Source organism: Aristaeella lactis (assembly GCF_018118585.1).
GTDB classification, from domain to species: domain Bacteria; phylum Bacillota; class Clostridia; order Christensenellales; family Aristaeellaceae; genus Aristaeella; species Aristaeella lactis.
This window is the reverse complement of record NZ_CP069421.1, coordinates 3,106,918-3,337,603: the sequence shown is the minus strand read 5'-3', so window position 1 is coordinate 3,337,603 and position 230,686 is coordinate 3,106,918. Positions and strand designations below refer to the sequence as shown.

Sequence of the window (230,686 nt, the reverse complement as noted above, 5' to 3'; positions counted from 1 at the left end):
AGCTGAAAAAAATGGGGCTGAAGCTTCCCGATGATATGGCGATCATCGGCTGTGACAATCAGTTCTTCTGTGCCTATACGGATCCTTCCCTGACCTCGGTGGATCTTCACCCGGAGGAAATGGCCCGGAGCGCTGTACGGGAACTGCTGCTCGCCCGTGAATCCACTTCCAGTTCCTTTGCCATGGTTCGGGAAGCCACGCTCGTTGTCCGTGAAAGCTGCGGCGCGCAGCTGGGGTTCCGCAAACTGTAATTCCGGAGGAAAAAAGAAATGATTACGATTCTCGTTCAGGCTGCTGACGGCACAATCCTCGCTTCCTCTGAGCATCCGGAGGAAGCCTTCCTCTCCGTGGACCGTGTTTATCAGCCCGGCGATATCATCCGCATCGCCGGCGGCAGGCATCTGAGGGTACAGATGGATCAGGCGCTTCCTTCCGGGGAAGTCTGGCTTCCTGATGGAAAGATGACCTGGCCCGTTCCCTCCGGAGAGCACCGTCTGGCATACGCCCCGGGGCTCTTCGAAGCACCCCGGCATATCATTACCGCATCCTCAGTCCCGGATGATACGCTCCGGCTGGTTCGGAATGTTGCCTGCAATCCTGCCGATCTGCGGGGCGATACTGATTTCTACCCTCATTGCACCGCCAATGTGGAAACCCGGAATGAAGCCTGTTTCTGCGCCCGTAACGTCATTGACGGACTCCGTCTGAATACGTTCCATGGAGAATGGCCGTTCCAGAGCTGGGGGATCGGCGCCCGGGAGGACGCCTGGTGCCTGCTGGATCTCGGCCGCCCGGTCATCGCGGAAAAAATGGCGCTGACCCTTCGGGCGGATTTTCCGCATGACGCTTACTGGACCGCAGGCCATGTGGTTCTGTCAGACGGAAGCGATCTGTCCTTTACCCTGCAGAAAACCGGCGACCGCCAGTGGGTTGACCTGGGAAAGCGAACCGTCCGCTGGCTTCGTCTGGAACGGCTGATCAAGAGCGACGATCCTTCCGCCTTCCCTGCCCTGACACAGCTTGAGCTTTACGGTTCAGAGGCGCACGAACCATAAGCCCTTCGTTCCGCCTGTAAGCTCATTGCCGCCACCGGGTTCGGGCAATCGCAAATTTGCCAAAAACAGGAAATCCGGCTGCAAAAACAGCCGGTTTTTATTGCCCGGAAGCCGCCTGGTGTGGTAATATGTTATATCATAAACAGACAATTCAATCCGTCTGTATATCTTGTTTTGAAGCAACCGGAGGTATGTTATGGTTCTTGACTGGGTAACTTTTGGAGAGCCGCTCACTTTCTGGCAAATGGTTCTCAGAATCGTGGCCGCGGTCATCTTCGGAGCCATTATCGGCGTTGAGCGGGAAATGAAAAACAGGCCGGCAGGCATGCGGACCCATGTGCTGGTCTGCCTGGGCGCTGCCCTCATCGGTCTGGTGGAACAGCAGACCATCGCCCATGTGGTGGCGCTTGGCTCATCTCATATCAGTGTCAGCGTAGGCCGTCTGACAGCGCAGATTGTATCGGGCGTCGGTTTCCTGGGCGCCGGAACGATCATCATCGCCGACCGCCGGATCTCCGGCCTGACCACCGCGGCATCCCTGTGGTGCGCTGCCTGCCTGGGTCTGGCTGTTGGCTCCGGATTCACCACCATGGCGCTGGTGGCCTGCCTGTTGGTCATGGGCGTGCTGAAGATGATGCAGCAGATCGTGCACGTGAATACCTACAAGCGGCTTGAAATCCAGTTTATCCACCGGAACGAGACGCTGAAATACATCCGGGATACGTTTGAACGGATGGAAGTCAAGATTCTTGACCAGGATTTCCATGCGGACAACACACAGGACGGACAGAACATCTATACGAACGTCTACACGCTGTCCATGCCCGGCAAGACTGAATACCAGGATCTGATTACCATTCTTTCCGAGCATCCGAACATCAGGACTGTCAGGACCCGGAACGTGTAAGCAAAAACCGGAAGCATATGCTCTTCATTTCAGAATATGAATTCGTCCTGCATTGACCTGAAATTTCATCCCCGGGCATACCTGCCCGGGGACGTTTTTTACCCTTCGATCAGTACGTCACAGATCCATTCCGGATTCGGTTCTGCCATGATTCCTTCCTTCACAGCCAGCTTTGCCGCCACCTCATAGAAGGAAAAGATGAGGCTCCGGCACACCCGTTTCATATCGTCCTGCAGGTGCTCAGGAAACAGTTTCCGGTATCCCTTCACAAACTGCCTCACGCATTCGGCATACCGCCCGGCCACAGGATCGAAGCATTCCTTCGCCGCCGCGTCCAGCGCCGCCTTCTGCTGCCGGCTGAAAACCGGAACCGCAAGGCTGAAGCTTCCATCCTCATTGCGCTTTACAAACTCCTTCCGGACCGCCTGCGTCATCCATTCCTTCTCGCAGGAAGCCTGCGGATCCAGCAGCGACCAGCAGGCCCTGATCTCATCCTGTTTCATCATTTCCCTGAAGCCAAGGCTCTTCATCCAGTACACCCGGTGCTCATAGGGAACGCCGTCCCGTAAGGGACAGCACACCTGCCGGGTCATGTGAATCCTGTCGTCCGTGGTTTCCCGGCTCCCCAGGTATCTCCAGCAGAAGCCGTCGTAGTTCATCGGAATCGGCGGATATTCCATCTGTCCGTATTCCCTTTCGATATAATCGAAAGCCATTGCGCCGCACAGATACTGCAGTTCCCCGTCCGTCCTGCCGGCCCGGTCAAAGGGAATTTCCCGGATTCGTTCAAAGAAGGCTTGCATCGCCCGCATCATCTCATCCCGGACAGGTTCCAGCGCTGCCTCTCCGTTTTCCCGGCAGTATTCCGCGTGGATGTCCGTCCAGATCACGAAGTCCGTCCGGTACCTTCCCTTCCGCGTTTCCGTCAGCGCACCCCGCTTCAGCAGATCCTTCACCCGGTCTTCCACATAGTAGGCCGGAACCCCGCATGTTTTTGCCAGCTCCTCCGTGTCCTTCGCCGCTTCATAGCACTGCCACAGGATATTCTGCGCAAGCGCATCCTCAATAAATTCCGTAGGGAACGGTATCCGGTCGCCGTATTCTCCCGATCCATAAATATCTATGCGCATTTCAACCGGTTTCAGTGCGCTTTCTTCCATGTCCTGACACTCCTTTCCAAGCCGTTTCCTTGCTTCCGAAAGCCGCCATGTCACGGTTCCTTCCGGAAGCTTCAGCTTATCCGCGATTTCTTTTGTTGAAAGGCCGTCATAGTAATGGAGCATGATAATATCCCGGTAGGAGCAGGAAAGCATGGCGATCTTTTCCCGCAGCTTTCCGTACAGTTCTTCATTCTCATCCGGTATTTCAGCTTCCGTAAGCAGGTTTTCCGGCACATCGTAAAGGAAAAGGGCGCGCTCCTTCCCCTTACGCCGCCGGAATGCTTTCGCGCAGTTCGAGGCAACGCCCCACAGCCAGGGTTCAAACCGGCTTTCGTCCCGAAGGCGGGCCAGTCCGGCAACTGCCTGGTAAATGATCTCCTGCGCCAGTTCCTCTGCTTCTTCTTCGAAGAACGTTCTGCCGCGGGCCCATGCGCAGATCCGTTCCAGGTAGTTTTCCAGCATCTCCGCCTGCATCCCGTTCTCCTCCTTTCGAGCCTTTCACCTGTAAAGTGTCTGTTTTTTCCTTTTCATTGGGTCAGCCGTCAAGTTTTTATGCTATTATACATCAAAACCCCGGCTGCCATGAACTATGCCCGCTGTATTTTCCCGCCGCCGTCCGGCCTGTTTTTCCTTTTCTTCTTCAGTCGCGCGTGATAGAATGATAAAGCAGCAAACAAACAGATAAATACCGCACGGAGGATTTTCATGCAGAAACTGTATACACCCGCCGGAGAAGCCCTGCGCGGTGTTCCCTGGAATGCCTACCCGCGGCCGCAGATGGTCCGGAAGGATTGGCTGTGTCTGAACGGGGAATGGGATTTTGCTTATGCCGGAGCCAAAGCAGTGATCCGGGTTCCCTTCTGTCCGGAAAGCCTGCTTTCCGGCCTGGATCTGAAGATGGAATATGGCCGGGAAATGGTTTATTCCCGGCGCTTCATCCTGCCGGAAGAATGGCAGGGTAAGCGGATCCTTCTCCACTTCGGCGCGGTCAGCCGGAAAGCGCTTGTCCGTGTCAATGGAACGGAAGCAGTTTCCAGTGAAGAAAGCTATTTCCCCTTCTGCGCAGATATTACGGATCTGGTTCATCCCGGAGAAAACGAAATCTCCGTTACAGCTGTCAATGACCTATCCCGCCGTCATCCCTGGGGCAAACAGAAGGAAAAGCGCGGCGGCATGTGGTACACTCCTGTTTCCGGAATCTGGCAGACTGTCTGGCTGGAGCCGGTCCCCCGGGAGTATATCCGGTCCCTGGCAGTTCATACCGGCCCGGATTACGCTGACATCACCGTGGAAGGCGCCGGCGACGGAACCATTGTGCTGGACGGTGCTGAATACCGCCTGGCCGGGGGATATGCCCGGATCGAAATAAAGGATCCGGTCTTATGGTCTCCGGAAAACCCGCACCTGTACCGGTTCTCGTTGAACGCCGGAGAGGATCATGTGGAATCCTACTTTGCCCTGCGGACCCTCTCCATTGAACAGGCAGACGGAAAACCCCGTCTGTGTCTCAACGGAAAGCCGTACTTTTTCCACGGCCTGCTGGACCAGGGATACTGGAGCGACGGCCTGTACACACCTGCGTCACCGGACTGCTATGAGGCGGATATCCTGGCCATGAAAGCCCTCGGCTTCAATATGCTGCGGAAGCATATCAAGATTGAGCCGGAACAGTTCTACTATGACTGTGACAGGCTCGGCATGGTCGTGTTCCAGGATATGGTGAACTGCGGGGAATACCGCTTTCTCCGGGACACGATCCTGCCGGGAGCCGGATTCCAGTCCAGGAAGGATTCCCGGTTAAACAGGGATCCGGCTGCCCGGAAAAACTTCCTGGATGCGATGAAGGCCACCGTAAAGCTGCTTCGGAACCATCCCTGCATCTGCCTGTGGACCATCTTCAACGAGGGCTGGGGCCAGTTCTGCGCGGATGACGCGTATCGCAGGCTGAAAGCGCTGGATGATACCCGTTTCATCGACAGTACCTCCGGCTGGTTTGCCCGGGAAGAGAGTGACGTGGAAAGCCTGCATATCTATTTCCGGAAACTGAAGACCGGCAGGCGGGACCGCCCTCAGTTCCTGTCGGAATTCGGCGGCTGGTCCCTGAAGTTCCCGGAGCACAGCTATAACCTGGATAAGACCTACGGATACAAGAAATACACGGACCGGGAAACCTTTGTCCGCGACCTGAAGGCCCTGTACCTGGAGCAGGTGCTTCCCCTGATCCCGCAGGGGCTGTGCGCCGCCGTTTATACGCAGGTTTCAGATGTTGAGGATGAGACCAACGGTCTCCTGACCTTCGACCGGAAGGCAGCCAAAGTCACCCCGGAAGAGTTCCGCGGCGTATCCGAAAAGCTGTTCCGGGCGCTTCAGCCTGAAATACCTGACCGATGATCCGGAGAATGCGAGGAAACAGTATGAGAAAGAACCGTAAATTCTGGGCAGCCCTGATCATTTTCTCCCTGACCGGCCAGATCGCCTGGGTTGTGGAGAACATGTACTTTAACGTGTTCATCTACAAAATGTTCCGGGCATCGGCCTCGGATATCGCCCTGATGGTCACCGCCAGCGCCGTTGCCGCCACCCTGACCACCATCCTGATGGGTGCCCTGTCCGACAGAATCGGGAAGCGGAAGATCTTTATGTGCGCCGGGTATATTGCCTGGGGCATCTCCATTATCTCCTTCGCCCTCATCCGGGCGGATGTGATCTCTTCCCTGTTCGGGGCGGTCACCGGCGCCGCCTCCGTCGGCATCACCCTGGTGATCATCATGGACTGCGTCATGACCTTCTTCGGCTCCACCGCCAATGACGCGGCATACAACGCCTGGCTGACCGATTCCACGGACACCGGCAACCGCGGTGCTGCCGAGGGAATCAATTCCATGATGCCCCTGATCTCGATCCTGGTCGTATTCGGCGGATTCATGGGCTTTGACCTGGACCGTGCCTCCAGCTGGACAACCATCTACTGCATCATCGGCGGGCTGGTGCTGCTGATCGGCATCCTGGGATTCTTCCTCGTGGAAGAGCCTGCTGTTCCCAGTCCCGACAGCCTCGGCTATTTCCCCACCATCCTGTACGGGTTCCGTCCGGATGTGATCCGGAAAAACGTGAGCCTCTACCTGTCCATGGCCGCCTTCATCGTGTTCAATACCGCCATCCAGGTTTACATGCCCTACCTGATCATCTACTATGAGCAGACCCTGGGCATGGCGGATTATGTGCTGATCATGGCGCCTGCCATTATCCTGGCAGCAGTAGTCACCTTCTTCTACGGCCGCCTGGTGGATCGTTTCGGATTCCGGAAGACCGTCCTGCCGGCCATGTTCCTGCTGATGCTGGGCTTTATCCTGCTTTACCTGGTACCCTCCAGGATCCCGGCGGAAGGCCTGTCCATGAAGATCCCCGTGTTTATCGGTTCCCTCCTGATGATGTCCGGCTACCTGAGCGGCATGGCTGCCTTCGGCACACAGCTGCGCAACTATACCCCGGAACATATGGCCGGCCGTTTTCAGGGGCTTCGGATCCTCTCCCAGGTCCTGATCCCCGGGATCATCGGCCCGCAGATCGGCGCCTGGGTGCTTCGGGATGCCCCGACTGTTGCCAACAGCGACGGCACCGTATCCTTCCTGCCCAGCGCGGATATCTTCCTGGCCGCCCTGATCGTCCTGGCGGTCGTCGTCATCGCCCTGATCATCCGCCTGCTGCGGACAAAAGGGCAGAACGCATAATTTTACAGCCCCCCTTCTTCACCGGAATTCCCGCCGCGGAATTCCGATTTTTCTTTTTTCGGAACTTTTCCGGATTCCCTGCGTCTTACAGAGTGAAGGCCCCAAGGGGCAAAAAAAAGGAGAAACACTCCCGCCGATCCATAAGGAGGAATCACTCATGAAACGCGTCCTGATCCTTACCGCCGTCCTGCTGGTCCTGCTTTCCGTCCTGTGCGTCAACGCCTGCGCCTGCGAGGAGGATAACTTTCCTGTCCCGGTCTGGCAGTTCTGCCATGGCCTGGGCAAAGGCCTTGATACAGCTGTGATCACCGCATACACCACCGACTGTGAGATCGGCCTTGTCCCGGCGGAGATTACCCCTGAAGAAGCCGAGTGGATCCGCGGCCTGGCCATGAACGGCATCATCACCGGAAAAGCCAGTGACCTGTGCCTGACCGGCGGCACCTGGGTCTATTCCTTTGACGCGCCGGACGGAAGCCATCTCCTGTCCATTGAGATGTACCGCGGCATGATCGTCACCAGCTGCGGAATGTACAATTATCAGTAAGCAATCCCGAATCATTGACAACAGAGGGAAAAGCCATCATTATTAAGGTCAGGAGTTCTGAATATGCCTTACGGAGGCGATCACAATGGCTGAAGGCCGCAATCCCCTGACCGGGATGGATTATCCTGATCCGGATGTCATCCGCGTCGGAGACACCTATTACATGATCAGCACCACCATGCACTTCTTTCCCGGCGCCGGGATCCTCCGGTCCCACGACCTGATCCACTGGGAGATCTGCTCCTATATCTACGACACCCTGGAGCACACGCCCGGTGAGATTCTGGAAGGTGAAGAGACCGTTTACGGCCACGGTATGTGGGCCGCCTCCCTGCGTTATCACGCCGGCCGTTTCTACGCGGCCTTTATCGCGCATGAATGGCCGAGGACCTTTCTCTTTACCGCGGAAAACATTGAGGGTCCCTGGACCAGGCAGTATATTGACGGCGTCTACCACGACTGTTCCCTGCTGTTCGATGATGACGGCCGCGTCTATATCGTCTACGGCAACCGGGATATCCGCCTCACGGAGCTGAAGGAAGACCTGAGCGGACCGAAGGAAGGCGGACTGGACCGGATCATTGTCCGGGATGCCCCGGGTGATTTCCTGGGATATGAAGGATCCCACCTGTATAAGATCAACGGAAAATATGTCCTCTTCCTGATCCACTCCCGCCAGCGGGAATGGTACCGGACCCAGGCCTGCTTCGTCGCGGATGACCTGGAGGGCGTCTGGGCCGGCGGTGAAGTCTATTACGGGGACCTGGACAACCTGCACAGCGGTCCTGCCCAGGGCGGTATCGTGGACACCCCGGACGGCAGGTGGTTTTCCGTCGTCTTCCAGGACCGCGGTGCCGTCGGGCGGATTCCGGTCCTGATTCCCGTTACCTGGAACCGGTTCGGTTATCCGGTCTTCGGAGAGGCGGAGCAGGATATTTCCAACACCTGCACCCGTCCCGGCTGGGCCGCGCAGCCCCTGTACGCCGATGATGATTTCACCTCCCCGGTGCTGAAAAACGTCTGGCAGTTCAACCATGAGCCGAGGGAAGGCTGCTGGGAAACCGGAAACGGCGCCTATGTGATCCGCACGGACAAAATCAGCCGGACCGTGGAGTTTGCCCGGAACACGCTTACGCAGCGTACCGTGCTCCCCGGCTGTACGGCGGAGGTAACTGTAAACGCAGAAAGCCTTCAGGCCGGTGACGTGGCCGGTCTCTGCCTGCTCATCGGCAGCTACGGACTGATCGGCATTGAGCGGAATGAAGAAGGCTATGCACTGGTGATGAAAGCCCGTAAACCCCGTGAACGGGAGGAACAGGAATACGCCCGGATTCCCTGGAACCAGGCGGAAGTCCGCCTGCGGGCTGCCGTCCGTTTTCCCGGACTTGAAGGCAGGGTTTGTTTTGAATACCTGGATGCCTCCGGGTGGAAACCCCTGGGGCCAGAACACACGATGACTTTCGCCCTGGATCACTTCACAGGCTGCCGCCTCGGCCTCTTCCTTTACTCAACCCGGATATCCGGCGGGCGGGCAGCCTTCAGCCGGTTCACCTACCGGCCTGCTGATCAATGACACGCTCACCCGCGGGAGCATATCCTGCTTTTGAAATCCGCACTGTCAGGAGGAATCTGCACATGAAACGATATGTCATGCATATGCTTTTGCTGCTTCTTTGTTTACTCCTGTCCATGGTGCTCATTCCGGGTGCCATGGCAGAGGATGATCCTGCTGATGCCATGATCTCCGCTGTTATTCAGGGCGTTTATCCGGATTACACGGTGTATGACTGTGCGCCGGTCGGAAAAGAAGGTTCAGAGTATATCGTACTTGCCGGAGCCTCTGCGGAAAAGCCCGCCGTCCTGATCGTCAATGCCGATTCGGTTTCTCCTGAGGTGGAATTCTGCAACACCATTATCCTGGATGAGACACCCTCCAGCATCATAGCGCGTCCGGTTTCCATACCGAGTGTATCCAGCGGCACTTTACAGCCCCGTGAGCCGGTGCAGCAGGCGTCCCGGGAAAACAACCGGATCCAGCTGAAGGATCACCTGGCGGACGGTAATCCTTCCTTATGGCTTACGAACACCGAAAGTCCTGCTTTTATGTATCTTGTATTTCACAGGAATGACAGCGGCAGGTGGTTCGTGGCGGAGGCGCAGTTCGGTGACTACTGGAATGATTTTTACTGGTTCCGGTATGAGGAAAGGGATCAGCATCTCCATATGGGCGTTCTGGGCAATGAACTGTCACAGGTGCCGGTCGACAGGATCGACCTGGACGCGGAAACATTCGATCCGCAGAAAGCGATCCAGGCCTGCCGGACCCGGCTTGATCCCTGGATCAATATTCCGGACAAGGGAAATCTGGAAGAATTCGGGCTCAGCCTGGATGAAGCAGTGGAAGGATTACGCGGCACACGTCATTTCGTGAGTATGGCTTTGCCGTATTCACTGGACCGGAACCATCCCGCCTTCCGCATGGCCGATGTCACAGGGGACGGCTGTACGGATCTGTGCACCTGCATGATGACTGGCAGCGGAATGGTGCGCGTCATACTGATCGTTTATGATCCCCTTCAGCGTGAGAAATATGTCCTGGACGGCTACAATTATTCTTACGCGATCAGTGATGTGACCGACGGACGCCTGGTTGTCACCGAAAAGGGGCCTTACGGCTACGGTGATCCGCTGACAGAAACCACCGGAACCGTAAAACTGGAAGACGGAAAACTGGTATTCTGCGCCGATTCTGAAGCCGCTGTATGATCATATCAATGTTCCGCAAGGGCCGGCTGATCCTTCCCGGATCAGCCGGTTCTTTTTTGTCAGAAAATGACAAAAAATCAATTTGTTCGCCTTTCAATCAGAAGCCCCTCATAGTAAAATATGGATGGACATCATTCGCGAATATGCCGCCCGCTAATCCATCCAGACCAATTTCGCTCACGTAGGCGGTCCTGACGGCCTGCATTTCCAGGCTGACGCTGTCGCGTACTGCGGCTGACCGTTCCGCGGGAGGAGGATCACATGCTGACTGTCACACTGAACCAGGCCAGGCAGTTCATCCTGCTGAAGCAGGGCCTGCTGGGAGATTACCGCTTCATCCGGAAGGACGGAGCCTATCAGTTCATCCGCCAGGCCGGCTGTATTCAGTTTGACCCGGTGGATGTCTGCGGCAAGAATGCCGAGCTGACCCTTCAGTCCCGGGTAAAAGGCTTCCGGAAGAAAATGCTGGAAGACCTGCTTTACCGGGATCGTCTCCTGGTGGATTATTCCGATAAGGAGCTCTCCATCTGGCCCAGTGAGGATTGGCCTTTCTTTTCCGGTTACCGGGAAAGGAGCCTTGTCCACGGCCGGCAGTTCCCCGGTATTCCCGAGCTTGAAGAACAGGCAATAGACTATATCCGGAAGCACGGTCCTGTCTGCAGCGACTCGCTGCCCATAGAAGGGACCATCTTCTGGCATTCCTCCATGCACTGGAGCGGACACTGGCACAGCGAATCCCCTGCCGCCCGCTCCGTGCTGGAGCAGCTTTATACAGACGGAACCCTGCTCATCCATCACAAAACCGGTTCCCGGAAATACTATGACCTGGCGGAAAAGCACCTGCCCGCTGACCTGCTGAACGCGCCGAATCCCTGTAAAGATGAGGATGCCTTCACCGTCTGGCGTGTCCGGCGCAGGATCGGTGCCATCGGTCTCCTCTGGAACCGCCCTTCCACCGCGTGGCTGGGCATCAGCATGACCACGGAACAGCGGAATGCCGCCTTTGACTCCCTGGAAAAGAGCGGAAGCATCACTGCCGTCCAGGTGGAAGGGATCCGTTTCCCCCTGTATCTGCAGAGTGAAGACCTTCCCCTGATGGAAACGGTAATCGCCGGTCAGGAGGACACCCGTCCCCGGCTGGAATTCCTGGCACCCCTGGATCCCATGATGTGGGACCGGAAGCTGATCGAGGCCCTCTGGGGCTATCAGTATTCCTGGGAAATCTACACCCCCGCCGACAAGCGGAAATACGGCTATTACGTGCTTCCGATGCTGTACGGCGACCGCTTTATCGGAAGGGTGGAACCGAAAGCGGACCGGAAAAACCAGGTTCTCACCGTCAATAACGTCTGGTTTGAGCCCGGTGTCCGCCGGACAAAGAAGCTCTCCAACCTGGTGGACAGGGCAGCGCAGCGCCTGGCCAAAGCCAACGGCTGCACCTGGACACCGGCGGAATAATTCACCGCGTCAAAAAAGGAAACAAACCGTTCCCTGTCGAAAGATTGAAACGGCGTTTCAGGATTCAGTTGAATCTAAATCATATGTTTTGGGAGGATACCTTACTTTCAGAAAAAAACACACATGGATTCCCTGCGCCCTGCGGATTGGCCGGGTGAATCCTTTTGTTATACAATCCGAAACCAAACCGACCTGAAAAATGAAAGGAACCCCCAAATGACACATAACGAAAATGAATTCCAGGGCTTTTTTGCTGAATTCTTCGACATACTGCATGAAGGCTGCGAAGACGCGGAACAATATGTATCCCTGCTGGGCCCCTGCGGAAAAAAGATCCTGGAGCTGGGGAGCGGCACCGGAAGGATCGTAATCCCCCTTGCCAAAGCCGGTTTCCAGGTAACCGGTATCGAATTTGAATCGGATATGATCTCCCTGATGGAGAAAAAGGATTATCCCCGGGACCGCCTCCATGTCGTCCAGACCGACGCGCGGCATTTCTCCCTGGATGAACGGTTTGACGTGATCCTGCTTTCCTGCAATTTCCTGAACCATTTTGCGGACGCGGCGGATGTGGCCTCCATCCTGTCCTGCTGCAGGGATCATCTTGCGCCAGGCGGCTGCGTCATCATTGACTCCTCCGTTCCGGATACGGATTACATGGTCAGGTCAAACGGCGAAGAGGAAGTCCTCACCTTCGCCACGGAAAACGGCAGCGAGATCAGGGATTATTTCAAACCCTGCTACGACTTTCTGAACCAGGTGGAAAACGATACGATCCGCCTGGAAGAGTGGAAAGACGGCGTCCTCATCCGGGAAGCCTGCACCGAGGAACGGCTGACCTGGTATTATCCCCGGGAGATCCGTTCCCTGGTTAGGGAAGCCGGCCTGCGGGTGGACTGGGAAAGCTCCGCCCTGTGTACGAAAGAGGACAGGCCGCCAATCTCCGTTGATTCCGAAAACATGATCTTTTGCTGTAAACACGCCTGAACCCGGACCACCTATCCGGCAGTATCCATAAAGGAGAATGAACACCATGACCGATTTCACCCGGATCACCGCCTGCGGAGAATGCTGCGACGGCTGCCCGAAAAAGGCGGACGGCAGGTGCCCCGGCTGTATAGAAGCGGACGGACGAGTTCCGGAATGGGCCGGATCCGGCCAGTGCCGGATACACGCCTGTGCCAGGGCCCACCATGTGCAGTTCTGCGGTCTGTGTGAAGCGTTCCCCTGTGAGAACCTGCCTTCGCTGATATCCTGGAACGCCAATATTATTTCCCATCTGTCAGCGTTGCGGGACGAATACCTCAAAGAACAGGAGAAAACCGCTGTGGACATCATCGTCAAAAAGATGGAAACCGATGAAGAGATCAAAGGGAAGGCCTTTGTTCACTGGCAGTCATGGCATGAAGCCTATCCCGGCCTGGTCAGCCAGGACTACCTGGACCGGTTCACCCTGGAAAAGAGCGAAAAGATGGCCTTCTCCTGGACGGATAATCTCCTGGTCGCCATCGACAAGGGCCGTGTCATCGGCTTTGTCGGTTACGGCTGCCGGAGGGAACTGCCTGAAGAAGGGGAAATCTTCGCCATCTATATCCTGTCAGAATACTACGGCAAAGGCGTAGGCCTCCGGCTGATGGAAGCCGGCCTGGAAAAACTGAAAGACTACCCGAAGGTAAACCTGTGGGTCCTGAAGGGTAACAACAGGGCGATCCGCTTCTACGAAAAATGCGGTTTCTGTCCGGACGGAAATGAAATGTACAACGACAATGTCAAAGCCTCGGAAATCCGTATGACCCTGGTGCGGTCATAACCGGTTTACGCGGCATACAAGGAGTTTATTTATGGAAATGAATTTTGACCTTCTGATCTCCGGGTGCAACACCCGGTGCAAACACTGCTATGTCAACGGCGGACCTGGTAAATACATTCCCCTGGAGGATGCCCTGCGGTGTATCAGCCGGCTCGACGAGCTGGCTTCCGCGCTGCCCGCCTCCCCCGTTCCCAGTTTTACAATGGATAATGAGCCCTTCAATCATCCGGATATCGTGGAGATCATTCGTGCCGCGACGTCCACAAAGCATATCCAGCTTTATCATCACGGAATGACAACAGGCATCGCCCTGATGCGCCGGAAGGATAAGGAGTCCGTCGTCAAAGCTTACATGGACTGCGGCTGCATGGATTTCGGCATCACGCTGCACGGTAGTCCGGAGCATCACGATGAGATTGTCCGCAGGGAAGGTGCTTTCCAGGCATCTGTGGCCTCCGCCGAATACGCGAAATCCCTTGGTGCAAAAGTCAGCATTTCCCTCATGTTCAACCGTTTCTTCCCGGAGGACGCCGCGGCAATCGATCAGGTGATCAGGCAGGTCGGACCGGATTTTATCTATTTCGCCGTTCCCTGCTATACCCCGCATCGCAACATGCGCGAATTTGAACCCTACCGTGCTTCCCTGCAGGATCTTTATGCCATCTCCGACCGGTTGGAGTCATGGGAGCAGGACAAAACTGAGTTGCTGAATAATGCGGAACGCCATACGCCTGCGGCAGTCGCCAAGCGCTTTGAGCAGGGGCTCACGGTGAAGGAGCTGTTTGTGCGGGAACAGAACGATCTCTACCTGACAGTTCATCAGGACTGCCGTCTTTACATGGGCAACAGCGGCGTGGAAACTGCCTGCCTGGGAGACCTGCGTTACCTCGATATCGGGTATGCCGCGCAAGTGATCTCAAATGCTTCCGCAAACCGGGATTACGGCGCGTTCTATGCAGTGGACCGGCTTCCCACGCAGGAAGAGATCACCGCCGCCATGAAGCGTCTTCCCCCGGATATCGCGTTCAGCGATACCGCCAGTGTGATCTACCGTACCCTGGCGGAAATGGACGTCCCCACACGGATCCTGTCACTGTAATTCCCTGTTCAGTCAGCAAGAAAGGAAATCCATGAATATTCAGGCTTTCTGGCAGGATATCATCTCCCAGAACAGGGAAAAGCTCCCTGCCTACTTCCACGAAAACGCAGTCATCCGCTGGCACTGTTCCAATGAGCAGTTTACCGTTAAGGAATACGTCCGGGTGAACTGTGACTATCCGAGCGACTGGCTCGGCGAGATCGAACGCGTTGAAGAAAACGGGGATACTGTCATCCTGGCCGGCCGCGTTTTTCCCGTGGACCGCAGCTCGTCCTTCCATGTGGTCAGCTTTATCAGGCTGACCGGCGGAAAGATCCGGGAAATGGATGAATACTGGGCGGATGACGGTGAGGCGCCGGAATGGCGGCGGCAAATGAAGATCGGAAGACCGATCCGGGAAAAGAATTCGGGAGAACAGGCACCATGAAGATTGCTGTCATATCGGATATCCACGGGAACCTTCCCGCCCTGGAAGCGGTGCTCCGGGACGCGGAAAAACGCGGAATAGCGGAATTTATCTTTGCCGGAGACTACTGCCTCAGCGGTCCGTATCCGGACGCCTGCATTTCGGCCGTCCGGCAGGTCAGGAATAAGCATATCATCCGGGGCAACGAGGAACGGTATCTGGAAAACCTGATCGGAAAAGACCAGCGAAACTGGACCGACGGCCAGATGCAGATATCCTACTGGTGTTTCAGGAATATCGCGCCGGAAAACCTGCGTTATCTGACCGGGCTTCCGCATACCCTGGATTTCAGCATCGGCGGTGCCCGTATTCATCTTGCCCATTCCCTGGAAAACTGGATCTCTGACTGTGAGTTCAGGCTTTTCGGTCCGGATGTCATTGCAAAGCAGTTTGCGGATACACAGCTTCTTCCTGATACGCTCTCCGGTCATATCCGCAGCCTCCTGGAACGGGATCCGGCTTTTCAGGACGCCCTTTCCGGGCTGGAGGAAGGGATCTATCTCTTCGGACATACCCACGTTCAGTGGAGTTATAAAGTGTCCGGCAGAAACGTTTATCTGGTGAATCCCGGTTCCTGCGGCCTCCCTCTGGACGGAATCATTGATTCAGTTCCCTACGCTGTTCTGACGATCCGGGAAAGCGGAGAGATGGAAATTGAAAATGTCAGGATTCCCTTTGACAAACAGCAGTACGCGGATCAGCTGAAAACCACAACGCAGTTCACGGAAGCGAATGTCTGGAGCAGGGTGATCCTCAGGGAACTGATGACCGCCCGGGAACATCTGACCTTCTTCCTGGAATACGCGGAACAGTTCGCCCGGAAGATCAACGATTCCCGCAGGCCCTATTCCGTCGAAACCTGGGAAAGCGCGTATAAGGCATGGGAACAGGATCTCCTTCAGAAAGCCTGACCGAATGACAGAAAACAGCACCCCGTCAAAAGCGGGGTGCTGTTATTTTGTCTCCGGGTTCCTGTCAGTTCAGTTCGTCCAGCAGGATATAATACCGCAGTTTTTCCTCATCTTTCTCTACGCCGGCTGCCCGGAACAGGTCATCCGGATTAATCCCCGGATAGACTTTCCCGTAGTGTCCGTCGCAGTTGTGTTTCAGGCTCCGCCAGCCCAGAGCCAGGTCCTGCCATCGGTCCCCGACACCCGCGTTGCCAACGTCAATGAAGCCTGTAAACCGTTTCCCGTCTGTGAACAGGTTCGGCAGGCAGAAGTCGCCGTGCGTCACCATCCGGTCCTGCGGCGGCAGGTTGGCTTTCAGCCATTCCAGCAGGGCCATCGGGTTTTCAAATCCGCCCGGTCCAAAGGTCTCCGGTTCACTGTCGGAAGCGTCAAACCGTCCGGCCAGGATCGTTGCTTCAGCATTGGCAAGATTTGCTTTCACAGTCCGCTCAAACGGACAGTTTTCCACAGGAATGTCCCATAACGCGTGCAGTGCTTCCGCCATGCAGTCCAGCAGCAGCGTCGGTTTTTCCATCACGGAAGGATCGCACAGTACTTTTCCTTTCATCCGGGTCATCAGCAGCCAGTCCATTCCGTCCTGTACCGCATGGGCTGCCACCTGCGGGACAGGCACTTTTCCGGCAAGCCACCGGAGGATCTTTGTATCTTCTGTATCCCAGCCGTTTTCCGGGCGGATCTTCAGCACATAATCCTCAAAAAGCACCACCTGTGCCCTGGATTTCCCCAATTCGTCCATCATTCCGGTCCGGTTCCCGAGGATTGCGGCAATGGAATCCGGGATATGTTCAAAGTTTCCTGACAAATGCGGCAATCCGGTTCGCCTCCTCAGTTTTTTTCGTTCTTTCCGGGATGCGCTTCAGGCAGCTTCTTGGCGAAAAACAGAACCAGATCGTCATCCACGGTGCAGACCGTCTCATACTGCACGCATTGCCTGTCCTGATACCACATGCCGGAGCCGTCCGGAATATATCCGCGCTTCACATACATCCTCTGGGCGCTGCCGTAGGAATCACACAGGCCGACCCCCAGGCAGACCGTATCAGAATACTGTGACGCGATCTGTTCCGCCGCGTCCATCAGCCGGCCGCCGATTCCCTTCCGCTGGTACTTTTTCAGCACATTGAAATCCACAATGATCGGCCAGCCTTTTCCCGCAAACGGACCTTCCTCCGCTTCCAGGAACAGGTATACATATCCGGCCTGCTTTCCCTGGTATACCGCTGTCAGGGCCGCGCATTTCCCCTCGGCCCGTTCCTTCATCCTCATCTGGTAATAGGCAAGGCTGGGATGCCATCCCTGGGCCGTAAATTCATCCACAAAAGCCTGTCCGTCCGCTTCTTCCATGTCGCGGATCACCAGCTCGTCATCCTGATAATAGATCACGATTAATCTCCTTTATTTTGTTCTTTTTCGGCCCGGATCTGCTCCAGCATGTAAGCCGCGTAGCGCTTTGCCGTTTCCGGGTCATACTGTTCATTTATGCCTTCCGCGTATTCCTTCAGAGCGGACCGGAGCAGCGGATGGTAGGCCTCCGGCAGGCTGCCGAGCCCCCATTCTCCGCCTTCCTTCTTGGACAGGATCTTCTTCTCCTTCAGCCAGGCCAGTACCCGCGGCAGGTTCAGGATCAGGTACATCGGATTCTCCGTGATCTCTTCCTCCGCCCCGCCGATGTCATCCCACATGGCGTCCAGGTAGTCCTCTTCCGGCACTTCTCCGAACACTTCCGCGATCGGCAGGCCGTACAGGCATACACCCCTGCCCCGGATCACGGAAAAGTGAGCCGCCAGGTCACTGTCGGTCCCGTTCATCTTCCAGATATAATCTTCCGGATCCCGCCGGTACCATGCCGTATGCATCCTCGAATAATGCAGGATAAACGGCGTCGGGTACACGAACGGATCGCATACATTCCGGATCACAATGCTCATTTCAATGCCTTTGGCAGGCCCCGCCGCGTCCAGCCTGATGACGCTGTCCATAAAAGCCCGCTTATCCGCGTCCGTCATGTTTTCCTTCACGACCACCATGAAGTCCAGGTCACTCTTTTTCGGCTGGTAGCATCCCATCACAGCGGAGCCATGCAGATAGACACCCATCAGGTTCTCCTTCAGGATTTCCCGGGAGCACTTCACAAACAGGCCGGTCAGGGCGTTCATGCCGGCATCCGTGTTCCCTGTGCTTTTTTCGTTGATCTGTTCCGCTGTATTCATGGTTATTTCCTCGTTGTTTTCAGGGTTCTCAGGTAGTCTTTCTGTTCCGGTGTGATCCGGTAGCTCTCAATGGCTTTCTGGATTGCCTTGTTATGGGTCCAGTCATCCAGCCGGTGCTGCTCAATATACGGCAGTACCGTGTCATACTGCTTCGCCAGCGCCGTGGCAAAATACCAGGCCGTCATCATATTCACATAGTATTCCTCTGACCGCACCCCTGCCGCCATCTCTGGATATGCAGGATCAAAATCCCCGTCCAGGTAATGCTCCATCAGCATCCCGATACCGAACCGGATCGTATAGGTTTCCTTCGATCCGATCCATTCCCGGATGCTGTTCAGCAGTTCCTCTCGGTGTTTCCTGAACACCTTCGGCGACATCTGGTCACAGGTGGCCCAGTTGTCCACATACGGCAGGAACCGGTTCAGCGCTTCCAGGCATGCATCATAATCCTTCATTCCGGAAAGAATGAAAGCATGCAGCTGGTTTTCCTCAAAATACTGATGCGGCAGGTCCTTCAGAAACACGCCAATGTCTTCCGCCTGCGCGTACTGTTTAGCCATCTGCCGCAGTTCCGGCGTCCGCACACCGATGATGCTTTCCGGTTTCACCGTCGGAATGATCCGGATCTGCATTTCCCGGTATTTCACATCCTGAAGCTTTTTCAGTTCCGTCCTGATCTCATCAATAATCATAATGATGCCTTTCCGTTCACAGCCGGATCTCCATTTTCATTGTTACCGCACAGAGTCTTTTCATTATACCGGGAAAGGACCTGTTTGAAAAGAAACAGATTGGCCCCGGATTTGTCCTGGCCGGCCCGTTGTGATATGATACCCTCTAACAACCCTTACAGGAGGAAATCTTATGAACAGCCTGACCAACGTAAACGTCCTGGCCAGCCAGTACGGCACTTCAGATAAACTGAACACCCGCATTTCCATCCATGATAAGTATTCCACCAACAAACAGGGTTTCGGTAACTGGATCTCGGAACACTACCGGATTCCGGAAGGTGCTTCCGTCCTGGAGCTGGGCTGCGGAACCGGCGACATGTGGAAAGGAAAGCATGCTCTCATTTCCCGCTGTTCCCGCCTGGTTCTTTCCGACTTTTCGGAAGGCATGGTGAACAAGACAAAGGAAACCCTTGCCGCCGAAAGCGGCATTGAATACCTGACTGTTGATATCCAGTCCATCCCCTTCCCTGACCATACCTTCGATGTTGTCATTGCCAACATGATGCTTTATCATGTGCCGGATCTGGCCAAAGGTCTCAGCGAGGTCCGCCGCGTCCTGAAGGAAAGCGGTACCTTTTACTGCGCCACCTACGGGGAAAACGGCATGATGGAGTACATCGGCAGCCTTTTTACCGATTATGGTATCAGAACATCGATCAATACCAATTTCACCCTGCAGAACGGAAAGGAAGCCCTCATCTCCTTCTTCACGGACGTGGAAAAGGATCTCTATGACGATTCCCTTGCAGTTACCGAAGTGGAAGACCTGGTGGACTATATCTTTTCCCTCTCCGGCATGACAGACCTGCGGAGCCTTCCGCGGGACACGGTCCGTTCCGTCCTGGCATCCCACATGAAGGACGGCGTCCTGACCGTTCCCAAGGAATACGGCATGTTTGTCTGCCGTTCTCCCAAAGCATAAACCGGATGGAGGCATCTCATGATTTATCTGAAGAAAGTCTGCCCTGAGGATCTTGAAAAAGAATGGCTCTTTGTCCGGGATATGCCGGAGGATGAAAACGGCGTGACCAATGAATGGCATGGCGTTTCCCGGGAGGTTTTTGAAGCCAAAACCCTGCCGCAGATGCTCTTCTTTGCTGAGGGCAAAGGGCTTCCGGAAGGTTATGTGCCAGAAACCTTTTTCTTCCTCTGGGATGATGACACCATTGTCGGCCAGTTCCGGCTCCGGCATCACCTGTGTGAGTCCCTGCGGACCGGTGCGGGGCATATCGGCCAGTTCATCGCCGCGCCTTTCCGGGGCAAAGGCTACGGAACCGAAGGCCTGCGCCTGACGCTGGAAGAAGCGCGCCGCATTGTACCCGAAGAGGAGATATACCTGCGGGTTCTCCGGGATAACGCCGCTTCCCTGCGGATCATGATCAAAAACGGCGGCCGCGTGGTCGGTCAGGATGAAGAACATTATTTTGTCCGGATCGCCAATCCCGGCAAGGGAAGGTATCCCTCCGTTCAGGAAGCGGAACAGCTCCTGGCTGAAGCGGAGCAGTGCAATCCCGGCCCCTGGGGTAACCACTGCCGGACCGCCGCCCACTGTGCGGAACGAATTGCCCTCTATGCAGGGCTCTGCCCGGAAAAGGCTTATGTGCTCGGTCTGCTGCATGATATCGGCCGGAAATTCGGCGTCAGCCACCTGAAGCATGTATCCGACGGATACACCTATATGCTGGGTCTTGATTACCCGGATGCTGCCCGCATCTGCCTGACCCATTCCTTCAACGAAATGAAGATTGAGGGTTATATCGGCCGGTTTGACACATCCGAGGAAGAAACAAACATGATCCGTACCCGGCTGCGTGAAATCATCCCGGATGACTATGATCTCCTGATCCAGCTTTGCGATGCCATTTCCGGCGCGGAAGGCGTCCTGGATATTATGGACCGGATGTCGGATGTCAAACGCCGTTACGGAATGTATGACCAGGGAAAATGGGACAGGAACCTGGAGCTGAAATCCATCTTTGAGCAAAAGATGGGCCGCGACCTGTATGAAGCGGTTGAAAAAGACAGCTTCCGTCCTGCCTGACCGGACACAAAGCAGGGAGGAACTCTCATGATCGTGCCTGTTGACCAGTCAAACATCTGCCAGGCAGCGGAAGTTCATTCCGTCTCCTGGCAGGAATCCCACCGTTCTTTCTGCTCCGCGGACTTTATTGCCCTGCATACACCGGAGCATCAGCAGGAATACCTGTCGGAAAAGATCAGCCGGGGCAGCAGGGTTTTTATGCTGGTTGACGGCGAACCTGCCGCGGTTGTTTCCGTCACAGGCAGCCTGATCGAAGACCTGTACGTCCTTCCCTGCCGGCAGAACAAAGGATACGGAACCCTTCTCCTGGAATACGCCGTCCGTCAGTGTACCGGTACACCCACCCTCTGGATTCTTGAGAATAACAAAGGTGCGGAAAGGCTGTACCGCAGGATAGGATTCAGGAAAACCGGCATGGTCCATGCCGTCACAGACGGCCTGGATGAAATAGAATTCACGCTCACAGAAACCTGAAAGGAAACTGATATGAAAACAATCGGACTGATTGGCGGAATGAGCTGGGAAAGCACCATCCCCTACTACAGGATCATCAATGAAAAGATCAAGGAAAGCCTTGGCGGCCTTCACTCCGCCCGGATCATCCTTTACAGCGTGGAGTTTGCTGAGATCGAAGCCTGCCAGGCAAACGGTGAGTGGGACAGGAGTGCTGAAATCCTCGGGGACGCGGCTGTAAAGCTGGAGTCTGCCGGAGCGGATTTCATCGTCATCTGCACCAACACCATGCACAAAGTTGCCCCGCAGATCCAGGCAAGGATCTCCGTCCCCATTGTCCATATCGCGGACGCCACAGCCGACCGGCTGGAAGCCGCCGGCATCCGGAAGGTTGCCCTGCTTGGGACCAGGTACACCATGACCCAGGATTTCTACAGATCCCGCCTCATCGACCGCGGTTTCGAAGTCCTCATCCCGGACGCGGCGGGCGTGGAAACCGTCAACAGCGTTATCTACAAAGAGCTGTGCCTGGGCATCATCAAAGAAGAATCCCGTGTCCGTTTCAGTCAGATCATAACCGGGCTGAAGGAGCAGGGAGCCGAAGCCGTCATTCTCGGCTGCACGGAGATCGGCCTCCTGGTTCAGCAGGAAAACTCCGTCCTGCCGGTTTTCGACACAACCGAGATTCACGCCGTCCGTGCCGCCGAGCTTGCCCTGCAGGATTAATGTTCACCGTTCACAGGAGTACCCCGCCCGCGGGGTACTCTTTTCGTTTCACCGGCCCTTCCGCTGCTCTTTCATTTTGCGGCGGTTCATGGCCATGTTCATCATCATTTCGTTTTTGGTGATTTTGTTCCATCTGTTCTCCCGCTCCAGCCGGAGATACATTTTCCATCTTTCAGACGTCAGGGAACCGTCCTCCAGTGCCCTGCGGACCGCGCAGCCCGGCTCGTTGCCGTGGGTGCAGTCGGAAAAGGCGCACTGGCTGATCAGGTCGGCGATATCGGAAAATGTTCCGCTGATCCCCTCTTCCGCGGCGATCATACCCAGTTCCCGCAGCCCGGGCGTATCGATAAAGAATACGCCGTTGATCTCAATCATTTCCCGGTGGGTGGTTGTGTGCCGTCCCTTGGAGTCGTCCTCCCGGATCCCGCCGGTACGCATGATCTCCCGCCCTGCCAGTGTATTGATCAGGGTGGATTTGCCCGCGCCGGAAGACCCCAGCAGTGCAATGGTGGTTCCGGGTGTGAAATATTCCTGCAGACGTTCCAGCCCGAATCCGGTATAGGCACTGACTGCCGCCGCCCGCAGCTGGCTGCTCAGTTCAGCCGTCTTCTTTTCCATCTCTTCCACATCCGGGCACTGGTCTGCCTTGGTCAGCACAGCCACCGGCACGGCGCCTCCGGCCGCGGCCATGGAGGCATACCGTGCGATCCGGTTCAGGCTGAAATCGTGATTCAGGGAGGTAATGATAAATACATAATCAATGTTCGCCACCAGCGGCTGAACCTGCAGGTTCTTGGCAAATCCGTCCGCGTGGCCGCCCCGGTCCGGACGGTAAAAAGCCGTCCGCCGGGGCAGAATGGACCGGATCAGGCTGTCACCGTAAGGGTTGACTGTAATCTCCACATAGTCGCCCACCACCGGGTATTCCTCCCGGTAACGCAGGCTTCCTGTCAGTACGCAGTACAGTTCTTCCGTTCCGTTTTTCACCATGTACCGGTCCCTGTGGACCTGTGTTACGCGATAGCATTCTTCCAAGCGGTTTCCTCCTTATGGGTCATATGCCGGAATATCCGGCAGAAAATGTTCCGGCGCTTCTTCTTCATGGGCTTTCCTTCGTTCCCGATGTAGAATGTTTCGCCGCCGAACGTCACATAACAGGGTTCATTGTTCCGGCGGATCGCATTGTCCGCCATACCGGGCTGCCAGCCGGCATACATGCCGCCGGCCGGCGTGTCATATATCTGTATAGTCTTATCCATAACTGATCCTTCCTTTTGCGGCGCGGATCCCTTCGGGTATTCACATACCTCTCTTCTCCGCACGTGTCGTTTGTTATCTTCGTTTCCTTGCCAGTGTACCGGTTCATCCTTCCGGATACCCGGTTGTTTCTGCTCATTCTGAACAGGTTTGATTGATTATTGATATGCAAAACCATTGTTTTTTCTCCTTTCTTCGTTTTACTTGTTTACCTGTTTACGGTACCGGTAGGTTGTCCTGCCAAAGGTACCTTCATAGGCCATTTCTTCCCAGCCGTCAGCGATCAGTGCCTCATTCCGGCCTGTTTCCCTTTGCTGGTCTCCCGGCACGTCCAGCAGCCATCCGCCGGGTTTGGTGATCCGGGTCAGCTCGTTCACTTCCTCCCGGAAGCGGTCGCCCACCACGTGTCCGCTCATCACGACGTCAAAGCTGTTGTCCGGGAACGGCAGGCTGTCACACATGCCGTCGCACACCCTCATGTTGGTAATGCCCTTCCGTGCGATCTCATCCCGCATATACTCCCGCAGGGAATCCACAGGTTCGCTGGCTGCAACAAAGGCGGCTTTCTCCGCTGCCGCGAAGGCCAGCCGGCCTGTTCCGCTGCCAACGTCCAGCACTGTCTTTCCTTCCAGGGGGCACATCTCAAACAATCGTTCCTTGTGCCACCCGTAAATGAAGTCGCATTTTTCAGGCATAAGGTTCGGCGTGGTATAAATAACGAAATCCTCATAATCGCCGATCACCTGTACCTCCGCTGTCCGGATCTCCTCCGGCGTCAGCTCCGCCGGTATCTGTGCGGTAAGTGTTTTCACCGTCTCCGCCATTTCAGGACACTTGCTCATGAAAAGTCCTGCCACCTTCGGATTCGCCTTCAGTGCCATGGCCAGCGCCTTCTTTCCGGCTTCATCCGGATTGCCCAGTATGTACCGGATCTGGAAACGTTCCATCCGCAGCATGCAGTCAAATGAATAGTCTTCGGGGTTCATCCATCCAAGTATGCCCATCTTTTCCTCCTGTACAGGTTCCTTTACGGCCTGTTCATTCTCATTTTGCTTGTTTTCCGGGATATTTCCGTACGCTGAAACAGTCATCCCGATCACCTCCTGTATTCAGTTTTTGCGCAGCAAAAAAGCCGCTTATCCGTCATGGATAAGCGGCCGGTCATATCGAACGGATGCCGGAAGTTATTCCGGACGGCCCTTCGTATGATCGGACACAAAGCCACTGCGGATATACTTTACAGTGTTAACGATCGCTGAAAGCACATTCTCAAACCTCATGCGAAGAGCCCCCTTTCTTGCTTAATTGCGTTTACTATACCTTGCATCCGGCGCGGTGTCAAGCGGTTTTTTATTCAAACTGCGCCCGGTACAGGCGGTAATAGAACCCACGCCCCTGCATCAGTTCCTCATGCGTCCCCTGTTCCACAACATCTCCCTGGTTCACCACCAGGATATTATCCGCGTTCCGGATCGTGGAAAGCCGGTGGGCGATCACAAAGCATGTCCGCCCTTTCATCAGTTCCCGCATAGCCCGCTGGATCTCCCGCTCCGTGGAAGTGTCCACGTTGGAGGTCGCCTCATCCAGGATCAGCATACTGGAGGTGTACAGCATTGCCCGGGCGATGGTCAGCAGCTGCTTCTGCCCCTTGGAGATATTGCCGCCGTCCTCGCTGATGACGGTCTGGTAGCCTTCCGGCAGCCGCATGATAAACGGATGGATATGGGCTGCTTTCGCTGCTGCCACCACTTCATCCATTGTGGCGTTCTCCTTGCCGTAGGCGATGTTGTCAAAGATGGTTCCCCGGAACACCCAGGTGTCCTGCAACACCATGGCGTAGGCGGACCGCAGGCTTCTCCGGGTCAGTTCCCTTACATCCTGTCCGTCCACCGTCACGCTTCCGCTGTCCACGTCGTAAAAGCGCATCAGCAGGTTGATGATCGTGGTTTTGCCCGCGCCGGTGGGCCCGACAATGGCGGTCAGTTTTCCGGCATCCGCCCGCATGGAAAGGTCATGAATGATCGTCCGGTCCGGATCATAACCGAAGAAAACATGGTTCAGTGCCACATTGCCTTCCGCGTCAGACAGCGTCCGTGCCCCTTCCGCGTCCCGCAGTTCCTCCGCCTGGTCCAGCAGGCCAAATACCCGTTCCGCCGCCGCCAGGGCGGAAAACAGCTCATTGATGATATTCGCGACCTCGTTGATCGGTCCGGAGAATTTCCGGGAATACAGCACAAAGGAGGAAATATTCCCCAGACCGATAGTCCCGTTCATATACAGCACCGATCCCAGCAGGCTGATCAGGCTCAGGCCGATGTTGTTGATAAAGCCGATCGTCGGTCCGATGGTTGCCGCCAGGGAGTCCGCGTCATAATAGGCCTCTGCGGCCTGATGGTTGATATCCTCGTATTTTTCGTCAATCTGGTCCTCATAGGCATAAGCCTGGATGGTCTTCTGCCCGGACAGCTGTTCCTCCACAAACCCGTTCATCGCACCGTAGGACCTGGACCGTTTCACAAACCGGGGCTGCGTTCTTTTTCGCATATGGGCTGTAAACAGAATGGAAGCGGGTACCGTCACCAGCGTTACAAGGCTCAGCACAGGAGAAATCCGGACCATCATGATCAGCGCGCCGATCACCGTCACAATACTGGTCAGGATTGCCACCACGTCCGTAGCCATACAGGTGCTGATCACATCCACGTCATAGGAGACCCGGCTGATAATATCCCCTGCCTGGTTCCGGTCAAAGAAACCCACCGGCAGCCGCATCAGCTTGTCAAACACATCCTGCCGCATCTTCCTGCCCACGCGCTTGGACACATTGACCATGATCATGTGGATCAGGATCGTGATCAGGGAAGAACACGCATACACGGCCAGCATCCGCACGGCAAAGTAGGTTACCCGTTCGAAGTTCACCTTACCCTGTCCCGCCGCCGCTTCATTGATCGCGGAACCGGCCAGCGTCGGTCCCCACAGGCTCAGCACATTGCTGATCAGGCACAGTACAGCCACCAGCAGGATCAGCGCCTTGAACGCGCCCAGGTAGGACAGCAGGCGCATGAAAGCACCCTTTGAGTCTTTGGGTTTGGTCATAATGGAATCACGTTTGGCCATTATTCCACCTCCCCCATCTGGGTTTGCTGGATCTCCCGGTAAACCGGGCAGCTGCGCATCAGTTCCTCATGCGTACCCTTGCCGATCATTTCCCCTTCATCCAGAACAATGATCTCATCCAGGTTCATAATGGAGGAGATCCGCTGGGCGATCACAATCAGCGTCGTATCAGCATACTTGCTGCTGATCGCCTTGCGCAGTTCCGCGTCTGTCCGGTAGTCCAGCGCCGAAGAGGAGTCATCCAGGACCAGGATATCCGGTTTCGCTGCCAGGGCCCGGGCGATCAGCAGCCGCTGCTTCTGCCCTCCGGAGAAGTTGCCGCCGTGGATGGCTGCCATATGGTCCGCCCCGTCCGTATACTGGTTTACGAAGTCCGCCGCCATGGCGTCTTCCAGGGCTTCCTGAAGCCGTTCCTCATCGACCTTCCGGCCGAACACCACGTTTTCCCGGATACTGGAGGCAAAGATCGTATCATTCTGAAATACTGTACCGAACCGGCGGCGCAGCTCGTCCCGGTCCATCGTCCGCACATCCTGTCCGTCAATGAACACATGTCCCTCGTCCGGATCGTAAAAGCGCATCAGCAGATTGATGATCGTGGTTTTTCCGCTTCCCGTGGCGCCGATAATACCCAGGGAGCCGCCTTTCCGGATCGTGAAGTCCACATCCTTCAGGCACTGCTGCCTGGAAGAACCCGCAAAGGCCGCTGTGTTCTGCGCAGCGTTTTTCCCGTCTCCGGCGTAGCTGAAAGTTACGTGATTAAAAACAATGTAACCATTTCGGTCTGTCCGGGCACCCTCTTCCGCCGGCAGAACGGCCAGGTCTTCCTGCTGTTCCGTTGCCTCCGCGATACGGGCAGCGGACGCGTTTGCCTTTGAAAGCATAAGGAATACACGGTTCAGGCCCATTACGCCCATCAGGATCATATTGAAATAGGTCAGAAAGGCCAGGATCACGCCGGGTTCTGTCACACCCGTGTTCACCCGTCTTGCGCCGATAAAAACGATCAGTGTCAGTCCGATATTCAGGAACAATGTAACCACAGGGCCCGGCAGCGCCATGATGATGCTTGCCTTGATATCCCGGCGGGAGGTGGTATCATTCGCCCCGCTGAAACGCCGCATCTCATATGGCTCCTTGGACAGGGCCTTCACCACCCGGATTCCGGTGATGTTTTCCCGCATAATGCGTACAATATCGTCCATGCCCCGCTGCACCATGTCATACAGCGGGATTCCCTTGAAGGAGATGAACACCACCAGGCCGATCATGATCGGTGCCATGATGCACAGGATCAGCGCCAGCCCCGTATCCATGGTCAGCGTGATCGCGATACCGCCGATCAGCATGATCGGCGCCCGGATTCCCAGGGTCTGCGCAGCCCGGATGAAGTTCTGCACATTGTAGGTATCAGATGTCATCCGGGAGATCAGGGACGGCAGGCCGATTTCATCCGTCTGCCCTCCGGAAAGATTCAGTGCTGAATGAAACAGGTCCCGCCGGATGGTAAAAATGCTCTCCTTGGCGATCCACACCGCCTTCCGGTTCGCTGTTACATTCAGGAACCGCACCACACAGGCCAGCAGGATCATAGCCCCGCCCCATAGCAAAACAGGCGCCGTTTCCTTTTGCGGCACCACATGATCCAGCAGATGCTCCATCACATAAGGAATCAGAAGCTCTGTCAGCGTGCCGGCCAGCTTCAGTCCCATACCGAACAGGATCATCCAGCGATACTTTTTCAGATACTTCCAAAGAAACTTCATCTGTTCCCCCGGTTTTCCTTCACGCGGAGTTTTCTGCTCCTGCTTTACTGTTCTTTCCCGACCATCATAAAGACAATCCGCCGTGCCGTCAATCCGTTTTCAGCGCAGGTTCAGCATCTTTTTTTCCGGGAACGGCTTGACGGCGGCCTTTCCCCGGTGTATACTCACCCCAATATTTCCGGAAAGGAGCTCTTCTCATGGCGAAGTACGCGGTTTACACTATGACTACCGTGATGACCGAAGCTTATACTGCTTACGGTTATTATTTCGCGTACAATCGTCCGAAGAGCAGGGAAAAGTAGATTCCGGAATGCGGCCGCATCAACTGATCACTTATCCCTCGCCGGATAAGTGATTTTTTGTTATCCGGAATCTGCTGCCATCAAAAACAGAAAAGGAGTGAAACCCATGGACCTGCACGATTATAAGGACGTTGCTGAAAACTATGACCGGTATCTCGAGGTGATGTACGCGCATAATGATCACCATGAGCATTTCCGGGAGTTTTACCTGGACCTGGCACGCCGGTATGGATCCGGCGGTGTGGTGGATGTGGCCTGCGGCACAGGCGCTGTGCTCCTGTACCTGGCGGAACGCGGCATTGAGGTTGACGGCACGGATCTTTCCGAAGAGATGTGTAAAGTTGCCAAAGCCAAAGCGGAAAAACTCGGTCTCCCGCTGAATATCATTCCGGCCGATATGACGAAGTTTTCCTCCGGCAGGAAGTATTCCCTCGCGATCATTGCCCGCAGCGGTTTCATGCACCTGCCGAACCAGGAGCTGCAGATCGCCGCGCTCAGGAACCTGCGGGACCAGCTGTTTCCCGGCGGCATCCTGACACTCAACACATTCGATCCCTGGCCGCCCATGCAGGCAGCCCAGATGCAGACATCCCCGGAGGATTATTCTTTCCGCCTGGAGTATGTCAACGCTGACGGAAACCGGGAAAAGATCTATAATGCGATCAGCTATAACCCTTATACACAGCAAATGTACGGAAACTGGAAGTTCGAGGAATATAATGACAAAGGCGAAGTAATCGGTGAAAGGGTTCGTCCCCTGCTGATGCGGCAGACAAACCGCTGGGAAATGTTCCTGCTCGCGAAGCTGTGCGGTTTCGAAGTCCTGGATATTTACCGCGGTTACAACGGCGATAAGGAAAACCTGAAGGATCCCTCCTCCGCCGCGAAATTCAACAGCAACCTCATCTGGATCTTAAAACGAAAGGACGATTGATCATGAATAAAACCGGTACGCAGACGATCGAAACCCACCGGCTCATCCTCCGTCAGTTTCGCCTCAAAGACGCTGAAGATATGTTTGCCGCCTGGGCCTCCGACCCGGATGTGACCCGCTTCCTGACCTGGCCGGCTCATACCAGCGAGGATATCACCCGCATGGTGCTGACGGACTGGATCTCCCGGTACGGGGATGGCAGTTTCTTCAACTGGGCCATCGAATGGAAAGAAACCGGAAAGGTGATCGGCAACATCTCCGTTGTACGGATTGAGGAAGCCATTGAAGAGGCTGAACTCGGTTACTGCCTGGGCAGGGCTTACTGGGGCCGTGGCATCATGCCGGAAGCCCTTCGGGCTGTCATGGATTTCCTCTTTGATACGGTAGGCGTCAGCCGGATCATGGCAGGACATGATGTGAACAACCCCAAATCCGGTCGCGTCATGGAAAAGGCCGGTATGCGGAAAGAAGGCGTCCGGCGCGGCGCGGGTATCAACAACCAGGGAATATGCGACGTCTGCTGCTGGTCTTTGCTGCGGAGCGACCGGAATCCGGCTGTCCGGAAACCGCCCGTCCCGGTCATCGTCCGTTTCGCGAAGGAAAACGAACTGAACGCTGTGAATGTACTGCGCCGCCAGGTCAACGACCTGCACGTTGCCGGCAGGCCGGATACCTTTAAGCCCGGTTTCTGTGATGAGCTGAAAAACTTCATCCGCACCATCTGGGAAGATCCCCAGCGGAAGATCGTCGTAGCGGAACTGAACGGCGAAATCGTCGGCTTTGCCGTGCTGAACCACATCTTCCGTCCGGAAAACCCGTTCATGTACGTTCGGGATTTCCTGGATATCGATGAGTTCGCCGTGGATGAGAGCCATCACCGTCAGGGTATAGCCAGCGAAATGATCCGCTTCATCCGGGATTATGCCGCAGAAAAGAACTACAGCCGCGTGGAACTGAACATGTGGGAGTTCAACCGAAACGCCCTGGCTTTCTATGAAGCCGCCGGTTTCACCACTTACCGCCGCTACATGGAAATCTACATCTGATTAGATACAATCAAAGAAATGCACCCTCCGGGGTGCATTTCTTCCGCCATTATTCATTATTCATTTTTAAGTTTTCATTTTTCAGTAAAAATCGTCATCCTTTCGGATGACGATTTTATTAATTTACTCCCCTGAATCCTTTTCCGATAATTTCCGTGCTGGAAGTAATGATCATGAAAGCCGCCGGATCCTGCTTGTGGATATAATTCCGCAGTTGCACCGCTTCATGCCGGGATACCACCGCCAGCAGCACAGTTTTCCCTTCATGGGTATAGGATCCTTCCCCGTGCAGCCGGGTCGCGCCGCGATGAAGATCCGCGGTAATAAACTGTTCGATGGGCTCAGGATTGGAGGTGATGATCTGGAAGCACTTCTTGGTCTTCAGGTTGTCCATCACCTGGTCCATGAACAGCGATTTGATGATCAGTCCGAGGATGGAGAAAAGCCCCGTTTCCATACCGAAAGCAAAACAGGCGGATACCGTGATGATAATATCGCTGCACAGCAGTGCGACACCGATGTTCAGTGCCGTATGCTTTTTCAGGATCATCGCGATGATATCCGTTCCGCCGGAGGAGGCGTCCAGGTTAAACAGGATGGCAGAGCCGACCGCCGGAAGCCCGACCGCGAAAAACAATTCCACCAGCGGCTGTGAAGTCATCGGACCGCTCATGGGATAGATAACTTCCAGCAGCTGCAGCGTGCCGGACATCAGCAGGGAGGCATAAACAGTCCGGATCCCGAAGGATTTTCCAAAGACCGCAAAGCCCAGGATCAGCAGCCCGATATTGATGATCGTGACCAGCGTGCCGGGTGTAATGGACGGAATATAATGGCCGAGAACAATGGCGATACCTGTCACGCCGCCGGTGGAAAAATGATTGGGAAATTTAAAGAAATAGATTCCCAGCGTCATGATCAGGATGCCGATTGTGATATACAGCCATTCCTTCAGGGTGACCTTCTGCTCTTTGGACATGCGACTCCTCTTTCCTCCAAAACACAACCGTTTCCAATGATAAATCATTATACCATTATTCACCGTAAATCAGAAGGATCAGAAAGCAACTTTCCGTCATAAATCAAAGAAAACGGCTTCCGCTCCGGAAGCCGTTTTTTCCACCATTCTGCATTCTGAATTCTGAATTCTGCATTATACCGCCGGTCTTCTTCCCCCACCCTGTTTCATGCCGGCCTGCACATATTCCCCAAATCAAAGAAAACGGCTTCCGCTCCGGAAGCCGTTTTTTCCGCCATTCTGCATTCTGAATTCTGCATTATACCGCCGGTCTTCTTCCCCACCCTGTTTCATGCCGGCCTGCACATTCTCTCCGATCCACTCATAAAATCAAAGAAAACGGCTTCCGCCCTGGAAGCCGTTTTTTCCACCATTCTGCATTCTGCATTCTGAATTCTGCATTAAAGTTGCAGGTCCTCTTCCTCAAACCGTTTCGTGCTCATCTGCACGCTCTTTGCCGTACCGCCCAGGAACAGGGCCAGTCCTGCCAGGGTAAACAGCGCCTTGTCACTCATATTCTGCGGATCCGGCGTGTCCAGCGTCTGGAAGAACGGTACCGTGTAAGTGGCAATGATCTCCAGCACGATCCAGACGAACACCGCGATCGCACTAAACATGAATGCCTTTCCGGGTTTATTGATATCCTTGTAGTAAACCGGGAAGAAGATCATGTTGAAGATCGCGAAGATGATCATTCCTTCACCGATCAGTGCCAGTCCCGCGTCCAGTCCGGCCGGGTTCGGTATGCTGCCGATGGCATTCTTCAGCAGGGTAAACACACCCATCAGCAGCAGGTCAATGACCTCCAGTGCCGTGCAGAAAACGATCCTCGCTTTCACAGCATCCCCGCGGGATACCGGCAGCATCAGCGTATAGGAGGCATCATGGTTTTCCCGTGCCGTCAGGCAGATAAAGTAGATCGCCAGCGCCATATAGAAGCAGCTCACTGCGTATGGATAACCGGGCACCAGGATCAGGGCGGAACACAGCAGCATGATATATCCCGTGGGATGCATGCACAGTTTCCATTCCTTCATCAGCATCTTCATGCTTCCTCCGCCTCCTTTTCCAGATGAATCATGATCTCCTCCAGCGTTGCCTCCCGGGTTTCAGACACGCCGGCTTCTTCTTTCCGCACCAGCACGGTGTATCCGTCCCGTATGCGGCAGCAGCCATGCGCGGCCTTTTTCAGTTCCTCCGGTATATTTCCGCTGCATTCCGCGATCCGCCAGGCAGCCTGGAAGTTTTCCAGCGTATCATCCGCCTTCAGCCTCCCCTGCTGCAGGAACAGGATCCGGTCCGCGCATTTTTCCAGATCGGAAGTAATATGGGTTGAAAAGAAAACCGTCTTCCCCTCATCCTTCAGCTTCAGGAAGACTTCCACCAGTTCCTCCCGGCTCACCGGATCCAGGCCGCTGGTCGGCTCGTCCAGAATCAGCAGCTCTGCGCCGTGACTCAGGGCCAGTGCCAGCGCATACTTGATCTTCATGCCGTTGGAAAGTTCCGCCGGTGTCTTTTCTTCATCCAGGCCAAAGGCTTCCAGCCATTTCCTGTAGGCTGTGTCATCCCATTCCGGATAGAATGTCTTTGTCACAGCCGTAATTGCCTTCAGCTTTTTCCGGGTATAGTAGGTCATCCCGGCGGACACAAACCCGATCTTTTCCTTTATTTCGCGGTCATGCTCCGGGTATTCCAGCCCGAAGAAAGAGATCTTCCCGGCGTCCGGCCGTACAAACGACAGCATACTGTTGATCGTCGTGGTTTTACCCGCGCCGTTCCGGCCAATGAAGCCGGTAATGGTCCCCGGCACCAGGCTGAAAGATACATCTTCCAGTTTAAAGGCCGGATAATGCTTGCACAGTCCCCGGACTTCCAGGGGACTTTTCATTTCATAATCCATTCTGCATTCCCTCCGCGATTTCCAGAAAATACTGGGCATTCACCAGTGCGATCCCGCTGTTTTCATCCCCAAGCACCATCAGCTGGTCTCCGGGATTGATATGAAACACGCGCCTGGCCCGGACCGGGATCACAATCTGTCCCTTGTCGCCCACGGTCACCAAACCGAACATATGCTTGCCTCTCATGCCCGGATGCCCATCCAGCTCATACTCCGGTGCGTTGGTCAGGTCATCCAGGGAAACCTCCATCACAGAAGCCAGCTTTGCGGCCATTTCCAGGTCCGGAACGCTTTCCCCTGTTTCCCACTTCGCGATGGTCTGCCGGGCGACTCCTACCTGCTCTGCCAGAGCTTCCTGGGTCATGTTCTTCTGTTTCCGCAGTTTCTGAAGATTCTTCCCGATCATACATTTCCCACCTTTCGCACAAAATGATACGCCCGAACATATTACCGGTCAACCATCCGGCGTTTACATTCCCGCTCGCGAATGTTAATTATCGGTGACAAACGCACAGCAAATATTATCTATTGTCATCCCGGTTCAGGTAGCATATAGTTAAACTATCCTGTATCAGTTCAATAAGGAGGCCGTTGTCTATGAAACTGTTCCTGGTTTTTCTCCTGCTCCTGAGCCTGGTTGGTTCCTCCGCTGCTGTGGCTGAATCTGCTTCCATGCTGCCGGACCTGCCGGACAAACTGCCTGTTGAATACAAAAGAACCATGAAAGAAGGCGGCGGCACCGTCGAAAAGATCACCTACCCCTCCAAAGACTACACCGGTGACGGTGCGGAAGTGACCAAGAAAGCGCTGGTATACCTGCCTGCCGGTTATTCCGCGGATCAGCAGTATGACCTTCTCGTTCTCTGCCACGGTATCGGCGGAAGCGAAAACGAGTGGGGCTTCCTGAATCCCAACTGCGTTGGAAAGAACACGGTGGACCACCTGATTGCCAATGGAGAGATCAGGCCCCTGATCATCGTTATGCCCAACGGCCGTTCCACCGCCAATTTCGGTGATACCAGCTTCGCGAACATGCAGTCCTTCTACACCTTCGGTCAGGAAATCCGCAACGACCTCCTGCCCTGGATGGATGCCCATTATGCTACCTACGGCGCCGGCCTGGATGACCTGAGCGCTTCCCGGGAACACCGGTACATGGCCGGCCTGTCTATGGGCGGCATGCAGACCATCAACATCGGCCTGTGCGAATGCCTGGATCTTTTCTCCGCCTTCGGTGCCTTCTCCGCCGCGCCTACCAGCTACCCGGCTGCCAAGGTTGCATCGGAGATCAAAAAGTTTGACAACTGTCCCATCCGCTTCTTCTATAATGTCTGCGGCATTCAGGACACCACTGCCTATGCCTCCGCTTCCGGAGCTGCCAAAGACCTGCTGAAGTATACCGACCAGCTGACAGAAGACAACTGGTACTGGCAGGAATGCACCGGCACCCACAGCTTTGAGATCTGGAACCTGGGTCTGTTCAACTTCCTCCGCATCCTGGGAAAATGACGTCCTGAAGCCCCTGCAGAGAAGCCATCAGAAAAACATCCCGGCGCTTGAAAACGCCGGGTGTTTGTGATAACGTATCTTTTGATCTTTTTTCCGAAGGAAGGATGTTCATCATGAAGCCTTATGTGGAAATGACTGTAGAGGAACTGAACCAGGAACTGGACGACCTGAAAAAGGAATATAAAAAGGTTCAGGCCATGGACATGCAGCTGAATATGGGCCGGGGCATCCCCTGCATTGATCAGCTGGATCTTTCCATGGGCATGATGGACGTGCTGGATTCTTCATCCGATCTCACCTGTGAAGACGGTACAGACTGCCGCAACTACGGCCAGCTGACCGGCATCCAGGAAGCCCGCGAGCTGCTGGGTGACATGATGGAGAACAACCCCAAGGACATCATCATCTACGGGAACTCCTCCCTGAACGTTATGTTCGATACGATTTCCCGTGTCTGGACCCATGGTGTCATGGGCAGCACCCCCTGGTGCAAGCTGCCGGAGGTTAAGTTTCTCTGTCCCGTGCCCGGTTATGACCGCCACTTTGCGATCACGCAGTATTTCGGCATCAAAATGATCCCCGTCCCCATGACCCCCACCGGTCCGGATATGGATATCGTGGAAAAGCTGGTCAGCGAGGACGATACCATCAAGGGCATCTGGTGCGTACCGAAATACTCCAATCCTTCCGGTATTTCCTATTCAGACGAAACAGTCCGCCGTTTCGCCCGGCTGAAGCCTGCCGCGCCCGACTTCCGGATCTTCTGGGACAATGCCTACGGCATGCATCATCTTTATGACGATCATCAGGATTACCTGATCGAGATCCTGGCGGAGTGCAAGCGCGCCGGCAATCCGGATCTGGTTTACAAGTTTGCCTCCACCTCCAAGATCACCTTCCCCGGCAGCGGTATTGCTGCTGTGGCCACCAGCCCGAACAACATGGTCGATTTTGTGAACACGCTGAAGTTCCAGACCATCGGCCATGACAAGGTAAACCAGCTGCGTCATGTTCGTTTCTTCGGTGATATTCACGGCATGGTGGAACACATGCGCAAGCACGCCGCCATCATCCGGCCCAAGTTTGAAATGGTTGAGGAAACCCTGGCAAAGAACCTGAACGGCCTTGACATTGGAACCTGGACCTCACCCCGCGGCGGATACTTTATCCTCTTTGACTCCCTGCCCGGCTGTGCAAAAGAGATCGTTGCCCTCATGAAAAAAGCGGGCGTCATCATGACCCCCGCCGGTGCCACCTGGCCCTACGGAAAGGACCCCAACGACTCCAATATTCGTATTGCCCCTACCTATCCGACCCTCACTGAGCTGAAAACCGCCATGGAAACCTTCACCCTCTGTGTCCGCATCGCAAGCGCGAAGAAGATCCTGGCAGAAAAAGCAGCAAAATAAACTCATAATAACAGTAAAGAGTCATCCGGCATGGATGACTCTTTTTGAGTTACTGTCACATTCGCCTTTAGGCGAATATTTCACATTTGGCACCAGCCAAATATTTCACATCGGCTGTAAGGCCGATATTTCACGTTGGCGAAGCCAACATTTCATTCGCTGGCATGGATGAATCCTTTTGCCAGCGTTCTCGGCGCTTCACTTACAACAACCGCCACCAGCACCATGATCAGCGCATACGCGTAGATCTCCGCGTATTCATTAAAGTAGGCGCTGCTGTACACCGCTTTCCCCAGGGAATCTCTGGCCTGTACCAGGTATTCGGTGGTCACCGCCAGCTTGATGCCCATTCCCACGGCATTGATATAGGCCTGCTGCAGGTATCCGGCCATCAGCGGCAGATACACCTGAAACAGCACCCTGCCGTTGAATCCGCTGTTCATCCGGTAGACGTCAATCATTTCCGGCTCGATCCGCCGCAGTCCCTCCGCCGTAGCTTCACTGATCAGCGGGATCAGCATCAGTGCCGGTGCGACAAGGGGTACCTGCTCGTATTTTGTCAGCACCATGATGATCACCGTCATCACGATCATCGGAATGGACCGCAGCAGGATCATCAGCGGCTTCAGCAGGGAGCGGACAAACGGGCTCCGGCCCTGGGCCAGACCCAGTGCCGTTCCGATCACAGCAGCCGCGGCCAGGGACTCGACCAGGTGTACCAGCGTCGTTCCGATCTGCCGCCAGGTACGTTCCTCTCCGAGCATGCGGACAAACGTCCGCAGGATTCCCCCCACGTCCGGGAAGACCAGCCGGTCGCCTTTCAGCCACCCGGCTGCCTGGATCAGCACACCGGCCAGCAGGATCCCCAGGCAGAATGCCAGGGTATTGAGGCCTTTTTTATTCCGCTCCATAGTAGAAGTCGTCCGCGGGCACTTCCCCGCCGAACTGGCTCAGGTCGATCTGTGCGGTTTTCTCCACCTGTTCTTTGGCGTCCTTCGCGCTCACAAACCGGATTGCGCAGCCGGGGATCGCGGCAGCTGCCACCTTGGCGTTCGGCAGGATTTCCAGAGCTGCAGCCGCTTCAGCCACGGCCGCCACATCCGTTGTGCACTTACCGCAGGATTCCTCCGCCTGTTTCAGGAATTCCGCCACCGCGTCAGGATTGCTTTCAGCAGTTTCAGCCTTCACAAACAGCGCAGCCTGGGTATATCCCTCCATACCGCTTGCCTGCTTCAGCAGCTCATTCACGCTGACAGCGCTGATCTTGTCATTCTTCATCTTCGCCGCGGTCAGGGCAGGTTCTGCCGTCACCACCATGGCTTCCGCGTCGCTCAGCAGCAGGCTTTGGGTATCGGACGCGCCGGCCAGGTATGTCACTTCCGCCGGTTCAATGCCGTTTTCCTTCAGGGCATACAGAACCACGGAGGCGTTAATCGTGTTTTCACCGAACAGCGTCAGGTTCGCGCCGTTCAGATCTTCCGCCTTCAGGTCTTCCTTCTGTGCTGCGATGAACAGGTTGCCCCAGCTCACCACAGCTGCCAGTTTATAGCTGGATTTTCCGGCCTTGTACAGTTTCGCGCCGGCATTCAGCGGAGCGATGATGAAATCCGCTTCTTTTCCGGCAAAAGCCGCGGCGATCGTATCCGCTGCGATCGTGGTGTACTGTCCGGGGTTCTCCGCTGCCATCACCGCCAGGGCCAGGGCCGGGGCACCGCCCGGAGTGGTCACCGTCAGGCCGGAAATATCCGCGCCTTCAGCTGCTGCAAACACACACAGGCCCAGCGCCAATACCAGCGCCATCATCATTGTAAGAATCTTTTTCATATCTGAATCACCCTTTCTTAATCAGTGCTAACCTCTTCCGCGTTATTGTACAGAAAACCCGCGGCCCTTTCAATGGAGGAACCGCAGGAAATCAGTTTCAGTCATGTTTTTTTGCCGGATTTACGTGCACCATGATGTGCTTGACTTCCGGGAAAGTTTTTTCGATCACGTCATGTACATCCTCCGCGATCTCATGGGCTGCCGCCAGCGTCAGGTTGGGATCCGCCGCGATCTCCAGATCCACATACACCCGGTTGCCGAACATCCTGGTCCGAAGCAGCTCCACGCCCAGGACTCCGGGCTGTTCCAGTGCCGTGTTCCGGAAGGCTTCTTCCGCCTCCTCGTTGCAGGAGTGATCCACCATCTGGTCAATGGCTTCCTTGAAGATCCGGACAGCCACCCGCAGGATGAACACAGCTATGATCAGGCTGGCAATGGGTTCCATCACCGGCATACCCATCCGTGCCCCCGCGATACCGATCAGGGCGCCGATGGAGCTCAGCGCGTCGCTCCGCTGATGCCAGGCTTCCGCGTGCAGTGCCGTGGAACGGTATTTCTTCGCGTATCCCCTTGTATACCAGAACAGGCTTTCCTTGGTCACAATGGAAACCACGGCCGCAGCCAGCGCAAGTACGCCGGGAATGTCGTTCTGTGCACCTCCGCTGATGATATCCTTCACAGCCGTTATGCCGATCATACCGCCCACAACAGCCAGGATACCGCTCAGCAGCAGGGCTGCCACGCACTCGTACCTTTCATGGCCGTAAGGATGCTGTTCATCCGGTTCCTTGGATGAGATCTTCACGCCGATCAGCACGATCAGCCCGCTGAAAATATCAGACGCAGAATGTACCGCGTCACTGATCATCGCTCCTGAATGTGCAACCAGACCGGCGGCTAGCTTCAGCAGGGTCAGGATCACATTTGTGATCATGCTCACCAGTGAAACCCGCGTAGCCGCGGTCTGAAATTCCTCCGGTTTCATCTGTTGTCACCTTCCGGCTGCTATTATCTCTCTTTTTCCCCTATAATTCAATACTTCGGACCACGATCACAGGTTCAAAAAATCAGCACCGAAAGGGTGCTGATTCCTCCACCATTATTCATTTTTCAGTTTTAGTTTTAAGTTTTCATTATTTCATACTACGACCCTGTTTCGTCCGGCATTTTTCGCTTTGTACAGCTTATCATCCGCCGCGTCCAGGAGCTCATCCAGGGAAGAGGCAAAATCGTATTCTTCCACACCGATGGAAAGCGTAATGGAAAACTCATTTCCTTCATACAGAAGATTCATTTTCCTCACTTCGGAACACAGGTCGTTCATGACGATGCCTGCCTGGTCCAGATTCATTTCAGGCATAAAAAAGCAGAATTCCTCTCCGCCCCACCGGCATACGCTGTAGCGTTCCAGCGCGTGTTCCTTGAACAGCGTTGTCAGCCTGGTCAGCGTATAGTCTCCGCACTTATGGCCATAGGTATCATTTACTTGTTTGAAAAAGTCCAGGTCAGCGATCGCCACGCAGAATATCTTGTTCTTACTCCTGCAGTACTGTTCGATCTGCTCGATCATCGCCCGCCGGTTCGGCAGTCCGGTCAGCGAGTCGGTACCTGCCTCCTTATACAGAACCTGGTTTCTCAGGCGCAGCTGGCGTTCAGTTTCCTGGACGCTTGAGCTGAACACAATACAGGCGCAAGCCAGCATCAGGAAGAAAGTAATCGTATTCAGGGTCTGGTAGATCGTATTGGCTCGTGTGCTCATCCTGTACAGGGGTGAAAACATCTGAGACAGGTAGAACAGGAATACACGGATTGCCAGGATCGACAGGAACCACAACAACTTACTGACCGGCTTGTCATATACATTGAAAAAGGCAAACATCAGGATCAGGGTCATCATGTGCTGCACACCGCTGTTCCAGCCGAAATACCGCACGTTCCAGCAAACCCAGCCGATACATACCACTGCGTATTTGATCTGGTTTATCTTCACTCCGCCGCGTTTCAGCATCCACAGGCAGCATCCGGACAGAAGCGCAAAAAGCAGCGGGCTCCATTCCCACTTCCCGCTGTTGATCAGAGGAAAGAGAAAAAAGCAGATAACAAAATAGATAACCAGCAAAACCTCACTGGACATCAGAGCCCGCTGGTAATACGCGGGTATCTCTCTGCCCGCTTTAGGCACCTTCTGATGCAGGAAATTCAGAAAAAACTCCATATATATCCGCCTTATTTTTCTTCCTTTTTGACGATTATGCACCATTTTTTCATTTTGTGCAACTGTATAATGCAAATTTGTATGCAAATGCAATTATCTTTTCTTTTTGTGCTACAACTTCCATCGTCCTGCGGATAGAAAGGACGGAGCCGTCTGGCTCCGTCCTTCATGATATTTCATTCATTCGTTTCACTTTATACCTTTAATGGCCGCAGCGATAAAGCCATAAAACAGCGGATGCGGTTTATTCGGCCTGCTCTTGAATTCCGGATGGAACTGCACACCCACGAAGAACGCTTCTCCCGGGATCTCCACGGTCTCCACCAGCCGTTCATCCGGAGACAGTCCGGACAGGACAAGTCCCGCTTTCTCCAGCGTCTCGCGGTATTCATTGGCAAACTCGTAGCGGTGGCGGTGACGCTCGCCGATCCGTGTTTCCCCATAGCATTTCGCGATCACGGTATCCTCTTTCAGGATGCAGGGATACCGGCCCAGCCGCAGGGTACCGCCCTTGTCGATCTCATCGTTCTGACCCGGCATGAAGTCGATCACCCGGTACGGCGCTTTCTCGTCAAATTCCCTGGAATTGGCACCTTTCAGTCCAGCCACGTTCCGGGCAAACTCGATCACCGCGATCTGCATGCCCAGACAGATGCCGAAATACGGCACATGATGTTCCCTCGCCCATTTAGCCGCCAGGATCATGCCTTCGATACCGCGGCCGCCAAAGCCTCCGGGCACAATGATCGCCTGCAGGGGGCTCAGGATCTCCTCAACGGTCTTCTCATTCAGGCGTTCGGAGTCGATCCATTCGATCTCCACCATCACGTCCTGCGCGTATCCCGCATGCCGCAGGGCTTCCGCCACAGAAAGATAAGCGTCATGCAGCTGCACATATTTGCCGACCAGGCCGATCTTCACTTTCCGGGTCTGGTGCCGGATCCGTTCCACCAGATCCTCCCAGTCCTTCAGGTCCGGTGCCGGGGATTTCAGGCCCAGTTCCCGGCAGACCACCGCGGCCAGACCGGCCTTTTCCAGCATCAGCGGAGCCGCATACAGTGTAGGCAGCGTAGTATTCTCGATCACGCAGTCATCCTTCACGTTGCAGAAATGCGCAATCTTGGAGAAGATCGTTTCATCGGTGATCTTTTCATCTGTCCGCAGCACGATGATGTTCGGGTTGATGCCCATGCCCTGCATTTCCTTCACGCTGTGCTGCGTAGGTTTGGATTTGTGTTCCCCGCTTGCCTTCAGGTAGGGAACCAGCGTCACATGGATATACAGCGCGTTCTCCCGGCCTACTTCCAGTCCCACCTCGCGGATCGCCTCAACGAAGGGCTGGCTCTCAATATCACCGATCGTACCGCCGATCTCGGTAATCACCACATCCGCGTCAGACTTCTCACCGACCCGGTAAATGAACCGCTTGATCTCATCTGTGATATGCGGAATGATCTGCACCGTGGAGCCCAGATATCCGCCTTCCCGTTCCTTCCGGAGAACATTCGCGAAGACCTTGCCGGTGGTCAGGTTGGAATACTTGTTCAGATCCTCATCGATGAACCGTTCATAGTGTCCCAGATCCAGATCCGTTTCCGCGCCATCCTCCGTCACGTATACTTCGCCGTGCTGATAAGGGCTCATGGTACCGGGATCCGCATTGATATAGGGATCCAGTTTCTGCGCCGCCACCTTAATGCCGCGGGCCTTCAGAAGCCTTCCCAGGGACGCAGCCGTAATACCCTTTCCAAGTCCTGAAACCACACCGCCGGTAACAAAAATGTACTTCGTCATACTCCTGTCCTCTTCAGTATTTATTGTTGAGGAGTTGTCCAAATCTATGATTTGGGTAACAACTCCCATGCTACAGCCGTCAAAGGCGTGAAGCGGCTTTGGTAACGGCGATCGCAGCATTCTGAATTCTGCATTCTGCATTGTCGAATGACATGTTCCATGTCATTCGACCGTCACACTCTTTGCCAGGTTCCTCGGCTTATCCACATCCAGGCCCCTGTTCACGCTGGTGTAGTAACCCAGCAGCTGCAGGGGAACAATGGCCAGCGAAGCGATAAAGTGCTCATCCGTTTTCGGCACATACACCGTGAAGTTCACGGAATCCTCCACGGAGAAATTACCGTTTGTGGTCACACCCATCAGGTAAGCGCCCCGGCTCTTGCACTCAAGCATATTGCTCAGGGTCTTTTCAAACAGGCTGCCCTGTGTCAGCACGCCGATCACCAGGGTGTTCTGCTCGATCAGGCTGATGGTTCCGTGCTTCAGTTCGCCTGCCGCGTAAGCCTCGGAATGAATGTAGCTGATCTCCTTCATCTTCAGGCTGCCTTCCAGGCTGATCGCGTAGTCAAGCCCCCGGCCGATGAAGAAGATATCATGCGTGTTCGCGATCTTGGAGGAGAACCACTGCAGCCGCTGCTTTTCTTCCAGCACCCGGCCGATCTGGTCCGGGATCGCGTTCAGTGCCTCCAGGAAACCGGTTTCCTGTTCTTCCGTGATCTGCTTCCTGACCGCTGCCATCTTCACGGCCAGCACGTCCATGGCGATCAGCTGGGCGCTGTAAGCCTTTGTGGTTGCCACAGCGATCTCCGGTCCCGCCAGCGTATACAGCGTATGATCCGCTTCCCGCGCGATCGTGGATCCGATCACATTGACCACTGCCAGCGTCATGGCGCCGCGTTCTTTCGCCACCCTCAGGGCAGCCAGGCTGTCCGCTGTCTCACCGCTTTGGGAAATAATGATCACCAGCGTATCCGGAGCCACCGGAATGCTGCGGTACCGGTATTCGCTCGCCAGTTCCACCCGGACCGGAATCCTCACCAGGTCTTCGATCACATACTGGGATGCCATACCTACATGCCAGGCGGAACCGCAGGCCACAATATCGATGCGGTTTACCTGCCTCAGCATCTCATCGGTCAGTCCGGTTTCCTCGAGAGTGATCTTTCCGTCCTTGACCAGGCTGTTCAGCGTATCCCGGACTGCCTTGGGCTGCTCGTGGATCTCCTTGAGCATGAAATGCTCATATCCGTCTTTTTCCGCTGCCGCGGCGTCCCAGGTGATCTCGGTCAGCGGCAGCTGAACCTCATCCCCGTTCAGGTCGTAGAACTTCACCTCGCCGGCGCTGATCCGGCCGACCTGCAGGTTATCGATGTAGTAAACATTACGCGTATATTTCAGGATAGCCGGAACATCCGATGCAAGATAGGAAGCGCCGTCCGCCGTCCCGATCACCAGCGGGGAATCCTTCCGGGCCACAAAGATCTCATCCGGATAATCCTTGAACATCAGGGCCAGGGCATAGCTGCCCCGGATCCGGACCATGGCCCGGGTAATGGCATCCACAGGACCGATCTTATATTTTTTATAGTAGTAATCCACCAGCTTCACCGCCACCTCCGTGTCGGTTTCGCTGTAAAAGGCATAATCGTGGCGCAGCAGCTTTTCCTTCAGTTCCGTAAAGTTTTCGATGATGCCGTTGTGCACACCCACCACGTCGCTCTCCACCGGGCCGCAGCCGGAGCCGGAGCAGTTGCCGCTCACATGCGGATGCGCGTTCACCATGCTGGGATCGCCGTGGGTAGCCCAGCGTGTATGGCCGATACCGCAGCAGCCGGGCAGAGCGCGTCCCTGGTCTGTTTTATCCGCCAGGTGATATAGTTTACCGGTCGCTTTCACCACTTCTGCCGGCGCCTTGCCGTCCCGTACCGCCAGACCGGCTGAATCATATCCGCGGTATTCCAGCCTCGCCAGACCGTCCAGCAGGATCGGCGCCGCCTGCACATGCCCTGTGTATCCAACTATTCCGCACATGTCACGATTCGCTCCTTTTTTTCACAATCACAAACACAGGAGTGACAACTCTTCACTCTTCACTGGTATCTCTGCATGCTTCACTGGTCTTTCTGCACTCTTTATGACTGTCCCTGAACTCTCAGAAAAACCAAAAAAAGAGTGCAGGGCATAACGTCTGCCTGACGCCTTTGCCCTGCTGCCCGTATGCTACCACTTCAGTGACCCTTCTGTCAAGCCGAATCCTTTGCGGGTAAGTAACCGTCACATTCGACGGAAGTCGAATACTTCACATCTGCGAAGCAGATATTTCACATTGTGCTAAGCACAATATTTCACGTTGACGAAGTCAACATTTCACTGCTTCAAAAAGTATTGTTTGCTTTTTGAAGCAATATGCCTTTCCCCGCTCCCGGTTTTCCGCCCTTCATGATCATCGCTTTCATTTTCCGCTGCAGTGAGGTGTCCTCCGGCAGTCTGCTGATATCCAGTTCTTTTCGTTGTCCTTCGGCCACGTAAAACACCCATTCCAGCGCTGCGTCATCTTCCGGATAAATTTCCTCCAGTTCAAAAGCTTCCTGGAACCGCAGGATCCTCGATCCCTCCGGCAGCAGGTCCTTCAGCGCCGGCGACAGCAGCCAGCTTTCACAGGTCTTCGGCGCGCCGGCCCACTCCGGGAACCGTTCCCGGATAAACGCGTCCGCATTTTCCAGCGAAGCGTTCATCCTTTCCGCCTCCAGCTTTGCGTCCGATGGTATATGCAGGCCGATCTCCTTCCGGCCTTCCTTATCTTCAGTCAGCTCATATTCCAGTTCACCGATCCGGAACAGCTTTGCTCCGATCTGCCGTGTGGTCCATCCGTACCGGTCAAATCCATCCCGTCCGTAGGACCGCCTGTGTTCCGAAATGAACCTTGAAAAACACTTCATTGTATCCATCCAGATCTCTTCCGGAATATCTTTCCATGCGCCGTATTGCCGGCTGTCAGCCGCGATCATCAGCTGGCGGATCAGGATACCGGCGCCGTTGTCATCCTCCGGTTCTTCCTGCCCGTGGATTTCCGCCCATACGCTGTCTCCGCCCTTCTGCACAAAGTCCCTGTCAATCCCAAGGCTTTCCGCCAGCCTTTCCGCGGCATCCAGCGAAACGATCTCCCGTTCCTTCCGCTCATACGCTTCCGCCTTTCCGGAAAAGATGGTCTGAATCTCTGCCTGCCGGTCTGCTTTCGCGGCATCCGGATCCATATCCCAAAGCTCCTCCGGTGCGCCTTTCAATCCTGTTATCGCTTCCCGTTCCTCCTCCAGTGCTTTCACCTTTTCCCGGAAGGTTTCCCATGGCAGTTCCTCTCCTGACATCTTCACGCTCACCGCCGTCAGCCGCGGGAACAGCTGCCATGCCGCCCGTTCCAGGCTGGCTATCCGTTCAGTCCAGAGCGGGCATTCCACTCCCAGGATCCTGTTCTCCAGTCCCACGGCATATTCCGGTATCCGGGGTGTTTCATGGATGCGCCTGACGTCGATCCTGCCATAGCAGTAATCCAGGTAGAAACTGTCTGTATCCGAGCGGATCACCGTTCCGCCGCTTTGCATAAAGGCAAGAGTCTCCTGCCGGCCGCCCATCCACTGCTGCACGATGAAGTGTGCCGGCAGCGGCCCGCCGGCCAGCACGTCGTTCCATACGATGGTCTTCCGTCCTTTTCCGGCCAGGTATTCACCGACCTCCATCAGAAGATCCCGCTGCAGGTCATCCTCGGACTGCAGTCCCTTTTCCCGGATTCGCCGCTGGCAGTCCGGGCACCGCCTCCAGCGGAACTTCAGCGCCTCATCCCCGCCGATATGCACCGCCGGAAAAGGAAACAGTTCCGTTACTTCATCCAGGATATCCTCCAGGAAGCCCAGCGTCTCTTCTTTTCCCGCACAGACCAGCGCCGGAAAAATACCGCCGGAGATCTCCACTTTTTCTTCCCACTTTCCCGTCTTCCCGCGCCTGCAGCCAAACTGCGGATAAGCCGCCAGCATGGCAGCCGCGTGGCCCGGGATCTCAATCTCCGGGATGATCTCAATGCCAAGGCTTTTGGCATATGCCACCAGGTCCCGGATCTCCTCCTGTGTATAGTATCCGCTGTTCCGTTCTGCTTCGGGTGTACCACCGAAAAAAGAGTCTCCCCGCACGGCGCCCTTTTCCGTCAGCAGCGGATATTTCCTGATCTCGATCCGCCAGCCCTGGTCATCCGTCAGATGCCAGTGCATCCTGTTCAGCTTCAGCACCGCCGCTGCCTGCAGCAGTTTCTTAATTTCATCCAGGGGCATAAAATGCCGGCATACATCCAGCATAAATCCCCTGTGTTCATGATCATTTTTGTTCATTCCGGTCATTTTTCTCCCTTCGGATTCTAACATTGTTTGAGTATACCCCAATGTGCTCTATGATACAAAGAAGGAACCGTCAGAACCCTTGACATTCTTCCCCTGTGCAGTATAATTCTCCCGTAAAAAATCACGCAGGAGGGCGCAGGCATGATCAAGGGTGAACAGCTTTATGAAGGAAAGGCCAAGAAGGTTTTCAGCACGGATGATCCCGAACTGCTGATCGTCGATTACAAGGACGACGCTACCGCTTTCAACGGCCTGAAAAAAGGTACCATTCAGGGCAAGGGTGTTATCAATAACCACATGAGCAACCTGCTGATGCAGCGGCTCGAGAAGAAAGGCATTCCCACCCATTTCGTAAAGGAACTCAGTGAGCGGGAAACCCTCGTTAAGAAAGTTTCCATCGTCCCGCTGGAAGTCATCATCCGTAACATCTCTGCCGGCTCTTTCTCCAAGCGTTACGGTGTAGAGGAAGGCATCGTTTTCGACGCTCCGACCATCGAGTTCTCCTATAAGAACGATGACCTGGGCGATCCCCTGATCAACGAGTATCACGCGCTGGCCCTGAAACTCGCCACAAAGGAAGAGATCGAGACCATCAAAAAGTATGCCTTCGCGGTCAATGAAGAGCTGAAAGCCATCTGGAAGCACGTTGGTGTGACCCTCGTGGACTTCAAGCTGGAGTTCGGCCGCCTGTCCGACGGCACCATCGTCCTGGCCGATGAGATCAGCCCCGACACCTGCCGTCTGTGGGACAGCGAGACCAACGAAAAGCTGGACAAGGACCGCTTCCGCCGCGATATGGGCGGTGTGGAAGAAGCCTATCAGGAAATTATGCGGAGGCTTACAGAGGCCTGAGCCGCTGGCTGACTGATAACGCTTCACCGGTATCTCACCACTGATAAAACTAACACCCTTTGCTGATTCAGCAAAGGGTGTTTTCTTGTGATTTCTTGTCTCCGCATGTCATTTGGAAAGCAGGAAAGCAGCATCTCACTGTGCCTGAAGCTTTATGCTTTAGGCACTAACTCGCTCAGTTTCTTCCGGTACAGGAAATCATGCACCAGCTGATCCAGCTCCTGCCACAAAGGCAGCGTCACGCAGCTGGCATACCGCGGACATTCTTCCGCGTCCTTCTGCAGGCAGGCCACCGGCGCCAGGGTTCCCTCCATCCGTTCCACGATTTCCCCGATGGAATACTCTTCCGGTTTCCGCAGCAACACATAACCGCCGCCCTTGCCGCTGGAGCCCTTCACCAGTTTCCCTTCCACCAGTTCCTTCACAATGATCTCCAGGTATTTCTTGGAGATTCCCTGCCTCTCCGCGATATCCTTCAGCGGAACCGGCTGTCCCTTTTCATTTTCCGCCAGATCAATCATTACCCGCAGGGCGTAACGTCCTTTCGTGGAGATCATACACTCACCTTCCAAAACAATTATTACCTATTTTACCGTAGGGTTAGTAGGCAGTCAAGTACTTCTGTTTTTTTTGCCTATTGACATAGTGGGTAAAAGGAAATATAATTCTCCTGCTGTTAAAGCAATAGCAAGCAAAGGAGCAGCCCAAATGAGTATTTACGCGGACCATGCCGCGACCACAGCCATGAGTGAGGCGGCCATCAACGCCATGACCCGCTGTATGAAGGAAGAATACGGCAACCCCTCCAGCCTGTACCGGATCGGCCAGCTGGCTAAGGAAACCCTGGAGAAGGCCCGTGAGGAAGTCGCCTCCGTGATCAATGCGGAACCTCGCGAGATCTATTTCACCTCCGGCGGTTCCGAGGCTGACAACCAGGCCATCCGTTCCGCCGCCCTGGCCGGAAAGAAAAAAGGAAAGACCCACATCATTTCCTCCGCCTTTGAGCATCATGCCGTGCTGCACACGTTGAACACGCTGAAGCTGGAAGGTTTTGACGTGACCCTCCTTCCCGTTCATGAGAACGGCATCGTCCGCCCGGAAGAAGTCGAAGCAGCTATCCGTCCGGATACCTGCCTGGTTACGATCATGTATGCCAACAATGAAATCGGCACAATCCAGCCCATCCGGGAGATCGGTACAGTCTGCCATGCTCATCAGGTGCTCTTCCATACGGACGCGGTCCAGGCCGTCGGTCCGCTCGCCATTGATGTAAAGGCGGAAAACATTGATTATCTTTCCGCCTCCTCCCATAAATTCCATGGTCCCAAGGGCGTTGGCTTCCTGTATGCCCGCAAGGGCGTGCCGCTCACGTCGCTGATCGATGGCGGTGCCCAGGAGCGTGGCCGCCGTGCAGGCACGGAAAACCTGCCCGGCATTGTCGGTATGACAACCGCCCTGAAGGAAACCGTTGCGGAACGGGAAGCTGAGGCCGCCCGTCTCACCGTCCTCCGGGACCGTCTGATCACCGGGCTGAATGAGATCCCCCATTCCGCCCTGAACGGAGACGCTGAAAAACGCCTGCCCGGCAATGTCAACTTCTGCTTTGAGGGCATTGAAGGTGAATCCCTTCTCCTTCTGCTGGATGAAAAGGGCATCAGTGCCTCCTCCGGAAGTGCCTGCACCTCCGGTTCCCTGGATCCCAGCCACGTGCTGCTGGCCATCGGCCGGATCCACGATGTGGCCCACGGTTCCCTGCGGCTGACGCTCGGCCGGGAGAACACCCCGGAGGATGTGGAATACATCATCTCCGCAGTCAAAGATGTTGTCGCCTACCTGCGCGGATTCTCACCGGTATGGCGGGATCTGCAAAACGGCAAAAGACCTTATATTCTGTAATTCGGGAGGATAAAGCATATGGCACTGTACAGTGAAAAAGTAATGGATCATTTCCTTCATCCCCGTAATGTCGGCGTCATCGAGGACGCTGATGCCGTTGGCGAAGTCGGCAACGCCAAGTGCGGAGACATCATGAAGATGTACCTGAAGATCAAAGACGATGTTGTGGAAGACGTCAAGTTCGAAACCTTTGGCTGCGGCAGCGCCATCGCTTCCAGCTCCATGGCCACGGAAATGATCAAGGGCAAACCCCTCTCTGAAGTCGGTAAGCTGACCAACCAGGCGGTCACCAAAGCCCTGGACGGTCTTCCCGCCCATAAGATCCACTGTTCCGTTCTGGCGGAGGAAGCGATCAAGTCCGCCCTGGAGGATTACGAAGCCCGGAAAGCTTCGAAAGCCAACGCTTGACTTTTCACTTTCACCTCAAAACGGCCTGCATAACGCAGGCCGTTTTCTTCTCTTTTTCAGTGATTCACCGCATACATTGCCGCTCGCCGGCTCTGAACATACAGTTCATATGTTACCTGATCATATTCCTCGTCTCTTCCCCGATCATGCGCATAATAAGGAGGTGAATCATTCCAGGAACCCATTCCGCCGAATACGTCCGCTTTCTCAACAGCTAATACTAACCGGGCAGTTTCCGGATTGAATAAGTGCCGGTCTCTTTCCATCCATTTCGGATAATCAGCTGGTTTTATTCCGCACAGGATTTCATATGCTTCACGGAAATCGCGGGCATAATGGTCAAACCCAATCTCATCGGCAAATGTTTCAATTTTCTTCAGTGCTTCTTTAAAATCATCTGTCGGATCATCTTCCTGTTCAAGGTACTCTATGCGCATGTTTTCCCAAAGGATTTCCTTATAGCATATATCCCACGCATGCGCTTCCTGGTTATATGACCAGGACGGTTTCCAGTAGGTAACTGCTCCTTTCCCATAGGCTGTCACAAGGCCCTCCGCCTCTCCATTGGCAAAGCCTGCCATTCGGGGATCATTATTAGCGACGGAAATATGCATCTTTACAGTTTTTATGTTTTTCTGCTGTAAGATCCTATACCAGTCCTGTACATTGGCTGCCGTTTTATTTTTTTTTGCAAAAAGAAACCCTTCTTCCAGAAATTCAAAGAATATGCTTCGATTACTATCCGGCATTATTAAAGATGATTCTGTGCCTTCTCTGATTCTTTTCTTCACATAGGACACTATTTTCATCATCTGATACATTGAACCATTCATATTGGTCACCGCCTCTTTGGTTTTCCTGATACTTTTCTGTATTACTTTACCATAAAAAAACGACAAGCCGTCAAATTACAGAATATTTTACATTTTGTTTACAACGCACAGGACGCGGTTCATGACAGGCCCGCTCCATGAGAAACACTGAAACAAAAAAACTGTCACACGGAGGGGAGCATTCATATGCATAAACGCATGAATAACCGATCGACGTTTAAAACGGCAGCACATTCCTGCGCCGCCGTTTTTTGATCCGTCAAATTCTTCTCACTGATGCAGTCTGCATGTTCTTTTCATGGCCACCGCGCTGGCGATATCCCCCAGCACATTGCAGCAGGTGGCGCCCGCATCCACCAGGATATTCACACTCACATACATGCCCATAATCCCGACCGGCAGTCCGGCAATCGCCGCCAGCGCCGCAAAGGACGCGATGGCGCTGTTCGGCACTCCCGGCGCGCCGATGCTCAGCAGCGTATTGCTCAGCAGCACCACTGCCAGCAGTCCGTACGGCAGATCCGTTCCGGTTGCGTTGGCGAAGAATACAATCATGAAGGACATCACGATGGACACAGCGTCCATATTGATTGTCGCCCCCAGCGGCAAAGCCAGGGAGGATATTTCGTTCGGCACTTCCATCTCGTCTGTGCAGCGTTTGCTGATCGGCAGCGTCGCGGAGGAGGATGCCGTGCCGAAAGCGTTCAGTGCTGCCGGAAGAGATGTCACAAAGAAGCGCTTCAGGCTGAATTTCCCGATTCCCTTAACCAGGACAAGACCGTATACAATCACAATATTCAGCAGCATCACCAGATACAGTGTGCCCAGCACCGCAGCCAGCGAAAGAATGGTCTGCAGCCCGTTCACATGCACCGTGCCGGCCAGGGAGCAGAACACGCCGACAGGCGTGGTATACATCACGGCGGAAATGATTTTCACGGAGATATGATCCACCGCTTCGCACAGTTTCACAAAGGGCTCCGCTTTGGGACCGAGCACCAGGCAGGTGATGCCGATGATGATCGCGAATGCCAGCACCTGCAGCATATTCCCGTTGGCAAAGGATGCGAACGGATTGGCCGGAATCAGATTTTTCAGCGTATCGAGCACACTGGTGAATTCTGCGGCCTGAACCTCCGCCTCCGCCATTTCCACCGCGACGCCTGCACCGATATTCAGCGCCTTGGGCAGGAACAGGCCCAGCAGGCTGGCAAACAGGGTGGTACCGATAAAGTACAGGAGGGCTTGTCCGCCCACCCTGCCGGTAGCTGAAACGCTGCCGATTCCCTTGATGCCCACGATCAGGGAGCAGAAAACCAGCGGATAGATCATCATGGTCAGTCCGTGAAGATAAACCGTACTGATAAAGCTCGTGACCGGCTCCGCCCAGGCAGGCATCACCAGTCCGAAAAGCGCGCCGAGGATGAGCCCGGCCAGGATCGCAAGGCTGAGCCTGATCGCCTTTTTATTCGTCTGATATGTTTTGGCCATTGTTTCTGTCTCCAGTCTGCGTATATTCACAGATATGACGAAGGGATGCGGGAGTAGCCGCACCCCTTTGCCATATCTCTTTTTTGCTTATTTGACTGCTTCGAACGCGGCGTCCAGCGCTGCGATCAGATCCTTCACATTCTCCGTGCCGATGGACAGACGGATCGTGTTGGGCTTGATGCCCTGGTCCAGCAGTTCCTCTTCGGTCAGCTGGCTATGGGTGGTGGTGAAGGGATGGATAACCAGGCTCTTCACGTCAGCCACGTTGGCCAGCAGGGAGAAGATCGCCAGGTTGTCAATGAACTTCTTGGCGGTTTCACTGTCGCCCTTCACTTCAAAGGTGAAAATGCTGCCGCCGCCGTTTGGGAAGTACTTCTTGTACAGTGCGTGGCTGGGTTCGCTTTCCAGGGACGGATGATGAACCGCTTCCACCTGCGGATGCTTGCTGAGGTAATCCACGATCTTCAGGGTATTCTCCACATGGCGTTCCACGCGCAGGGACAGGGTTTCCAGGCCCTGCAGGAACAGGAATGCATGGAAGGGAGACAGAGTGGAACCGGTATCCCGCAGCAGAATCGCGCGGATGTAAGTCACAAAGGCCGCGGGGCCGACAACATCATAGAAGCTGACACCGTGATAGCTGGGATTCGCGTCGCTGATCCACGGATACTTGCCGCTTTCCTTCCAGTTGAATTTTCCGCCTTCAACGATCACGCCGCCAATGGCCGTGCCATGGCCGCCGATGAACTTTGTCGCGCTGTGCACCACAATATCGGCACCCCAGTCAAGAGGCCTTACCAGGTAAGGTGTCGCGAAGGTGGAGTCCACCACCAGCGGAATGCCATGAGCATGGGCAATCTTCGCCAGCTTTTCAATGTCAGCGATATTGCTGTTGGGGTTGCCCAGGGTTTCCACATACAGGGCCTTGGTGTTCGGCTGGATGGCCGCTTCAAAAGCGCCATCTTCATCCGGGTCCACAAATGTGGTGGTAATGCCTGCAGTCAGCGGCAAGGTATGCTCCAGCAGGTTAAAGGTGCCGCCGTAGATCGTCTTGGAAGCCACAATATGCTCCCCGGCCTTGGCCAGTGCCTGGATCGTATAGGTGATAGCCGCAGCGCCGGAAGCAACTGCCAGAGCAGCGGAACCGTTCTCCAGGGCAGCAATGCGTTCTTCAAACACACTCTGGGTCGGATTGGTCAGCCGGCCGTAGATGTTGCCGGCGTCCCGCAGTCCGAAACGGTCGGCGGCGTGCTGGGCGTTATGGAAAACATAGGCGGCGGTGGCGTAGATCGGAACCGCGCGGGAATCGGTAGCGGGATCGGCCTGCTCCTGGCCGATGTGCAGCTGTTTGGTTTCAAAGGACCAGTTGGCGGAATTCTTAATATCAGACATTGTATTTATTCTCCTTTATTACTTTTTTGAATGTTTCCCGGAATCCGGATTCTTCATTATGAATTATGAATAAACATTCACATTCGGTTTCTGCTTAACTGTGCCGCCTTCAGCGTATGCCTGCACTTCATGGTCCTTTCCTCCTTGCCGGATCAGTAGCTTTAATTCTGAATTCTTCATTCTGAATTCTGAATTAAAGCTGCGCGTTTTTGCGTTGGCATTAATCTACTATATCAATGGGTTTTTGTCTAATACCGGGGATTAATAAAGAGCTATAGATTCGTTCTATAGCTTCTTGCCATGGTTGACCGCTGAAAAAGGCACCGGACCTTCCGTCCCGGTACCTTTCATTTCTGTCCCCCGCAGGGCTTATTTCTTTTCCAGCGGGATCCAGATATAGACCTTCATCTCCCCGGAATCCCCTTCCGGCGGCAGATAAACCTCGATATCATAATCCCCTGCCAGTTTATATCCCTTCAGCGACGGCAGCCACTCCGACCAGATTCTGGTATTCGTGTCCTGCAGTGTACTGATCGTGCATGGGAACTGGGCCCAAAAGCTTCCGGGGATCACCCGGGTCTCACAGCTCTCCGGGATGTCCTCCCAGGGAAAATAGAGATCTGCGATCCAGTAGTCAAAGTCCTTGCCCGTCATGTCTGTGCAGATGCCGAATGTCCCCATGACCGGGCGGTTCTCTCCCTGCGCCAGCCACTCGTCCCAGAATTTCGGGATTTCCTGGTAACTCGTATCTGAATTGAACGGTCTCTTTACACCGACGATCGTGAACGGTGCCTTTTCAACAATGCGGTAATCCATCATGCTTCCACCCTCCAGTGATACTTTAATATGCAGCGGGGCTAAAGACCGGAGAGGTGCGCCTTTCTCCCGTGCCTTTGATGGCTGGATGCCATGAAAGCGCTGGAAGGCTTTCGCGAAACTGTCCGGGGAATCATATCCGTATTTCAGTGCCGTATCGATGACCTTTGCATCAGTGCCCGAAAGCTCCTGTGCCGCCAGTGTCATCCGGCGTGCCCGGATATATTCCCCCACCGTCATCCCGCAGAGCGCGCTGAACATCCGTTGATAGTAGAACGGAGAAAGCGCGGCAAACCGGGCAATGTCCTCGATTTCCAGGGAACTGGCCAGGTTTCCTTCTATATAATCGATAGACTGTTGAAATCCTTCCACCCAGCTTTCCACTGCGTTCACCTCCCCTTGCTGCATTCACAGTATACTGCCGGGTGCATTTTCCGTCCCGACATCCTGTGCACTCATTATTCGGATGCTTCCGTTGTACAGATTTCCCGCACCCAGCGCGCGATGTCCTCCGCGTTGCTGCCTTTCTTTATTCTTCCGCCTTTTTCCCACTTCACGTCTTCTCCTGCTGCCTTCTGCAGGTTCACGGCACTGCTGCCGATCCCGGAGGAATTGGATGTGCAGAACGGAATGATCGTTTTCCCGGACAGGTCCACACTTTCCAGGAATGTATACATGATCTTCGGTGCCTGCCCGCTCCAGATCGGGTAACCCAGCCAGATCGTATCATATCGGGACAGGTCTTCCGGAAGCGCAGCTATGGCCGGCCGGATACTGTTGTCCTTCAGTTCCGTCATGCTGCGGGATTTGCTGTCGAAATAATTCAGGTCATCCGCGGTATAGGGTTCCTCCGCAGCAATCTCGAACATATCGGCTTTCAATTCTGCCGCAATGGCATAAGCCGCGGCTTTCGTCGTATCATCCGGCGAGAACCAGACCACCAGGATCCCGTTCTCCTCCGCCTCCGCTTCCGACAGTTTGTCAATTTCCAGCGTTGCCGAGGTAACAGCATCCTCCGCGAAAGCGCATCCGCAGGCCAGCATCAGGCTCATCAACAGGATCAGGACCTTCTTCATATACAAATATCTCCTTGCTTTATATACTCCGTCACTTACTGTATATTATACATGAATTGCTTCCGGGGGAAACTCCTGTCTTTTCTGCCTGTAAAAAGCAGGTATTATGCCAGCATGAGATCTTTTTTGTGTTTTCCTGTTTTTACCTATTGACATAGTAGGCTGATAGTGATAATATGCCCTCAAGCTTTCACACAGAAGCGTATGAAACAGAAAGGAGGCGCAGGCATGTTTACCGAAAAGGAAATCATTCTGAGGACCACCTGTCGAATGCTGATCTCCCGGGCATGTATTATGGCTGGGGCGTCAGCGTGTATGTGTCTGCGCTCTGAATGATCCGCCGCAGGATCGGATAAAGTCATATCTGCCCGGGAGCTTCAAAACGGCTGCCGGGCTTTTCTTTGAAGGCGGCCGCATCAGCAGGAAAGGAAGAAGCAGCGCAGTGGATTGGGCGTACATTGAAAAGGTTCTGCCGCTTTACGGGAAAGCCGCCTGGCTCACCCTGCGGACAGGTACCGCGGGCATCCTGCTCGCCACCCTTGTGGGTCTGCTGTGTGCCGCGGCACTCCACTGGCGGATTCCGGTGCTTCGCAGGATCACAGCCGCCTATGTGGAACTGAGCCGGAACACACCCCTGCTTGTGCAGTTATTCTTCATCTACTACGGTCTGCCGAAGATCGGGATCAAAACCAACCCGGAAGCCTGTGGTATTGCCGGTCTCGCCTTTCTCGGCGGCGGATACATGACCGAAGCCTTCCGCAGCGGCATAGAAGCTGTGGAGAAGATTCAGGAAGAGAGCGCCCTGAGCCTCGGACTCACCCGGAAGCAGGCCTTTCTCCATGTGATCCTTCCCCAGGCAGCAGCCATCAGCGTCCCCGCCTTCATGGCCAATGTGATCTTCCTGATGAAGGAAACCAGCGTATTCTCCGCTGTAAGTCTGATGGACCTTATGTTCACGGCCAAGGACCAGATCGGGCTTTATTACCGGACAACGGAAAGCCTGTTTCTGCTGGTCGGAGCCTACCTGCTGATCCTCCTGCCGCTCTCGCTGCTGGGGATCTTCCTGGAAAGGAGGCTGCGGCATGCCGGATTTGGGACTTGAGGTCCTTTTCAAGGGAAAAAACTTCGTCCGGCTGCTGGGCGGTCTCTGGGTGGCTCTCCGCATCAGCCTGATCGCCGCTGCTATCAGCATGGTCGCAGGCATCCTGCTGGGAATCGCCGCAAGCCGGAAACATTCCGTTTCTTCCGTTATCCTGCGCGTCTGGCTGGGCATTATCCATATCATGCCCCAGATGGTCCTGCTGTTCCTCATGTATTTCGGAACAACCCGGGCCTTCAACTGGAATCTTTCCGGAGAAGCGGCTGCCATCATCGTCTTTGCCCTCTGGGGAACGGCGGAAATGGGTGACCTGGTCCGCGGCGCGGTCAGCAGCATACCAGTCATTCAACGGGAAAGTGCGGAAGCGCTGGGGCTGAAACCGGCCCAGGTTTACCGCTGGATCATCCTGCCCCAGGCCGTACGGCGGCTGATTCCATTATCCATTAACCTGATTACCCGGATGATCAAGACCACCAGCCTGGTGACCCTCATCGGTGTGGTGGAGATCCTGAAGGTTGCCCAGCAGATCATTGAGGCCAACCGGAAGGCAAGCCCGAACGCGGCGTTCGGTGTCTACCTGACCATCTTCGTAATGTATTACCTGGCCTGCCGGCCTCTGAGCCTGGCAGCAAAGAAACTTGAAAAGCACTGGAGGTAAGCGCGTGGCGGAAACAGTCCTGAGCATCTCGCATCTGACGAAGCGGTTTGATGATCAGACGATCCTGGAGGATCTCTCTCTGGCGGTCCGTGAAGGTGAAGTTGTCGTCATCGTCGGCTCCAGCGGATGCGGCAAAAGCACACTCCTGCGATGTATTAACGCCCTGGAGGATATCCAGGGCGGAGAAATCCGGCTCCGGGGTGAGCTGATTCGTCAGGGAAGCAAAAACCTGCCGGAGATGCGCCGCAAAGTCGGAATGGTATTCCAGAATTACGAACTGTTCCCTCACCTGACCGTGCTGGAGAACATCCTCCTCGCGCCGGTGAAGGCGCAGAAACGTTCCCGGACGGAAGTCCGGGAGGAAGCGCTGGCACTGCTGGACCGGGTCGGCCTGAAAGAAAAGGCTGACAGTTATCCCCGGCAGCTTTCCGGCGGACAGAAGCAGCGTGTCGCCATTGTGCGGGCCCTGTGCACGCATCCCGAAATCCTGCTTTTTGACGAAGTCACAGCCGCCCTGGATCCGGAAATGGTCCGGGAGGTGCTGGATGTCATCGTTTCCCTGGCGGACCAGGGAAAGACGATGCTCATCGTCACCCATGAAATGTCTTTTGCCCGGGCCGTAGCTGACCGGATCATCCTGCTGGAAGACCGGAACATTCTTGAGGAAAGCGACCCGGAAACCTTCTTCACATCTCCCAAAACGGAGCAGGCGAAGAAGTTCCTGCAGTCTTTTGAATTCAACAGAAAAAATAAAGCAGAGGCTTAAAGCCCGAAAGGAGAATCCCCATGAAAACCATTCGTAATATCATCGCCCTCGTGATCGCCCTCGTACTGGCTCTTTCCCTTGTCATTACCGCTTCCGCGGATGTGGTTTACCGCACCCTGGATGAGATTAAGGCTTCCGGAATCATCAACATCGGCGTTTTCTCCGATAAGAATCCCTTTGGCTATGTGGATGAGAACGGTGAATACCAGGGCTATGACGTTTACTTTGCCCGCCGCATCGGTGAGGATCTCGGTGTGACCGTCAACTACGTTTCCACCGAAGCTGCCAACCGCGTTGAATACCTGGAGACCGGTAAAGTGGACATCGTCCTGGCCAACTTCACCGTCACCCCTGAGCGCGCTGAGAAAGTGGACTTTGCCCTGCCCTACATGAACGTGGCCCTGGGCGTTGTCTCCCCGGACAGCCGTATCATCAAAGACCTGTCCGAGATCACTGCCGATGACCAGGTGATCGTCATCTCCGGCACCACCGCCGAAGATTACCTGATCAAGAATAATCCTGAGATCACCCTGCAGAAGTATGACACCTACGCCAATGCCAAGAACGCCCTGGAAAACGGAAATGCCGTTGCCTGGGCCAATGACAACACCGAGGTGATCGCCTTTGCCCTGCAGAATGAAGGCTACACCGTCGGCATTCCTTCCCTGGGCAGCCAGGACACCATTGCTCCCGCCGTCAGCAAGGGCAATGAAAGCCTGCTAAACTGGATCAATGATGAGATTAAGGCCCTGGCCGCCGAAAACTTCTTCCACAAGGATTATGAAGAGACCCTGGTTGACACCTACGGCCTGGATTATGAAGACAGCCTTGTGCTGGAAGGCGGCGGACTGGCCGAATAATCAAATCTATTGCAATCTGAGGACAGAAGCGGAAATGAAGCAGATACTCGCCTTTGGGGACTCAAACACCTGGGGCCTGATTCCCGGGGCCATAGACAGATATCCGGAATACACCCGCTGGACGGGTATTCTGCGGAGGATCGTTACGCCGAAAGGATACCGGATCCTCGAGGACGGGGTGGTCGGAAGGACCACCGTCTTCGAGGACCCGGCGCGTCCCTTTCGGAAAGGCATTGATTCCATCGCCCATTACCGGAGCACGGAAGACCTGCACACCGTGATCCTGATGCTTGGTACAAACGATTGTAAAAAGGCACTGCGCAATACACCGGAGCAGATCGGCGGCGGTATTGAGCAGTGTATTTCCCGTTTTGAAGAGTTTATTCCTCCCGAAAAAATACTGGTTCTCTCCCCGATTCTGCTGGGAGAGAACGTTTGGCGTCCGGACAAGGATCCGGCCTTCGACCGGCAGTCCGTTGAAACCAGTGCCGCACTGAAGGAAATCTACCGGGCCGTTGCGGCAAAAAAAGGCTGCCTTTTCCTGGCCGCTTCCGATTATACTGCCCCCTCCCCTGTTGACGAGGAGCATCTCAGCGTTGAAGGTCATGTCCACCTGGCTTCCGCCATCCTGAAAAAGCTGACCGAAGCCGGCTTGCTATAAGCATACAAACAGCCCCGTTCGCATAAGGAACGGGGCTGTTTTTCGCCGGTTGTCAGAGTCGTCCCAGCACTTCATCCAGTTTTTCCAGGAAAGCCTCTTCTCCGAACGTGTTGAGTTTCATGAACATCGCCTGGGATCCGCCCGAGGTGATCGCGCTCAGGTAAATGAGATCATCCCCGCCCTGGAACAGTGTCACGCTCATGGAAACACGGTTGCTGCCAAGCATGCTGTAGCGTTCAAACACACGCACTGAACAGCGGCTGCCTCCTCCGGCAAAATCACTGCTGTCTTCCAGGGATGCGGTAGCGCTTCCCCGGAGAATACCATCCTCGATCACAGACAGTATCTCTTTAAAATCCCCTCTCAGGACTTTTTCCATCTTTGCCATGTCTCATTCACTCCTTATCCGTCTGAATAACCTGTCACTTTTTCTCCGGCAGGTAATACCTGCCATCCGCGGTCCTGCATATGAATCCCTTCCGGGCCAGCATATCTGTGAAAAATATAAATGCATTCGGGTTGAGCACTCCGGCGTCATCCAGTGTCCTGGCTGATTCCGGAGAAACCGCACCTGAAACGGCCAGTTTATACAGGATATGTCTCTTTCGGATCAGAAAAACAGGCGGCATCTCCTTCACCCTCCCTGCGTCAGATTCAGTGAGCATTTCCTCACTGTGCTTACAGGGTATCACCACCTGCTCCCGAAATACAGATTCACTTGCGAGCGTTATATCCGTTTATTCCCGTCCGGTATGAAAAATACAGCCTGTCTGTCCGGATCGCTGTGCTGCCTTTTTTTATCCGTTTCTGCAAGGTTGTTTCAGTCTTCCCTTGACAATCCGTATCCGTTATATCCGGCCATTCCCGGATGATAAAACCGCACCGAAAGAACACAGGGAACGTATCCGTATTTTTTCCGTACATACTCTTCCGCCATTTTCCGGATCCCTTCCGTCAGTTCATCCTGGCATTCTTCGATCTTCAGTCTGATATAGTCATCCGTTTCGTAAACAATACTGACGCCCGGCAGGGAGGACGCGAATACGTCCCTCGGGCCCATGTGAAGCTTTTTGACCAGGTAATCCCTGATCTGTTCCTTCTGGTTTCTGGCAAATTCCGTATAGTACCGTCTGTCCACATTGGTTGTCCCGATCTGCATGGCATTATCATAATAGTTTTCCGGAGAAAGGCCGGTCTCCCGTATGACCTTCAGCCAGACCATGATCACCTTATTCCGGATCTCATCATTCAGAATTTCCGTTCTCCTGCTGTCAGGCGTATCCAGGATCTTGTTGTATTCATCCTCCGCCATCAGGAGATACAGGCACGGAATCCTGATATGGCTTTCGTCCCTGCTTATACTTATAATACTTTCATTCCTGGACACGATCCTGATTCCTATAATTTCAATTCCCAGTTCACTCTTCAGCATCTGCACCATTCTTTTTTCCGCCTGCTGAATCATGGATGCCCTTCTGATCTTCAGAAACTCAAACATAATGCTTCTCCCCTGTCCGATAATGGCCCGGTATTTTATCATCTTTTATACTGACAGACGTGTTTCCGGAATCTTTTGCTGCCTGTATGTTTTTCTCTGTTCTCCTGTGAATACAACCATCCTTGTTGTGTAATATAATAATTGCATTTGCAATTTTCGTCAAGATTGTGCGTACTTTTTGCGTTTTTCAGAAGTATACGGGCATCGAAACAGGACCGTTTCTTCTGATGATCGCTTGTATCTGCTGTAATACAGGCATGCATCATCCGAAACCGGTCATTTCCGTTTTTCAGGGGAAATGGAAAAGCTTCCGGAAGCTTTTCCCCGGAAGCCGGCTGTTTATTTTCCTTTGTTTTTCGGTTTGATGCTCCGGGTACTTCCTCGCACAATGATGGTCGTTCCCAGCAGCAGGTTTTCCGGATGTGTCTGTCTCTTTTCGATGATGTCCAGCAGCATCTGTGCTGCGGCCCGTCCCATCTCCATACGGTTCAGGGAGGTGGTTGTCAGGTCGAACCACGGAAGGGAGGAATAGTCCATGTCATTGGCACCGCAGATCGAAATATCCTTCGGAACCATCAGGCCTTTTTCCCGCAGGTAGACCATGGCGCCGATGGCCAGCTGGTCTGTCCCTGCGAAAACCGCCGTTGTGTCGGGATACTTTTCGTGAATGATCTTCATGGCCTGGTAGCCGTTTTCTTTCGCTTCATCCAGTTTATTCGCCCGCAGGTTCACCCGGACATCCCGGATATCAATGCCGCGGATCCGGCAGAAATCGTAATAGGCCTCCCGGCGGATCTCGCCGATGGCGGTCGGCAGGACAATATGTGCGATCTTCGTGTGGCCAAGGTCGCTCAGGTAGCTCATCATCTCCATCGCGCCTTTATAATGGTCGTTATCCACATAGGGCACACCGCTGCTCTGCGGCGGCCTTCTCCGGAGCGCCACCACGGGCATGGGCAGCTTCTGGATGGTGTCCAGCAGTTCTTCTGTCCACTCATCCGGAGTGATGATCAGGCCGTCAAACCGCATCTGCCGGGCCTGCTGCAGGAAATTCAGCAGCTTTTCAGCGCTGCGTTCCATATTTCCGTAAAAGATTTCGTATCCGTTTTCCTGGAGCAGTTTTTCCGCTCCGGAGGCATTCTCGGAAAAAAACGGATCTTTGATATCCGGAATGGTCAGACCGATGATCTTTGTTTTCTTTTTGGACAGCATCCGGGCGGTATTGCTCGGAACAAAATCCAGCTTTTTAATGGCTGCATAGACCTTTTCAGCCGTCTCCTCGCTGATGTCTGTATACCCGTTCAGCACCCTGGATACAGTTGATACAGAAACACCGCAGTACTGGGCCACATCCCTTATTGTTACACTCACTTCTTACGCCTCTTTTTACTAAAACGGTTTTGCTCCAATTTCATATAAACACAGAACCCCTTGTTTGTCAAATGGATTCTGTTGGATTTTTTCTCCCGTTTTGTTCTAATTATGTCTGTCTTTTCAATCGCCCGCACTATTACTTGATTTTAGTATAGTTGTCTGCATTTGCCTGTAACACCGTGTTTCCGCGGTTACTAAACCGATAAAGTGAGCCCAAAAAGCAGGAACAGCGGCCTTTATGAACCGCTGTTCCTGCTTTCGGTTTATGTGAATCAGCTGCTTACTTCTGCAGCAGGCTGAAATGATTGAGTCCATCCTTGCTCAGGCCGACCTTGCAGGTCATCCCGCCTTCCTGGGTGTTGTAGCGTGCGCCCATCACGGCCAGCATCAGCGTGGGGAAACCGGGATCAACGATCAGGCTGTCCCTGGGCACGCTGAACAGGAAGAAGCTCTCTTTTCCCTTTTCCGGTGCCGGAATCTCCCCGATCCAATCGGAAACATGCGTCCAGCCGTCCCTGGCGAAAATCTTCTCCGCGCCTTCAGGAATATCTTTCTCAAGGTCGTCCTCATCGCTGAGCAGCATCTTCCGCTGTTCTTCATCCAGCGTGCCGTTCTTCAGCTTCTCCACCATTTCCTGCATGGTGTCCATATACTGGGCCATGTCGGCTCCGGCGTTCTTACACTGTTCCATCCACTCGGCCAGCAGCTCATGCACCCGGGCGCTGATTTCCGTATCCTTCTCCTGGTCCAGGCCGAACTCCTGCCAGAGTTCCGGGCTGCTCATACGTCCTTCCACGAAATCGATAATTGTGTTGACCATCCTCTGCATATTCATTGCTTCATCGAGATATGATTTCCGGATATTTTCCATCTGTTCGAGTTTCTGCTTCTGCTCCTCGATCTTCCGGTCAAATGCTGCCATCAGGTGATCCTCGTCTTCATTGAGAAGCGTCTTGATCTCCCCTATGGAAAAATCAGCCATCTGAAGGTTTTTGATTTTCACAAACAACATAGCCTGTTCCTCCTCGTAGTACCGGTATCCGGTCCACTGGTCCACCTTCGCGGGGGCAAGCAGGCCGATCCGGTCATAGTAACGCAGCGTCTGGGTATTGCATCCGCAAAGCTTGGCGAAACCCTGGATCGTAATCATATCTCTTCCTCCTCACCCGCAGGCTATCATTGTAGTTAAGTGCAAGGTCAAGCACTTTTTTTCAGTATTTTTCACATTTATTTTTTTCAGGTCTCCGGACAAATCACTGATCGTTCGCACCGGTCAGGTATGCCACGATCGGATCTGTATACCGGACATCCGCCACATCATAGGACTTTGCGATCATAGCCGCCTTCTGCTTTTCTGCCTCTGTGGCATCCTTCTTTTTCTTCATGGCGGAAACGTACATCTTCATCATCAGTCTGAAGGGCAGCTTCATCTTATCATAATTCAGTCCGCCCTGGCAGTAGAACAGCCGGATATATTTTCTCTGCTCTTCTGTCAGCATTTTCCCGAATACTTCATCGATCTCCGGATTGTCATTGGGACTGGCGCCTGTGGCAAAGGCAGCCAGGCGCTTGTCCTTCCAGTTCGCCGCCTTTTCAAGGAACCAGTTCAGTTTGACGATTTTTCCGCCCATGCACCATCCGCCGTATACGATCGCGTCATACGCCGCAAAGAAACCGTCCTCCCGCTTCCCGGCTTCCTTCAGTTCCATCAGGTCGCCATTTGTTCTCCCGGCGATCCACTGTGCGTACCTTTGGGTAAATCCTGTCTGTGATGTATAAATCACCAGTGTTTTCATAGGTTGCTCACGTTCCTTTCCATTTTCATGATCGTGCGGATCGTCACCGTCAGGTCATCCTCTTCGACATCCGCAAAAATGCGGCTGATGATCCTGCGGCTCTGTTCATCATTCTTATCGCAGAATTCCCTGCACTGATCTGTGATCAGGATCCGCTGTTTTCGCTTATCCTTCTCATCCGGTTCCAGGGTGACAAAGCCTTTCTTTTCCAGTTTCAGCAGGATCTGCTTCACATTCTGGTGGGAGCTTCCCATCACTTCTGAAAGGTCATTCAGCGTCGGAGGCTCCTTGCAGAGATTGACGCAGATGATGGCGAAAAACTGTTTCCAGGTGATCCCCTCAAAAAAAGCATCCGCACTGGCCTGATACCGGTTGTCAAATGCGCTCAGCAGGCCCAGCAGGAATGCCTGCGGCGGCATACTGCCGAATTCAACCTGTTCCATGTTCATAGCTTCATCGTAATTCATGCTTCCACCCCGATCCGCGCAATAATATGTAATATGTTACACATCGCTTCGTTAATGTAACATATTACCTTTTCTTTGTCAACAGTTACGTTTCCCTGTTAAAATGTTGTTTGTGAACAGCTTATTCCAGCACCCGGTAATACGGGCAGATATTGGCGTAGCTTCCGTCTTTCATCCGGAAGCCTCCGGGAATGGTTCCCAGCTGTGTAAAGCCAAGCCGTTCATACAGGTGCCTGGCATGGATGTTGCTTTCCACCACCGCGTTGAACTGCAATACCCGGAATCCAAGTTCCTTCGCTTTCCGCAGACAGTCCAGCACCAGCTTTTCCCCGATATGCTGTCCCCTGGCTTTGGAAGAAACCGCATAGCTGGCGTTGCAGATATGCCCGCACCGGCCAACGTTGTTGGGATGCAGAATATACAGGCCGAGGATCTTCCCGTCCGTTTCCGCCACACCGGTATAGCTCTGGGAGGCAAAGAAAGCCTTCCCGCTTTCCCGGTCCAGGCAGTCCTTCTGCGGAAAAGCAATCCCATTCTCCACAATCTCATTCCAGATCGGGATCATCCCTTCCAGATCCGCTCCGGTGTATTCCCGGATCTGTATCTTCTCCATGGTTAATCCTCCCGGATAATATACGCGCTGACGATTTCACCGACATACGCGGTATGAAGATCCTCCGCATCCTTTCCGTTTCCGTAAAACCGCTTCCGGATCGCTTCCGGAATGCGGTCCGGATCCTGGTCCTGCTGATACAGCACCCTGCATTCCAGTGTCAGGGGATATTCCCTGATACCAGGCGTATGGATCTCATCCGCATCCACCAGGGTCAGGTTCGCAGCCTTTTCCTTATCAATATCCCGTCCGGACTGAGTACCGCAGATGCTGAACACTTCCCTGTCCAGCCTGCCGGACACGGGCGCGGAGATCGTAAATTCTCCTGTCTTATCCAGCTGCGGCTTGGTATACCGGCTCTGGCGCACATACACCGTATAGGTCGGCAGATTCCAGAGGGTTCCCAGGTGTCCCCACCCGATGACCATGGTATTGAACTTGTCCCCGTTGGTATTGAGCAGGATTCCCTGCGGAAGCGCTTTGTTCAGCTGTTCCGCGTAATCAAAAGCATTGATTTTCTCTTTCATGGCAGTTTCCTCCCCGATGGTTATAAAACGCTGTGCCCGTAATGCTGAAAAGCTGATGGCATTATACCATCTTTCCGCTGAAAAAGGGAAGAACACCGGCTTTTGGCTTGCTACAGGCAGGGGATCCATATTATCATATCAGTATGAAATGGTTCGGGTGAAAGGAAACAGAAATGATCAGGACGGTTTTATGGGATGTGGACGGAACGCTGCTGGATTTTTCCATCGCTGAAAGCACCGCCATCCGTTCCCTGTTTTGTGAGTTTGACCTGGGCGAGTGCACAGATGAGATGGTTCGCCGGTACTCGAAGATCAATGAAGGTTTCTGGCAGCGTCTGGAGCGGAACGAGATCACCAAGGAGCAGGTGCTGATCGGACGGTTTGAGGCTTTCTTTGCCGAACAGGGAATCGATCCCGGTCTGGCCCGTCCCTTCAACACGAAATACCAGCTGCGCCTCGGGGATACGGCCGTTTGCCGGGATGACAGTCTGGCCCTGGTCCGCTCCCTTCGGGGAAAAGTGCGGCAGTATGTCGTATCCAACGGCACCGTTGCCGCACAGACCAAAAAGCTCAGGCTTTCAGGCCTTGGCGCGCAGATGGACGGAATCTTCCTCTCTGATGAGCTGGGCGTTGAGAAGCCCAACAAGGCTTTTTTTGATAAAGTCCTGGAAGCTGTTTCCCCGGAAAGCCTGTCTGATGTCATGATCGTCGGTGATTCCCTCACCAGCGACATACAGGGCGGGATCAATGCCGGGATCCGCACCTGCTGGTATAATCCTGACCGGAAACCGCTTCCTGCTGAATATACGGTGGATCTGGTCATCTCTGATCTGCACGAACTGATCCCCCTGCTTTTGCCGGATAATAAGGAGTAGGCCATGACCAAACAGGAACTGATCGACTACATTTTTGACACCTACAGCGTGGAACCGGACTATCCGTTCCCCCGGGATGATGTATCCTGTGTGTTCCGCCATATTGATAACCGGAAATGGTTTGGCATCGCCATGGTGATCCCTTACAGAACCCTCGGTATCAGCCGGAAGGGAAACGTTGACATCCTGAACATCAAGTGCGATCCCATCATCGCCGGTTCCCTCCGGGGAAAACCCGGTTTCTGTCCGGCCTACCACATGAATAAGGATAAATGGATCACCGTCCTTTTGGACGGATCAGCCGGTCAGGAGGAGCTCATATCCCTGCTGGATATGAGCTACAGCATGACCGCTTCAAAAGTCAGGAAAACAAGCAAGGAGAAAACGAATGAGGATTGAGCACACTGCCCTTTATGTCAGCGATCTGGAAGCAGCCAGGGATTTCTTTGTCACTCACCTGGAAGGCAGGGCCAACGGGGGATATCACAATCCAAAGACAGGATTCCGTTCCTATTTCATCTCCTTCGCCGGCGGCGCCCGGCTGGAGTTGATGACAAAGCCGGAACTGGCTGATATGGATAAGCCGCTGAATCGCACGGGATACGCGCATATAGCCTTTTCTGCCGGCAGCCGGGAAAAGGTGGATGAACTGACCGAAAAGCTGCGGGCCGCCGGATATGAGGTGATCAGCGGTCCCCGTATCACGGGCGACGGATATTATGAAAGCTGCATCATTGCTCTTGAAGGCAACCAGATTGAAATAACGGAGTAAAGCACATGACAGTATACATTGACGCGGATGCCTGTCCGGTCATCCGGATCGCTGAAGGCATTGCCAAAAAGCACAGCCTCCCGGTCGTCCTTCTCTGCGACACCAGTCACCTGCTGACCTCTGACTACAGCACTGTCAAAGTCATCGGTGCAGGAGCGGATGCCGTGGATCTCGCCCTGATCAACCTCTGCTGCCGCGGGGACATCGTCATCACACAGGATTACGGTGTGGCCGCGCTGGCTTTGGGCAAAGGCGCAAAAGCGATCCACCAGAGCGGTATGTGGTATACGGATGAAAACATAGACAGGCTGCTTATGGAACGGCACCTGGCCCGAAAAGCCAGGCAGAGCGGAAAGCATCACCTGAAAGGGCCGGCAAAACGCACTGATGAAGATGACCGGCGTTTTGCGGAAAGCTTTGAACAATTGATCGCACTGACGGAGGAAAACAGATGAGAATTGAAACTGAACGGCTGATTATTGCTGAGTTTACGGCGGATATGGCTCAGGCCGTCCATGAAAACTCCCTGGATGAGGACAACCGGCGTTTTGTGCCGGATGAGGTGTTTGAAACAGTTGAGGACGCCCGGGAAGCCGTTGAATTCCTGATGTCCCGGTACAGCGGCACCGAAGGCCCGTTCACCTATCCTGTCCTGATCAAAGACAGCGGAGAAAACATCGGCTATGTCCAGCTGGTTCCGTTTGAGGATGGTCTGTGGGAGATCGGTTACCACATCGCGAAAAAGTATACCGGAAAAGGATACGCTTCTGAAGCCGTCCGGGCTTTCCTGCCGGTTATGGCAGACGCAGCAGGAATCAGCGAAATATACGGTGTCTGTCTCAGCGATAACACAGCGTCAAAACATGTCCTGAAAAAATGCGGATTTGAGACGGTTTCTGAAGAGATCGGAGACTACCAGGGTGAGAAGCGTCCTGTCTTCAGGGCGGTCTGGAAAAAGCCATAACCTTTGAAAATACAAGGAGGATAAGGGAATGCTGAAAGTCTATTGCTACAGTCGCTGCACCACCTGCCAGAAAGCCCTGAAATGGCTGAAAGACCAGGGAATTGAGCACACGATCATTGACATCAAAGCCGATCATCCGGATGAAAAAACGCTCCGGGAATACTATACCGCGAGCGGTCTTCCGCTGAAGCGTTTCTTCAACACCAGCGGCATCCCCTACCGGGAAATGGAACTGTCAAAGAAGCTGCCGTCCATGAGCGAGGATGAGCAGCTGGCCCTCCTGGCGACCGACGGAATGCTGGTCAAACGGCCGTTGCTGGTTGGTGATTCCTTCGTTCTCACCGGTTTTAGGGAAGAAGAATGGAAGGACAAACTGGAGGTTGTCAAATGAAAGCCTTTGATGGAAAAACCGCAGTCATCACAGGCGGTGCCCATGGTATCGGCAAAGCCATCGCGTATGCGTTCGCCCGGGAAGGCGCCGCTGTTCATATCATTGACAGGCAGCCGGGAGACTGGTTTGTCGGCGATGTGTCAGACAGGGAAACCCTGGAGCGTTTCGCTGCGTCTGTTATTGAGAAAAGCGGCAGCATCGATTATCTTGTCAACAACGCCCTTCCTCTGATGAAGGGAATTGATGAATGCTCCTGGGAAGAGTTCTCCTATGCTTTGGCTGTAGGCGTCACTGCGCCATTCTATCTGACCAAACTGCTGATGAATCACTTTGCTCCGGGAGCGTCCGTCATCAACATCTCTTCTTCCCGCGACCGGATGAGCCAGCCGCAGACAGAAAGCTATACGGCAGCCAAGGGAGGTATTGCGGCACTGACTCATGCCATGGCTGTCAGCCTTGCCGGAAAGGCAAGGGTAAACAGTATTTCTCCCGGCTGGATTGACACCACCGGCAGTACGATTGCCGGTGCGGATGCCCTGCAGCAGCCCGTAGGACGTGTCGGCAAGCCTGAAGATATCGCGGAAATGGTGTTGTTCCTCTGTTCTGACAAAGCAGGCTTTATCACCGGGGAAAACATCTGCGTTGACGGCGGCATGACCCGGCAGATGATCTACCATGGAGAGCACCATTGGACAATGACCCCATAAAACACAGAATGGACAGCAGGAGGAAGGTCTGAATATGATCACCGTGAATCTGTATTACAAAGGCGTAAACGGCAGCGCCAGGGCGTTCGCTGAAGAGATGGAAAAGTCCGGCATTGCCGCGGACATCCGGAAGGAGCCGGGCAACCTGCGTTATCAGTATTTTCAGCCCCTGGACGATCCGGAAACCGTCCTGCTCATCGACAGCTGGACAGACCAGGCAGCCATCGATGCGCATCACGTCTCCCCGATGATGACCCGTCTGGCCGCGCTGCGGGAAAAGTATGACCTGCATATGACAGTGGAGCGCTTTGTCAGTGAAGACCTCGGGGCAGATGAGAAATACATCCGGAAATAGCACACAGAGCCGCCTGGAGCCGCTTCTCCAGGCGGCTTTTCTGTTCATCATATGTTCATATTCGATTTAAGGTTCATTAAAGGTTTCTGGTGATAATAAATCCTGCCGGAAGCAGTTTCCGGCAGACCGGATAATCAGATTGATTACCTTTATCACAAGGAGGTTTTTCCATGAAGAAAATGCTGTGTTTTATTCTGGCTGCTGCCATGATGTTCAGTATAACCGCCCTGGCGGAAGACAGTCCGGGAGGTACGCCTCCCGATGGTTTCAGCGGAACGCCCCCGGAAGGTACGCCTCCGGATGGTTTCGGCGGAGGAACTCCCCCTGACGGCACACCTCCGGACGGCTTTGGCGGCGGTACGCCCCCGGACGGGGCTCCCGGCGGATTCGGCGGTGGAACACCGCCCGGAGGCGGCACGTCCTCTTTTGAGTATGCCGCATCCACCGAAGTAACGGAAGCAGCGGAGCTGAATAGCCAGTCCTTTGTCTCCGAAACAGCGGACGAAAGTGCTCTCCTTATCAACACCGCGGATACGGTTACCATTACTGAACCGGCAATTACCAAAACCGGTGATTCCAGCGGCGGTGACAACTGCAATTTCTACGGACTGAACGCGGCACTCCTGGTTATGGGCGGCTCCACAACAACCATCACCGGCGGAACTATTGAGACCTCCGCTTCCGGCGCCAACGGCGTTTTCTCTTACGGCGGAAATGGCGGACGAAACGGTGCTGCCGGGGACGGCACAACTGTTGTTATTTCAGATACGACCATTGTCACTGACGGCGACGGCTCAGGCGGGATCATGACCACAGGCGGCGGAATAACCTATGCCGACAACCTGGCTGTCACTACCTCCGGCCGCTCCTCCGCGGCCATCCGCACAGACCGCGGCGGCGGTACAGTAGTCGTGGACGGCGGCACTTATACAACCAGCGGGCTGGGATCACCTGCGATCTATTCAACCGCGGATATCACAGTGAATAATGCTTCCCTGGTATCCAATCTGTCGGAAGGTGTCTGTATCGAAGGGATGAACTCCATTACCCTGGAGAACAGCAACCTGACTGCTTCCAACACGCAGTGCAACGGCAACGCCACCTTCCATGATACGATCATGATCTATCAGTCCATGTCCGGCGACGCGGACAGCGGCACCTCGTCCTTCACAATGACAGGCGGCAGCCTCACAAGTCTCAGCGGCCACATGTTCCACGTGACCAACACCCACGCGGTCATTACGCTGAACGGTGTGGAGCTTTCCAACCAGGGCAGCGATATCCTGCTTTCCGTCTGCGATGACGGATGGCATGGAGCTTCCAATGTTGCGGAGCTGGTTACTCATAATCAGCAACTGGAGGGAACCATCCTGGCAGGTGATAATTCCGTGCTGAAGCTGACGCTATCCGATGGCTCCGCTTTTGAAGGAACAGTCAGCGGCAGGATCGAAAATGCGAAAAATGAACTGATCTCCACCGAAGTCGGTTCCGTCAGTGTCACACTGGACAGCACCAGCACCTGGACCCTGACAGCGGATACCTGGATTGACGCTTTTGAGGGAGATGCTTCCCGCGTTACCGGAAATGGCTATACACTGTACGTGAACGGCACTGCGCTTGAAGGCATCAGTTGATCCGGAGATTCATTCCCATAACAGCTTTGGCCCGTGTTAACCCGATACCCCGGAAATGAATATGAGTTTCTCCGGCAAAGTCTTCCTTTTGTGCATAAAAATGCTCCCTTCATGTGACAGTTTTTGTTTCACTGTCTTTCATGAAGGGAGCATATCCGTTATGCCGCTGTTTCTTTATCCGCACGCATCAGAATGTCCTGGTATTCCGGTTTTCGGGATAGTATTCTTCAGTTTCGTTTTCCGTTTCTTCCTCTTCTGTTTCCTCTTCTTCCGCGTCATCTCCCGCGGGAAGGATCAGCGCGCAGAGGAAGTAGGCCATAATACCTGTGCCCCAGCCCAGGACCATCATGGCGAAAATAAAGCGGATGATCGTGGGATCCACCTTCAGGTATTCCGCGATACCGGCGCAGACGCCGCAGATCTTTTTATCCTTTATGCTCTTGTGGAGGCGGCCTGTCAACTTTTTACCGCTCCTTCCGCTGTTCATTGACTGATAAATAAAATATCCGATTCCAAGGCCTGCGATCAGTGACATTAACCAGCTCATAATCCGGGTTCCTCCTTGCCAAAACATATACCGTTTATCAGCGGTATTTTTATAGGATAACAGAAACCCGCTGAAATGAAAAGGGCCGTTCCGTAGAATTATGAGGGGCTTTTTTCTTCTGCCGGTATGTTTTTTTCATTCTCCCGCATGAATCCGAGCACCTGTTCCCTGCTTTGCAGAGCCGTTCCCGCGCCTGCCGCTGTGGTGCAGATCGCGCCGCACGCGTTGGCAAAGTCCAGGGCTTCTTTTTCACCAGCGCCCCGGAGGATTTCCGAAACAAGCCCTGCCGCAAAGTTATCTCCCGCGCCGGTGGCGTCCACCGCCCGGACAGGACAGGCAGGAAGCCGGATCACGGTATTCCTGTTCTTCAGCAGGCAGCCCCTGCCTCCCAGCTTGATGATCACGCCCTTCACACCGTGATCCAGAAAAACGTCAGCCATTTCTTCCGGTTCTTCCCTGCCGGTAAAGTACCGGGCTTCGTCCTCGTTAGGCGTAATATAGTCGATCAGCGGCAGAGACTCCCGGATATCCTCCAGCGTTAGGATGCGAAAGTTCGGCAGCTTGGTATCGGCAATCACCAACTGACCTGCCTGCTTTGTGGCGCTCACCACGGCATGGATAACAGCCGGATCATCAAATGGTGCCCGGAACAGGGAGCCCAGCATCACCGCCCGGGCATCCGTAAACAGCGCATGATCCTTTTCCGGATGGAAATTGAGCCGGTGTGCCTGGTTGGTAATAGACTTCCTGGTTCCGTCTTCCCGCACAAACATGGTGGTCACCGGTGTGGCTCCCGTCCGGATCACAGCTGATGTATCCACCCCGTTCTTTTCCAGTTCGTTCAGCACTATTTCTCCCGCGGCGTCACTTCCCAGCGCACAGAGGATCCCCGTCTTCAGTCCCAGTTTCGACGCCGCGACTGCCTCATTCACCGCTTCACCGCCGGGGTTCAGGGTACAGGATTCTGCAAGATATCCGGAAGCCGATACCGGTTTCGGATCAAATCCCCGGATAATGGAATCCACCAGTGCCATGCCGATACAGACCAGATCATATTTCATAGGCTTTCCTGTCCTTTTTCTTTCTCTCCGGTTTATTATCCCCGATCCTTCAGCCAATTGCAAGTGTGACAGGCGGCGCAGGATATGGTACAATGTCACACAAGGAGTATGATCATGACCGAAGAACCCGATGATGAGGTAAGCGCATGAACAAGCAATACGGAAACTACGCCAAAATATTCAAAGCCCTGTCCGATCCCAAACGGGTCAGGATTGTCGATCTGCTTTCCTGCGGGGAAATGTGCGGCTGCGTACTGCTGAAATGTTTTGAAGTCACCCAGCCCACTTTGGCCCACGATATGAAGGTGCTGACCGAGGCCGGAGTTGTCACCAGCCGTCGGGAAGGAAAAAGAACCCTGTACTCCCTGAACATGAAAACGCTGGAGGACATCCGTAAGCATATCGATGAGATCCAGCGGAACAACGCTGATAAAAGTCATCGCTGACATCCCGGCACACCGGTTTTCCGGTGTGCTTTTCTTTGCTCTGTATTCATAGAAACATTTCTATTTATCTATTGATTTTATCATCGTTGTCATGTAGAATGAGGTCAGGATCAGACATCTGATCCGAAGAAAGACAAAACGGAGGATTCTGGTATGAAAAAGGTATTTTCCCTCCTTCTCGCGCTCAGTCTGGTACTGACCTGCGTCTTCGCGCTTGCGGAAGAAACCGAAACCTGCACCTACACCATTTTCAATGAGACCGGTGAGAAAGTCACTGAGCTGTATGTGACCGACAACCTGACCGGTGAAAAGAGTGAAAACTATGCCGGTGAGGAAGGCCTGAAAAAGGGCGGAATCGTTGAGATCAGCGGCACCAACAAGGAAGGCTATGTCATCACCCTGAGCTTCAAAACCGAAAGCGGCTACGAAGCAGCCTTTGAAACCCTGCATTTCGAAACCGTTCCGATCAGCCTGCTGCCCGCCAAAACGGAAGAAGCTGACGCCACCACTGGCGCCACCCCCATCTCCTTCTTCGCTCCCGTGTGCACCTACACCGTGTACAACACCACCGGTGAAAAGGTTACCGGCCTGTATGTCACCGACAACCTGACCGGTGAAAAGAGCGAAAACCTGGCCGGTGAAGGGCTGGAAGACGGCGCATCCGTTGAGATCAGCGGCACCAACAAGCCCGGCTATGTCATTACCCTGAGCTTCACAACGGAAAGCGGATATGAAGCAGCCTTTGAAACCCTGCACTTTGAGACCGTGCCGATCAGCCTCCTGCCCGCCAAAACGGACACCGACGCCACCACCGGTGCGACTCCCATCTCCTTCTCCGCTCCCGAAGCATAATTGCTTCTTCACCGGAACAACAGAACGCGGCCCCTTGAAGGGGACCGCGTTCTTTTCATTCCGGGGATTTTCTGTTGTTTACAGGGCGGCCGCAACCGCGCTCCGGACTTCCTTCATGTCAACGGTAGGCTCAAACCGCGCAATGACTTTACCTTCGCGGTTCACCAGAAACTTGGTGAAATTCCACTTGATATAGGCCTTGTCACCGAACTTTTTATTGTTCAGGTCTGCGAACTTGTTCAGAGCCGCCATCTTCAGGCCTTTGCCGAAACCTTCGAAAGGCTTCTCCGCAGCCAGATAAGCAAACAGCGGATCTGCGTTATCGCCGTTCACGTCGACCTTGGCAAACTGAGGGAAATCCGTACCATACTTCAGCGTGCAGAACTGATGGATCTCATCCTCACTGCCCGGGGCCTGGTTCGCAAACTGGTTGCAGGGGAAGTCAAGAATCTCCAGTCCCTGATCTTTCAGTTCTTTATACATCGCTTCCAGGGGCTCATAGTGGGGGGTAAATCCGCAGCCGGTAGCTGTATTGACAATCAGAAGAACCTTGCCCTGATATTCTGACAGGCTGACTTCATTACCCTGTCTGTCCTTCACTGTGAAATCATAAATCGTCATCGTTCGTATCTCCCTTCTGTTTGATACGATTATATTTTATCAAATATATCTATTCTGTCAATACCCCTGTATAAAAATCTTCATCAGGTCATCTGATTCTCCCCATAATCTCCGCCACATCCCCGCGAAGCACAAGCGTGGCCTGTGTTTCCGCCGGGATATAATCCCGGTTGATGACCACCAGGTTTCTCCCCCGGAAGTGGCCGATAAAAGATGCCGCCGGTTCCACCGCCAGGGATGTACCTGCAACGATTAATGTATCAGCGTTGGTGATCTCCCGGATCGCTCCGATGCAGACATATTTCGGCAGTGCCTCTCCATACAGTACCACATTGGGTTTGATCACGCCCCCGCAGTCCCTGCAGCGGGGAATGCCCTCCGAATCCAGGATGGCTTCCATCGGATAGGAGGCGCCGCAGTCCATGCATTCATTCTCATGCACGTTTCCATGAAGTTCGTAAACCCGGATATTGCCTGCAGCCCTGTGCAGGCCGTCCACATTCTGTGTCACAATGCCCCGCAGCTTATCCTTCTGTTCCAGCTCAAACAGTTTCCGGTGAGCCGCGTTGGGTTCTGCGTCCGGATACAGCAGGTGCTTCCGGTAATAATCAAAGAATTTCTCCGTTTGCAGATAAAAGAAGGATTTGCTCAGGATCATTTCCGGGGAAAGGCCATTCTCTTCTTCCGCATAAAGGCCCTCCGCAGAACGGAAATCCGGAATCCCGCTGGCCGTGGATACGCCTGCCCCGCCGAAAAAAACAATCCGCCGGGACCGGTCAATGATCTCCTGAAAAAAATCCATCTCCGCGGAATTCATATCTTTCCCCTTTTTCTTGTTTTGAATTATTATACCATCCATCCGTCTGAAAGAAAAACAGGCGTATACCTGTGATCATTGTAAATCCTGGATTTTGAACTGATACGACTGGCATTTTGAAATATTTTTCATTCTTTTTGTAAACTATACTTGACATCGTGTAAAACTCATGTTACTATATGACCGTCGAAAGGAGATGCATGGCGCCGCATCCCTTCCGCAGAAGCAACACCCGGACAACAGTAAATGAAAAAACAGGAGGAAACTGATATGAATATCGTCACACTGTTCCTTGCCCTCGCAATCCTGGTTGGCATCATCCTGCTTTGTCTCTCAGACCGCAAAAAAGTAAAGCAGTTTGACGAACGTCAGCTGATTGTCAGAAGCCGTGCGGTAAACCTCGCCTACGTTACCCTGCTGATCTGCCTCTTCATCGTGCTGATCCTCAGCACCATGACCCTTCCCTGGCTGGATGTTCCGGTCTGCGTGATCCTGAGCATGTTTGTCTCCCTGACTGTTTTCTCGGTTTACGCCATCCTGAACAACGCCTACTTTACCGGAGTCAAAAAGGAATCCCCCTTCGGCGGTGTGTTTCTCTCCGTCTCCCTGCTCAACCTTTTCAACGGCTTCCGTCATCTTTCCAATGAAGGCAAAGAAGGGCCCCTGGACATTATTCTTCCCTTCGTCCTCGGAGCGCTGGGTGTCATCATCTGTGTCACCCTGCTGATCCGGAAGCGCATGGATAAAAAGGAGCAGGAAGAAGAGATCAAAGAAGACGATGACATTGAGTAAGACCTGCCGCATGGACTGAAAAGGAGCTGAATGAATATGAAAAACCTGAAGCTCAAGGCCGCCCGCGCAGCTAAGGATCTGTCCCAGGACCAGCTTGCGCAGCTGTGCAATGTATCCCGCCAGACGATCAACGCCATTGAAAAGGGCGACTATAACCCGACCATCAACCTGTGTATTGCCATCTGTCGCGCACTGGATAAAACCCTGGACGAACTGTTCTGGGAAGGTTGATTCCCTGCCTTTTCCGGCAGCGGTCATACAGAACCATCAAACTCCAAAAAGCAGCATCCAGTCATGTGATCGGATGCTGTTTTACTCTTATCAGGGCAGCTGTGAAGGCCGCATATCGTTTTCTCAGGATCACTCAGTAAAAGTCCGGTTGAAATATGCGCCTACAAAGATTGCCGGTGAATTCCAGTAGATGGCGATCTCGTTGGTATCCGCGGAGAAGGTTTCCTCCACAAAATATTTGGCCGGCGGTGTATTTTCTCCCAGCTTCTCCTTTGTCTGCGGGAAGCACATCTTGTTATTGGGGCCGCCGGAGATCAGTCCCGGCACCGGATCCTCAATCCCGTCAGCGTCTGACGGCCTGTGATGGGGATGCATAACCCGGTTTTCACCGAAACCTGTTACGAAGCAGATATCCAGGGCATTCATGCCCAGGGCGTAGTTCCACTGCTTCAGCGCCGCGTCCCGCATCTCCTGCCGTCCGGTCAGCAGCGCGTTCATGATCATTGCCATCGCGTTGCTCATGATCGGCAGTATACTTCCCCACGCATAATTGTCCCAGGCCAGTGCCGTACCGTATCCGGAAGCCTGTGACAGCTTCAGGGCTTCCTCGCTCTGTCCGAGGAAATCCTCCTTCAGTTTTGTGTACAGTATCTCTCCCGCTTTTTCACCCAGCTCAAACAGGCAGCACAGGGCCCCCAGACCGCCTACGTCCGCCCATCCGAAATGCGTCAGCTGCTGTCCTTCACCGTACAGTTCTTCCGCTGCCTTCCGGTATTCTTCCTCTCCGGTGGCAGCCAGCATCTCACAGGCCGCCCAGAAGCGGTCATCCTTGTCCGTTTTTTCACAATACCAGCCGGTATATACTCCTTCCGGATTCAGGAAGGGTTTGTATTCCGTATTGTTCCGAAGCCATTTCCAGGCCTCTTGGGCGGATTGCAGAGTCCTTTCGGCGAATTCCCTGTCAAAAGCCCTGTACACCCGGGAAGCCAGTGCCAGACAGGCGCAGGCCGCCGCCGTGGGAGCGGGGTTCACAGGCATCAGGTATTCCGGCTCTTTATCATCCTGGGGCATAATGAACGGTGCGAACCGCATCTTGGTCAGTTTATGGTGGAAAGCGCCGTCAGAGCGCTGCATCTGCAGTATCCATTCCAGCTCATACCGGGCTTCGTTCAGGATGTCCGGCACACCGTTGCCGCTTTCCGGAATATTCAGGTTATCCGGGCACCCTTCCGGAAACAGCTTCCAGGCATACAGAAGATGCGCCACGGTCACGGCTCCGGGGCCCACATATTTGCCATAGTCACCCGCGTCATGCCAGCCTCCGGTAATCCGGCGCTGTATGCTGCGGTCCTCCCAGTCTGTTGCCGGCGCCGTATGGCAGGCCGGATGAGTGTAAGCCCCCGCATGTTCCGGTTTCAGTTCACACCCGCACCGCTGGTAATACAGGCCCTTGATCAGTGCGCCGGTAACAGCGTTCCACGGTCTCGCGCTTACGGTCAGCGTACGGTTTCCCTCAGGACTTTCAAGTATATAGGTGCCCGCTTTCAGCCGGCCCAGGTTTGCTACCGTCACCCGGTCATCCGATGCCTCATCCAGCTTCAGCGGCTCGGCCTCGAACGGCAGGTTTTTTCCTGTTTCATCCTTCAGTTCCACGAGGCCTTTCGTCAGGATGGCGGCATACACAGGCAGTCCCTCCGCGTAGCCCTCCTGGTTGACACGGATCACAGGACCTTCATAAAAATCAAACATCAGCTATCCTGTTCCTTTCTGGAATAATCTGCCGGTTTTTGCGTACTTTGATCTGGTATTTCTATTTTAAACCATGAAGCAGGGGCTAAGTCAAGCCTGCAGGCCGAAAAGCATCATTCTTGTTTTTTGATTGTATCACAGCTTGACAAACAGCCGTATCCGGAATAAAATCCGTGCATCCCAATGAGGCGCGAGGGTGTGCTGAACACCCCCGCGCCTCTTTTTGTATTCATTTGGGAAAAACATTGAAACGGAAGTGAATGGTATGACATTCTCGGCAGCCAACACAATCTGGGTGCTCCTGGGAGCAGCACTGGTCTTCTTTATGCAGGCCGGCTTCGCAATGTGTGAAGCAGGCTTTACCCGCGCCAAAAACACAGGTAATATCCTGATGAAGAATCTGATGGACTTCTGCATCGGCACCCCCCTGTACTGGCTGTTCGGTTACGGCATTATGTTCGGTGCCGGCACCGCGCTGTTCGGCTGGATCGATCCTTTCATCATGAAGGATTACAGCCATATTCTCCCGGCGGGCGTTCCGCTCTGGGCTTACGCGATCTTCCAGACAGTCTTCTGCGCCACCTCCGCCACCATCGTTTCCGGTGCCATGGCTGAGCGGACTAAATTCTCCGCTTACTGCATCTACTCCGCAGCGATCTCGCTCTTCATCTATCCGGTTTCCGGTCACTGGATCTGGGGCGGCGGCTGGCTGGCTGAAATGGGCTTCCATGATTTTGCCGGTTCCACCGCGGTTCACATGGTCGGCGGTGTATGTGCCCTGATCGGTGCAAAGATCCTCGGGCCCCGCGTTGGCAAATACGGCAAGGACGGGAAGCCCCGGGCCATCCTCGGACATAACCTGTCCATCGCTGCCCTGGGTGTGTTCATCCTCTGGTTCTGCTGGTTCGGTTTCAACGGTGCTTCCACCGTGGGTATGGACAGTGATGAACTGATCGGAAGCGCGTCCCTGGTGTTCTTCAATACCAACCTGGCCGCGGCTGTCGCGACCCTGACCACCATGATCTTTACCTGGCTCCGCTATGGTAAGCCCGATGTCTCCATGACCTTCAACGCGGCTCTGGCCGGCCTGGTCGGCATCACAGCAGGCTGCGATGCGGTGAATCCCTTCGGTGCAGCGCTCATCGGCCTTGCCTGCGGCTTCGTGATCGTCTTCGCTGTGGAATTCTTCGATAAGGTTGTGAAAATCGATGACCCGGTCGGTGCGATCTCCGTCCACGGCGTCTGCGGTTCCCTCGGTACCATCCTGACCGGCTTATTCGCCACTGGCGTTTCCACTCCCAAGGGTGTCTTCTACGGCGGCGGATTCAGCTTCTTCGGTGTACAGGTGCTCGGCGTCCTGGCTACCATCGCCTGGACCGCGTCCGTCATCACTGTTGTTTTCCTGATCATCAAAAAGGCCATCGGCCTGCGGGCGGATGCAGCGGACGAAGTCATGGGCCTCGACCGCAGCGAACATGGCCTGCTCACCGCTTATTCCGGATTTGCCATTCTGCCTGAAGAAGGCTATGATGCCGGCGCTGTGATCCCCGCTCCCGCTGTCGCTGCGGCTCCCGTTACCGAAGCCGTTCCTGTGGCCGCAAAGAAAGCGGAAAAGGCCGAAGGCGCGCCGACTTATACCCGCGTACAGATCATCTGCCGTCCGGCCAGCCTGGAAAGCCTGAAGAAGGCCATGAACGGTATTGGCATCACCGGTATGACCGTCACCAACGTCATGGGCTACGGCGCGCAGAAGGGCAAGCCCGAGTACTACCGTGGTACTCCGGTGGAAGTCACTCTGCTCCCCAAGGTCCAGGTGGATATCGTTGTCAGCAAGGTCCCTGTCAGCGAAGTTATCGAAACCGCCCGTGGTGTCCTGTATACCGGCCACATCGGCGATGGCAAGATCTTCGTGCAGGATGTTGAGAATGTGGTTCGTGTCCGGACCGGTGAAGAGGGCTATGATGCTCTCCAGTCCGAAGATGAATAATCCTCCCCCTTATTCCGAAGGTCCCGGGAACGTCTGTTCCCGGGACCTTACTATTTCCTCAGTTTTGTCATATACTTGATGCTTCCCGTATTACATGCTAATATGAATGTGACATGCAAAACAGCATATTATATTCCCCTGGAGGTATGCACATGCTGACAAAATCTGAACTGCCGGACTGTCCGGTGGCCACCACCCTGCAGCTCATCGGAAACAAATGGAAAATGCTGATCCTTCGCAATCTGATGACTCGTCCGTGGAGATTCAACGAGATGCTCCGTTCCATTCCCGGAATCAGTCAGAAAGTACTGACAGACAACCTTCGTGCTTTGGAAAACGATGAGATCATCACCAGGACGGTTTTCCCCGAGGTGCCGCCCAGGGTGGAATACGCGCTGAGCGATCTGGGAGAATCCATGCGTCCGATTATCAAAGCCATGGAAGTCTGGGGAACCGGATACCAGCGACTGGTGCGTGAAAGCAAATGAATCAGAACGAAAGACGCCGCTGGCTGATCCACCGTCTGCTGGAAGAAATGCCGCAGTATCAGTATCCGGTATTTCCGTATACCGCTGATCGACAGTGGCGGCTGCTTCGCAGCCTGATGAATGTCCGTCCGCCGATGCCGGTCTCCGGTGAGTTCCTGCAGGTTCAGGACGCCTTCCTGAAAGAAATGACAGAAAGAAAGGGCATTGTGGATGCCGTCAGCCTGCCGCCATGTACCATGGATCACCGGCTTGTCCTCTGGCAGGGCGATATCACGACCCTGCAGTGTGACGCTGTCGTCAACGCTGCGAACAGCCGGATGCTGGGATGCTTTTCTCCATGCCACGGATGCATTGACAACATCATCCACACCATGAGCGGCGTGCAGCTGCGCCTGGCCTGTAACGGGATCATGCAGAAACAGGGGCATGAGGAGCCCACCGGACAGGCGAAGATCACTCCCGGTTTCAACCTGCCTGCGAAGTATGTGCTGCATACGGTCGGCCCGATCATTGACGATGAAGTCACCCCGGAAGCCGAATCGCTGCTGGCATCCTGCTACCTTTCCTGCCTTGAACTGGCAGAACAACACAATCTGCATTCCGTCGCTTTCTGCTGCATCTCCACCGGTGTTTTCCGTTTTCCGCCCGATCTTGCGGCAGAGATCGCCATCCGGACTGTAAAGGAGTTCCTGCAGAAAGAAACCGGTATTCAGCGCGTAATTTTCAATGTCTTCAAAGACAGTGATCTGGAGATCTATCAGAGACTGCTGAAGTGAGAAAAGCCCGGTTACCAAAAGGTGCCTATGTAATAAAAAAGTGCGTACTTGTTTTGCCTTCTCCTCTGTTTTATGCTTCACCTGCCGGCGGAAAAGCCGGAAAGAAGCTCAAAGGAGTGAAAGCAGATGAAAAAGCAGAAGAACTGGGCGTATGGCGTGAGTATCAATGGTGTCGGTACCATTTTTTATGGCAGGGTGTATTTTGCCGGGGAGCGTATTGTGAATCCCCTGACCGCCGCACCGTATACGAAGGACGAAATCGCCGCCATTCAAAAAGGCGCTGACGGAAATGCGGAAGGTTATACTTTCGACCTGCCGGACGATGCTGTCCTGGGTATGAACGGCTTCTGGTATGATGCTGTCAATGCGGCCGCGGTCACAAGCCACGCCGATCCGCTGGTGCAGGGAAAGGACGGAGTGTTTGCAACCGCTGACGGCAGGAAAGTCGCCCTGCCGATTGCAAAGTAAAAACAGCTTTCCGGATACCCCGGCGGAATTATTCCACCGGGGTGTTTATCGGTAATGGAGAATATCATGGACGAAAAAGTATTGTTGTTGAAAGAAAAGATCGATCAGGCGGATGCTGTGATCATCGGTGCGGGGGCCGGGTTGTCCACGGCTGCCGGATTTGTGTATTCCGGTGAGCGTTTCGACAGGTATTTCAGTGATTTCAGCCGGAAGTACGGCTTCCGGGATATGTATACAGGCGGCTTTTTTCCATATAATACGCAGGAAGAATTCTGGGCTTACTGGAGCCGGTATATCTGGATCAATCGGTACATGGATGCGCCGAAATCCACCTACAGCGATCTGTTTCAGGCGGTGAAGGGCAAGGATTATTTCGTCCTGACCACCAACGTGGACCATTGCTTCCAGAAAGCCGGCTTTGAAAAAAAGCGGCTGTTCTATACCCAGGGGGATTACGGTCTGTTCCAGTGCACAAAACCCTGCTGCCGGAAGACATGGGAAAATGAAAGCATGATCCGGAGCATGATCCTGGCCCAGGGATATTCCATCGGTGCGCATAACGAACTGATCATTCCGGAAGGTACTGAAGCAAAAATGAGCATTCCGGCTGAACTGCTGCCGAAATGTCCCAACTGCGGACGTCCCCTGACCATGAATCTTCGTTCAGACAGCAGGTTCGTAGAGGACGAAGGCTGGCAGGCCGCCGCTGTGGAATATGAGATCTGGCTGACAAAACATCGGAGCCGGAAGGTTGTTTTCCTGGAGATCGGCGTAGGCTATAACACCCCGGGGATTATTAAATACAACTTCTGGCAGCAGGTGTATCAGAACAAAAACGCGATTTATGCCTGCCTGAACATGGAAGAGGAACGGGTTCCGGATGAGATCCGTGATCAATCCATTCTCATCAGCGGGGATTCCGCGGAAATCATCAAAGGGTTGGTATCATGATCATCAACACAGGAATGCGCACAGATATCCCGGCCTTCTATTCTGACTGGTTGGTGAACCGGCTGAAGGCCGGGTTTGTGCTGGTCCGCAATCCATACAATCCCCGTTCGGTCACCCGATACAAACTTTCACCGGATGTCGTGGATCTGATCGGCTTCTGCACGAAGAATCCGGCACCGATGCTTCCGCATATGGACCTGCTCCGTCCCTATGGGCAATACTGGTTTGTGACAATTACGCCATACGGGAAAGAGATCGAACCGCACGTTCCGGACAAACGGAATGTACTGGAGAGTTTCAAACGCCTGTCTGATACAGTTGGCGTGGACAGCATGGGATGGCGGTATGATCCGGTCTTCATCAGCGATAAGTATCCGGTTGAACGTCACTTCAAAGCATTTGAGTATATGGCCAAAGCGCTGTCCGGATATACGCGGACAGCAGTGATCAGCTTTATCGACCTGTATGAGAAAACAAGGCGTAATTTTCCGGAGGCCAGGCAGGTCACCGCGGAGCAGCGGCTCCTGCTGGGAAAGACGTTTATTGAGATCGGGAAAGCATACGGTATGACGATCCGTCCCTGCGGAGAGGGAAACGACCTTGCAGCTTTCGGTGCGGACTGCAGCGGATGCATGACAATCGCCGCCTATGAGCAGGCGCTCCATCAGCGGCTGAAGGTCCCCAAAACAGCGCCGGCCCGGAAGGAATGTGCCTGTTATCTGGGCGGAGATATAGGAGCATACAACACCTGCGGCCATCTGTGCCGGTACTGTTATGCGAATTATGACGCTGATACCGTCAGGAGAAACATGACCCTGCACGACCCGGAATCCCCGTTGCTGATCGGGCATTTACAGCCGGAAGATCAGGTGCATGAAGCCATGCAGGAAAGCTGGATCGATTCCCAGATATGCATGGATTTACCGTTTTCATTCTCTTGACAACCCTGTTTGCAGGATTATAATAGGTGCCGAACAAAGGAACAGCGATCCAACAAACCACCGTCCCTGTGCTCGATGAGACTTCACCATCGGATGGGCGGCCGATCGCTGATCAGACAGAACGGCGTCACGGCTCATCATGGATACATGGTGAGCCTTTTCATATGAAAGGATGCGATCAATGCCTATGCAAACACTTCTGCTGATTGCGATTGCCCTTTTCTCCGGATTGCTGATGACCCGTCTGTTTGATAAATTCCATCTCCCTGACGTTACCGCCTACCTGGTGACCGGCGTGCTGATCGGCCCCTGTGTCCTGGGACGGCTGGGAATTCCGTGCGTGGGTTTCAATACCTTTGAGCAGGTGGATTCCCTTTCGATGATCTCGGATGTTGCCCTGGGCTTCATTGCCTTCGCCATCGGCCATGAGTTTCGCCTTTCAGCCCTGAAGCAGACGGGCAAACAGGCTACGGTGATCGGCATCATCCAGGCCTGCTTTGCCACCCTGTGCGTGGACGCGGCGCTGATTGCCCTGCACTTTATCATGCCGGACCTCCTGCCTATGCCCGTAGCTGTAACCCTGGGCGCAATCGCTGCGGCCACCGCCCCGGCCGCCACCCTGATGGTAGTCCGCCAGTACAAAGCCAAAGGACCGGTGACGGATGTGCTGCTGCCGGTGGTTGCCCTGGATGACGCGGTAGGCCTGGTCATCTTTGCCATTTCCTTCGGCATCGCGCAGTCCCTGAAAAACGGAGATACCGATATCGCTGCCCTGATCCTGGAACCGCTCATGGAGGTACTCCTGTCTCTCGCCTTCGGCGGACTGGTAGGCCTGGTGCTGACCTGGCTGGAGCGCTTTTTCCATTCCCACCGGAACCGGAACGCCCTCATTGTCGGCAGCGTCATCCTGACGGTTGCCGTCAGCCAGCTGAAGATCCCGGTGGGTTCCTTCACCTTCGGTTTTTCCTCCCTGCTGGTCTGTATGATGCTGGGCACGGTGTTCTGCAATTTCTGCCCTCTCAGCGAGGACCTGATGCTGCAGGCGGACCGCTGGTCCGGCCCGGCTGTTACCCTGTTCTTTGTGCTCAGCGGCGCGGCACTGAAGTTTCAGGTCTTCGGTGATCCCGCCGTACTCCTGGTCGGCGTGGTATATATCATTGCCCGGTCGCTTGGTAAATACCTGGGTGCCGGCCTGTCCTCCTCCATGGTTCACAGTCCCGAACCTGTCCGGAAATACCTGGGCATCACGCTGCTGCCCCAGGCCGGCGTGGCCCTGGGTATGTGCGCCACAGCCTACCGGGTGCTGGGCGGAACCGACGGCACGCTGGTCCGGAATATTGTTCTTTTCTCCGTGCTGGTCTATGAACTGGTGGGACCGAGCCTGACCAAGTGGGCCCTGACCAGAGCCGGGGATATCCGGAGAATGCCGGATGAGGTTGCTTCCCGCCGGACAAAAGAAGTGCAGGAGGCTGCCAAACCGGTGCCTGCCGCCTTCCGGAAATAATCTGCCCGGACTGCAAAAAGCCGCCTTTCTTTCGGAAGGCGGTTTTTTGACGGAACTGTTTACACGCCGAAGAGGGGCGTGGAATAATGGTGCCCGGCAGTGTCGGAAATCACGGTTTTCCCGCGTTCCGGTCTTTTACCATGTTTTCCGCGTCCGTAACCACGCAGGTGCCTGCACCTTTACAAGGATATTATGATGTGAAACTTGTTTGCAGGTGTTTTAGAAACCGTTCTGCGATCGGCGAAAGCGTCTGGTACTTTTTCCAGACCAGATACAGTTTGTTTTCAAGTGTTGGCGTGAGAGGACGAAAAACCAGTCCGGAATCGGGCGACGTATCGATCAGACGTTCAAAAGTCAGCAGATAGCCCAGTCCCTCCATCGCAAACAAGGACCCGTTGTATGATAACCGGAAGGATCCCTCCAGCCGCAGCTCCTGCATCCTGTCTCCGCACCATCTGGGAAGATCGTTCTTCCAGCTTTGTTCCGAGCAGAACAGGGGCAGGTCGATCAAGTCATCCACTGTGATGGCTTTTTTCTCTGCCAGGGGATTATCTGCCGGAAAAACCAGGCCCCATATATCCGTCCGGGGAAAGATCAGTGCTTCATATCTGGCTCTGTCCGGTTCTTCCACCAGCACAGCAAAGTCCAGCAGCCCTTTGTCCAGCTTTTCAGTTACCTGCTCCGTATCCCCGCTGGTAATGTGATACCGCAGTGCCGGATATTGCGTCCGGAATTCGCGGATAGCCCGGGCAAGAAGCCTGATCTGATAGGATTCCGCCAATCCCAGATAAATATCCCCGCCCTTGATATCATCCAGCGTCACAAATTCCTGTGCGATCTTATCCGCCATACCGACCAGATCCTCCGCCCGGTTGCGCAGCAGTACGCCTTCCTCCGTCAGCCGGATGCTAAAGCTGTGGCGTGTAAAAAGCTTTTCCCCGAGCTCATCTTCCAGTGCTTTCAGCGTCTTGGACAGGGTAGGCTGGGTGACATGCAGCTGCTCCGCAGCCCGTGTCATATTCTCCTCCCGCGCGACAGCAAGAAAATAGCGCAGCATTCTGATCTCCATAATCCCCTCCATGATATGCCAAAATAGAATATCTTGATATTCATTATAACCATTAGCATGAGATCCAGCAAGCTGTTATCATATGATTGTGCCAGGAGACAGAACCGGGGTGGTGAAAGCAATGCAGGCAGAAACTGCAAAACAGTGCATGGCTGATATCGGGCTGAACAGGGAAAATGCAGATTTCGTGGCAGCACTTCTGGAAGCCAATCGCAGGGATGAAGCCAGGAAAAAGCTCAGGGTGCTCCGCTGTGAGCTGATGGACGAGCTGCACAGCTGCCAAAGGAAGATTGATCAGTTGGACTGGCTGATCCGTGAGACGGAAAAACGGTGACTGATCAAACGGAAGGAAAACAGCGCAATGGAACGATACAGGAATCCCCATATCGGGCTTGACGAAATCACAAAGGCCAGCCGGCAATCATGAAAACCATTTGTGATATACAGATTAAGGAGAATAAAACCATGATGAAAACAGAAACGCTGCATCTGACCCGGGAATGGGACAAAACATTCGCTGAAAGCGACAAGGTGGATCATTGCAAGGTGACCTTTGTGAACCGCTATGGCATCACGCTGGCAGCGGACATGTATGTACCCAAAGTTAAAGAACGAAGGCTCCCGGCGATCGCTGTCTGCGGTCCCTTCGGTGCAGTCAAGGAACAGTGCTCCGGGCTGTATGCACAGACTATGGCGGAGCGCGGTTTTCTGACCATCGCCTTCGATCCCTCCTTCACCGGGGAAAGCGGCGGACAGCCCCGGTACATGGCTTCTCCCGACATTAACACGGAAGATTTTCAGGCAGCGGTGGATTTCCTGTCCGTACAGGAAAATGTGGATCCGGATCGTATCGGCATCATCGGCATCTGCGGCTGGGGCGGTCTTGCCCTGAATACGGCAGCCATTGATACCCGCGTAAAGGCCACCGCCGCCATGACCATGTATGATATGAGCCGTGTGAATGCCAACGGGTATTTTGACTCTCTGGATGAGGATGCCCGGTATGCTGCCCGGGAAGCTCTGAACGCCCAGCGCGTCATTGATTATCGCAACGGATTCTATGAACTGGGCGGCGGCGTGGTGGACCCATTGCCGGAGGACGCGCCGTTCTTTGTAAAAGATTACCACGCCTATTACAAAACGCCCCGCGGTTATCATCCCCGCAGTCTCAACTCCAACGGCGGCTGGAATAAGATCGGCACCATGTCCTTCATGAACATGCCGCAGCTCAGCTACACCCATGAAATTCGCAGCGCTGTGCTGATCGTTCATGGTGAAAAAGCCCACTCCTGCTATTTCAGCCGGGATGCCTTTGCCGCCATGATAAAGGACAGCAAATACGCCGATAACAAGGAACTGATGATCATTCCCGGCGCAGTGCATACCGACCTCTATGACCGGGCGGATGTCATTCCCTTTGATAAGCTGGAACGTTTCTTTAAGGAGTATTTGAAATGAGCCGTATTCTTATCATTACAACCAGTCTTCGCGCAAAGAGCAATTCGGACATCCTTGCCGAACAGATGGCCGCCGGGGCAAGGGACGCGGGGCATCAGGTGGAATGTATCAGCCTGAAGGGGAAAACGATCGGATTCTGCCGGGGTTGTCTGGCTTGCCAGAAAACACAAAAGTGCGTGCAGAATGACGACGCCGCTGCGATCGCTGAAAAAGCGATAAATGCAGACACATTGGTTTTTGTAACGCCCATCTATTACTATGAGATGAGCGGACAGATGAAAACGCTGCTTGACCGTCTCAATCCCCTGTACTCGGCAGACTATCGGTTCCGGAAAGTATACATGCTTTCAGTCGCAGCAGAAGATGAAGCGTTTGTCCCTGAAAAAGCCGTTAGCGGCCTGCAAGGCTGGGTCGACTGCTTTGAGAAGGCAGGTTTTGCCGGATCACTGTTCTGCGGCGGAATCAACAGCCCGGCGGAAGCGTCCGGCAGAAATGAGGAGCAGCATGAAGCGTATGAGTTTGGTCAGAAGCTGCAGTAAGGGTGCGGCGCTGCTTTTGTGTATCTTCGCAATATTCAGTGCGGTCATGGCATCGGGTATCCCGGCAGCAGAAGCGGAGGGAAAAAAACTGAAGGAAGAATTGCTTTTATCCATTGACGGTGTTCAGGTTGAAGTGGACTGGGAAGAAAACGAATCCGTAGCAGCGCTCCGGGAGTTGGTCGCCTTAAACCCGCTTACGATTCAAATGTCCATGTACGGCGGATTCGAGCAGGTTGGCCCGTTGGGAACCGGCCTTCCCCGCCAGGATGTGCAGACTCATACGAATTATGGTGATATCGTTCTCTATTCGGGCGATCAGCTCGTAGTTTTCCACGGTTCCAATTCCTGGGCATATACACGGCTGGGACATATCCGTGATCTGAGCCAGGCTGAACTGAAAGAAATGCTCGGTCAGCATGATGTGACGATCACACTGGCACTGTCCGTTGAAAAAGAATATACAATTCCGGATGTGACGCTGAACAGCGGTTATTCCATGCCCGTCATCGGCCTGGGCACATGGACGCTTTCCGATGATCAGGCGGAAGCCTCCGTTTATGCTGCCCTGAAGACCGGTATGCGGCTGATTGACACCGCCCGGTATTATGGAAATGAAACAGGCGTCGGGCGCGGCATCCGCAGGGCGATCGATGACGGCATCGTCACCCGGAAGGAAATCTTCGTCACCAGCAAGATCATGCCCGGCGACTATGATCATGCGGCGCAGGGCATCAATAACTCTCTTCGGGATCTTGGCCTGGATTACGTGGACCTGATGCTGATCCACCAGCCCGGATGGAACGATGAAGCGGTTTACCGCGCTATGGAACAGGCGGTGCGGGATGGCAAGGTGCGTTCCATCGGCATCTCCAATTATTATACACCGGAGGCCGTGGATAAAATCCTGTCCTTTGCTGTGATCATGCCTGCTGTGATCCAGAATGAAAACCATCTGTATTATCAGAATAAGACGCTGCAGGAGTATGTACAGCAATACGGGATCGCGGTGGAATCCTGGTATCCATTCGGCGGCAGAGGCCATACCCGTGAACACTTCGCCAATGAAACCATCGTGCGGATCGCCGCCGCGCACGAAAAAACACCGGCGCAGGTCATTCTTCGCTGGCAGATTCAGGATGGGTATATCACAATCCCCGGTTCTTCCGATCCCGATCATATTGCAGAGAATTATAACGTATTCGATTTTGAACTGACCGATCAGGAAATGATGGAAATCAGAGATCTTGACCGGCAGGCACGTTATGAAAGCTGGTAAAAACCGGAGTGAATAATGTAAAGCCCGCAATCCGGCCCGAAAGAACCGGACTGCGGGCATTTACCATGTTTCCGCGTCCGTAACCATATGGGCATCGTCATATCCCTTTGGATATTGTTTGCATTTCCTCCGTGGAACGGAAAATGAAAGATGGATATGAAGCGGAAATCAGCATTTACAGGCAGGGTATTTAATCCGGATAAACTTTTCAAAAACATCTTGACTGTACCCTTAGGGGGCAGTGTATGGTTTAAGCGGAGGTGATGCTTGTGTATATCCATGAAGCCGCTGAACTCGCAGGAACAACGAAGAAAGCGATTGAATACTATTGTCAGAAAGGTTTATTAAACCCAACGTTCACAGAGAATGGATACAGGGATTTCACCGAGGAAGATGTTGTCTGTCTGAAAAAAATAACTCTTTTGCGAAACCTGGGGGTTTCTGTCGAAGAAACCCGGGAAATCCTCAGTGGAAATGACAGCTCTGTGTTTCAGAGGATCATTCAGGAGCAGGAGGATGTGCTTCAGAGAAAAAAAGCACAGAACGAACTTCTGAAGGAGCTTGCCGCATCCCTGAACTGGACCGCAGTGGGGCTCAAGGCAGCTGCCGCCGGAAGCAGGCAGTCTGTCACAGAGAGACTGACAAGCGCTTTTCCGGGGTTCTGGGGAAAGTATCTGTCACTGCATTTCGGCCGGTTTCTGCTGGATCCTGTCCGGACAGAAGATCAGGAAAATGCCCTGCATGAGATCTGTGAATACCTCGATGGCGTTCAATTCGAAATTCCGGAAGAGCTTGAAAACGAGCTCGATGAAATGAACAGCAGCAGTGGCTGTATCGTACAGTGCAAAGCTGACGAAGCGCTGGCTGAGGCCGTGAATGATCCTGAAGGCTGGCTGAAAAACAACAAAGAGATCATTGATCAGTATATCGAATTACAGAAAACAAATGAGTACCGTAACTCACCGGGGATAAAGCTTATGGAACTGCTGAAAGAATTCAATCGGGACAAAGGATACAATGCAGTCTTCATTCCGGCCATGAGAAGGCTCAGTCCCGCATATGATGAGTACATGATTAAGCTTCAGAAAGCCGATCAGATTTTCAGGAGTCAATATCAGTCCTGAGCAAATGCCGGTTCTGTTGGGTTGACTGGAAATCTCTGTCAAACGCGCCGTCATCCCCCGGCTGCTGCCGAAGATGAATCATTCTGTCTCTTGTTTCAAAAGCCCCGGAAACATCATGTTCCGGGGCTTTATGATTTCTTCAGCAAGTCTCTTTTTCTTCATCCCGGTCTCTGAAATGCTTCCAGGCCAGGATACCGACCGGGATGAAATACAGGCACCAGAACAGCAGGGCAATACTCCCGCCGTTACCGCTTTTTCCGTCTGCCATGGAGGTAAACATACCAGTCATGGGCATAATGAAGCAGCCGGGAAAGAAGACCCCGTGGATGATCAGCAGGCGTTTGAGCCAGTGATCCGTTTTGTTTTCCGCTTTCATGGACAGGCCGATGAAGAACGTGGAAAGTGCCATCATGCCATACCCCAGAAGGTCATAGTTGAACAGCAGGCCGCCCCGATTGTATTGGAGAATCCTGGATGCCTGGTCGTTCAGCGGCTCTGTCAGGACGGTAGTGGTCTGCGCAAAGTATACCAGCAGGATCAGCACCGCATAGACTCCGGCAAGCACCAGCCCGGTATCGGCAGCCGTCTTCCGGTCTTTGCCGCTTTCATGACGCAGTCCCGCCGCCATCATGATATAACCAACGGGCAGAAACATACAGACAAGATAGGACCCGAAGGTGAAATCACAGAGAATGAATACCGCGAAAAGGAAAACGGTGACCGCGACTGTCGCTGCGCCGGTCATGGATACTGTTCTGTTCATAAATACCTCCTGATGACCCGGCAGAACTGCCGGGAAATATTGTCCGATTATTGTTTCCAGGGCCTTTCTTTGGCCAGCCAGCCGTTCGTTTCCCAGTAAGCCCTGTCCGCCTCACCCGAACCGAGATTTGCTTTCTGCATCATCCGCATCAGCAGGAAAAGCCCCTTTGTCCGCAGCCCTGCTTTTACATGTTCTTTTCGTAAAACCTTCCCGGCAATCCGCGAGATGTCTTTTTCTATTTTCTGTTTTTTCCGGCTTCTGATTCCATCCCAGCTCATCGCCTGGACGCAGATCCCATAGGTCCATATACGCGGAATACCCCAGTAAAACAAAGCGTTTGCCACAGATTTGGCAGCCTTTTTTGCCCCTTTTCCCGCGGCTGTTGATATGACAACAGCCTTTTTGCTGAACATGCATTTTCTCGGCCTGTGAGACATCCAGTAATTGAAGGTCAGGTCCATAAAGCTTTTCATCTGCGCCGATTCCCTCAGGCAGTAGGTGGGTGTTGTAAAGATCAGGAGATCAGCGGATTCAACCTCGCGCATGATCCTGATCTTTTCCTCATAAAACGGGCATTTTGTCACATCTTCCACGCAGGCGTAGCACCCGGTGCAGAAATGATTCAGATCCCCGGGAAGGAAAAACTCCGCAATGGTTCCCTCCGGGCTTGTTTTTTCGGCAACCATCCTGCCGATATGATAAGTGCTTCCTTTATGGTTCTGGCCATGAATCAGGACAATTTTCATGCGGAATATCTCTCCTTTATCGTTTTTCCTTTTCATCTGCGTTTCGTCCGTACAGCCTGTTGAACTGACGGATATGTTTTTCAAGGATTTCAACTGCCTCCGTTTCACGGGTGGGATCCCGGTCGCAGGACGTCAGGAGCATATAAATCGGGGCATAAAAGTGCAGTGTCATGATCTCCGCGTTCTCCGTATGAAGAACGCCTTCCTGAACCATCAGCTTCAGGAGCATGCCCTGGTAGGACAGTGGATCGTCCACATAATGCTTCATATACGCTTCCGACAGTTCTTTGTCATGGTACGCCGCCATCGAAAGCATTTTCCGGAATCTTCTGGCATAGTCATCATGCAGAAAAAACAGGAGCAGATCCTTTCCGAGCCTGATCAGCTGATCTTCGGAAAGATTCTTATAGATCGCCGCGTCCCGGGCGGCGTCATTCCCCTGGATGTGCAGCATACCGGCCTGCTTCAGGAAGCTATTGTTCATTTCCTGGATAAGCGCGTCAAAAATGGCCTGCTTGCTTTCAAAGTGTTTATACAGGGAAGGGGCTTTGATTCCGACCCGTTCAGCAATTTCACTGACAAAGACATTGGCATAGCCTTTATCGGAGAAAAGCGTCAGCGCCGCATCCAGGATCCTGCTTTTCGTGTCCATAAATCCTCCTTCATGCATGGCTAATCCGAATTAGCCTTATCATAGGCTAATTTGAATTAGCTGTCAAGGGAAAAAAAGTGACTGCCCGGCAGCAGTCACTTCAGATCACCTTTCTTTATCTTTTCCCTGTCCGGATAAACCGGATCAATTCCTCAACATCGTCAAAATCGTCATAGTCGCCGGTAACCCCCTGCCGGTGATACACAACGCCATTCTTTTCGTTCCGTTCCAGGCAGTCCAGCAGATCCGCTTCTCCGTACCGTTTGACAAACAGCGTAAATCCGTACGGCTTGATCTTCGCGAGCATCTGTTTCCGGCAGTCTTCACCGCATTCATAACAGTGCTTCAGGTTTTTTTCTGCCGAACACTTCCGGTTCTCGCACCAGGAAAACCCGGGACAGTCTCCCGAGTCGCAGCCCCCGCAATGATCATTCTCGCTGCAGATACAGCAGGCCAGACCGCATCTTGCAATTCCAAGTTCTCTTTTCATCTTTTGCTCCTTCTTTCCGTTGTCCGGTTCTATTTTACTCCGGAAAAGCCATGATTGAAAGGCGAACAAAAAAAATATCAGCAAAAGCTCCCGCCTTTACGGCAGGAGCCCCTTTATCTGTCCGGATCACAGTTCCACAGTCACCCGGAAGGTGTGTTCATCGGGATAGTCGATGATCAGTTTCCCATGATGCTTCTCAGCAATCCGTTTGGCCGCTGCCAGACCGATTCCTGATCCGCCGCTCTTCTGGGTCCTGGCACTGTCGCCCCGCACAAAGCGTTCTGTCAGCTTTTCCGGTTTTTCGGCCGGCAGGGTCAGGACAGAATTTGCCAGCACGATCCTTGTCTTTTTCTTTCCGGGCATCACGGACATCCGGATTTCGCCGCCCTCCGGCGTGTACTGCACGGCATTGTCCATCAGCAGACAGAACATCCGCCGGATCAGACTTTCCGCGCCGCTGACTGGTGTAGTTTCCTCCAGTTCGGCTGTGCCGCGGATCTGTTTCTGCTTCATTGAAGGCTGGTACTCCTCCCAGAGTTCCTCCGCCAGCGGGCTCAGTTCCACATCTCCGAATATTTCCTCATTTTTCCCTTCATCCAGCCTTGCCATCATGATCAGGTCCTGCACCAGGTGTTCCATTCTGTTCACCTGTGCCCGGACATTGCCGCTCCACTTGCTTTGGCCTTCCCGCAGTTCCAGTACATCCAGATTAGCCCGGGCAATGGCCACCGGTGTTTTCAGATCATGGCCGGCATCCGTGATAAAGCGGCGCTGTTCTTCTGCGTTCCGGACAAAGATGTCCGCCATCTTACCGGAAACCGGGAACAGAACAATGATCAGAAGAAGAAAGATACCGATACCCACCAGGCCGGCTGCCTTCAGGAAATCAGACAGCGAATGCAGCTGCGAATAAAGGTCTACCAGCACAGCCATGCCGGAACCGTCCTCATTCACCCGGATGCCGAACTTGTAGGATCCTGTTTTCCCTCTTTCAATGCCCTTCCCGAAAGCATTTCTGACATACTCCAGCACGCTGTCATCCAGGCTGTCCGTGCCTCCGGGCCTTTCCTGTATTTCCATTTCACCGTCCGGTGAAAACAGGATCTTGTAATCATGGAAGGAAGTATTCCGTCTGCCCGGATTATACCCGAACATAGCCGGAGGCGTGTCCTGTATGTATCGGGATCCGTCCTCCTCCCGGGGAACAAGCTTTGAAGCAATAAAGCTGTCCGAATTCCTTTCAAGCCGGTAATAACTTAAAAGCAGGATTCCGGCTACAGCGATCACCAGCACGATCAGGAAGGAAAGGATCGCGCTGAACATGATCCGGTTACGGTAATACTTTTTCATGCCGTTTCCTCCAGCGCGTATCCAACGCCGCGCTTTGACCGGATCTCAACATGGGCGCCAAGGGATTCCATTTTTTTCCGAAGCCCCGATATATGAACCCACACCGTTCCGTACTCCACTTCCGCGTCCATGCCCCATACCCGGTCCAGCAGGGTATCCGCGGAAAAATACACATGAGGATTCCGCATAAACAGTTCGATCAGGTGGTATTCCCGGTTGCTCAGCGGGCAGGATTTCGTTCCGACGCGAAGGGCGCAGCTGCTTTTATCCAGCGTCAGGTCTCCCAGCGCAGTGTGTTCCCCCTGGTAGTTCTGTCCGCGGCGGGTCAGTGCGTCTATCCGCACCCGCAGCTCCTCCAGGGCAAAGGGTTTGGTCAGGTAGTCATCGCTTCCGCTTTCAAAGCCTGCCACCTTGTCGCGGATTTCACTTTTGGCAGTCAGCAGCAGAACCGGCGTTGTGTTTCCTTCCCTGCGAAGCGTACGCAGCACCGTCAGCCCGTCCGTTCCCGGCATCATGATATCCAGGATAAAGACATCATGACTGGCCGCACGGGCCATTTCCAGGGCATCCGTTCCGTTGTTCGCCCAGTCCACCTCATAGTGGTGGTATTCCAGATAGGCGATTATCGCCTCGGCCATCGCCTCTTCGTCTTCCGCAAGAAGAAGCCGCATCCGCATCACCCCCTTGAATCCATTATACACAGGAAAACCGTCGTGGGAACACAATGATATTCTATTCCGCCAACCTTAAGCCATTCTTATGTACTTTATGCTGTAAAAGAACAGTTCTTCTCATTGACAGGAGGAAGCAGCTGATGTACAATCCGCATATCAAAAGGACAAAGGTGTCCTTCAGCTTGTGCTGAAGGACGCCTTATCTTTTTTCGGAGGGTTTGCTTCATGCATGAGGAATGCGGTGTCTTCGGTATCTGGTCCCCCGTAAAAAGAGCCGTTCCCCGGGATGTGTATCTGGGCCTGTATGCCCTGCAGCATCGGGGTCAGGAAAGCTGCGGCATTGTGGTTTCCTGTGACGGCGTATTCCATCATTACAAGGGTGACGGCCTGGTGGGCGAAGTTTTCGACCGGCGGAGTCTCGATCACCTGGGAGAAGGAAACATTGCCGTCGGACACGTCCGTTATTCCACCACCGGCGGAAAAAACCACAATAATATCCAGCCCATCGTCATCAGCCATATGAAGGGCAACATGGCCCTCTGCCATAACGGCAACCTGGTGAATGCCCGGTCCCTCCGGGCAAAGCATGAACTGAACGGCGGGATCTTTCACGGTACCGCGGATACAGAAACCATTGTCTATACCATAGTTTCCGAACGGCTGAAAGTAACCGCCACGGAAGAAGCCATTTTCCGGACCATGCAGCAGCTTCAGGGCGCCTATTCCTGCACCCTGATGACCGCCACCAAGCTGATCGCTTTCCGGGATCCAAACGGGTTTCGTCCCCTCTGCTACGGCCGGCTGCCGGACGGCGCGTATGTCGTTTCCTCTGAATCCTGTGCGCTGGACGCTGTCGGGGCAAAACTGATCCGGGATATTGATCCCGGGGAGATCGTTGTTTTCGGAAAGGAAGGCGTTGTTTCGGACCGTCGTCTCTGTGGAAAGGCCCCTTCCCTGTGCGTCTTTGAATACATCTATTTTGCCCGGCCTGACTCTGTCATCGAGGCCACCCCGGTCCACCAGGCGCGGCTGCGGGCAGGCTGTTTCCTGGCAAAAGAGAATCCCGTGGAAGCAGACGTCGTCATCGGCGTTCCAGATTCCGGCATTGACGCCGCCCTGGGCTATTCCCGCGAAAGCGGAATTCCCTACGGCGTCGGCTTCCTGAAAAACAAATATATCGGCCGCAGTTTCATTGCGCCGAGCCAGGATATGCGGGAAACCGCCGTCCGGATCAAGCTGAATGTCATTGCGGAAACCGTCCGGGATAAGCGGGTGATCCTGATCGATGACTCCATCGTCCGGGGCACCACCAGTGAGCGAATTGTCCACCTCCTGCGGGACGCCGGGGCAAAGGAAGTCCATATGCGCATTTCTTCCCCGCCCTTCCGTTACCCCTGCTTCTTCGGAACGGATGTGGATTCCCGGGAAAACCTGATCGCCTGCCGCCTGAACTCCGTGGAGGAGATCGCGAAAGAGATCGGTGCTGACTCCCTGGCATACCTGTCCGTGGACGCGGCGCACCGCCTGGCCGGGGATGAAGGCTGCACCTTCTGCGACGGCTGCTTCACCGGAAAATATCCGATTGATATCCCGGAAGGCCAGGGCAAGAGCAAGTTCGAGCAGCCTATCCGGGAGGAATAAAAAAAGACGGCCCCGCCGTCTTTTTTATTTCTCCCGCACTCTTAACTCTTCACTCTTCAGTTTCCATTTTATAACTTAAGGTATTTTTCCGCCGCTTTGAGCAGCTTCCGCCTGGCTTCCTTCGCGTTCTTCGTCCATCGCATGGTGTCAAAGCCATGGATATTGCCGTGGTAAATGTCCATATGGGCTTCCACTCCGGCGTCCTTCAGGTTCTGTATATAGGCAACCGTCTCAGTCAGGAAAGGCTCTTCGTCTTCCACAAAGGTATAGCAGGGCGGCAGCCCGGCATAGTTGGTCTCCTTCGCGGGTGAGGCATAAGGCGGTACCTCGTCCGTTCCGTACAGATCACCCAGGTATTTGCGCCACGCCCAGTGGTTGCGGCGTGTACCCCAGCCGTGGGAATGGCTGTGCCGGGAGGATTCTGTATCATCGCAGTCCAGCATCGGATACAGCGGAAGCTGGAAGGATACCGGGATTTCTCCCTCGTCCCTGGCCAGGAGGCAGACCGCCGCGGCCAGTCCGCCGCCGGCGCTTTCCCCGCCGACCACGATCCGGTTCCGGTCCACGCCCAGCTCATCCGCATGGCTGTACAGGTATTCCAGCGCCGCGTAGCAATCTTCCAGTGCTGCGGGGTATGGATTGCGGAGTGCCCTGCGGTATTCCGGGGCGATCAACACCGTTCCGAAGTGCTTCGCCAGTGTGCTGCCCGCAGTGATATAAACCATGGAGGCCATTCCGGTCACATATCCGCCGCCGTGAAGCCAGAGAATGCCGGGAACAGGTCCCTCCTGTTTTTCCGGGCGCAGGATAAGGATTTTCATCCTGCCGGCAGGGCTGTCAATCCGGCGAATGCTGCTTCTCAGTTTCATGTTTCGGCCTCCGTATTACCCTCTTCTTTCCGGGCATTGGAATGATTATACCAGAATCTTCCAGAATTGAACATGTCTGTTATTTTGTCTGTGTTCTCAGTCTGTTTTTTCATCATCATTTGCCTTGACAGGGTACACCTCCGATTTTATAATACCGCAAAAGCGATGATCAAGGCGAGTAGCCGGATCATGGCGGTGTCCAGAGAGCCCCGCGCCTGCTGAAAGCGGGGAGACCGCCGGTCGGTGAAATTCCCCTTGTATGCTTCCCGTTGAAACCTCATTGGCAAGTAGGCGGTGACGGAATGCGGCCGTTATCTTCCGCAGGGCGGATGCTAGTCTGCCTCAGAGGCCGCAATGGCGCGGTGAACCAAGGTGGTACCACGATGATAAATCGTCCTTCGGAAGGGTCCGAGGGCTTTTTTATTTCAATTTTTCCTTCCCTTTGGGAAGAAAGATAGACTTGATTATCAAGGAGGTTTTCCCATGAAGAAGCTTGTATCCCTGCTCATGGTTCTGTCCCTGCTCCTGGGCGTATGCGCCTGCGCGTCCGCCGAAGAAAAGACCTACAACATCGGTATCCTGCAGCTGATCCAGCATCCCGCGCTGGACCAGGCTACCCAGGGCTTCAAGGATGCCCTGACCGAAAAACTGGGCGACAAGGTTGTCTTTGATGAAGGCAATGCTTCCGGCGACTCCAACAACTGCGCCCAGATCGCTGGCCAGCTGGTTTCCAAGCAGGTCGACCTGATCATGGCCAACGCGACCCCCGCCATGCTCGCCTGCGCCACCGCCACCGCCGATATCCCGGTGCTGGCCACATCCATCACCAACTATGAATCCGCCATGGAGATTGAACTGACCGCGGAAGGCGCTACCGGATTCAACGTTTCCGGCACCAGCGACCTGGCTCCCCTGGACGGCCAGGCGGACATGATCAAAGAACTGTTCCCGGAAGCGAAGACCGTCGGCCTGCTCTACTGCAACGCTGAACCCAACTCCATCTTCCAGATCAAGACCATCGAAGGCTTCCTGGCTGACCTGGGTTATGAGTGCAAGCGCTACGGCTTCAACGATTCCAACGACCTGGCTTCCGTTGTGCAGACCGCGACCGAGTGCGATGTGATCTACATCCCCACCGACAACACCGCCGCGGGCAACACCGAAGCAATCGCCAACGTGGTCATCCCCGCCGGTGTACCGGTCGTTGCCGGTGAAGAAGGCATCTGTGCCGGCTGCGGCGTGGCTACCCTGACTATCAGCTACTATGACATCGGCTACAAGACCGGTGAAATGGCTTACGACATTCTCGTGAACGGTGCCGACATTGCGGCCATGCCCATTGCCTATGCCCCGAAGTTCACCAAGAAGTACAACGCCGTCAACGCGGCTGAACTGGGCGTCACCATTCCCGCCGAATATCTGCCCATCGAGTAATCAACACAGCAGCCATACCCTGACCCCTTCTTTGTTACGAAGAAGGGGTTAAGGTGGTTTTTACAGCAGGAGGAAAACCTTGAATATCGCGCAATTGCTCAACCAGCTTCCCGGTGCCGTTGCCCAGGGTCTTATCTGGGGCATCATGGCCATCGGGGTATACATCACTTTCCGGATCCTGGACATCGCCGACCTGACGGTGGACGGTTCCTTTGCCACCGGCGGCGCCGTTGCGGCCATCCTGATCACCAATGGTGTGAATCCCTGGCTGGCCACGCTGATCGCCCTGGTGGTCGGCCTGCTTGCCGGTGCGGTCACAGGTGTGTTCCATACGTCCATGGGCATCCCGGCCATCCTGGCCGGTATCCTGACACAGCTGGCCCTGTATTCCGTCAACCTGCGGATCCAGGGCATCGGAACCGACCTGGGTTCCCGCGCCAATGTTCCCCTGAGCATCAACAAATACAAGAACATGCTGGTATCTCTGCGGAATGTCGGCAGGTTCGCGCTGAATAACCCCATCTGGCTGATACTGCTGATTACGGTTGTCCTGATCGGCATCATGTACTGGTTCTTCGGCACCGAATACGGCTGCAGTCTCCGTGCCGTCGGTTCCAACCAGCAGATGGCCCGTGCCCAGGGCATCAACACCGGCACCGGTAAGGTCATCGGCCTGATGATCAGCAACGGCCTCGTAGCCTTCTCCGGCGCCCTCATGGCCCAGTATCAGGGCTTTGCGGACGTGCAGATGGGCCGCGGTGCCATCGTGATTGGCCTGGCCGCGGTAATCATCGGCGAAGTGATCTTCGGCAAGCTGTTCCGGAACTTTGCCCTGAAGCTGCTGGCTGTTTCCTTCGGCGCCATCATCTACTACCTGGTCATCCAGGTGGTGCTGTGGCTGGGACTCAGCACGGACGACCTGAAGCTGCTCACAGCGCTGGTCGTGGCTGTCTTCCTGGCCATGCCTTACTGGAAGAATAAGATCATTACCCGGAAACTGAAGGGAGGCAAACATCATGGCTGAAAACGATATGCTTATCCTTCAGGATCTGCGCAAAACCTTTAACCCCGGCACCGTCATGCGGAAAATGGCCCTGGCCGGTGTGGACCTGACCCTGCGGAAAGGCGATTTCATCACCGTCATCGGCGGCAACGGTGCCGGAAAGAGCACCATGCTGAACGCCATTGCCGGTACCTTCCAGGTGGATAACGGAACCATCCTCCTGGGCGGCCGGGACGTCACCCACCTGCCGGAGCACAAACGTGCCGCTTTTCTGGGACGTGTGTTCCAGGATCCCATGACCGGCACCGCCGCTTCCATGAACATTGAGGAAAACCTGGCCCTGGCAAACCGCCGGGGACAGCACCGCGGTCTCCGCTGGGGCATTTCCGCAAAGGAACGGGCCCTTTACCGGGAGAAACTGGCTTCTCTGGACCTGGGGCTGGAGAGCCGCATGGGCAGCAAAGTCGGTCTCCTTTCCGGCGGACAGCGCCAGGCGCTGACCCTGCTCATGGCCACTCTGAAGCAGCCCGAACTGCTGCTTCTGGACGAGCACACCGCCGCCCTCGACCCCAAAACAGCGGAAAAAGTGCTTCGCCTGACGAAGCACCTGATCGAGGAAAACGGTCTCACCGCCCTGATGGTCACCCACAACATGAAAGACGCGCTCGCCCTGGGCAACCGGACCATCATGATGCATGAAGGCAAGGTCATCCTGGACCTGGATGCGGAACAGAAGCAGCACATGACGGTGGAAGACCTGCTGGCCCAGTTTGAGAAAGCCAGCGGCCGGGAGCTGTCCAATGACCGGATGCTGCTGACCTGATAAAAAGATAAAGCAGGATAATACGATGAACAATTCCATGGAATTTGTACGGAAAATGCCTCTTCCGCAGGAGATCAAGCGGGATTATCCCGCCACCGCGGAAATGCAGGCAGTCAAGGAAACCCGGGATCGGGAAATCTCTGACGTGCTGACGGGAAAGGATTCCCGCCTGCTGCTGATCATCGGTCCCTGCTCAGCTGACCGGGAAGACGCTGTGCTGGAGTATATGAACCGGCTGGCGGAAATTGAGAAACAGGTCAAAGACCGGCTGCTGATCGTTCCCCGGGTCTATACCAACAAGCCCCGCACCAAGGGCGTTGGCTACAAAGGGATGCTTCATCAGCCTGATCCGGAGAAAAAGGAGGATATGCTGGCCGGCATCATCGCCATCCGTCAGCTGCATATGCGGGTCATCCGGGAAACCGGTCTCACCTGCGCTGAAGAGATGCTCTATCCTGCCAACTTCAGCTATCTGTCCGACCTGCTGGGTTATGTGGCCGTCGGTGCCCGTTCCGTGGAAAACCAGGAGCACCGGCTGGTCGCAAGTGGTCTGGGCATTGCGGTGGGTATGAAGAACCCCACTGCCGGTGACATTACCGTCATGATGAATTCCATTGCCGCCGCCCAGAGCCCCCAGGAGTTTATCTACCGCAACTGGGAAGTCCGTACCTCCGGCAATCCCCTGGCCCACGCGATCCTGCGGGGCTATGTGGACAGCTTCGGCCGTTCCCATCCCAACTATCACTATGAAAACCTGCGGAATCTGCTGAAGCTGTACCGGGAAAGCAGCCTTTCCAATCCCGCCGTCATTGTGGACACCAACCACAACAATTCCGCCAAGGAATACCTGGAGCAGATCCGCATCTGCAAAGATGTTATGCACAGCCGCAGCCTGAATCCAGAGATTTCCGCCCTGGTCAAAGGCCTCATGGTGGAAAGCTACCTCGTGGACGGCGCCCAGAAAGTGGGCGGCGGCGTTTACGGCCAGTCCATCACGGATCCCTGCCTTGGCTGGGAAAAGAGCAAAGACCTGATCCTGCGCCTGGCAGACTCCGTCTGAAGCATCATCTGCATATATATCAAAGCCGCCGGAGCTGAACACTCCGGCGGCTTTTCTGTTACATTCTTACCTTTTATCCTTGTCGATCAGTTCCAGGGCGATCGTGGCCAGCAACGCGAAAAGCAGGGCAAATCCGGCCAGAGCCAGCAGGTTTATAAGAATAAACCGCTCACCGTACTCCGGCTTCCGGGCAGCTTCCGCTGTCTTCTGCTGCAAAAACGTTTTTACATTTTCTTCTCCGAAAACATCCAGCAGTTCCCCGACAGAAAATTTGACGGTTCGGCTCCGATCCATCCGTTTTCGGATCGTTTCGCTGTTATTCGCAAATGCTGTCAGTTCCCCCAGCGTCACAGGTTTCGTCAGGATTTCCTTCTTTTCCTCCTCGCTGATCTCCTTCATTCCCAGGAGATCAGCGAATTCGCCTGCGGTCAGTGCGGGGATCACCACATCCTCGCTGTGTTTCGCTGCGGTATCGCTGTTGAGTACTTCCATCAGCTGGCCCACCGTAATGGTTTCTTCAATCTCGCTGTTCTTCATGCTGTTCAGCGCGTTCCATCCGGCAGCCATCGGCAGGTCGTTATATCCGCATTCCGCAGCGATCGCCCTGATGCCGTAATTGGAGATGGTGAAATTGGACAGGGGCTGCACCCGGGCCGGCAGCGGAAAAACACTGCCGGAAAAGACCAGCTGGAAGATCAGCACAAACGGCATCACCGTCATAGCTGCTGTGGTTGTCCGTGAAATGCTGGAGATGAACAGGCTCATCATATCCGCGGCGTACGAAATCAGGAGCATACAGATCCCCAGGTTCAGCATGGAGGAGGCCCTCACTATGAATCTTCCCTTTTCCGGAAAAGGAACGCCCATCGCCTTCATCACAAACATACTGACCACCGTCTGGGCAATGCACAGCACAAGCTGGTAGATCAGATGCGCGGTCATATAGGATGTGATATGCATGCCTGAACGGTGCTCCCGCTTAATGATCGCCCGTTCCCGGCAGATAGCCTGGATGGAGTTGAAGCAGCCGTTCCACAGGGCTACGCAGGTCAGGGCGAAGGCGCTGATCAGGCAGCCCTCCATATTGGCAAAAATCCTGTTCCGGATCACCATGGAGACAAGCCCTGCGATCACCGCTGCCATGGGGATCACTTTCCAGTCGCTTTCATTGATAAAAAACCGAAACTGCTTGCCCAGGAAGATCGGGACCTGATTGGCACGGTCTCTGTGCCGGAACACACGCTCTTTGCGTTCCGTATATGTGCTCGTTTCAGGCATGCTGCACCTCCGCGTACTTGACGATGAATTCATCTGCCAGCCCGTCGCCGCCTTCTTCCTCCCGGTTCACGGACTTGACGATTTCCTCCATGGTATTCCTTTCGAAGAACGTCCGTGCTTCATCAACCGGGCCGAACCAGGCCAGCCGTCCGGTTCGCTTCGCGTCCTTGGCCAGCACGATCACATCGTCAAACAGGTCCGCCACCCGGTCCGGTGTATGGGTGATCACAATGATGATCTTGCCCTGGTCAGCGATCTTCCGCAGCTGCTTGAACAGTTCTCTCGCCATCACGCCGTCCAGGCCGCTGTCCGGCTCGTCCAGGATAAACAGGGTAGGATTGGGAATAAATTCCATGGCAATGGAAAGACGCTTCCGCTGGCCGCCGGACAGCTTGGAGACCAGGTTGTGCTGAACCGGTGTCAGGCCGAACATTTCCATAACTTCTTCAACCCGGTCCTTTCGTTCCGACCGGGAGAAACTGTTCGGAAGCCGCAGCATTGCTGTGTCCATCAGGGTGCGGTATACGGTATCGCTGCCGCGGATCAGGTCTGCCTGGGGCACAAAGCCGATATCGTACTGCATCTCTTTGTAGTTTTTATACATATTCCGGCCGTTCAGGGTCACTTCCGCCCGTGCCCGTTCATATCCGTTCACCGCATTCAGGAAAGTGGTCTTCCCCGCGCCTGAACCGCCCAGCAAAAGCACCATGTGTCCGGGTTCAATAGCCATATGGATATCCCTCAGCAGGGTTTTCTTTCTGAAGAACTCCCGGGCTGTCCGTTCCTCCAGGTTGATCGTCAGGCCCTCCTGCAGTACAGCCGCTTTTCTGCCGGAAAAGAACTCCTCAACATCATCATCCCGGATCTCCTCCGCCTTCCACAGCGGCTGGTACTTTTTACTGAATCCCCAGAGCAGGGGAGCGATCGGAAACCACTCCGCGACCAGCCAAAGAAGCACCCACAGCTTTCTCCTGTTAAACATCCTGGCCAGGCCCCGGAAGACCCGAACCTCATAGATCAGCATTGCAAAAAAGAGAGCAAAATCGATCAGCGCGCATCCAAAGTAAATGATGCTTCCGCTTTCCGTGAAGATCATGATGACATTCGCCAGTATGTTCGCCGCATTCAGGGTGGTCAGTGTGCGGCCTTCCTGTTCACGGTCCGCGCACAGGGCGAGCTTATATACCCTTGCGACAGGCACCAGGGCCCACCAGCCCTTCACGCCGCACTTAACAAACAGCCTCCACAGGCTGATCAGGTAGATAGCACCCAGTATTGCTGTTGTAGTGTTATATGCGCCTAAAAAGGTTATGCGCAGGACGTTCAGGATCTTCGCTCCCAAAGCTGCTTCCATTCGTCATTTTCCTCCCCGTCGTCTCCGGTTGCTTCTCCGCCAAAATACCTCAAAACACCTGTCAGGTCAATAGAAAACCGGCAGCATGCTGATTCGCTGCTGCCGGGTAACAGAAATATCCCTTTATGCAAAAAGCATTACCTGTCTCAGGCCAGCTTCTTGATAATGATCATTTCCACAGTCCCGCTGCGGATCGCCACCTTTACGTCATCCGCCACATGGGATACCACGGATTTTTCCAGCTCGTCCCAGGCTTCCTTCACGGCCTGATCCCCCTGTTCCATCTGGCTGGACAGTACCCGCTCATACCGGGACATGGACCACTCCCAGTCCAGCATCGGGGAACTGCTCTGTTCAAACGCGTCCGGCAGCAGCAGCGGGCTGGAATAGGCTGAAAGGTCCGCGTCTGAACCCCAGTCAAAGAAATCCCGCAGGCGGCCCATCAGGCCTTTGGCGGATTCATTTTTCCCGGAACTGGATACTGCCAGCAGCTGTTCCCTTTCCTCGCTGGTCAGCATGGCTCTGACCTTCAGATGCAGCTGGTATTCCCCGTCCTGGTCCTCGATCCAGAATGTTCCTTCCTTTTCCCCGGTAATGGAGCGCATCAGACCCATCATTTCCTCGGTCAGCAGCCGGAGATGCAGCGCGTCTTTGGCAGACAGGCCCTTATAGGCCGCGACCTTGTCCGCCTGTTCCAGGGCTTTCTCCATCTGTTTGCCTCTGCTGGAAACCGTGATCACATCTGTTTTCATTCTCAGGCTCCTCCTCTTACTCAATCGTCAGGATTTCCGAAAATCCGGTCACTTCAAACACTTCCTGGACGATCTCGTTAACATGGGTTACCGTCATACCGCCTTTGGCATTCATCGTTTTATGGGCGGACAGCAGTACCCGCAGTCCGGCGGAAGAGATGTATTCAAGCTTGCTGAAGTCCAGCGTCAGGCTGTCAGCGCCTTCCAGGGATTTTCCCAGTTCTGCTTCCAGTTCAGGAGCGGTCATGGTGTCCAGCCGTCCTTCCAGGGCGATTTCCAGAGCTGTTCCGTTTTTTTTGCTGGTAATGGTCATGATCATAATCCTCCTTTATTCTGTTTTCAGTTCTTTCCGTCACTGCCAGGGAGTGTATACGCGTTCAATGGAAATGATTTCGCCGGTTTCGTCATAAGAGACATATACATTATCCGAAGCAAAATCCGGATATCCGCCTGCGGTCAGCATATCAATAAACTCCTGTGCGGTATGACGCGTCGGTGTTTCCAGGGGATCTCCGGTCTCCGGATCGATATTGTCCTCAAAGGTCACATCTTCCGGGATCTCCAGCTCCAGGGTAACGAAGGGCTCCAGATAGCTGCCCTCAAACATGGAAACATGATATTCTCCGCCATAGTTCTCAAGGCAGATATAATCATTGATCAGGATGGCGCCATCCTCATCCTTTTCCAGTTTGTCGATCTTCTCGCTGAACTGTCCGACCTTCAGGATGTCTCCCGGTTTCAGGGCATCCACCGTTTCGGGATCCAGCGTAACCGTGTGCATGATCTCCGCCTTCACTGTATTGGTCTGCGGATTATAATCCGTCAGGTTGGTGATATATTTCCTGTCAGCGATCTGCTCCACCGGATCGGAAACAGGCACGCCTGCAGGAATGAAGTCCAGATCTGTCAGGAAATCGATGCTGGTCTTCTGCTGTTCTTCTGTCAGGTTCTTGTCTTCCGCCTGTTCCGAAGGCGCCAGCACAAACTCTACGCAGTATCCCTTGTAGATGGAGAAGAATGCTATATAGTCCATTTCCTCCGTTTCATGACGGGCGATCAGCAGCAGCGTACCATAGCCGGTCTCCCCGTAGGTGATCTCCACTTCAGGATCATCCTCTATATAGGTTTCCTCCAGCTGGGCCAGTTCCTCCTGGGACAGATCGTTCAGCCGGTCCACATCGTAGTATTTCTCATCATAAGCTACAGACAGCTGCATAACCGGCGCGTTCGGATCCTCTGACCGGATCACCGCCGTCACCTGCTCGGGTGTCACGGAGAGCGGGATCGGGGTATACCCCTCCGGCAGACCGCACTGCAGGGTAAACGCGCCGTTGATGCTCACCGTACCGATGTTCACCTTCTCCGCGGTCTCCTCCGCCAGGACGGAAGACACGCTGAACAGCATTACAAGGCTCAGGATAAAAGCCGCAATCTTTTTCATCTCAGTAATCCTCCTTCAGCTTCCCCGTTCATCATTTCACAACGAACTGCTTGCTGATAAAGCCAACGTTTCCGGTATCCTGGTCTTCCACCTGGTACCAGTTGTTCGTTTCCTGGATGACCAGCAGCTTTTCGTTCTGCTTGTAGGTGGCCATAACCTCTGTTGATTTGCTGGGTGCCCAGCGCAGGTTCACCCATCCGCTGGCACGGGAAGGCCGCACTGTTACAGTGAAAGGATCCACCTTCTTCGCGCTCCTGAATTCCCTGTTGATCTCCGCTGCTGTGTCGCTGCTTCCGGAAGAGGAAGAGGAAGAAGATTCGGAGCCGGGATTGGCCGGAGGCTTGCTCTTGCGCAGGTAACGGCTGGAAATAAAGCAGGCGTACGTACCCTTGCCGAAGCCGGGCATATTATACGTATAATCGATCAGAGCCCAGCCATTGCCGCCGTCCCTGTAGTAGCAGTAAATCCTTGTTCCGTATTTCAGGGAACCGACGATCTCGCCGCCCGGAGTTGCCCGGACATTCAGTCCTTTGCCGTTCTCGGTATAGACATAGTAGTATCCGGCGGAGTCCGACGGCGTGTCGTCTTCCGCGACAGATACGGGAATGATCATCAGTACTGCCATCAGGATGGCGGTCATCAGCAGGACAATACGCTTATTCATTCAGATCCGACCTCCTTTATTCCACCGGCTTATAAGTGAACCGGGCACTTTTTCGTGGGCTGATTCTTTGGCCGGATCAGCTTGACCCAGTCATTGTCGATCACAAATTCCGTGATCTTCACCACATATTCGCTTACTTTCGTTGAATCCGGAAGCTTGAAGTCAACAGTCTTCCAGTCCTTTTCCCTGGTGGAAGCGCCGGGCTCCAGCGTCTTTTTGTATACCATCCTGTAAGTGCCGCTGTTGTCCTTCTTATTGCAGGGTACCGGCTTCCCGTCATTATCGAAAACGGATACTTCCACGGTAATGGAGGTGATCGTCAGATCACTGTTGTTTTTCACCGTCAGGCGGGCATCCGTTCCCTTGACATAGGCATCCGTCAGCTTCAGGGATTTCTCCCAGTCTCCGATCCTGACCAGAATGGAGGTTTGGAATCCGCCGTCTTCCGTCGTGCCTGTCACAATGGTCTCACCCCTGCTGACGCCGGTGATCCGCACCTTGTTCGGTGTCTTCTTCTCAGGCGCCACTGTCGCCACGGAGGCATCTGCCGTTTCCCAGGTCATGTTGCGGTTGGTCGCTTTCTCAGGTTCCAGGATCGCGCCGGCTGTGGAGGTCTGTTTCACGTCAACATAAGCAGTCTTGCGTCTCATGTGAACGCCGGTCACGTGCTGCAGCACCCGCACCTTTACCTTGGCCTGCCGGTTGGAGCCGTCCGTTGTAACTGCCCTGACATAAGCCTCGCCGGCCTGGATACCCGTCACGGTGCCGTCTTCGCTGACTGTCAGCACCTTCTCGTTGGAGGAGCTCAGCTTAACCGCCTGGTTGGTAGCATTGGCCGGCTCAATGGTCCAGGTCACTTTACAGCTTTCCCCGGCGTAGACAATCTGCGCCTCCCCGAAAGACACTTTTGTGACCGGTTGCTGCACATGCACAACCGCTTTCGCCTGAACCGCTCCGTTCACCCTGCTGGTACAGGTGATCTCGCAATCCCCCAGGGAAACACCGGTCACCCGGCCCTGTGCGTTCACCTTTGCGATGCTTTCATCAGAGGATGTCCAGATAACATTCTTATCGTTTGTATCCTTAGGCAGCACCGTTGCCTTCAGCATGCCCGTCCTGCCGGTATCAACCGTCAGCTCCGTTGTGTCCAGTGTGATCTCTCCGGCTGTCTGGATCACCTGGAGATTGATGCTCGCCCGGATATTGCTTCCGTCTGTCGCAGCAGCGGTAATTCTGGCCGTACCGCGTTTCACACCGGTCACGGTGCCGTTTGCGTCCACCGTGGCGATCCGCTCATCCGCGGAAGACCAGGTCACCTGTTTGATCGTTGCGTCTTCCGGAAGGATCGCGGCATTCAGTGTGATACTGCCGCCGACCGCCACATTCTTCTCAGGTGCGGTTACGGAGATCCTGCTCACAGGCTGGGTTACGATCACCCGGTACCGTACGGTTACGGACGGATCCTGTACACTGGCAATTGTCAGGAAGGTTTCCCCTGCCTTTCGCCCCGTTACAGTGTTCTCATAGATCTTCACGATCTCCGGGTTGTCCGAAGTCAGGGTAACCCGCCTGTTCCTCACCGTGGTAGGCTGCACCGAAGCGCGAAGCTGGAATCCTTTTTTTGCGGGGATCACCATCACCGGAAGCACTTCGCCGTCCGCCTGGTCTGTCAGTCCGGCCAGGTACGGATCATCCGCGGCATAGACCGCAATCTTTCCGGTATTCACTTCCAGTGTGATCGCATCGTTTCCCTCTGCCGCCGCTGTCAGGCCCATACAGAGCAATGCAAGCACCAGCAAAGGAAGAAGCATCCTCTTCATTCCGTTTTTCCCTCCCTGTTTCACGGATCCGTGACGCATTTATCAGCCGTCTCCTTCGGGCGTCTGCTGTTCGGTAATATCCACGCCCGTAATGGACAGCATCCCGCCGGGCACAAAGCCCCGGGCTGTTTCCCCGTTAATGGTCGTCTCGATATAATCCCACGCGGTGGAATTGTACATGGTGGTCAGGTAGGTAACCCTTGTCCCTGCGGGCAGCTGCACCAGCGTCCTGCCGGTCAGGGCCGGATCATCCGTCAGGGCTGTGGCCGTTTCCACTTCACACATGCTTCCGTCCCAGCTCAGCTGATCCAGTGCGGGCTTCTTCCCTTTGATTTTTGCCCCGTCCACATAGCCGATCCGGTACTGTCCGGCCTTGTCCGCCTCATAAAGCATCAGCATCCAGCCGTTATCCCACCCCAGTGCGTATACCGCGCCGTTTGTGCTTACAGCAGCCTTGCCGTTGTTCGCCCGGTAGGCTTTCGCTGAAGGAGCGGTATAAACCGCCAGTTTCTGGTTAGCGTCCAGCTTCACGTAGTTAAAGCCCCGCGGCTTGTTCACATCCTGCGCCGGCGGTGTGGGCATTCCCTTTCCCTTCGGGTTTGTGGTCTTCAGCTCCCGCATCTCCCGGCGTACATCCTTAATCAGGTCCACATTCCTGTTCTCAGTCGCGGAGCAGTGGGAGTATGTTTCATGATGATCCTTGCTGTTTTCGTTTTCATTCGGAACATACCAGGGCATCTGCGTAAACCAGTTATAGCAGCGGCTTCCGGTCTCAAACTTGTATCCGTGCCGCGCGTAGATCTCATTGAAAGCGTACAGGAGCGTATCATACTGGTATTCCCAGAGTTCGTCTCTGGTCAGTTCCCGTGTATCGCTGTCAGTAATAATATACATTCCATCCGCTGACGCCGCAGCGGTCATCACCAGGCTGCCCAGCAGGATAGCCGCTGCCAGGATCAGTGACAATGTTTTCTTCATCGGGAATGTCCTCCTTCTTTCTGCCCCGCCGGAGCTGTTCCCCGTCAGGTACCTGTTGATACGCCCTGTCCCGGACTGTGGCAGTTGTATACAGTGTCCGGTTCAGTGACGCGTAATCCTTTTGTTTCCGGGAATGATCGCCCGCTGCGGGCAGACCAGCAGGCACAGGTGGCAGCCGACGCATCGCTTCCCGTTCAGAACCGGCCGGCGTTCTTCATTCATCCCGATGGCCTGGTGTCCGCCGTCCCTGCAGGCAATTCCGCACCGGCCGCAGCCGATACAGCGTTCCATAACAAACTGCGGAAAGATCACAGTATCCCGTTCCAGTGTCTGGGTGTTTTCATTCAGTACATCCAGTCCAAGGCCCGTCGCTTCCCGAACACCGGAAAATCCCTTTTCCGTCAGGTACAGGTTCAGACCGTCCTTCAGGTCGTCAATGATCCGGTAACCGTACTGCATCACCGCCGTTGCCACCTGCAGGCTTCGGCCTCCAAGCAGGATGAATTCCAGAGCGTCCTGCCAGGTCTCAATGCCTCCGATGGCGGACAGGTGCATTCCTTTCAGTTTCGGGTTTTTCCCCAGCTCCGCGATAAACCTGAGCGCTATGGGTTTGACGGCGTTTCCGCTGTATCCTCCTACTGCGCTTTGTCCGTGGACCGCAGGAGCGGAGATATAGGTATGAGGATTCACCCCCACGATGGATTTAATGGTATTGATCGCTGCGAGCCCATCCGCGCCTCCGCGCATAGCTGCCTCCGCTGCCTCGCTCATGGAAGCCACGTTGGGTGTCAGTTTCACCAGCAGCGGAATATGGCAGGATCTCCTGGCTGCCGCGGTAAAGCGTTCCACCAGTTCCGGTACCTGGCCGATATCGCTGCCCAGGCCGCCCTCCGCCATGTTGGGGCAGGAAAAATTCAGCTCCACCGCATCCGCGCCATTTTCCTCGCAAAGCCTGGCCAGTTCCTTCCACTCCGCCTCATTCTGTCCCATAATGGAGGCCAGAATGACCTTGGTGGGATAGTTCTTTTTCAGCCGACGGAAGATTTCCATATTCTCCGCCACACTGTGATCAGAGAGCTGCTCAATATTCTTAAAGCCGATGATACTCCCGTCGCTGCCCGTAATTGCGGAAAAGCGGGGTGAAGCCTCATGGATATCCAGGGTACAGACCGTCTTGAAGCTGATCCCTGCCCAGCCCGCCTCAAAAGCACGGGCGCACATATCATAAGTGCTTGCCACCACGGAAGACGCCAGGATAAACGGATTCTCCAGCGGAACCCCGCACAGGTCGCACCGCAGCCGTTCTTCATTCTCCGGCAGCTTCGTTTCACAGTCCGGTTTCACCTGGTAGTACAGACGGTTGATCAGATCCCGCACCGGAACCTCACCGGCACGGACACAAGCCCGCTCGCAGGGTGCCGGGCAGGTCAGGCAGGGATTGGTTTCCGGCAGGCGCTGAGCAGCTGTCTGTTCGTTCCGGAACCAGATACTGCGCAGTAATGCAGCCGGTTTCACTTCATTGCATGCCTCGTCGCACGGCGGCCGGTCACATAGTGCACACCGGATCATATCTGCCCTGGAGATAGATGGCTCGTTACGGATCATCGTTGATTCTCCTCCTGTCCGGCCGTCTGTACGGAAAGGGCCGGAATACATCAGCGGAACGAATCGTTCCGTCTGTCTGCTGTCGGTATCATAAGAATGTAAAACTGGTCTGTATTGTATGGTACATATAGTATATCACAATTTCACGGAAATGTTCCCTGTTTTTCCAATATTCACATTACTGGCAGGAATTTCATCCAAATTTCCGGCGTAGGCACGTTTTTTCCGGAACTGATCCAAAATTCTGCACCGAAAAGATACATACGGATATGAATATGGTATAATCATCTTACGGAAAAAAGAAAAAGGGGGCTGGCATATGTGGTACAATCCGCCGGACGGACAGCGGCGTGACAGCTTTCATGCGGGAAACTGCGTCAACGCGTATGATTTTTTAGGCGCGCATCCCGTGGAGGAAAACGGTGAACTGAAATGGCATTTCTCCGTCTGGGCTCCCAATGCCCAGCGGGTTTCCCTTGTCGGCGGGTTCTGCAACTGGGACACGGAAGCTTACCCCATGGCCAAGCAGTATGACGGCATATGGGAGCTGCGCCTGCCGGATACCCTGTTCCGACCCGAACCCGGTCAGGAAAACGCCTCCAGTCCTGAAGCCGCAGAGCTGCTCCGCACCTATAAATACGCCGTTCTCTGTGCCAACGGGGAATGGCACATGCGGGCCGACCCCTACGGCTTTGAGATGGAACTGCGGCCCAGCAACGGCAGCAAGCTGCGGGACCTGTCATCCTATCAGTGGAACGACAGTGCGTGGATGGAAGCCAGGAGGGAAAAAGAAGCCGTCCGTGAGCCCATGAATATTTATGAGATGCACCTGGGAACCTGGCGCAGGGGCGAAAACGGCCGCATCCTGAACTACGCTGAAATTGCTGACCAGCTGGTTCCCTACCTGCAGGAGATGGGCTATACCCATGTGGAGTTTATGCCCGTCATGGAGCATCCCTTTGATGGTTCCTGGGGCTATCAGGTAATCGGCTATTACGCTCCCACCTCCCGTTACGGCACACCCGACCAGCTTCGGTATCTGGTGGACAGGCTTCACCAGGCCGGCATAGCGGTCATCCTCGATTGGGTCCCCGCCCACTTCCCCAAGGACGAGGCAGGGCTGCGCCTGTTCGACGGTACGCCCTGCTATGAGCACGCGGATTCCCGCCGTGCTGAAATGCCTCAGTGGGGAACGCTTCTGTTCGACTACGCCCGGGGTGAAGCGGTCAGTTTTCTCCTGTCCAACGCCATTTTCTGGCTCAGGGAATACCATGCCGACGGCCTGCGCTGCGATGCGGTCAGCTGTATGCTGTACCTGGATTTCGGCAAGGAATCCGGCCAGTGGGTGCCCAACCAGTACGGCGGTCATGAGAACCTGGACGCGGTGCGTTTCCTGCAGCACTTGAACGAAGCCGTTAGCACGGAGTGTCCCGGTGCCATCACCGTGGCAGAGGAATCCACCGCCTATCCCAAGGTCACCCATCCCGTAAAGGACGGCGGACTTGGTTTCAGTTTCAAATGGAATATGGGCTGGATGAATGATATTCTCTCCTACATCGCCCTCGACCCGATCTACCGGCAGTACCATCACGACAAGATCACCTTCTCGATGATGTACGCTTTCAGCGAAAACTATGTGCTGCCCTTCTCACACGATGAAGTGGTTCACTGCAAGGGCTCCATGCTGGACAAGCAGCCCGGCGACCTCTGGAAGAAGTTCGCGGGCCTGCGCGCGCTGTACGGATATTACATGGTGCATCCCGGCAAAAAACTGCTGTTCATGGGCGGAGAGTTCGGCCAGTTTGTGGAATGGCGGGATCAGCAGCAGCTTGACTGGTTCCTCCTTGGTTACGAAAAGCATCCTGACCTGCAGAAATATGTAAAGGAACTGAATCACCTGTACAGCAGCGAGCCTGCCCTGCACAGGATCGATGACAGCTGGGACGGCTTCAAGTGGCTGAACGTGAACGACAAACAGCGCAGTGCGGCTGCTGTGATGCGATCCGATGATAAAGGCAGTTCCATCGTCTGCGCGGTAAACTTCACTCCCCAGCCCTACCTGAATTACCGCATCGGCCTGCCCTTTGACTGTGAACTGACCGAGATCCTCAATTCCGACAAAGCGGAATACGGCGGCAGCAACCTCTATAACGGCACAGTCCTTCATGCGGAAGAAATCCCCCAGGAGGAGCATCCCTTCTCCTGCGAGATCGTTCTCCCGCCGCTGGCCGCGGTCTTCTTCAAAGTAAAGAAAAAATAAACTGTTATGAGCAAACGCCCTGACGGTCTGTTCGTCAGGGCGTATATTTTCATGTACCAAAGTGTCATTCCGAGCGTAGTCGAGGAATCCCTTACTACGTCCGAAGGACGCATTGAAATGGTTGGTTTCAGTCTATCCGCTCCAGGGTTTTATATCCCTTTGCCTGCAGGAAACCTTCCACTTCCATCAGGTCGGATGCCTTCAGGATTGCCACCGGCAGCCTGCTCAGCGTATTGTAGGTCACATAGAGGTAATCCAGGTTGATATTGCCGTCATTGATCACCGTCAGCAGGTCATTCAGGCTGCCGCATTCGTCTCCGATCTCCACAGCGGCCACATAGTCCGTATGGCACATATATCCGTCCGCCTGCAGTTCATCCGCGGCCCGGTCCGTATCAGATACCAGCATGCGGATAATGCCGAATTCAGCGCTGTCATTTGTGATCAGGGTGTTCATGTTGATACCGGCGTCCGCCAGGATCTGGGTAATCCGGTTCATGGCGCCTTTTTTGTTTTCCGCGAAAATGGACAGTTGTCGAATCATGTTTTTTCCCTCTTAGTTCAGTTCTTTCAGTGCGTTCTTCATGGACCGGACATAATCGCCGATATATTCAGCCGATTCCTTGCCGTGCTGTGCAAGGATCTTTTCAATCGCCGATCCAACGATCGCGCCGTCGGAGATCGCCGCCATCTTCTTCGCCTGCTCCGGTGTGGAAATACCGAAGCCGATGGCCACCGGCACCTTTGCGTTTTCCCGGATCGTCCGGATGATCGGTACCAGATCCGTGGTGATCTCACTGCGGGTTCCGGTCACGCCAAGGCTGGATACCAGGTAGATAAAGCCCTCCGCCTCCCGGGCGATCATTGCCACCCGGTTTTCAGACGTCGGGGCGATCAGCGAGATCAGGTCCACCCCGTACTGCCGGCACAGGGGCAGGAACTCCTCTTTCTCCTCAAAGGGCAGATCCGGCAGGATCAGTCCGTCGATCCCGATCTGTGCGCAGGTGGAGATAAATTTCTCCGCGCCGTAGGAGAAGATCACATTGGCATAGGTCATGAAGACCATGGGAACCGTAACGTCTGTCCGCAGTTCCTTCACAAAGCCGAAGATTCGGTCTGTTGTGGTGCCCGCCTGCAGTGCCCGCAGGCTGGCCTCCTGGATCACCGGGCCTTCCGCTGTGGGATCGGAAAAAGGGATGCCCAGTTCGATCAGGTCAGCACCGTTCTCAACGGCCGCGCGCACGGCCCGGCCTGTAGTGTCAAGATCCGGATCCCCGCAGGTAATGAAAGCGATAAAAGCCTTTCCGTGGTCAAAAGCAGATGCGATCTTACTCATGGAGATCCTCCCCCCTGTAGCGGGCGATCGCGGCACAATCCTTGTCTCCGCGTCCCGAAACGGTAATCACAATGGTCTGGTCCGGTTTCATTTCCGGCGCGATTTTCCGGGCGTACGCCACGGCATGGGCCGACTCGATCGCTGGAATGATCCCTTCGGTCTTTGCCAGGTACTCAAAGGCACAGACGGCTTCCTCGTCCGTCACCGGCACATATTCCGCCCGCCCGATATCGTGCAGCCAGGCGTGTTCCGGACCGACGCCGGGATAATCCAGTCCGGCCGAGATGGAATACACCGGAGCGATCTGGCCGTACTCATCCTGGCAGAAATAGCTCTTCATGCCATGGAAGATTCCCAGCCGCCCGGTATTCATCGTCGCGGCGGTTTCAAAGGTGTCAATCCCCCGGCCAGCCGCCTCGCAGCCGATCAGGCGGACTCCTTTATCCTCAATAAAGTGATAGAAGCTGCCGATGGCGTTGCTTCCGCCGCCGACACACGCGATCACCGCGTCCGGCAGCCGTCCTTCCTTCTCCATCATCTGTTCCTTGATCTCTTTGGAGATCACCGCCTGGAAGTCCCGGACGATCGTCGGGAACGGATGCGGTCCCATCACGGAGCCAAGGCAGTAATGAGTGTCATCAATCCGCCTGGTCCATTCCCGCATTGCCTCACTGACAGCATCCTTCAGGGTTGCGGTGCCGGTCTTCACCGGGATCACCTCCGCGCCAAGCAGCCGCATCCGGTACACATTCAGTGCCTGGCGGATGGTATCTTCCTCACCCATGAATACAACGCACTCCATCCCCATCAGGGCCGCGGCTGTGGCGGTCGCCACCCCGTGCTGGCCGGCGCCGGTTTCAGCGATCAGGCGGGTCTTGCCCATCTTCTTTGCCAGCAGCGCCTGTCCCAGTACGTTGTTGATCTTGTGCGCACCGGTATGGTTCAGGTCTTCCCGCTTCAGGTAGATTTTTGCCCCGCCCAGGTCTTTCGTCATCTTTTCAGCGTAATACAGCCGGGACGGCCGGCCTGCGTAATCATTCAGGAGAGCGGTCAGTTCCCGGTTGAATTCCGGATCCGCCTTGTAATGGTTATACGCCTCTTCCAGTTCGATCACAGCGTTCATCAGTGTCTCGGGGATATACTGCCCGCCGTGGATCCCAAAGCGTCCGTTCTGGTTGCTCATGCCCTGTCACCTCTTATTTCCCGCACAAAAGCGCGCATTTTTTCTTTATCCTTGAATCCGTCTGTTTCAATGCCGGAAGAAACGTCCACCGCATAGGGATTCAGTGTCCGGACCGCACCGGATACATTTTCGGGGTTCAGTCCTCCCGCCAGGAAATACGGACGCGTCACCTTTGCCAGGAGACTCCAGTCAAAGGTCCTGCCGTCCCCGGCCCCGGCGTCCAGCAGGATTTCCTCCGAAGAAGAAGCTATCGCCCGCTGTATGTCCGCCTCACTCCGGATCCGGAAAGCCTGGATCAGCGGTTTTTCCGTCAGTCCCCGCAGGCTTTCCAGGTATGCCTCATCCTCATTCCCGTGAAGCTGGGCAATGTCGATCACGCCCTCTTCCAGCAGCCAGGCAACATTCTCCGGTTTTTCATCCACAAACACCCCGACGGTGCGGATTCCCGGAGCAAGTCCTGCTTTCAGTTCCTTCGCTGTTTCCGGTGTGATATAACGCTTACTGCCCGGAAAGAACACAAACCCGACATAGTCCGGCCGCAGCTCATTAACGGCCTCAATGTCTTCCTTCCGCCGTAATCCGCACATCTTGATCTTTGTCATGTCGCTTTCCTTCTCGCTATACAATAGTTGTCATTCCGACCGAAGCCGCAGGCGTAGAGGAGGAATCCCTTACTTAGCCGAAGGCTTATCACTGCCGTCTCAGGCTCTTTAGCGTTTCCGCCGGATCTTCCGCGCGCATCAGCGTTTCACCGATCAGTGCGGCATCCGCGCCGATCTGCCTCAGCCGCTGCACATCCTCCGGTGTCCTGACTCCGCTTTCCGCCACGTAGATACATTCCGGCGGGATCCTGTCCCGCAGCCTCGCCGCGTTTCCGAAATCCACGGAAAAGTCCTTCAGGTTCCGGTTGTTGACCCCGATGATCTTTGCCCCGGCTGAAACTGCCGTCCGGATCTCTTCCTCGTCATGCGTTTCCACCAGTGCCGCGATCCCCAGTTCTTCGCAGTGCTCCAGGTAAGCCGCCAGCGTCCTTTCATCCATCAGGGAAACGATCAGCAGGGCGGCATTGGCTCCCATCACCCTTGCCTGATCCAGCTGATACTCACATACCGTGAAATCCTTGCGCAGCATCGGCAGGTTCACCTTTTCCCGCACTTCGCGGAAGATGTCGTCGGATCCCAGGAAGTATTCCGGCTCCGTCAGGCAGGAGATGCAGTCCGCCCCGGCTTGTTCATAGGCCTCCGCGATCTTCAGGTAGGGAAAGTCCGGGGAGATCAGTCCCTTGGAGGGAGACGCCTTCTTGATCTCGCAGATAAAGGAGATCCCCGGCTTTTTCAGTGCGGAAAGGAACGCCTCCCCGTTTCCCTTGCCCAGTGCTTTTGCCTGTTCCCGCAGTTCTTCTGCCGAAACCGTCTCCTGTTCTCTCTTCGCCCATTCCCGGGAAAGATCCGCAAGCTTATCCAGTATGTTCATCTGACTGTCTCCTGTAACTTACATATTGGGCGAAGCCCAATAATTCATATTCGGCGTCAGCCGAATAATTCATATTGACTGCAGATCAATAATTCATTCTTGAGAAACTTTTATAAGTTTCTCAAGCGTCTCCGTAGCTTTTCCGCTGTCAATGATCTCCGCCGCCAGTTTGATTCCTGCGGCCAGGCTTTCCGCTTTGCCGCCGATATACAGGGCCGCGCCGGCGTTCATCAGGACGGCATCCCGTTTTGGTCCCTTCTTGCCCGCAAGGATTGCCTTCGTGACTTCGGCATTCTCCGCCGGGGTTCCGCCGACCAGGTCCTGTTTTGCGCAGCGTTTCAGGCCGAACTGTTCGGGAGTGATCACATAGTTCTTCATCCAGCCGTCCTTGAATTCGCAGACCGTCGTCGGCGCGCTCATGGAGATCTCGTCCAGTTTGTCCTGTCCGTAAACCACCATGCCGCGCTTTACGCCCAGATTCATCAGCACCTGGGCCAGGGGCTGTACCAGATACTCGTCATACACGCCCAGCAGCTGCATGGAAGGATGTCCCGGATTGGTCAGCGGTCCCAGGATGTTGAACACGGTCCGGAATCCCAGTTCCTTCCGGATGGCACCCACATACTTCATGGAAGTGTGATATTTCTGGGCAAAGAAGAAGCACATGCCGGCCTTGTCCAGCAGTTCACGGCACTTATCCGGACTCTGGTCAATGTTCACACCCAGTGCTTCCAGGCAGTCCGCCGTACCGCATTTGCTGGAGGCAGCCCGGTTACCGTGCTTGGCGACCCGCATGCCGCCCGCTGCGGCCACCAGCGCCGACGTTGTGGAGATGTTGAAGCTGTGGGCGTTGTCTCCGCCGGTACCGACGATCTCAAACAGTTCGTCCCCTGCTTCCACGCGGGTTGCTTTTTCCCTCATCGCCGCGGCACAACCGGCAATCTCGTCCGTGGTCTCCGCCCGGGCGCTCTTGGTGGACAGGGACGCCAGGAAAGCCGCGTTCTGGGTCGGTGTGGTCTCCCCGCTCATGATCTCATTCATCACGGTATAGGCTTCCTCATAGGTCAGGTCTTCCTTGCTGACAATCTTCACAATAGCTTCCTTAATCATCTTTTTCTCTCCTTTTATAATAGACTCTGTTTTATCAATCCGTTACTCTGTATCTATCCAATCTGTAATACACATTATGAGCAGCTTCAGTATTAATTCTGAATTCTGCATTCTGCATTCTGCATTCTGCATTTCACGCCTTCAGTGCCATAAAATGCTCAAGCATTTTGTGGCCTGATGGCGTGAGTATGCTTTCCGGATGAAACTGTACCCCGTAGATCGGATACTCCTTATGCTGCACCGCCATGACCTCGCCGTCTTCCGTCCTGGCCGTCACCATCAGGCACTCCGGCATGGTTTCCGGATCCGCGGCCAGGGAATGATACCGTGCCACCGCGAAAGTTTCCGGCAGTCCCGCAAACAGCGGGCTGTTGCCCTCCTGCCGTACCACGGACTGTTTCCCGTGCATCAGGGCTTTGGCGTAGGTTACTGTCGCACCGAAGGCCGCGCAGATCGCCTGGTGCCCCAGGCACACTCCCAGCAGCGGGATTTCCTTGCCAAGCTCCCCGGCTGCTGCCTGCGTGATCCCGGCATCTTCCGGCCGTCCGGGACCGGGAGAAAGAATGATCCTGTCCGGCTTCAGGGCCCGGATCTCCTCAAGGTTCATCTCGTCGTTCCGGATTACCCGGATATCCGGATCCAGTTCTCCCACATACTGAAACAGGTTGTAGGAAAAGCTGTCATAGTTGTCGATCAGCAGCGTCATCCGTCTATCTCCTTTCCGGCTTTCTCCAGGGAGGCGAGTACCGCCCGGGCCTTGTTCAGGCATTCCTCGTGTTCCTTTTCCGGAACGGAATCATATACGATGCCAGCCCCGGAACGGATGAATACTTTACCATTCTTCTTGTACGCGATCCGGATCGCGATGCAGGTATCCATGTTTCCGGCAAAGTCGATATAACCGATCGCTCCGCCGTAGATCCCCCGCTTGTTGTTCTCCAGCTCACCGATCAGCTGGCAGGCCCGGATTTTCGGAGCACCCGACAGCGTACCTGCCGGCAGTACCGCCTCAATAGCGTCCAGCGCGTCCTTGTCCTCCCGGATCTCCCCGCACACTGTGGAACCGATGTGCATCACATGGGAAAACCGCAGGATATCGTGGAATGTTTCCACCTGTACGCTGCCGAACTTTGAGATCCTGCCCAGGTCGTTCCGTCCCAGATCCACCAGCATATTATGTTCCGCCAGTTCCTTTTCATCCCGCAGCAGTTCTTCCTCCAGCCGCTTATCCTCCTCCGTGGTTTTTCCCCGAGGCCGGGTACCGGCCAGCGGATAAGTATGCAGGATGCCGTTTTCCAGCTTCACCAGTGTTTCCGGACTTGCTCCGGCAACCTCCACATCCGTTCCGGAAAAGTAGAACATGTAGGGAGACGGATTGACCGTCCGCAGCATCCGGTACATGTTCAGCAGGCTGCCCTCATACGGTGCGCTCAGCCTGTTGGACAGGACGATCTGGAAAATGTCTCCTTCTTTGATGTAATGCCGGGCTTTCTCCACCATGGCACAGTATTCCGTCTTGTTGAACAGCGGCGTCACTTCTCCGGTCAGGCGCCCGGGTTCATCCTTCGCTTCCGCGCCTTCCGTAATGAGTTTCTTCAGCTCCTCCAGTTCCATTTCCGCCCTGTGGTATCCGGCTTCTCCCTCGTCCAGTTTTACGTTGACGATCAGGATGATCTTCTGCCGCAGGTTATCAAAGGCGATCACCTTGTCAAAGAGCATCAGATCCACATCCTGGAAATGCTCCGTATCTTCCGTCTCCCTGCGGGTCGTCGGTTCGGAATAATTCAGGTAATCGTAGGAGAAATATCCGGTCAGGCCGCCGGTAAAGGGCGGCAGTCCCGGAATGCGGGGACTTTTATACTCCGCCAGGATCTGCCTCAGCACAGCGGAAGGATCCTCCGTCCGGATTTTCAGCTCATTGATCCGCATTTCCCCGTTCACACAGGAGATGCTCATTTTCGGATCATAGCCCAGGAACGTGTATCGTCCCCACTTCTCCTGCGGTTCCGCGGACTCCAGCAGGAAGCAATGGGAGGAAACATTCTTCAGTTTCCGGATTGCCTGGATCGGCGTGCAGATATCCGCCAGAAGCTCACAGCTGACCGGCACTACCTTATACAGTCCCGTCTCCCTGTACTTTGCCACTTCTTCCTGGGTGGGTGTAATCTTCATCGCTTCTCAGCTCCCGTCACTTTATCATTGTTCATTGTTAATTGTTCATTGTTCATTAAACAAAAATCGTCCCTGACAGATTTACTCTGTCAGGGACGAATATACTTCGCGGTGCCACCCTGTTTCACGGTATGACCGTGCTCTCTGCGGGATACCTTCATATCCCCGGCCACTTACGCGTGCCTCACGTCGCAGAATACTCAGCCTAAGCCTTTGACTGCGCCCTCGGCGGTCCATTTGGCGGTTTGTTTCCTGCCCGGCTTTCACCTTCCCGGACTCTCTGTAAGGGCATTGCCGCTTTGATCTCCGCTTCAACGGTTTCGTATGAAATTACACGTATTGTATCCATCCTGTCCGCAGGTGTCAAGCAAATCCTTATATCGAATACAGGAGAAGAACATTGCACACCTGTCATCAACCGGAATCGTCACGTATCCATTCGGCTTGAATCCCTTTGCCTGATTCATTATAATATAAGAAACAATAAAACTGAAAGATTACCGGCTGAGCCTGTTCCGGCAAATTACGGTTCCTCTGCATCTATACAGCAAACATCCCGGGAAAGACTCTTTCGTCATCCGGCACAACATTCAACAGAGGAGGAAAAAGAATGACTGTCCGTAAAGCTGTTTCTCTTATTCTGGCATGCGTACTTATGCTGTCATTATCCTGCATTTCAGCCGTTTCTGCGGAAAGCAGTGTCCCTGAAGATACAAAACGTATCCTCGTGATCGAAACAACAGATATCCATGGCTACATCATGGATGTATCCGCAGGCAGCGAGGATAAGTTCCAGTACCGGATGGCCCGGATTGCTTACCTTGTCAATGAAGCAAGAAATTCCGGCAAATATGATGATGTCCTGTTGCTTGACGGCGGCGATCTTTATCAGGGCACACCTGTTTCCTATATGACCGGCGGAGCCGTAATCAGGGCGATGCTGGACACCATGCATTACGATGCAGTTGGCCTGGGCAATCACGAATTTGACTGGGGCGTTGATGAATACGCGGGAGATTCTGATGGAACCGTGGCGCCCTATGTATTGGGCGATTATTTCGGAGACCCGAAAATTCCGGTCCTTGCGTCCAATCTGTATGATGCCGTTTCCGGTGAGCGCGTTCCATTTACCAAAGATTATGCGATCATCGAAAAAGCCGGGCTGCGGATCGCTGTCATCGGTTATATTCCGGATTACAGAGGAACCATTATGACCTCCAAAATTGCGCCTTATTCCATTGATCCCAGCCTGTCGAAGCTTGACACGCTGATCCGCGAAATTCGTGAAAGAGAAAAGCCGGACGCCGTCATCCTGATCGTCCATGATAAGCCTGTCCAGGTGGCTGAAGCCATGGATCCGGCACAGGTAAACCTGGTCTGCGGAGGCCATACCAATCATATCCTTGCGGAAACAGCCAAAAGCGGCGTTCCCTATATCCAGGGATATTACTATGCCAACGGGTTTGCCTCCGCTGAACTGCTGATCGACGCAAACAGCGGCGTAACCGTGGAAAACATGCAGTATACAGACATTACAGCCGAAAAGGAATCTCTCTTTGACACAGAGGAGAATCGGCCGACGCTGGATCCGGAGATCATAGCTCTCTCCCATGCCGGCTGGGATGCTATCCGGGACGAAATGAGTGAAGTTCTGGGCTGGATTGACACTCCGGTCCTGAAAACGAAAACTGTAGGCGCAAACAATGCAGGCAACTTCATCACCGGCCTGATGATGAAGATAACCCGGGATCAGGGAACCCAGGCAGCGTTTTACAACAATGGCGGTATCCGTACCAGCTTCCTGATTCCGGATGGACAGACAACCCGTGAGATCACCGTGAATGATATCTATTCCATTGCACCGTTCGGAAATTCGCTGCTGGTCTTTGATGTCACCGGACCGGAGCTTGCAAAGCAGCTGGCGGATGGCCTGAAAACGCCTAATTATGGTGATCAGATGAGCGGTCTGTCGTTTACTTATTCTGCTACTGGTGATGAAACCATGGATCGTGCGGACCGGGAATATACTATTCTCAGTATCACCCTGGATGACGGCACAGAAGTGGATCTGGAAGGCACTGAGAAACAGTATCGAGTCTGTACAACCGATTTCAATGCTACTGTGCCCGGTTCCGTTTTTGAGGAAAAAACACCGGTCGTACCGCAGGCAGACGCACCGACAGATAATGAATCCATTGTTCGTTTTCTCCGGGAAGAGAAAGCTGCAGGCGACGGATATATTTCCGTGGATACCCGGCCCAGGGGTATTGAAGTGCCGCGGGAGTAAGCAGCATAATGGTATTCAAAAAGAGACTGCCTCGCTGAGGCAGTCTCTTTTTGATTTTATACATCTCAAGTCAAAGCATATTATGATCTCATCCAGTCATTGATTTCCTTTGCCGCGTTCCGGCCGTCAGCCAGTGCGCGTACCACCAGGGACTGTCCGTTGCGCATATCCCCGGCGCTGAAGATCTTCCCTGCCAGGTGATGGCTTCCGTTCTCCGGCAGCAGCCTTCCCCGTCCGTCCGCCTGCAGGGCAAAGTGTTCCGCGGTTTTCTCATCGCAGCCCACAAAACCGGCCGCGATCAGCAGCAGCTCGCAGGGCAGCGTCTTTTCAGTTCCGGCCACCTGCTCAAATCGTCCCTCAGGCGTCCGTTCCAGCTGTACGGTTTCCAGTCCGCAGATCCGGTTCTGGTCATCCGTCAGGATCTGTTTGACCGTGGTCCTGTAAACCCGCGGATCGCTTCCCTGCCGGTAGATCGCTTCCAGCTGGCCGTAGTCGGTCCGCAGGATCCTCGGCCATTCCGGCCACGGATTGCCCGGTGTGCGGTCTTCCGGCGGAGCAGGCATCATTTCCAGCTGTGTCACGCTGACGCATTCCTGGCGCAGGGCAGTCCCTACGCAGTCATTGCCGGTATCACCGCCGCCGACCACGATCACATGCTTTCCGGCTGCGGATGCTTCGGAAACAGTGCCTCCCAGCACAGCCCTGGTTGCTGCTGTCAGGTAGTCCACAGCAAACATCACACCTTCGGCGTCCATATGTTCCACATTCAGGGAGCGGGGCTTCCGTGCACCGCCACAGAGCAGCACAGCGTCATAATCCTGCAGTTTTTCAGGATCCGCTTCCGTATTCAGTTCAAAGGTGATCCCTTCTGCTTCCATCAGGCGGATCCGGCGTTCCACAATGTTCTTGGGAAGCTTCATATTCGGAATGCCGTACATCAGCAGTCCGCCGGGACGGTCCGCACGCTCAATCACAGTAACGGAATGTCCAAGCTGGTTCAGCAGGTCCGCCGCAGCAAGGCCGGAAGGGCCGCTGCCGATAACAGCCACGCGTTTTCCGGAGCGTACAGCAGGAATCCGGGGCTGGATCCAGCCCTTTTCAAATCCGGTTTCGATCAGGTAAAGCTCATTGTCCCGGTTTGTTGTCGCGTCGTTTTCCAGGTTGCAGGCCTTTTCACAAAGGGCGGGACAGACATGTCCGGTGAACTCCGGAAAAGGGGCTGTCCGGATCAGGCGCATCAGCGCTTCCCGCTCCTGTCCGCGGTAAAGCAGGTCATTCCACTCCGGGATCAGGTTGTGCAGCGGGCAGCCGAAATCAGACTGGCAGAACGGCACGCCGCAGTTCATGCAGCGGGATGCCTGCGCACGCCTTGCTTCACAGGACTGGCACGTATGCAGGTCCTCGAAATCACCGAGCCGCGCCGCTTCATCCCGGAAAGGATTCTCTATTCTCACTGTATCCAGAAAACCCGTCGCGCTTCCCACAGTCTCACCCTCAATTCATCTGGAGTAATTCTCACATCCCGCGTATGCGGGATAATTCATATCTGCGAAGCAGATCATTCACATTGGCTGAAGGCCAATAATTCATTCCTGGCTCAGCCAGGTATTTATCCCCGGCTGAGCCAGGCGAGGTATTCATCCGAAATGACCGCTTTGAACTTCGGCACCCATTCGCTGAAGTGTTCCAGGATCTCCCTGGCCTTCTGCGATCCGGTGGCTTTCACATGCATCTCCAGCAGCCTGTTCAGTTCATCTGCCTGCTGTGCGGAAACTTCATAAAGCTTCACATGGCCCTTGTTCAAACGGCTTTCCAGATGTCCGTCCTCATCCAGCACCCAGGCCACACCGCCGCTCATACCGGCAGCAAAGTTGTCGCCCACAGGACCCAGCACAGCCACCCGGCCGCCGGTCATGTATTCACAGCCATGGTCTCCCACGCCTTCCACAACGGCCCACGCGCCGGAGTTGCGTACCGCGAAACGTTCGCCGGCCATACCAGCCACAAAGGCATAACCGCTCGTCGCGCCGTACAGGGCTACGTTGCCGATCAGGGTATCTTCCTTCTTCCAGATGCTGTCCGCGGGCGGGCACACCGCCAGCGTACCGCCTGAAAGACCCTTGCCCAGGTAGTCATTGGCTACGCCGTAAAGGGTGATCTCCTGTCCGTGAGGCAGGAACGCGCCGAAGGACTGGCCGCCACAGCCCTGGGCCTGGATATGCCGGTCTCCCTTCAGCATGGTGCCGAAGGCCCGGTCTGTGGTCATCAGGTGTACATGATCCTGGTACAGACGGACGTCCGCCCGTTCCGCCAGGTGGAAATCAAACTTCGCGGAAGGCTGGAAATGCGTGTTCCGGGCAAATCCGGTCAGATCCGTCAGGTCCATCGCCGCGTTTTCCTTCATCACCAGCAGGTCGCTGCGGCCCACCAGTTCATTCACGGTACGGGCGCCGAGTTTTGCCATGATCTCCCGCATCTGCTCCGCGATAAAGAGCATGAAGCGTTCCACGTATTCCGGCTTGCCCTTGAAGCGCTTACGCAGTTCCGGATTCTGTGTTGCGATACCGAAGGGGCACGTACCCAGCTGGCAGACACGCATCATCCGGCAGCCCATGGTGACCAGGGGTGCCGTTGCGAAACCGAACTGCTCCGCGCCAAGCAACAAAGCCACCATCACGTCATGTCCGGTCATCAGCTTGCCGTCTGTTTCCAGGGTAACCGTCTGGCGCAGCCGGTTGCGGCAGAGCACCTGGTGTGCTTCAGCCAGGCCGATCTCCCAGGGCAAACCTGCGTGATGCACGCTGCTCATGGGGGCTGCACCGGTACCGCCTTCTCCGCCGGAGATCAGGATACCGCCCGCGCCAGCCTTGGCCACACCGCTGGCGATGGTACCCACGCCCGCGGAAGACACCAGTTTCACGGTGATCTTTGCGTCTTCGTTAGCGCACTGGAGGTCATAGATCAATTCCGCCAGATCCTCAATCGAATAGATATCATGATGCGGCGGCGGGGAAATCAGGGAGATACCGGGTGTGGAGCAGCGGGTCTTTGCCACGCTGTCCGTCACCTTCGCGCCGGGCAGGTGTCCGCCCTCGCCGGGCTTGGCGCCCTGGGCCATCTTGATCTGGATTTCCTTGGCGGAAAGCAGGTATTCCCGCGTCACGCCGAAGCGGCCGGAAGCCACCTGCTTGATAGCGGAGTTCAGGTCCGTACCGAAGCGTTCAGCCAGCTCGCCGCCTTCACCGCTGTTGGAACGGCCGCCCAGGTGGTTCATGGCCTTGGCCATGCATTCATGGGCTTCCTGGGAAATGGAACCGTAGCTCATGGCGCCGGTCCGGAAACGCTTCACGATCTCTGCCGCGCTTTCCACTTCTTCCAGCGGAATGGCCCGGCAGGCGTCATAATTGAAGGAAAGCATGGAACGGATTGTCCGCGGTCCTTCGTTTTCAATCCGTGCGGCGTATTTGTCAAAGGCCGCCCGGTCATCCGTCCATACTGCCTGCTGCAGCAGGTGAATGGTTTCAGGAGCATAGAGATGCTCTTCGGCACCTTCGCCCCTCCGGTATTTATGCCTGCCCACACTGGTCAGGCCCTGCGTCCCCGTCTCGGCAAACGCCGCCTCGTGATGGAAACGGCTGTCCGCCTCCACACGGTTCAGGTCGGTGCCGCCCAGGGAGCACGGTGTATTCGTAAAGTAGGTCTTCACAAAGCCCTGGTCCAGGCCCACCGCCTCAAACAGCTGTGCGCTCTGGTAGGCCTGCAGCACGGAGACGCCCATCTTGGAGGCGATCTTCAGCACGCCGGCAGTCAGTGCCTTGTTGTAGTCCCGGATCGCTTCCTCCTGTGTCTTGCTGATCTGCCCGTCCGCGCACAGGGCACGGATGCAGTCGTGTGCCAGGTACGGGTTCACCGCCCGGGCACCAAAACCGATCAGCATAGCCAGCTGGTGGACGTCACGGGGTTCACCGCTTTCGAGGATCACAGAAACAGCGGTGCGCTTTTTCTTTCCGATCAGGTGCTGTTCCAGCGCCGATACCGCCAGCAGCGACGGGATCGCCATGGTATCCGGGCTGATACCCCGGTCAGACAGGATCAGGATATTGATATGGTCACGGCAGGCCTGGTCGCAGACGTCAAAGAAATGTTCCAGCGCGTCCCGAAGGCTTCCGTTTTTGTCATAGAGCAGGGATACTGTACGGACAGAGAAGTCCGGATGGTCCATCTTCCGGATCCGCTGCAGTTCCTCTTCGGTCAGCACCGGGGAGGGCAGCTCCAGTACAGCGCTGTTCGCGGCTTCCCTGGATAGCAGGTTGCCGTCATCGCCGACATAGATGGAGCAGTCGGTTTTCACTTCTTCCCGCAGTGCGTCGATCGGCGGGTTGGTCACCTGCGCGAAACGCTGGCGGAAGTAGTCATACAGGGAAGGATGGGTCTTTGACAGGGCTGCCACAGGCACGTCCGCGCCCATGGAAACGATGGGTTCTGTTCCCTTCGCCGCCATCGGCAGCACGATGTCCTGCACATCTTCCCAGGTGTAGTTAAACGCCTTGCAGAGCTTTTCCCGCTCCGTTTCAGGCAGGATATCCTCTTTGATTTCGGCTGCCGGAAGATCCTCCAGTCGCACCAGTTTAGTCATCCATTCCGTATAGGGATGTTCCTGGGCGAACCGGGTCTTCAGGGCTTCGCTTTCTGTCAGCCTGCCGGTCTTCAGGTCAGCCTCCAGCACGTCTCCGGCCTTCAGCTTCCACCGCCGCAGGATGTGCGCGTTCTCTTCAAACAGCACACCAGCCTCGGAGGTCAGGATCAGTCGCCTGTCGTCCGTCAGCGCGCAGCGCAGCGGCCGCAGTCCGTTCCGGTCCAGGGAGGCACAAACCGTATCACCGTCGGAATACAGGATCGCGGCGGGGCCGTCCCAGGGCTCCATCATGGTGGCATAGTAGCGGTACAGATCCGTCCAGGGCTTGCCCGTTTGCTGTACCCTGTCCGCAACCTCAGCCCGGACGGAATTTCCGCCACTGGCGGCCCTCCGTGCTTCGCCCTGCCAGGGTTCCGGCAGCAGGATCATACCTGCCAGCGGCAGCGGGAAGCCGTTCATCGCCAGGAATTCCAGCGTATTATCCAGCATCTGGCTGTCGCTTCCGTCCGGATCAACCACGGGCAATACACGTTTCATCTCTGCGCCCATAACGTCGGAACGCATGGTCTCTTCCCGGGCCTTCATTCGGTCATGGTTGCCGCGGATGGTATTGATTTCCCCGTTATGCAGCAGCATCCGCTGGGGATGCGCCTTGCTCCAGGAAGGGAAAGTATTGGTAGAGAAACGGGAGTGCACCATGGCCATGCTGCTGGCATAGCGCACATCCTGCAGATCGTCATAGAAGGAGCGTAGCTGGTTCACCAGCATCATGCCCTTGTAGACGATCGTGCGGCTGGACAGGGAGCATACATACGCGTCCGTGTCCTGGTGTTCAAAAACACGCCGTAAAATATAAAGACGCCGGTCAAAGTCCTGACCGGCACCGGTCTCCTTCGGCCTTTTCAAAAAGCACTGTCGTATACACGGCATTGTCCGCCGTGCACCCGCGCCCAGCTGGGCCGGGTGGCAGGGTACCTCCCGCCACCCGAGTACCGTAATCCCTTCGGATTCCGCCAGCTGTTCAAAGATTCCTGCTGTATTTTGGGCTCCGACCTCATCCTCCGGCAGAAAGAACATACCTACACCGTAATCTCCGGGGTTTCCCAGGGCGATTCCTTCCTCCCTGGCCCACGCCGCAAAAAGCGTGTGAGGCAGCTGGGTCATAATGCCCACGCCGTCACCGGTGGTTCCTTCCGCGTCGCTGCCGGCACGGTGCGCCAGCCGCTCAACAATGCACAGCGCCTGGTCCACAGTCCGGTGGGTTGCTTTCGCGTTCAGGTCCACCACGGCGCCTACGCCGCAGCTGTCATGTTCAAGCTCTTTATGATAAAGAGGATACTGTCGGTCCTTCATAGTTATTCCTCCGCCTTCTTCAGGATCTGTGCGGCGAATTCTGCCATTTTCATGCCGTGGTTCATGGCATACTGCTGCATCGCCCGATGTGCTTCCGGTTCCGAAAGGCCTTTCTGTTTCATCAGCACAGCCTTGGCCCGGTCCACAATGTCCTTGCTTTCCCCGGTTCTTCGGGGCAGCCTCATCCGGTGCAGCTGCGACAGCATTTCCACCGCTCCGAGTACTGCCTGTCCGGATGCCGGCATCGCCAGCCGGAATATCTCCGGCGATTCAATGTTATCCAGCACGGGCTGTTTGGCGATCAGCAGGATCTGGATGCTGTCCTTATAGTCCCACATCAGCTCATCCGGTTTGCAGTCCGGAGTGTAGCCGACCATTACCACAACACAATCTTCACTTTCGCTCAGCGCCCGCCGCAGTTCACTGCCCGACGAGCAGCTTCGGAACACCTGTAATCCGGAGGAGGCCAGAAGCTTGACAAGTTTTGAACGGCTGTCTTCCGATTGGCTGACAACAACGATCCTGGCCACAGTTCCACCCCCGCTTTCAATTCAGAATTACGAATTCAGAATTATATATACCTCTGACTACTGTTGCAGCAATCAGGACTGCACCAGAATGATATCAGTCTATATGATTATGAATTGTGAATTATGAATTATGAATTTGATTAATACATTACCAGATACCGGTCGGTCTCCCACTTGCTCACATGGGTCCGGTAGGCGTCCCACTCTTTTTCCTTGCCTTCCACATACTGGCTCAACACATGCTCACCCAGCGCGGTGCAGATGACTTCGTCCTCTTTCAGGCAGTCCACAGCTTCCTTCAGGGTGCCGGGCAGAGATCTGATGCCCTTGGCTTCGCGGGTCGCGGCATCCATGGCGAAGATGTTTTCGGTGATTTCATCCGGCGGGGTCATGCCCTTTTCAATGCCGTCCAGGCCGGCAGCCAGGCAGACCGCCATGTTCAGGTAGGGGTTGCAGCTCGGATCGGGGCAGCGCAGTTCCACACGGGTTCCCATACCGCGGGAAGCGGGGATACGGATCAGGGCGCTGCGGTTGCTGGCGCTCCAGGCCAGGTAGCAGGGAGCTTCATAACCGGGCACCAGGCGTTTGTAGCTGTTGACCAGCGGGTTGGTGATCGCCGCCATGCCGCGCACGTGGGCCAGGACACCGGCGATGAAGGAATAGGCTTCCTTGCTCAGGCCGCGTTTATCGGAAGGATCGGCGAAAACGTTCTTGCCGTCCTTGAAAAGACTCATATTGGTATGCATGCCGCTGCCGTTGATGCCGAATACGGGCTTGGGCATGAACGTCGCATGCAGACCGTTCTTCTGGGCCAGGGTTTTCACAGCCAGTTTGAAGGTCATGATGTTGTCGGCAGCCGTCAGCGCATCAGCATAACGGAAGTCGATCTCGTGCTGGCCGGCAGCTACTTCGTGGTGGCTGGCTTCGATTTCAAAGCCCATCTGCTCCAGTGCCAGGCAGATCTCGCGCCGGGTGCTCTCACCGTGATCCAGCGGTCCCAGGTCGAAATAACCGGCCTCATCGGAAGTAGTGGTGGTGGGGTTTCCATCTTCATCCGTCTGGAAGAGGAAGAATTCGCACTCCGGACCGACGTTGAAGGAGTATCCCATATCAGCCGCCCGCTTCAAAACCTTTTTCAGCACACCGCGGGGATCGCCGGCAAAGGGCGTTCCGTCCGGATTGTAAACATCGCAGATCAGTCTGGCGACTTTTCCGTGCTGAGGACGCCAGGGCAGAATGGTGAAGGTATCCAGGTCGGGGCGAAGATACTGGTCGCTCTCATTGATGCGGACAAAACCTTCAATGCTGCTGCCGTCGATCATAATCTCATTGTTAACGGCTTTTTCGATCTGGCTGGCGGTGATAGCCACATTCTTCAGCTGGCCGAAAATATCGGTGAACTGCATCCGGATGAACTCCACGTCGTCTTCCCGTACCAGGCGGATAATGTCTTCCTTCGTGTACTTACTCATAGTACTGACCCCCTCAGTGTCGATAATAAAAGAAGAGAGCAAGGTGCGTCGTCAGCACGACACCCTTGCCCTGATGGGCGTATCCTATCACCGGTCTGTGTGGCTGTCAATAGGCATGATTGTATTCCCTTTGTATTCACTTTTCTTCCCCGCTTTGGATACCTTGACAACCTTTTACTGGAATGTTACCATACCTCCCAACAAGGCAAAGGCGTCCTGCGAAGGATTTCCTTGCCTTGTTTTTCGTTTATACCTCCTCCTTCCTACCTCATACCTCCTACCTTAATCAAAAGGAGTTGATCCCATGCTGACACCCAACCTCAGCTACGCGAATCTTAAGGAATCCTACCTTTTCTATCATATTGCGCAGAAGACCAGGGCTTACCTGGCGGAGCATCCGGGTACCCATCTTTACCGGATGGGCATCGGGGATGTTTCCCTTCCGCTGGTCCCCGCGGTCATCGCGGCGCTGCATGAAGGTGTGGATAACCAGGGTGTAAAGGATCGCTTCCATGGATATATGCCGGAGTGCGGCGCGCCTTCCCTTCGGGAAACCATCGCGAAGCACTATGAGAAGCGGGATGTTTTCCTCTCTCCGGAGGAGGTTTTCGTTTCCAGCGGTGCCAGCGATGAACTGGGCGACCTGCTGGACCTGTTTGACCGGTCGAACAAAGCCCTGATCATGGAGCCGGCCTATCCCGCTTATGTGGATGCCAATATCATGGCCGGCCGGGAGATCATCCATCTTCCCTCCGGCCCTGACGATCATTTCCTGCCCCTGCCCAAGCCCGGGCTGGATGCGGACCTGATCTACCTCTGCTCCCCAAACAATCCCACCGGTGCCGCCTATAACCGGGAACAGCTGACCCAGTGGATCAACTGGGCCAATGACCGCGGTGCGGTGATCCTCTTCGACGCGGCTTATGAAGCCTTTATTGAAGAAGATCTTCCCCACAGCATCTTTGAGATCCCCGGTGCGGAAACCTGTGCCATTGAGATCTGTTCCCTGTCCAAGACCGCCGGCTTCACCGGCACCCGTCTCGGATACACGGTCATCCCGAAGGCCCTGGAGCGCTGCGGCCTGAACCTCAACGCCATGTGGGTGCGAAACCGCACCACCAAGACCAACGGTGTGTCCTATATCCTGCAGCACGGCGGTGCCGCTGTCTTCACGGATGAAGGACAGAAGCAGATCCACGCGAACATCCGGATCTATAAGGAAAACGCCCGGGTGCTCATGGAGGCGCTGGACAAGGCCGGTATCCGTTACTGGGGCGGCAAGAACGCGCCGTATATCTGGATGCAGTGCCCCGACGGTATGGGCAGCTGGGAGTTCTTCGACAAGCTGCTGACTGAGATCCAGGTTGTCGGCACTCCCGGTGAAGGCTTCGGTGCCTGCGGTGAAGGTTTCTTCCGTTTCTCCACCTTCGGTGATCCGGCAGATACCCGCGAAGCTGCCAACCGGCTGCTGCAGCTTCTGAAAAAGTAACCTCCTACCTCCTACCTTTAATACTCCTACCTTAATATGATTGGAGCGAAGCATCATGTGTTCAATCTTCGGCATGACAGGTGCCCGGTTTCCCCGGGACCTGATCAAAACCTGTTTTGACCGGACCATCTCCCGCGGTCCGGATATGAGCCGCATGGTGGATATTCCCGGCGGCATTCTCGGTTTTCACCGTCTGGCCATCATGGGCCTGCACGAGGAAGGTATGCAGCCTTTCCGGCTGGATAATGACTACGTGGTCTGCAACGGCGAGCTTTACGGCTTCCGTCCTCTGCGGGCCCGCCTCATGGAAACCTACGATATTAAAAGCGAATGCGACTGTGAGATCCTGCTTCCCCTTTATCGGGAATACGGTGTGGAAATGTTCAAAACCCTGGACGCGGAGTTTGCCCTGATCCTCTGGGATGACAAACAGCAGAAACTGATCGCCGCCCGGGATCCCATCGGTATCCGTCCCCTCTATTACGGTGAAGTCCGGGGAGGCGGCATGGCTTTTGCCAGCGAGCCGAAAAACCTGATCGGTATGTGCGATACAATCCTTCCCTTCCCGCCCGGTCACTACTGGATTGACGGTGAATTCGTCCAGTATGCGGATCCGGCTTATGTGGGATATTTCACCATGAAAACTGAAGCGGAAGTCTGTCCCAAGCTGCGCCGCCTGCTGATGGACGGCGTTGAAAAGCGCCTGGACGCGGACGCCCCGGTCGGTTTCCTGCTCTCCGGCGGTCTGGATTCCTCCCTGGTCTGCGCCATTGCCCAGAAAATGCTGGATAAGCCGATCCGCACCTTTGCCATCGGCATGGATATCGACGCCATTGACCTGAAGTACGCCCGTATGGTCGCGGACTATATCGGCAGTAACCACACGGAAGTCATCATCAGTGAAAAGGATGTTCTGGAGGCCCTGCCCACGGTTGTTGAGCTTCTGGGCACCTGGGATATCACCACCATCCGTGCTTCCATCGGCATGTACCTGGTCTGCAAGTGGATCCATGAAAACACGGATGTCCGGGTGCTGCTCACCGGTGAGATCTCCGATGAACTCTTTGGATACAAGTACACGGACTTTGCCCCTTCCGCCGCCGCTTTCCAGGAGGAAGCAGAAAAGCGTATCCGGGAACTGCATGTGTATGACGTTCTCCGGGCGGACCGCTGCATTTCCTACAACTCCCTGGAAGCCCGCGTCCCCTTCGGTGACCTGAAGTTTGTGCGCTACGCCATGAGCATCGACCCCGAACTGAAGATGAACAACCACAACATGGGTAAATACCTGATCCGTAAAGCCTTTGCGGATGACCATATTCTTCCGGACGAGATCCTCTGGCGCCAGAAGGCCGCCTTCTCCGATGCTGTAGGCCACAGCATGGTGGATGACCTGAAAGCCTATGCGGAAAAGACTTATACGGATGAGGAGTTTGCGGAAAAAGCAGCGAAATACGATTACTGCCGGCCTTTCACAAAGGAAAGCCTGCTCTACCGGGAACTGTTCGAGCAGTTCTATCCCGGCCAGGCCCATATGATCCCCGACTTCTGGATGCCCAACAAAACCTGGCCCGGCTGCAATGTCAATGATCCGTCTGCACGCGTATTGGCCAATTATGGCCAAAGTGGCCAATAATAGGCCAATCCCCGTGCAACTCTAAACTCTATACTCTTCACTTTTCACTCTAAACTCTTCACTTCACAAAGAGGCGGCTTCCGCCTCTTTGTCATTCCGTTCTGAAATTTGACACAGAGGAATCTTTCTTCTATATGATGTTGCGCAATTGAACGAAAGAGTTCATAATAGGAAAGCATTTTTCATTATGAATTATGCATTGTTGAGGAATCATCCGTGCTTAAGACTGATCTGTCAGCGCTTGAGCGCTGGTAACAGATCGTCCATGCAGGCGTCAGTGCTTTAGCACTGGTAACGCCGAGCCATTCACGGCTAATGATTCCCATGCTACAGCCGTCAAAGGTGCGAAGCAGCTTTGGTAACGGCGATCGCAGAATTGTGAATTACCATTTGGAGGCTCTATGCAGCAGAAAGAACTCATCCTCATCCTGGACTTCGGCGGCCAGTATACCCAGCTGATTGCCCGCCGCGTTCGCGAATGCCATGTCTATTCCGAGGTTGTCCCGTGGAATATGCCCCTGGCGGACATCCTGGCCCGCAATCCCAAGGGCATCATCCTTTCCGGCGGTCCCTCCAGCGTCCATGACGTTGACGCGCCCCGGATTGATCCGGCCCTGTATGAAGCAGGAGTCCCGGTGCTGGGAATCTGCTACGGCATGCAGCTGACTGCCCTGCTCCTGGGCGGTGCTGTTGAAAAAGCCAAAGAACGGGAATACGGCCGTGTCACGGTCCGGATGAAGGAACAGACCGGCCTCTTCGGCGGTATGCAGCCTGCGTCCAACTGCTGGATGAGCCATACCTGGCAGGTCAGTGCCTGCCCGCCCGGTTTCCGGGTGATCGCGGAAACGGACAACTGCCCCGTTGCCGCCATGGTCAACGAGGATAAGAAGATCTGCTGCGTGCAGTTCCATCCGGAAGTGACCCATACCGAGGAAGGAACCATGCTGATCCGTAACTTCCTCTTCCGCTTCTGCGGCTGCTCCGGCGACTGGACCATGAGTGCCTACGCCGAGACCGCCATTAAGCAGATCCGTGAAACCGTCGGCGAAGACGGAACCGTACTGCTGGCCCTGTCCGGCGGTGTGGACTCTTCTGTAGTTGCCGCCCTGATCTATAAAGCCATCGGCAAGCGCCTCACCTGCGTTTTTGTGGACCACGGTCTCCTGCGCAAAGGAGAAAGCGATCAGGTCTGCCATGTCTTCAGCCATCTCTTCCCGGTGCGTTTCATTCGTTCTGACGCTTCCGAACGCTTCTTTGCGGATCTCAAGGGCGTCACGGAGCCGGAGGAAAAGCGGCACATCATCGGCCGGGATTTCATTGAAGTCTTCAAGAAGGAAGCGGCCACGCTCGGCAAACTGGACTACTTTGCCCAGGGCACCATCTATCCGGACGTGATCGAGAGCGGCCAGGGCACCAATGCCGCCGTCATCAAGAGCCACCACAATGTGGGCGGCCTGCCGAAGGAACTGGGCTTCACCGAGCTCATCGAGCCCCTGCGCATGCTCTTCAAGGACGAAGTCCGCGCCCTGGGTGAAACCCTGGGCCTGCCGAAGGAACTGGTCTGGCGCCAGCCCTTCCCGGGGCCCGGCCTGGCCATCCGCATCATCGGGGAGGTGACTCCGGAGAAGGCGGAAATCGTCCGGGAAAGCGATGCCATTTTCCGCGAGGAGATCGCCGCTGCCGGTCTCGACCGCCATGTCAATCAGTACTTCACCGTTCTGACCGGCATCCAGAGCGTCGGCGTTATGGGTGACGAGCGCACCTACGACTACACCATCGCTCTCCGCGCCGTCACTACCGATGACTTCATGACCGCCGACTGGGCGCGTCTCCCTTATGACCTCATCGCCCGGGTTTCCGCTCGCATCGTCAATGAGGTTCCGCATGCAAGCAGAGTAGTAATGGATGTGACGACGAAGCCTCCGGCGAGCATTGAGTGGGAATAAATCCCCATTCAATGCTCAACTCTTCACTCTTCACTTTTCACTCTACACTCATCACTCTTCACTGATATCTGAAGGGAGGTCCTGCCCATGAAGCCCAGCCCGCTCCGTGATAAATCAGCCTCCTTCGCCAAATCTATCATCCTGGCCACTCGTGCCATGCGCGAAAATCACATTGAATCAGCTCTCACAAACCAGTTGCTCCGTTGCGGAACTTCCGTTGGCGCCAACATTCACGAAGCTCAGTTTGCCCAGGGTGGCCGGGATTTCGTTGCTAAACTGGATATCTCCCTGAAAGAGTGCAATGAGTGTGAGTATTGGCTCAACCTTCTGAAGGAAACCGACAGTATCGCAGAATCAGATTACAAAGATCTGATGAATCAGTGTACTGAGCTCCGCCGTATGCTGCTTTCCTCCATCAACACCATGAAATCCAAAGATTCACAGTAGAATCCCCCCGGATCCTGTCATCAGGTTCCGGGTTGTCATTTTGCTTTGGTTTTTCTTTACAGAACTGAAGGCAAAAAAAGAAGAGGTGTGACCTCTTCTTTTTTACAGCCATATTGCTTCGCTTATCGCCTGGCGTACGTTATTGTCGTTTATGATCGTAAGTCTCGATAAATACCACGCTCTGTCTTTATCGGAAAGCGACGACAGATTCGTTTTTTCGTCAAACTTAAGATTGCAGCCGAGTTTGTCTATCTCTTCCATCTTCGCTTCCGCGATCCAGATCTTTTCCTGCCACTCTCTCTTTTTTGCCGAAAGGATAAGGTCGATGTCTTCCTTATTGTATTTCCCCGAGAATATGATCCTGATCTCTTTTAAGGAGAATCCCATATCGCGCCACTCAATGAGCGTTTCGACGTCCTTAACCTGATCGGCGCTGTAATATCTGTAGCCCGATTCCTCGTCGATCTTTATAGGTTTTATAAGCCCTCGCTTTTCGTATACGCGCAGAGCTTTCGGCGATACGTTACAAAGTCCCGCCAGTTCTCCGATCTTAAGCAGTTGTTCGTCCATCGTCTTTTCCCCCTAAGAGTACTTCATTTACACGCTCAACGCCCACGAGGCTTCCGCGCATGTTGATAATCGAATTGAGCACACAGTTAAAACTAAGCACGAGCATTCCGCGGTACTGCGTAACTTTACAAAGATCCGCGAAATCATCAAGCTTTTTCTCTATTATACCATTACCCCGGTACAATAAAAGCAGATATCCGAGCATCCCCGAAAACGCGTAGAACATGTTGCATATCGCTCCCCTGTTGTGCGCTTTCATGTTTTGTTTAAGTATCCCGGTGCTCTTTTGCGCGATGCGTTTGCCTGCGAAATCTTTTGCGTCATATACGGCCAGCATTTCTTTTTCCTTAAGCGCCGCATCGATCCAATCGGTGTATCCCACCAGTGACTTTTGAGCCTCTTTCTTAAATACGTTTATCTTCGACGAGATCACGAACACATTAAGCATAAAGAAAGGCACCAGACAGCATATCCCGATAATATAAAGCTCAACGCTTAAAAACATCATGATGACCGATGAAATCACAAGGTTCACCGACGCGATGACCATATGCATGAAGTTGATCGGATTAACAAGATAACCCACCGCTTTGTCGATGTCATTGTTTAACCTCGTAAACCACTCGGCCTTCGAACTTCCCATAAGCTCGCTTGCGGGAAGGCTCATTATCTTATGAAACATCTTCTCCCGCAACGTCTTTTGAAGCTTCACCGTAAATCTTACCGCGATCGTGCTCCAGATCGTCATGTTATAGCCAAACAAAAGGACTGTCAGTGCAAAGAAAACGCCCAGAGTCTTCCCAAGGTTTTCGCTTTGATTCTGTTCGATAAGACGCATGAATTTCTGCATCATATTGGCAGTGAGTATCGAATTGCAGATATCAAAAGGCGAACGAAGTATCATCATCACCACAAATTCACGCCATACTCCTGCCTCTTTTAGCAGTTTTCCGACCTGCTTATTCATAAAAACGCCCTTCTTTTACGGTGATGATCCGATCGTAGCCTTTTAAAAGATCGGGGTGATGAGTTACATGAACGACAGTCTTTCCTTCCATCAGCCGATCGAGTGCTTCAAGCACCTCCGTTGTGGTTTCTTTGTCCAGGGATGACGTGGGCTCATCAAGTAAGATGATGTCGGCGTCTTTAAGCATCGCTCTTGCTATCGCGATCCTCTGCGCCTGGCCGCCGGAAATCTCGTTGGCTCGGTCCCCAAGATACGTATCGATGCCGTATTCGAGGGAGTCGATCCACTTATCGAGCTTTGTCGCCTTTATGACTTCTTCGATACGTGAAACCGGAACGTCTTTTCCGAGCGTGATGTTTTCTTTAATCGTAAGGGGCATGAGCATCGCATCCTGCATCACCATGGATATCTTTTTGATGATCCCTTCCGCGCTCGTCTCTCCCGCCACGCTCACAACTCCGCCCGTCGGAGAAAGAAGCCCCGCGAGCAAGCGCAGGAATGTGCTTTTCCCCGAGCCGCTCTCGCCGACGATCCCCACGCGTTCTCCTTTTTTGATGGCAAAGTTTATATCTTTTAAGATCTCTTTTTCTTTATACGAAAATGATAAGTTTTCTCCGTAAATCACCGTTTCCATATCCGCTCTCCTATTTTTACTCCAGACATTCGATGTCCGTTCTTGAAAGATGTACCAGGAATTGCTTTATCTTCACTACCCACGACGGAAGATTCATGATCGTACTAATGAAGCTGCCCGTCATGTTCAAAAAGATCATGAGCGTTCCGATCGTCATGTACCCTTTGAAAATGAGCAGTGCACCCACGCCGAAAAGTATGAGTAACGGAAGCTGTGAAAGGATTCCTGAGACCGAATTCGTGACGGCGCTTATTCGTTCTTTTTTCGTTTCAAGTCTTCCCCATTCCTCAAGTTCTTCCCTGAACTTCTTTTCAAAGAACTCCTCCGCGCCGAACACCTTTACCGCTTCGTAGTTCGAAATGATCATGTATGCGGTCTTGTTGTTGCTTATCTTTTTGTCCATTGCCGTGTTTACCAGCGCCGGAAGGTTTTTCCCGATCCTGTTTATGAGCAGAACGACTATGATCATGGGGCCAAGTACAATAAGCGTGAATCTTAGGTTTTCAAACAGTAAAAAGAAAAGTGCCAGTATGCCCGACAGGAATTGCTCGATCACGTCAAACGCTTCGCTTAGGCCTTCCGACGAGGCGGTAAGTTCGTTTTGCGCTTTCGACATCGCCTCATATCCGCCCATGGTTTCGGCTGTGCTGTTTACAAGCAAGTTGCCCGCAAAATCCATTCTTAATGTGTGTGCCATTTTCTCTGTCGCATACTTGCCGACTATTCCTTTAAGGTATATAAACAGGCACGAGGCAAGAAGGATCGAAAACATAATGAGCACAAATTTAAGCTCTATCTTTTTGCGGCTTACGATCGCATCGGCTATCATACCGATACGCACCGTCCAGAAAAACTGGACTGTTATCGATAAGAACACGGCGGTAAAAGCCGTTATCACCCATATCAGGTTCGCTGCCGCAAGTCTCTTAAGTACCTTCATATACGCTCCTTATTCTTTTTATGCCTATAGGCTAAACTATGTCCCAAGGGCAGAGTCAAGGTTTGGGCATAAAAAAAGCAGGCGCCTGCTCTTTGTTTTTAACATCCATACAGAAGAGCCTGCCTTCCGGCAGGCTCCCTGTAAAAAAAGGAGGTAGTGTACCCTGGATTTCATTTCCCAAAGGGGTAGATAATCTCAACCCCGTTCCGCTCGGCCATGTCGTACCCGAGCTCCATATACTTTGTCAGGACATCCGGATCATGGGCATCGGAGTTGATCACCGCCTTGACCCCGTGTCTGGCCGCCACCCGCCAGAATTCATCCAGCGGATACGGCCGCGGGCAGGAAAGACCATCCGCAATGGCTTTCTCCGCGGAAATATAACCGAGCTTGTTCGCGTTCTGCTCCTGCTTCAGCCATCCGCTGACGTTGATCTCCAGCGGCATTTTCAGCTGTGCCGCCGTCTTGCAGATCCTTTCCGCCGTTTCCTCGCAGTCCTCGTTCCAGGTATCGATGGACGCCCCGAAAAGATCCGGATGCGCGCCGAAGAAGAAATGACCGCTCTCCAGCATCTGGATATAAGCGTCCGCGTAGCTTCGCAGCGCTTCCCGGTCCATGACGAAGCCGTTCCAGAAGCCCTGGTGTTTCCCCTTGTATATGTAAAAATGCACGCTGCCGATCAGGTAATCCATTTTCTTTTCTTCCCGGAGCATTCGGTAAAAATCGTCAAACTCCGGAAAATATTCGCATTCCAGTCCCAGCAGGATCTTCAGTTTCGGATAAGCCGCCTGGGCCTCCCGGACTTCGCGGATATAATCATCCAGCTCCACGATGCCCATCCGGATTATGATCACCCGGTCATCCGGAAAAGGTGTATGGTCCGTCATGCCAAGGACCCGGATTCCCTTTTCCTCCGCGGCCTTCGCGTAGTCGGCCGGAATCCCCCTGGCGTGTTTGCATCTGCAGGTATGGGTATGCAGGTTGACCGTTGTTATTCTTTCACTCATTCTTTTCTCCTGTTCAGCTCATCCCTTGATGGATCCGATCATAACCCCGGTCACAAAATACTTTTGGATGAACGGATACAGGAACAGCATCGGGATAATGGACAGCATAATCACGCAGTAGCGGATAATTGCGTGGAGCTGGTTCAGCTCGCTGGTGGCTTCCCCGGCATCCGAAGCCTGGGAGGTATTCTGCAGTACAATCTCACGCAGCACGATCTGCAGCGGATACAGTTCGCGTTTCCGGACGTAGATGGCTGTATGGAACCAGCTGTTCCAGATCTGTACCGCGCTGAAGAGCGTAATCACCGCGATAATCGCCTTGGAAACCGGAATGACCACATAAACCAGGATCCGGATATGGCCGGCCCCGTCAATTCTTGCCGCGTCCATCAGGCCTTCCGGTATACTCTTGAACGAAGTTCGCGTAATCATAATATTGAACACTGACAGCGCTGTCGGAAGGACAATGGCCGCGCGGGTGTCCAGCATTCCTAGGGACCGGACCACCATATAGGTCGGGATGATTCCGCCGTTGAACATCATCGTGAAGGTGAGGAACAGCGCGATCGCCCCGCCGAACAGCAGGTTCCGGCTCAGGCCATATCCCGCGAAGATGGTCATCAGAACCCCGAAGCCCGTGCCCAGGATCACGTACAGGATCGTGTTGGCATAGCCCCGCAGCAGACTCTCATTCTGCAGGGATTTCGCGTAGCCGATCGTGGTCACCCCGCCCTTCGGCCACAGGATCAGACCCCGGGTTTTGGAAACCGTGATCGGGTCACTGATGGACGCGCAGAGGCAGTGCCAGATCGGAATCAGGCAGGCCAGCCCGATCAGGCTGAGAACGATCACATTGAATACGGCGAAGATCTTTTCGCCCCTTGTCCGTTTGATCATTTTCTTCCCACCTCCTCAGAACAGGCTGGTTTCCGATTTGCGGCGGCTGATCCAGTTGACCGTCACCAGCAGGATCGTGTTGATCACCGAGTTGAACAGGTCAACCGCTGCGGCATAGGCGTAGTCCCCGTCCAGCAGGCCTTTGCGGTAGACAAAGGTGGAAATGGTGTCTGCTGTCTCATAGGTAGCCGGGCTGTAGAGCAGGATAATCTTCTGGTAGTTGACACTCATCAGATGTCCGACCCGCATGATCAGCATGATAATTATGGTGGGCATAATGCCCGGGATAGTGACATGCAGCGTCTGCTGCCAGCGGTTCGCGCCATCCAGCTTCGCCGAGTCGTACAGTGCCTGGTCAACCGCCGTCAGGGCGGAAATATAGACCACGCTGCCGTATCCCAGGCCCTGCCAGATTCCGCTGGTAATCATGATCCCGTGGAAGGATCCCGGGTTGGAAATCAGTTCCTTGGGCCCGCCCAGTGCCTGGCTGATCTGGCTGAATATCCCCGTTGATTCCGTAAAGGTCTTCACCATGCCGCAGACCACCACCATCGAGATGAAATACGGCAGGTAGGAAATCGTCTGGATCGACTTCTTGAATTTCCGGCTGCGCAGCTCATTGAGCATCAGCGCGAAGATAATCGGCGCCGGGAAGGCAATAATCAGGTCCTTGATACTCAGCGTCAGGGTGTTCCGCAGCAGGCGCCAGAAATAATAGCTGGAAAAGAATTTCTCGAAATTCCGGAATCCGACCCACGCGCTGCCGAAAAGGCCCTTCGCGAATTTGAAGTTTTCGAAAGCCATCACAATACCGAACATCGGCAGATAGCAGAAGATAATGTACCAGATGATCACCGGCAGCAGCAGCAGGTAAACCACCCAGTTTTCCCGCATATCCCGCCGGAGCCGCTGTCTGAAAGGCTTTTTCCTCGCGGTTATTTCCACAGGCATTCTCCCCGTTCCTTGAAAAAAATCATCCCCGGGTCTTTGGAAAAACCGGGGCTGCGGCGCGCCGGCCGCGGCCCCGGAGAAACACGCTGCGAAAATTATCTCGCGTTGTAACGATCCACAGCAGCCTGCTTGAGCTCAATCGCCCGGTCGATGTTCATCGACTTCAGCTGGGCACGGAATTCGTCAAAGCTCTGGCTGGCGTTGCCCATGACGTAGTTGACCGTGAACTCCGTTGCGTAGGTGGTGATATCGCCCATGATATCGCTGAACTCTTCCTGTTCGGCTTCCGTCATGGTAATGGAGTCGGAGATATAGGCGGAATAGTCGCTTTCCATCAGGCGGGCCTGGGTCTCACGCTGGGTGTCTGTCCACATGCCCATCACGCGGTTGTAATCCTCATAAGGCGCGTTGTTGGTGGTGTAGCGCTGGCGGGCCTGGCCCTGGGTCAGTCCGTCGGGATTGTTGGTGATCAGTCCGCCCCAGTGGGGACCGTTGTCATCGAAGTAGTAGGAACCGTCTTCCTTGCCTTCCGTCACACCGTAGTTCATCACGAAGGCGGCTTCCTCGCCGTACTGGGCGTCCATCCATCTGATGGCTTCTTCCAGGTGCTTGCTCTGCGCGTTGACCGCGATGCAGTAGGTGTTTGTCAGCATGTCGGGCATCCGGTAATGGGCTTCTCCGCCTTCCTTTACGGGGATCTTGGTGCCGACCAGGAAGAAGTCAGGGTTCGTGGCGCCCTGCTTGGCGTAGTAGTCATGGCCTGTCCAGGAGGTGTAAACCGGGAACGCGCCGACCTTGTCGTTCAGCAGCAGATCGTTTTCAGGCCAGCGGCCGTCATGCACGGAGAAACTCTGGTCGATCAGGCCTTCCTTATACCACTGCTGCATCATGTCCAGGTATTCGCCGTAGCCGTCCTCGCAGGGTCCGTAAATGACCTTGCCCTCGCTGTTCAGGGACCAGTCCTTGGTGACGCCGTAGCCCGCGGCGAATTCGCTGTACCACATGAAGGTGTCCTTATTCACATACAGCGGGATTTCAATGCCCAGCTGCTCTTTGAAGGCGGTCAGCACTTCGTGCCAGTCATCATAGGTTTCAGGAATATCCATACCGACCTTGTCCAGGAAGTCCTTACGGATGGTCGGTCCGAAGTTCGGGCCGCGGCCGTCCTTATATATATAGAAGAAGCACCAGCGGTTTCCTTCGTCCGTCACGGATTCCCGCTTCAGGGCTTCGTTGGAATTGATGATGGCCATGTAGTTGGGCATCAGATCTTCATAATCCTTCAGGTTCGCGTACACGCCGTCCGCAATGGCCATGTCATGGCCGGAGGGATAGACGAAACCGTTGGGGATGGAGTTGTAGATCAGGTCCGGCATGTCATCGGACGCGAAGAGCAGGTTGAAAGCTTCACGGCTTGTGCCGCTGGCGGGATGGATCCATTCAATATGGATGCCCGTCTGTTCCTCAAGCCACTTGTATGCTTCGCTGTCGTTGTAGTCCTGCATTCCGGGAACGTTTGCCGCCAGGTCCAGGTCAAAGAAGAACCGCAGTGTCACGTCATCCGCGATATGCAGGTCACTTTTTTCCTCCGCGATGCCGCTGACTGCGACGGTCATCAGCATCATGATTCCGAGAACCAGGGCAATGAGTTTTTTTGCCATTGTTTGTGCACCTCACCTTTCTGAATTATGTGGTTTTTGCGAACGTCCGCACTTAGCCGGCCCGTTCGCTTTGTCTGGCTGCATTGTATATACGATCCTTTCCGTCCCGCAACCATCAGATTTTTCCCGCCTGTCAAAATCTGCACAAAAAGGTCGTTTTTTGCCCTTTCTGTCCATCTATCATCTTTTTCCTGTCTATCAGAATCAGTCCTGGGTCAATTGACAAAGCCCCCTGAAACGGCTAAACTGATCCTACTTTGAAGGCAGGAGAAGTCAATATGAAAGATCAGGAGAACCGTGGGAAGCTTTTCTTTTGGAAAAAAGGTCCCGTTGCCAAAACAATATTATACTCTTATCTGATCGTATTGCTCCTGCCCCTCATCCTGACCGTCCTGATGACAACCACCGCGGTGCTGCAGCTGCAGAAGGAAAACGCCCGTCACGTGGAATCCACTTCCACTGAGCTTTCACGGGTGTTTTCCGCTTATGTGGAGGAAATTCAGTCCAACAATACCCGCCTGCTGATTTCCGAAAACACCAGGCGGCTTTCCCTGGTCAATCCGGATTCCTTCTCCACCTCCGATATTCTGCTCCTGCGGGATCTGCAGAAGCAGCTTCCCAAAGCTGCCGTCACTTCCGAATATATCCAGTCCATCTATCTCTGTTTCCTCCGCAGCGGCACTATGATGGATCCCCGCAGCGTCTATTATAACTATAACGCGGCCTATATGCTCAAGGACCGTCTGGGCATGTCCCTCCCGGCCTGGAAATCCTTCCTGGCCTCCGTCCCCAGGGAAGTCGTAACGCTCATTACGGGGGACCTGGACAACAAGCCCCATATCCTGATTGCCAACCGCCTGTCCTCTCATGGCGGCATCTCGGACGTCATTGTGGTCACCGAGTTCCGGAGTGAAACCGCTGTCCGCCTGATGGATGAATTTTCCGAAAACGGCGGTCTGTATCATACCCTGGTCGGTGAAAACGGTGCCATGCTTTCCGCCTCCTCCGTTTCGCCCGAAAGCGGTGTCATGCAGGAGATGCTTCTGCCCATCGGCAACAGCAGTACCAGAATTGATTTCCAGCTGAAAACAGAAACACCGAAGGACCGCTTCCTCCGCCAGACCCTGTCCCTCTTCTTCGGATACCTGGTCTGCGCGCTGCTTTTCGCGGTCTTCGGCTGGCTCCTGATCCGCTATTTCTCTCAGAGGCAGTATTCCCCGATTGAAAAGCTCAACGCCTCCCTGCTTTCCAGCCTCAGCCGTTCCGGCGCCGAAACCGTGCATGCGGCGAACCGGAATGAATATGAGATGATGTCCGAGGCCATTTCCGTCATCCTGCAGAACCACGCCACCTCTCACCTGGAAAACGAGCGCCTGCAGGAACGGGTCCGCACCCAGCTGCTGCAGGGCATTCTTTTCGGCAACGTCCGGAAGGAAGAGATCATCCTCCGCCATACGGAGAACAACGGCATCCGTTTTGTGGGTAAACGCTTCCTGGTCGTGCTCTATGCCGTGGAGGATGTCCGGCGGGAAGACCAGTCTCCCCTGCTGATGCAGAACTCGGAAGCCCTCAGCCGCCTGGATGAGATCATCCGCACTGCCATCGACCGCCTGGCGGATAACGGCAGCACCCGCTACGCGGTGGAGGTTGAGGAAAATGTTGCCTGCGTCGTTTCCCTGCCGGATTCCCTGTCCGAGGAGCAGATCTGGAAGGACACGCTCACCAACGTTATGCAGGTTCGGGAATTCTTCCGTGACACTTTCGGCGTTATCCTGACCGCGGCCGTCAGCAGCCTGCACAGCGGCGTCGTTTCCATCACCACCTGCTTCCGCGAATGCCGGGAGGCTGCGGATTATATGGAGCTGATCGGCACGGACGTCTCCGTTTGCCGTTATGACCAGATTCCCGCTGCAACCAGCGACACCCTGTCCTTCCCGGAGCTGCTGGAAAAAGAGAAAAAGCTTTGCCGCAACCTGTCCACAGGCGATTATCTCTCTGCTGAATCCACCTGGCCGGAGGTCGTGGATGCACTTTCGCTCCGCAAATGCTCCCCCGAGGAAGGCCGGGTCCGCCTGCTGGGCGTTGTGAACCTGATGGCCTCCTCCCTGGGTGACCTGCCCTCCGGCGTGGAGGACAGTGTGCGCCATGCTTTTGATATCCATTCGCTCCGGACGGTGCCCAGCCTGGACGGCATGCTGGCCCGGATTCAGTCTGCCCTTTCCTCCCTCGCCTCCGACAGCTCAGCGGAAAACGACCTGTCCTCCGGCGCGAAGGACCTGCAGTTTGTGGATTATGTCAACGCCAACATCACCGATCCTTCCCTTTCCATTTCCGTCATTGCCGATCATTTTGACATGAGCCCTTCCTACTTCTCCAAGCGGTTTAAGAAAGCGTCCGGTGAAAACCTGCTGGATTATATCCATCGGGAGCGGCTCCGCCTTGCCAAAGAGATCATGTCAGAGCGGCCGGATGCGACCCTGAAAGAAATCTGTGACCTCGTCGGTTATGCCTCTCCCCTGACCATCAACCGGGCCTTCCGGAAATATGAAGGCATTACCCCCTCCGATTACCGTTCCCTGCAGAACCGCTGACGACTTCATTTCTGCCGGCCGGGCGCGTCTCCCCTGTGACCTCATCGCCCGCGTCTCCGCACGTATTGTCTATGTTGAAAAAACGGACACCGGAGAGAATCTCCGGTGTCCATATCACATCATCCCTGTAAACCGTCACGGGTTTGCCTGCTTCAGATAATCGAATTCCATCGTGTTTTCCAAAGCTTTTTTATAAACAGGCGTTTTCGTGAATATCACATAAAACAATATATCCATTATTATTTCAACAAAAACAATGACTGTGCTGTAAGTATCTGAAAACGGATAGATCATCGCGCCGGTCAGAATGATGTTTTTAAACAGGTGCAGAAAGAAAATGGGAAAAACCTTTCTTTTGGCAATCACATATATAATCATATAAACAAGCGCTGCTGACATGCAGCTAACAATAAACAGTAATCCCAACAACGGATTGACCGTAATCCATTTATGCTGGATCTGTGCCGGATAAAAGTATAAAGGCAGGTGCCAGATTCCCCAGATAAATCCAATAAACAAGGATGCCTGAAGCAATTTGTCTTTTCGATACAGGCGATCCGTCAAGAACCCTCTCCATCCAAATTCTTCAGAAAACGGTCCGGAAATGAGGCCCCAAAACAGAAAGTAAAAGAAATACAACGGGTTCCCGGCAATCAGTTTCAATCCCTCAAAGCCAAGTTTCTCCGCGCCAAGGCCTTCGGAAATCATCTGTGTCACAAATACTTCCGCACAAATCAATCCAAGCGAAATCAGAATTGCGGAAACACATTCCTTATTGGGAATAAAACATCTTTTCAGGAAATCCTTTATCCCATCCTTCGTATAAAAAACGAACACACATATAATGCCGATCAGTGTCGGTATTGCGCCTCCCGCTCCAAAGAACACGGAAGCTGAATCAAATGAGGATATTGATGTGTTTTCAATATCCAGTCCCTTAATCATCGGCATAAACTGTAACAGCCAGGTTAATGCGATGGTTACAGCTAAATAGAGAATCGTTATTTTTCTGTTCTTAGCAGCTTTCTCCACAATTCTTCCCTTTCTGAATCCAATTAGTCTTATTCTGTTACCTTTATGGTATATCCGCAGGGAGGATCAATAAAGGAGAACTGATTAAAAGAAAATGATATTTTGTTAAAAAAGCGGACGCTGGAAACAGCGTCCGCTTCATTTGATAATGCAATATAATCAATAATCAACAGCGTTTATTTCTATGACATCTTCAGGATACATTTCTTCATATCATTGCCTTTTCTTTTCGATCGTATATGACTGGAAGCCTTTTGGGCATCCGTTCTTCTCATAGAACTGCTCAGCGGTCGGCTGTGCCCCGAAATACAGCATCGTCGGGGTATTCTCCCTGGCCAGCTGAAGAAGCCTGCTGCCGATTCCCTGCCTTTGATATTCCGGCAGCACAAGCATTTCGGTTATCGTGCCGAAGAAATAGCCGTCTGTCAGGATACGCAGGCACTCAACCAGCGTTTCACCGTCATAGGCAGTGATGTTCAGTGTTTTTGATAATGCCTCCGCCGTCCTGTCCGCGTCATATTTTCCCGGCCAAACTTTATTGACAAATGCGATAAATACTGCCGCATTCAGCTGCCTGTCATCAATCCTGTATTCCATCTTCCGCCTCCGGGTATACCGCTTTTCATTGATCAGTTGTCTTTTTCTATGATGCCAGAAACGCAGGCACATTTCAACCTGTTTCTGTGCTTTTGCCCTGTCCTCTTGACGCTGACGGCTTCAAGTACTAAAATACATCCTGTATCACGCTATGAACGGGAAGAGTAGTATTCCGAAGCGTTCCACAGAGAAGAGCGGTCATCGGCTGAAAGCCGCTCCGGATCACAAGATTACGAAGTGCGCCCTGGAGCGTGGGAGTAATGTCCCCGGATTGCCCCGTTATCGGCTGTTTGAGTGATAAATGAGAGTGGAACCGCGATAGTATCGCCTCTTGCTGTTACAGGACAGCAGGAGGCTTTTTTCATCCCTGCTGACAAGGAAAGGAGATCATGCCAATGTTTCTGTACAATTCCCTTTCGCATCTGAAGGAAGAGTTCATTCCGAACGAGCCCGGAAAAGTTAAGCTCTATACCTGCGGACCGACCGTTTACCACTATGCGCATATCGGCAACCTCCGTACCTACATCATGGAGGATATTCTCGAAAAATACCTGCGCTATTCCGGTCTGGATGTGCTGCGCGTCATGAACATCACTGACGTCGGCCATCTTGCCAGTGACGCTGACACCGGCGAAGACAAGATGCTGAAGGGTGCGCAGCGCGAGAATAAAACCGTCATGGAAATCGCGAAGTTCTATACAGACGCGTTCTTCGATGACTGCGCGAAACTGAACATCAAGACTCCGGACGTGGTGCAGCCCGCTACCGGATGCATTGATGAATTTATCCGCGTTATTGAGAAGCTTCTTGAGGACGGCTATGCTTACCGTGCCGGAGAAAACATCTATTTTGATACAAGCAAGCTGAAGAAGTATTATGTTTTCCAGGACTTTAAGGAAGAAGACCTGGCCGTCGGCGTCCGGGATGATGTGGAAGCCGATGACAACAAGCGCAACAAGGCGGACTTCGTGCTGTGGTTCACAAAGTCCAAATTTGAAAACCAGGCTTTGAAATGGGATTCCCCCTGGGGTGTGGGCTATCCCGGATGGCATATTGAATGCTCCTGCATCAGCATGAAGTACTGCGGAGAAAAGCTGGACATCCACTGCGGCGGTATCGACAACGCTTTCCCCCATCACACAAATGAGATCGCGCAGAGTGAAGCCTACCTCGGCCATAAGTGGTGCAATTACTGGTTCCATGTTCACCACCTGAATGACCAGTCCGGCAAGATGTCAAAGTCCAAGGGAGAATTCCTTACCGTCTCCCTGCTTCAGCAGAAAGGGTATGACCCGCTGGCCTACCGTCTGTTCTGCCTGCAGAGTCATTACCGCAAGACCCTGGTATTCTCTTTCGACAATCTTGATAACGCTTCCCAGACTTACCGTAAACTAATCGACCGGATCGCGGCGCTGAATCCGGATGATCCTGCGGAATATGACAGCGAAGGTGCGGCCGCACTCGAAGCCAAGTTCAGAGCCGCTCTTGATAACGATCTGAATACCTCGCTGGCGGTTACGGTCCTCTATGATGTTCTGAAAGCGGACATCAATGACAAAACAAAGCTTGCCCTGATCGGTCAGTTTGACCAGGTCCTCTGCCTGGATCTGCTGGCAAAGGCCGCTGCTGCCCGCAATTCACAAGCTGCTGCGGAACAGAACGCACAGGGTGAGGACGATCCCGAGATCAGCCGCCTGATCGAGGCCCGCCAGCAGGCCCGCAAAGAGAAAAACTGGGCGGAAGCTGACCGGATCCGTGACGAACTGGCCGCTATGGGAATCACGATCATTGATACCAAGGACGGTGTTCGCTGGACCCGCGGATAAACCGTGATACAAAACCATACAAACAGGGACTGGCCTGAAGCCGGTCCCTTCGTATTTATACCTCTATCAGATAATGCTGTTTGGGGATTCCATCCTCTTCAAATTCCTTTACCAGTCTTCCTCCGCAGCTCATGGCGGTCTTCGCGGATGCGGCATTGTCCCTGTCGCATGCTATGATCACCTGCTTCATCTGCAGCTGCCTGGCATATTCAAGGCAGAGCAGCAGCTGCTGTCTCCCGTATCCTTTCCCGCGTTCAGACGGCCTGATTCCATAAGCGATATGGCCGCCGCTTTCCAGTTCATCTGTCAGGGTGTGATGAATCTTGATGCATCCGATCAGTTTTCCGTCTGTGACACGTCTTGAAAAGAATGTGCTTGTCTGCACAGGATTATCGGTGGTGTTTCTCCTCATGGACCGGATCCGGTTCAGCCATTCATCGTATCTGTCATAGTATGCCAGACCGCCGCTTCCATGAACCTGCATATCACCGCAGGCAAAGTGTTCCTCTTTGTACCGGAGTACCTCTTCCTCCATATCCTCTGAGGGACATACCAGCACCAGTTCATTTCCGTCCATACCCTATCCCCGTCTGAAGACTTTATTTCCGGTTCTTCTGCACGGTAGGATTCCCGTGTCCGCAATAGATCGTCCGCTCGCCCAGTTTCCTGATCTTCTCCGCACTGGCCCTGGCCGCGTTCCTGTCATGGAAAAGATGGGCTGTTCCAGGCAGGATCCAGTTGTCCAGCGCGTCGCCCACGAACAGATGCTTTTCGTCCACATCCACGCCGATGGAGCCGAGGGTATGTCCCGGCAGTTCCGTCACCCTGGCCGGGATTCCGTATTCGCTGAGGTCATCACCTTCCCGGATATAGATCAGGTTGTCCGGGCGCTCCACTTTTGTCTTCCTCAGAACCTTCAGGGAGGCGCCAAGCACTGCCCGTCCCACCAGGCCGGAAGATTGCAGCGGCTGCTTGTCAAAGCTTTCGAAAAGCTCCTCGTCCTTTTTGTGAACAGCCACGGGAATCCCGTATCTTTTTGAAAGCTCCGCTGCGTTCTCAGCATGGTCAAAATGAACATGCGTCAGTACAATCAGCTTCATCTCATACCGGTCACATTCTGCCATGACAAGGTCTATATTTCTTTTACTGGCAGTATCCACCAGGATGGCCTTGCTGCCGTCCGTGACCAGATAGCAGTTGTCCGTTCCGCCTTTGATTCGCTTAACCTGTATCATTCCGTTCCTCCATGCCTGAATAGATCTGTCTTCAGGAATGAATAACAGTATATCACGCATGATCAGGATTGAAAAAGCAGTGCAGTAACCTGCCGTTTCTTACACCAGATCTTTCTTCATCCGGATGGGATATCCGCTTCCTTTTCCCAGAAAACGCATCAGCGATGATTTTTCCTCTCTGTCTACAGAAAAGCCGTGCTTCCTGTAAAAACTGATAGCCGGCTCATTATTGGAAAACACATGCAGATAGCAGACTGAATATCGTTTCTGTCCAAGCACTTCATTCAGCAGCGCGGAGGCCACCCCTTTCCGTCTCGCTTCACTTCCCGTCACAAGCACATCAATATACAGCTCGTCCCGGAAACTCACAACCGGTTTCTGGAAAATGGCGTTCATCTGTTTGCTGATCATGGCTCCCTTCAGCCTTCCGAACAGCCTCACACAGGTGTCCTGACGGAAATCAATCGGTCGTATTTCATCTGTGGCGATTCCCAGCAGACCCAGTACCTTTCCGTTTTCCACATAGCATCTGAACAGGGTTGGATGGAAGATCTCAAGCATCAGTTCCTTTTTCAGTTTCTCGTCTCTGGAAAAGGTCATCATATGGCCGAAGCCTTCCATAAACAGATCCACAGCCTGGCTTTTCTGCGCAATCGACAGGCGCGCGTATTCCATAATCTCATAACTCATAACAAAAAACCTCCTCAGCGGATAAGCTTGCTTTCATTGTATATCCGCGGGGAGGTCCGAAAAAGGAGATCAGATTAAAAGATGATGATAATTTGCTTTCAGGCAACCCTGTGTATCCTTGTTCTGGATTCTTTCCATTCTTCTTTGCCGGTTGCCATTCTCCCGCTCAGGGATTTCAGCAGCCGGAAATAACAGGGGAAAAGGAACAGATCCGCCATCACCCAGGCCGCCGGATTGGCAAAGCAGGCGCCGGTAAAACCGGCAGCAGGTACAACCAGCAATGCCACCGCAACCCGCGCCACCATCTCGGACAAGCCGGCGAACATTGCGATCCGGGTGTATCCCATTCCCTGGATGCACAACCTCACAATGTTCACAAACAGCAGCGGAATATAGAATGAGGCATTGATCTTCAGGTAGTGGAATGCCAGTTCCATAACAGCGGCATTTTCCCCGCTGTCAATAAACAGTCCCAGCATTTTATCGCCGAACAGCAGCACCACACCCAGGGCAAGCACACAGTAAATAATCCCCACTTCAGACGCGGCACGAAGTCCCTGCCGAACCCGGTCCAGTTTCCGTGCTCCGGTGTTCTGCCCGGCAAAGGTCGCCATAGTGGATGCCAGGGCATCAAACACACAGGCAAAGAACATGCTCAGTTTGACAGCGGCGCTCACCGCGGCCACCGCGTTCACTCCCAGGCCGTTCACCGACCACTGAACCACGACCGATCCGATGGCTGTGATGGAAAACTGCAGGCCCATGGGCAGGCCTATCCCCAGCATGGAACGGGCCCGTTTCATGGAAAACCGCCGGTCTTCCTTTGTCAGCTTCAGGATCGGGAACTTCCGCATGATCACGATCAGGCAGCCCAGTCCGGAGACCAGCTGGCTGATGGCCGTAGCTACTGCTGCCCCTGCCACATCCATGCCGCAGTAAATGATCAGTACAAGATCCAGCGCGATATTCACCAGGGAAGCAAGTACAAGAAACACAACCGGCGTCCGGCTGTCTCCCAGAGAACGCAGGATTCCGCTCGCCATGTTATACAGCACACAGCAGGGGATCGCCGCAAAGATGATCCGGATATAGCTTGCGGAAGAATCCAGGATCTCCTCCGGCGTATTCATGAGCCGCAGCAGCGGTTTGCACAGCAGCGTGGCTGCCAGGCCAAACACCAGGCTCAGCACAACGCAGAGCACTGCCGCATGCCATGCGCTCCGGCGCACCTCATGCTCATTCTTCGCGCCGAACGCCTGGGCAATCGGGATTGCAAAACCGGAGCAGAAGCCCAGGCACAGGCCGATCACCAGGAAATTCACCGAGCCGGTCGCGCCGACCGCCGCCAGTTTTTCCGCTCCCAGATACCGGCCGACGATCGCCGTATCCACAAAGCTGTAAAACTGCTGGAACAGCATTCCGAACAGAAGCGGGAACGCAAAGGAAAGGACAAGCTTCAGCGGCTTTCCTTCCGTAAGATCTTTCATCATGGAACGGGCCATTCAGTACTCCTTCCGCAAACCTCCTGGTTTGCCTGCGATGTTATAACACGTTTCTTCCCTCTCCGCAATCCATTTTCCGGTCATATCCATGCCATTCAGGGCATTTTCGCGGATTTTTCTGCATCATCTGATCAGCAGTTCACATCTCCGCCCGCAGAAATAAAATAAAACCTGTTCGCCTGTCAAGCCGAAATAACCGGACATATCTTTCTGAACCTGTTATTTTTCAATATTTACATATCGGATATAATATATCCTGTAATAAATGCTTTTATCTTAACCCGGATAACCTGATCTATTTCGGAGGAAACATTCATGCCCGATATTGAAAACTACAAGGTCTATAATGACAGGATGCGCCGCTCCATGTGGGATAAAGCTTTCTTCATGGATAAGATTCCCGGAACAGAACTGCTGATCGATTACGGCTGTGCGGACGGTTCCCTGATTCTTTTCCTGCATGAGCTTTTTCCTGATATGCGTTTTATCGGCCTGGATATTGATCCTGCAATGATCGACGCTGCCCGAAGCCGGAAGATTGAGAATACCTGGTTCTTCACGGAAATGACTGAAGCACAAGAGCAGATCCGCGCCATGGGCATTCCTTCTTCCCGTATCGCGATCAATTATTCCTCCGTTTTTCATGAGATATTCCATTACGGTTTTGATCTGAACGCTGTCAGTGCCTTTATTCGTCTGATCTCCCCGCAATATCTGGTAATCAGGGATATGATGTATTGCAGCGGAGACACCGATGCTGCCGTTCCGGAAGAAGTGATCCGGCTTGTACGCGGCAAACTTCCTCCCTGGCAGATCCGCGACTTTGAGCAATGCTTCGGCCCCATATCCATTCGGAAAAACCTGGTCCATCTGATGCTGAAATATAAGTATACGGAAAACTGGGACAGGGAATGCGCGGAGAACTATTTTTCCTATTCGGAAAAAGACCTGATGAAAGTCCTGGATCCGGATGGAAAGTATCATCACATCCTGCTTTTCCATTACCTCCTTCCCTGGATCCGGTATGATATGGAAGATCAGTTCGGTATTGATGCCGGTCATGAGTTTACAACACACTATTCCATGATCCTGGCTGCCGGAAAACCCGGTATGATATCATTGGACAACACTAATACCTGACATACGGTCTGCAGATAATTGCGTTTCTCTTCTTATATCAAACAGAACACCCGTGCTTCCGGTCCGGATTAAGTGCTTTTCTTTGACTAAAAGCATTTTTATCTGGTATGATCACAATATAAACACGTCATAATACTGTCATGTTTGAGGTATACCTATGAAACTTGACCGCCTGATCGCTATCCTTTCAGTTCTGCTGAACCAGGAACAGGCCACCGCGCCTGAGCTGGCAAAACGCTTTGAAGTGTCCCGCCGGACCATCAACCGGGATATTGAAGCGCTGAACCAGGCCGGTATCCCCATCGTCACGCAGCAGGGTGCCGGCGGCGGCATCCGCATCATGGACGGTTTCCGGATGGACCGCACTGCCCTGACTTCCCGGGAAATGCAGGCCATTCTTTCCGGGCTGAGGGGGCTGGACAGCGTCAGCGGCACCAGCCAGTACAAACAGCTGATGGAAAAGATCAGTCCCGGCGCTGCCGATGTGCTTCCCGGAGACCAGCATATCCTGATCGACTTAGCCTCCTGGCATAAAGCCTCCCTGTCCGGCAAAATCGAACTGTTGCACGGTGCCATTGAACAGCACCGCCTGGTTTCTTTCCATTATCTTTCCCCCGGCGGTGAGAGTGACCGCCTGGTGGAACCGGCGCTGTTGGTCTTCCAGTGGAGCAGTTGGTATCTGTGGGGCTGGTGCCGGGAAAAGAACGCTCCGCGGCTTTTCAAGCTGGACCGGATGGATTCCCTGCAGGTAAAGGAAACCTTTTCACCCCGGCAGATGGAAATGCCGGATCTTCTGAGCGAGCAGGCTTTCCCGGACCGCTATCATGTCGTTGTCAGGATCAGCCGGAAATCCAGGTGGCGCCTGGTGGAGGAATACGGTCCCGGCTGCTATGAAGAAACCCCGGAAGGGGACTGCCTGTTTTCCACCGGTTTCACAGACCGGGAGCACCTGCTCAGCTGGATCCTGTCCTTCCGGGGAGACGCGGAATTGCTGGAACCACTGGAATTAAGGGAAGAGCTGGCGAAGATCGGAGAAATAATCCGTCAGAAGCACCATACATGACACACAGATGTCATGTTCACTATGATACTCTTCTGTCAAACGAGAGGAGGACCCGGATATGAAATATCCCTGGATTGATGAATACCTGATGGCCAAGCATAGTGTGACCAAAGATCTGCAGCCGGAGTGGAACTGGATCCGGTACCATATCGGCGGAAAGATGTTCGCCGCCATCCTGCTGGATGACGATGACAAGCCCTACTATATCAACTTCAAACTGGAGCCGACGGAAGGCGAATTCATGCGGAAACAGTACGCGGATATCATTCCCGGATACTACAGCAACAAACAGCACTGGAATTCCGTCAGGGCTGACGGGGAGATCCCGGACAACCTGCTGAAGCACTGGCTGGACCGGTCCTATCAGCTGGTCCTGAAGGATTTCAGCAAGGCAAAACAGCGGGAGATCCTGGGGCTTTCCGCCTGCGGAACGGACTGTTCCGCCTGTCCCCTGCACGGAAACATGTGCACCGGCTGCAATGAAGCCTGCGGCAAGGTGTTCCACTGCGGGGAAGGAAAGGCCTGCCCCATCTATGCCTGCTGTGTCAATAAGCACCGCTTCGCCACCTGTGCGTCCTGCGGACAGATGCCCTGCGATGTCTGGAATGCGACCAGGGATCCTTCCTATACAGATGAGCAGTTCCGGAAGAGTATTGAGGATCGAGTTTCCGCCCTGAAAAACGCCGGTCTGGTGTGATTTTATTCCGCAGCCGGACCGTATCCGTGGTATGATGATCAAAAGCAGGCTTCCGTAGCGGATCGATTCGTATCCGAACCCGCATTTATATTTGTCAGGGGGGTATATAGCTGATTATTTCCATGGAACATACTCCCCTCGCGGGCTTCTGTTTTACCGGAAGCACATGCTTTGGTATGATCATCTCTGACATGAAATGGTACATTCACTTTTGTTTTTATATAATAGCAGGAGATTGACATGTGGAGAACTCTGATTTATTACAAGCCTAAGCAAATTGATCTGGCAATAAAGCTGCAAGACAACTATATTTCACATAAAAAAGAAACGGATATCATTTCTGCAGAGGAGCATGATGATATTGAATATGCCATAGAAAACCAATATGACGAGGCGGTATTAATTGAAGATTCAGAAACGGTTGTTATTCACGAAATGAAATCGGGCTATACGAACAGATATCCTGTATCGGATGTGTATTATCAATAACTTTTGAGTTATATGGCGATCAACAAATCGAAGGTTGTCGGGATAATTGAAGTCAATTCTTTTGTAGGCTTTAGTGCGAAAGGAAAGAAAAAGATGAAATACGAATACAAAGAAATGCCTGAATCTATGAAGGGGACATACGGGGAATTTGCTAAAAACTTCGGGTTTGATTGGAAAGAATTTATTATGGGAATACCGACTCCGATGTTTCTTGTCACAACCTATAAATCTAATGGAAAGCCAAATGCTACGATGCAGTCATGGGCAGGGTTTACGAGTGCGAATCATGGAGGCGGGTACTACGTGATTCTATGCAGCGTGAATAAGTGTGGACATCTTTACCAAAGCCTGAACGAAAAGAAGGCAGCAGTGCTGAATTTCATGTCTTCTGATTTATACAAAGCCTGCATGCAGACGATACAGAACAATCAGTTCGAAACAGATGAGATAACTTCATCAGGGCTTACCGTGGAGAAAGCTTCATGGATAGAAGCACCGATGGTCGCTGAATGCTTCATGAACCTTGAGTGCCAATATTTGTGGGAGAAAGAAATTGTACCGGGTGATGATCATGTTATGATTTGCCTTGAAGTCGTAGGCGGGCATATAGAAAAGGATTATATGGAGGATATATTCGGAGGCAAAGGGGTTCTTTACAATGTACATTATCCGATAAATCCGGAAGATGTGAAAGAAAAAGGCTGCGATTATGCAGCTGCGCTCAGGAAAGTAAATCAATCCTACGAATATTGATCATATAAAGGGCAGTGCAATGTTAAAGCAGTGACGGATTCCAGTTTGCAGGGTGACAGTCTCGCAACCACTATGCTTGTTGCTCGTATTCCTCGCTCTGAAGAGCTCGGTCTATTCCAGTTTGTCAAGGCACCTGTTGGTAAGAAAACTCGGAAGATAATCTTCCTACGATTTCATCAATTGCAGATAATAAAACCGCTTCTTTAGGCTAAAAATATCCCGAACCCTCCAATAGGATTCAGATTGAAATTAACAAGCGGAAAGGAATCTTCCCGAATGCAGCGAACTGAATTATCCCCGGAGATCACCCGGATCGTCCTGACCCCCGCTGATGACGTTCCCTTTCATCCTATTTCTTTTCAGGATCAGGCGGGAGAATACCTGACCCAGACCGGATGTGTTTTCACCCGGCGTCAGGTCTGGCGCCTTTCAGGGAATAATGAAGTCCGTTCTGTCCTTCAGACTGCCAATGGGGAAGCTGTTTCTTTTGACACGGAAAGCCGTACTCCGGCCGGTGAATGCTGGTCGGCCGTGCTTCGTTTTTCCTTCCCGGGTTCTCCTGTCCTGACCGGGCTCGGGGCTCATGAGGACGGGATCTTTGACTATGCCGGTAAATCAGAATGGCTTTACCAGCACAACATGAAGATCCCAATCCCGTTTCTTCTGTGCAGCGATGGCTGGGGACTTCTGGTTGAAGCCGGCTGTGCCATGAAATACCGCGGAGACGGACACTCCTTTACCCTTGAGCTGGACGCCGTCAACCGGGTCTCTTATCTCCTGTTCCGCGGACAGGACTGTGCTGATATCCTGCGCATGCTCTCTGCCTGTACCGGTCTGCCCGCACTGCCGCCCCGCTGGGTTTTCGGGTATATCCAGTCCAAAGAGCGGTATCAGAGCGCCGCGGAACTGGTTTCCGTTTCCCGGGAGTTCCGTAAACGCGGACTGGGACTGGACTGTATCGTTCAGGACTGGATGACCTGGCAGGATGGATGCTGGGGAGACAAAACCCCTGATCCCGACCGGTTTCCTGACATCGTTCAGCTGACAGAAGAACTGCATAACCTGAATGTCCATCTCATGGTATCTGTCTGGCCCAACGCTGACTGCGGCCGTGATTGTGATGCGTTTGAGGAAGGCGGGCATTTTCTCCCCGCCAGCCGTATCTATAACGCTTTTTCTCCCGAAGCCCGGGATCTGTACTGGCAGCAGTGCAGGCGTTTCTGGATGGAGGGCGGAGCCGATGCCCTCTGGTGTGACAGCTGCGAACCGATCACTGATCCGGATTGGTGCGGAAGCGAAAAGCGCGATCCTGAAACCCGTTATCATCTGATCGTGGAAGCTTCTTCCCTTCGGATGGACCCGGTCAATATGAACCTGTACTCTTCATATCATCTGCGTGGACTGCAGGAGCACTGGCTCAGGGATTATCCGGACAAACGCCCCGTCTTTTTGTCCCGCAGCGGCGGAATTGACTCAGGTGCTTTAGGCGCTATTCTGTGGTCCGGAGATATTTCAGCCCGCTGGGATGTATTGTCGAAGCAGGTCACGGAGGCGATCCGCGTCTCCTGCAGCGGAATACCCTGGTGGACGGTGGATATCGGCGGATTCTTTGTCAGCAGAAAGGATCTCTGGTTCTGGAAAGGAGACTATCCGGAAGGCGTCAGGGATCCTGCCTACCGGGAACTCTATGTGCGCTGGTTTCAGTTTGGTTCCATGCTTCCTGTATTCCGCTCCCATGGTACGGATACCCCCAGGGAACCCTGGGCCTTTGGTGACGGAACCCCGGAATATGCTGCCATTGAGGATATCCTTCACCTGCGTTACCGGCTTCTTCCGTGGCTCTATGCCACTGCGGCGCAGACATGCACGGACGGTCTCCCGATGATCCGTGCCATGATGGTCGCCTTCCCCGGAGAGCCCGGCCTGTTCCGCCTGGATGATCAGTATATGCTGGGCGATGCCCTGCTGGTCAAACCTGTCACACAGCCCCTGGAGGCCTGCGGCGGTGAAACAGAGATCGTCCTGCCTGCCGGCTGCGGCTGGTATAATCTGTTTACAAGCGCTTATACAAAAGGCGGAACCAGGATTCATGTTCCCGTACCGCTGAATCAGTTTCCGCTTTTCGTCCGCGCAGGCAGTATCCTTCCTGTGGCCGGTCATGCGGAAAGCACAGCGGACCTTCCTTCCCCCGCCCGGGAAATCCTTGTGTACGGCGGCGCCGATGCTTCATTCTGCCTGTATGATGACGCCGGGGATGGCATGGGTCATCTTCAGGGAGTTTTCCTCCGGATCCCGCTGCGTTATACAGAGCAGGACCGCGTGCTGGAGCTGGGTCCTGCAGAAGGCAGTATGCCGGTTAACTGCATGATCACTGTCCGGTTCTTCCGTCCGGACGGTTCCGCCGGTATGGAAACCGTTCATTATACCGGAACCCGGTGTTTTGTCAGGGATACAGGCGTCTGATCCGGGATTTTCACCCCGGCGGTATGGATCCGTCCCTCGCGGATCCATACTGCTGATCCTGTTGACAGGATGTTCCTCTCCGTATATAATCTGTCCGACAGAGAAACCCGCCTGAGTGGGTATCCTGCGGAGGTAAGTGTTTGGAGTCTGTTCATTAACGGGGACCATGGTTGATTGGAAGTAAGCGGTGACATGACCGCTTGTTTGCTGATGCCATGGCGCGGTACGAACAGATGCCGGGCGCTTTTTTTCTATGCATTTTTCCGTGTCGCAGTCCCCGATCCCTTGTTCATGTCAATCTAATATAGAACATGAGGGGATACCATGACACAGGATATGATTACACTCGGGTTTGACCTGATCATTGAACAACTCCAGAACCAGGCTGTTTCGCAGGCGGCACGCCGGAAGCTTGCGGAAACAGAGCCCATATTGCATGAAGGCCTTTGCCGAGCCCGCATGGAGGAAACCACTGCCGCGCTTTATGTAATGGAAAACACCGGTACCCCGCCGATCTCGGAAACAGACGGAACGGAAACCGGCCTCATCCAGGCAGCCCAGGGCGGCATGCTGCTCCCCTCCCAGCTCTGTTCAGTTGCCCGGTTCTGTGCCACCATCCAGCGGCTTCGCAGGTACCTGCAGAACGCCCAGACCTGGAGCGCCGGCATCGCTTCCTGGCAGACAGAACTTCCGGACCTGACCGGTCTGGAGGATGATATCGAACGTTCCGTCCGGGAGGATACTGTACTGGACGACGCCTCCCCCGCCCTCCGGAACCTTCGCCGCCAGCGGGAGTTTACAGAGCAGTCCATCCGTGAGAAACTGAACCAGATCCTTTTCCATCATAAAAAGGAACTGGCGGACAGCTATATCACCCAGCGCAACGGGATCTTTGTCATTCCTGTGCAGAAACGGTTCCAGGGTTCTTTTCCCGGGCACGCGGTGGATACCTCCGCCAAAGGCAACACCGTCTTTATGGAGCCCACTGCCGTACAGGCCCTGCGCCAGGAGCTGGAAATGCTGCTCATCGAAATCGATACGGAAGAGCGCCGTATTCTCTGGGAACTCAGCGACCGGGTCGCCGCGGAAGAAACGCCGCTGCGGGATGCCATCCGGGTGATGACAGACCTGGATATCCTCTTTGCCCGGGCCAAGCTGAGTATGGAAATGAAAGCCCGCCCGGTGGAACTGACTGCGGAACGGCGTATCCGCCTGGTGAATGCCCGGCATCCGCTGCTGGATCCTGATACCTGCGTTCCTCTCAACCTGGAGCTGGCCCTGCCGGATTCCGGCATTGCCGTCACCGGGCCCAACACCGGCGGAAAAACCGTCTGCCTCAAAACAGTGGGTCTCCTGACCCTGATGGCCCAGAGCGGCCTGCATATCCCCTGCGGGGAAGGCACAGTCATCGGGCTGATGGACCGGGTACTGTGTGATATCGGCGACAGCCAGAGCATCAGCCAGAACCTGTCCACCTTTTCCGGCCATATGACCAATGTCATCCGCATCCTGGAAGAATGTAGCAGGGAAAGCCTTGTCCTGCTGGATGAGCTGGGCAGCGGAACAGATCCGGCGGAAGGTTCCGGCCTGGCCGCAGCGATCCTCGAGGAACTGCTCCGGCGCGGATGTTTTTTCCTGGTCACCACCCACGATCCGCAGATCAAGCAATGGGCTGAGCAGACGGAACATGTGGTTTCCGCACGGATGGCCTTTGACCGGGAATCCCTGATGCCGCTGTACCGTCTGGAGCTGGGTAAAAGCGGAAAAAGCTGCGCCATCGAAATCGCCCGACGGCTCGGAATGGATGAAGGATTGCTCAGTCGTGCCCGTCAGGTAGCTGATCAGGGGCCGGACACTGTTCCGGAACCCGGGCGAAAACCCATGCGGATCCCTGCCGGCCGCCTGCAGCGTCTTCGGGAAAAAGCAGATGGGGACTTTGAACGGTTCACCATGGGAGACAGCGTCCTGCTGCTTCCGGATAAAAAGAACGCGATCGTATACCAGCCTGCCGATGATGACGGCAATGTGATTATCCAGTTCCAGGGGAAGAAGATCACCGTCCGCCACAACCGGCTGAAGCTGCTGGTTCCCGCGGCTCAGCTTTATCCGCCGGACTATGATTTCTCAATCATTTTCGACACCGTCGCCAACCGCAAGGCCGCCCATACCATGGACCGCAAATTTGACCGGGACGCGGTGATCATACACAAAGAAGGAAACAAGGAGATATAAATATGCTGAGAATCATTAAATCAATGGAAAATAAATACCTGATTCCTGCCCTGGATCTGGTGGAGGATGTGTTCACAACGTGGGACAGTCCGGAGGAAGCAAAAACCGTCCGGGCACTGGTAGAAGAAATCCGTGCTAAGAAGTATTACCTTCCGGAACTTGAGCTCATCATGGTGGATGAGACTGACCGGATCCTGGGTTATGCCATGTTTTCCCGTTTCCATATCGAAGGGAAATACGAGGATGAACTCCTGATCCTGACCCCGGTTGCCGTCCGGACAGAATACCAGCGGCAGCATATCTCAAAGGAACTGATTGAATACGGTTTTGAAAAAGCCGCCGCGCTCGGATACAAAGCCGTCCTGGTGGAAGGCAATCCGAAGAACTACAATCCCCGGGGCTTTGTCACCTCCGCCGACCGCGGAATCGTCGCCGGCCCGTCCATTCATCTTCCCCATCCAGCCTGCCTGATGGTCAAGGAGCTGGTGCCCGATGCGCTGGAGCACATCAGTGGAACAGTGGACTATTCTTTTTATGACACGCTGTGTGAAGATCATAAGAATACGGTTTATATGAAAAGATGCTATGAGCTGGCTGTTCAGGCCGGAAAGAAAGGCTTTGATACCTTCGGTGCCCTGCTTGTGCATAATGGAGAAATCCTTGAGGAAGCTGAAAACACAGCCGACTGGAAAAAAGGCATCTTCGGCCATGCGGAATTCAATCTGGTTCGCAAATGCGCAAACCGGTATCCCGATTCCCTTCTGAAAGAGTCCACTCTCTTCACCAGCTGCGCGCCGTGTGAACGCTGCCTGTGCGCGATTGCTTCCCTTGGGGTCGAAAAGGTTGTCTTCGGTGTTTCTTATGAAGCCTTCTCCAAACTGACACCCGGCGATGCCCTTCCGGTTGACCGGGAAGGCCTGCTCCGGGAACTCGGAATCACGATGAAACTGGCCGGCCCTGTTCTGGAGGAAGAAGGCATGCATGTCTTCGAATGGTGGGGCGGTGAACATCGTCCCCTGGAAGAACTGATTGCGGAAATGGCTGAAGTGAAAGCCAAAGCCGCCCAAAAGTAACTTTACAATAATGACATAACGTAAAAAGGAGATAAAAACTATGAAACTTGAACAAATGAACGATTTCTTTGCCGCCCGGGTGGAGGGCTATGATGAACATATGCGGACGACCATCGAGGGTGCTGATGATTTCTATGCCTATACAGCGTCCCTGCTGCCCGCGGAAAAGGATGCCCGAGTCCTGGACCTGGGTTGCGGAACCGGTCTGGAGCTGGAAGAGTATTTCCGGCTCAATCCGGATGCCGCCGTAACCGGCATCGATCTTTCCGACGCCATGCTGAACGCGCTGAAGGCAAAGTTCCCTGACCGGAAGCTCAACCTGGTCCAGGGATCCTATTTCGACGTGCCGTTTGGTGAAAACGCCTATAGCGCGGCCGTCTCCGTGGAATCCCTGCATCATTTTACCGCGGAAAAGAAAGAGGGGTTGTATGCCAGGCTTCACGCGGCACTGAAGGAAAACGGCTTCTTTGTCCTGACGGATTATTTTGCGGAATCCGATGAACAGGAAACGGAACTCTTCCGGAACCTGAAGCAGCTGAAACAGGAGCAGGGGCTCCCGGAAGACGTATTTTTCCATTATGATACGCCGCTCACCGTTGAACACGAAACCCAAGCCCTGGAAAAGGCGGGATTCTCAGAAGTCCGCGCCATGAAAAACTGGGGCCACACATTCACACTTATAGCGAGACGATAAATATGTTATTAATCATTATCAATCAGGGAGAGAAAAACAGAAATGAATTACAGTCAGAAAATATCAGAGCGGCAGTGGAACCTGCCGGACAAGGGAGAACTGGAGAGCCGCAGGGAAGCGACTTATATCGACGACATCATCCAGAAGGATCACATCCAGCGGAGACTGCTGGAGAACCTTGACGGGATCCGGACCGTGTTTGACGGCGGTGCCGGAAGCGGACGCTTCTCCATCCTGCTGGCAAAGCAGGGCTGCCAGGTGACCCACTTCGATATTTCCCAGCCCATGATCGACAAAGCCCGGGAGCTGGCGGAAAAGGAAGGCGTACTGGACCGGATCACCTTCGTCAAAGGCGCGCTGGAAGACCTGAGTGCCTACCGGGATCATGAATTCGACCTGGTCATGTCCTTTGACGCGCCGATCTCCTACACCTGGCCGAACCAGAACAAAGTCATCAGTGAGCTGGTGCGCATTGCCCGCAGGAAATTCATCATCAGCGTATCCAGCCGGCTGGGTTCCCTGCCCTATTATGCCAATCCGATCCAGAAGAACCAGTTTATCCTGGATGAAAAAGCGGATGATCCCTTTGTTCAGTGGATCATCTCCAACCGGGAGCAGATGATCAGCGGATTCTCTTTCAACAAACAGGTCGTTGACAAGCTGTGGGCCGACGGACTCATGGGCGGCGAGGAAGAGATTGCCCAGTATGAACAGGGCGGAGCCCCCTGGTGTATCACCTATGGGTTCATGCCGGATGAGCTGGAATCCATCCTGGCGGAAAACGGTGTCCGGAATATCCGGCTTTCCGGTCCCGGCGCTTTCGGAAGAACAATCCCGCGGGAGATCCTGGTGAAGATCATGAACGATCCGAAACAGAAAAAGGATTTCCTGGACTTCTGTTATCAGTATGACTCCAACCCCTATGTCTGCGGCATGGGTAAGGATAATCTGGTAGCTGAGGGTGACATTATCATTAATGACTGAACAGGAAAACTGCCGGAGCGCAAAATTGCTCCGGCAGTTTTTATTCTTTTCTCCATCGTCCGCTCATTCTTCCCGCAGGGTTTTTCTCCCGGCAAAGGGATCCCATCGACCGGTAAAATAATGGAAAACAAAGAACACAAACAGCAAAAGATTATGGCCGATCATGCATCCCCAGGCCGCTACCAGACCCAGGCCCAGGAATCGGGTGCAGATCCATGTTCCCAGGATCCTCACTACCCACATACCGATAACATTGTAAACAAAAGGTGCTGTGGTTTTTCCTACACCCTGCATCAGGCCCTCCACCACAATGGGGATCCCGTAGAACGGCTCGGATACCGCCACCATGCGCAGAACCGTCACACCAAGCCGGATCACGCTTTCATCCCGGCTGAACAGCCTGACCAGCGGTTCAGCAAACAGGAACAGCAGCGCGCCGGAAACGATCATCAGCCCGACCTCCAGCGGCAGGATTGTTCCTCCCAGCTTTTTCAGCCGCTCGTGATCTTTTGCGCCATAGGCGTTTCCGCTCAGCGTCGCTGCTGCTGTCTGCATTCCCCACCCCGGAATATAAAACAGGCTTTCCACCGTGTTGGCAATGGTATGCGCCGCCGTCGATATCCCGCCCAGGCCGTTGATCATGGAGGCAAAAACCACATAACCGAAGGACGTGGCAAAGCGCTGGGCCAGGTTAGGCACAGCAACCCGGAAACAAGGACGCAGGATGCTGCCTTCCGGCCGGAAGGACTGTCCTTTCGGTGAGATCACCGGATGTTTCCACAGCGCCCGGATCATAGCCGCTCCGCCATATATAAAGGAAACCGCGCTTGCCCATGCCGCGCCTTCCACACCAAGCCCGGCGCCGGGCAGGGTAATGCTCAGGTTCAGAACGGACACCGTGCGGGACGGAAAGATCAGCAGGAAGTTCAGGATCATGTTCATCCCGTTCACGATCATACCGATCCGCATGGGTGTGCGTGTATCTCCCGCGGATCGCAGCACCGTCCCCAGCAGGATGGAGGAAGTTCTGAACAGCATGGGAAGATATATGATCAGGAAATAGCGTGCCGCCAGATCCCGGATTTCAGGATCCACCTGCATCCATACAGGAACCTGTCTTGCACTCAGCATTGTCACGGCCGTAAGCACTGTACCCAGGATGAGGGTGACCAGACAAGCCTGTGCACTGGCTTGCCTGGCCCGTTCCGGATGTCCGGCACCAATCTGTCTGGCAATAAAGGCCAGGAAACCGATTCCAACCGCAGACACGATGCTGCCGATCATCCAGTTCACAGTACCTGTGGCACCCACCGCGGCTGTCGCCTGCGTTCCGAGTGCCCCTACCATTGCCGTGTCAATATATTGTACAGCTGTCTGTGTCAGCTGTTCCAGCATTGTCGGCCAGGCAAGGGTAAACACCGTTCCCAGCATGGAACGGTCAAACCTGCTTCCCAACCGCATAGATCCCACCTCCGGTTTCCTGTCTCATGAGCGGCCTGCCGCTCTTTCCTTTCCGGAAACGGAGCGATCTGATCTCATGCCGCTTATCCTACACGATCCCCGGTTAAAAGTCCATATTCATTCTCTGATACTTTAACCATACGAAACTGCAAGCACTTCTGAAACCGTTGAAAATCAACGGCTTCTTCCTTTATTGGGCATCCCGGAAGCTTGCCCCGGCGCTGCCGGTCGGGTGTCCGGCCGTCCCTGGTAACGGAAGCTGTATGTTCATATTTTTACATGCTTGCCATGCGTGGACCAAGTCCGGTACAATACATTATAAAGGGTACAGCGTTTCAGGAGGGAAAAACCACCGATGGAACAAAAGGCGTATTATCATCTGCCGGGTTTGTTTGAGTTTTATGATCTTTATAAGGTGTTTCTGCCCCTGTTCCGGGAGCACAGGGAATACTTCTATGACTGGTGCGAAATCGGTTCAATCTACGGTGCCCCCTGTGACTGTATCTGGGGCGGCGGGCGCGTCGGGTTCGGGGATGCGGATCCGGAAAAAGTACTTGCCCTGGTGAAGGAATACGGCATTTCCCCGCGGCTGACCTTCAGTAATTCCCTGCTGAAAGAGGAGCATCTGGCGGACAGGAAATGCAACGCGCTCTGCGTTATGTTCGGGAATAGCGGGGACGTGCCCGGCGGGATCATCATCTCCTCGGATCTGCTGCTGAAGTATATCCGGAACAAGTACCCGGGCTTCTATTTTGTTTCCTCTACAACGAAGGTGCTGACGGACATCCGGGACTGTATCAATGAACTGGACCGGAAGGAGTTCCGGTATGTGGTACCGGATTTTCGGCTCAACAAGGTGCTGCCGGAGTGCGGGCTGACGGAAGTCCGGAAGGCCAAAGTGGAATATCTCTGCAACGAATGCTGCTGGTTTGACTGCTATGACCGGAAAAACTGCTATGAGAACGTCAGCCGGAAGAGTCTGGGGGAAGACGTGGAAGATCACGTCTGCATTTCCCCGGACGCGGAGCGGGGATACCGCTTTTCGGACGCAATGAAAAATCCGGGATTCATCGGAATCCGGGATATCCGGGAGACTTACCTTCCGAAGGGTTTCCATCATTTCAAGATTGAGGGACGGAGCCTGGGAAGCGCCATCGTACTGGAGTTCCTGCTGTACTATATGACAAAGCCGGAATACCAGCTCCGGGTCAGGGAAGAAATCTACCTGGACAGCATGCTGGATATATTCTAGCGTGACAGGGTCACGCTGTGCTGCTTTACAGCAATGAAAAGGTGATGAATGCGTGAAGCGCAGGACAAGGGGACGGTTGATCCGTCCCCGTTCTTTATAGCCCGGATTCTGTTCCCGAGCTGTTTGCCGCTGTTTCCCTACCTTACGAAACTGTAAGAAGAAAGTCACCTGAAAGTAAGGTTCATCTGCTATTCTCATAGCCAAGGAGGGATGAACCAATGGAAACCTATGATAACATCGTATTAAGAAGAATCGGAATTATCCTTTTTGCGATCGTACTCGCTGTACATATTTTCGACATCGGAGGCTCCAACGCCGAGACCCTGAAGACTGGTGCCGATACCAGGAAAATCGTAACCATGGGCACCTTTGAACAGGACAACAACCCCGACAACGGCGCTGAAGCCATTGAATGGATCGTACTGGACGAGCAGGACGGCAAAAGCCTGCTCATCAGCCGGTACGGCCTGGACTCCGTTCCCTATCATGACGGCAAGGACGATGCTGCCTGGGAAAAATGCTCCCTGCGCGGCTGGCTGAACAACGAATTCCTGCAGAGCTCTTTCACTCCTGAGGAACAGGCAGCCATCCAGACCACGACCGTGGTAAACGGTGCGGGCCAGGGCAGCGCCTACAGCATTGACGGCGGAGCGGATACCCAGGATAAGCTTTTCCTGCTCAGCTACCGGGAAGCTTTCCAGACCTATTTTGCCAAACAGGAAGACAGGCTGTGCGCCCCTACTGAGGTTGCCAAAGCTCATGGTGTCTTCTATACAGAAAGCGAGGCGGCTGTGGACGGTGCCGGTTGCTCCTGGTGGCTCCGTTCTCCCGCTGACGCCCTGTACAACGCGCTTGAAGTTGAATATGACGGCAGCGAAATGTTCAGCAACATTCATTTCAACAACACAGCTGTCCGCCCCGCGCTCTGGGTGGATTTGAACAGCCTGAATAAATAACAGAGCGCTTCACATAAAAAGGGACCTTTCATCCCGGGATGAAAGGTCCTCTTTTTATCTGTCAGATTATCTGATTACTTTTTCTCGAAACGGATCACATTCCAGCTCAGCGCGGGCAGCCTGATCTCAGCCTTTCCGTCTTCCGCCTTACCGCCGGGGCCGGCCATGGGCGTCACATTGCCGGGATTCTCTTCCGTGTTCACAGCCTTCACGTCGTCATGGTGAAGCAGGATATGCTCAGCCAGGCGCAGGTCACCGAAGGACCGCAGGTCGAGGTCCAGGCAGAAGTCTTCCTTCATGTCCCGGTTCACGCAGAACACCGTTACGCTGCCGTCGTCCCCCAGTGTCGCCGTGGCATCCACCAGCGGAACTCCTTCATAATCCGCACAGTCATAGACCGGCGTGTTCACGATTGCCTTCAGGGCGGTGCCGCGGCCGTACCGGCTGACGTGCAGGAAGGGATAGAAGATCGTCTGCGCCCAGCATCCGCCGCCCTTGCGGGTCATGATCGGAGCAATCACGTTCACCAGCTGCGCCAGGCATGCCACCTTCACACGGTCCGCGTTGCGCAGGAAGGTAATCAGGATGCTGCCGGCCAGCAGGGCATCTTCAAAGTTATATACATCTTCCAGCAGCGGAAGGGCGGGTCCCCACTTCTCCCGTTTCCAGATTTCCTTGTCCTGCTCATTGGAGTGATACCAGACGTTCCACTCATCAAAGGACAGGTTGATCTGCTTCTTCTGGTGCTTCTTGCCCTTCACCGCGTCGCAGATGGAGATTACTGTATGGATAAAGTCATCCAGGTCCATGCTCCGGGCCAGGAAGCCGGGAGTGTCGTTGGTGGGATTGCCGTAATAGCGGTGCAGGGAGATATAGTCGATATTCTCATAGCACTCGTTCAGCATTGTCAGTTCCCAGTCCCCGAAGGTAGGCATCTGGGAAGAGGAAGAGCCGCACGCCACCAGTTCGATGGTGGGATCCACCCACTTCATCATCTTAGCAGCTTCATTGGCAATATGTCCGTATTCCGCGGCCGTTTTGTGCCCCATCTGCCAGGGACCGTCCATTTCATTGCCAAGGCACCACATTTTGATGCCCAGCGGATCCTTTTTCCCGTTTTTGATCCGCATGTCGCTGAACTTGCTTCCGCCCTTATGGTTCGCGTATTCCACGATATCCCGGGCGTTTTCCGGTCCGCGGGTGCCCAGATTGATGGCATACATGATCTCGCTGCCGACCTTTCCGGCCCAGTCAGCGAATTCATGCAGACCCACTTCGTTGCTTTCCGTTGTGAACCAGGCCAGGTCCAGCCTCCGGGGCCGCTGGTCCCGGGGACCTACAGAATCCTCCCAGTTGAAACCTGAAACAAAGTTTCCGCCGGGATACCGGATAATCGGCACACCAAGTTCCCGGACCTTTTCAATAACGTCTTTCCGGAAGCCCGCCTCATCGGCATTGGGGTGCCCGGGCTCATAGATACCACCGTATACCGCGCGGCCCAGATGCTCAATAAAAGAGCCGAAAACACGCGGGTCCACTTTGCCAATCTGATAGTCCCTGTCCAGGATCATGGATGCTTTTTTCATTCTGATCTCCTCATCTCCGCAGGCGATTTTTGAGAGATTATCGTTATCCTTTTCATTGGTTTAATGATATATCCCGACCGGTGAATTGTCAAACAAAAAATGTCCCTTGTTCTTTTTTTTATCAATCTTCACAAACACAGGAAATTGACCCCGGATTCATGGTATAATAGCTTAAATTGGTTCATGGAGGAATGCATATGAGGAGCGTCAGCCGTATTACCCTACGGGATGTCGCGGGCGCGTGCGGTTATACCGTCAACACGGTATCCAGGGCACTCCGCGGGGATACCCGACTGCCGGAATCCACCCGGAAAAAGATCCGGGATACCGCTCTGCAGATGGGCTATATCCGCAACTCCCTTGCCTCTTCCCTGCGTTCCGGGAAAAGCGGCAATATTGCGGTTATCGTCAATGACGTTCACAACCTGCATTTCTGCCATATGCTCACCACCATGGACAGAGAACTGCGCAAGGCCGGTTATAACATCATGGTGCTGTGCATGGGCTTCAGTGAAGAGCTGGGTGAACACCTGATCCGCTCCGCCATTTCCCAGGCAGTGGACGGGATCCTGTACTTCCCTTACTACAACAACCGCGATCATATTGAGATCATGCGGAAGAACCATATGCCCTTTGTTCTCCTGGACCGCCGGGTCCGCGACATCGTCCTGGACAGTGTCCGGTGTGATGACCGCCGCGGCGGCTATCTGGCAGGTGTCCACCTGGCCAACCTTGGCCACAAGCATTATCTCTTCCTGTCCGGTGAAGACCGCTCCAGTTCCCAGCCCGACCGTCTGGCAGGTTTCATGCAGGCCATGAAGGAATACCAGATCCCTGAATGCAATATCCGTATTGTCCCGGGTGAAAAGGTGGAGGCGGCTCACTCTGAATCCCGGTTGAAGGAACTGCTTGTTCCGCTGGACTATACCGCCGTTGTTTCCTTCCGCGATGAAGTGGCTTATCCCGTCATGCTGGAACTGTCTTCCATGGGACTGGAGATCCCGCGGGATATCTCCATCGTCAGCTTTGACCACCTGCGCGGGGAGATCCCCTATCTGCCAAAGCTGACCAGTATTTTTGCCAACGGCGATAAAGTTGCCTCCGAAGGCGTCCGCCTGCTGCTGGAGCGAATTGAAAAGCCCGATCTTCCGCCGCAGGAGATCATCCTGCCCGTCACGCTGTTCGATGAAGGAACTGCCGCTCCGCCCTGCACAGTTGGCTGAATCATAACACAATATCGCAAAAGGAGTTTATATCATGAAAACCATTTGGCTTGCCGGTGGCTGCTTCTGGGGAATGCAGAAATTCTTTGATCAGTTCAGCGGTGTTCTCCGCACCGAAGTCGGCTACGCAAACGGCCCGGACAAAGCTCCCTCCTATGAAGAGGTATGCGCGGACAGCGGCCATGCCGAAACGCTCCGGATCGACTATGATGAAACCCGTATTTCCCTTACAGAACTGCTGAAGTATTATTTCATGGTCATCGATCCGCTCTCGGTTAACCGTCAGGGACATGATGAAGGGATCCAGTACCGCACCGGCATCTACTACACAGATGAAACCCTTCTTCCGGAGATCCGGGCTGTCTGGCAGAAGGAAGAAGAAAAAGCTGGCGCGAAGCTGGCTGTTGAACTGGAACCCCTCCGGAATTTCTTCTCCGCGGAAGAATACCACCAGAAATACCTGGATAAAAACCCCGGCGGCTACTGCCATATCCCGAATCAGTATTTCAGCATCGGAAAATGACCGGTCCCGCGGGTCCGGTCATTCCGTCAGACGTATTTTCGCAGGCTGACCCACAGCCTGTTCTTTTTTGTTTCATGCTCTATTCCGTCATAAACAGCCTTGCCGAAGCCCCGTACCGAAAGGATGTCACCTTCCTTCAGTTTTGAGCTCCGGTCCGTCACATTCCGTCCGTTTACAAAAACCTTTTCCGCGGCGAACAGCTTGTCCGCCTGTCCCCGGGAAAGCCCGGTAAAGGCAGCCGTTACCGCGTCAAGCCGTTCGGAGATCACATTCAGCCGGATCGGCGCGTATACAGGCTGTACCTCCGGGATATCCGTTCCGGTCACCTCGGCGGTCACGGAAGTCCTGCGCACCTGCGTAAGGGCGGAAGCCAGCATTTCCGCCGCCGTTGTCAGGCAGAAAAACCAGGCTTGCTTGTCCCGCACCAGGATATCCCCTACCAGGCTGCGCTCAATGCCCAGGTTCATGATCGCGCCCAGATAATCCCGGTGACTCAGATCCTCCGCGTATTTCAGTGATTTCGGCTTCACCGCCACCACGCTGATCGGGATCTCCGGCGGTCCTGCCTCCGCTTCATTTCCCGCCGCCAGGATCTTCCTCTCCGCCGCCTCGTATCCGCCGGTCAGCACATAGGAAAAGCCGGCCGCCTCCGGGCAACGGAGCAGCTCATCCTGCTCCGCCGGAGTCAGAAAACCGGAATACTGCCAGCGCCCGGTTTTTTCACTCCTGCGGCACAGATCCAGCAGGTGGCGGAGCGCCGTGTCATTTGCTGTCATTTTTATCACAAAACCTTCCGTTCATTCAGCGGTTCACAGGATGTATTTTCTCCTGTCAGGCTCCATTGTAGCGGGATTACGGGTCATTGGCAAGGAACACAAAAGTCTTTTGGTTACAGGACATTTTTCTTGTTTTTTCGATGTATCCATTCTCCGCCCTCATTGACATCATGTAAGTTTTACAATCATAATATTGATATAGCTTCCGGCCCGCAGCCGGTGTCTGGTATGCCACATCAGCAGGGAGGAAACACCATGAGTGAGATCATTTCTCTGGCCAAATCCTATGAGAAATATTTTAAGATCGGGGCGGCGGTTTCGCCTTTTTGTATTGCCCGCCACCGTGACCTGCTTAAGACGCAGTTCAACAGCCTGACCGCCGAAAACGAAATGAAGTACGAGCCCACCGAACCGGAAGAAGGCCATTTCAATTTCGATCATGCGGAACCCATCATCACCCTGGCCCGGGAAATGGGAATTAAAATCCGGGCGCACGCGCCTGTCTGGCATAACCAGACCCCCGCCTGGATGTATCTGGACGGCGATAAGCCCGCCGCGCCGGAACTGATCTATGAGCGTATTGACGCCCACAGCAAAGCCCTCTGCGAACACTTCAACCCGGATGTGTATGCCTGGGACGTTGTTAACGAAGCCACCCGGGATGATATACCCGATCCGGTAAAGAATCCCGGTGAAAGCCCGGTTTACCGTCACAGTGAATACTATAAGCTCTGCGGCATAGGCTTCATTGAAGCCGCCTTCCGTTCCATGGCCAAATATGCCGCGCCTGATGCCCAGCTGTTCTACAACGATTACAGCGAAACCGTACCGGACAAGCGTGACCGTATCGTCAGCCTGATCCGCAACCTGCAGGAAAAAGGCTGTCGCGTCGACGGCATCGGCATGCAGCAGCACCATATGGCTGTTCCCGATTATGATGAGATCAAGCGTTCCATTGAGATCTACGCGAACATGGGCCTGCGGATCCATGTGACCGAGCTGGATATTTCCATGATGGCCACCTTCAACCAGGGCTCCTACCGCCTTAAGCCGGGCGATCCCGGGTTTGATGAATACATCAAGGATGCCCTGAAGACCACCCCCGAAAAGCTGGCCAAGATCAGTGAGATCTACGTAAAGCTCTTTGAGATCTACCGCAGCTATTCAGATGTCATCGACTCCGTCACCACCTGGGGTGTATCTGATGACTACACTTGGCTGGACTTCTTCGGCCTCAAGCCCGGCAGTCCCATCATCAAGCAGCATCCCCTGCTCTTTGATGAGAACGAACAGCCGAAGCCCTGCGTACAGCAGATGATCGACGCTGTCAGGTAATACCGCAAAGTAACAGAGAACCGGCCGCCCGGTAATTCCGGACGGCCGGTATTTTATTTCGCTTTTTTGGCTTCTTTTTCCTGATAAGCCCGAAGCTTCTCCGAAAAAAAGTTCAGTTTCCAGGTCACCTTGTCCAGATGCTCCTGCATTTCAGCCATCCGCTCCAGGACCCGTTCCCTGTGCTCCCGCAGCAGTTCCACCCGTTCCTCCAGCGTATGGTCACCCTCGTGGGTCAGCTGTACAAACCGGGCAATCTCCTGGATGGACATCCCGGTATTTTTCAGGCATCGGATCAGTCCCAGCCGTTCCAGGTCCTCGTCCGTATACTGGCGGATGCCGCCCTGGCTGCGCTCCACCCCGGTGATCAGGCCTTCCTTTTCATAATAACGCAGGGTATGGGCAGTCAAACCTGTCTTTTTGCTGACATCCTGGATCGTATACATGGATCTCATCCTCCGCTGTGATCAACTTAGAGTAAACTTCAACTTCATGCTGATTTTATTCGAAGGAATCCCTTCTGTCAAATATCCCGCCTGAAGTAAACAATTGTTCATTGTTAATTATTCATTATTCATTGGAAATTGGATATTGTTTCAATATCCAATTTCCTTCAGTATTCTGTCCGTCACCCGTGCCACGAGAAGCGAAAACTCCTTTGTCACATGGGGCTTCTCACCGGTCAGGATACAGCGGCTCAGCTGTTCAGACTCCAGGGAGTAATTGTTCGGTGCGTTCACCGTCTTGGTTTCCTTCACGCCGTTCCGGATCACCGTATACGGAATCTCTCCGGCCTGGTTGAACTCCACGGGAGAAACGATTGTGCCCAGAGTACCGTGGATCCGAAACCGGTCCAGCCGTCCCTCCGGAAGCAGCATGCCGCAATCCAGATTGGCCACTGCTCCGTTGTCATACAGCAGCAGCGCAGAGGTAAACAGATCGATCTGCTTTTCCGAGAACTGCGCCGCAGCACGTACGGTATCCGGTTCTTTCCCCAGCATCCACATCGCCATACTGATCGCGTAACACCCAAGGTCATACAGAGCGCCGCCGTACGTTTCCTTCCGCAGGCGGATATCCGTATCCGGACGTCTGCCGGTAATGAATGCGGATTCCAGGTACCGGATCTCACCGATCGTCCCGGCATCCAGCTCCGCTTTCACAGCTTTGACAAAGGGACTGTGGAGGTAAGCAAAAGCTTCCATCAGCATCACGCCGTTTTCCTCAGCCGCCCTGAACATTTCCTGTACCTGCGTTTCCGAAACCGCCAGCGGTTTTTCACACAGCACATGCTTTTTTGCCTTCAGGGCCCGGATCGACCATTCGCAGTGAAGGTCATTGGGCAGCGGAATATAGACCGCCTCCACTTCCGGATCTGCCAGCAGTTCATCATAGCTGCCATATGCTTTCCGGAAACCAAACTGTTCCTTATAGCTTTGCGCCTTCTCGGGTTTTCTTCCCGCAATGGCGTACAGCTCACAGTGTTCCGCCAGCTGCATTCCCGGGATCGTCTGTCCCCGCGCTATATCCGCTGTTCCAAGTACTCCCCATCTGACTTTTTTCATATCATGATCCTCCCGAAAGTATTGAACGTTTTTTTCTTTGCCCCAATCATAAACCTTAAAGTTTACTCTAAGTCAACTGCATCAGATTCAGAATGATCTCTCATGAAGCACCGTCCTGCTCCCGTGTCATCCTGAACGGAGTGAAGGATCTCCTCCGGGGCCTCGTTAAGTCAACTCCAGCCGCAGGCACATATCCAAATGTCATTTCGACCGACTGAAAGAAGTGGAGAAATCTCGTCCTTCCCGCCATCGGCGGGTAATTCTGAATTCTGATTTCTGAATTAACAGTTGACTTAGAGTTAACTCCAAGGTCTATCATATTCATGTCTGAAATCCATTATTGAATCATATTCTCTGGGAGGTTCCGCACATGAAATACCGTACCATGGGAAAACTGGGAATCAAGTCCTCCGCCTTCGGCCTGGGCTGCATGCGTTTCAACGGCGCTGCCTCCGGAGACAGTGTCATTGACGAACAGAAAGCCGTCTCCCTGATCCGCAGGGCCATCGACGGCGGCGTCACCTACATCGATACTGCCTATGTCTACCTGGATAAGACCTCTGAGATCGTCCTGGGCAAAGCCCTGCAGGACGGTTACCGTGACCGTGTGACCATCGCCACCAAAGTACCGCCGGATATGGTGCACAGCCGTGCCGATCTGGAAGCTGTTCTCGCGGAAGAGCTGAAAAAGCTGCAGACAGACCATATCGATTTCTATCTCATGCACGCCATGAACAGGCAGAAATGGGAGCACATGAAAGAAATCGGCGCGCCGCAGTTCTTTGACGACATGAAGAAGGAAGGGAAAATCCGCTATAAGTGCTTCTCCTTCCACGGCCCCTATGAAGAGTTTGAATATATCCTCAATGACTGGGACTGGGATATGTGCCAGATCCAGTATAACTTCATGGACATCAACAACCAGGCCGGCACCAAAGGCCTGGAACTGGCCGGCAGCAAGGGCATCCCTGTTGTCATCATGGAAGGCCTGCTGGGCGGACGCCTCGCCAACGCGCCGGATAATGTACAGGCGCTCTATGACGCGTTCCCCGTGAAACGCTCCCCCGTTGAATGGGCATTCCGCTGGCTCTGCAACCATCCGGAAGTTGCCGTGGTCCTGTCCGGATGCAATGAGGCGGAACAGATCGACGAAAACCTGCGTATTTTCGACACCGTGGATACCGGCATTATGAGTGCGGAAGAGCTGAAGCTCATGGATGATGTCCGCGCTGCTTATATCAGCCGCACAAAGATCGGCTGCACCGGCTGCCGTTACTGCATGCCCTGCCCCAACGGCGTGAACATTCCCGGCCTCTTCTCCGTCTGGAACAACGTTTCCCTTTACGGCATCGATCCGAAATCAGACTGGCAGTTCCGTATGATCCTGGACAAGGACGGCGGAGCGGACAAATGCCTGGCATGCGGTGCCTGTGAAGCCGCCTGCCCCCAGCATCTGAACATCATCGACAGCCTTAGTGCCGCCTGGAGCGAACTGAAGCCTGAATAACCGCCGGATCTGAAAGGAGACCGATCATGAACAACTTTACCTTCTATTCCCCTACCTGTTTTGTTTTCGGAAAAGATTCGGAAAACCAGGCCGGCGCACTGGTTAAGCGTTTCGGCGGCAGCCGGGTGCTGATCCACTTCGGCGGCGGCAGTGCGCTCCGTTCCGGTCTGATTGACCGGGTGGAAGCTTCCCTGAAATCGGAAGGCCTTGTCAGCTTCCGTCTCGGCGGCGTAAAGCCCAATCCCCGCAGCGGCCTGGTCTATGAAGGCATTGAGCTCTGCCGTAAGGAAAAGATCGATTTCATTCTTGCCGTCGGCGGCGGTTCCTCCATTGACTCCGCCAAAGCCATCGCGGCAGGAACCATCTATGACGGAGACTTCTGGGATTTCTACAGTGGCAAACATATTGATGAAGCTCTTCCCGTCGGCACGGTGCTCACCATCTCCGCCGCGGGCAGCGAAGGCAGCCCGGACAGCGTCATCACCCTGGAGGACGGCATGTTCAAGCGCGGCGCCAGCGGTGATGCGATCCGGCCGAAGTTCTCCATCCTGAATCCCGCCCTGACCCAGACCCTGCCGCCTTATCAGACCGCGGCAGGCATCACGGACATCATGGCCCACCTTTATGAGCGCTACCTGACCAATACTCTCGAAGTGGAAGTCACCGACCGGATGATCGAAGCGCTTCTCCTGACCATGATTCACGAAGGTCCGCGTGTCATTGCGAACCCCGACAATTATGATGCCCGGGCGAATATCATGTGGGCCGGTATGATGGCGCATAACAATTCCTGCGGCGTCGGCCGGAGCCAGGACTGGAACAGCCACAACATCGAGCATGAGCTTTCCGCCCTTTACGACTGTGCCCACGGTGCCGGTCTGGCTGTCACCCTGCCCGCCGTCTTCACCTATGTTATGAATCATGATGTCATGCGCTTTGCCCAGGTCGCCGTCCGTGTCTGGGGCTGCCAGATGGACTTCGCCCATCCGGAAGTCACCGCCAGGGAGGGTATCGAAAAGCTGCGTCAGTTCTTCATCTCCATCGGCATGCCCCGCAACTTCACGGAGCTGGGTGCCAAAGAAGAAGATATCCCGACGCTGGTTCACAACCTCTGCTACGGTGACGGCCGTCCCGGTACTATCTCCGGCTTCGTCACCCTCAATGAAGATGATTGTGCCAACATTTACAAGCTGATGCTGTAAATGTTTACTCTTCACTTTTCACTCTTCACTGGAAACTCATCACTGATCTGTTTTCTTTTTCAGATCTCTCCACTTCGCCTTCGGCTTCGGTCGAGATGACACTGTGGTGCTTGTCATTCCGACCAAGCGTTAGCGCGTGGAGGAATCCCTTACTACGTCCGAAGGACGCTCTTAATCAACAAAACAGCATCCTCGATGCTGTTTTATCCTTCATTTTTAAGTTTTAAGTCTTCATTTTTCAGTTTTAAGTAGCGTCTGCTTACAGACGCAAATCGGAGTATCTATGCGCAAGCAATTCGCCTGGCTGTGGAAGAACATGGACGCACCCTTCCGCCGCCGTCATGTCATCGCCCTGTGCGTCTGTGCCTTTACCTGTCTTTTGCTGCTGGTAAACCCGGCCCTGTCCCGGCGCCTGATCGACGACGTCATCGTTGCCGGCAATCCTGATCCCCTGCTTTCCATCCTGGCCGTTATGCTGGTGGTCAAGCTGGGCCGGGAAGGCCTGCGGTATATGATGGTCATTTTCCTGGAAAAAGATTCCCAGAATGTGATCTTCAACCTCCGCCGCAGCCTGTTCAGCAAAATGCAGTATAACGATATGGCGTTTTTCGACACCCACCGCACTGGTGACCTCATGACCCGCATGAGCGCCGACCTGGACTGGTGCCGTCATTTCCTGAGCTATATTGATTACCGCATCATTGACGCGGTCTGTACCTTTCTTTTTGCGACAATCTACCTGACGCTGGTGAACTGGAAGCTGACGCTCCTGCTCATCGTCATTACCCCTGTGCTCCTGCTGATCACCAAGTTCTTCTCCCGTCATGTCCGTCCCCGCTTTGTTTTCATGCGGGAAAAGCTGTCAGAGATGAACACCGCGGCACAGGAAAACATCGCCGGCAACCGGGTCGTCAAGGCCTTTGCCCGGGAAGAGTATGAAAAAGAGCGGTTTGAGCAGAAGAACAAAGCTTTCATGGACAGCCATCTGCGCATCAACAAGCTTTGGCTCACCTTCTTCCCCATGATCGAGCTGCTGGTCAATGCCATTCAGCTGGTCACCGTTTTTGTGGGCGGCCTCTTCATCATCCGGGGAGAGCTCACTCCCGGCGAACTGGCTATCTTCACCGGACTCAGCTGGGCTGTTTCCAACCCCATGCGGGAACTGGGCAACCTCATCAACGACCTGCAGCGTTTTTCCACTTCCGCGGCGAAAGTCATGGAACTGTATTACGGAACGCCCTCTATCGTGGATGCTCCCGATGCTGTTTCTCACGAGCGTCTGCAGGGCAAAATCGAGTTTGATCATGTCTCCTTCCGTTATGACAGTAAGCCCGTCCTGACAGACGTTTCCTTCACGGTTCAGCCCGGCCAGACCGTGGCTGTCATGGGGCCCACCGGCAGCGGAAAAACCACCCTCATTCAGCTGCTTGCCCGCTTCTATGATGTTTCTGAAGGCGCCGTCCGCGTGGATGACTGCGATGTGAAGCAGTGGAAGCTGAGCGAGCTCCGTGGCGGCATCGGCACCGCCACCCAGGATGTCTTCCTTTTCTCAGACACTGTGGAAGGCAATATTGCTTTCGGCGATCAGGATCTTACCGAAGAAGAGGTTAAGGACTTTGCCCGCCGGGCGGATGCCGCGGAATTCGCTGAAAAGCTGCCTGAAGGTTATGACACTATCATCGGTGAGCGCGGCGTCGGCCTCTCCGGCGGCCAGCGCCAGCGTATTGCTCTGGCACGGGCCATGGCAGTCCGTCCCGGAATTCTCATCATGGACGATACCACTTCCGCTGTGGACAGCGAAACCGAGCGGTATATCCAGGATCAGCTGCGGAACCTGCCCTATGAGTGCACCAAATTCATCATTGCCCAGCGGATTTCTTCCATGCGGGACGCCGACCTGATCCTTGTCCTTCAGGACGGAAAGATCACCGAAAGCGGAACGCACCGTGAGCTGCTGGAAAAGCGCGGCTATTACTGGCAAACTTACTGCCTGCAGTACGGCATTCCCATGCAGGCGCAGGAAGGGGGGATGTAAGATGGCACGCAACAAATTCGACGTTGACGAGCGTCTGGAATCCCCGTTCCGGTGGCAGCACCTGAAGCGTGCCGGAAAATACATCGCCCGTCATAAATACAAAATGCTGGCCGCTTTGCTTCTCAGCGCCATGGCAAGCGTCGCTTCCCTCTTTATCCCCAAGATCACCCAGTGGGTGCTCGATGAAGCGGTACCGAACAAGGATACCGCCATGATCGGCCGCATGGCCCTGCTCTTTGTGGGCATCATCGCCCTGGGCATTGTCTTCACCACCATCCGTTCCAGGATGATGGCCCATGTCAGTCAGCGGATCATCCATGATATCCGCAGCGACCTGTTTGCCCACCTGCAGAAGCTGCCTTTCAGCTATTACGATTCCCGGCCTGCCGGCAAGATCCTGGTCCGGGTTATCAACTACGTCAACTCCGTTTCGGATATTCTTTCCAACGGTATCATCAACATGATCCTGGAGATCATCAACCTGGTCTTTATTGTAGTCTTCATGTTCTCCACCAACGCAACCCTGGCGCTGGTCATCATTGCCGGCCTGCCGGTCTTTGTCGGTATCATTATTCTTATCAAGCCCCGCCAGCGCCGTGCATGGCAGAATCAGAGCAACAAAAACAGCAACTACAACGCCTACCTGGCGGAGTCCATCGACGGCGTCCGTGTCAGCCAGCTCTTTGACCGCCAGGAAGTAAACATCTCCATCATGGAGCGTCTGGCCAACGCCTGCCGGGATGCATGGCTCCGCGCCATCAAAATCAGCAATACCGTCTGGCTTTCCAGTGAAACCATGACCCAGCTGGTGCTGACTTTCCTCTATATTGCGGGTGTCTACTGGATGGGCGGCGGAAAAATGGTTTCCTTTGGTGTCATCCTGGCTATGGGCCAGTATGTCAGCCGTTTCTGGCAGCCCATCACCAACCTGGCGAACATCTATAATTCCTTCGTCAACAACATCGCCTACCTGGAACGCATCTTCGAAACCATGGATGAACCTGTTATCGTGGATGACGTACCGGGTGCGGAAGAGCTCCCGCCCATCACCGGCGAGGTGGAATATCAGGACGTCACCTTCTCCTATGAAGAGAACATCAACGTCCTGGAGCATATGAACCTCCATGTGAACGCCGGGGAAAGCATCGCCCTGGTGGGTCCCACCGGTGCAGGAAAGAGCACGGTCATCAACCTGCTCTGCCGGTTCTATAATCTGAACGGCGGACGGATTCTCCTGCGCAGCCAGGACGGCAAGGAACACGATATCAGCCAGGTGACCCTGCACTCCCTCCGCAGCCAGCTGGGCATCATGCTGCAGGACAGCTTCATCTTCTCCGGAACCATCATGGACAATATCCGCTACGGCCGGCTGGACGCCACAGATTGTGAAGTGATCCAGGCCGCCCGCCGTGTCCGCGCGGATGAACTCATCCGGAAGAAGCCCCAGGGGTACCAGACCGAGATCAAGGAGCGCGGCGGAAACCTCAGCCAGGGCGAAAAGCAGCTGATCGCCTTTGCCCGAACCCTCCTGTCTGATCCCGCGATCCTCATCCTGGATGAGGCAACTTCCTCTATCGATACCCAGACAGAGAAGCTCCTTCAGGAGGGTATCCGGGAAATGCTCAAGGGCCGCACCAGTATCATCGTGGCCCACCGTCTCAGCACCATCAAGAACTGTGACCGCATCCTGTATATCAGTAACAAGGGCATTGCCGAGATGGGTACCCACGATGAACTCATCGCCAAAAAAGGCCTCTATTATCAACTGTATACCGCTCAGGTACAGGAAGAGCCATCAGCTTAAGCTGATGTCTCTTCCTGTCACTTTTCACTATAAACTCAGCATCTATTTCTAACCCGAAACTAATGAGTGAACGGAGGGACGGTTCTGTGCGTTACGGTTTACCCGGAACGACAGAACCGTCCCTCCGTTCGCGGTCCTGAGCTTTTCTCTCTCCGTCCCCGTCCCTCCTACTTCCTGCTTCCTGCCTCTCTCACTTAATTCTTCATTAGCTGATAAAACCTTTCCTTAAACCTTTCGCTCGTCCCCTGCCCGTCTTTCTCCATCGTCCGGACCAGGCTCTCCATCGCGGTCGGTCCGGCATTGTCATATACGGTGGATCCCCTTGCTTTTTCCGCGAAAAGAATATTATCAAGTGTATATATCGGATGCTCGTCAAACGCTTTCGCCATCCGCACGGCGTTCACCAGGCTGTCTTCCGCCTTTTGATCCCTGCCGGTCATATCCATGCCGATTGCCAGCAGGAAGTAATGCAGGCAGATCATCTTATCCAGGTAGCATTTCTCTTTGGGGTCTTCCTTCAGGCTCTTCAGGTACTCAAGCGTCCATTCAACCGACTGAATCACTCTTTCGGTATTCCCTGTATCCCGGTAGTAGATCACAAACCCGCTCATACTTGTAATCGTGGTGCCGATCTGGTTCAGGAAGGCCCGCTCTATGTATTTGATCCCTTCCTTTGGATTCTTCTCATTCTCGGTCAAGAGCAGACCGATCTCGGAATCATTTATGCCGCAGACATTGTTTTTCTTGTATTCTTCGATTGCCCTTTTGTATTCTTTCAGGGTGGCATAGCACTGAGCGATATCATTGCTCAGGTCCAGCTCGTTCAGTTCCGGATCCTTGTTCTGGGAAAACAGATCGATCGCGTGCCGCAGCAGCTCTATCGCCTTTCGGAGTTCCGGCTCCTTTTTGTAAACAACCCCGATCTGCATATAGCATCTGGCTGCTCCGTATACAATATCAAAGTGATTGGGGAACTTCATCAGGGCCCGGTCATATTCCACAGCTGCTTCTTCGAGTGATGCTTCTTTTTCCAGTTCACTGATCCGTTCCGCTTCTTTTTCCGCATTGTTTCCACGCATCGTGAAACCGATCATAACATCCACCGAGACATGGAAAAGTTCTGCGATCTGCATGATGTACCATAGCTCTGGTTCAGAAGCGCCCCTTTCCCATTTTGAGACTGTTCCCAAGGTAATACCGAGCCTTTCCGCAAGCTGTTCCTGACTGAGGCCCAAGCCTTTCCGATACTTACGGATATTTTCTGCCAGTTTATTTTCCATGCTTTTCCTCCGGAGATTACGGTTTCCATATTGTTGTTAATGCACATTGTGTTCATCATGATTGCTTCCTCCTTTGTTTCATCGGCTGTCTTTCAGCCGTTTCCCTCGTTCCGCAATCATAATAACCAATCTGCGAGTACTATTGAACACCCAATTCGTATAATCTGTCAAATATTTATTCTACGTTTCGTAGAATTTGAATCAGGATCCATAAAAAATCAGCCCCTGCTTTCGCAGGGGCACATTATCTATATCATCTGTCTCGTTTTTACCCTTCCGCCTTCCTTTTCTTCCGCGGAAGAGCCGCTGCAGCGGGCCTCCTTTGCCGTTCCGGATCTACCTCTTGCCATGAACGCCTCCGGCCAGTCACCGCACAGCTCCGACGGTTTCCTGTCACCTTTTATGCCTAGTCCCTTTCTCCTCTCATCTCCCCTCTTTTTTATTTTCCTTCTCTTTTGTGACTACATTATTACATATTGTATTTCTTTTGTCAACACTTTTTTAATAATTTTGTAAAATATTTTTTTATACCCCAAAGCACAATAAAAAAAGGGCTTCATCCGAAGCCCAAGTAACCTAAACATCCGTCGCAGACGGATATTTCACATTCGACGTCAGTCGAATATTTCACACGCCGAAGGCGTATTTATTTCAAAGAATGACGTAGTCATTCCTCCACCATTATTCATTTTTCAGTTTTAAGTCTTCAGTTTTAAGTTGTTTTTTCGTACCGCAGCCAGCAGTAGTCCGTCACGTCATCGCATGCCAGCACCGTCAGCCATGTTCCGTCCGGCAGCGCATAGTACCGCGTATCCTGGTTTTGCTGATGCACCAGTCCCGGCACCTCGTTCCGGTCCGGAACCATCAGGGAAACACACACGCCTCCATCGGTCACTGTCGCGCATTTGTACTTCGGCAGGCCGTTGGCGATCAGGTCCGCAAACCGGTCAGAAACCTGCGCGTTCGTCGTGCAGTGGATCACCAGCGGCATATCCAGCATATCCGCCAGTTCCGGCACTTCTTCCGCCGTATATCCATACATCCGCAGCGTTCCCGCGTAGATAGCGATGTGACGCCCGTCATGATCGATCACCAGGATATCCCCGGGAATCAGCGTTTCAGCGCAGCCATCCCAAAGCGGTCCTTCCCCGGTCTGCTTGTTCCGGATCTGGTGCTCACGATCATTGAACAGGCTGCCGGTCTTTGGCATGGACGTTCCGTAAACCTGCTTCCATACCCAGGCCACAAACCCGACACAGTCAAACCCGTAGATGTATTTCACCCCGGCCCGGTAATAGGCTGGGCTGCTCTGCCAGGCGTCCTGCACAATATAGTCCGGTTCCTTGGCAAACAGGTGGCTTTCCGCCCGTCCGCCCCAGAAATAGGGAACGCCCTGTTTCATCCGTGCCTGTACATTCTCCCCGGTGATCCGGTTGTACCGTTCAATAAAGGGATTTCCCTCCTCCAGAAGGGTAAAGGCGTTTGTAAGCACCTCACAGGCTTTGATCTCCTGCTTCGTTTCCTCCGCCAGGGCACTGCCCCAAAGCGTCATCACCGCCGCCAGCGTCAGCAGCAGCGCGATCCCTTTTCTGATCATTCCGGGCCTCCTGTATGCTTTCTGATAATCTTTCCCAAGCATAAAGGAAAAGGCCCTGCATTGCAAGGCCTTTTCAATTCATTCTTTTTCAGATTACGGAGCCGGTGTCTCCTCGGCTTCTTCGGGAACATAATCCGCCAGGTAGGCTCCGATGATGGCCTGCGGCCAGGAAATGTTCTCGTTGATGACATAGTCGTGAAGCACCTGCGGATAGAAGTCGAAGTACACATTGGAGTACATCGGCAGTGCCGGCAGCTGGTCCATAAACCGTTTCTGGAACTCCAGCCACCTGCTGCAGTAGGTCAGGATGTCTTCCGGCTCAGTTTGCCGCATGTCAACCGCCAGCTGCCACAGTTCATCATCCACCAGTCCGGAAGTCTTCCAGACGTGGTGCCCGTCTTCCGTCTCAACAAAGTTCAGGGACGGATCATACAGCACGTCGAAGTTCGTTGCCAGGAAGAGCATATCGTATTCCGTGTCAGCCAGCCGGTAATACTCACTCAGCAGCTTATCCCCGTCGATGGCTTCCACCTTCAGGTCGATTCCGCCTGCCGCCAGATTCTGAACCAGCGTGCCTTCCAGTTCCGCGCCTGCCGCGCTTCCCTGTCCGTAAGCCAGTGTCAGCTGCAGCGGCACCAGGCCGTCATCTGTCTGCTTATAACGAACCTTGTCTGTTTCCGGATTAAAGGCTTCACCGTTTTCATTCAGGTTCCAGCCCGCGCCGTCCAGCAGCTCCGTTGCCTTGCCGGCATCCATGTCATAAGGTTCGATCTCTTCCAGGCTCAGTTCCTTCCATTTTGCAATGGTCTTCTCATATTCTTCCCTGGTCTTCGCGTCAGCCTTTTCATCAGGCTCTTCCACAGGATACTGCACTGAACCGTTCAGAATCAGATACATCCACTGACCCACGCCGAAGTAGCCCATACCCTTTGTGCCGTAGCCGTCCAGGGCATTGAACGTGATGGTATTCCTGTCCGCCAGATAGGCGATCGCCTGCCGCACAGCCAGGTCATCCAGCGGTTTCCGCTCTGTGTTGAAGCTCAGGAAGCTCAGGCCGGTCCTGGCGTAGTTTGCGCTGGCCAGCATTTCGTCCTCAGTCGTCATCCTCAGGCATTCCGCGACCGCCTTCCATTCGCTGACCTTGTTCAGCAACGTCACTTTGCCTTCCCTGAAAGCCTGCACCATCTCATCCGAAGGCATGGACACCATCTTGATCTTTTGGATGGTCGGCTTCTGACCCTTGCTGTTTCCCTTGTACTGTGGATTGATCTCAAACTGTGCCGCGCCGTCTTCAAAGGAAGTCAGCACATATGCGCCGCTGACCACGGAAGGATGCGTCCGGTAGCCCGTCGTCTCATCCAGGATCGTTTCCTTCAGCAGATCGGCTGTAAACACAGCTTCATCTCCCGCTTCCGCGTTGGTCAGGTATATACCCTTTCCGTCATCCGCAACCTTCACCCCGGGAGCGATCACGCTGATGGGATAAGGCACGCAGTCCAGCAGTCCCAGTTCGTAGAAGAAAGGCAGGTATCCCTTGTCGATCGTAATGTGGAGCATATTGTCGCTCAGCACTTTAACGCCGGACAGTTCCTTTGCCTTACCGCTGATATAGTCTTCATACCCGGCAATGTATTCCGGAGTATGCACAGCACCGCCAAGCTCCGCCATTTCCGGAGCCATGGTCAGCAGGAAAGAGAAAGCATAATCCCAGGCGGTGATCTGTGTTCCGTCGCTGTAGAACAGATCCCTGTACAGCGCCACGATGAAGGTCACGTCACCGTTTTCCTCGGCCTGGACCGTCACGCCGCTCACTACGGAATCATCCGGTACGAACACGCCTTGTTCCGTGTTCCACTCGACCAGGTTATAACCGTGGATCATGTTCCGGACGTCCAGGTCGCTGCTGCCGTTTCCCCACAGGTTGGTGAAGAAGTTGCCGGTCAGCGGCGTTGTCACGGCCACCGTCATTTCGTCATAATCATACGTAATCTGCTGTGTTTCTTCCGCCGCAGGATCCTCCGCTGCGGTTTCCGCCAAGGCGGAACATGCTGTCAGCACCATCATGAATGTCAGCAGCCATGCCAGCAGTTTTTTCATTCAGTCGTCCCCCTTTGTATACCGTTGAGCGTTGACAGTTGAATGTTTTTTCCAATGGTGTTTTTCTTCTCCGGCCGTGCCCCTCATTCCTTCCTTTCGGTTGGAAGAGAGGCACAGGCCGGATCCATTGGGTGCGTTTTTTCGGGTGTTTTTACTCGATTGTTTCGCCGGCATTCATGCTGCCCAGTCCAATGCCCAGCGGTGTCACAAAGTCGTCAATCGTGATCGTGTTCCTGCGTTCAACGTAGATAACCGTTACCATCACATCCCTTGCGGGCATTGTTCCGGTTACCTGATGCTGCGATGCGTAGTAGCCTGCGATGTAGGGAGACTGTACGTCATAAGCATCTCCGGCGTGGAGCACTTCGGTATAGGTCTCCGCTGCTGTCCGGCCATCCTGGTAGATGTACTCGATCGTCAGCGTGTACTTGTCTTCCGTTGTGGGTTCAGGATCCTTACCGGGTGTCACAGGCACCTCAGGATTCTTCGGATCCGGGCTCTTACCGGTACCGGTTGCCACGTTCAGGACCTCTCCGGCCTCAACGTCCTCAGCGGTTACGGTATAGCTGGTTTCGTATTCCTTTTCCTCACCGGGTGCCATGCTGTCGATCTTCCATTCATCGCCGGTCAGTTCGTCTGTCACCGTGATTTCCGTAATCGTCAGGTTACCGTCATTCTTTACGGTGATCTTGTAAGCGATGGTCTCGCCTTCCACATAGCCCTTCGGGTTCGCAGACTTGGAGGTCGTTACTTTTTCGATGGTGATGTGTCCGTTCGGATCCTCTGTCGGATCTTCAACCTCGTCCTCTTCTTCAGGATCCGGGATATCATCATCCGGAGGATTACCCTTCGCTGTCACGCTGTTCTTAACAGATCCTGCCAGGACATCTGCCTCGGTCACGATGTATTCCGCTTCGAATTCCTTGCTGTCTCCGGGCTTCATGGTATCGATCGTCCATTCATCCCCGGTCAGTTCATCCGTTACCACCACGTTCGTCAGCGTCAGGTTGCCGTCGTTCTTCACCGTGATCTTGTAGGTGATCTTCTCGTCCAGCACGTAGGCCTTACCGTCTGCGGGTGTGGAGGTTGTCTCCTTGTTCACCTTCAGGCTCGCCTTGGGTTCCTCGGTCGGATCTTCAACCTCGTCCTCGTCTTCCGGATCCGGTATATCGTCATCCGGAGGATTGCCTGTTGCTGTTACGTCATTCTTTACGGAGCCGGCCAGGATATCCGTTTCGGTCACAACATATTCCGCCGTGAATGTCTCGGTTGCTCCGGGTGCCAGGCTGTCCACCGTCCACTTGTCACCGGTCTTTTCATCGATAACCGTTACATCCGTCAGCGTCAGGTTACCGTCGTTTTCCACGGTGATCTCATAGGTGATGGTCTCATCCAGCACGTAGGCCTTGCCGTCCGCAGGTGTGGAAGTTGTTTTCTTGGTCACCTTCAGGCTGGCGTTCGGTTCTTCAACCTTAACATCCGCCTTGGCGCTCCATTCTTTTTCCACAACCTTTGCTGTCACCGTATTGGTGAAGCTGCCGGCCAGGATATCGGCTTCCGTAATGGTGTAGGTTGCGGTGGTGGTGATCTCTTCTCCGGGTTTAACACCTTCGAAGGTATCCTTTGCCAGGGTCACACCCTCGATTTCGATCAGCTTGATCGTCACAGTGTCATCATAGATGTTCTTGACCCAGATATCGAAGGTCACTTCTTCACCCAGTGCGTACACGGTGTCGTCGGCAGTCTTCTTCACCACCAGGTCATCCGGTACGTTTTCATCGGTTACGGTCAGTACGCCGAATGCCGTTGTAATGGTGTAGTTGTCAGCCTTTGTGCCGTCCTTCAGCGTGTAGGTGAAGGTATTGTCGCTTTCACCAACCAGCGTCTGGGTGCCGGTCACATCGTAATCCGCGCCTTCACCATCGACGAATCCGTCTCCGGTTTCCTTCACTTCGTCGTTCGTCAGAGGCGTGCTGTCATACACCTTGCTGTCGGTTGCGCTCGTCATGATGACTGTACGCTTGCTGATCTTCAGCTGGCCGTCCATGATCACGAACTCAACGGTCGTGAAGTTCGGGTTCGTGTTCTCGAAGTCTCCGGCCACAATACCCATATCATAGGTACCGGCATCTGTCTTCGCCACGGTCCAGTCAGCGGTTTCAGTTTCCTTCACGGACGTTTCCACATCATACAGATCATTGTCAGCCACCATTGTCTTGTAGCCCTTGATCTCATGTGCAACACCGTCATAGGTCGCTTCGTCGCTGTTTTCGGTGATCGTCACGGTCACCTTATCGGTAATCGGGTTGATCTTCAGCGTGCCTTCGTTCTTCGTGATCGTGTAGTTGTCAGCCTTGAAGTTCGTGCCTTCCGTATAGGTGATTGTGTTGGTCACTTCACCTTCTGCCACTGTTGTAACAGAGCCGGTTGCCTTGATATCGGTGGCTTCGCCTTCGACAAATCCGTCTCCGCTTACCGTCACATTCGGCTTGGTCAGAGGCGTTCCGTCATACGGTTTCTCTCCATCCTGACTTGTTAAGATTACCGTGCGCGCCTTGACGGTCAGCGTGCCGTCCGCCTTCTTGACATTTGTGAAGTTCGCTGTCTTATCCACGCCTTCAGCGTTCTTGATTACGTAGCCGTCATTGACCACGTTCGCGCTTGTTCCGGCGTCCGTCTGGCTGCCGCTCGCCGTTGCTTCCACTGTGAAGCCTTCCGGCAGGCCGCTTGCTGTGACCTTCTTCTCGCCTGTTCCGTCACAGGTTAGTGCCGTTCCGTCGTACGTCTTCTCATCCGAAGGCGCTGTCAGGGTCACTTCGGCAGTATTCGCTGTAACTGTCAGCGTTCCAAGATCTTCAGTTACTGTGTAGTTGTCCTTGTTGGTCGTACCCCAGTCAATGCTGTAGGTATTTGTGCTGCTGCCTACTTCTGTCTGGCTGCCGGTGGCCGTCACTGTCGCGGTCTCGTTATTCACCAGGCCGGTAATGCTCGCTTCAGCCTTCGTCAGCGGGGTTCCGTCATATTCCTTCTCGTCAGATCCCGTCTTGATCGTTACCGGTGCGGGATTGACGGTCAGCGTGCCGTCCGCCTTCTTGACATTTGTGAAGTTCGCTGTCTTATCCACGCCTTCAGCGTTCTTGATTACGTAGCCGTCATTGACCACGTTCGCGCTTGTTCCGGCGTCCGTCTGGCTGCCGCTCGCCGTTGCTTCCACTGTGAAGCCTTCCGGCAGGCCGCTTGCTGTGACCTTCTTCTCGCCTGTTCCGTCACAGGTTAGTGCCGTTCCGTCGTACGTCTTCTCATCCGAAGGCGCTGTCAGGGTCACTTCGGCAGTATTCGCTGTAACTGTCAGCGTTCCAAGATCTTCAGTTACTGTGTAGTTGTCCTTGTTGGTCGTACCCCAGTCAATGCTGTAGGTATTTGTGCTGCTGCCTACTTCTGTCTGGCTGCCGGTGGCCGTCACTGTCGCGGTCTCGTTATTCACCAGGCCGGTAATGCTCGCTTCAGCCTTCGTCAGCGGGGTTCCGTCATATTCCTTCTCGTCAGATCCCGTCTTGATCGTTACCGGTGCGGGATTGACGGTCAGCGTGCCGTCCGCCTTCTTGACATTTGTGAAGTTCGCTGTCTTATCCACGCCTTCAGCGTTCTTGATTACGTAGCCGTCATTGACCACGTTCGCGCTTGTTCCGGCGTCCGTCTGGCTGCCGCTCGCCGTTGCTTCCACTGTGAAGCCTTCCGGCAGGCCGCTTGCTGTGACCTTCTTCTCGCCTGTTCCGTCACAGGTTAGTGCCGTTCCGTCGTACGTCTTCTCATCCGAAGGCGCTGTCAGGGTCACTTCGGCAGTATTCGCTGTAACTGTCAGCGTTCCAAGATCTTCAGTTACTGTGTAGTTGTCCTTGTTGGTCGTACCCCAGTCAATGCTGTAGGTATTTGTGCTGCTGCCTACTTCTGTCTGGCTGCCGGTAGCCGTCACTGTCGCGGTCTCGTTATTCACCAGGCCGGTAATGCTCGCTTCAGCCTTCGTCAGCGGGGTTCCGTCATATTCCTTCTCGTCAGATCCCGTCTTGATCGTTACCGGTGCGGGATTGACGGTCAGCGTGCCGTCCGCCTTCTTGACATTTGTGAAGTTCGCTGTCTTATCCACGCCTTCAGCGTTCTTGATTACGTAGCCGTCATTGACCACGTTCGCGCTTGTTCCGGCGTCCGTCTGGCTGCCGCTCGCCGTTGCTTCCACTGTGAAGCCTTCCGGCAGGCCGCTTGCTGTGACCTTCTTCTCGCCTGTTCCGTCACAGGTCAGTGCCGTTCCATCGTACGTCTTCTCATCCGAAGGCGCTGTCAGGGTCACTTCGGCAGTATTCGCTGTAACTGTCAGCGTTCCAAGATCTTCAGTTACTGTGTAGTTGTCCTTGTTGGTCGTACCCCATTCAATGCTGTAGGTATTTGTGCTGCTGCCTACTTCTGTCTGGCTGCCGGTGGCCGTCACTGTCGCGGTCTCGTTATTCACCAGGCCGGTAATGCTTGCTTCAGCCTTCGTCAGCGGGGTTCCGTCATATTCCTTCTCGTCAGATCCCGTCTTGATCGTTACCGGTGCGGGATTGACGGTCAGCGTGCCGTTGATCTTTTTAACGTTAGTGAAATCTGTGGTTTTGTCATTGCCGTCTGCATCTTTAATGATGTAGCCGTCATTGACCACGTTCGCGCTTGTTCCGGCGTCCGTCTGGCTGCCGCTCGCCGTTGCTTCCACTGTGAAGCCTTCCGGCAGGCCGCTTGCTGTGACCTTCTTCTCGCCTGTTCCGTCACAGGTCAGTGCCGTTCCGTCGTACGTCTTCTCATCCGAAGGCGCTGTCAGGGTCACTTCGGCAGTATTCGCTGTAACTGTCAGCGTTCCAAGATCTTCAGTTACTGTGTAGTTGTCCTTGTTGGTCGTACCCCAGTCAATGCTGTAGGTATTTGTGCTGCTGCCTACTTCTGTCTGGCTGCCGGTGGCCGTCACTGTCGCGGTCTCGTTATTCACCAGGCCGGTAATGCTCGCTTCAGCCTTCGTCAGCGGGGTTCCGTCATATTCCTTCTCGTCAGATCCCGTCTTGATCGTTACCGGTACGGGATTGACGGTCAGCGTGCCGTCCGCCTTCTTGACATTTGTGAAGTTCGCTGTCTTATCCACGCCTTCAGCGTTCTTGATTACGTAGCCGTCATTGACCACGTTCGCGCTTGTTCCGGCGTCCGTCTGGCTGCCGCTCGCCGTTGCTTCCACTGTGAAGCCTTCCGGCAGGCCGCTTGCTGTGACCTTCTTCTCGCCTGTTCCGTCACAGGTTAGTGCCGTTCCGTCGTACGTCTTCTCATCCGAAGGCGCTGTCAGGGTCACTTCGGCAGTATTCGCTGTAACTGTCAGCGTTCCAAGATCTTCAGTTACTGTGTAGTTGTCCTTGTTGGTCGTACCCCAGTCAATGCTGTAGGTATTTGTGCTGCTGCCTACTTCTGTCTGGCTGCCGGTGGCCGTCACTGTCGCGGTCTCGTTATTCACCAGGCCGGTAATGCTCGCTTCAGCCTTCGTCAGCGGGGTTCCGTCATATTCCTTCTCGTCAGATCCCGTCTTGATCGTTACCGGTGCGGGATTGATTATCAACTTACCATCTGTTGTACCTGTAACCACATAATTGCCGGTGCTATCCTTCGTTTCATTAATTGTCACGCCCTCGAAGGTAACATCATATTCTCCGACGTTTGTTCCACTCCCACTAGCACTCACGCCAGTGAAGGACAAACCTTCTACGCTGCATGTATATCCTGTAGCTGTCTGTTCTGTGCCAGTATAAGTTTTTGTATCGCTGTTTGCAGTCAGTGTCACGCTGGCGGGGGTGATCTCCAGCTCGCCGTCGGTCACTGTGAGATCTTCTTCAGCATTGAACACATTATTACCCGGATTGACCGTGAAGAAGGTCTTGTCAAGACCCATCGGATAAGTATCAACATCCGTTCCCTTCGCTTCAGCAGCCTTTCCGGAAGCCAAAGCAACGCTGACACCTTCGGGAGCAGTTGTAGTCCAGTCACCATCACCCACTTTGTACTTGACTGTAAATCCTGTTACGCTCTGCTCACTGCCGTTATATGTCTTGGTGTCCTTATTGCCGGTAATTTCTACCTTTAATATAGGCTGCCATACTGCGAACACAGCATCATAAGGAAGGTTCTCATCCGCAGCAATCTGGGTAATTTCCGTTTCTGTATCTTTCTTATAATAATGACCATCTTGATAATAGATATCAGGCTCTGTCAGATTCTGTGTCCAGTTTTCACTGTTTGACTCCCATGTTTCCGAATCAGCACCGTCCTCAGGAACAAACGCCCATCCGATAAACTGATAGCCGTCTCTCGCAGGAGCATTCTGAACATCCACACCAACATTAACCTGAAGCGGATGTTCCTCATCACCATCTGTATGGAATGCTTCAGTCCCGTCATTCATGAACCAGCTGATATGAGTGGAAGCAGGACCTTCAATAGGAATATACTTGGCCCGGAGCGTTATCGTATACTCACGCCTTTGGATCCGGTCATTTTCCCATCCCGGTGCACCTTCGTCAATGATTTTGCCGTTCTCATCCAGGTAATGGCCCTGTGCATCCTGTACATATATGGCATTTCCGTTTTCATCTACAAGACGCTCTTCTACAGCGTTTTCCGCCAGTACTGTAAAAGGCTGTCCGGCATAAATAGGATCCTCATATTCTGAACCATCAGGTTTTTTCATAATCCAGTAGGCGAACTGGTATCCCGCCTTCGGCGCTGCTACACCGGGAATGGCATTTGCCTCCGCAGTATCCACATATTTACCGCCTTTTATGGTTCCTGTTCCGCCTACAGCCGGATCTTCCCTGTCATATACGACATTGATCCCGTCTGCACCAACCAGGGCAACGCGCCACTTGGGATAAAGGACCAGTTTCCGGTTGATCCAGAAACGATTTCCATCTCCATACGCCCTTTTTTCATCCAACGGATATTCTTCTGTGATACTGTCATCCAGAGAAGTGATGTCCGCATCAAACAGGCTGCCATCCTTATGGTTATACCATCCGACGAATGCATAGCCAGCCGCGATACCCGTATATACGCTGACACTTCCGCCTATCTCTTTACGGAAATTGTCATTGATTACCGAGCTTCCCCAATCCACCTCAACACCCTCTGCAGGCGGATTCATCTGCAGGAACACACGGTACTGGATCTGTCTCCATTTTGCATAAACCTTAATACCGCCAACCGGCATGGTGCCCCATACATATGGTGTAGTACACGCTTCATCCAGGTACCAGCCATCAAAGGTATACCCGGGTTCTGAGGATTGAGTCGGTTTGTAGTTTTTATACTCATCTGCAATCGTCGCACCCTGGCCGATATCCGGACTTTCATGCAGAAGCACTCCGGAATGGTTTGCCATATGTCCATTGTCACCATTTACATACTCGCCGTCAAAATAACTGATCTTGAATTCCTGACGATTATAAACATAGTTCAGATGATACAGTGTCGGATTGTTACCGGTCGTCCAGTAATTGCTGTTATTCCAGTTCTGTCCCCGTTTTTCCACAAAGTCAAATCCAGTATATTTCGGTTCATTCTGACTGCTGACTTCTGTGTTGCTGGAACGAACCTCCATAACCGTCTCTTCATAATAGGTTCTTCCGTTATAAGTCCGCAGTGTTTTTCCGGTATAATCTTCACCGTCAACAGCTTCAAACCAGATATGATATCTCCAGTTGTAATAGCTGCCGGGGAAACGGATAACCACATAGTTACCGTTTGCATTGTTTGTAGCGCCAAGGATGTTTTCATTCAAAACAGAGATTACACCTTTGACGGTACCGGAACCGCTGGTCGTTGCACTTGGCTTCAGCACTGTGCCGACCATCATAACAAAGCTGACAGCGTCACGTCCGTTTGCACCGGTAATTTTATCGTATGTAGGCCATTTGCTGCTGATATCTTCGCCGTAGTACGCCTGCATCACGAAATAATGATATGTACGGCCGTTTACAGTTTCACTCTGTTCAGTGTAGCCGGTCACTGATGGCTTCTGTGTCTGATTACTATGCCAGGTAACAACGCCGTTCAGATCGGATCCACCGCCTGAATTGTTAGCATAATCATAGCGGTTATTCTGATCAGCATCTCTGTACAGATAAAACTTGAAATTATAGACAATCCGGTCATAATACAGATTCAGAACTGTATCGCCTTCCGGCTCTATGGTTACTTGCTGGTTTTTACTGTTCTCTGTTAAGCAGAAACCAGTGAAATGTCCCATGGAATTGCCGAAATCCGGGCTTGTAACATAATCTTCATCAACGTTATCAACAAAGCTATACGGGATGATGGTTCCTACCTGTGCCTTAGTTTTGACATAGGATGCGCCAACCTCATAACCTGTTCTGGACAGGTTCTGTGTCCAGAAAACAACCGTATACGCCGCTTCCTCATTCGGAATCCATTTGGCATAGATTTCCGTTCTCGTCTCTATTGTTCCTTCAAATACAAATTCATTGCCGTCGGTACAGGCAGCATCTGTATACCATCCGCCGAATGTATATCCGCGACGCGTCATTGGCAGAATTGAGACGTCTTCCAGGAGATCTTCGTATTGTAAGAACTGTGGTGCGTTATAAGTACCGCCTTTGCCGTTCTGATGGAAGATCAGCCAGCTTCCTTCAGGAGACTCAACCTGGAATGTTACATTGCCGCTGACGGTTACATTCGTTTTATTCGGATAAGGCGGCTCCGGAAGAGTTCCACCTTCCGCAGCTGCTATATATTCATCTCCGCTTACCACATTCCACCCCTCAAAGCTGTGGGTGTCATCCTGCGGAGTATAAGCCATTTCAATTGTATAGGGTTTCGGATCGTTGTCATCCGCTCTCAGATCTATCGTATGCATTCCCAGGGAAACAGCATTAGGATCCAGATAGTTGATTGTATACTGCTTTACCAGGATAGGATAGTAAACAACTTCAGTATCTTCCGCAGTGAGCGGGAACTTCCCTTCAACCGCTGCCCGGATATTGTCCATAGTCAGCGCTGCTGTGTCCACAGTATAATTCGGGTCTGTTGTCCAGCCCTTGAAAATAGCCTCGTCATCTTTTTCGATCAGACCGCTGGGATCAAACAGAACCTGATTCATATTATCGCTCTGTTTGACATACATGTCTGCGATTTGTTCTGCATTGGCTTCTGCATTATACTTGAAAACCACATGCAGGAGGGCATCCGGATCCGGTGCCGCGACAACAGCATAAACAGAGAAGCCGGTTGCCTTGAAGGAAAAACCGGTCACCTGATCGTTTTTGACATAGAAGGTTGCATGTACATCTTCATTCCTGCCTTCCGGATCATGGATCAGGTACAGTTTCTCGCCCTTGTTCACATCCAGAGGCGCAGGCAGCGAAACGGTAACATCCACTGTTTCGCCGGCTTCGGGCTGCCATTCTTCATTCAGGTCATTGTTCCAGATTTCGATGTCATAACTGCCCAGTTCGCGTCTTCCGCCATCAGCGACAGGTGTGACCGCTTTAGCCATCCGAAGCGTTCTGAACTTGACCTCGCCGTTGACCGGCAGGTCTTTCTTGTGGCTTTCAACCTTCACGGAGAAGCCATCCCGGGAGGTAACCTTGTTCGTAACAAGGTCGCCGTACACCTGGACTGCATCCGAGATATCTATAATCTCATTCTCCTGGCGTATAGTACCGATTGACGCCAGTGCATCAACGGGCATGGAGCTGATCAGCATCATTAAAGTCAGGATCCATGCAGTGAGTTTTTTAACCGAATACTTCATATCCAATTCCCCTCTTGTTGGTCGTTGGGTGTATATGGTCACAAACTGTATTATTGGGAAACAGGCTTAGCCGCATCGGAGACTCTCCGATCTGCGGCTTTGTCCTGCTCTGTCGATTTACTCTTCAATACCGGTGATGCTCACCTGTACACGCCAGAAGTCTTTGTAGTTGTCACGTGTAATGGTCTCAGTGTACCGTGTCTCGTTGGATCCGGGTACATCCGCCCAGTCGCTGCCGTTCTTGCTCTGCTGCCACTGGATGGAGTATTCCAGGTTCTCATAACCATGCAGCACCGCGATAAACGTTACGTCACCGCCGATCGCCGGCTTCTGGTTATTCCAGGAGTAATAGATATCAATTGTACGGTCCGGATTCAGAGCATCCACAATCGTGTTGCTGATGACTGCATCGGTAGGAACTGTCTGTGTGGGAATAGGATCTCCCTTTTCATCCAGTATAAGCTCTCCATCCTCATTCCGCAAGTAGGTCACGGGGATTTCGTCGCCTTCGATCACAGTAACGATCGGATTTCCGTTTTCATCCAGAACTAGGGCTCCGTTTTCATCCCGCTCGTAGGAATACACCGGAGCGGTATTTTCTTCAGAATCACCCAGGGGTGTTTCATAATCTTCGATTTCTTCGTTTTCTTCGTCCAGATTGACGTCTTCGACGATTTCGTCCTCAACATCCAGGACTGTTGCGCCGGCAGCCGGTTCTTCATCCGCAGGCTCTTCTGCTTCGGGTTCCTCAGCGGCAGGTTCTTCCGCTTCGGGCTCAACAGCTTCCGGTTCTGCAGCTTCCGGCTCAGTGACTTCAGGTTCAGTCACTTCAGGCTCGACAGCTTCGGGCTCGGTTGCTTCCGGTTCAGTCACTTCAGGCTCAGTCGCTTCCGGTTCTGTTGCTTCAGGCTCAGCAGCCTCGGGCTCAGTCGTTTCCGGCTCGGAAGCTTCAGGCGCGGCAGCCTCAAGTTCAGCGGCTTCCGGCTCTGTTGCTTCGGGTTCAATGGTTTCCGGTTCGGTAGTTTCCGGCTCAGTGACTTCAGGTTCAGTCGCTTCAGGCTCAGTAGCTTCAGGCTCTGTTGCTTCAGGTTCAGTCACTTCAGGCTCGGTGGTTTCGGGCGCTGCAGCTTCGGGAGCAGCCGCTTCGGATTCAGTAGTTTCCGGCTCGGTTGCTTCAGATTCGCTGGCTGCGGGAGAAGCCGCTTCGGGTTCGTCTGCCTTCGGCTCATCCGCTTCGGGCTCGCTTGCGGCAGGTTCAGTCACCTCAGGCTCATTCACCTGGGGTTCAGTGGTTTCGGGTTCATCAGCCGCAGGCTCATTCACCTCAGGCTCGCTTACCTGGGGCTCCGTTGTTTCGGGTTCATTCACCGCAGGTTCGTTTACCTCAGGCTGGCTGGCCTCAGGTTCGTTTCCTTCGGGTTCAGAAGCAGCGGGTTCTTCCTGCGCGGGTTCCTGCGGAGCAGGCCGTTCCACAGACACCGTGATTTCCGCGGTAAGGATGGTTCCGTCCTCAGCCCGGAGTACAGCACGGTAGCTGTAGTCTCCGTAGGTCTTGTCCACGGCAAAGGATAAGCAGTCGCCCACAGCACCGGGGATCCTCTCCCACTCTTCCTGGACGAGCTTGTCCCAGAAAATGCTGAAGGACTTGTTTGCGTTCTCAACATTGGCTTTCAGATAAGCCATTTCGCCGTGGATCAGCGGCCTGCAGTTGAAAAGCGTAAGCCGTCCGGTGAAAGGCACCACGGCTTCTTCCTGAGCCTGTTCTTCGGCCTGAACGGGAGTTTCAGCCTCAGGTACGTTTTCATCTGCCATCGCCAGCGGCATGATTCCTGCCAACAGAGCGATCGCCAACAGCACTGATAAAATCTTCTTCATGTTTGTCTCCTCCTGATTTCATCGCCAAAGGATTCTGGTCGTCGTATTGGTAGCGGTCCGATGGAAACGTTTACTTTTTCACGTTTGCCTCCTGCTCGAGGCGGACCATTTTCTCCATACCTCCCGAAATATACCCGGTTTGTATTTCTATTGTATTTTATCATGCTTTTAGTTACATTTTGGTTGCATTTCAACGTTGTGAAACTCTTTTTTTCACTTTTTACGTAATCGATTTCGTTCTTTTTGCACTTTTTGTGCCGCAAAAACGATGCAAAAACGTGCAATTGTATGTAATTTGTACAGATATTTGGTTACATAGTATGTTTTTATATCATGTAACTATTCTTTTCCGAAACTGCTGTGACCGTTTTCGAAAAAATAAACAGCACACAATAAGTTGTACGCTTCAAAAAGCCATATTTTGCTTGCGTTTGAGGCCGTTTTTGTGCAAACGTTTTATTTCACTAAACCGTTTTCGCACTTTTGTGTTTCGTTTTCCAGAGAGATATTTTTACCATAAATAAATGCAATTCTTGCATAATGAACGTACATTTCGAAACCAGAAATTATAAGAAAATAAAGTTTTCATGGATTTTCATTTTTGCTCATCAAACAAAATTTATACAATCGCGATTTTCAGTTTTTATGCCTTATGGATGACTCCCGGATCATTTTACCGGTTTTCTTCATTCTGTCGGATATAGTCCGCGCACAGATCCTTAATCACTTCACCGGCGATGATCAATCCTGCGGCAGCAGGAACAAAAGCAGTGGAACCTGGAATATCCCTGCGCACGGTACACTTCCGGGTGCCCGGAGGACAGATACAGTGCTTCCTGCAGCTGATGGACGGATCCTCCAGGGGACGTACCGGCTTTTCTGTGGAATAAACCACCTTCAGGTGTTTGATCCTCCGTTTGCGGCACTCAGTACGCATCACCCGCGCAAGAGGGCAGACAGAGGTCTTATAGATGTCTGCCACCCGGAATGCGGTGGGATCCAGTTTATTGCCGGCTCCCATGGCACAGATAATAGGAGTTCCGGCAGCCTTTGCCTGTTCAACCAGAGCCAGTTTTCCTTTTACCGTATCAATTGCATCTATTATATAGTCATATTGTGTAAAATCGAACTGATCCTGTGTCTCCGGCAGGTAGAAGGTTTTATAGGTCGTAACCTTACAGTCAGGATTGATATCGTGGATCCGCTGTTCAGCCACATCCACCTTATACTTACCCACCGTGCTGCGAGTGGCATGGATCTGGCGGTTCAGGTTCGTCAGGCACACCTTGTCATCGTCGATCAGGTCCAGGGATCCGATACCGGAACGGGTCAGAGCCTCCACTGCGTAGCCGCCCACACCGCCGACACCGAACACTGCTACACGGCATTCAGCCAGATGCTCCATGGCTTCCGGACCCAGCAGCAGTTGTGTTCTGGAAAACTGATTCAGCATAAAGACACTCCGTTCCATCCGAAAATCGATATATTATCTCATGTTCTTCCGGCGATTTCAAGGATTGTCTATGTTGTACAGACATGTTTGTCCGTACTACTTTCTTTTCGGCAATCTTCGTTGTATAATATCTCCATTCTGATACAAAGGAGTGCTATTCCCATGAGTGAGCAGCGCCGGCCCCTGGTCTCCCACATCTTTACCGCGGATCCTTCCGCCCATGTTTTTAATGGAAAGATCTATGTCTACCCTTCCCACGATATTCCCCATGACGGTGAGGACAACGACGACGGTGATGAATACCGGATGGAAGACTACCACATTCTGTCCATGGACAGCCTGGACGCGCCCTGCGTGGATAACGGCTGCGCCCTGCACATGAAGGATATCCCCTGGGTCAGCAAGCAGATGTGGGCTCCGGATGCCGCCTGCAAGGACGGAAAATATTACCTGTATTTCCCCGCCCGTGACAAGGACGGCATCTTCCGTCTCGGCGTCGCCGTGTCGGATGATCCTGCCGGTCCCTTCAAACCGGAAGACAATTACATTCCCGGAAGCTACAGCATTGACCCTGCCGTACTCATGGATGATGACGGCCGTGCCTATATCTACTACGGCGGCCTGTGGGGCGGCCAGCTGGAAATGTGGCAGAGCGGAAGCTTTGACCCCAATGCCCACCGTCCGGAAGGCGATGAGCCCGCCCTTGGGCCTATGTTCGCTGAACTGGATGCGGATATGAAGCACTTCAAGACTGAACCGAAGCACCTGCAGATCCTGGACGAAAACGGCAAGCCCCTCACCGCCGCTGATGAGGACCGCCGCTATTTCGAAGGTCCCTGGATGCATAAGTTTAATGGAAAGTATTATCTTTCCTACTCCACCGGCACCACCCACTACCTGGTGTATGCAGAAGGAGACAAGCCGGACGGCCCCTTCACCTACAAAGGAAGGATCATGGAACCCGTTCTTGGCTGGACCACCCACCACTCCATCGTGGAATACCAGGGCAAATGGTACCTGTTCTATCATGACTGCGAGCTGTCCAACGGCATTAACCATCGCCGCTGCGTCAAGTTCACAGAGCTGACCATTCATGAAGACGGTACGATCGATACCATCATTCCCTACGAAGAAAAATGAAATCCGGCAGGAACGGCAAGTCCCTGATTCGCACAGCGGCGCTGCTCATCGCTGTACTGCTGCCCCTGTGTGCCTGTGGAGAGGAGACGGACATGAAGAACATTCCCGTAACGCTGCAGAAATCCTATAAAAAAGCAGGAGAAAACAACCCGCTTTACACCCAGCGTTTCGGTGCCGATCCCGGTGTCATGGAATACGATGGCCGGCTGTATGTATATATGACCGACGACCTCGTGGAATATGACAGCAAGGGAAAGGTGAAGGAGAATACCTACAGCCAGATCCGGACGATCAACTGCATCTCCTCAGATGATATGGTCAACTGGACGGACCATGGAAAGATCCGGGTAGCCGGTCCCGGCGGCGTTGCCAAATGGGCAACCAACTCCTGGGCCCCCTGTGCCGCCCATAAAACCATTGACGGAAAAGAAAAGTTCTTCCTGTATTTCTGCAACGGCGGCGGCGGTGTCGGCGTGCTGACCGCTGACAGTCCCACCGGCCCCTGGCGGGATGAACTGGGTCATCTGCTCGTCTCCCGTTCCGTGAAAAACTGCGATGACGTAACCTGGCTGTTCGACCCCGCCGTAATGGTGGATGAGGACGGCACCGGTTACCTCGCCTTCGGCGGTGGTATCCCGGAAGGTATGCAGGCCGCCCCCGGCACCGGGCGCATCGTTAAGCTGGCGGACAACATGATCTCCCTGGACGGGGATCCTGTCCGGCTCGATGTACCGTGGCTGTTTGAGGATTCCGGTATCAACCGGATCGGTGACAAATACATCTACTCCTACTGTTCCAACTTCATGACCAAAGGCAACAGCCTGAAGCTGACTGACGGCGCGATCCAGTACATGATCGCGGATAATCCCCTGGGGCCCTACACCTATGTGGGAGAGCTGTTCCCCAATGAAGGTCATTTCTTCGGCCTGTACGGCAACAATCATCATTCCATCGCTTCTTTCAAAGGTGAATGGTACCTGTTCTATCATAACCGTCCCGTTGAGAAAGCCATGGGCATCACCGGCAACTACCGGAGCCCGCAGGCGAACCGCATTGAGATCGGCGAGGACGGCCTGCTGAAGCAGGTCAGGGGAACCATGAAGGGCCTCAGCCAGCTGAAGCCGCTGGATCCCTTCCGTACGGTTCCTGCCGCCACCATGTCCCACCAGGCCGGCATCACGGTCAACGGTGCGGACGGCAAGACCTGGATTGAAGGCGGTACCGGAAGCTGGGTCCGGATCACCGGAGTGGATTTCGGAAAGAATGCCTCCACGCTGGCCGTCACCGCCATGCCGCCCACCAGCTGCACGCTTTACGCGGTGCTGGATGATCCCAAGGGCCCGGTCGCTGCCAAAGTCCGTATGGAGATCCCGGAAGACGGAAAAGCCCTGGTGATCAGCGCACCGATCCAGGCGGAAGGCGTCCATGACCTGTACCTGATCTCTGACGGGGATATGAAGATCTATTCCTGGACTGTCAGGGAATAAACTGTGAGATGACAAAAGCCCGCGGCATCTGCCGCGGGCTTTGCTTTTTCTCCCGGATTACAGGTATTTGACCAGTTCGTCCCGGACACCGTCCAGGCGCGTGTCACTCAGGCCGAAGTCCATCTGGCGGTAGGACCAGGCGCTGCGGGCAATTCCGTGTTTCTCAAACACTTCATTGATGGTTCTGAACCATTTCACGGTATCTTCCGGCGTCGCCCGGTCGATCACGCCGTACTCGCCGCAGTACAGGGTCGTCCCCCGGGCCTTCGCGGTCTCAATGGCGGAAGCGAACTGCTTCTCAAAGTATTCCGGTGTGATATCCGCTTCCTCAAAGGACACCCGCCGGTCAATATCGAAGGCGGGATCCGGAATCCAGGTGGCGCCCTGGTGCGTAAAGATCAGCGGATCATAGCAGTGGAAATTGTAGATCACCCGGTCATCCGCCGGCATATCCAGGTCCTTGACCGCCTCCGGGCTGTTGTTCCAGTAGCTGCCCACCAGGATCAGGCTCCGGGGAGCTATCTTCCGGATGCGGGCGATCGCTTCCGCCACGATCCGGTTCCACTCCCCGATCACCGAAGCGTCCGTCACCTCGTTCAGCAGTTCAAAGGCGATATTCTCCGGATCATTGAAGCGTTCCGCCAACCCTTCCCACAGCCTGTAAAACCGTTCCTGGTATAAAGCACTGCCGAAGAAGCCGCTTTCCTGATGCGCCGCGTCAAAGGAATAACCGGCAGTCTTGTGCAGGTCCAGCACCACCTTCAGGCCGCGCTTTTTGCACCATTCCACCGCCTTGGCGATCCTGTCAAAACCTTCTGTGCTGAGCCCGCCCTCCGCGGTTTCCAGCACGTTATAGTCCATGGGGATCCGTACATGATCCAGTCCCCAGCCGGCAATCACGTCAATGTCCGGCTCTGTAATAAAATGATCCAGGCGTTCTTTGGAATAATCACACTGGGAGAACCAGCCGCCCAGGTTCACGCCCCGGTAGAATCCGAAATCCTTCATCTTCATCTATTCGCACGTCCTTTCTTTTCATCAGTATACACAAACCTTGTGTTCCCGAAAAGGGGGTAGTGTACAATAATTCTATTGAAATCAAAGAAACAGCTTTCGTTTCCGAAAGCTGTTTCCTCCGCCATTATTCATTTTTCAGTTTTCAGTCTTCATTATTCATTCTCAATGTGCTCTGCGCATTGAGTTCAGGCCAATTCGGAATAGCTTCCCAAATACACGCATTTCTCCAGCGTCACATCCAGTTCCTCGATCAGCCGGGTAAAGGCGGGGGAATAGACAGACGCGTCAATATCAAAGCAGAACATGAACTCGAAATCCTTCCCGGGCACAGGACGGCTTTCCAGCTTGGTCAGGTTGATCCCCTGGGCATTGAATCGTCCCAGCAGCTGGTACAACGCACCGGGCCTGTCGGGCAGTGCCAGCATCAGGCTGGTGCGGTCCGCCCCGGGATAAATCTCCGGTTTCCGGGAAATGCAGATAAACCGGGTATGGTTATTGCTGTTGTTCTGGATATCCGTCTTCAGGATCTCCAGGCCGTACAGCTGCGCGCAGCGTCCGGATGAGATGGCAGCCACGTCCTTCCGGCCGCTTTCCGCCACCATCCGGGCAGCGGCGGCGGTGTTGCTGCTGACGTTGACCTGCCACTGTTTGTTTTTCGAAAGGAAATCAGAGCACTGCTGAATCGCCTGCTCGTGGGACCAGATCTCCCGGATATCTTCCGGCTTCGTTCCGGGCTTCACCAGAAGGGTATGATCGATCTTCACCCGGGCGGAACGGACAATATAGCATTTCCGGCTGAGCAGCTTGTCATATACGCTGTTCACGGATCCGGCCAGGCTGTTCTCGATCGGCAGTACACCGTATTCACATTCCCCGCTTTCGATGGCGGAAAACACATCTCCAAAGGTTTTGCAGTATGTGATGGCCGGCGACCTGAACATCTTTTCGCAGGCCTGCTGGGAATAGGCGCCTTCCACGCCCTGGCAGGCCACCTTTGCCTTTTCAGGGAAAAGCTTCGGTGTCTCCTCCACGCTCCGGCGGATCAGTTTGCCCAATTCGCTCTCCTGCTTCCGGTCCAGCATCTGGCTGGTCCGGCTCTGGGCCATCAGGAAGGAAAACAGAGCCCGTACGCCGTTCTCATTCGCTTCACCGGCTTCTGCCCCGACCTTGTTGAGCACTTCCCGCTCCCGGGCAGGATCAAAAACAGGCAGGTTATGTTCCTGTTTGTATTTGCCGATCTCGGCCGCTGTCTCCAGGCGCTCTGCATAAAGCCGGATCAGGCCACTGTCAATCCGGTCAATCCGCGCCCTCAGTTCCTCAATGGTCATGGCTCTTCATCCTTTCCGGGATCGGTATGTTACTTATCCTTCCACTCCGTGTCGATGGCTTCCTTGCGCTCACGGCCTTCCTTCAGGAGCCGTTTCAGCGTCTTCGCGTCATCCGCCGCGATGGCGTCCCTGTATTCCTGCAGGGAACGGATCAGGCAGTCCAGTTCAAAGCCCAGGTGTTCCGCATTGTCCAGGAAAAGCTCGGTCCACATATCCTCATTTAGCTTGGCCACCCGGGTCAGGTCCCGGTAGCTGCCGGCGGAGAACGCCAGGTGCTCCGCTGCCGTGGGGGATTTGATATAGGCGTTGGAGACCACATGGGCCAGCTGGGAGGTAAAGGCTATCATCTCATCGTGCTTCTCCGGCGTTGTCACGGTTACAGAACGGAAGCCCGCTCCCCGCAGCAGATCGCTCAGCCGGCTGACCAGGAACAGGTCTTCCTGCTGCCGGGGCACCAGGATCATGGTCGCACCCTGGTACAGGTTCCCGTCCGCGTATTTGATGCCGGAAAACTGTTTGCCGGCCATGGGGTGGCCTCCGATGAAGGTGAAGCCGTACTGCTGCGCCAGGGTAAAGCAGGGTTCGCAAACAGCCTGCTTCACGCCGCACAGGTCACATACAATGGTGTCCTTCCGGATCAGGGAGGCCATCTTCTCCAGTGCCTCCACCGCCGCGCCGGGATATACCGCCAGGAACAGATAATCGCATTCCGGGATCTTCTCTTCCGTCAGTTCTCCCTTGATGGTTTCCGTCAACAGGGCGTATTTCTGTACGTGTTCATCCGTATCCCTGCCCAGGATCGTATGTCCGCAGGCACCCAGCGCCTTGCACAGGGAAGCGCCCATCAGCCCAAGGCCGATCACGCCGATCGTTTTGCTTTCCATATCTTCTCTTTCCTCTCCTGCCGGCATTATACCACTGCGGCACGGATCTTCATGACAGCCTTCGCCACATCGTCAAACTGTTCCGGCGTCAGGCTCTGGGGTCCGTCGCACAGGGCATGCCGCGGATCGTTGTGTACCTCGATCATCAGGCCGTCCGCCCCGCAAGCTGCGGCAGCCATCGCCATGGGTTTCACATACCGCGCCGCGCCGGTCGCGTGGCTCGGGTCCACCACCACCGGCAGGTGGCTCAGTTCATGCAGCACCGCCACAGCGGAGAGATCCAATGTGTTCCTGGTATAGGTCTCGAATGTACGGACGCCCCGCTCGCACAGGATGATCTGCTCATTGCCGCCGGCCATGATGTACTCGGCGCTCATCAGCAGCTCCTTGATGTTGTTCGCCAGGCCGCGCTTGAGCAGGATCGGTTTCCTGATCCGGCCCAGTTCCTTGAGCAGCTCAAAGTTCTGCATGTTCCGTGCGCCCACCTGGATCACGTCCACCTGTTCAAACAGCGGCAGGTGACCGATGTCCATGATCTCGGTAATGATCGGCATGCCGGTCCGCTTTTTGACCTCCAGCAGGATCCGGATGCCTTCCCCGTGCAGCCCCTGGAAATCATAGGGGGAAGTACGGGGTTTGAAAGCGCCGCCCCGGAGCATGCCCGCTCCGCTGGCCTGGACCGCTTTGGCGATGGTCTCCACCTGATCCTCCGTCTCCACGGAGCAGGGTCCTGCAATAATCTGGAAATGACCGCCGCCGAAGGCCACCTGGTCCGTTACCCGGACCACGGTGTCATCCGGATGGAACTTCCGGTTCGCCTTCTTGAAAGGCTCCGAAATCCGGGTCACGCTCTGGACAATGTCCAGTCCGCTGATCAGGTCTGTATCGATCCGGGTGGTATCACCCACCAGTCCGATCACCGTCTGGAATTCACCTTCTGATATATGCGTCCGTACCCCGTAGCTTTCCAGCCACTCAATCAGGTGCTCTTTTTCTTCTTTCCGGACGTCTTTTTTCAGCGCGATAATCATGTTTTCTGCTCCTTCCCGAATAAACAGGGCCCGCAGTAATTCTGCGGGCCCTGATGTTCACCCTTACCAGGGAAACCTGCGCGGCAAAATTACCTTACCTCAAATACAGTTGGTAAAGTAATAGTAGTAATAAAACCCGTAAACCTGCCGCATGGTACTTCCCTTTCCGCGCCTGAAGCGCAGTGATTGAATCACGGGTATTCTATCACCTGTTTCTCCGTCTGGCAAGAAGAGCTTTTCCGGATGCAGAAGAAAAACAACTCTTACTCAGCCGAGGTTACAACGACTTTCATTCCGAAATACACGCTTTCATCCGGCGTAAAGTCGATCACTGCCTTATAGGTAACCTCCTCCACGTCTTCCTCCGGTGTTTCGGTGATATACCTTACCGTGCCTTCATAGCTCTTGCTTTCATCGGATTCCAGCTCGATCGTCACCTTGTCGCCGGCTTTCAGCAGCTTCCGGTCGTCCGCGGTCACGTCCGCTTCCACACGCATACCGCTCACCGGCGCGATACGTGCCGTCACATCTCCCTTGTTCACCGCCGCTCCAGCTTCCGCGGAAACAGACATGATCACACCGTCCTCCGCGGCTGTCACTGCGGTTCCGGTCATCTCATATCCTTCAAAGGTGCCGCTCAGGGTTTCCAGCAGCAGGTCGCCGCGTTTTACCTTATCCCCGTCATTCACCGCTACGCTGACCACGGCACCGGAAGCGGTCACAGCCTCAGGGCTGACCCGTTCCACATTGCCCCGGCCGATCCGCAGCTTTTCCGTGTGTGCTTCATCCCGGTAAATCGTCACGGAATCCCCAATCACGAAATTGCCTTCCGACACCAGCACGGAGTAATTGGAACCTTCCACTCCTGTAATAATACCGGTTCCCTTACGGGTGGAGTCGGTTCTGCAGACCAGGTAGACTGTCTCACCGGTATGGACGATGGTTGTGTCCACAGAAGGATACGCTTTGGAAGTACTTGAGGAAACGGTATACAGGATGGTCCCCTCAATATACAGGTCCGCGCCGTAACGGCCGGCGACGGTTTCCGCGTCATCCCCGGCCTGCACAAACACGCCGGTCACGGTGCCGTCCTCCGAGGCATAGGTTTTTTCGGTTTTATAAGTAAACAGGACATCTCCCGCGTTCACATGCATACCCTGTTCCAGGGCCACATTGTCCACGGTCCCGCCGATGGGTGCGTATACCGGTACCGTCACCCCGGCTTCCACGGTTCCGTTCAGGCTCATGGTTTCCGCTCCGGCGGATCCCAGTACCAGTGCCAGTGCAAAGAGCATAGCCGCTGCCCGCTTCATGGTTCTCATTTTATATGACCTCCGTTTATTAAATGATGCTTTATGCATTATGAATTATGCATTGATTTTACACCGCTCTCAGTGCGTCAATGGGATTGAGCCGGCTTGCCTTTCTTGCGGGAGCCCATCCGAAGATGATACCGACTGCCGCGGAGAAGCCTACGCCCAGGGCAATGGCTCCCATGTTCAGTACGAAGTTTGTTCCCAGCAGCTGGCACAGCCAGTAGGACAATGCCAGACCGAATGCAACTCCCAGCAGGCCTCCGATCATGGAAAGCAGGAAGCTTTCCAGCAGGAACTGCATCTGGATCTGTCCGGGCACGGCGCCCAGGGCCTTCTTCAGGCCGATCTCCGTCGTCCGCTCCGTTACCGTGGTCAGCATCATGTTCATAATGCCGATGCCGCCGACCAGCAGAGCAATGGAGGCGATGCCCGCCAGCAGAGAACTCAGCATGGTGGTCATCGTGTTCATGGTTTCCTCAATGCTTTCCATTGAGGCCACGGTGTAGCAGTCCTCCTCGAAGTCAAACAGCACATCCATTGCATCTTCAATTTCTTCCTTCGCCGCTGCGGAATCCGCACCGTCCTTCAGGTATACGGTAAAGGAAGTCACCTCGTTGGAGTTGTTCACCTTCATAGCTGTGGTATAGGGGATCATCACATCCGGGGATCCCATGAAAATCGAGGCGATTCCTCCGCCGCTGTCTTCCTCATACCGTCCCACGATAGTAAAGGGCAGTCCGGACACATACAGGGTTTCCCCAACCGGGTTAATCCCCAGAAAGAATTCATCCACAATCTTCTGGCTGATCACGCACACATAACTGCGGTTATCGTCGTCAATGAAGTTCAGGGTACGTCCCTGAATAATCATTTCCCCGTTCAGGTCAAAGTAATAGGCGTTCTTGCCGGAAACGGACATCCCTGTCTGTACGTTGTTTCCGTAGGAAACCCGTCCGTTCAGGCTGATGCTCGGCACCACACCGTCCACGTTTTCCAGCTCCGTGATCACCTGCAGATCCTCCGGCGTCATACCGGTCTTCAGGTCACTGCCGGTCACGCTCACTGTCAGGGTGCCGACACCCATGTCGGAAAAGGAGGAAGAGATCGTTCCGGACACGCCGGACACCGTGGATATCAGGGTAATGACCGCCATAACGCCGATCATGATGCCCAGCAGGGTCAGGAAAGAACGAACCTTGTTGCTCCGGATGTTATCCAGCGCCATCGCTGCGCTTTCCCGGATGGTGATCAGTTTCTTCCGGAGGGTTTTAAGCATTGACCACACCTCCTCCATCCGACAGTTCCCCGTCGATGATATGCACCACTCTCCGGGCATTCGAGGCGATCTTCAGGTCATGGGTGATCATGATCACCGTACGCTTTTCCTCATTCAGTTCCCGGAACAGCTGCATGATCTGGGCGCCCGTCTTCTGGTCCAGGGCGCCCGTCGGTTCGTCCGCCAGCAGGATAGAGGGATTGCCCACCATTGCCCGGGCTATCGCCACGCGCTGCTGCTGACCGCCGGAAAGCTGATTGGGCAGGTGATCCATCCGGTCCTTCAATCCTACCCGTTCCAGCATAGCTTCCGCCCGTTCCCGTCGTTCCTTCGGCCGGACACCCGCATAGATCAGGGGCAGTTCCACGTTCTTTCTGGCTGTCAGCCTGGGCAGCAGCTGGGAATTCTGGAAAATAAATCCGATTTCCCGGTTCCGCAGCTCAGCCAGTTCCCGCTCATCCAGCTCCTCCACTTCCCGGCCCCGCAGGGTATACTCTCCGGAAGTTGGGGTGTCCAGGCAGCCGATAATATTCATCAGTGTTGTCTTTCCGCTGCCGGAGGGCCCCAGCACTGAAAGGTAGTCCCCTTCCTCCACGGTAAGGGATACCTTTTTCAGAGCATGGACATTCTCCCCCTCCAGCGGATAGATCTTGTCAATCTCCCGCATGCGGAAGAATACTTCTCCAGCCATCGTCAGTTCCCCCGTGATCCGCCGTTGCTGCCATTACCGCCTGGCGCATAATCTCTGCCCGGAGCATTGCCCATATCCGGCATGCCGCCGAATTCGGAATTCCAGCTTCCGCCCTGGTTGTTGCGGTTCCGGTTGGTGTTCCGGTTTACCTGTGTGCTGGAGAACATGCCTGAGAACAGTCCGGCCAGACCCGTAAGTTCTTCTTCCTTCTCGGCGATCTTGTAAACAGTCTCACCGGCAGCAACGCCTTCCCTGATCTCCACATAGTTGCCGTTGCTCACGCCTACCGTCACAGCGACCTGCTCCATTTCACCGTCTTCGTTTTCCTTATAAACATAAGCAGTGTTGTCCCGTGCGGTGCTCAGGGCTTCCATCTTCAGCACGGTCACGTTCTGCGCCTCTTCCTGCGGCACAGTGACGGTTGCCTGCATCCCGGGCCATATATTCTCTGTGCCGGTGGTATCCACCAGCACCGTCCCTGTGTAATAGGCCACGTTGTTGCCTGTATAGGATACATAATCGATCTTGTCGATCACCGTGTCAAAGGTCGCACCTGCGGAAGAAACCGTCACGCGGCAGTTCTGGCCTGCCGTGACCTCGCTGATATTACTCTCACCGATGCGGACCGAAACCTTCATATGATCAAAGTCCGCTACGGTTATAAGGCTTTCCCCGGCCTTCACCTCGTCGCCCTTTTCCACGTCAATGGTATTGACTATTCCGTCAAACTCCGCCTCAACCAGCTGTCCGTTCGACAGGCGTATCAGCTTGTCGCCGTCTTTGACACTATCCCCTTCAGCCACATAGATTTCCCGGATCTTTGCGTCCGAGGAAGCAGTATAGGAAGCGCTGTTGACCAGCTGCATGCTGCCCGTAAAGGACAATGAATTGGAGATACTTCCTGTTGTGGCGGTATAGGGATCGTAGGTCACCCTGTATTCCGCCTGCAGTTTGCTGATCACGGACCAGAGGGCCACACCCAGCACCAGCAGGATGATTACAAGCCAGAAAAGCCGCTTCAGAGTCTTCTTTTTCCGGCTTCTCTTTTTCTTCTTTCCTTCCGTTTTTTCAGCCGCTTTCAACGCTTCGGTTTCTGCGGTCCTGTTTTCCAGTATGTCTGTCATCTTTCGGCCATCCTTTCCTTTTCCCTGGATTCCGGATGCATCATATCGGATGAACCTTAAATGAGTCTTAAAGAAAAAATTCTCCCCGCGGAATTCACATCTCCGCGGGGGTTGATATGCTGAAAAGGCAGGGATTCACCCTTTTGCTTTTTCCGGTTATCAGTCGGAAAACCTGTCCTTGTATTCTTCATCCATTCCACAGTTTCTCATGATTTCCCGGGAAGTTTCATCGCTTTCCCTGTCATGGACGTTGCGCCGGTGTACAAGCAGGCAGACAGCCGCAACCACTGCCAGCAGAATAAGCATTGACCATTTGTATTCGTTGTTCAACGCCTCTTCATTGGCCATCAGCATTTTCATGTATGAGTATCCTCTCATTATTTGGCACTCCTTCCCGTCATCATGATAAGCTTCACTGTGATTAAAGCATAACAGGAACGCTGTAAATAAAACAGGATGGTCCCCGAAAAATATGGGTGTATATTTCCCGGCAGAGTGCAAATTATACAGGAATCCGTCTCCGGTTTCCTGTTTTTCTGTCTGTTATGAAAAGCATCTGATGGAAAACCATTGCTTCTGTAGACACGAGAACCAATCCGGAAAAAAATTTACAAAAGTGCTTGACAAGTACACTTGGCAATGATATGCTTTTACCGTGCCAAGTGTACTTGGCAATTGAGAGGAGGTTTTACAGATGAATAAGGAAGAGATCCTTGCAAAGAGCAAACTTGAGAACCGCGGTATGGATATGGTCAATCTGGAAGTGTCCAGAAACAGCATGCAGGTTGGCTGGGTCGTTGTCATCCTGCTGCTGTCCGCTGTAATGGTTGTCACCGCGATCACGAAGGAAAAAATGAGCTTTGATATCTGCTTTGCCATTCTTGCGGGGTCTGCAGCTGTCTTCGGCTACAAGTACATGAAACTGCATAAAAGGCACGAGCTGGTCTTCACAATCCTCTACGGTCTGGGCGCGCTGGCGTGTCTGGCCGGCTGGATCATCCAGCTGACCAAATAAGGAGGCAGCCTATGAACGATCAACTGATTCTGAAAAACAGGCTGAAGGAGATCCGTACAGAAAAAGGCATGTCCCAGGCAGGCTTGGCAGAGCTGGTCGGTGTTTCCCGCAATACCATCAGCTCCATCGAGACCGGTCAGTTCTGCCCGACCGCCAAACTGGCGCTGATCCTGTGTGTCGCCCTGGACAAGAAATTTGAAGACATCTTCTATTTCTGAGCTTTGCCGGGAACGGTCCCCAGTATTCCGTCCCGCAAACCCCGGCATGAAAAAATCTCCGGCTTTCATTCTCGAAAGCCGGAGATTTCTTTATGGTGTTTTATTCCTGCGGATTCTTTTCCTGAGCGTCCCCGGAGGTTCCTTCCGTTTCAGGCTTTTCAGCGCCTTCCGAGGTTTCCGCCGCTTCCGTTGCTTCCGCGCCTTCGGCGGGGATTTCTTCCGGAATTTCTTCCTCTTCTTTTTCAGCCCGGCAGACGCCCACCACGGTGCTGCCTTCCGCCAGCCTCATGATACGGACGCCCTGGGTGGAACGACCGCACAGGCGAACATCCGCAGCCCTGGCCCGGATAATGGTGCCGTCGTCCGTGATCAGCAGGATGTCTTCATCCTCGTGCACGAACATCAGGGCAGCCAGGTCGCCGGTCTTGTCGGTCAGCTGCATGGCCTTAACGCCCATGCCGCCGCGGCCCTGTTCACGGTATTCTTCCGGATCGGTCCGTTTGCCATAGCCCTTGGTGGTAATGGCCAGTACTGTCGTTTCCGGTTCAACCGCCGCGATGTCGATCACTTCATCGCCTTCCGCCACCCTCATGGAACGTACACCGATGGAGTTACGGCCCACGTTGCGCACGTGCCGCTCATTGAAGCGGATGCACTTGCCCTTACGGGTGGAAACCAGCATCTCATCGTCACCGTTGCTCAGCCGGACGCCGATCAGCTCATCGCCCTCTCTCAGGGCAATGGCGATCAGGCCGTTTTTGCGCAGGTTCCGGAACTCTTCCAGGGCGGTCTTCTTGATCATACCGTTCCGGGTTGCCATCACCAGGTTGTGCTCTTCCTCAGTCTCCTTCGGCATGGGCAGCATGGTGGAAACCTTCTCCCCGCTGACAATGTGCAGCAGGTTGATGATCGCCGTGCCGCGGGCCTGGCGTCCGGCTTCCGGAATCTGGTAGCACTTCAGGCTGTATACCCGGCCCATGTTCGTGAAGAACATAATCTCCTGATGCGTGCTGACCACGAACATCTGGGTCGTGTAGTCGGTTTCCTTCACGTTCATACCGGAGACACCGCGTCCGCCGCGGTGCTGTGCACGGTACACAGAGGAGGAAACACGCTTCACATACCCTTCATGGGTCAGGGTGACCACCATGTTTTCTTCCTGGATCAGGTCTTCGATGTCAATGTCATCCTCCGCGATGGTCAGCTCACTGCGGCGTTCATCGCCGAATTTATCCCGGATCTCACTGATTTCGGTCTTGATCACGTCCATGAGCAGGTGTTCGTCACCCAGGATCGCGGTCAGCCGTTCAATGGTTCTTTCCAGTTCTTCGTATTCCTCCTGCAGGCGTTCCCGTTCCAGGCCGGTCAGACGGGCCAGGCGCATGTCCAGGATTGCCTGGGCCTGCTTCTCGGAAAACTCGAAACGGAGCATCAGGGCTTCCTTCGCGGTGTTGGTATCCTTGCTGGCCCGGATGATGGCAACGATCTCATCAATGTGATCCAGTGCCTTCAGCAGGCCTTCCAAAATATGAGCCCGGTTCTGGGCCTTGTTCAGCTCAAACCTTGTCCGGCGGGTGACTACGTCCTTCTGGTGCTCCAGGTAGTAGTAGATCATCTCCCGCAGGTTCAGCACCTGGGGCTTGCCGTCCACCAGGGCCAGCATATTGGCGCCGAAGTTCTCCTGCATGGGAGTATGCTTGTACAGCATGTTCAGCACAACCTGCGGCTGAACATCCCGCTTCAGTTCAATCACGATGCGCATGCCCTGGCGGTCGTTGGACTCATCCCGGATGTCGCTGATGCCCTCGATCTTCTTCTCGTGCACCAGGTCGGCAATCTTCTTGACCAGGACAGACTTGTTCACCTGGTAGGGGATCTCCGTCACAATGATGCGGCTGCGGTTGCCGCCCATTTCCTCCACATTGGTCTTGGCCCGGACGGTAATCCGGCCGTGGCCTGTATGGTACGCCGCCCGGATACCGCTGCGGCCCATGATCAGGCCGCCCGTGGGGAAATCAGGTCCCTTGATGTGCTGCATCAGATCGTCAATTGTGCATTCCGGATTGTCGATCATGCAGATAACGCCGTTGATCACCTCGGTGAGGTTATGCGGCGGAATGTTCGTTGCCATACCGACGGCAATACCGCTGGAACCGTTCACAAGCAGGTTCGGGAACCGGGCCGGCAGCACAGAGGGCTGCTGCAGGGTTTCGTCAAAGTTGGGGTAAAAGTCCACGGTATCCTTATCGATACCATCCAGCAGGTGCATGGTCAGCTTCTGCAGGCGGGCTTCGGTATAACGCATGGCTGCAGCACCGTCACCGTCGACGGAACCGAAGTTACCCTGGCCTTCAATCAGCGGATAGCGGATGTTGAAGGGCTGGGCCAGGCGGACCATGGCGTCGTAAACGGAAGAGTCGCCGTGGGGATGGAATTTACCCAGAACGTCACCGACCACACGGGCACTTTTGCGGGTCGGTTTGTCCGGGGTCATCCCCAGCTCTTCGGACATGTCGTACAGGATCCGGCGGTGGACCGGCTTCAGACCGTCGCGTACGTCCGGCAGGGCCCGGTCCACAATCACCGCCATGGCATAGGCGATGAAGCTTTTTTTCATTTCCTGTTCCAGATTGACGGGAATCAGCTTGTCTTGAATCATTTCTCAATCCTCAAACACTCATTAATCAGAAAACTCGTTTATCAGAAGCTGAAGGTTGTCGGTTAAAAACCTCCTGCCTCCTACTTCCTACCTCCAACCTGAATCAGACATCCAGGTCCTTCACCAGGTCACTGTTTTCCTGGATGAACAGTTTCCGGGGTTCCACGTCATCGCCCATCAGCAGTGTAAACAGCCGGTCCGCCTCCATGGCGTCCTCCGGGGTGATCTGCATCATCATGCGGGTTTCGGGATTCATCGTGGTGTCCCAGAGCTGCTGGGCGCTCATTTCACCAAGGCCTTTGTACCGCTGGATATCCGGCTTCGGATCCCGGCCGATCTCGTCCAGTACACGGTTCAGTTCATCGTCATCATAAACATAACGGGACGTCTTACCTTTGGTCACCTTATACAGAGGCGGCATGGCGGCATACACGTAGCCTTTTTCGACCAACGGCCGCATGAACCGGTAGAAGAATGTCAGCAGCAGGATCCGGATATGCGCGCCGTCCACGTCAGCATCCGTCATACAGACGATCCGGTGATAGCGCAGCTTGCTCTCGTCAAACTGGTCACCGAAGCCGCATCCGAAGGCTGTGATCATCGCGCGGATTTCCGCGTTCTCCAGGGCCCGGTCCAGCCGGACCTTCTCAACGTTCAGGATCTTGCCGCGCAGGGGCAGGATCGCCTGGGTCTTGCTGTCACGGCCGCCCTTGGCGCTGCCGCCTGCGGAGTCGCCCTCCACCATGAAGATCTCGCACTTGGCGGGATCCCGTTCAGAGCAGTCTGCCAGTTTGCCGGGCAGGGAAGCGCTTTCCAGCACGGTCTTACGCCGGGTTGCCTCTCTTGCCTTCCGGGCCGCTTCACGGGCACGCTGGGCGTCCACGCAGCGCGTAACGATGGCTTTTGCCACCGTGGGATTCTCTTCCAGGTAGGTGGTCAGTTCCTCGCTCACCAGGCTGTCCACCACGCCGCGGACCTGGCCGGAACCGAGCTTGGACTTGGTCTGGCTTTCGAACTGCGGATCCTCCATTTTGATGGAGACGATCGCCGTCAGGCTTTCACGCACGTCCTCACCCTTCAGGTTCGGCTCGTTGTCCTTCAGGATTTTGTACCGGCGGCCGTAGTCATTTATGGCGCGGGTCACCGCGGTATTGAAGCCCTGCAGGTGGGTGCCGCCGTCCGGTGTGGCGATGTTGTTGGCGAAGGTATACACATTCTCCGCATAGGAGTCGTTATACTGCATGGCCATTTCCACCAGGATGCCGTCCTTGATGCCCTCGGTGTAGATGGGTTCAGGGAAAAGCACCTGCTTGTGCTGGTTCAGGAACTTTACAAATTCCCGCAGTCCGCCTTCAAAGCAGAAGTCATTTTCCTTGGGTTCTTCAGGGCGTTCATCCCGGAAGATGATCCGGACGCCTTTGTTCAGGAACGCCATTTCACGCAGGCGGTTCCGCAGGGTGTCATACTCAAAATCCCCGGTCTCGAAAATACCCTCGGGGTTTTCTTCGGATTTCACGTCCGGCCAGAACTGGATCGTCGTGCCGGTGCGGTCTGTGGTGCCGATCACCTTCAGGTCATACAGGTACTTGCCGCGTTCATACTCCTGCTGGTAGATCTGGCCGTTCTGGTAAACAGTGACCATAAAGTGCTTGCTCAGCGCGTTTACAACACTGGCGCCTACACCGTGCAGGCCGCCGGAAACCTTGTATCCCCCGCCGCCGAACTTGCCGCCGGCATGCAGAACGGTCAGGCACACTTCAACTGCGGGACGCTGCATCTTCGGATGCAGGCCCACCGGGAAGCCGCGGCCGTCGTCCATAACGGTAACAGAGCCGTCTGAATTCAGTGTGACGTTGATCTGCCTGCAGAACCCTGCCAGTGCTTCGTCCACAGAATTGTCCACGATCTCATATACCAGATGATGAAGACCCCGGGCATCCGTGGAACCAATATACATACCGGGCCGCTTGCGGACAGCTTCCAGGCCCTCCAGGACCTGGATTTGCTCCTCTCCGTAATCGGCGGTAACAGCAGTCACCTGTTCCAGTTCAAGATCCTTTTCTTCTGCCATGGTACACCTCGTTTTTTCTCTCTTTTGCGAATCCCGGAATTGTACGCTTTTTTTGGCCAAATCCGGGCTATTTTCGAAAGCCCTCAAACCATTGAAAAATAAGGCGTTTCAAATCAATTTATTATACCACTTTTTTGCCCAAAAAGAAAGCTTTTTCGTGAATTTTTCTTTCCTATATATATAGACGTCCTGTCTGTTTTACGCATAAAAAACGCAGCCGGCAGATAAAAACCGGCTGCGGGTCAGGATGGTATGTTCGGGAAAATTATCGAGCCAGGAAATCATCCCGTTTCGGCGTAAACACATCCAGCAGGACTCCCTTTTCCAGACACAGTGTCCCGTGCTCCAGGCCGCCCGGAACCACAATGGAATCCCCCTGGTTCAGGACCGTGGATTCCCCCTCCACATCATATCGGAAAGACCCCGAAAGCACATAACTCAGCTGGGTATGCGGATGCACATGAGGTGCTCCCTCCGCGCCCGCCTCAAAGCTGACCTCCACCGCCATCAACGGATCCTCATACGCCAGGATCCTCCGCTCCACGCCTCCCCCCAGCGGAATGGGCGTGATATCGCTGCGATGCATAACCGATCCTTTCATTTCTGTTTTCTCCTTCTTTATTATCCCTTGCATTTATCCGCGCCAAGATGGTCCTGTATAAAGTCCCATACTTCGTGATCCGGAGCATCCGCCTGTCCCGCCGGGAGCAGAAACGCCTTTGCCGCGGTCACATACAGATAGATGCACCCTTTCCTCCGGAAAGCCCTTTGAACCTTCTCCCAGGGGATAACCGGCGTTTCTTCGTTCTTTCCGTTATCTTTTGCTGTAACGCCTTCCCCGCCGAGTGTCACTGTATAAACATACCTGGCCGGCTTCAGTTTGCGGCTGACCGCCTGCATGTTCACCTGGCTGAGGAAGCTTCCGGCATACACAAGCGGCAGTCCGATCCCGATGACCAGCAGCACCGCAGCAATCATGCCGGACTGCTCCTTCCTGATCAGCAGTGCAGCAAAGGCAAAGGCGGTCATGATCAGAAAAAACACGACCGGCCTGATCCATTTCTTCCGCAGGATAAACATATCGAAATATGCAAAGTGTCTGAAGGTTTTCTCATCCAGTTTTACCGGAATGGTAATCATCTCCGGGTTTGTTTCCATTTTTATTCCTCACTTTCCGTTGCGGTACGCCGCCGTCCTGTTTTTTCTGGTCTGGCTGGAAAAAGTGCTGGGAGCCTGGCCGTACAGGTGGCAGAATGCCCGGTAAAAAGCACTGTAGTCCGAGAACCCGCTCGAATAACCGGCATTCAGTACGCTGTAGCCCTGACGGATCAACGCGTGGGCGGTTTCCAGCCGCTTCCGCCGGATATAATCCCCGGGTGTCATTCCGATGATCCGTTTGAACTGCCTCGTCAATGTGTTTTTGTCCATGTAAAAATGTTCCGCAAGATCATTGACAGTCAGTTCCTCTTTAAAATGGGCGTTGATATATTCATGAACCAGCATGATCTCCCTGTATCTTGCTCCCAGTCTTTCCGGGGGCATTTCCCTCTCGTTCATAGCCCTGCCCAGGTAGACCAGCAGCTGTGAGAGGATCAGATGGCACAGGTACGGACTGTCAGCATCCGCCCTGTTCTTTTCATATAACAGGGAATACAAAAGGCCCAGGATCACCTGGTAGGTTTTTTCCTCCGGAATGATCAGCTGCTCTTTCTGCAGGTTTTCACCAAAGGTGCCCAGCGTCTGGGGCAGAAAGATGGACAGGGATGAAATGAACTGCGGATTCAGCCATAGTACAATACGTTCGATATCCCGGGGCGGCTGTTCCAGTTCAGGCCAGTGAACTTCCCCCGGCTGTACCAGCAGCAGGGATCCCGGTTTCAGGGCATATCGGTTGTTCTCCACATGAAAGGTAAAGGGTCCGTTCAGCAGGCAGTAGAGCTCATAAAAGTCATGCTGGTGCGGCGGCACATGATAGGTTGCGCTGTCGTTGTAATGATAGACCTCTATGTCGTCCCTGCTCATTTCTTGCAATACGTTGAACGCGGAAACATAGGCGCCGTCTATATTTATCACCCCAAATCGCAATCTTTTCCTGCTCTCATTATACTGAAATTGACGTTTTTTGCAATATATAATGTTTTTTCATACCATGTACAATATGGAGAGAATATGATTAGATATTGCCATCAGAAGGATGAGATCATCCGAAATTTCATAAGGAGGACTACCCCATGAAGAAACTCTTTGGTATCCTGCTGGCCCTGGCTCTGCTGCTGGGCTGCACCGCCGCTTTTGCGGATCCGATTACCCTGACCTATGCTGAAGTGAACCCCGTTCCCGCTACTCTGGAAGAGAACGCTGAGAAGGGCTCTGTCGTCAGCGACGTGGCCTGGGCTTTCAAGACGAAGCTGGAAGAGCTTTCCGCCGGTGAAATCGTTGTTGATCTCCAGGGCGGCGGCGTTCTGGGCAGCGAAAAAGAAGTCCTGGCCAACATCCTGGGCGGCGACACTTCCGCTGACATCGTCCGTATCTCCGCTTTCGCACTGAATCAGTATGGCGCAAAGAAGAGCGTGTTCCTGACCCTGCCCTACGTCTTCGGCAGCGAAGAGCACTACTGGAAGTTCGTTAAGAGCGACCTGGCCAAGGAAATGCTGGCTGAAGCCAAAGAAGTTGGTCAGCCCTGGACCGGCCTGGCCTATGGTGAAGAAGGCTATCGTCACTTCTTCTCCAAGGTCGACATCAAGACCATCGAAGACCTGAAGGGCCTGAAGATCCGCGTGTCTGACGACCCGATCATGACCGGCCTGCTGCAGGGCCTGGGCGCCTCTTTCACTCCCGTTTCCTTCGGTGAACTGTACAGCGCGCTTCAGACCGGTGTTGTGGACTGCGCTGAACAGCCCATCACCAACTACCTGTCCAACTCCTTCCAGGAAGTTGCTCCCTACATGCTCCGTGACGGCCACACCCTGGGCACCATCGAACTGATCGCTACCGATTCCTGCTTCGACAAGCTGAGCGATGAGCAGAAGGCTATGGTTCAGGAAGCTGCCGATTACGCGATGGCTGAATGCGAGAAGTCCGTTATGGCCCGTCAGGAAGATGCTTACAACAAGCTGATCGAAATGGGCTGCACTGTCAACGAAGTGGAAGACAAGAGCGTCTGGCAGGAAGCTACCAAGGCTGTTCTGGAAGCGAATATCGCTGGCATGGAAGAAATCTATGAAGCGATCATGGCGCTGCAGTAATGATCTGAAAAAGACGATTAAACAATGAACCCGTTGGGGGTGCAGGGCCCAACTCCTGCGCCCCCGATTCGTATTTTTGCTGAGAGACACTGTCCGTTCACACATGATACCAAGGAGGCTTCTGAATGCCAACCATTTTTAAGAAGCTGGAAAAGATCAAGCCCGTCTATGACTGGACTTACAAGATCATGCTGTTTATCTGCAAGCTTCTCCTGATCGGAGATATCATCATTACCTCTGTTACTGTAGCCGGCCGCTATTTCCCCTTCTTTACAGCCCCGCACTGGGGTGAAGAAATGGTCCTGACTCTGATGGTCTACATGGCGGTCCTTTCCGCTACGCTGGCAATCCGCAAGCGCAGCCACATCCGCATGACGGCTTTTGATAAGTACCTGCCAAAGAAAGTGCTGCTCACGCTGGACCTGCTGGCAGACATTGCGGTGATGGCGCTTGGCGTGGTACTGCTGATCGAAGGGCTGGATGTGATCAAACCCACCGGCAATATTGCAAGATTTGCCAAGTACTCCTCCCTGCCGAACCTGAGCCAGATCTGGATGTACCTGCCCGTGGCTGTAGCAGGTGTGAGTATGGTTATTTTTGAACTTGAACAGGTATTCCTGCATATAGAAGAATTCTTTGTGCCCCAGACTGAAAAGAAGGAGGTGCAGGCATAATGGATGCTGAAACCTTATCCACGATTATTCTGCTCGGCAGTTTCCTGCTGATGGTTTTCCTGCGCTTCCCCATTGCGTACTCTGTTGGTATTTCCACGGTACTGTGCCTGATTTCCATGGGCCAGAAACTGAGCGTCCTGCCCATGCAGATGGTGCGCGGCGTATGGTCCTTCAGCCTGATGGCTGTGCCGTTCTTTATCACAATGGGCGTGCTGATGGGCTCCGGAGGCATTTCGGAGAAGCTGATTGCGCTGGCCAACTCCATTGTCGGATGGATGCGCGGCGGCCTGGCAATGGTGAACATCGTTGCGTCCTACTTTTTCGGCGGCATTTCCGGTTCCGCTGCTGCTGACACCGCTTCCCTTGGCTCCATCCTGATTCCCATGATGGTGGATGAAGGCTATGACGTGGACTTTTCAACTGCTGTGACCATCACTTCCTCCTGCGAGGGACTGCTGGTTCCGCCCAGCCACAACATGGTTATTTACGCCACTACAGCCGGCGGTATCTCGGTCGGCGCGCTGTTTATGGCAGGCTATCTGCCCGGCGCCCTGCTGGCTATAGCCCTGATGGTGGGATCCTATATTATTTCTGTGAAGCGGAATTATCCCAAGGGGGAGAAATTCTCCATCAAAAACTTCGTCAAACAGCTGGGCAAGAGCATCTGGGCCCTGCTGGCGGTGCTGGTCGTGGTTGTCGGCGTTGTGGGCGGCGTGTTTACCGCTACTGAATCCGCTGCTATCGCGGTCATCTACTCATTGTTTGTATCTGTGTTCATTTACAAGGGACTGACCTGGAAAGGCGTCTGGAAGAGCTTTGAGAGCTGTATCGACACGCTGGCCATTGTGCTGATCCTGATTGCCATGTCCGGCGCTTTCGGATACTGCCTGACCAACCTGCATGTTCCCGCAAAAGCTGCTGCGCTGATTGCCGGCATTTCCAACAGCCCCATTATCACTGCACTGCTGCTGAACGTGATCCTGCTGGTACTGGGCATGATCATGGATATGGCGCCGATCATCCTGATTGCAACACCAATCCTGCTGCCTGTAGCTACGTCTATCGGCCTCAGCCCGATCCAGTTTGGTATCATGGTTGTGCTTAACTGCGGTATCGGCTTGCTGACTCCGCCGGTCGGAGCTGTGCTGTTTATCGGTTCCGCCGTGGCAAAACGTCCTATGGAAAATGTGGTCCGGGCGACCATGCCGTTCTATCTCTGCATGGTTGCCGCGTTGATCCTGATTACCTTCATTCCGCAGATCAGCCTCTGGCTGCCGCAACTGTTCGGATATAGTGTGTGATCCGGAAACTGAATGATGAATGATCCCGGGCCTGAAAAGGCCCGGGATGTATTCAGGGAGTATGCCGATGTTTTCTTTCCTCCGCCGAATGGATCCTTCCCGCCGCCGGTTGCTGCTGACGTGCTTTTACGCGTTTTTCTGCAGCGGTATGGTTTCCCTGATGCTCGGATCCGCCATGCCGGATCTCAAACGCAGCTGGGGACTGTCAGATTCCTTCAGCGGGGTGCTGCTGTCCGCTCATTCAATCGGCAACATGGTTGCCGGATTTGTTTCGGGTATTGTGCCCTTCTGGCTGGGACGCCGCCGATCCATTGCTCTTCTGGCCTCCCTGGCTTTCCTGGGGATGACCCTGATGGCCGTTACCGGTGCTCCGGGCCTTCTTTTCGCAGCTTTTGTGCTTACGGGTGTTGGACGTGGCTCCGTTACGAATTTCAACAACCACACGGTGAACGTCTTGACTGACGGCAGCCCCGCGGCAGCCAATATTCTGCATGCGTGCTTTGCCGTCGGTGCCATTACCGCACCGATGGCCTTTCTTCTGCTGAGCCGCATTGCAGCCTGGCAGGCCGGACTTTTTTTTGTGGTACTATGCGGCGCAGCGGCAGTATTCCTGTTCTCCCGTTCGCAGGTGCCGGATGACCGTCCGGACAGGAAGCAGAAAGAGGCACGGACAATGGCGTTCCTGAAAGAGCCGGCTTTTCTGGTTTTCGCCGGAATGATGTTCTGCTATATCTGCAGCGAATATGCCATTAACGGATGGCTGGTTACCTACCTGCAGCATAAGCAGTCGCTCTTCACTGCCATGGGTGAGGGAGACATTGCCGCTTACAGCCAGTCCATGGCGACCCTTCTGTGGGCGGTGATCCTGGCGGGACGGTTGACATGTGCCTGGCTTTCCCGGAAAGTATCCCAGAAGATCCTGATGTTTGTCGCGTCGATCGGAATGGCCGCCTGTTTCACCGGAATGCTGTTGGCGTCAGCCGTTCCGGTGGTGACGGGGTGTATTGCGGGCATGGGATTCTGCATGGCCGGGATCTGCCCCATGATCTATTCCGACGCCGTGCACTATACCAACACCTATCCGCTGGCGACGGGAACCCTGCTGGCCTTTGGAGCGACAGGCGGTATCCTGATGCCTGCCCTGGTGGGCTTCCTCGCGCAAAGCGGCGGATTTGAGATGAGCATGATCGCTATCCTGGTGTCGATTGTTCTTCTGACGGTGTTTTCCGCCGTCAATATCCGAATGAAAACAAGAAAGGGAGTATCCGAAACATGAAAATGACATTTCGCTGGTATGGAAGCCAGTCTGACCCGATTCCGCTGAAGTACATCAAACAGATTCCCGGCATGACCGGCCTCATGGGCCTGCTGGAAAAGCCCGCCGGTGTGGACTGGCCGGAAGATGAATTCATCGCGCTGAAGAAGGAAGTTAACGAGGCAGGACTTGAAATCGAAGTCATCGAGTCTGTGAACGTCCATGAAGATATCAAGACCGGTCTTGGCAGGCGGGATGAATACATTGCCAACTACATTTCCACGATCCGGATGCTGGCAAAGCACGGCGTAAAGGTCATCATCTACAACTTCATGCCGGTGTTTGACTGGCTGCGCACAGACCTGGCCCGGGTGATCCCGGAGGACGGCAGCAACAGTCTGTATTTTGATGAAAAAGACCTCGGAGATATGGGGCCCCTGGAAATCGTCCGCCGCACTGCCGCCGGCAGCAAGGGCTTTTCCCTTCCCGGCTGGGAACCGGAACGTCTCGCCCTGCTGGAAACTACCCTGAAGCAGTATGAAGGCATGACCCCGGACGGTCTCCGGAAAAACTTCAAGTATTTCCTGGATGCTGTCATCCCTGTCTGCGAGGAAGTCGGTGTGCGGATGGCCTGCCATCCGGACGATCCTGCCTGGCCGATCTTCGGTCTGCCGCGGATCACTCACAGCATCGAGGATTTTGACAAAATGGTGCAGCTGCACGACAGCCCCGCCAACACCCTGTGCCTGTGCACCGGTTCCCTGGGTTCCAACCCGGACAACGATATTCCGGCAGCCATCCGGCATTTCGGAAGCATGAACCGTATCGGCGCCATGCACGTCCGCAATGTCAAATACCTTGGCTATCATCATTTCCGGGAGGCATCCCACCTGTCCTCCACCGGCGACCTGGATGTATATGAAATCATGAAAGCAATCCACGAGACCTGCCCGGATACCTACATCCGTCCTGACCACGGACGTATGATCTGGGATGAGCAGGGGCGTCCCGGCTACGGCCTGTATGACCGTGCCCTGGGCGTGGCTTACCTGAACGGCCTGTGGGAAGCGCTTGAAAAGAATAACGCTTAATTTTTCCGCAACAAAGGAAAGGACGAGGGATGAATATGAAAGTAAATCTGGAGGCACTGAAGGATCGTGCCGGCTGGGAAAAGGCTGGCGTGAAACTGCCGGCTTATGACATTGATCTTATGCGGAAAAAAACGGACGAAAAGCCCCTCTGGGTGCATTTCGGTGCCGGAAACATCTTCCGCGCGTTCATTGCGGCGCTGCAGCAGCGGCTCCTGGATGAAGGCCTGTCTGACCGGGGCATCATCGCCGCCGACACCTTCGATGTGGACAACATCCGCATGATCTACGGCGGATATGACAATCTGACCATGAGTGTCACGCTGAACGCGGATGCCACCATTGACAAAGAGATTATCGCTTCCGTTTCGGAAGCCGTTGTCGCCCAGCCCGGCGAAAAAGCGGATTACGAACGTCTGCTCCGGGCTTTCGCAGCCCCTTCGCTGCAGATGATCAGTTTCACGATCACCGAAAAAGGGTACGCACTGCGTGGTATTGACGGCCAGTACCTGAAGGTGGTGTCTGAAGACCTGGCAAACGGTCCGGAGCAGGCCCGTCACGCCATGACCATCGTAACCGCCCTGCTCTTCCACCGTTATCAGGCAGGCAAGGCTCCGCTGGCGGTTGTCAGCATGGACAACTGCAGCCATAACGGCGAAAAGCTGCAAAGCAGCATCCTGGAGGTTGCCCGGGCATGGAACGCGAACGGCTTCGTACCGGACGGCTTTGTTTCCTGGCTCACCGATGAATCGCAGGTATCCTTCCCCTGGAGCATGATCGACAAGATCACCCCCCGGCCGGCACCGGAAGTCCAGCGGATGCTGGAGGAAGCCGGGATTGAGGATATGGCTCCCCTGGAAACGCCCCGCGGCACCTTTGTGGCGCCTTTTGTCAATGCCGAAAAGGCTCAGTACCTGGTGGTGGAGGATAAGTTTCCCAACGGACGCCCGCCCCTGGAAAAAGCAGGAGTTTATTTTACCGACCGGGATACCGTCAACAAGACGGAGCGGATGAAAGTAACCACCTGCTTGAACCCGCTGCATACCGCGCTGGCGGTCTACGGCTGCCTGCTGGGCTATACCCTCATCCGTGACGAGATGAAAGACGCGGACCTGGTGAAGCTGATCCGGCGTCTGGGCTATCAGGAAGGGCTGCCGGTTGTAACAGATCCCGGCATTCTCAGTCCCAAAGCCTTCATTGACGAAGTTATGGAGGAGCGTCTTCCCAATCCCTTTATGCCGGACGCACCCCAGCGCATCGCCACGGATACCTCCCAGAAAGTCGGTATCCGCTTCGGCGAGACCATCCGCAGCTATCTGGCCGAAGGCCGTTCCATGGATCAGCTGGTCGCGCTGCCCCTTGCCATAGCGGGCTGGCTGCGTTACCTGCTGGGTGTGGATGACAAAGGCGCTCCCATGCAGCTGTCCTCCGACCCGCTGCTGGAAGATCTTCGGGCACAGCTTACCGGTATCGAGTTGGGCCGTCAGGAAACCTGCGGTGACAAGCTGCAGGCCATCCTCTCCAACCCGGTGATCTTCGGAAGCGATCTCACCGCCTGCCCGCTGGGCGAACGGATCACCTCTTTCTTCCTGGAGGAGATCCGCGGTCCCGGAGCTGTACGGAACACCCTGCAGAAATATCTCTGCTGCTGACAGAAGCAGTATCCGGGAAGCACGGCAAACCCGTGCTTCCCTTTTTCTGTGCCTGCTGACAGTTTTCGCCTGCTTGTCTTTCAGAACCCCCCGTGTTACAATCAACCAAAATCGTGTGCATCATCAGCCTATCCTGATCGGAGGACCCCGGCATGAATGATATTACCTACGTCGGCAGGCATACCGCCGTCTATACCGTTTCCCGGCACGCCCATGAAAGCTGGGAGTTTGTTTACTGCACCCAGGGTTCGGGCACCTTCCTGTTTGACAACAGGAGCCTGGATTATAAAGAAGGAGACGTTGTCATCATTCCGCCTATGACACCACATGCCAACGCCTGCACGGACGGCTTCCAGAACATCCATATCAACATGGTGTCCCCGGCTCTTTCCTTTTCCGCCCCCCTGGTCGTCTCCGATGATCCCAACCATTTCCTGCTGGATGCTTTCAGTGCAGCCTCCTTCCATTTCTATTCCGACCGGAAGGAATCTTCCCGCCTGCTGTTCATCTACGGCGACCTGATCGTCTGCTATCTTGCCGCCTACCGGACCGGAACCGTTCTGACGCCCATCGTGGCGCAGATTGAAAACAACATCATCTCCAATTATGCGGACAGCGCCTATGAACTGGATACCTATCTTCATTCCCTGCCCTTCAGCTACGATTACCTGCGTAAACTGTTCCAGAAGGAATTGGGCGTTACGCCCCACCGGTACCTAGTGGACAAGAGGCTGAAAATGGCGGCGGAACTCCTGGCCGGGGATGCCAGTGCCGGCACCCGTACCATCGCGGACATCGCGGCGCTTTGCGGTTTCCATGATCCCCTGTATTTCTCCAAGATGTTCCGGAAAAAATACGGCACTGCACCGCGGGATTACCTGGAATCCCGGCCCCGCAGGCCTGTCCCCGCCCTGGACAGCAGCCGGGTGGATTATGATTTGTAATACAAAAACGGCGCCGGGTCATCATCCCGGCGCCGTTCGTCTGTCATGCTCAGATCTTTTTCTCTTCAAAACTGAAGTAACGTTTGGCATTATTATAGCTGATATCCGCCACGATCTCCTTCAGTGTGTCATAATCCTCCGGATAGAATCCTTCCTCAACCCACTCGCCGAGGATCCTGCACAGGATGCGGCGGAAATACTCATGCCGCGGATAGCTCAGGAAGCTCCGGCTGTCTGTCAGCATCCCCACAAAGCCGGCCAGGTAGCCCAGGGAAGCCAGGCTCTTCATCTGCTCAACCATACCGTCAAAGTGGTCATTAAACCACCAGGCGGAACCATGCTGGATCCGTCCGATCGCGGTATCATTCTGGAAGCAGCCCAGGATGGTGTCAATAGCGGCATTGTCATTGGTATTCAGGCTGTAAAGGATTGTTTTCGGCAGGCTTCCGGCTTCCTCCAGTGCTCCGAGAAACGCGGCGGTCTGCCCGCTGGGAGCGGAATTGTCCACGCAGTCAAAACCGGTATCCGGTCCCATTGCGCGAAAAGTTACCGGATTATTGTCGCGGCGGCAGCCGTAGTGCAGCTGCATCACCCAGTTCCGTTCACTGTATTCCGCTGCCATAGCCGCCATGAAGGCATACTTGAATTTGGCTTCCTTTTCCGCGTCAGGCAGGATGCCGTTCATCCGTTCAGCAAAGATCGCCTCGATCTCATCCTCCGCCGCCGGGGCGAACATCACATAGTTCAGTCCGTGGTCACTCAGTTTGCATCCATGGTCAGCGAAGAAGTCCAGACGCACATGCAGGGCCTTCTTCAGATCCGCAAAGCTGTTCACCTTCATTCCCGCCGTTTTTTCCAGCCGGGCTATATATTCCGGATAATCCGGCTTTTCCAGGTTCATGGCTTTGTCCGGTCGCCAGGCAGGCAGCACCGTCACAGGGAAGGATTTATCCGCGGCCAGCTTTTCATGCCATTCCAGGCTGTCCACCGGATCATCCGTTGTGCAGATGATTTTTACATTGCTCCTTATGATGAGTCCGCGGGCGGAATAACCTTCTTCCTGCAGTTTCGCGTTAGCCAGATCCCACACTTCTCCGGCTGTTTCCCTGTTCAGGATCCCCTCATAGCCGAAGAAGCGCCGAAGCTCCAGATGACTCCAGTGATGCAGGGGATTGCCGACCGCTTTTCCAAGAACCTCAGCGTATTTCTCGAACTTTTCCCGGTCCGGGGCATTGCCGGTAACATATTTCTCCGGCACTCCCGCAGACCGCATCAGACGCCACTTATAGTGATCGCCGCCCAGCCACACCTGGGTGATATTTTCGTACCGGATATCCTCCCAGATTTCCTTCGGGCTCAGGTGACAGTGGTAATCAATAATCGGCATCCCATCCGCCGCTTCGTG

At 54.2% G+C, this 230,686-nt stretch carries 209 protein-coding genes and 1 pseudogene (2 of these 210 running past the window's edge); 99 read left to right on the top strand and 111 right to left on the bottom strand.

Annotated features, from left to right (window positions below):
• The 3 genes from JYE50_RS15070 to JYE50_RS15060 all read left to right on the top strand — a co-directional run.
• Positions 1-251: the end of a LacI family DNA-binding transcriptional regulator gene (locus JYE50_RS15070; RefSeq protein WP_179138319.1), read on the top strand. It extends 796 nt beyond the left edge of the window; only the last 251 of its 1,047 coding nucleotides appear in the window; the start codon falls outside the window, past its left edge; its stop codon occupies positions 249-251.
• Positions 252-269: 18 nt separating this feature from the next.
• Positions 270-1,055 carry a hypothetical protein gene (locus JYE50_RS15065; protein WP_084095800.1) on the top strand — a complete coding sequence of 262 codons (786 nt, stop codon included), beginning with the start codon at positions 270-272 and terminating at the stop codon, positions 1,053-1,055.
• Between the two features lie 196 nt (positions 1,056-1,251).
• Positions 1,252-1,962, top strand: a complete 711-nt coding sequence (locus tag JYE50_RS15060) for an MgtC/SapB family protein (RefSeq protein ID WP_084095799.1) — start codon at positions 1,252-1,254, stop codon at positions 1,960-1,962.
• Between the two features lie 98 nt (positions 1,963-2,060).
• Here JYE50_RS15060 and JYE50_RS15055 read toward each other — a convergent pair whose 3' ends face one another.
• A complete protein-coding gene (locus tag JYE50_RS15055; RefSeq protein ID WP_084095798.1) occupies positions 2,061-3,596 on the bottom strand; it encodes an RNA polymerase sigma factor in 1,536 nt (511 codons plus the stop codon).
• A gap of 231 nt (positions 3,597-3,827) precedes the next feature.
• Here JYE50_RS15055 and JYE50_RS15050 point away from each other — a divergent pair, with 231 nt between their 5' ends.
• From JYE50_RS15050 to JYE50_RS15000, 11 genes are all read left to right on the top strand, one after another.
• A complete protein-coding gene (locus JYE50_RS15050; RefSeq protein WP_084095797.1) occupies positions 3,828-5,513 on the top strand; it encodes a glycoside hydrolase family 2 protein in 1,686 nt (561 codons plus the stop codon).
• A 23-nt stretch (positions 5,514-5,536) separates the two neighbouring features.
• Positions 5,537-6,853, top strand: a complete 1,317-nt coding sequence (locus JYE50_RS15045; protein ID WP_179138318.1) for an MFS transporter — start codon at positions 5,537-5,539, stop codon at positions 6,851-6,853.
• 157 nt (positions 6,854-7,010) lie between these two features.
• Entirely contained in the window at positions 7,011-7,400 is a 390-nt protein-coding gene (locus tag JYE50_RS15040) for a hypothetical protein (RefSeq protein ID WP_084095795.1), read from the top strand.
• A gap of 85 nt (positions 7,401-7,485) precedes the next feature.
• On the top strand, positions 7,486-8,973 hold the full coding sequence (locus JYE50_RS15035; RefSeq protein ID WP_084095794.1) for a glycoside hydrolase family 43 protein: 1,488 nt from the start codon (positions 7,486-7,488) through the stop codon (positions 8,971-8,973).
• Between the two features lie 62 nt (positions 8,974-9,035).
• A complete protein-coding gene (locus JYE50_RS15030; RefSeq protein ID WP_084095793.1) occupies positions 9,036-10,166 on the top strand; it encodes a hypothetical protein in 1,131 nt (376 codons plus the stop codon).
• Positions 10,167-10,427: 261 nt separating this feature from the next.
• Complete coding sequence (locus JYE50_RS15025) at positions 10,428-11,624, top strand: winged helix-turn-helix domain-containing protein (protein WP_084095792.1); 1,197 nt, start codon at positions 10,428-10,430, stop codon at positions 11,622-11,624.
• A 216-nt stretch (positions 11,625-11,840) separates the two neighbouring features.
• Positions 11,841-12,611, top strand: a complete 771-nt coding sequence (locus tag JYE50_RS15020) for a class I SAM-dependent methyltransferase (protein WP_179138317.1) — start codon at positions 11,841-11,843, stop codon at positions 12,609-12,611.
• Positions 12,612-12,657: 46 nt separating this feature from the next.
• Positions 12,658-13,434, top strand: a complete 777-nt coding sequence (locus tag JYE50_RS15015; RefSeq protein ID WP_179138316.1) for a GNAT family N-acetyltransferase — start codon at positions 12,658-12,660, stop codon at positions 13,432-13,434.
• Between the two features lie 31 nt (positions 13,435-13,465).
• Positions 13,466-14,533: a radical SAM protein gene (locus JYE50_RS15010; protein WP_084095789.1), complete on the top strand. Its 1,068-nt coding sequence runs from the start codon at positions 13,466-13,468 to the stop codon at positions 14,531-14,533.
• A 31-nt stretch (positions 14,534-14,564) separates the two neighbouring features.
• Entirely contained in the window at positions 14,565-14,960 is a 396-nt protein-coding gene (locus JYE50_RS15005) for a nuclear transport factor 2 family protein (RefSeq protein WP_084095788.1), read from the top strand.
• A complete protein-coding gene (locus JYE50_RS15000) occupies positions 14,957-15,910 on the top strand; it encodes a metallophosphoesterase family protein (RefSeq protein WP_179138315.1) in 954 nt (317 codons plus the stop codon). The genes JYE50_RS15005 and JYE50_RS15000 overlap by 4 nt, the downstream gene beginning before the upstream one ends.
• 64 nt (positions 15,911-15,974) lie before the next feature.
• Here JYE50_RS15000 and JYE50_RS14995 read toward each other — a convergent pair whose 3' ends face one another.
• Genes JYE50_RS14995 through JYE50_RS14980 form a run of 4 tightly spaced genes read right to left on the bottom strand, consistent with a single transcriptional unit; the run spans position 15,975 to position 18,875 of the window.
• A complete protein-coding gene (locus JYE50_RS14995; protein WP_084095786.1) occupies positions 15,975-16,781 on the bottom strand; it encodes an APH(3') family aminoglycoside O-phosphotransferase in 807 nt (268 codons plus the stop codon).
• Between the two features lie 14 nt (positions 16,782-16,795).
• A complete protein-coding gene (locus tag JYE50_RS14990) occupies positions 16,796-17,353 on the bottom strand; it encodes a GNAT family N-acetyltransferase (RefSeq protein ID WP_084095785.1) in 558 nt (185 codons plus the stop codon).
• A 2-nt stretch (positions 17,354-17,355) separates the two neighbouring features.
• Positions 17,356-18,180, bottom strand: coding sequence for an aminoglycoside adenylyltransferase domain-containing protein (locus JYE50_RS14985; RefSeq protein ID WP_283399200.1), 825 nt, complete (start codon positions 18,178-18,180; stop codon positions 17,356-17,358).
• Between the two features lie 2 nt (positions 18,181-18,182).
• Entirely contained in the window at positions 18,183-18,875 is a 693-nt protein-coding gene (locus JYE50_RS14980; protein ID WP_084095784.1) for a DNA alkylation repair protein, read from the bottom strand.
• A gap of 172 nt (positions 18,876-19,047) precedes the next feature.
• Here JYE50_RS14980 and JYE50_RS14975 point away from each other — a divergent pair, with 172 nt between their 5' ends.
• From JYE50_RS14975 to JYE50_RS14960, 4 genes are read left to right on the top strand one after another with little or no spacing between them, the layout of a single operon-like run.
• A complete protein-coding gene (locus JYE50_RS14975) occupies positions 19,048-19,839 on the top strand; it encodes a class I SAM-dependent methyltransferase (protein WP_084095783.1) in 792 nt (263 codons plus the stop codon).
• 18 nt (positions 19,840-19,857) lie between these two features.
• Positions 19,858-20,958 carry a GNAT family N-acetyltransferase gene (locus tag JYE50_RS14970; RefSeq protein WP_283399199.1) on the top strand — a complete coding sequence of 367 codons (1,101 nt, stop codon included), beginning with the start codon at positions 19,858-19,860 and terminating at the stop codon, positions 20,956-20,958.
• Positions 20,959-20,985: 27 nt separating this feature from the next.
• Positions 20,986-21,432, top strand: a complete 447-nt coding sequence (locus tag JYE50_RS14965; protein WP_084095782.1) for a GNAT family N-acetyltransferase — start codon at positions 20,986-20,988, stop codon at positions 21,430-21,432.
• Positions 21,433-21,444: 12 nt separating this feature from the next.
• A complete protein-coding gene (locus JYE50_RS14960; RefSeq protein ID WP_084095781.1) occupies positions 21,445-22,137 on the top strand; it encodes an aspartate/glutamate racemase family protein in 693 nt (230 codons plus the stop codon).
• Between the two features lie 48 nt (positions 22,138-22,185).
• On the opposite strand, the gene rsgA is transcribed toward JYE50_RS14960, so the two are convergent.
• The 5 genes from rsgA to JYE50_RS14935 form a co-directional block, all read right to left on the bottom strand.
• Positions 22,186-23,172 (bottom strand): ribosome small subunit-dependent GTPase A, encoded by a 987-nt coding sequence (gene rsgA, locus JYE50_RS14955; RefSeq protein ID WP_084095780.1) that lies wholly within the window; start codon positions 23,170-23,172, stop codon positions 22,186-22,188.
• The gene (locus JYE50_RS14950; RefSeq protein ID WP_084095779.1) at positions 23,151-23,396 is read right to left on the bottom strand and encodes a hypothetical protein; all 246 of its coding nucleotides are present in this window, start codon (positions 23,394-23,396) and stop codon (positions 23,151-23,153) included. Before JYE50_RS14950 ends, rsgA begins: the two co-directional genes overlap by 22 nt.
• A gap of 198 nt (positions 23,397-23,594) precedes the next feature.
• Positions 23,595-24,485 (bottom strand): class I SAM-dependent methyltransferase, encoded by an 891-nt coding sequence (locus tag JYE50_RS14945; protein ID WP_084095778.1) that lies wholly within the window; start codon positions 24,483-24,485, stop codon positions 23,595-23,597.
• A gap of 259 nt (positions 24,486-24,744) precedes the next feature.
• On the bottom strand, positions 24,745-26,514 hold the full coding sequence (locus JYE50_RS14940) for an ABC transporter ATP-binding protein (RefSeq protein ID WP_084095777.1): 1,770 nt from the start codon (positions 26,512-26,514) through the stop codon (positions 24,745-24,747).
• On the bottom strand, positions 26,514-28,280 hold the full coding sequence (locus JYE50_RS14935) for an ABC transporter ATP-binding protein (RefSeq protein WP_084095776.1): 1,767 nt from the start codon (positions 28,278-28,280) through the stop codon (positions 26,514-26,516). Before JYE50_RS14935 ends, JYE50_RS14940 begins: the two co-directional genes overlap by 1 nt.
• 408 nt (positions 28,281-28,688) lie before the next feature.
• Between JYE50_RS14935 and JYE50_RS14930 the strand changes: the two genes are divergently transcribed.
• Positions 28,689-29,516 (top strand): class I SAM-dependent methyltransferase, encoded by an 828-nt coding sequence (locus JYE50_RS14930; RefSeq protein WP_084095775.1) that lies wholly within the window; start codon positions 28,689-28,691, stop codon positions 29,514-29,516.
• 2 nt (positions 29,517-29,518) lie between these two features.
• Positions 29,519-30,562: a GNAT family N-acetyltransferase gene (locus JYE50_RS15550; protein ID WP_084095774.1), complete on the top strand. Its 1,044-nt coding sequence runs from the start codon at positions 29,519-29,521 to the stop codon at positions 30,560-30,562.
• Positions 30,563-30,680: 118 nt separating this feature from the next.
• Here the strand turns inward: JYE50_RS15550 and JYE50_RS14915 are convergent, their stop codons facing one another.
• The 4 genes from JYE50_RS14915 to JYE50_RS14900 all read right to left on the bottom strand — a co-directional run bounded on the left by JYE50_RS14915 (position 30,681) and on the right by JYE50_RS14900 (position 33,886).
• Positions 30,681-31,541 carry a YitT family protein gene (locus JYE50_RS14915; RefSeq protein WP_084095773.1) on the bottom strand — a complete coding sequence of 287 codons (861 nt, stop codon included), beginning with the start codon at positions 31,539-31,541 and terminating at the stop codon, positions 30,681-30,683.
• Between the two features lie 440 nt (positions 31,542-31,981).
• Positions 31,982-32,629: an ABC-2 transporter permease gene (locus JYE50_RS14910; protein WP_084095772.1), complete on the bottom strand. Its 648-nt coding sequence runs from the start codon at positions 32,627-32,629 to the stop codon at positions 31,982-31,984.
• A complete protein-coding gene (locus JYE50_RS14905) occupies positions 32,626-33,480 on the bottom strand; it encodes an ABC transporter ATP-binding protein (RefSeq protein ID WP_283399198.1) in 855 nt (284 codons plus the stop codon). Before JYE50_RS14905 ends, JYE50_RS14910 begins: the two co-directional genes overlap by 4 nt.
• The gene (locus tag JYE50_RS14900; protein ID WP_084095771.1) at positions 33,470-33,886 is read right to left on the bottom strand and encodes a helix-turn-helix domain-containing protein; all 417 of its coding nucleotides are present in this window, start codon (positions 33,884-33,886) and stop codon (positions 33,470-33,472) included. Before JYE50_RS14900 ends, JYE50_RS14905 begins: the two co-directional genes overlap by 11 nt.
• 191 nt (positions 33,887-34,077) lie before the next feature.
• Here JYE50_RS14900 and JYE50_RS14895 point away from each other — a divergent pair, with 191 nt between their 5' ends.
• A complete protein-coding gene (locus tag JYE50_RS14895; protein ID WP_084095770.1) occupies positions 34,078-34,989 on the top strand; it encodes an alpha/beta hydrolase in 912 nt (303 codons plus the stop codon).
• 113 nt (positions 34,990-35,102) lie between these two features.
• Positions 35,103-36,398, top strand: coding sequence for an aspartate aminotransferase type Ic (locus JYE50_RS14890; RefSeq protein WP_084095987.1), 1,296 nt, complete (start codon positions 35,103-35,105; stop codon positions 36,396-36,398).
• A gap of 152 nt (positions 36,399-36,550) precedes the next feature.
• Here JYE50_RS14890 and JYE50_RS14885 read toward each other — a convergent pair whose 3' ends face one another.
• The 7 genes from JYE50_RS14885 to JYE50_RS14855 form a co-directional block, all read right to left on the bottom strand.
• Entirely contained in the window at positions 36,551-37,309 is a 759-nt protein-coding gene (locus tag JYE50_RS14885; protein ID WP_084095769.1) for an ABC transporter permease, read from the bottom strand.
• On the bottom strand, positions 37,296-38,222 hold the full coding sequence (locus JYE50_RS14880) for an ABC transporter substrate-binding protein (protein WP_084095768.1): 927 nt from the start codon (positions 38,220-38,222) through the stop codon (positions 37,296-37,298). Before JYE50_RS14880 ends, JYE50_RS14885 begins: the two co-directional genes overlap by 14 nt.
• Positions 38,223-38,319: 97 nt before the next feature.
• Positions 38,320-39,207: a cation diffusion facilitator family transporter gene (locus tag JYE50_RS14875; RefSeq protein ID WP_084095767.1), complete on the bottom strand. Its 888-nt coding sequence runs from the start codon at positions 39,205-39,207 to the stop codon at positions 38,320-38,322.
• Between the two features lie 153 nt (positions 39,208-39,360).
• Positions 39,361-40,437 (bottom strand): GGDEF domain-containing protein, encoded by a 1,077-nt coding sequence (locus tag JYE50_RS14870; protein WP_179138314.1) that lies wholly within the window; start codon positions 40,435-40,437, stop codon positions 39,361-39,363.
• A gap of 189 nt (positions 40,438-40,626) precedes the next feature.
• Positions 40,627-42,231, bottom strand: coding sequence for a CTP synthase (gene pyrG, locus JYE50_RS14865; protein ID WP_084095765.1), 1,605 nt, complete (start codon positions 42,229-42,231; stop codon positions 40,627-40,629).
• A 162-nt stretch (positions 42,232-42,393) separates the two neighbouring features.
• Positions 42,394-44,262 (bottom strand): glutamine--fructose-6-phosphate transaminase (isomerizing), encoded by a 1,869-nt coding sequence (gene glmS, locus JYE50_RS14860; protein ID WP_084095764.1) that lies wholly within the window; start codon positions 44,260-44,262, stop codon positions 42,394-42,396.
• A gap of 344 nt (positions 44,263-44,606) precedes the next feature.
• The gene (locus tag JYE50_RS14855) at positions 44,607-46,607 is read right to left on the bottom strand and encodes a family 20 glycosylhydrolase (protein WP_179138313.1); all 2,001 of its coding nucleotides are present in this window, start codon (positions 46,605-46,607) and stop codon (positions 44,607-44,609) included.
• Between the two features lie 150 nt (positions 46,608-46,757).
• Here JYE50_RS14855 and purC point away from each other — a divergent pair, with 150 nt between their 5' ends.
• The gene (gene purC / locus JYE50_RS14850; RefSeq protein WP_084095762.1) at positions 46,758-47,468 is read left to right on the top strand and encodes a phosphoribosylaminoimidazolesuccinocarboxamide synthase; all 711 of its coding nucleotides are present in this window, start codon (positions 46,758-46,760) and stop codon (positions 47,466-47,468) included.
• 152 nt (positions 47,469-47,620) lie between these two features.
• Here purC and JYE50_RS14845 read toward each other — a convergent pair whose 3' ends face one another.
• Complete coding sequence (locus JYE50_RS14845) at positions 47,621-48,025, bottom strand: RrF2 family transcriptional regulator (RefSeq protein WP_084095761.1); 405 nt, start codon at positions 48,023-48,025, stop codon at positions 47,621-47,623.
• Between the two features lie 151 nt (positions 48,026-48,176).
• Between JYE50_RS14845 and JYE50_RS14840 the strand changes: the two genes are divergently transcribed.
• The gene (locus JYE50_RS14840) at positions 48,177-49,364 is read left to right on the top strand and encodes a cysteine desulfurase family protein (protein ID WP_084095760.1); all 1,188 of its coding nucleotides are present in this window, start codon (positions 48,177-48,179) and stop codon (positions 49,362-49,364) included.
• A gap of 18 nt (positions 49,365-49,382) precedes the next feature.
• On the top strand, positions 49,383-49,772 hold the full coding sequence (gene nifU, locus JYE50_RS14835; protein ID WP_084095759.1) for a Fe-S cluster assembly scaffold protein NifU: 390 nt from the start codon (positions 49,383-49,385) through the stop codon (positions 49,770-49,772).
• 56 nt (positions 49,773-49,828) lie between these two features.
• On the opposite strand, the gene JYE50_RS14830 is transcribed toward nifU, so the two are convergent.
• The 5 genes from JYE50_RS14830 to JYE50_RS14810 all read right to left on the bottom strand — a co-directional run bounded on the left by JYE50_RS14830 (position 49,829) and on the right by JYE50_RS14810 (position 55,380).
• The gene (locus JYE50_RS14830; protein WP_084095758.1) at positions 49,829-50,605 is read right to left on the bottom strand and encodes a hypothetical protein; all 777 of its coding nucleotides are present in this window, start codon (positions 50,603-50,605) and stop codon (positions 49,829-49,831) included.
• A gap of 270 nt (positions 50,606-50,875) precedes the next feature.
• Entirely contained in the window at positions 50,876-52,096 is a 1,221-nt protein-coding gene (locus tag JYE50_RS14825) for a dicarboxylate/amino acid:cation symporter (protein ID WP_084095757.1), read from the bottom strand.
• Positions 52,097-52,183: 87 nt separating this feature from the next.
• Positions 52,184-53,488, bottom strand: a complete 1,305-nt coding sequence (locus JYE50_RS14820; RefSeq protein WP_084095756.1) for an O-acetylhomoserine aminocarboxypropyltransferase/cysteine synthase family protein — start codon at positions 53,486-53,488, stop codon at positions 52,184-52,186.
• Between the two features lie 369 nt (positions 53,489-53,857).
• Positions 53,858-54,688, bottom strand: a complete 831-nt coding sequence (locus JYE50_RS14815) for an AraC family transcriptional regulator (RefSeq protein WP_283399197.1) — start codon at positions 54,686-54,688, stop codon at positions 53,858-53,860.
• Positions 54,689-54,762: 74 nt separating this feature from the next.
• Positions 54,763-55,380: a flavodoxin gene (locus JYE50_RS14810; RefSeq protein ID WP_084095754.1), complete on the bottom strand. Its 618-nt coding sequence runs from the start codon at positions 55,378-55,380 to the stop codon at positions 54,763-54,765.
• Between the two features lie 442 nt (positions 55,381-55,822).
• Here JYE50_RS14810 and JYE50_RS14805 point away from each other — a divergent pair, with 442 nt between their 5' ends.
• Genes JYE50_RS14805 through JYE50_RS14785 form a run of 5 tightly spaced genes read left to right on the top strand, consistent with a single transcriptional unit; the run spans position 55,823 to position 59,424 of the window.
• Positions 55,823-56,482: an amino acid ABC transporter permease gene (locus tag JYE50_RS14805; protein WP_084095753.1), complete on the top strand. Its 660-nt coding sequence runs from the start codon at positions 55,823-55,825 to the stop codon at positions 56,480-56,482.
• Entirely contained in the window at positions 56,463-57,137 is a 675-nt protein-coding gene (locus JYE50_RS14800) for an amino acid ABC transporter permease (RefSeq protein WP_084095752.1), read from the top strand. The genes JYE50_RS14805 and JYE50_RS14800 overlap by 20 nt, the downstream gene beginning before the upstream one ends.
• Before the next feature lie 4 nt (positions 57,138-57,141).
• Positions 57,142-57,903, top strand: coding sequence for an amino acid ABC transporter ATP-binding protein (locus JYE50_RS14795; RefSeq protein ID WP_084095751.1), 762 nt, complete (start codon positions 57,142-57,144; stop codon positions 57,901-57,903).
• A gap of 20 nt (positions 57,904-57,923) precedes the next feature.
• On the top strand, positions 57,924-58,763 hold the full coding sequence (locus JYE50_RS14790) for a transporter substrate-binding domain-containing protein (RefSeq protein ID WP_084095750.1): 840 nt from the start codon (positions 57,924-57,926) through the stop codon (positions 58,761-58,763).
• A gap of 34 nt (positions 58,764-58,797) precedes the next feature.
• Complete coding sequence (locus JYE50_RS14785) at positions 58,798-59,424, top strand: GDSL-type esterase/lipase family protein (protein WP_084095986.1); 627 nt, start codon at positions 58,798-58,800, stop codon at positions 59,422-59,424.
• Between the two features lie 52 nt (positions 59,425-59,476).
• Here the strand turns inward: JYE50_RS14785 and JYE50_RS14780 are convergent, their stop codons facing one another.
• The 9 genes from JYE50_RS14780 to JYE50_RS14740 form a co-directional block, all read right to left on the bottom strand.
• On the bottom strand, positions 59,477-59,812 hold the full coding sequence (locus JYE50_RS14780; RefSeq protein ID WP_084095749.1) for a DUF6054 family protein: 336 nt from the start codon (positions 59,810-59,812) through the stop codon (positions 59,477-59,479).
• A 34-nt stretch (positions 59,813-59,846) separates the two neighbouring features.
• A complete protein-coding gene (locus tag JYE50_RS14775) occupies positions 59,847-60,053 on the bottom strand; it encodes a hypothetical protein (RefSeq protein WP_084095748.1) in 207 nt (68 codons plus the stop codon).
• A gap of 191 nt (positions 60,054-60,244) precedes the next feature.
• A complete protein-coding gene (locus JYE50_RS14770) occupies positions 60,245-60,922 on the bottom strand; it encodes a hypothetical protein (protein ID WP_084095747.1) in 678 nt (225 codons plus the stop codon).
• A 339-nt stretch (positions 60,923-61,261) separates the two neighbouring features.
• Positions 61,262-62,293: a LacI family DNA-binding transcriptional regulator gene (locus tag JYE50_RS14765; protein WP_084095746.1), complete on the bottom strand. Its 1,032-nt coding sequence runs from the start codon at positions 62,291-62,293 to the stop codon at positions 61,262-61,264.
• A gap of 283 nt (positions 62,294-62,576) precedes the next feature.
• Positions 62,577-63,446 (bottom strand): MerR family transcriptional regulator, encoded by an 870-nt coding sequence (locus JYE50_RS14760; protein WP_084095745.1) that lies wholly within the window; start codon positions 63,444-63,446, stop codon positions 62,577-62,579.
• Positions 63,447-63,549: 103 nt separating this feature from the next.
• Complete coding sequence (locus JYE50_RS14755; protein WP_084095744.1) at positions 63,550-64,092, bottom strand: flavodoxin domain-containing protein; 543 nt, start codon at positions 64,090-64,092, stop codon at positions 63,550-63,552.
• Positions 64,089-64,559 (bottom strand): MarR family winged helix-turn-helix transcriptional regulator, encoded by a 471-nt coding sequence (locus tag JYE50_RS14750; protein ID WP_084095743.1) that lies wholly within the window; start codon positions 64,557-64,559, stop codon positions 64,089-64,091. Before JYE50_RS14750 ends, JYE50_RS14755 begins: the two co-directional genes overlap by 4 nt.
• Before the next feature lie 121 nt (positions 64,560-64,680).
• The gene (locus tag JYE50_RS14745) at positions 64,681-65,172 is read right to left on the bottom strand and encodes a GNAT family N-acetyltransferase (RefSeq protein ID WP_084095742.1); all 492 of its coding nucleotides are present in this window, start codon (positions 65,170-65,172) and stop codon (positions 64,681-64,683) included.
• 2 nt (positions 65,173-65,174) lie between these two features.
• Positions 65,175-65,699: a flavin reductase gene (locus JYE50_RS14740; protein ID WP_084095741.1), complete on the bottom strand. Its 525-nt coding sequence runs from the start codon at positions 65,697-65,699 to the stop codon at positions 65,175-65,177.
• A gap of 173 nt (positions 65,700-65,872) precedes the next feature.
• Between JYE50_RS14740 and JYE50_RS14735 the strand changes: the two genes are divergently transcribed.
• The 9 genes from JYE50_RS14735 to JYE50_RS14695 all read left to right on the top strand — a co-directional run bounded on the left by JYE50_RS14735 (position 65,873) and on the right by JYE50_RS14695 (position 71,397).
• Positions 65,873-66,574 carry a YjjG family noncanonical pyrimidine nucleotidase gene (locus tag JYE50_RS14735; protein WP_084095740.1) on the top strand — a complete coding sequence of 234 codons (702 nt, stop codon included), beginning with the start codon at positions 65,873-65,875 and terminating at the stop codon, positions 66,572-66,574.
• 3 nt (positions 66,575-66,577) lie between these two features.
• Positions 66,578-66,973, top strand: coding sequence for an MmcQ/YjbR family DNA-binding protein (locus JYE50_RS14730; RefSeq protein ID WP_084095739.1), 396 nt, complete (start codon positions 66,578-66,580; stop codon positions 66,971-66,973).
• Positions 66,963-67,346 carry a VOC family protein gene (locus tag JYE50_RS14725; RefSeq protein ID WP_084095738.1) on the top strand — a complete coding sequence of 128 codons (384 nt, stop codon included), beginning with the start codon at positions 66,963-66,965 and terminating at the stop codon, positions 67,344-67,346. Before JYE50_RS14730 ends, JYE50_RS14725 begins: the two co-directional genes overlap by 11 nt.
• Before the next feature lie 5 nt (positions 67,347-67,351).
• The gene (locus JYE50_RS14720; protein WP_084095737.1) at positions 67,352-67,801 is read left to right on the top strand and encodes a YaiI/YqxD family protein; all 450 of its coding nucleotides are present in this window, start codon (positions 67,352-67,354) and stop codon (positions 67,799-67,801) included.
• Complete coding sequence (locus tag JYE50_RS14715; protein ID WP_084095736.1) at positions 67,798-68,310, top strand: GNAT family N-acetyltransferase; 513 nt, start codon at positions 67,798-67,800, stop codon at positions 68,308-68,310. Before JYE50_RS14720 ends, JYE50_RS14715 begins: the two co-directional genes overlap by 4 nt.
• A gap of 31 nt (positions 68,311-68,341) precedes the next feature.
• Entirely contained in the window at positions 68,342-68,701 is a 360-nt protein-coding gene (locus JYE50_RS14710; RefSeq protein WP_366212287.1) for an arsenate reductase family protein, read from the top strand.
• Positions 68,698-69,408 carry an SDR family NAD(P)-dependent oxidoreductase gene (locus JYE50_RS14705; RefSeq protein ID WP_084095734.1) on the top strand — a complete coding sequence of 237 codons (711 nt, stop codon included), beginning with the start codon at positions 68,698-68,700 and terminating at the stop codon, positions 69,406-69,408. Before JYE50_RS14710 ends, JYE50_RS14705 begins: the two co-directional genes overlap by 4 nt.
• A 34-nt stretch (positions 69,409-69,442) precedes the next feature.
• A complete protein-coding gene (locus JYE50_RS14700; RefSeq protein ID WP_084095733.1) occupies positions 69,443-69,763 on the top strand; it encodes a putative quinol monooxygenase in 321 nt (106 codons plus the stop codon).
• A gap of 170 nt (positions 69,764-69,933) precedes the next feature.
• Positions 69,934-71,397 carry a hypothetical protein gene (locus tag JYE50_RS14695; RefSeq protein ID WP_084095732.1) on the top strand — a complete coding sequence of 488 codons (1,464 nt, stop codon included), beginning with the start codon at positions 69,934-69,936 and terminating at the stop codon, positions 71,395-71,397.
• A 187-nt stretch (positions 71,398-71,584) separates the two neighbouring features.
• On the opposite strand, the gene JYE50_RS15545 is transcribed toward JYE50_RS14695, so the two are convergent.
• Together JYE50_RS15545 and JYE50_RS14685 are read right to left on the bottom strand one after the other, a co-directional pair.
• Entirely contained in the window at positions 71,585-71,944 is a 360-nt protein-coding gene (locus JYE50_RS15545) for a PspC domain-containing protein (protein ID WP_366212230.1), read from the bottom strand.
• Between the two features lie 98 nt (positions 71,945-72,042).
• Positions 72,043-73,005 carry a carbohydrate kinase family protein gene (locus tag JYE50_RS14685; RefSeq protein ID WP_084095731.1) on the bottom strand — a complete coding sequence of 321 codons (963 nt, stop codon included), beginning with the start codon at positions 73,003-73,005 and terminating at the stop codon, positions 72,043-72,045.
• Between the two features lie 146 nt (positions 73,006-73,151).
• On the opposite strand from JYE50_RS14685, the gene JYE50_RS14680 reads away from it, so the two are divergent.
• The gene (locus tag JYE50_RS14680) at positions 73,152-73,451 is read left to right on the top strand and encodes an ArsR/SmtB family transcription factor (protein ID WP_084095730.1); all 300 of its coding nucleotides are present in this window, start codon (positions 73,152-73,154) and stop codon (positions 73,449-73,451) included.
• 153 nt (positions 73,452-73,604) lie between these two features.
• Positions 73,605-74,303, top strand: a complete 699-nt coding sequence (locus JYE50_RS14675) for a hypothetical protein (RefSeq protein ID WP_084095729.1) — start codon at positions 73,605-73,607, stop codon at positions 74,301-74,303.
• Positions 74,304-74,381: 78 nt separating this feature from the next.
• Here the strand turns inward: JYE50_RS14675 and JYE50_RS14670 are convergent, their stop codons facing one another.
• The 3 genes from JYE50_RS14670 to JYE50_RS14660 form a co-directional block, all read right to left on the bottom strand.
• Positions 74,382-74,924, bottom strand: coding sequence for a glutathione peroxidase (locus tag JYE50_RS14670; protein ID WP_084095728.1), 543 nt, complete (start codon positions 74,922-74,924; stop codon positions 74,382-74,384).
• Positions 74,925-75,012: 88 nt separating this feature from the next.
• Positions 75,013-75,726 carry an NAD-dependent protein deacylase gene (locus JYE50_RS14665; RefSeq protein ID WP_143763604.1) on the bottom strand — a complete coding sequence of 238 codons (714 nt, stop codon included), beginning with the start codon at positions 75,724-75,726 and terminating at the stop codon, positions 75,013-75,015.
• Positions 75,701-75,898 (bottom strand): hypothetical protein, encoded by a 198-nt coding sequence (locus JYE50_RS14660; RefSeq protein ID WP_143763603.1) that lies wholly within the window; start codon positions 75,896-75,898, stop codon positions 75,701-75,703. The genes JYE50_RS14665 and JYE50_RS14660 overlap by 26 nt, the downstream gene beginning before the upstream one ends.
• 113 nt (positions 75,899-76,011) lie before the next feature.
• Here JYE50_RS14660 and JYE50_RS14655 point away from each other — a divergent pair, with 113 nt between their 5' ends.
• Both JYE50_RS14655 and JYE50_RS14650 read left to right on the top strand, forming a co-directional pair.
• Positions 76,012-76,533 carry a hypothetical protein gene (locus JYE50_RS14655; RefSeq protein WP_084095726.1) on the top strand — a complete coding sequence of 174 codons (522 nt, stop codon included), beginning with the start codon at positions 76,012-76,014 and terminating at the stop codon, positions 76,531-76,533.
• 36 nt (positions 76,534-76,569) lie between these two features.
• Complete coding sequence (locus JYE50_RS14650) at positions 76,570-76,764, top strand: helix-turn-helix transcriptional regulator (protein ID WP_084095725.1); 195 nt, start codon at positions 76,570-76,572, stop codon at positions 76,762-76,764.
• 129 nt (positions 76,765-76,893) lie between these two features.
• Here JYE50_RS14650 and JYE50_RS14645 read toward each other — a convergent pair whose 3' ends face one another.
• Positions 76,894-78,513 carry a glycoside hydrolase family 9 protein gene (locus JYE50_RS14645; RefSeq protein ID WP_084095724.1) on the bottom strand — a complete coding sequence of 540 codons (1,620 nt, stop codon included), beginning with the start codon at positions 78,511-78,513 and terminating at the stop codon, positions 76,894-76,896.
• A gap of 265 nt (positions 78,514-78,778) precedes the next feature.
• Between JYE50_RS14645 and JYE50_RS14640 the strand changes: the two genes are divergently transcribed.
• From JYE50_RS14640 to JYE50_RS14610, 7 genes are all read left to right on the top strand, one after another.
• A complete protein-coding gene (locus tag JYE50_RS14640) occupies positions 78,779-80,500 on the top strand; it encodes an ammonium transporter (protein WP_084095723.1) in 1,722 nt (573 codons plus the stop codon).
• A 152-nt stretch (positions 80,501-80,652) separates the two neighbouring features.
• Positions 80,653-80,988 (top strand): winged helix-turn-helix transcriptional regulator, encoded by a 336-nt coding sequence (locus JYE50_RS14635; protein ID WP_084095722.1) that lies wholly within the window; start codon positions 80,653-80,655, stop codon positions 80,986-80,988.
• Positions 80,985-81,764: a protein-ADP-ribose hydrolase gene (locus tag JYE50_RS14630; protein ID WP_084095721.1), complete on the top strand. Its 780-nt coding sequence runs from the start codon at positions 80,985-80,987 to the stop codon at positions 81,762-81,764. The genes JYE50_RS14635 and JYE50_RS14630 overlap by 4 nt, the downstream gene beginning before the upstream one ends.
• Before the next feature lie 126 nt (positions 81,765-81,890).
• On the top strand, positions 81,891-82,232 hold the full coding sequence (locus JYE50_RS14625) for a hypothetical protein (protein WP_084095720.1): 342 nt from the start codon (positions 81,891-81,893) through the stop codon (positions 82,230-82,232).
• A 66-nt stretch (positions 82,233-82,298) separates the two neighbouring features.
• The gene (locus JYE50_RS14620) at positions 82,299-83,183 is read left to right on the top strand and encodes an SIR2 family NAD-dependent protein deacylase (RefSeq protein ID WP_283399196.1); all 885 of its coding nucleotides are present in this window, start codon (positions 82,299-82,301) and stop codon (positions 83,181-83,183) included.
• Positions 83,180-84,124, top strand: coding sequence for a DUF1848 domain-containing protein (locus tag JYE50_RS14615; RefSeq protein WP_084095718.1), 945 nt, complete (start codon positions 83,180-83,182; stop codon positions 84,122-84,124). The genes JYE50_RS14620 and JYE50_RS14615 overlap by 4 nt, the downstream gene beginning before the upstream one ends.
• A gap of 181 nt (positions 84,125-84,305) precedes the next feature.
• Entirely contained in the window at positions 84,306-85,628 is a 1,323-nt protein-coding gene (locus JYE50_RS14610) for a cation:proton antiporter (RefSeq protein ID WP_283399195.1), read from the top strand.
• 190 nt (positions 85,629-85,818) lie between these two features.
• Here the strand turns inward: JYE50_RS14610 and JYE50_RS14605 are convergent, their stop codons facing one another.
• The gene (locus JYE50_RS14605) at positions 85,819-86,697 is read right to left on the bottom strand and encodes a LysR family transcriptional regulator (RefSeq protein WP_084095717.1); all 879 of its coding nucleotides are present in this window, start codon (positions 86,695-86,697) and stop codon (positions 85,819-85,821) included.
• Between the two features lie 121 nt (positions 86,698-86,818).
• Here JYE50_RS14605 and JYE50_RS14600 point away from each other — a divergent pair, with 121 nt between their 5' ends.
• The 6 genes and pseudogenes from JYE50_RS14600 to JYE50_RS14580 all read left to right on the top strand — a co-directional run bounded on the left by JYE50_RS14600 (position 86,819) and on the right by JYE50_RS14580 (position 91,094).
• Positions 86,819-87,031 carry a hypothetical protein gene (locus tag JYE50_RS14600; protein ID WP_143763602.1) on the top strand — a complete coding sequence of 71 codons (213 nt, stop codon included), beginning with the start codon at positions 86,819-86,821 and terminating at the stop codon, positions 87,029-87,031.
• Positions 87,032-87,165: 134 nt separating this feature from the next.
• Positions 87,166-88,155 carry an alpha/beta hydrolase gene (locus JYE50_RS14595; protein WP_143763622.1) on the top strand — a complete coding sequence of 330 codons (990 nt, stop codon included), beginning with the start codon at positions 87,166-87,168 and terminating at the stop codon, positions 88,153-88,155.
• Complete coding sequence (locus JYE50_RS14590) at positions 88,152-88,694, top strand: flavodoxin family protein (protein ID WP_084095714.1); 543 nt, start codon at positions 88,152-88,154, stop codon at positions 88,692-88,694. The genes JYE50_RS14595 and JYE50_RS14590 overlap by 4 nt, the downstream gene beginning before the upstream one ends.
• The gene (locus tag JYE50_RS14585; protein WP_179138312.1) at positions 88,669-89,970 is read left to right on the top strand and encodes an aldo/keto reductase; all 1,302 of its coding nucleotides are present in this window, start codon (positions 88,669-88,671) and stop codon (positions 89,968-89,970) included. Before JYE50_RS14590 ends, JYE50_RS14585 begins: the two co-directional genes overlap by 26 nt.
• Positions 89,971-90,233: 263 nt before the next feature.
• Positions 90,234-90,428 (top strand): annotated as a pseudogene (locus tag JYE50_RS15540) (MerR family transcriptional regulator); the annotation flags it as partial.
• Positions 90,429-90,488: 60 nt separating this feature from the next.
• On the top strand, positions 90,489-91,094 hold the full coding sequence (locus JYE50_RS14580) for a hypothetical protein (RefSeq protein ID WP_283399194.1): 606 nt from the start codon (positions 90,489-90,491) through the stop codon (positions 91,092-91,094).
• A gap of 139 nt (positions 91,095-91,233) precedes the next feature.
• On the opposite strand, the gene JYE50_RS14575 is transcribed toward JYE50_RS14580, so the two are convergent.
• The 6 genes from JYE50_RS14575 to JYE50_RS14550 form a co-directional block, all read right to left on the bottom strand.
• Complete coding sequence (locus JYE50_RS14575) at positions 91,234-91,857, bottom strand: hypothetical protein (RefSeq protein WP_084095712.1); 624 nt, start codon at positions 91,855-91,857, stop codon at positions 91,234-91,236.
• A 47-nt stretch (positions 91,858-91,904) separates the two neighbouring features.
• Positions 91,905-92,603, bottom strand: a complete 699-nt coding sequence (locus tag JYE50_RS14570) for a flavodoxin family protein (protein WP_084095711.1) — start codon at positions 92,601-92,603, stop codon at positions 91,905-91,907.
• Positions 92,604-92,619: 16 nt separating this feature from the next.
• Positions 92,620-93,255: a TetR/AcrR family transcriptional regulator gene (locus tag JYE50_RS14565; protein ID WP_084095710.1), complete on the bottom strand. Its 636-nt coding sequence runs from the start codon at positions 93,253-93,255 to the stop codon at positions 92,620-92,622.
• 115 nt (positions 93,256-93,370) lie between these two features.
• Positions 93,371-93,745, bottom strand: a complete 375-nt coding sequence (locus tag JYE50_RS14560) for a DUF3795 domain-containing protein (protein WP_084095709.1) — start codon at positions 93,743-93,745, stop codon at positions 93,371-93,373.
• Positions 93,746-93,871: 126 nt separating this feature from the next.
• Positions 93,872-95,095 (bottom strand): sensor histidine kinase, encoded by a 1,224-nt coding sequence (locus JYE50_RS14555; RefSeq protein ID WP_084095708.1) that lies wholly within the window; start codon positions 95,093-95,095, stop codon positions 93,872-93,874.
• Entirely contained in the window at positions 95,092-95,766 is a 675-nt protein-coding gene (locus JYE50_RS14550; RefSeq protein WP_084095707.1) for a response regulator transcription factor, read from the bottom strand. The genes JYE50_RS14555 and JYE50_RS14550 overlap by 4 nt, the downstream gene beginning before the upstream one ends.
• A 228-nt stretch (positions 95,767-95,994) precedes the next feature.
• Between JYE50_RS14550 and purF the strand changes: the two genes are divergently transcribed.
• Entirely contained in the window at positions 95,995-97,410 is a 1,416-nt protein-coding gene (purF, locus tag JYE50_RS14545) for an amidophosphoribosyltransferase (protein ID WP_084095706.1), read from the top strand.
• A gap of 68 nt (positions 97,411-97,478) precedes the next feature.
• Here the strand turns inward: purF and JYE50_RS14540 are convergent, their stop codons facing one another.
• The gene (locus tag JYE50_RS14540) at positions 97,479-98,279 is read right to left on the bottom strand and encodes an alpha/beta hydrolase (protein WP_084095705.1); all 801 of its coding nucleotides are present in this window, start codon (positions 98,277-98,279) and stop codon (positions 97,479-97,481) included.
• 483 nt (positions 98,280-98,762) lie between these two features.
• Between JYE50_RS14540 and JYE50_RS14535 the strand changes: the two genes are divergently transcribed.
• The 4 genes from JYE50_RS14535 to JYE50_RS14520 all read left to right on the top strand — a co-directional run bounded on the left by JYE50_RS14535 (position 98,763) and on the right by JYE50_RS14520 (position 102,599).
• Entirely contained in the window at positions 98,763-99,713 is a 951-nt protein-coding gene (locus JYE50_RS14535) for an ABC transporter substrate-binding protein (RefSeq protein ID WP_084095704.1), read from the top strand.
• An 85-nt stretch (positions 99,714-99,798) separates the two neighbouring features.
• A complete protein-coding gene (locus JYE50_RS14530) occupies positions 99,799-100,737 on the top strand; it encodes an ABC transporter permease (protein WP_436197987.1) in 939 nt (312 codons plus the stop codon).
• Positions 100,738-100,744: 7 nt separating this feature from the next.
• Positions 100,745-101,539: an ABC transporter ATP-binding protein gene (locus JYE50_RS14525; protein ID WP_179138340.1), complete on the top strand. Its 795-nt coding sequence runs from the start codon at positions 100,745-100,747 to the stop codon at positions 101,537-101,539.
• A gap of 25 nt (positions 101,540-101,564) precedes the next feature.
• Entirely contained in the window at positions 101,565-102,599 is a 1,035-nt protein-coding gene (locus JYE50_RS14520; RefSeq protein WP_084095701.1) for a 3-deoxy-7-phosphoheptulonate synthase, read from the top strand.
• A gap of 66 nt (positions 102,600-102,665) precedes the next feature.
• Here the strand turns inward: JYE50_RS14520 and JYE50_RS14515 are convergent, their stop codons facing one another.
• From JYE50_RS14515 to preA, 9 genes are all read right to left on the bottom strand, one after another.
• Positions 102,666-103,877 (bottom strand): ABC transporter permease, encoded by a 1,212-nt coding sequence (locus JYE50_RS14515; protein ID WP_179138310.1) that lies wholly within the window; start codon positions 103,875-103,877, stop codon positions 102,666-102,668.
• Positions 103,870-105,231: an ATP-binding cassette domain-containing protein gene (locus JYE50_RS14510; protein ID WP_084095699.1), complete on the bottom strand. Its 1,362-nt coding sequence runs from the start codon at positions 105,229-105,231 to the stop codon at positions 103,870-103,872. Before JYE50_RS14510 ends, JYE50_RS14515 begins: the two co-directional genes overlap by 8 nt.
• Positions 105,232-105,377: 146 nt before the next feature.
• Positions 105,378-105,983 (bottom strand): hypothetical protein, encoded by a 606-nt coding sequence (locus JYE50_RS14505; RefSeq protein ID WP_084095698.1) that lies wholly within the window; start codon positions 105,981-105,983, stop codon positions 105,378-105,380.
• Positions 105,984-105,999: 16 nt separating this feature from the next.
• Entirely contained in the window at positions 106,000-106,296 is a 297-nt protein-coding gene (locus JYE50_RS14500) for an STAS domain-containing protein (protein WP_084095697.1), read from the bottom strand.
• A 39-nt stretch (positions 106,297-106,335) separates the two neighbouring features.
• Entirely contained in the window at positions 106,336-107,424 is a 1,089-nt protein-coding gene (locus JYE50_RS14495; protein ID WP_084095696.1) for a hypothetical protein, read from the bottom strand.
• 31 nt (positions 107,425-107,455) lie between these two features.
• A complete protein-coding gene (locus tag JYE50_RS14490) occupies positions 107,456-108,088 on the bottom strand; it encodes an SH3 domain-containing protein (RefSeq protein ID WP_084095695.1) in 633 nt (210 codons plus the stop codon).
• A 29-nt stretch (positions 108,089-108,117) separates the two neighbouring features.
• Positions 108,118-109,908 (bottom strand): Ig-like domain-containing protein, encoded by a 1,791-nt coding sequence (locus JYE50_RS14485; protein ID WP_179138309.1) that lies wholly within the window; start codon positions 109,906-109,908, stop codon positions 108,118-108,120.
• Positions 109,909-109,950: 42 nt separating this feature from the next.
• Complete coding sequence (locus tag JYE50_RS14480; protein ID WP_084095693.1) at positions 109,951-110,886, bottom strand: YARHG domain-containing protein; 936 nt, start codon at positions 110,884-110,886, stop codon at positions 109,951-109,953.
• Positions 110,887-110,988: 102 nt separating this feature from the next.
• On the bottom strand, positions 110,989-112,491 hold the full coding sequence (preA, locus tag JYE50_RS14475; protein WP_084095692.1) for an NAD-dependent dihydropyrimidine dehydrogenase subunit PreA: 1,503 nt from the start codon (positions 112,489-112,491) through the stop codon (positions 110,989-110,991).
• Between the two features lie 319 nt (positions 112,492-112,810).
• Between preA and glgB the strand changes: the two genes are divergently transcribed.
• The gene (gene glgB / locus JYE50_RS14470; protein WP_084095691.1) at positions 112,811-114,751 is read left to right on the top strand and encodes a 1,4-alpha-glucan branching protein GlgB; all 1,941 of its coding nucleotides are present in this window, start codon (positions 112,811-112,813) and stop codon (positions 114,749-114,751) included.
• A 127-nt stretch (positions 114,752-114,878) separates the two neighbouring features.
• Here the strand turns inward: glgB and JYE50_RS14465 are convergent, their stop codons facing one another.
• The 8 genes from JYE50_RS14465 to trpE form a co-directional block, all read right to left on the bottom strand.
• Positions 114,879-115,295 carry an ACT domain-containing protein gene (locus JYE50_RS14465; protein WP_084095690.1) on the bottom strand — a complete coding sequence of 139 codons (417 nt, stop codon included), beginning with the start codon at positions 115,293-115,295 and terminating at the stop codon, positions 114,879-114,881.
• A gap of 12 nt (positions 115,296-115,307) precedes the next feature.
• Positions 115,308-116,087: a tryptophan synthase subunit alpha gene (trpA, locus tag JYE50_RS14460; protein WP_084095689.1), complete on the bottom strand. Its 780-nt coding sequence runs from the start codon at positions 116,085-116,087 to the stop codon at positions 115,308-115,310.
• Positions 116,080-117,270, bottom strand: coding sequence for a tryptophan synthase subunit beta (gene trpB, locus JYE50_RS14455; protein ID WP_084095688.1), 1,191 nt, complete (start codon positions 117,268-117,270; stop codon positions 116,080-116,082). Before trpB ends, trpA begins: the two co-directional genes overlap by 8 nt.
• Entirely contained in the window at positions 117,267-117,872 is a 606-nt protein-coding gene (locus tag JYE50_RS14450) for a phosphoribosylanthranilate isomerase (RefSeq protein WP_084095687.1), read from the bottom strand. Before JYE50_RS14450 ends, trpB begins: the two co-directional genes overlap by 4 nt.
• A gap of 88 nt (positions 117,873-117,960) precedes the next feature.
• On the bottom strand, positions 117,961-118,743 hold the full coding sequence (trpC, locus tag JYE50_RS14445; protein ID WP_084095686.1) for an indole-3-glycerol phosphate synthase TrpC: 783 nt from the start codon (positions 118,741-118,743) through the stop codon (positions 117,961-117,963).
• A gap of 93 nt (positions 118,744-118,836) precedes the next feature.
• A complete protein-coding gene (gene trpD, locus JYE50_RS14440) occupies positions 118,837-119,853 on the bottom strand; it encodes an anthranilate phosphoribosyltransferase (protein ID WP_084095685.1) in 1,017 nt (338 codons plus the stop codon).
• 133 nt (positions 119,854-119,986) lie between these two features.
• On the bottom strand, positions 119,987-120,559 hold the full coding sequence (locus JYE50_RS14435) for an anthranilate synthase component II (protein WP_084095684.1): 573 nt from the start codon (positions 120,557-120,559) through the stop codon (positions 119,987-119,989).
• Positions 120,556-122,025, bottom strand: a complete 1,470-nt coding sequence (gene trpE / locus JYE50_RS14430) for an anthranilate synthase component I (RefSeq protein ID WP_084095683.1) — start codon at positions 122,023-122,025, stop codon at positions 120,556-120,558. Before trpE ends, JYE50_RS14435 begins: the two co-directional genes overlap by 4 nt.
• Before the next feature lie 610 nt (positions 122,026-122,635).
• Between trpE and JYE50_RS14425 the strand changes: the two genes are divergently transcribed.
• Complete coding sequence (locus JYE50_RS14425) at positions 122,636-124,312, top strand: bifunctional metallophosphatase/5'-nucleotidase (RefSeq protein WP_084095682.1); 1,677 nt, start codon at positions 122,636-122,638, stop codon at positions 124,310-124,312.
• Positions 124,313-124,392: 80 nt separating this feature from the next.
• Here JYE50_RS14425 and JYE50_RS14420 read toward each other — a convergent pair whose 3' ends face one another.
• The 4 genes from JYE50_RS14420 to glnA all read right to left on the bottom strand — a co-directional run bounded on the left by JYE50_RS14420 (position 124,393) and on the right by glnA (position 132,303).
• Complete coding sequence (locus tag JYE50_RS14420; RefSeq protein WP_084095681.1) at positions 124,393-125,796, bottom strand: glutamate synthase subunit beta; 1,404 nt, start codon at positions 125,794-125,796, stop codon at positions 124,393-124,395.
• A gap of 125 nt (positions 125,797-125,921) precedes the next feature.
• On the bottom strand, positions 125,922-130,301 hold the full coding sequence (gene gltB / locus JYE50_RS14415) for a glutamate synthase large subunit (protein ID WP_084095680.1): 4,380 nt from the start codon (positions 130,299-130,301) through the stop codon (positions 125,922-125,924).
• 2 nt (positions 130,302-130,303) lie between these two features.
• Positions 130,304-130,831, bottom strand: coding sequence for an ANTAR domain-containing response regulator (locus JYE50_RS14410; protein ID WP_084095679.1), 528 nt, complete (start codon positions 130,829-130,831; stop codon positions 130,304-130,306).
• Between the two features lie 140 nt (positions 130,832-130,971).
• Entirely contained in the window at positions 130,972-132,303 is a 1,332-nt protein-coding gene (gene glnA / locus JYE50_RS14405; protein WP_084095678.1) for a type I glutamate--ammonia ligase, read from the bottom strand.
• Between the two features lie 304 nt (positions 132,304-132,607).
• Between glnA and JYE50_RS14400 the strand changes: the two genes are divergently transcribed.
• The 4 genes from JYE50_RS14400 (at position 132,608) to JYE50_RS14385 (ending at position 137,821) form a co-directional block, all read left to right on the top strand.
• Complete coding sequence (locus JYE50_RS14400) at positions 132,608-133,792, top strand: LL-diaminopimelate aminotransferase (protein ID WP_084095677.1); 1,185 nt, start codon at positions 132,608-132,610, stop codon at positions 133,790-133,792.
• A 55-nt stretch (positions 133,793-133,847) separates the two neighbouring features.
• Positions 133,848-135,428, top strand: coding sequence for an asparagine synthase B (gene asnB, locus JYE50_RS14395; RefSeq protein WP_084095676.1), 1,581 nt, complete (start codon positions 133,848-133,850; stop codon positions 135,426-135,428).
• Positions 135,429-135,829: 401 nt separating this feature from the next.
• Positions 135,830-137,374, top strand: coding sequence for a glutamine-hydrolyzing GMP synthase (gene guaA, locus JYE50_RS14390; protein WP_084095675.1), 1,545 nt, complete (start codon positions 135,830-135,832; stop codon positions 137,372-137,374).
• A gap of 87 nt (positions 137,375-137,461) precedes the next feature.
• Positions 137,462-137,821 carry a four helix bundle protein gene (locus JYE50_RS14385; protein WP_084095644.1) on the top strand — a complete coding sequence of 120 codons (360 nt, stop codon included), beginning with the start codon at positions 137,462-137,464 and terminating at the stop codon, positions 137,819-137,821.
• Between the two features lie 102 nt (positions 137,822-137,923).
• Here JYE50_RS14385 and JYE50_RS14380 read toward each other — a convergent pair whose 3' ends face one another.
• The 8 genes from JYE50_RS14380 to JYE50_RS14345 all read right to left on the bottom strand — a co-directional run bounded on the left by JYE50_RS14380 (position 137,924) and on the right by JYE50_RS14345 (position 145,448).
• Positions 137,924-138,391 (bottom strand): MerR family transcriptional regulator, encoded by a 468-nt coding sequence (locus JYE50_RS14380; protein ID WP_084095643.1) that lies wholly within the window; start codon positions 138,389-138,391, stop codon positions 137,924-137,926.
• On the bottom strand, positions 138,372-139,358 hold the full coding sequence (locus JYE50_RS14375) for an ABC transporter transmembrane domain-containing protein (RefSeq protein WP_084095642.1): 987 nt from the start codon (positions 139,356-139,358) through the stop codon (positions 138,372-138,374). The genes JYE50_RS14380 and JYE50_RS14375 overlap by 20 nt, the downstream gene beginning before the upstream one ends.
• Positions 139,351-139,992 (bottom strand): ATP-binding cassette domain-containing protein, encoded by a 642-nt coding sequence (locus tag JYE50_RS14370; protein WP_084095641.1) that lies wholly within the window; start codon positions 139,990-139,992, stop codon positions 139,351-139,353. Before JYE50_RS14370 ends, JYE50_RS14375 begins: the two co-directional genes overlap by 8 nt.
• A 16-nt stretch (positions 139,993-140,008) precedes the next feature.
• Positions 140,009-140,932: an ABC transporter transmembrane domain-containing protein gene (locus JYE50_RS14365; protein ID WP_084095640.1), complete on the bottom strand. Its 924-nt coding sequence runs from the start codon at positions 140,930-140,932 to the stop codon at positions 140,009-140,011.
• 170 nt (positions 140,933-141,102) lie between these two features.
• Positions 141,103-141,939 carry a histidinol-phosphatase gene (locus JYE50_RS14360; RefSeq protein ID WP_084095639.1) on the bottom strand — a complete coding sequence of 279 codons (837 nt, stop codon included), beginning with the start codon at positions 141,937-141,939 and terminating at the stop codon, positions 141,103-141,105.
• Between the two features lie 18 nt (positions 141,940-141,957).
• Positions 141,958-142,836: a carbohydrate ABC transporter permease gene (locus JYE50_RS14355; RefSeq protein WP_084095638.1), complete on the bottom strand. Its 879-nt coding sequence runs from the start codon at positions 142,834-142,836 to the stop codon at positions 141,958-141,960.
• Positions 142,837-142,851: 15 nt separating this feature from the next.
• Entirely contained in the window at positions 142,852-143,787 is a 936-nt protein-coding gene (locus tag JYE50_RS14350) for an ABC transporter permease (protein ID WP_084095637.1), read from the bottom strand.
• A gap of 95 nt (positions 143,788-143,882) precedes the next feature.
• Entirely contained in the window at positions 143,883-145,448 is a 1,566-nt protein-coding gene (locus JYE50_RS14345; protein ID WP_084095636.1) for an extracellular solute-binding protein, read from the bottom strand.
• 278 nt (positions 145,449-145,726) lie between these two features.
• Between JYE50_RS14345 and JYE50_RS14340 the strand changes: the two genes are divergently transcribed.
• Positions 145,727-148,039 (top strand): helix-turn-helix transcriptional regulator, encoded by a 2,313-nt coding sequence (locus tag JYE50_RS14340; protein ID WP_084095635.1) that lies wholly within the window; start codon positions 145,727-145,729, stop codon positions 148,037-148,039.
• 135 nt (positions 148,040-148,174) lie between these two features.
• On the opposite strand, the gene JYE50_RS14335 is transcribed toward JYE50_RS14340, so the two are convergent.
• Together JYE50_RS14335 and JYE50_RS14330 are read right to left on the bottom strand one after the other, a co-directional pair.
• Positions 148,175-149,071, bottom strand: coding sequence for a CPBP family intramembrane glutamic endopeptidase (locus JYE50_RS14335; RefSeq protein WP_084095634.1), 897 nt, complete (start codon positions 149,069-149,071; stop codon positions 148,175-148,177).
• A 213-nt stretch (positions 149,072-149,284) separates the two neighbouring features.
• On the bottom strand, positions 149,285-149,668 hold the full coding sequence (locus tag JYE50_RS14330; protein WP_084095633.1) for a GNAT family N-acetyltransferase: 384 nt from the start codon (positions 149,666-149,668) through the stop codon (positions 149,285-149,287).
• Positions 149,669-150,063: 395 nt separating this feature from the next.
• On the opposite strand from JYE50_RS14330, the gene cysS reads away from it, so the two are divergent.
• Positions 150,064-151,494 carry a cysteine--tRNA ligase gene (gene cysS, locus JYE50_RS14325; protein WP_084095632.1) on the top strand — a complete coding sequence of 477 codons (1,431 nt, stop codon included), beginning with the start codon at positions 150,064-150,066 and terminating at the stop codon, positions 151,492-151,494.
• 55 nt (positions 151,495-151,549) lie between these two features.
• On the opposite strand, the gene JYE50_RS14320 is transcribed toward cysS, so the two are convergent.
• From JYE50_RS14320 to JYE50_RS14305, 4 genes are all read right to left on the bottom strand, one after another.
• Positions 151,550-152,071: a GNAT family N-acetyltransferase gene (locus tag JYE50_RS14320; protein WP_084095631.1), complete on the bottom strand. Its 522-nt coding sequence runs from the start codon at positions 152,069-152,071 to the stop codon at positions 151,550-151,552.
• Between the two features lie 22 nt (positions 152,072-152,093).
• Positions 152,094-152,729: an MBL fold metallo-hydrolase gene (locus JYE50_RS14315; RefSeq protein WP_084095630.1), complete on the bottom strand. Its 636-nt coding sequence runs from the start codon at positions 152,727-152,729 to the stop codon at positions 152,094-152,096.
• 99 nt (positions 152,730-152,828) lie between these two features.
• Positions 152,829-153,419 (bottom strand): GNAT family N-acetyltransferase, encoded by a 591-nt coding sequence (locus JYE50_RS14310; RefSeq protein WP_084095629.1) that lies wholly within the window; start codon positions 153,417-153,419, stop codon positions 152,829-152,831.
• Positions 153,420-153,517: 98 nt separating this feature from the next.
• Positions 153,518-154,921 carry an MATE family efflux transporter gene (locus JYE50_RS14305; protein WP_283399192.1) on the bottom strand — a complete coding sequence of 468 codons (1,404 nt, stop codon included), beginning with the start codon at positions 154,919-154,921 and terminating at the stop codon, positions 153,518-153,520.
• A 315-nt stretch (positions 154,922-155,236) separates the two neighbouring features.
• On the opposite strand from JYE50_RS14305, the gene JYE50_RS14300 reads away from it, so the two are divergent.
• From JYE50_RS14300 to JYE50_RS14255, 10 genes are all read left to right on the top strand, one after another.
• On the top strand, positions 155,237-156,061 hold the full coding sequence (locus tag JYE50_RS14300) for a class I SAM-dependent methyltransferase (RefSeq protein ID WP_084095628.1): 825 nt from the start codon (positions 155,237-155,239) through the stop codon (positions 156,059-156,061).
• A gap of 157 nt (positions 156,062-156,218) precedes the next feature.
• Positions 156,219-157,124, top strand: coding sequence for a helix-turn-helix transcriptional regulator (locus JYE50_RS14295; protein ID WP_084095627.1), 906 nt, complete (start codon positions 156,219-156,221; stop codon positions 157,122-157,124).
• 58 nt (positions 157,125-157,182) lie between these two features.
• Positions 157,183-157,821, top strand: coding sequence for an MmcQ/YjbR family DNA-binding protein (locus JYE50_RS15535; RefSeq protein ID WP_084095626.1), 639 nt, complete (start codon positions 157,183-157,185; stop codon positions 157,819-157,821).
• A 240-nt stretch (positions 157,822-158,061) separates the two neighbouring features.
• Positions 158,062-158,310, top strand: a complete 249-nt coding sequence (locus tag JYE50_RS14285) for a hypothetical protein (protein WP_084095625.1) — start codon at positions 158,062-158,064, stop codon at positions 158,308-158,310.
• Between the two features lie 93 nt (positions 158,311-158,403).
• On the top strand, positions 158,404-159,063 hold the full coding sequence (locus JYE50_RS14280; RefSeq protein ID WP_179138307.1) for a flavin reductase family protein: 660 nt from the start codon (positions 158,404-158,406) through the stop codon (positions 159,061-159,063).
• A gap of 276 nt (positions 159,064-159,339) precedes the next feature.
• Entirely contained in the window at positions 159,340-161,526 is a 2,187-nt protein-coding gene (locus JYE50_RS14275) for a TIM-barrel domain-containing protein (RefSeq protein WP_084095623.1), read from the top strand.
• A 324-nt stretch (positions 161,527-161,850) separates the two neighbouring features.
• Positions 161,851-163,758 carry an endonuclease MutS2 gene (locus tag JYE50_RS14270; protein WP_084095622.1) on the top strand — a complete coding sequence of 636 codons (1,908 nt, stop codon included), beginning with the start codon at positions 161,851-161,853 and terminating at the stop codon, positions 163,756-163,758.
• A gap of 2 nt (positions 163,759-163,760) precedes the next feature.
• Entirely contained in the window at positions 163,761-164,831 is a 1,071-nt protein-coding gene (locus JYE50_RS14265) for a GNAT family N-acetyltransferase (protein ID WP_084095621.1), read from the top strand.
• A 40-nt stretch (positions 164,832-164,871) separates the two neighbouring features.
• Positions 164,872-165,525: a class I SAM-dependent methyltransferase gene (locus JYE50_RS14260; RefSeq protein ID WP_143763599.1), complete on the top strand. Its 654-nt coding sequence runs from the start codon at positions 164,872-164,874 to the stop codon at positions 165,523-165,525.
• 42 nt (positions 165,526-165,567) lie between these two features.
• Positions 165,568-166,509: a class I SAM-dependent methyltransferase gene (locus tag JYE50_RS14255; protein ID WP_084095620.1), complete on the top strand. Its 942-nt coding sequence runs from the start codon at positions 165,568-165,570 to the stop codon at positions 166,507-166,509.
• A 63-nt stretch (positions 166,510-166,572) separates the two neighbouring features.
• On the opposite strand, the gene JYE50_RS14250 is transcribed toward JYE50_RS14255, so the two are convergent.
• Positions 166,573-167,970 carry an MATE family efflux transporter gene (locus JYE50_RS14250; protein ID WP_283399191.1) on the bottom strand — a complete coding sequence of 466 codons (1,398 nt, stop codon included), beginning with the start codon at positions 167,968-167,970 and terminating at the stop codon, positions 166,573-166,575.
• A gap of 355 nt (positions 167,971-168,325) precedes the next feature.
• On the opposite strand from JYE50_RS14250, the gene JYE50_RS14245 reads away from it, so the two are divergent.
• Both JYE50_RS14245 and JYE50_RS14240 read left to right on the top strand, forming a co-directional pair.
• A complete protein-coding gene (locus JYE50_RS14245) occupies positions 168,326-169,222 on the top strand; it encodes a hypothetical protein (protein WP_084095619.1) in 897 nt (298 codons plus the stop codon).
• Between the two features lie 218 nt (positions 169,223-169,440).
• On the top strand, positions 169,441-170,178 hold the full coding sequence (locus JYE50_RS14240) for a DUF6273 domain-containing protein (RefSeq protein ID WP_084095618.1): 738 nt from the start codon (positions 169,441-169,443) through the stop codon (positions 170,176-170,178).
• Positions 170,179-170,252: 74 nt separating this feature from the next.
• On the opposite strand, the gene arfA is transcribed toward JYE50_RS14240, so the two are convergent.
• Positions 170,253-171,764, bottom strand: coding sequence for an arabinosylfuranosidase ArfA (gene arfA, locus JYE50_RS14235; RefSeq protein ID WP_084095617.1), 1,512 nt, complete (start codon positions 171,762-171,764; stop codon positions 170,253-170,255).
• A 197-nt stretch (positions 171,765-171,961) separates the two neighbouring features.
• On the opposite strand from arfA, the gene JYE50_RS14230 reads away from it, so the two are divergent.
• Complete coding sequence (locus JYE50_RS14230; protein ID WP_179138306.1) at positions 171,962-172,987, top strand: LacI family DNA-binding transcriptional regulator; 1,026 nt, start codon at positions 171,962-171,964, stop codon at positions 172,985-172,987.
• A gap of 34 nt (positions 172,988-173,021) precedes the next feature.
• Positions 173,022-173,510 carry a peptide-methionine (S)-S-oxide reductase MsrA gene (msrA, locus tag JYE50_RS14225; protein ID WP_084095615.1) on the top strand — a complete coding sequence of 163 codons (489 nt, stop codon included), beginning with the start codon at positions 173,022-173,024 and terminating at the stop codon, positions 173,508-173,510.
• 26 nt (positions 173,511-173,536) lie between these two features.
• Here msrA and JYE50_RS14220 read toward each other — a convergent pair whose 3' ends face one another.
• A complete protein-coding gene (locus JYE50_RS14220) occupies positions 173,537-174,286 on the bottom strand; it encodes a YlmH/Sll1252 family protein (RefSeq protein WP_084095614.1) in 750 nt (249 codons plus the stop codon).
• 255 nt (positions 174,287-174,541) lie between these two features.
• Between JYE50_RS14220 and JYE50_RS14215 the strand changes: the two genes are divergently transcribed.
• Positions 174,542-175,621 carry an endo-1,4-beta-xylanase gene (locus JYE50_RS14215; protein WP_179138305.1) on the top strand — a complete coding sequence of 360 codons (1,080 nt, stop codon included), beginning with the start codon at positions 174,542-174,544 and terminating at the stop codon, positions 175,619-175,621.
• A gap of 53 nt (positions 175,622-175,674) precedes the next feature.
• Here JYE50_RS14215 and JYE50_RS14210 read toward each other — a convergent pair whose 3' ends face one another.
• Together JYE50_RS14210 and JYE50_RS14205 are read right to left on the bottom strand one after the other, a co-directional pair.
• Complete coding sequence (locus tag JYE50_RS14210; protein ID WP_283399190.1) at positions 175,675-176,064, bottom strand: MerR family transcriptional regulator; 390 nt, start codon at positions 176,062-176,064, stop codon at positions 175,675-175,677.
• 150 nt (positions 176,065-176,214) lie between these two features.
• Complete coding sequence (locus tag JYE50_RS14205) at positions 176,215-177,183, bottom strand: Gfo/Idh/MocA family protein (protein ID WP_084095611.1); 969 nt, start codon at positions 177,181-177,183, stop codon at positions 176,215-176,217.
• A 370-nt stretch (positions 177,184-177,553) separates the two neighbouring features.
• Here JYE50_RS14205 and JYE50_RS14200 point away from each other — a divergent pair, with 370 nt between their 5' ends.
• The 4 genes from JYE50_RS14200 (at position 177,554) to JYE50_RS14185 (ending at position 183,731) form a co-directional block, all read left to right on the top strand.
• Positions 177,554-178,690, top strand: a complete 1,137-nt coding sequence (locus JYE50_RS14200) for an aldo/keto reductase (protein ID WP_084095610.1) — start codon at positions 177,554-177,556, stop codon at positions 178,688-178,690.
• A gap of 26 nt (positions 178,691-178,716) precedes the next feature.
• Positions 178,717-179,892: an iron-containing alcohol dehydrogenase gene (locus JYE50_RS14195; protein ID WP_084095609.1), complete on the top strand. Its 1,176-nt coding sequence runs from the start codon at positions 178,717-178,719 to the stop codon at positions 179,890-179,892.
• A 283-nt stretch (positions 179,893-180,175) separates the two neighbouring features.
• Complete coding sequence (locus JYE50_RS14190; protein ID WP_084095608.1) at positions 180,176-181,927, top strand: ABC transporter ATP-binding protein; 1,752 nt, start codon at positions 180,176-180,178, stop codon at positions 181,925-181,927.
• 1 nt (position 181,928) lies between these two features.
• Positions 181,929-183,731, top strand: a complete 1,803-nt coding sequence (locus JYE50_RS14185) for an ABC transporter ATP-binding protein (protein WP_084095607.1) — start codon at positions 181,929-181,931, stop codon at positions 183,729-183,731.
• 194 nt (positions 183,732-183,925) lie between these two features.
• Here the strand turns inward: JYE50_RS14185 and JYE50_RS14180 are convergent, their stop codons facing one another.
• The 6 genes from JYE50_RS14180 to JYE50_RS14155 form a co-directional block, all read right to left on the bottom strand.
• A complete protein-coding gene (locus JYE50_RS14180) occupies positions 183,926-185,011 on the bottom strand; it encodes a helix-turn-helix domain-containing protein (protein WP_084095606.1) in 1,086 nt (361 codons plus the stop codon).
• Between the two features lie 712 nt (positions 185,012-185,723).
• On the bottom strand, positions 185,724-186,608 hold the full coding sequence (locus JYE50_RS14175; RefSeq protein ID WP_179138304.1) for an NlpC/P60 family protein: 885 nt from the start codon (positions 186,606-186,608) through the stop codon (positions 185,724-185,726).
• A gap of 93 nt (positions 186,609-186,701) precedes the next feature.
• Complete coding sequence (locus JYE50_RS14170) at positions 186,702-188,705, bottom strand: ABC transporter substrate-binding protein (RefSeq protein WP_084095604.1); 2,004 nt, start codon at positions 188,703-188,705, stop codon at positions 186,702-186,704.
• Positions 188,706-188,856: 151 nt separating this feature from the next.
• Positions 188,857-198,537 carry a CLIPPER-2 domain-containing protein gene (locus tag JYE50_RS14165; protein WP_304588087.1) on the bottom strand — a complete coding sequence of 3,227 codons (9,681 nt, stop codon included), beginning with the start codon at positions 198,535-198,537 and terminating at the stop codon, positions 188,857-188,859.
• Positions 198,538-198,654: 117 nt separating this feature from the next.
• Positions 198,655-200,412, bottom strand: a complete 1,758-nt coding sequence (locus JYE50_RS14160) for a prolipoprotein diacylglyceryl transferase (RefSeq protein ID WP_084096239.1) — start codon at positions 200,410-200,412, stop codon at positions 198,655-198,657.
• 673 nt (positions 200,413-201,085) lie between these two features.
• Entirely contained in the window at positions 201,086-201,865 is a 780-nt protein-coding gene (locus tag JYE50_RS14155; RefSeq protein WP_084096238.1) for a tRNA threonylcarbamoyladenosine dehydratase, read from the bottom strand.
• A 162-nt stretch (positions 201,866-202,027) separates the two neighbouring features.
• Between JYE50_RS14155 and JYE50_RS14150 the strand changes: the two genes are divergently transcribed.
• A complete protein-coding gene (locus tag JYE50_RS14150; RefSeq protein WP_084096237.1) occupies positions 202,028-203,005 on the top strand; it encodes a glycoside hydrolase family 43 protein in 978 nt (325 codons plus the stop codon).
• Positions 203,002-204,492: a glycoside hydrolase family 43 protein gene (locus JYE50_RS14145; RefSeq protein WP_084096236.1), complete on the top strand. Its 1,491-nt coding sequence runs from the start codon at positions 203,002-203,004 to the stop codon at positions 204,490-204,492. The genes JYE50_RS14150 and JYE50_RS14145 overlap by 4 nt, the downstream gene beginning before the upstream one ends.
• Positions 204,493-204,549: 57 nt before the next feature.
• Here the strand turns inward: JYE50_RS14145 and JYE50_RS14140 are convergent, their stop codons facing one another.
• From JYE50_RS14140 to JYE50_RS14100, 9 genes are all read right to left on the bottom strand, one after another.
• Positions 204,550-205,506, bottom strand: coding sequence for a glycoside hydrolase family 5 protein (locus tag JYE50_RS14140; RefSeq protein WP_283399228.1), 957 nt, complete (start codon positions 205,504-205,506; stop codon positions 204,550-204,552).
• Positions 205,507-205,694: 188 nt separating this feature from the next.
• The gene (gene pheA / locus JYE50_RS14135; protein ID WP_084096235.1) at positions 205,695-206,837 is read right to left on the bottom strand and encodes a prephenate dehydratase; all 1,143 of its coding nucleotides are present in this window, start codon (positions 206,835-206,837) and stop codon (positions 205,695-205,697) included.
• A 29-nt stretch (positions 206,838-206,866) separates the two neighbouring features.
• Positions 206,867-207,721, bottom strand: coding sequence for a prephenate dehydrogenase (locus JYE50_RS14130; RefSeq protein WP_179138362.1), 855 nt, complete (start codon positions 207,719-207,721; stop codon positions 206,867-206,869).
• Positions 207,722-207,747: 26 nt separating this feature from the next.
• Positions 207,748-208,752, bottom strand: coding sequence for a 3-deoxy-7-phosphoheptulonate synthase (aroF, locus tag JYE50_RS14125; protein WP_084096233.1), 1,005 nt, complete (start codon positions 208,750-208,752; stop codon positions 207,748-207,750).
• A gap of 263 nt (positions 208,753-209,015) precedes the next feature.
• A complete protein-coding gene (locus JYE50_RS14120) occupies positions 209,016-210,074 on the bottom strand; it encodes an HlyD family secretion protein (protein ID WP_179138361.1) in 1,059 nt (352 codons plus the stop codon).
• 58 nt (positions 210,075-210,132) lie between these two features.
• Entirely contained in the window at positions 210,133-211,344 is a 1,212-nt protein-coding gene (locus JYE50_RS14115; protein ID WP_084096231.1) for an ABC transporter permease, read from the bottom strand.
• Entirely contained in the window at positions 211,337-212,035 is a 699-nt protein-coding gene (locus JYE50_RS14110) for an ABC transporter ATP-binding protein (protein WP_084096230.1), read from the bottom strand. The genes JYE50_RS14115 and JYE50_RS14110 overlap by 8 nt, the downstream gene beginning before the upstream one ends.
• A 2-nt stretch (positions 212,036-212,037) precedes the next feature.
• Complete coding sequence (locus JYE50_RS14105; protein ID WP_084096229.1) at positions 212,038-213,159, bottom strand: efflux RND transporter periplasmic adaptor subunit; 1,122 nt, start codon at positions 213,157-213,159, stop codon at positions 212,038-212,040.
• 159 nt (positions 213,160-213,318) lie between these two features.
• Entirely contained in the window at positions 213,319-213,537 is a 219-nt protein-coding gene (locus JYE50_RS14100; protein ID WP_143763641.1) for a hypothetical protein, read from the bottom strand.
• A gap of 316 nt (positions 213,538-213,853) precedes the next feature.
• On the opposite strand from JYE50_RS14100, the gene JYE50_RS14095 reads away from it, so the two are divergent.
• Positions 213,854-214,174 carry a DUF6442 family protein gene (locus JYE50_RS14095; RefSeq protein WP_084096227.1) on the top strand — a complete coding sequence of 107 codons (321 nt, stop codon included), beginning with the start codon at positions 213,854-213,856 and terminating at the stop codon, positions 214,172-214,174.
• 11 nt (positions 214,175-214,185) lie between these two features.
• On the top strand, positions 214,186-214,392 hold the full coding sequence (locus JYE50_RS14090; protein WP_084096226.1) for a helix-turn-helix transcriptional regulator: 207 nt from the start codon (positions 214,186-214,188) through the stop codon (positions 214,390-214,392).
• 100 nt (positions 214,393-214,492) lie between these two features.
• Here the strand turns inward: JYE50_RS14090 and gyrA are convergent, their stop codons facing one another.
• From gyrA to JYE50_RS14065, 5 genes are all read right to left on the bottom strand, one after another.
• The gene (gyrA, locus tag JYE50_RS14085; RefSeq protein ID WP_084096225.1) at positions 214,493-217,051 is read right to left on the bottom strand and encodes a DNA gyrase subunit A; all 2,559 of its coding nucleotides are present in this window, start codon (positions 217,049-217,051) and stop codon (positions 214,493-214,495) included.
• A 103-nt stretch (positions 217,052-217,154) separates the two neighbouring features.
• Positions 217,155-219,122, bottom strand: coding sequence for a DNA topoisomerase (ATP-hydrolyzing) subunit B (gyrB, locus tag JYE50_RS14080; protein ID WP_084096224.1), 1,968 nt, complete (start codon positions 219,120-219,122; stop codon positions 217,155-217,157).
• A 265-nt stretch (positions 219,123-219,387) separates the two neighbouring features.
• The gene (locus JYE50_RS14075; RefSeq protein WP_283399227.1) at positions 219,388-219,723 is read right to left on the bottom strand and encodes a cupin domain-containing protein; all 336 of its coding nucleotides are present in this window, start codon (positions 219,721-219,723) and stop codon (positions 219,388-219,390) included.
• 20 nt (positions 219,724-219,743) lie between these two features.
• Positions 219,744-220,280 carry a YcxB family protein gene (locus JYE50_RS14070; RefSeq protein WP_084096223.1) on the bottom strand — a complete coding sequence of 179 codons (537 nt, stop codon included), beginning with the start codon at positions 220,278-220,280 and terminating at the stop codon, positions 219,744-219,746.
• Positions 220,281-220,289: 9 nt separating this feature from the next.
• The gene (locus JYE50_RS14065) at positions 220,290-221,144 is read right to left on the bottom strand and encodes an AraC family transcriptional regulator (RefSeq protein ID WP_143763640.1); all 855 of its coding nucleotides are present in this window, start codon (positions 221,142-221,144) and stop codon (positions 220,290-220,292) included.
• Positions 221,145-221,353: 209 nt separating this feature from the next.
• Between JYE50_RS14065 and JYE50_RS14060 the strand changes: the two genes are divergently transcribed.
• The 7 genes from JYE50_RS14060 (at position 221,354) to JYE50_RS14030 (ending at position 229,281) form a co-directional block, all read left to right on the top strand.
• Positions 221,354-222,367: a TRAP transporter substrate-binding protein gene (locus JYE50_RS14060; RefSeq protein WP_084096221.1), complete on the top strand. Its 1,014-nt coding sequence runs from the start codon at positions 221,354-221,356 to the stop codon at positions 222,365-222,367.
• Between the two features lie 125 nt (positions 222,368-222,492).
• Positions 222,493-223,041 (top strand): TRAP transporter small permease, encoded by a 549-nt coding sequence (locus JYE50_RS14055; protein WP_084096220.1) that lies wholly within the window; start codon positions 222,493-222,495, stop codon positions 223,039-223,041.
• Positions 223,041-224,342 carry a TRAP transporter large permease gene (locus JYE50_RS14050; RefSeq protein WP_084096219.1) on the top strand — a complete coding sequence of 434 codons (1,302 nt, stop codon included), beginning with the start codon at positions 223,041-223,043 and terminating at the stop codon, positions 224,340-224,342. Before JYE50_RS14055 ends, JYE50_RS14050 begins: the two co-directional genes overlap by 1 nt.
• A 67-nt stretch (positions 224,343-224,409) precedes the next feature.
• The gene (locus tag JYE50_RS14045) at positions 224,410-225,618 is read left to right on the top strand and encodes an MFS transporter (protein ID WP_179138360.1); all 1,209 of its coding nucleotides are present in this window, start codon (positions 224,410-224,412) and stop codon (positions 225,616-225,618) included.
• Positions 225,615-226,688, top strand: a complete 1,074-nt coding sequence (gene uxuA / locus JYE50_RS14040; RefSeq protein ID WP_084096217.1) for a mannonate dehydratase — start codon at positions 225,615-225,617, stop codon at positions 226,686-226,688. Before JYE50_RS14045 ends, uxuA begins: the two co-directional genes overlap by 4 nt.
• Before the next feature lie 35 nt (positions 226,689-226,723).
• Complete coding sequence (locus tag JYE50_RS14035) at positions 226,724-228,337, top strand: mannitol dehydrogenase family protein (RefSeq protein ID WP_084096253.1); 1,614 nt, start codon at positions 226,724-226,726, stop codon at positions 228,335-228,337.
• A 152-nt stretch (positions 228,338-228,489) separates the two neighbouring features.
• Entirely contained in the window at positions 228,490-229,281 is a 792-nt protein-coding gene (locus JYE50_RS14030) for a helix-turn-helix transcriptional regulator (protein ID WP_084096216.1), read from the top strand.
• Positions 229,282-229,330: 49 nt separating this feature from the next.
• Here JYE50_RS14030 and uxaC read toward each other — a convergent pair whose 3' ends face one another.
• Positions 229,331-230,686 carry the 3' portion of a glucuronate isomerase gene (uxaC, locus tag JYE50_RS14025; RefSeq protein ID WP_084096215.1) on the bottom strand. The gene runs 60 nt beyond the window's last position, so 1,356 of the gene's 1,416 nt are visible here — the last part of the coding sequence; its start codon lies off the right edge, out of view; it ends in the stop codon at positions 229,331-229,333.

Bases quoted from the DNA above. Each gene is read 5' to 3' on its own strand.
- JYE50_RS15065 (WP_084095800.1), top strand. From the start codon at position 270: ATGATTACGATTCTCGTTCAGGCTGCTGACGGCACAATCCTCGCTTCC.
- JYE50_RS15060 (WP_084095799.1), top strand. From the start codon at position 1,252: ATGGTTCTTGACTGGGTAACTTTTGGAGAGCCGCTCACTTTCTGGCAA.
- JYE50_RS15055 (WP_084095798.1), bottom strand. From the start codon at position 3,596: ATGCAGGCGGAGATGCTGGAAAACTACCTGGAACGGATCTGCGCATGG.
- JYE50_RS15050 (WP_084095797.1), top strand. From the start codon at position 3,828: ATGCAGAAACTGTATACACCCGCCGGAGAAGCCCTGCGCGGTGTTCCC.
- JYE50_RS15045 (WP_179138318.1), top strand. From the start codon at position 5,537: ATGAGAAAGAACCGTAAATTCTGGGCAGCCCTGATCATTTTCTCCCTG.
- JYE50_RS15040 (WP_084095795.1), top strand. From the start codon at position 7,011: ATGAAACGCGTCCTGATCCTTACCGCCGTCCTGCTGGTCCTGCTTTCC.
- JYE50_RS15035 (WP_084095794.1), top strand. From the start codon at position 7,486: ATGGCTGAAGGCCGCAATCCCCTGACCGGGATGGATTATCCTGATCCG.
- JYE50_RS15030 (WP_084095793.1), top strand. From the start codon at position 9,036: ATGAAACGATATGTCATGCATATGCTTTTGCTGCTTCTTTGTTTACTC.
- JYE50_RS15025 (WP_084095792.1), top strand. From the start codon at position 10,428: ATGCTGACTGTCACACTGAACCAGGCCAGGCAGTTCATCCTGCTGAAG.
- JYE50_RS15020 (WP_179138317.1), top strand. From the start codon at position 11,841: ATGACACATAACGAAAATGAATTCCAGGGCTTTTTTGCTGAATTCTTC.
- JYE50_RS15015 (WP_179138316.1), top strand. From the start codon at position 12,658: ATGACCGATTTCACCCGGATCACCGCCTGCGGAGAATGCTGCGACGGC.
- JYE50_RS15010 (WP_084095789.1), top strand. From the start codon at position 13,466: ATGGAAATGAATTTTGACCTTCTGATCTCCGGGTGCAACACCCGGTGC.
- JYE50_RS15005 (WP_084095788.1), top strand. From the start codon at position 14,565: ATGAATATTCAGGCTTTCTGGCAGGATATCATCTCCCAGAACAGGGAA.
- JYE50_RS15000 (WP_179138315.1), top strand. From the start codon at position 14,957: ATGAAGATTGCTGTCATATCGGATATCCACGGGAACCTTCCCGCCCTG.
- JYE50_RS14985 (WP_283399200.1), bottom strand. From the start codon at position 18,180: ATGAATACAGCGGAACAGATCAACGAAAAAAGCACAGGGAACACGGAT.
- JYE50_RS14980 (WP_084095784.1), bottom strand. From the start codon at position 18,875: ATGATTATTGATGAGATCAGGACGGAACTGAAAAAGCTTCAGGATGTG.
- JYE50_RS14975 (WP_084095783.1), top strand. From the start codon at position 19,048: ATGAACAGCCTGACCAACGTAAACGTCCTGGCCAGCCAGTACGGCACT.
- JYE50_RS14970 (WP_283399199.1), top strand. From the start codon at position 19,858: ATGATTTATCTGAAGAAAGTCTGCCCTGAGGATCTTGAAAAAGAATGG.
- JYE50_RS14965 (WP_084095782.1), top strand. From the start codon at position 20,986: ATGATCGTGCCTGTTGACCAGTCAAACATCTGCCAGGCAGCGGAAGTT.
- JYE50_RS14960 (WP_084095781.1), top strand. From the start codon at position 21,445: ATGAAAACAATCGGACTGATTGGCGGAATGAGCTGGGAAAGCACCATC.
- JYE50_RS14950 (WP_084095779.1), bottom strand. From the start codon at position 23,396: ATGGATAAGACTATACAGATATATGACACGCCGGCCGGCGGCATGTAT.
- JYE50_RS14945 (WP_084095778.1), bottom strand. From the start codon at position 24,485: ATGACTGTTTCAGCGTACGGAAATATCCCGGAAAACAAGCAAAATGAG.
- JYE50_RS14940 (WP_084095777.1), bottom strand. From the start codon at position 26,514: ATGGCCAAACGTGATTCCATTATGACCAAACCCAAAGACTCAAAGGGT.
- JYE50_RS14935 (WP_084095776.1), bottom strand. From the start codon at position 28,280: ATGAAGTTTCTTTGGAAGTATCTGAAAAAGTATCGCTGGATGATCCTG.
- JYE50_RS14930 (WP_084095775.1), top strand. From the start codon at position 28,689: ATGGACCTGCACGATTATAAGGACGTTGCTGAAAACTATGACCGGTAT.
- JYE50_RS15550 (WP_084095774.1), top strand. From the start codon at position 29,519: ATGAATAAAACCGGTACGCAGACGATCGAAACCCACCGGCTCATCCTC.
- JYE50_RS14915 (WP_084095773.1), bottom strand. From the start codon at position 31,541: ATGTCCAAAGAGCAGAAGGTCACCCTGAAGGAATGGCTGTATATCACA.
- JYE50_RS14910 (WP_084095772.1), bottom strand. From the start codon at position 32,629: ATGAAGATGCTGATGAAGGAATGGAAACTGTGCATGCATCCCACGGGA.
- JYE50_RS14905 (WP_283399198.1), bottom strand. From the start codon at position 33,480: ATGGATTATGAAATGAAAAGTCCCCTGGAAGTCCGGGGACTGTGCAAG.
- JYE50_RS14900 (WP_084095771.1), bottom strand. From the start codon at position 33,886: ATGATCGGGAAGAATCTTCAGAAACTGCGGAAACAGAAGAACATGACC.
- JYE50_RS14895 (WP_084095770.1), top strand. From the start codon at position 34,078: ATGAAACTGTTCCTGGTTTTTCTCCTGCTCCTGAGCCTGGTTGGTTCC.
- JYE50_RS14890 (WP_084095987.1), top strand. From the start codon at position 35,103: ATGAAGCCTTATGTGGAAATGACTGTAGAGGAACTGAACCAGGAACTG.
- JYE50_RS14885 (WP_084095769.1), bottom strand. From the start codon at position 37,309: ATGGAGCGGAATAAAAAAGGCCTCAATACCCTGGCATTCTGCCTGGGG.
- JYE50_RS14880 (WP_084095768.1), bottom strand. From the start codon at position 38,222: ATGAAAAAGATTCTTACAATGATGATGGCGCTGGTATTGGCGCTGGGC.
- JYE50_RS14875 (WP_084095767.1), bottom strand. From the start codon at position 39,207: ATGAAACCGGAGGAATTTCAGACCGCGGCTACGCGGGTTTCACTGGTG.
- JYE50_RS14870 (WP_179138314.1), bottom strand. From the start codon at position 40,437: ATGGAGTTTTTTCTGAATTTCCTGCATCAGAAGGTGCCTAAAGCGGGC.
- pyrG (WP_084095765.1), bottom strand. From the start codon at position 42,231: ATGACGAAGTACATTTTTGTTACCGGCGGTGTGGTTTCAGGACTTGGA.
- glmS (WP_084095764.1), bottom strand. From the start codon at position 44,262: ATGTGCGGAATAGTTGGATACACAGGGCATGTGCAGGCGGCGCCGATC.
- JYE50_RS14855 (WP_179138313.1), bottom strand. From the start codon at position 46,607: ATGAACAAAAATGATCATGAACACAGGGGATTTATGCTGGATGTATGC.
- purC (WP_084095762.1), top strand. From the start codon at position 46,758: ATGATCAAGGGTGAACAGCTTTATGAAGGAAAGGCCAAGAAGGTTTTC.
- JYE50_RS14845 (WP_084095761.1), bottom strand. From the start codon at position 48,025: ATGATCTCCACGAAAGGACGTTACGCCCTGCGGGTAATGATTGATCTG.
- JYE50_RS14840 (WP_084095760.1), top strand. From the start codon at position 48,177: ATGAGTATTTACGCGGACCATGCCGCGACCACAGCCATGAGTGAGGCG.
- nifU (WP_084095759.1), top strand. From the start codon at position 49,383: ATGGCACTGTACAGTGAAAAAGTAATGGATCATTTCCTTCATCCCCGT.
- JYE50_RS14830 (WP_084095758.1), bottom strand. From the start codon at position 50,605: ATGAATGGTTCAATGTATCAGATGATGAAAATAGTGTCCTATGTGAAG.
- JYE50_RS14825 (WP_084095757.1), bottom strand. From the start codon at position 52,096: ATGGCCAAAACATATCAGACGAATAAAAAGGCGATCAGGCTCAGCCTT.
- JYE50_RS14820 (WP_084095756.1), bottom strand. From the start codon at position 53,488: ATGTCTGATATTAAGAATTCCGCCAACTGGTCCTTTGAAACCAAACAG.
- JYE50_RS14810 (WP_084095754.1), bottom strand. From the start codon at position 55,380: ATGAAGAAGGTCCTGATCCTGTTGATGAGCCTGATGCTGGCCTGCGGA.
- JYE50_RS14800 (WP_084095752.1), top strand. From the start codon at position 56,463: ATGCCGGATTTGGGACTTGAGGTCCTTTTCAAGGGAAAAAACTTCGTC.
- JYE50_RS14790 (WP_084095750.1), top strand. From the start codon at position 57,924: ATGAAAACCATTCGTAATATCATCGCCCTCGTGATCGCCCTCGTACTG.
- JYE50_RS14785 (WP_084095986.1), top strand. From the start codon at position 58,798: ATGAAGCAGATACTCGCCTTTGGGGACTCAAACACCTGGGGCCTGATT.
- JYE50_RS14780 (WP_084095749.1), bottom strand. From the start codon at position 59,812: ATGGCAAAGATGGAAAAAGTCCTGAGAGGGGATTTTAAAGAGATACTG.
- JYE50_RS14775 (WP_084095748.1), bottom strand. From the start codon at position 60,053: ATGCCGCCTGTTTTTCTGATCCGAAAGAGACATATCCTGTATAAACTG.
- JYE50_RS14770 (WP_084095747.1), bottom strand. From the start codon at position 60,922: ATGTTTGAGTTTCTGAAGATCAGAAGGGCATCCATGATTCAGCAGGCG.
- JYE50_RS14760 (WP_084095745.1), bottom strand. From the start codon at position 63,446: ATGATTACGATCCAGGGTTTCGCCAAGCTTTGCGGATGCAATACCCAG.
- JYE50_RS14755 (WP_084095744.1), bottom strand. From the start codon at position 64,092: ATGAAAACACTGGTGATTTATACATCACAGACAGGATTTACCCAAAGG.
- JYE50_RS14750 (WP_084095743.1), bottom strand. From the start codon at position 64,559: ATGAATTACGATGAAGCTATGAACATGGAACAGGTTGAATTCGGCAGT.
- JYE50_RS14745 (WP_084095742.1), bottom strand. From the start codon at position 65,172: ATGGAGAAGATACAGATCCGGGAATACACCGGAGCGGATCTGGAAGGG.
- JYE50_RS14740 (WP_084095741.1), bottom strand. From the start codon at position 65,699: ATGAAAGAGAAAATCAATGCTTTTGATTACGCGGAACAGCTGAACAAA.
- JYE50_RS14735 (WP_084095740.1), top strand. From the start codon at position 65,873: ATGATCAGGACGGTTTTATGGGATGTGGACGGAACGCTGCTGGATTTT.
- JYE50_RS14730 (WP_084095739.1), top strand. From the start codon at position 66,578: ATGACCAAACAGGAACTGATCGACTACATTTTTGACACCTACAGCGTG.
- JYE50_RS14725 (WP_084095738.1), top strand. From the start codon at position 66,963: ATGAGGATTGAGCACACTGCCCTTTATGTCAGCGATCTGGAAGCAGCC.
- JYE50_RS14720 (WP_084095737.1), top strand. From the start codon at position 67,352: ATGACAGTATACATTGACGCGGATGCCTGTCCGGTCATCCGGATCGCT.
- JYE50_RS14715 (WP_084095736.1), top strand. From the start codon at position 67,798: ATGAGAATTGAAACTGAACGGCTGATTATTGCTGAGTTTACGGCGGAT.
- JYE50_RS14705 (WP_084095734.1), top strand. From the start codon at position 68,698: ATGAAAGCCTTTGATGGAAAAACCGCAGTCATCACAGGCGGTGCCCAT.
- JYE50_RS14700 (WP_084095733.1), top strand. From the start codon at position 69,443: ATGATCACCGTGAATCTGTATTACAAAGGCGTAAACGGCAGCGCCAGG.
- JYE50_RS14695 (WP_084095732.1), top strand. From the start codon at position 69,934: ATGAAGAAAATGCTGTGTTTTATTCTGGCTGCTGCCATGATGTTCAGT.
- JYE50_RS15545 (WP_366212230.1), bottom strand. From the start codon at position 71,944: ATGAGCTGGTTAATGTCACTGATCGCAGGCCTTGGAATCGGATATTTT.
- JYE50_RS14685 (WP_084095731.1), bottom strand. From the start codon at position 73,005: ATGAAATATGATCTGGTCTGTATCGGCATGGCACTGGTGGATTCCATT.
- JYE50_RS14680 (WP_084095730.1), top strand. From the start codon at position 73,152: ATGAACAAGCAATACGGAAACTACGCCAAAATATTCAAAGCCCTGTCC.
- JYE50_RS14675 (WP_084095729.1), top strand. From the start codon at position 73,605: ATGAAAAAGGTATTTTCCCTCCTTCTCGCGCTCAGTCTGGTACTGACC.
- JYE50_RS14670 (WP_084095728.1), bottom strand. From the start codon at position 74,924: ATGACGATTTATGATTTCACAGTGAAGGACAGACAGGGTAATGAAGTC.
- JYE50_RS14665 (WP_143763604.1), bottom strand. From the start codon at position 75,726: ATGGATTTTTTTCAGGAGATCATTGACCGGTCCCGGCGGATTGTTTTT.
- JYE50_RS14660 (WP_143763603.1), bottom strand. From the start codon at position 75,898: ATGTCAAGTATAGTTTACAAAAAGAATGAAAAATATTTCAAAATGCCA.
- JYE50_RS14655 (WP_084095726.1), top strand. From the start codon at position 76,012: ATGAATATCGTCACACTGTTCCTTGCCCTCGCAATCCTGGTTGGCATC.
- JYE50_RS14650 (WP_084095725.1), top strand. From the start codon at position 76,570: ATGAAAAACCTGAAGCTCAAGGCCGCCCGCGCAGCTAAGGATCTGTCC.
- JYE50_RS14645 (WP_084095724.1), bottom strand. From the start codon at position 78,513: ATGTTTGATTTTTATGAAGGTCCTGTGATCCGTGTCAACCAGGAGGGC.
- JYE50_RS14640 (WP_084095723.1), top strand. From the start codon at position 78,779: ATGACATTCTCGGCAGCCAACACAATCTGGGTGCTCCTGGGAGCAGCA.
- JYE50_RS14635 (WP_084095722.1), top strand. From the start codon at position 80,653: ATGCTGACAAAATCTGAACTGCCGGACTGTCCGGTGGCCACCACCCTG.
- JYE50_RS14630 (WP_084095721.1), top strand. From the start codon at position 80,985: ATGAATCAGAACGAAAGACGCCGCTGGCTGATCCACCGTCTGCTGGAA.
- JYE50_RS14625 (WP_084095720.1), top strand. From the start codon at position 81,891: ATGAAAAAGCAGAAGAACTGGGCGTATGGCGTGAGTATCAATGGTGTC.
- JYE50_RS14620 (WP_283399196.1), top strand. From the start codon at position 82,299: ATGGACGAAAAAGTATTGTTGTTGAAAGAAAAGATCGATCAGGCGGAT.
- JYE50_RS14615 (WP_084095718.1), top strand. From the start codon at position 83,180: ATGATCATCAACACAGGAATGCGCACAGATATCCCGGCCTTCTATTCT.
- JYE50_RS14610 (WP_283399195.1), top strand. From the start codon at position 84,306: ATGCCTATGCAAACACTTCTGCTGATTGCGATTGCCCTTTTCTCCGGA.
- JYE50_RS14605 (WP_084095717.1), bottom strand. From the start codon at position 86,697: ATGGAGATCAGAATGCTGCGCTATTTTCTTGCTGTCGCGCGGGAGGAG.
- JYE50_RS14600 (WP_143763602.1), top strand. From the start codon at position 86,819: ATGCAGGCAGAAACTGCAAAACAGTGCATGGCTGATATCGGGCTGAAC.
- JYE50_RS14595 (WP_143763622.1), top strand. From the start codon at position 87,166: ATGAAAACAGAAACGCTGCATCTGACCCGGGAATGGGACAAAACATTC.
- JYE50_RS14590 (WP_084095714.1), top strand. From the start codon at position 88,152: ATGAGCCGTATTCTTATCATTACAACCAGTCTTCGCGCAAAGAGCAAT.
- JYE50_RS14585 (WP_179138312.1), top strand. From the start codon at position 88,669: ATGAGTTTGGTCAGAAGCTGCAGTAAGGGTGCGGCGCTGCTTTTGTGT.
- JYE50_RS14575 (WP_084095712.1), bottom strand. From the start codon at position 91,857: ATGAACAGAACAGTATCCATGACCGGCGCAGCGACAGTCGCGGTCACC.
- JYE50_RS14570 (WP_084095711.1), bottom strand. From the start codon at position 92,603: ATGAAAATTGTCCTGATTCATGGCCAGAACCATAAAGGAAGCACTTAT.
- JYE50_RS14565 (WP_084095710.1), bottom strand. From the start codon at position 93,255: ATGGACACGAAAAGCAGGATCCTGGATGCGGCGCTGACGCTTTTCTCC.
- JYE50_RS14560 (WP_084095709.1), bottom strand. From the start codon at position 93,745: ATGAAAAGAGAACTTGGAATTGCAAGATGCGGTCTGGCCTGCTGTATC.
- JYE50_RS14555 (WP_084095708.1), bottom strand. From the start codon at position 95,095: ATGAAAAAGTATTACCGTAACCGGATCATGTTCAGCGCGATCCTTTCC.
- JYE50_RS14550 (WP_084095707.1), bottom strand. From the start codon at position 95,766: ATGCGGCTTCTTCTTGCGGAAGACGAAGAGGCGATGGCCGAGGCGATA.
- purF (WP_084095706.1), top strand. From the start codon at position 95,995: ATGCATGAGGAATGCGGTGTCTTCGGTATCTGGTCCCCCGTAAAAAGA.
- JYE50_RS14540 (WP_084095705.1), bottom strand. From the start codon at position 98,279: ATGAAACTGAGAAGCAGCATTCGCCGGATTGACAGCCCTGCCGGCAGG.
- JYE50_RS14535 (WP_084095704.1), top strand. From the start codon at position 98,763: ATGAAGAAGCTTGTATCCCTGCTCATGGTTCTGTCCCTGCTCCTGGGC.
- JYE50_RS14525 (WP_179138340.1), top strand. From the start codon at position 100,745: ATGCTTATCCTTCAGGATCTGCGCAAAACCTTTAACCCCGGCACCGTC.
- JYE50_RS14520 (WP_084095701.1), top strand. From the start codon at position 101,565: ATGAACAATTCCATGGAATTTGTACGGAAAATGCCTCTTCCGCAGGAG.
- JYE50_RS14515 (WP_179138310.1), bottom strand. From the start codon at position 103,877: ATGCCTGAAACGAGCACATATACGGAACGCAAAGAGCGTGTGTTCCGG.
- JYE50_RS14510 (WP_084095699.1), bottom strand. From the start codon at position 105,231: ATGGAAGCAGCTTTGGGAGCGAAGATCCTGAACGTCCTGCGCATAACC.
- JYE50_RS14505 (WP_084095698.1), bottom strand. From the start codon at position 105,983: ATGAAAACAGATGTGATCACGGTTTCCAGCAGAGGCAAACAGATGGAG.
- JYE50_RS14500 (WP_084095697.1), bottom strand. From the start codon at position 106,296: ATGACCATTACCAGCAAAAAAAACGGAACAGCTCTGGAAATCGCCCTG.
- JYE50_RS14495 (WP_084095696.1), bottom strand. From the start codon at position 107,424: ATGAAAAAGATTGCGGCTTTTATCCTGAGCCTTGTAATGCTGTTCAGC.
- JYE50_RS14490 (WP_084095695.1), bottom strand. From the start codon at position 108,088: ATGAATAAGCGTATTGTCCTGCTGATGACCGCCATCCTGATGGCAGTA.
- JYE50_RS14485 (WP_179138309.1), bottom strand. From the start codon at position 109,908: ATGAAGAGGATGCTTCTTCCTTTGCTGGTGCTTGCATTGCTCTGTATG.
- JYE50_RS14480 (WP_084095693.1), bottom strand. From the start codon at position 110,886: ATGAAGAAAACATTGTCACTGATCCTGGCAGCGGCTATCCTGCTGGGC.
- preA (WP_084095692.1), bottom strand. From the start codon at position 112,491: ATGATCCGTAACGAGCCATCTATCTCCAGGGCAGATATGATCCGGTGT.
- glgB (WP_084095691.1), top strand. From the start codon at position 112,811: ATGTGGTACAATCCGCCGGACGGACAGCGGCGTGACAGCTTTCATGCG.
- JYE50_RS14465 (WP_084095690.1), bottom strand. From the start codon at position 115,295: ATGATTCGACAACTGTCCATTTTCGCGGAAAACAAAAAAGGCGCCATG.
- trpA (WP_084095689.1), bottom strand. From the start codon at position 116,087: ATGAGTAAGATCGCATCTGCTTTTGACCACGGAAAGGCTTTTATCGCT.
- trpB (WP_084095688.1), bottom strand. From the start codon at position 117,270: ATGAGCAACCAGAACGGACGCTTTGGGATCCACGGCGGGCAGTATATC.
- JYE50_RS14450 (WP_084095687.1), bottom strand. From the start codon at position 117,872: ATGACAAAGATCAAGATGTGCGGATTACGGCGGAAGGAAGACATTGAG.
- trpC (WP_084095686.1), bottom strand. From the start codon at position 118,743: ATGAACATACTGGATAAGCTTGCGGATCTTTCCCGGGAATGGGCGAAG.
- trpD (WP_084095685.1), bottom strand. From the start codon at position 119,853: ATGATTAAGGAAGCTATTGTGAAGATTGTCAGCAAGGAAGACCTGACC.
- JYE50_RS14435 (WP_084095684.1), bottom strand. From the start codon at position 120,559: ATGACGCTGCTGATCGACAACTATGACAGCTTTTCCTACAACCTGTTT.
- trpE (WP_084095683.1), bottom strand. From the start codon at position 122,025: ATGAAGATTACACCCACCCAGGAAGAAGTGGCAAAGTACAGGGAGACG.
- JYE50_RS14425 (WP_084095682.1), top strand. From the start codon at position 122,636: ATGACTGTCCGTAAAGCTGTTTCTCTTATTCTGGCATGCGTACTTATG.
- gltB (WP_084095680.1), bottom strand. From the start codon at position 130,301: ATGAAGGACCGACAGTATCCTCTTTATCATAAAGAGCTTGAACATGAC.
- glnA (WP_084095678.1), bottom strand. From the start codon at position 132,303: ATGAGTAAGTACACGAAGGAAGACATTATCCGCCTGGTACGGGAAGAC.
- JYE50_RS14400 (WP_084095677.1), top strand. From the start codon at position 132,608: ATGCTGACACCCAACCTCAGCTACGCGAATCTTAAGGAATCCTACCTT.
- asnB (WP_084095676.1), top strand. From the start codon at position 133,848: ATGTGTTCAATCTTCGGCATGACAGGTGCCCGGTTTCCCCGGGACCTG.
- guaA (WP_084095675.1), top strand. From the start codon at position 135,830: ATGCAGCAGAAAGAACTCATCCTCATCCTGGACTTCGGCGGCCAGTAT.
- JYE50_RS14385 (WP_084095644.1), top strand. From the start codon at position 137,462: ATGAAGCCCAGCCCGCTCCGTGATAAATCAGCCTCCTTCGCCAAATCT.
- JYE50_RS14380 (WP_084095643.1), bottom strand. From the start codon at position 138,391: ATGGACGAACAACTGCTTAAGATCGGAGAACTGGCGGGACTTTGTAAC.
- JYE50_RS14375 (WP_084095642.1), bottom strand. From the start codon at position 139,358: ATGAATAAGCAGGTCGGAAAACTGCTAAAAGAGGCAGGAGTATGGCGT.
- JYE50_RS14370 (WP_084095641.1), bottom strand. From the start codon at position 139,992: ATGGAAACGGTGATTTACGGAGAAAACTTATCATTTTCGTATAAAGAA.
- JYE50_RS14365 (WP_084095640.1), bottom strand. From the start codon at position 140,932: ATGAAGGTACTTAAGAGACTTGCGGCAGCGAACCTGATATGGGTGATA.
- JYE50_RS14360 (WP_084095639.1), bottom strand. From the start codon at position 141,939: ATGAGTGAAAGAATAACAACGGTCAACCTGCATACCCATACCTGCAGA.
- JYE50_RS14355 (WP_084095638.1), bottom strand. From the start codon at position 142,836: ATGATCAAACGGACAAGGGGCGAAAAGATCTTCGCCGTATTCAATGTG.
- JYE50_RS14350 (WP_084095637.1), bottom strand. From the start codon at position 143,787: ATGCCTGTGGAAATAACCGCGAGGAAAAAGCCTTTCAGACAGCGGCTC.
- JYE50_RS14345 (WP_084095636.1), bottom strand. From the start codon at position 145,448: ATGGCAAAAAAACTCATTGCCCTGGTTCTCGGAATCATGATGCTGATG.
- JYE50_RS14340 (WP_084095635.1), top strand. From the start codon at position 145,727: ATGAAAGATCAGGAGAACCGTGGGAAGCTTTTCTTTTGGAAAAAAGGT.
- JYE50_RS14330 (WP_084095633.1), bottom strand. From the start codon at position 149,668: ATGGAATACAGGATTGATGACAGGCAGCTGAATGCGGCAGTATTTATC.
- cysS (WP_084095632.1), top strand. From the start codon at position 150,064: ATGTTTCTGTACAATTCCCTTTCGCATCTGAAGGAAGAGTTCATTCCG.
- JYE50_RS14320 (WP_084095631.1), bottom strand. From the start codon at position 152,071: ATGGACGGAAATGAACTGGTGCTGGTATGTCCCTCAGAGGATATGGAG.
- JYE50_RS14315 (WP_084095630.1), bottom strand. From the start codon at position 152,729: ATGATACAGGTTAAGCGAATCAAAGGCGGAACGGACAACTGCTATCTG.
- JYE50_RS14310 (WP_084095629.1), bottom strand. From the start codon at position 153,419: ATGAGTTATGAGATTATGGAATACGCGCGCCTGTCGATTGCGCAGAAA.
- JYE50_RS14305 (WP_283399192.1), bottom strand. From the start codon at position 154,921: ATGGCCCGTTCCATGATGAAAGATCTTACGGAAGGAAAGCCGCTGAAG.
- JYE50_RS14300 (WP_084095628.1), top strand. From the start codon at position 155,237: ATGCCCGATATTGAAAACTACAAGGTCTATAATGACAGGATGCGCCGC.
- JYE50_RS14295 (WP_084095627.1), top strand. From the start codon at position 156,219: ATGAAACTTGACCGCCTGATCGCTATCCTTTCAGTTCTGCTGAACCAG.
- JYE50_RS15535 (WP_084095626.1), top strand. From the start codon at position 157,183: ATGAAATATCCCTGGATTGATGAATACCTGATGGCCAAGCATAGTGTG.
- JYE50_RS14285 (WP_084095625.1), top strand. From the start codon at position 158,062: ATGTGGAGAACTCTGATTTATTACAAGCCTAAGCAAATTGATCTGGCA.
- JYE50_RS14280 (WP_179138307.1), top strand. From the start codon at position 158,404: ATGAAATACGAATACAAAGAAATGCCTGAATCTATGAAGGGGACATAC.
- JYE50_RS14275 (WP_084095623.1), top strand. From the start codon at position 159,340: ATGCAGCGAACTGAATTATCCCCGGAGATCACCCGGATCGTCCTGACC.
- JYE50_RS14270 (WP_084095622.1), top strand. From the start codon at position 161,851: ATGACACAGGATATGATTACACTCGGGTTTGACCTGATCATTGAACAA.
- JYE50_RS14265 (WP_084095621.1), top strand. From the start codon at position 163,761: ATGCTGAGAATCATTAAATCAATGGAAAATAAATACCTGATTCCTGCC.
- JYE50_RS14260 (WP_143763599.1), top strand. From the start codon at position 164,872: ATGAAACTTGAACAAATGAACGATTTCTTTGCCGCCCGGGTGGAGGGC.
- JYE50_RS14255 (WP_084095620.1), top strand. From the start codon at position 165,568: ATGAATTACAGTCAGAAAATATCAGAGCGGCAGTGGAACCTGCCGGAC.
- JYE50_RS14250 (WP_283399191.1), bottom strand. From the start codon at position 167,970: ATGCGGTTGGGAAGCAGGTTTGACCGTTCCATGCTGGGAACGGTGTTT.
- JYE50_RS14245 (WP_084095619.1), top strand. From the start codon at position 168,326: ATGGAACAAAAGGCGTATTATCATCTGCCGGGTTTGTTTGAGTTTTAT.
- JYE50_RS14240 (WP_084095618.1), top strand. From the start codon at position 169,441: ATGGAAACCTATGATAACATCGTATTAAGAAGAATCGGAATTATCCTT.
- arfA (WP_084095617.1), bottom strand. From the start codon at position 171,764: ATGAAAAAAGCATCCATGATCCTGGACAGGGACTATCAGATTGGCAAA.
- JYE50_RS14230 (WP_179138306.1), top strand. From the start codon at position 171,962: ATGAGGAGCGTCAGCCGTATTACCCTACGGGATGTCGCGGGCGCGTGC.
- msrA (WP_084095615.1), top strand. From the start codon at position 173,022: ATGAAAACCATTTGGCTTGCCGGTGGCTGCTTCTGGGGAATGCAGAAA.
- JYE50_RS14220 (WP_084095614.1), bottom strand. From the start codon at position 174,286: ATGACAGCAAATGACACGGCGCTCCGCCACCTGCTGGATCTGTGCCGC.
- JYE50_RS14215 (WP_179138305.1), top strand. From the start codon at position 174,542: ATGAGTGAGATCATTTCTCTGGCCAAATCCTATGAGAAATATTTTAAG.
- JYE50_RS14210 (WP_283399190.1), bottom strand. From the start codon at position 176,064: ATGTATACGATCCAGGATGTCAGCAAAAAGACAGGTTTGACTGCCCAT.
- JYE50_RS14205 (WP_084095611.1), bottom strand. From the start codon at position 177,183: ATGAAAAAAGTCAGATGGGGAGTACTTGGAACAGCGGATATAGCGCGG.
- JYE50_RS14200 (WP_084095610.1), top strand. From the start codon at position 177,554: ATGAAATACCGTACCATGGGAAAACTGGGAATCAAGTCCTCCGCCTTC.
- JYE50_RS14195 (WP_084095609.1), top strand. From the start codon at position 178,717: ATGAACAACTTTACCTTCTATTCCCCTACCTGTTTTGTTTTCGGAAAA.
- JYE50_RS14190 (WP_084095608.1), top strand. From the start codon at position 180,176: ATGCGCAAGCAATTCGCCTGGCTGTGGAAGAACATGGACGCACCCTTC.
- JYE50_RS14185 (WP_084095607.1), top strand. From the start codon at position 181,929: ATGGCACGCAACAAATTCGACGTTGACGAGCGTCTGGAATCCCCGTTC.
- JYE50_RS14180 (WP_084095606.1), bottom strand. From the start codon at position 185,011: ATGGAAAATAAACTGGCAGAAAATATCCGTAAGTATCGGAAAGGCTTG.
- JYE50_RS14175 (WP_179138304.1), bottom strand. From the start codon at position 186,608: ATGATCAGAAAAGGGATCGCGCTGCTGCTGACGCTGGCGGCGGTGATG.
- JYE50_RS14170 (WP_084095604.1), bottom strand. From the start codon at position 188,705: ATGAAAAAACTGCTGGCATGGCTGCTGACATTCATGATGGTGCTGACA.
- JYE50_RS14165 (WP_304588087.1), bottom strand. From the start codon at position 198,537: ATGAAGTATTCGGTTAAAAAACTCACTGCATGGATCCTGACTTTAATG.
- JYE50_RS14160 (WP_084096239.1), bottom strand. From the start codon at position 200,412: ATGAAGAAGATTTTATCAGTGCTGTTGGCGATCGCTCTGTTGGCAGGA.
- JYE50_RS14155 (WP_084096238.1), bottom strand. From the start codon at position 201,865: ATGCTGAATCAGTTTTCCAGAACACAACTGCTGCTGGGTCCGGAAGCC.
- JYE50_RS14150 (WP_084096237.1), top strand. From the start codon at position 202,028: ATGAGTGAGCAGCGCCGGCCCCTGGTCTCCCACATCTTTACCGCGGAT.
- JYE50_RS14145 (WP_084096236.1), top strand. From the start codon at position 203,002: ATGAAATCCGGCAGGAACGGCAAGTCCCTGATTCGCACAGCGGCGCTG.
- JYE50_RS14140 (WP_283399228.1), bottom strand. From the start codon at position 205,506: ATGAAGATGAAGGATTTCGGATTCTACCGGGGCGTGAACCTGGGCGGC.
- pheA (WP_084096235.1), bottom strand. From the start codon at position 206,837: ATGACCATTGAGGAACTGAGGGCGCGGATTGACCGGATTGACAGTGGC.
- JYE50_RS14130 (WP_179138362.1), bottom strand. From the start codon at position 207,721: ATGGAAAGCAAAACGATCGGCGTGATCGGCCTTGGGCTGATGGGCGCT.
- aroF (WP_084096233.1), bottom strand. From the start codon at position 208,752: ATGATTATCGCGCTGAAAAAAGACGTCCGGAAAGAAGAAAAAGAGCAC.
- JYE50_RS14120 (WP_179138361.1), bottom strand. From the start codon at position 210,074: ATGAGAACCATGAAGCGGGCAGCGGCTATGCTCTTTGCACTGGCACTG.
- JYE50_RS14115 (WP_084096231.1), bottom strand. From the start codon at position 211,344: ATGCTTAAAACCCTCCGGAAGAAACTGATCACCATCCGGGAAAGCGCA.
- JYE50_RS14110 (WP_084096230.1), bottom strand. From the start codon at position 212,035: ATGGCTGGAGAAGTATTCTTCCGCATGCGGGAGATTGACAAGATCTAT.
- JYE50_RS14105 (WP_084096229.1), bottom strand. From the start codon at position 213,159: ATGACAGACATACTGGAAAACAGGACCGCAGAAACCGAAGCGTTGAAA.
- JYE50_RS14100 (WP_143763641.1), bottom strand. From the start codon at position 213,537: ATGAGAGGATACTCATACATGAAAATGCTGATGGCCAATGAAGAGGCG.
- JYE50_RS14095 (WP_084096227.1), top strand. From the start codon at position 213,854: ATGAATAAGGAAGAGATCCTTGCAAAGAGCAAACTTGAGAACCGCGGT.
- JYE50_RS14090 (WP_084096226.1), top strand. From the start codon at position 214,186: ATGAACGATCAACTGATTCTGAAAAACAGGCTGAAGGAGATCCGTACA.
- gyrA (WP_084096225.1), bottom strand. From the start codon at position 217,051: ATGATTCAAGACAAGCTGATTCCCGTCAATCTGGAACAGGAAATGAAA.
- gyrB (WP_084096224.1), bottom strand. From the start codon at position 219,122: ATGGCAGAAGAAAAGGATCTTGAACTGGAACAGGTGACTGCTGTTACC.
- JYE50_RS14075 (WP_283399227.1), bottom strand. From the start codon at position 219,723: ATGAAAGGATCGGTTATGCATCGCAGCGATATCACGCCCATTCCGCTG.
- JYE50_RS14070 (WP_084096223.1), bottom strand. From the start codon at position 220,280: ATGGAAACAAACCCGGAGATGATTACCATTCCGGTAAAACTGGATGAG.
- JYE50_RS14065 (WP_143763640.1), bottom strand. From the start codon at position 221,144: ATGAGCAGGGACGACATAGAGGTCTATCATTACAACGACAGCGCAACC.
- JYE50_RS14060 (WP_084096221.1), top strand. From the start codon at position 221,354: ATGAAGAAACTCTTTGGTATCCTGCTGGCCCTGGCTCTGCTGCTGGGC.
- JYE50_RS14055 (WP_084096220.1), top strand. From the start codon at position 222,493: ATGCCAACCATTTTTAAGAAGCTGGAAAAGATCAAGCCCGTCTATGAC.
- JYE50_RS14050 (WP_084096219.1), top strand. From the start codon at position 223,041: ATGGATGCTGAAACCTTATCCACGATTATTCTGCTCGGCAGTTTCCTG.
- JYE50_RS14045 (WP_179138360.1), top strand. From the start codon at position 224,410: ATGTTTTCTTTCCTCCGCCGAATGGATCCTTCCCGCCGCCGGTTGCTG.
- uxuA (WP_084096217.1), top strand. From the start codon at position 225,615: ATGAAAATGACATTTCGCTGGTATGGAAGCCAGTCTGACCCGATTCCG.
- JYE50_RS14035 (WP_084096253.1), top strand. From the start codon at position 226,724: ATGAAAGTAAATCTGGAGGCACTGAAGGATCGTGCCGGCTGGGAAAAG.
- JYE50_RS14030 (WP_084096216.1), top strand. From the start codon at position 228,490: ATGAATGATATTACCTACGTCGGCAGGCATACCGCCGTCTATACCGTT.